The 226,305-nt window shown below is 63.1% G+C and carries 210 protein-coding genes, 1 tRNA gene and 4 pseudogenes (1 of these 215 only partly in view); 79 read left to right on the top strand and 136 right to left on the bottom strand.

Annotated elements, in window-relative coordinates:
- Positions 1–73 precede the first annotated feature (73 nt).
- Positions 74–1,531, top strand: coding sequence for an NCS1 family nucleobase:cation symporter-1 (locus FJ972_RS17810; RefSeq protein WP_140498646.1), 1,458 nt, complete (start codon positions 74–76; stop codon positions 1,529–1,531).
- 53 nt (positions 1,532–1,584) lie between these two features.
- Here the strand turns inward: FJ972_RS17810 and FJ972_RS17805 are convergent, their stop codons facing one another.
- The 5 genes from FJ972_RS17805 to tpiA all read right to left on the bottom strand — a co-directional run bounded on the left by FJ972_RS17805 (position 1,585) and on the right by tpiA (position 6,883).
- A complete protein-coding gene (locus FJ972_RS17805) occupies positions 1,585–2,136 on the bottom strand; it encodes a DUF1697 domain-containing protein (RefSeq protein ID WP_140525221.1) in 552 nt (183 codons plus the stop codon).
- Positions 2,137–2,162: 26 nt separating this feature from the next.
- Positions 2,163–3,800, bottom strand: coding sequence for a CTP synthase (locus FJ972_RS17800; protein WP_140525222.1), 1,638 nt, complete (start codon positions 3,798–3,800; stop codon positions 2,163–2,165).
- 212 nt (positions 3,801–4,012) lie between these two features.
- Positions 4,013–5,137: a L,D-transpeptidase gene (locus FJ972_RS17795; protein ID WP_140525223.1), complete on the bottom strand. Its 1,125-nt coding sequence runs from the start codon at positions 5,135–5,137 to the stop codon at positions 4,013–4,015.
- Positions 5,138–5,467: 330 nt separating this feature from the next.
- Positions 5,468–5,944, bottom strand: coding sequence for a preprotein translocase subunit SecG (gene secG / locus FJ972_RS17790; protein WP_140525224.1), 477 nt, complete (start codon positions 5,942–5,944; stop codon positions 5,468–5,470).
- Between the two features lie 171 nt (positions 5,945–6,115).
- A complete protein-coding gene (gene tpiA, locus FJ972_RS17785) occupies positions 6,116–6,883 on the bottom strand; it encodes a triose-phosphate isomerase (RefSeq protein ID WP_140498652.1) in 768 nt (255 codons plus the stop codon).
- Between the two features lie 143 nt (positions 6,884–7,026).
- Between tpiA and FJ972_RS17780 the strand changes: the two genes are divergently transcribed.
- The 5 genes from FJ972_RS17780 to glp are packed head-to-tail and all read left to right on the top strand — an operon-like array spanning position 7,027 to position 12,451.
- A complete protein-coding gene (locus FJ972_RS17780) occupies positions 7,027–8,919 on the top strand; it encodes a SurA N-terminal domain-containing protein (RefSeq protein WP_140498654.1) in 1,893 nt (630 codons plus the stop codon).
- Positions 8,916–9,926 carry an anthranilate phosphoribosyltransferase gene (trpD, locus tag FJ972_RS17775; protein ID WP_140515367.1) on the top strand — a complete coding sequence of 337 codons (1,011 nt, stop codon included), beginning with the start codon at positions 8,916–8,918 and terminating at the stop codon, positions 9,924–9,926. The genes FJ972_RS17780 and trpD overlap by 4 nt, the downstream gene beginning before the upstream one ends.
- A gap of 4 nt (positions 9,927–9,930) precedes the next feature.
- The gene (trpC, locus tag FJ972_RS17770; RefSeq protein ID WP_140515366.1) at positions 9,931–10,743 is read left to right on the top strand and encodes an indole-3-glycerol phosphate synthase TrpC; all 813 of its coding nucleotides are present in this window, start codon (positions 9,931–9,933) and stop codon (positions 10,741–10,743) included.
- Positions 10,744–10,745: 2 nt separating this feature from the next.
- A complete protein-coding gene (gene moaC / locus FJ972_RS17765) occupies positions 10,746–11,246 on the top strand; it encodes a cyclic pyranopterin monophosphate synthase MoaC (protein ID WP_140525225.1) in 501 nt (166 codons plus the stop codon).
- Positions 11,246–12,451 (top strand): gephyrin-like molybdotransferase Glp, encoded by a 1,206-nt coding sequence (gene glp, locus FJ972_RS17760; protein WP_140525226.1) that lies wholly within the window; start codon positions 11,246–11,248, stop codon positions 12,449–12,451. The genes moaC and glp overlap by 1 nt, the downstream gene beginning before the upstream one ends.
- 36 nt (positions 12,452–12,487) lie before the next feature.
- Here the strand turns inward: glp and FJ972_RS17755 are convergent, their stop codons facing one another.
- A complete protein-coding gene (locus tag FJ972_RS17755) occupies positions 12,488–13,327 on the bottom strand; it encodes an alpha/beta hydrolase (protein ID WP_140525227.1) in 840 nt (279 codons plus the stop codon).
- Positions 13,328–13,494: 167 nt separating this feature from the next.
- On the opposite strand from FJ972_RS17755, the gene FJ972_RS17750 reads away from it, so the two are divergent.
- Complete coding sequence (locus FJ972_RS17750) at positions 13,495–15,120, top strand: AMP-binding protein (RefSeq protein ID WP_140525228.1); 1,626 nt, start codon at positions 13,495–13,497, stop codon at positions 15,118–15,120.
- Positions 15,117–15,953: a tryptophan 2,3-dioxygenase gene (kynA, locus tag FJ972_RS17745; RefSeq protein WP_140525229.1), complete on the top strand. Its 837-nt coding sequence runs from the start codon at positions 15,117–15,119 to the stop codon at positions 15,951–15,953. Before FJ972_RS17750 ends, kynA begins: the two co-directional genes overlap by 4 nt.
- Before the next feature lie 63 nt (positions 15,954–16,016).
- Here kynA and kynU read toward each other — a convergent pair whose 3' ends face one another.
- Both kynU and FJ972_RS17735 read right to left on the bottom strand, forming a co-directional pair.
- Positions 16,017–17,264: a kynureninase gene (gene kynU, locus FJ972_RS17740; protein ID WP_140525230.1), complete on the bottom strand. Its 1,248-nt coding sequence runs from the start codon at positions 17,262–17,264 to the stop codon at positions 16,017–16,019.
- Positions 17,261–17,938, bottom strand: coding sequence for a TetR/AcrR family transcriptional regulator (locus tag FJ972_RS17735; RefSeq protein ID WP_181173473.1), 678 nt, complete (start codon positions 17,936–17,938; stop codon positions 17,261–17,263). The genes kynU and FJ972_RS17735 overlap by 4 nt, the downstream gene beginning before the upstream one ends.
- A gap of 452 nt (positions 17,939–18,390) precedes the next feature.
- Between FJ972_RS17735 and lexA the strand changes: the two genes are divergently transcribed.
- Positions 18,391–19,134 carry a transcriptional repressor LexA gene (gene lexA, locus FJ972_RS17730; RefSeq protein WP_140498674.1) on the top strand — a complete coding sequence of 248 codons (744 nt, stop codon included), beginning with the start codon at positions 18,391–18,393 and terminating at the stop codon, positions 19,132–19,134.
- Here lexA and FJ972_RS17725 read toward each other — a convergent pair.
- Positions 19,128–21,578, bottom strand: a complete 2,451-nt coding sequence (locus tag FJ972_RS17725) for a ComEC/Rec2 family competence protein (RefSeq protein ID WP_140525232.1) — start codon at positions 21,576–21,578, stop codon at positions 19,128–19,130. The genes lexA and FJ972_RS17725 overlap by 7 nt on opposite strands.
- Positions 21,579–21,681: 103 nt before the next feature.
- Between FJ972_RS17725 and gltX (FJ972_RS17720) the strand changes: the two genes are divergently transcribed.
- Complete coding sequence (gene gltX, locus FJ972_RS17720) at positions 21,682–23,106, top strand: glutamate--tRNA ligase (protein WP_140525233.1); 1,425 nt, start codon at positions 21,682–21,684, stop codon at positions 23,104–23,106.
- Between the two features lie 182 nt (positions 23,107–23,288).
- Positions 23,289–24,617, top strand: a complete 1,329-nt coding sequence (gltA, locus tag FJ972_RS17715) for a citrate synthase (RefSeq protein WP_140498678.1) — start codon at positions 23,289–23,291, stop codon at positions 24,615–24,617.
- Between the two features lie 100 nt (positions 24,618–24,717).
- Here gltA and lpxB read toward each other — a convergent pair whose 3' ends face one another.
- The 13 genes from lpxB to FJ972_RS17650 all read right to left on the bottom strand — a co-directional run bounded on the left by lpxB (position 24,718) and on the right by FJ972_RS17650 (position 37,825).
- Positions 24,718–25,896, bottom strand: a complete 1,179-nt coding sequence (gene lpxB / locus FJ972_RS17710; RefSeq protein WP_140498680.1) for a lipid-A-disaccharide synthase — start codon at positions 25,894–25,896, stop codon at positions 24,718–24,720.
- On the bottom strand, positions 25,889–26,788 hold the full coding sequence (locus FJ972_RS17705) for an LpxI family protein (RefSeq protein ID WP_411970855.1): 900 nt from the start codon (positions 26,786–26,788) through the stop codon (positions 25,889–25,891). The genes lpxB and FJ972_RS17705 overlap by 8 nt, the downstream gene beginning before the upstream one ends.
- Positions 26,775–27,608 (bottom strand): acyl-ACP--UDP-N-acetylglucosamine O-acyltransferase, encoded by an 834-nt coding sequence (gene lpxA / locus FJ972_RS17700; protein ID WP_140498684.1) that lies wholly within the window; start codon positions 27,606–27,608, stop codon positions 26,775–26,777. Before lpxA ends, FJ972_RS17705 begins: the two co-directional genes overlap by 14 nt.
- A gap of 13 nt (positions 27,609–27,621) precedes the next feature.
- Complete coding sequence (fabZ, locus tag FJ972_RS17695; protein ID WP_140498686.1) at positions 27,622–28,086, bottom strand: 3-hydroxyacyl-ACP dehydratase FabZ; 465 nt, start codon at positions 28,084–28,086, stop codon at positions 27,622–27,624.
- The gene (lpxD, locus tag FJ972_RS17690) at positions 28,079–29,137 is read right to left on the bottom strand and encodes a UDP-3-O-(3-hydroxymyristoyl)glucosamine N-acyltransferase (protein WP_140525234.1); all 1,059 of its coding nucleotides are present in this window, start codon (positions 29,135–29,137) and stop codon (positions 28,079–28,081) included. The genes fabZ and lpxD overlap by 8 nt, the downstream gene beginning before the upstream one ends.
- Positions 29,138–29,213: 76 nt before the next feature.
- Positions 29,214–31,583, bottom strand: coding sequence for an outer membrane protein assembly factor BamA (gene bamA, locus FJ972_RS17685; protein WP_140525235.1), 2,370 nt, complete (start codon positions 31,581–31,583; stop codon positions 29,214–29,216).
- Between the two features lie 217 nt (positions 31,584–31,800).
- Positions 31,801–32,943, bottom strand: a complete 1,143-nt coding sequence (gene rseP, locus FJ972_RS17680; RefSeq protein ID WP_140525236.1) for an RIP metalloprotease RseP — start codon at positions 32,941–32,943, stop codon at positions 31,801–31,803.
- A 100-nt stretch (positions 32,944–33,043) separates the two neighbouring features.
- A complete protein-coding gene (locus FJ972_RS17675) occupies positions 33,044–33,859 on the bottom strand; it encodes a phosphatidate cytidylyltransferase (protein ID WP_140525237.1) in 816 nt (271 codons plus the stop codon).
- Positions 33,856–34,590 (bottom strand): isoprenyl transferase, encoded by a 735-nt coding sequence (locus FJ972_RS17670; protein WP_140498696.1) that lies wholly within the window; start codon positions 34,588–34,590, stop codon positions 33,856–33,858. The genes FJ972_RS17675 and FJ972_RS17670 overlap by 4 nt, the downstream gene beginning before the upstream one ends.
- A 33-nt stretch (positions 34,591–34,623) precedes the next feature.
- The gene (gene frr / locus FJ972_RS17665; RefSeq protein ID WP_140498698.1) at positions 34,624–35,178 is read right to left on the bottom strand and encodes a ribosome recycling factor; all 555 of its coding nucleotides are present in this window, start codon (positions 35,176–35,178) and stop codon (positions 34,624–34,626) included.
- A 110-nt stretch (positions 35,179–35,288) separates the two neighbouring features.
- Positions 35,289–36,011 (bottom strand): UMP kinase, encoded by a 723-nt coding sequence (gene pyrH, locus FJ972_RS17660; protein ID WP_140498986.1) that lies wholly within the window; start codon positions 36,009–36,011, stop codon positions 35,289–35,291.
- Between the two features lie 147 nt (positions 36,012–36,158).
- A complete protein-coding gene (locus FJ972_RS17655; RefSeq protein ID WP_140525238.1) occupies positions 36,159–37,268 on the bottom strand; it encodes an aldo/keto reductase in 1,110 nt (369 codons plus the stop codon).
- 29 nt (positions 37,269–37,297) lie between these two features.
- Positions 37,298–37,825, bottom strand: coding sequence for a nuclear transport factor 2 family protein (locus FJ972_RS17650; protein ID WP_140525239.1), 528 nt, complete (start codon positions 37,823–37,825; stop codon positions 37,298–37,300).
- Positions 37,826–37,939: 114 nt separating this feature from the next.
- Here FJ972_RS17650 and FJ972_RS17645 point away from each other — a divergent pair, with 114 nt between their 5' ends.
- On the top strand, positions 37,940–38,866 hold the full coding sequence (locus FJ972_RS17645) for a LysR family transcriptional regulator (protein WP_140525240.1): 927 nt from the start codon (positions 37,940–37,942) through the stop codon (positions 38,864–38,866).
- 27 nt (positions 38,867–38,893) lie between these two features.
- Here the strand turns inward: FJ972_RS17645 and tsf are convergent, their stop codons facing one another.
- From tsf to FJ972_RS17625, 4 genes are all read right to left on the bottom strand, one after another.
- A complete protein-coding gene (gene tsf / locus FJ972_RS17640) occupies positions 38,894–39,814 on the bottom strand; it encodes a translation elongation factor Ts (RefSeq protein WP_140498706.1) in 921 nt (306 codons plus the stop codon).
- 107 nt (positions 39,815–39,921) lie between these two features.
- A complete protein-coding gene (gene rpsB, locus FJ972_RS17635) occupies positions 39,922–40,704 on the bottom strand; it encodes a 30S ribosomal protein S2 (protein ID WP_140498708.1) in 783 nt (260 codons plus the stop codon).
- A gap of 202 nt (positions 40,705–40,906) precedes the next feature.
- A complete protein-coding gene (locus FJ972_RS17630; RefSeq protein WP_140525241.1) occupies positions 40,907–41,185 on the bottom strand; it encodes a DUF4031 domain-containing protein in 279 nt (92 codons plus the stop codon).
- Positions 41,186–41,351: 166 nt separating this feature from the next.
- Positions 41,352–42,179, bottom strand: coding sequence for a cell envelope integrity EipB family protein (locus FJ972_RS17625; RefSeq protein ID WP_140525242.1), 828 nt, complete (start codon positions 42,177–42,179; stop codon positions 41,352–41,354).
- Between the two features lie 138 nt (positions 42,180–42,317).
- On the opposite strand from FJ972_RS17625, the gene FJ972_RS17620 reads away from it, so the two are divergent.
- From FJ972_RS17620 to FJ972_RS17605, 4 genes and pseudogenes are all read left to right on the top strand, one after another.
- Positions 42,318–42,782, top strand: coding sequence for a RidA family protein (locus tag FJ972_RS17620; RefSeq protein ID WP_140525243.1), 465 nt, complete (start codon positions 42,318–42,320; stop codon positions 42,780–42,782).
- 11 nt (positions 42,783–42,793) lie between these two features.
- On the top strand, positions 42,794–43,522 hold the full coding sequence (locus FJ972_RS17615; RefSeq protein WP_140525244.1) for a glycerophosphodiester phosphodiesterase: 729 nt from the start codon (positions 42,794–42,796) through the stop codon (positions 43,520–43,522).
- 56 nt (positions 43,523–43,578) lie between these two features.
- Positions 43,579–44,793, top strand: a complete 1,215-nt coding sequence (locus FJ972_RS17610; protein WP_140525245.1) for a GNAT family N-acetyltransferase — start codon at positions 43,579–43,581, stop codon at positions 44,791–44,793.
- A 158-nt stretch (positions 44,794–44,951) separates the two neighbouring features.
- Positions 44,952–45,374, top strand: a pseudogene (locus tag FJ972_RS17605) (HIT family protein); the annotation flags it as partial.
- A gap of 210 nt (positions 45,375–45,584) precedes the next feature.
- On the opposite strand, the gene FJ972_RS17600 reads toward FJ972_RS17605, so the two are convergent.
- Both FJ972_RS17600 and FJ972_RS17595 read right to left on the bottom strand, forming a co-directional pair.
- Positions 45,585–46,226, bottom strand: a complete 642-nt coding sequence (locus FJ972_RS17600; RefSeq protein WP_140525246.1) for a chloramphenicol phosphotransferase CPT family protein — start codon at positions 46,224–46,226, stop codon at positions 45,585–45,587.
- A 13-nt stretch (positions 46,227–46,239) separates the two neighbouring features.
- On the bottom strand, positions 46,240–46,470 hold the full coding sequence (locus tag FJ972_RS17595) for a hypothetical protein (protein WP_226880645.1): 231 nt from the start codon (positions 46,468–46,470) through the stop codon (positions 46,240–46,242).
- Between FJ972_RS17595 and FJ972_RS17590 the strand changes: the two are divergent.
- Both FJ972_RS17590 and FJ972_RS17585 read left to right on the top strand, forming a co-directional pair.
- Positions 46,375–46,838, top strand: a pseudogene (locus FJ972_RS17590) (response regulator transcription factor); the annotation flags it as partial. The gene FJ972_RS17595 and the pseudogene FJ972_RS17590 overlap by 96 nt on opposite strands.
- Positions 46,834–47,106, top strand: a pseudogene (locus FJ972_RS17585) (DUF3313 domain-containing protein); the annotation flags it as partial. The pseudogenes FJ972_RS17590 and FJ972_RS17585, both read left to right, overlap by 5 nt.
- A gap of 83 nt (positions 47,107–47,189) precedes the next feature.
- Here the strand turns inward: FJ972_RS17585 and clpA are convergent.
- From clpA to FJ972_RS17570, 3 genes are all read right to left on the bottom strand, one after another.
- Positions 47,190–49,658 (bottom strand): ATP-dependent Clp protease ATP-binding subunit ClpA, encoded by a 2,469-nt coding sequence (gene clpA, locus FJ972_RS17580; protein ID WP_140525247.1) that lies wholly within the window; start codon positions 49,656–49,658, stop codon positions 47,190–47,192.
- Positions 49,659–49,664: 6 nt separating this feature from the next.
- Positions 49,665–49,994, bottom strand: coding sequence for an ATP-dependent Clp protease adapter ClpS (clpS, locus tag FJ972_RS17575; RefSeq protein WP_027051901.1), 330 nt, complete (start codon positions 49,992–49,994; stop codon positions 49,665–49,667).
- A 270-nt stretch (positions 49,995–50,264) separates the two neighbouring features.
- Positions 50,265–50,594 carry a phasin family protein gene (locus FJ972_RS17570; protein WP_140498728.1) on the bottom strand — a complete coding sequence of 110 codons (330 nt, stop codon included), beginning with the start codon at positions 50,592–50,594 and terminating at the stop codon, positions 50,265–50,267.
- Between the two features lie 283 nt (positions 50,595–50,877).
- Between FJ972_RS17570 and FJ972_RS17565 the strand changes: the two genes are divergently transcribed.
- Positions 50,878–52,311 carry a D-alanyl-D-alanine carboxypeptidase gene (locus FJ972_RS17565; RefSeq protein ID WP_140525248.1) on the top strand — a complete coding sequence of 478 codons (1,434 nt, stop codon included), beginning with the start codon at positions 50,878–50,880 and terminating at the stop codon, positions 52,309–52,311.
- Positions 52,312–52,358: 47 nt separating this feature from the next.
- On the opposite strand, the gene FJ972_RS17560 is transcribed toward FJ972_RS17565, so the two are convergent.
- The 3 genes from FJ972_RS17560 to FJ972_RS17550 form a co-directional block, all read right to left on the bottom strand.
- Complete coding sequence (locus tag FJ972_RS17560; protein WP_181173472.1) at positions 52,359–53,057, bottom strand: DnaJ domain-containing protein; 699 nt, start codon at positions 53,055–53,057, stop codon at positions 52,359–52,361.
- 398 nt (positions 53,058–53,455) lie between these two features.
- On the bottom strand, positions 53,456–53,893 hold the full coding sequence (locus tag FJ972_RS17555; RefSeq protein ID WP_140498734.1) for a DUF1489 family protein: 438 nt from the start codon (positions 53,891–53,893) through the stop codon (positions 53,456–53,458).
- Between the two features lie 67 nt (positions 53,894–53,960).
- Positions 53,961–55,364: an L-serine ammonia-lyase gene (locus FJ972_RS17550; protein ID WP_140525249.1), complete on the bottom strand. Its 1,404-nt coding sequence runs from the start codon at positions 55,362–55,364 to the stop codon at positions 53,961–53,963.
- A gap of 174 nt (positions 55,365–55,538) precedes the next feature.
- Here FJ972_RS17550 and FJ972_RS17545 point away from each other — a divergent pair, with 174 nt between their 5' ends.
- Positions 55,539–56,282: a DUF599 domain-containing protein gene (locus tag FJ972_RS17545; protein ID WP_140525250.1), complete on the top strand. Its 744-nt coding sequence runs from the start codon at positions 55,539–55,541 to the stop codon at positions 56,280–56,282.
- Here FJ972_RS17545 and FJ972_RS17540 read toward each other — a convergent pair.
- The 4 genes from FJ972_RS17540 to gatC are packed head-to-tail and all read right to left on the bottom strand — an operon-like array spanning position 56,231 to position 59,374.
- Entirely contained in the window at positions 56,231–57,028 is a 798-nt protein-coding gene (locus FJ972_RS17540; protein WP_140525251.1) for a YdcF family protein, read from the bottom strand. The two genes, FJ972_RS17545 and FJ972_RS17540, sit on opposite strands and share 52 nt — an antisense overlap.
- A gap of 27 nt (positions 57,029–57,055) precedes the next feature.
- Positions 57,056–58,621, bottom strand: coding sequence for an amidase (locus tag FJ972_RS17535; protein WP_140525252.1), 1,566 nt, complete (start codon positions 58,619–58,621; stop codon positions 57,056–57,058).
- A complete protein-coding gene (locus tag FJ972_RS17530) occupies positions 58,621–59,079 on the bottom strand; it encodes a GNAT family N-acetyltransferase (protein WP_140525253.1) in 459 nt (152 codons plus the stop codon). Before FJ972_RS17530 ends, FJ972_RS17535 begins: the two co-directional genes overlap by 1 nt.
- A 7-nt stretch (positions 59,080–59,086) precedes the next feature.
- Positions 59,087–59,374: an Asp-tRNA(Asn)/Glu-tRNA(Gln) amidotransferase subunit GatC gene (gene gatC, locus FJ972_RS17525; protein ID WP_140498745.1), complete on the bottom strand. Its 288-nt coding sequence runs from the start codon at positions 59,372–59,374 to the stop codon at positions 59,087–59,089.
- 185 nt (positions 59,375–59,559) lie between these two features.
- Here gatC and FJ972_RS17520 point away from each other — a divergent pair, with 185 nt between their 5' ends.
- Entirely contained in the window at positions 59,560–60,558 is a 999-nt protein-coding gene (locus tag FJ972_RS17520; protein WP_210241335.1) for an ISNCY family transposase, read from the top strand.
- A gap of 260 nt (positions 60,559–60,818) precedes the next feature.
- Here the strand turns inward: FJ972_RS17520 and FJ972_RS17515 are convergent, their stop codons facing one another.
- Both FJ972_RS17515 and FJ972_RS17510 read right to left on the bottom strand, forming a co-directional pair.
- Positions 60,819–61,235, bottom strand: coding sequence for a hypothetical protein (locus FJ972_RS17515; RefSeq protein WP_140515339.1), 417 nt, complete (start codon positions 61,233–61,235; stop codon positions 60,819–60,821).
- A gap of 20 nt (positions 61,236–61,255) precedes the next feature.
- Entirely contained in the window at positions 61,256–61,951 is a 696-nt protein-coding gene (locus FJ972_RS17510) for a metal-dependent hydrolase (protein WP_140498750.1), read from the bottom strand.
- Positions 61,952–62,071: 120 nt separating this feature from the next.
- Between FJ972_RS17510 and ruvX the strand changes: the two genes are divergently transcribed.
- Positions 62,072–62,578: a Holliday junction resolvase RuvX gene (gene ruvX, locus FJ972_RS17505; RefSeq protein WP_140525331.1), complete on the top strand. Its 507-nt coding sequence runs from the start codon at positions 62,072–62,074 to the stop codon at positions 62,576–62,578.
- Here the strand turns inward: ruvX and FJ972_RS17500 are convergent.
- The 3 genes from FJ972_RS17500 to FJ972_RS17490 form a co-directional block, all read right to left on the bottom strand.
- A complete protein-coding gene (locus tag FJ972_RS17500) occupies positions 62,496–62,837 on the bottom strand; it encodes a DUF6105 family protein (protein ID WP_140525332.1) in 342 nt (113 codons plus the stop codon). The genes ruvX and FJ972_RS17500 overlap by 83 nt on opposite strands.
- Positions 62,837–63,385, bottom strand: coding sequence for a hypothetical protein (locus tag FJ972_RS17495; RefSeq protein WP_140525333.1), 549 nt, complete (start codon positions 63,383–63,385; stop codon positions 62,837–62,839). Before FJ972_RS17495 ends, FJ972_RS17500 begins: the two co-directional genes overlap by 1 nt.
- Before the next feature lie 118 nt (positions 63,386–63,503).
- Entirely contained in the window at positions 63,504–65,132 is a 1,629-nt protein-coding gene (locus FJ972_RS17490; RefSeq protein ID WP_140525334.1) for a DNA alkylation response protein, read from the bottom strand.
- A gap of 149 nt (positions 65,133–65,281) precedes the next feature.
- Between FJ972_RS17490 and FJ972_RS17485 the strand changes: the two genes are divergently transcribed.
- Genes FJ972_RS17485 through dprA form a run of 4 tightly spaced genes read left to right on the top strand, consistent with a single transcriptional unit; the run spans position 65,282 to position 69,309 of the window.
- Positions 65,282–66,247, top strand: coding sequence for an aspartate carbamoyltransferase catalytic subunit (locus FJ972_RS17485; RefSeq protein WP_140525335.1), 966 nt, complete (start codon positions 65,282–65,284; stop codon positions 66,245–66,247).
- On the top strand, positions 66,244–67,530 hold the full coding sequence (locus FJ972_RS17480) for a dihydroorotase (RefSeq protein ID WP_140525336.1): 1,287 nt from the start codon (positions 66,244–66,246) through the stop codon (positions 67,528–67,530). The genes FJ972_RS17485 and FJ972_RS17480 overlap by 4 nt, the downstream gene beginning before the upstream one ends.
- Before the next feature lie 58 nt (positions 67,531–67,588).
- Positions 67,589–68,176 carry a glycerol-3-phosphate 1-O-acyltransferase PlsY gene (gene plsY / locus FJ972_RS17475; RefSeq protein ID WP_140515331.1) on the top strand — a complete coding sequence of 196 codons (588 nt, stop codon included), beginning with the start codon at positions 67,589–67,591 and terminating at the stop codon, positions 68,174–68,176.
- Entirely contained in the window at positions 68,173–69,309 is a 1,137-nt protein-coding gene (gene dprA, locus FJ972_RS17470) for a DNA-processing protein DprA (protein WP_140525337.1), read from the top strand. The genes plsY and dprA overlap by 4 nt, the downstream gene beginning before the upstream one ends.
- A gap of 9 nt (positions 69,310–69,318) precedes the next feature.
- Here the strand turns inward: dprA and FJ972_RS17465 are convergent, their stop codons facing one another.
- The 5 genes from FJ972_RS17465 to FJ972_RS17445 form a co-directional block, all read right to left on the bottom strand.
- Positions 69,319–69,531: a hypothetical protein gene (locus FJ972_RS17465; RefSeq protein WP_140525338.1), complete on the bottom strand. Its 213-nt coding sequence runs from the start codon at positions 69,529–69,531 to the stop codon at positions 69,319–69,321.
- A gap of 49 nt (positions 69,532–69,580) precedes the next feature.
- Positions 69,581–70,384: a trehalose-phosphatase gene (gene otsB, locus FJ972_RS17460; RefSeq protein WP_140525339.1), complete on the bottom strand. Its 804-nt coding sequence runs from the start codon at positions 70,382–70,384 to the stop codon at positions 69,581–69,583.
- The gene (locus tag FJ972_RS17455) at positions 70,384–72,153 is read right to left on the bottom strand and encodes an alpha,alpha-trehalose-phosphate synthase (UDP-forming) (RefSeq protein WP_140525340.1); all 1,770 of its coding nucleotides are present in this window, start codon (positions 72,151–72,153) and stop codon (positions 70,384–70,386) included. Before FJ972_RS17455 ends, otsB begins: the two co-directional genes overlap by 1 nt.
- A gap of 82 nt (positions 72,154–72,235) precedes the next feature.
- On the bottom strand, positions 72,236–74,398 hold the full coding sequence (locus tag FJ972_RS17450; RefSeq protein WP_140525405.1) for an amylo-alpha-1,6-glucosidase: 2,163 nt from the start codon (positions 74,396–74,398) through the stop codon (positions 72,236–72,238).
- A gap of 45 nt (positions 74,399–74,443) precedes the next feature.
- Positions 74,444–75,502 (bottom strand): glycosyltransferase family 4 protein, encoded by a 1,059-nt coding sequence (locus tag FJ972_RS17445; RefSeq protein ID WP_140525341.1) that lies wholly within the window; start codon positions 75,500–75,502, stop codon positions 74,444–74,446.
- Between the two features lie 167 nt (positions 75,503–75,669).
- Between FJ972_RS17445 and FJ972_RS17440 the strand changes: the two genes are divergently transcribed.
- Positions 75,670–76,155 (top strand): hypothetical protein, encoded by a 486-nt coding sequence (locus tag FJ972_RS17440; protein ID WP_140525342.1) that lies wholly within the window; start codon positions 75,670–75,672, stop codon positions 76,153–76,155.
- A gap of 1 nt (position 76,156) precedes the next feature.
- Here the strand turns inward: FJ972_RS17440 and FJ972_RS17435 are convergent.
- Positions 76,157–76,232 (bottom strand) — tRNA-Lys (locus tag FJ972_RS17435).
- A 300-nt stretch (positions 76,233–76,532) separates the two neighbouring features.
- On the opposite strand from FJ972_RS17435, the gene FJ972_RS17430 reads away from it, so the two are divergent.
- Entirely contained in the window at positions 76,533–77,003 is a 471-nt protein-coding gene (locus FJ972_RS17430; RefSeq protein WP_140669967.1) for a BA14K family protein, read from the top strand.
- A 99-nt stretch (positions 77,004–77,102) separates the two neighbouring features.
- Here the strand turns inward: FJ972_RS17430 and FJ972_RS17425 are convergent, their stop codons facing one another.
- From FJ972_RS17425 to FJ972_RS17350, 16 genes are all read right to left on the bottom strand, one after another.
- Positions 77,103–77,570 (bottom strand): DUF6882 domain-containing protein, encoded by a 468-nt coding sequence (locus tag FJ972_RS17425; RefSeq protein WP_140525344.1) that lies wholly within the window; start codon positions 77,568–77,570, stop codon positions 77,103–77,105.
- Between the two features lie 27 nt (positions 77,571–77,597).
- The gene (glpK, locus tag FJ972_RS17420) at positions 77,598–79,091 is read right to left on the bottom strand and encodes a glycerol kinase GlpK (protein WP_140525345.1); all 1,494 of its coding nucleotides are present in this window, start codon (positions 79,089–79,091) and stop codon (positions 77,598–77,600) included.
- 93 nt (positions 79,092–79,184) lie between these two features.
- A complete protein-coding gene (locus tag FJ972_RS17415; RefSeq protein ID WP_140498786.1) occupies positions 79,185–80,909 on the bottom strand; it encodes an ABC transporter substrate-binding protein in 1,725 nt (574 codons plus the stop codon).
- Positions 80,910–80,991: 82 nt separating this feature from the next.
- The gene (locus FJ972_RS17410; RefSeq protein WP_140498788.1) at positions 80,992–81,279 is read right to left on the bottom strand and encodes a DUF2160 domain-containing protein; all 288 of its coding nucleotides are present in this window, start codon (positions 81,277–81,279) and stop codon (positions 80,992–80,994) included.
- A gap of 2 nt (positions 81,280–81,281) precedes the next feature.
- The gene (locus tag FJ972_RS17405; protein WP_140498790.1) at positions 81,282–82,202 is read right to left on the bottom strand and encodes a carbohydrate ABC transporter permease; all 921 of its coding nucleotides are present in this window, start codon (positions 82,200–82,202) and stop codon (positions 81,282–81,284) included.
- Position 82,203: 1 nt separating this feature from the next.
- Positions 82,204–83,070, bottom strand: a complete 867-nt coding sequence (locus tag FJ972_RS17400) for a carbohydrate ABC transporter permease (protein ID WP_140498792.1) — start codon at positions 83,068–83,070, stop codon at positions 82,204–82,206.
- Positions 83,071–84,138 carry an ABC transporter ATP-binding protein gene (locus FJ972_RS17395; protein WP_140498794.1) on the bottom strand — a complete coding sequence of 356 codons (1,068 nt, stop codon included), beginning with the start codon at positions 84,136–84,138 and terminating at the stop codon, positions 83,071–83,073.
- 10 nt (positions 84,139–84,148) lie between these two features.
- A complete protein-coding gene (locus FJ972_RS17390; protein ID WP_140525346.1) occupies positions 84,149–85,228 on the bottom strand; it encodes an ABC transporter ATP-binding protein in 1,080 nt (359 codons plus the stop codon).
- A 36-nt stretch (positions 85,229–85,264) separates the two neighbouring features.
- The gene (gene glpD, locus FJ972_RS17385) at positions 85,265–86,791 is read right to left on the bottom strand and encodes a glycerol-3-phosphate dehydrogenase (RefSeq protein ID WP_140498798.1); all 1,527 of its coding nucleotides are present in this window, start codon (positions 86,789–86,791) and stop codon (positions 85,265–85,267) included.
- A gap of 124 nt (positions 86,792–86,915) precedes the next feature.
- A complete protein-coding gene (locus FJ972_RS17380; protein ID WP_140515319.1) occupies positions 86,916–87,683 on the bottom strand; it encodes a DeoR/GlpR family DNA-binding transcription regulator in 768 nt (255 codons plus the stop codon).
- Positions 87,684–87,811: 128 nt separating this feature from the next.
- On the bottom strand, positions 87,812–89,221 hold the full coding sequence (locus FJ972_RS17375) for a pyridoxal phosphate-dependent decarboxylase family protein (RefSeq protein WP_140515318.1): 1,410 nt from the start codon (positions 89,219–89,221) through the stop codon (positions 87,812–87,814).
- A gap of 98 nt (positions 89,222–89,319) precedes the next feature.
- The gene (locus FJ972_RS17370; RefSeq protein ID WP_140498804.1) at positions 89,320–90,051 is read right to left on the bottom strand and encodes a peptidase; all 732 of its coding nucleotides are present in this window, start codon (positions 90,049–90,051) and stop codon (positions 89,320–89,322) included.
- A gap of 133 nt (positions 90,052–90,184) precedes the next feature.
- The gene (locus FJ972_RS17365; protein WP_140498806.1) at positions 90,185–90,979 is read right to left on the bottom strand and encodes a transglutaminase family protein; all 795 of its coding nucleotides are present in this window, start codon (positions 90,977–90,979) and stop codon (positions 90,185–90,187) included.
- A gap of 7 nt (positions 90,980–90,986) precedes the next feature.
- Positions 90,987–91,928, bottom strand: coding sequence for an alpha-E domain-containing protein (locus tag FJ972_RS17360; RefSeq protein WP_140525347.1), 942 nt, complete (start codon positions 91,926–91,928; stop codon positions 90,987–90,989).
- A gap of 132 nt (positions 91,929–92,060) precedes the next feature.
- A complete protein-coding gene (locus FJ972_RS17355; protein WP_181165357.1) occupies positions 92,061–93,473 on the bottom strand; it encodes a circularly permuted type 2 ATP-grasp protein in 1,413 nt (470 codons plus the stop codon).
- Between the two features lie 170 nt (positions 93,474–93,643).
- Positions 93,644–93,880 (bottom strand): Lrp/AsnC family transcriptional regulator, encoded by a 237-nt coding sequence (locus FJ972_RS17350; protein WP_010909609.1) that lies wholly within the window; start codon positions 93,878–93,880, stop codon positions 93,644–93,646.
- A gap of 264 nt (positions 93,881–94,144) precedes the next feature.
- Here FJ972_RS17350 and FJ972_RS17345 point away from each other — a divergent pair, with 264 nt between their 5' ends.
- Positions 94,145–94,564, top strand: coding sequence for a DUF4864 domain-containing protein (locus tag FJ972_RS17345; protein WP_140498811.1), 420 nt, complete (start codon positions 94,145–94,147; stop codon positions 94,562–94,564).
- 4 nt (positions 94,565–94,568) lie between these two features.
- Here FJ972_RS17345 and tgt read toward each other — a convergent pair whose 3' ends face one another.
- The 7 genes from tgt to coaD all read right to left on the bottom strand — a co-directional run bounded on the left by tgt (position 94,569) and on the right by coaD (position 99,146).
- Positions 94,569–95,699, bottom strand: coding sequence for a tRNA guanosine(34) transglycosylase Tgt (gene tgt, locus FJ972_RS17340; RefSeq protein ID WP_140525348.1), 1,131 nt, complete (start codon positions 95,697–95,699; stop codon positions 94,569–94,571).
- Positions 95,692–95,961, bottom strand: coding sequence for a hypothetical protein (locus tag FJ972_RS17335; RefSeq protein WP_140525349.1), 270 nt, complete (start codon positions 95,959–95,961; stop codon positions 95,692–95,694). Before FJ972_RS17335 ends, tgt begins: the two co-directional genes overlap by 8 nt.
- Positions 95,951–97,039, bottom strand: a complete 1,089-nt coding sequence (queA, locus tag FJ972_RS17330; RefSeq protein ID WP_140525350.1) for a tRNA preQ1(34) S-adenosylmethionine ribosyltransferase-isomerase QueA — start codon at positions 97,037–97,039, stop codon at positions 95,951–95,953. Before queA ends, FJ972_RS17335 begins: the two co-directional genes overlap by 11 nt.
- On the bottom strand, positions 97,039–97,488 hold the full coding sequence (locus tag FJ972_RS17325; protein WP_140515312.1) for a DMT family transporter: 450 nt from the start codon (positions 97,486–97,488) through the stop codon (positions 97,039–97,041). Before FJ972_RS17325 ends, queA begins: the two co-directional genes overlap by 1 nt.
- Before the next feature lie 12 nt (positions 97,489–97,500).
- Positions 97,501–98,013: a peptidylprolyl isomerase gene (locus FJ972_RS17320; protein WP_140525351.1), complete on the bottom strand. Its 513-nt coding sequence runs from the start codon at positions 98,011–98,013 to the stop codon at positions 97,501–97,503.
- A gap of 27 nt (positions 98,014–98,040) precedes the next feature.
- On the bottom strand, positions 98,041–98,535 hold the full coding sequence (locus FJ972_RS17315; RefSeq protein ID WP_224518951.1) for a peptidylprolyl isomerase: 495 nt from the start codon (positions 98,533–98,535) through the stop codon (positions 98,041–98,043).
- Between the two features lie 110 nt (positions 98,536–98,645).
- Positions 98,646–99,146 carry a pantetheine-phosphate adenylyltransferase gene (gene coaD, locus FJ972_RS17310; protein ID WP_140525353.1) on the bottom strand — a complete coding sequence of 167 codons (501 nt, stop codon included), beginning with the start codon at positions 99,144–99,146 and terminating at the stop codon, positions 98,646–98,648.
- A gap of 194 nt (positions 99,147–99,340) precedes the next feature.
- Here coaD and FJ972_RS17305 point away from each other — a divergent pair, with 194 nt between their 5' ends.
- Positions 99,341–99,493 carry a hypothetical protein gene (locus FJ972_RS17305; RefSeq protein ID WP_140498827.1) on the top strand — a complete coding sequence of 51 codons (153 nt, stop codon included), beginning with the start codon at positions 99,341–99,343 and terminating at the stop codon, positions 99,491–99,493.
- Between the two features lie 57 nt (positions 99,494–99,550).
- Here FJ972_RS17305 and gyrA read toward each other — a convergent pair whose 3' ends face one another.
- The gene (gyrA, locus tag FJ972_RS17300) at positions 99,551–102,349 is read right to left on the bottom strand and encodes a DNA gyrase subunit A (protein WP_140498829.1); all 2,799 of its coding nucleotides are present in this window, start codon (positions 102,347–102,349) and stop codon (positions 99,551–99,553) included.
- 183 nt (positions 102,350–102,532) lie between these two features.
- On the bottom strand, positions 102,533–103,363 hold the full coding sequence (locus FJ972_RS17295; protein WP_140525406.1) for a helix-turn-helix transcriptional regulator: 831 nt from the start codon (positions 103,361–103,363) through the stop codon (positions 102,533–102,535).
- Positions 103,364–103,450: 87 nt separating this feature from the next.
- On the opposite strand from FJ972_RS17295, the gene FJ972_RS17290 reads away from it, so the two are divergent.
- Positions 103,451–103,987, top strand: a complete 537-nt coding sequence (locus FJ972_RS17290; RefSeq protein WP_140525354.1) for a hypothetical protein — start codon at positions 103,451–103,453, stop codon at positions 103,985–103,987.
- A gap of 173 nt (positions 103,988–104,160) precedes the next feature.
- Positions 104,161–104,790, top strand: coding sequence for a MarC family protein (locus tag FJ972_RS17285; RefSeq protein WP_140498833.1), 630 nt, complete (start codon positions 104,161–104,163; stop codon positions 104,788–104,790).
- A gap of 5 nt (positions 104,791–104,795) precedes the next feature.
- Here FJ972_RS17285 and FJ972_RS17280 read toward each other — a convergent pair whose 3' ends face one another.
- From FJ972_RS17280 to FJ972_RS17270, 3 genes are read right to left on the bottom strand one after another with little or no spacing between them, the layout of a single operon-like run.
- Complete coding sequence (locus FJ972_RS17280; protein ID WP_140498836.1) at positions 104,796–105,221, bottom strand: OsmC family protein; 426 nt, start codon at positions 105,219–105,221, stop codon at positions 104,796–104,798.
- A gap of 22 nt (positions 105,222–105,243) precedes the next feature.
- On the bottom strand, positions 105,244–105,657 hold the full coding sequence (locus FJ972_RS17275) for a DUF2306 domain-containing protein (RefSeq protein ID WP_140525355.1): 414 nt from the start codon (positions 105,655–105,657) through the stop codon (positions 105,244–105,246).
- A gap of 40 nt (positions 105,658–105,697) precedes the next feature.
- A complete protein-coding gene (locus tag FJ972_RS17270; protein WP_140525356.1) occupies positions 105,698–106,210 on the bottom strand; it encodes a single-stranded DNA-binding protein in 513 nt (170 codons plus the stop codon).
- 236 nt (positions 106,211–106,446) lie between these two features.
- Here FJ972_RS17270 and FJ972_RS17265 point away from each other — a divergent pair, with 236 nt between their 5' ends.
- The 8 genes from FJ972_RS17265 to FJ972_RS17225 all read left to right on the top strand — a co-directional run bounded on the left by FJ972_RS17265 (position 106,447) and on the right by FJ972_RS17225 (position 114,918).
- The gene (locus FJ972_RS17265) at positions 106,447–106,761 is read left to right on the top strand and encodes an ArsR/SmtB family transcription factor (RefSeq protein ID WP_140515307.1); all 315 of its coding nucleotides are present in this window, start codon (positions 106,447–106,449) and stop codon (positions 106,759–106,761) included.
- Positions 106,758–107,261: an SRPBCC family protein gene (locus tag FJ972_RS17260; protein WP_140515306.1), complete on the top strand. Its 504-nt coding sequence runs from the start codon at positions 106,758–106,760 to the stop codon at positions 107,259–107,261. The genes FJ972_RS17265 and FJ972_RS17260 overlap by 4 nt, the downstream gene beginning before the upstream one ends.
- Positions 107,262–107,292: 31 nt before the next feature.
- The gene (locus tag FJ972_RS17255) at positions 107,293–107,898 is read left to right on the top strand and encodes an ATP-dependent Clp protease proteolytic subunit (RefSeq protein ID WP_140498846.1); all 606 of its coding nucleotides are present in this window, start codon (positions 107,293–107,295) and stop codon (positions 107,896–107,898) included.
- Positions 107,899–107,994: 96 nt separating this feature from the next.
- On the top strand, positions 107,995–108,276 hold the full coding sequence (locus tag FJ972_RS17250) for a hypothetical protein (RefSeq protein ID WP_140525407.1): 282 nt from the start codon (positions 107,995–107,997) through the stop codon (positions 108,274–108,276).
- Between the two features lie 707 nt (positions 108,277–108,983).
- Positions 108,984–111,905 (top strand): excinuclease ABC subunit UvrA, encoded by a 2,922-nt coding sequence (gene uvrA, locus FJ972_RS17245; RefSeq protein ID WP_140515305.1) that lies wholly within the window; start codon positions 108,984–108,986, stop codon positions 111,903–111,905.
- 28 nt (positions 111,906–111,933) lie between these two features.
- On the top strand, positions 111,934–112,404 hold the full coding sequence (locus tag FJ972_RS17240; protein ID WP_140525357.1) for a GNAT family N-acetyltransferase: 471 nt from the start codon (positions 111,934–111,936) through the stop codon (positions 112,402–112,404).
- Positions 112,405–112,446: 42 nt separating this feature from the next.
- Complete coding sequence (locus FJ972_RS17235; protein WP_140525358.1) at positions 112,447–113,259, top strand: DUF72 domain-containing protein; 813 nt, start codon at positions 112,447–112,449, stop codon at positions 113,257–113,259.
- Between the two features lie 507 nt (positions 113,260–113,766).
- Positions 113,767–114,918 (top strand): GGDEF domain-containing protein, encoded by a 1,152-nt coding sequence (locus FJ972_RS17225; protein WP_140525359.1) that lies wholly within the window; start codon positions 113,767–113,769, stop codon positions 114,916–114,918.
- 51 nt (positions 114,919–114,969) lie between these two features.
- On the opposite strand, the gene FJ972_RS17220 is transcribed toward FJ972_RS17225, so the two are convergent.
- The 6 genes from FJ972_RS17220 to urtA form a co-directional block, all read right to left on the bottom strand.
- Complete coding sequence (locus FJ972_RS17220) at positions 114,970–115,146, bottom strand: hypothetical protein (protein WP_140498860.1); 177 nt, start codon at positions 115,144–115,146, stop codon at positions 114,970–114,972.
- Between the two features lie 230 nt (positions 115,147–115,376).
- Positions 115,377–116,072 (bottom strand): urea ABC transporter ATP-binding subunit UrtE, encoded by a 696-nt coding sequence (urtE, locus tag FJ972_RS17215; protein ID WP_140525360.1) that lies wholly within the window; start codon positions 116,070–116,072, stop codon positions 115,377–115,379.
- 69 nt (positions 116,073–116,141) lie between these two features.
- Positions 116,142–116,888, bottom strand: a complete 747-nt coding sequence (urtD, locus tag FJ972_RS17210) for an urea ABC transporter ATP-binding protein UrtD (protein ID WP_140525361.1) — start codon at positions 116,886–116,888, stop codon at positions 116,142–116,144.
- Between the two features lie 6 nt (positions 116,889–116,894).
- Entirely contained in the window at positions 116,895–118,124 is a 1,230-nt protein-coding gene (gene urtC, locus FJ972_RS17205) for an urea ABC transporter permease subunit UrtC (RefSeq protein WP_140525362.1), read from the bottom strand.
- Complete coding sequence (gene urtB / locus FJ972_RS17200; RefSeq protein ID WP_140525363.1) at positions 118,121–119,737, bottom strand: urea ABC transporter permease subunit UrtB; 1,617 nt, start codon at positions 119,735–119,737, stop codon at positions 118,121–118,123. The genes urtC and urtB overlap by 4 nt, the downstream gene beginning before the upstream one ends.
- Positions 119,738–119,843: 106 nt before the next feature.
- Positions 119,844–121,154, bottom strand: a complete 1,311-nt coding sequence (urtA, locus tag FJ972_RS17195; protein WP_140498870.1) for an urea ABC transporter substrate-binding protein — start codon at positions 121,152–121,154, stop codon at positions 119,844–119,846.
- Positions 121,155–121,468: 314 nt separating this feature from the next.
- Between urtA and FJ972_RS17190 the strand changes: the two genes are divergently transcribed.
- Positions 121,469–121,867, top strand: coding sequence for a hypothetical protein (locus FJ972_RS17190; RefSeq protein ID WP_140498872.1), 399 nt, complete (start codon positions 121,469–121,471; stop codon positions 121,865–121,867).
- A gap of 66 nt (positions 121,868–121,933) precedes the next feature.
- Here the strand turns inward: FJ972_RS17190 and FJ972_RS17185 are convergent, their stop codons facing one another.
- The 3 genes from FJ972_RS17185 to FJ972_RS17175 all read right to left on the bottom strand — a co-directional run bounded on the left by FJ972_RS17185 (position 121,934) and on the right by FJ972_RS17175 (position 124,552).
- Positions 121,934–123,505 carry a GMC family oxidoreductase gene (locus FJ972_RS17185; RefSeq protein ID WP_140498874.1) on the bottom strand — a complete coding sequence of 524 codons (1,572 nt, stop codon included), beginning with the start codon at positions 123,503–123,505 and terminating at the stop codon, positions 121,934–121,936.
- A 48-nt stretch (positions 123,506–123,553) separates the two neighbouring features.
- Positions 123,554–124,084, bottom strand: coding sequence for a gluconate 2-dehydrogenase subunit 3 family protein (locus FJ972_RS17180; RefSeq protein ID WP_140525364.1), 531 nt, complete (start codon positions 124,082–124,084; stop codon positions 123,554–123,556).
- 72 nt (positions 124,085–124,156) lie between these two features.
- Positions 124,157–124,552, bottom strand: coding sequence for a VOC family protein (locus FJ972_RS17175; protein WP_140525365.1), 396 nt, complete (start codon positions 124,550–124,552; stop codon positions 124,157–124,159).
- A 246-nt stretch (positions 124,553–124,798) separates the two neighbouring features.
- Here FJ972_RS17175 and FJ972_RS17170 point away from each other — a divergent pair, with 246 nt between their 5' ends.
- Positions 124,799–125,104, top strand: coding sequence for a ribbon-helix-helix domain-containing protein (locus FJ972_RS17170; RefSeq protein WP_140498878.1), 306 nt, complete (start codon positions 124,799–124,801; stop codon positions 125,102–125,104).
- A 70-nt stretch (positions 125,105–125,174) separates the two neighbouring features.
- Here FJ972_RS17170 and FJ972_RS17165 read toward each other — a convergent pair whose 3' ends face one another.
- The 3 genes and pseudogenes from FJ972_RS17165 to FJ972_RS17155 all read right to left on the bottom strand — a co-directional run bounded on the left by FJ972_RS17165 (position 125,175) and on the right by FJ972_RS17155 (position 127,186).
- Positions 125,175–125,897: a DeoD-type purine-nucleoside phosphorylase gene (locus FJ972_RS17165; RefSeq protein ID WP_140525366.1), complete on the bottom strand. Its 723-nt coding sequence runs from the start codon at positions 125,895–125,897 to the stop codon at positions 125,175–125,177.
- Positions 125,898–126,040: 143 nt separating this feature from the next.
- Positions 126,041–126,259: pseudogene (locus FJ972_RS17160) on the bottom strand (IS5/IS1182 family transposase); the annotation flags it as partial.
- A gap of 84 nt (positions 126,260–126,343) precedes the next feature.
- On the bottom strand, positions 126,344–127,186 hold the full coding sequence (locus FJ972_RS17155; protein ID WP_140525367.1) for an oxidoreductase: 843 nt from the start codon (positions 127,184–127,186) through the stop codon (positions 126,344–126,346).
- 49 nt (positions 127,187–127,235) lie between these two features.
- Here FJ972_RS17155 and FJ972_RS17150 point away from each other — a divergent pair, with 49 nt between their 5' ends.
- On the top strand, positions 127,236–127,862 hold the full coding sequence (locus FJ972_RS17150) for a TetR/AcrR family transcriptional regulator (RefSeq protein ID WP_140525368.1): 627 nt from the start codon (positions 127,236–127,238) through the stop codon (positions 127,860–127,862).
- A gap of 55 nt (positions 127,863–127,917) precedes the next feature.
- On the opposite strand, the gene cckA is transcribed toward FJ972_RS17150, so the two are convergent.
- On the bottom strand, positions 127,918–130,494 hold the full coding sequence (gene cckA / locus FJ972_RS17145) for a cell cycle histidine kinase CckA (protein ID WP_140515292.1): 2,577 nt from the start codon (positions 130,492–130,494) through the stop codon (positions 127,918–127,920).
- Between the two features lie 244 nt (positions 130,495–130,738).
- On the opposite strand from cckA, the gene FJ972_RS17140 reads away from it, so the two are divergent.
- Entirely contained in the window at positions 130,739–131,476 is a 738-nt protein-coding gene (locus tag FJ972_RS17140; RefSeq protein WP_181173491.1) for a flagellar biosynthetic protein FliO, read from the top strand.
- 135 nt (positions 131,477–131,611) lie between these two features.
- Here the strand turns inward: FJ972_RS17140 and dksA are convergent, their stop codons facing one another.
- Positions 131,612–132,028 carry an RNA polymerase-binding protein DksA gene (dksA, locus tag FJ972_RS17135; protein ID WP_140498888.1) on the bottom strand — a complete coding sequence of 139 codons (417 nt, stop codon included), beginning with the start codon at positions 132,026–132,028 and terminating at the stop codon, positions 131,612–131,614.
- A 271-nt stretch (positions 132,029–132,299) separates the two neighbouring features.
- Here dksA and FJ972_RS17130 point away from each other — a divergent pair, with 271 nt between their 5' ends.
- From FJ972_RS17130 to FJ972_RS17115, 4 genes are all read left to right on the top strand, one after another.
- The gene (locus FJ972_RS17130) at positions 132,300–132,803 is read left to right on the top strand and encodes a SixA phosphatase family protein (RefSeq protein WP_140498890.1); all 504 of its coding nucleotides are present in this window, start codon (positions 132,300–132,302) and stop codon (positions 132,801–132,803) included.
- A gap of 62 nt (positions 132,804–132,865) precedes the next feature.
- On the top strand, positions 132,866–134,344 hold the full coding sequence (locus FJ972_RS17125) for a YcjX family protein (protein WP_140525369.1): 1,479 nt from the start codon (positions 132,866–132,868) through the stop codon (positions 134,342–134,344).
- Positions 134,341–135,465, top strand: coding sequence for a YcjF family protein (locus FJ972_RS17120; RefSeq protein WP_140525370.1), 1,125 nt, complete (start codon positions 134,341–134,343; stop codon positions 135,463–135,465). Before FJ972_RS17125 ends, FJ972_RS17120 begins: the two co-directional genes overlap by 4 nt.
- 90 nt (positions 135,466–135,555) lie before the next feature.
- Entirely contained in the window at positions 135,556–136,107 is a 552-nt protein-coding gene (locus tag FJ972_RS17115; RefSeq protein ID WP_140498896.1) for a hypothetical protein, read from the top strand.
- 86 nt (positions 136,108–136,193) lie between these two features.
- Here the strand turns inward: FJ972_RS17115 and FJ972_RS17110 are convergent, their stop codons facing one another.
- Positions 136,194–136,358 carry a hypothetical protein gene (locus FJ972_RS17110; protein WP_181173493.1) on the bottom strand — a complete coding sequence of 55 codons (165 nt, stop codon included), beginning with the start codon at positions 136,356–136,358 and terminating at the stop codon, positions 136,194–136,196.
- A 282-nt stretch (positions 136,359–136,640) separates the two neighbouring features.
- On the opposite strand from FJ972_RS17110, the gene FJ972_RS17105 reads away from it, so the two are divergent.
- Positions 136,641–138,476 carry a monovalent cation:proton antiporter-2 (CPA2) family protein gene (locus tag FJ972_RS17105; protein WP_140525371.1) on the top strand — a complete coding sequence of 612 codons (1,836 nt, stop codon included), beginning with the start codon at positions 136,641–136,643 and terminating at the stop codon, positions 138,474–138,476.
- A gap of 12 nt (positions 138,477–138,488) precedes the next feature.
- Complete coding sequence (locus FJ972_RS17100) at positions 138,489–139,034, top strand: DUF924 family protein (RefSeq protein WP_140525372.1); 546 nt, start codon at positions 138,489–138,491, stop codon at positions 139,032–139,034.
- On the opposite strand, the gene folK is transcribed toward FJ972_RS17100, so the two are convergent.
- The 3 genes from folK to folP are packed head-to-tail and all read right to left on the bottom strand — an operon-like array spanning position 139,026 to position 140,751.
- Complete coding sequence (folK, locus tag FJ972_RS17095) at positions 139,026–139,553, bottom strand: 2-amino-4-hydroxy-6-hydroxymethyldihydropteridine diphosphokinase (protein WP_140525373.1); 528 nt, start codon at positions 139,551–139,553, stop codon at positions 139,026–139,028. The genes FJ972_RS17100 and folK overlap by 9 nt on opposite strands.
- Entirely contained in the window at positions 139,537–139,896 is a 360-nt protein-coding gene (folB, locus tag FJ972_RS17090) for a dihydroneopterin aldolase (protein ID WP_140498905.1), read from the bottom strand. Before folB ends, folK begins: the two co-directional genes overlap by 17 nt.
- A gap of 3 nt (positions 139,897–139,899) precedes the next feature.
- Positions 139,900–140,751 (bottom strand): dihydropteroate synthase, encoded by an 852-nt coding sequence (gene folP / locus FJ972_RS17085; protein ID WP_140525374.1) that lies wholly within the window; start codon positions 140,749–140,751, stop codon positions 139,900–139,902.
- A 103-nt stretch (positions 140,752–140,854) separates the two neighbouring features.
- Here folP and FJ972_RS17080 point away from each other — a divergent pair, with 103 nt between their 5' ends.
- Together FJ972_RS17080 and FJ972_RS17075 are read left to right on the top strand one after the other, a co-directional pair.
- On the top strand, positions 140,855–141,472 hold the full coding sequence (locus FJ972_RS17080; protein ID WP_181168435.1) for a DUF922 domain-containing Zn-dependent protease: 618 nt from the start codon (positions 140,855–140,857) through the stop codon (positions 141,470–141,472).
- Between the two features lie 237 nt (positions 141,473–141,709).
- Complete coding sequence (locus FJ972_RS17075; protein WP_140525375.1) at positions 141,710–143,185, top strand: MDR family MFS transporter; 1,476 nt, start codon at positions 141,710–141,712, stop codon at positions 143,183–143,185.
- A gap of 11 nt (positions 143,186–143,196) precedes the next feature.
- On the opposite strand, the gene FJ972_RS17070 is transcribed toward FJ972_RS17075, so the two are convergent.
- The 3 genes from FJ972_RS17070 to FJ972_RS17060 form a co-directional block, all read right to left on the bottom strand.
- A complete protein-coding gene (locus FJ972_RS17070; protein WP_140525376.1) occupies positions 143,197–144,231 on the bottom strand; it encodes an NAD(P)/FAD-dependent oxidoreductase in 1,035 nt (344 codons plus the stop codon).
- A 333-nt stretch (positions 144,232–144,564) separates the two neighbouring features.
- A complete protein-coding gene (locus FJ972_RS17065) occupies positions 144,565–144,885 on the bottom strand; it encodes a 2Fe-2S iron-sulfur cluster-binding protein (RefSeq protein ID WP_137931040.1) in 321 nt (106 codons plus the stop codon).
- Between the two features lie 98 nt (positions 144,886–144,983).
- Positions 144,984–145,352 carry an Hpt domain-containing protein gene (locus FJ972_RS17060; RefSeq protein ID WP_140525377.1) on the bottom strand — a complete coding sequence of 123 codons (369 nt, stop codon included), beginning with the start codon at positions 145,350–145,352 and terminating at the stop codon, positions 144,984–144,986.
- Between the two features lie 272 nt (positions 145,353–145,624).
- Between FJ972_RS17060 and FJ972_RS17055 the strand changes: the two genes are divergently transcribed.
- The gene (locus tag FJ972_RS17055; protein ID WP_140525378.1) at positions 145,625–151,762 is read left to right on the top strand and encodes a kinesin; all 6,138 of its coding nucleotides are present in this window, start codon (positions 145,625–145,627) and stop codon (positions 151,760–151,762) included.
- Positions 151,763–151,858: 96 nt separating this feature from the next.
- Complete coding sequence (locus tag FJ972_RS17050; RefSeq protein WP_140525379.1) at positions 151,859–152,473, top strand: 3'-5' exonuclease; 615 nt, start codon at positions 151,859–151,861, stop codon at positions 152,471–152,473.
- Between the two features lie 32 nt (positions 152,474–152,505).
- Here FJ972_RS17050 and FJ972_RS17045 read toward each other — a convergent pair whose 3' ends face one another.
- The 4 genes from FJ972_RS17045 to FJ972_RS17030 all read right to left on the bottom strand — a co-directional run bounded on the left by FJ972_RS17045 (position 152,506) and on the right by FJ972_RS17030 (position 156,595).
- Positions 152,506–153,105 (bottom strand): ABC-type transport auxiliary lipoprotein family protein, encoded by a 600-nt coding sequence (locus FJ972_RS17045; RefSeq protein ID WP_224518948.1) that lies wholly within the window; start codon positions 153,103–153,105, stop codon positions 152,506–152,508.
- 94 nt (positions 153,106–153,199) lie between these two features.
- Positions 153,200–154,573, bottom strand: a complete 1,374-nt coding sequence (locus FJ972_RS17040; protein ID WP_140525380.1) for an MCE family protein — start codon at positions 154,571–154,573, stop codon at positions 153,200–153,202.
- Positions 154,574–154,587: 14 nt separating this feature from the next.
- The gene (locus tag FJ972_RS17035; protein WP_140498922.1) at positions 154,588–155,406 is read right to left on the bottom strand and encodes an ABC transporter ATP-binding protein; all 819 of its coding nucleotides are present in this window, start codon (positions 155,404–155,406) and stop codon (positions 154,588–154,590) included.
- 1 nt (position 155,407) lies between these two features.
- The gene (locus FJ972_RS17030) at positions 155,408–156,595 is read right to left on the bottom strand and encodes an ABC transporter permease (protein WP_140525381.1); all 1,188 of its coding nucleotides are present in this window, start codon (positions 156,593–156,595) and stop codon (positions 155,408–155,410) included.
- A 77-nt stretch (positions 156,596–156,672) separates the two neighbouring features.
- On the opposite strand from FJ972_RS17030, the gene dgcA reads away from it, so the two are divergent.
- Positions 156,673–157,656: an N-acetyl-D-Glu racemase DgcA gene (gene dgcA, locus FJ972_RS17025; RefSeq protein ID WP_140525382.1), complete on the top strand. Its 984-nt coding sequence runs from the start codon at positions 156,673–156,675 to the stop codon at positions 157,654–157,656.
- Here dgcA and FJ972_RS17020 read toward each other — a convergent pair.
- Complete coding sequence (locus FJ972_RS17020; protein ID WP_140525383.1) at positions 157,627–158,841, bottom strand: MFS transporter; 1,215 nt, start codon at positions 158,839–158,841, stop codon at positions 157,627–157,629. The genes dgcA and FJ972_RS17020 overlap by 30 nt on opposite strands.
- 129 nt (positions 158,842–158,970) lie before the next feature.
- The gene (locus FJ972_RS17015; RefSeq protein ID WP_181167586.1) at positions 158,971–159,753 is read right to left on the bottom strand and encodes a UDP-2,3-diacylglucosamine diphosphatase; all 783 of its coding nucleotides are present in this window, start codon (positions 159,751–159,753) and stop codon (positions 158,971–158,973) included.
- 150 nt (positions 159,754–159,903) lie between these two features.
- Here FJ972_RS17015 and FJ972_RS17010 point away from each other — a divergent pair, with 150 nt between their 5' ends.
- The 3 genes from FJ972_RS17010 (at position 159,904) to FJ972_RS17000 (ending at position 164,443) form a co-directional block, all read left to right on the top strand.
- Complete coding sequence (locus FJ972_RS17010; RefSeq protein WP_140525385.1) at positions 159,904–160,683, top strand: SDR family oxidoreductase; 780 nt, start codon at positions 159,904–159,906, stop codon at positions 160,681–160,683.
- Positions 160,684–160,844: 161 nt separating this feature from the next.
- On the top strand, positions 160,845–163,169 hold the full coding sequence (locus FJ972_RS17005; RefSeq protein WP_140498933.1) for an NADP-dependent malic enzyme: 2,325 nt from the start codon (positions 160,845–160,847) through the stop codon (positions 163,167–163,169).
- 77 nt (positions 163,170–163,246) lie between these two features.
- Positions 163,247–164,443: a DUF2865 domain-containing protein gene (locus tag FJ972_RS17000; protein ID WP_140525386.1), complete on the top strand. Its 1,197-nt coding sequence runs from the start codon at positions 163,247–163,249 to the stop codon at positions 164,441–164,443.
- Here FJ972_RS17000 and gltX (FJ972_RS16995) read toward each other — a convergent pair.
- Together gltX (FJ972_RS16995) and FJ972_RS16990 are read right to left on the bottom strand one after the other, a co-directional pair.
- Positions 164,361–165,734, bottom strand: coding sequence for a glutamate--tRNA ligase (gltX, locus tag FJ972_RS16995; RefSeq protein WP_140525387.1), 1,374 nt, complete (start codon positions 165,732–165,734; stop codon positions 164,361–164,363). The genes FJ972_RS17000 and gltX (FJ972_RS16995) overlap by 83 nt on opposite strands.
- 199 nt (positions 165,735–165,933) lie before the next feature.
- A complete protein-coding gene (locus FJ972_RS16990; protein ID WP_224518947.1) occupies positions 165,934–167,637 on the bottom strand; it encodes an ABC transporter ATP-binding protein in 1,704 nt (567 codons plus the stop codon).
- Here FJ972_RS16990 and FJ972_RS16985 point away from each other — a divergent pair.
- Positions 167,636–167,788, top strand: coding sequence for a hypothetical protein (locus FJ972_RS16985; protein WP_224518946.1), 153 nt, complete (start codon positions 167,636–167,638; stop codon positions 167,786–167,788). The genes FJ972_RS16990 and FJ972_RS16985 overlap by 2 nt on opposite strands.
- A 328-nt stretch (positions 167,789–168,116) precedes the next feature.
- Here FJ972_RS16985 and FJ972_RS16980 read toward each other — a convergent pair whose 3' ends face one another.
- From FJ972_RS16980 to FJ972_RS16970, 3 genes are all read right to left on the bottom strand, one after another.
- Positions 168,117–168,530: a GNAT family N-acetyltransferase gene (locus tag FJ972_RS16980; protein ID WP_140525389.1), complete on the bottom strand. Its 414-nt coding sequence runs from the start codon at positions 168,528–168,530 to the stop codon at positions 168,117–168,119.
- A 49-nt stretch (positions 168,531–168,579) separates the two neighbouring features.
- On the bottom strand, positions 168,580–170,256 hold the full coding sequence (locus FJ972_RS16975; protein WP_140525390.1) for an NAD+ synthase: 1,677 nt from the start codon (positions 170,254–170,256) through the stop codon (positions 168,580–168,582).
- 62 nt (positions 170,257–170,318) lie between these two features.
- Positions 170,319–171,035 (bottom strand): DNA-3-methyladenine glycosylase I, encoded by a 717-nt coding sequence (locus FJ972_RS16970; RefSeq protein ID WP_140525391.1) that lies wholly within the window; start codon positions 171,033–171,035, stop codon positions 170,319–170,321.
- 89 nt (positions 171,036–171,124) lie between these two features.
- Here FJ972_RS16970 and FJ972_RS16965 point away from each other — a divergent pair, with 89 nt between their 5' ends.
- The gene (locus tag FJ972_RS16965) at positions 171,125–171,685 is read left to right on the top strand and encodes a DUF1003 domain-containing protein (RefSeq protein ID WP_140525392.1); all 561 of its coding nucleotides are present in this window, start codon (positions 171,125–171,127) and stop codon (positions 171,683–171,685) included.
- Entirely contained in the window at positions 171,682–172,269 is a 588-nt protein-coding gene (locus FJ972_RS16960) for a DedA family protein (protein ID WP_140498949.1), read from the top strand. Before FJ972_RS16965 ends, FJ972_RS16960 begins: the two co-directional genes overlap by 4 nt.
- Before the next feature lie 22 nt (positions 172,270–172,291).
- Here FJ972_RS16960 and FJ972_RS16955 read toward each other — a convergent pair whose 3' ends face one another.
- Both FJ972_RS16955 and FJ972_RS16950 read right to left on the bottom strand, forming a co-directional pair.
- Complete coding sequence (locus tag FJ972_RS16955; RefSeq protein WP_140525393.1) at positions 172,292–172,651, bottom strand: diacylglycerol kinase; 360 nt, start codon at positions 172,649–172,651, stop codon at positions 172,292–172,294.
- A 77-nt stretch (positions 172,652–172,728) separates the two neighbouring features.
- The gene (locus tag FJ972_RS16950) at positions 172,729–173,148 is read right to left on the bottom strand and encodes a GFA family protein (RefSeq protein WP_140515267.1); all 420 of its coding nucleotides are present in this window, start codon (positions 173,146–173,148) and stop codon (positions 172,729–172,731) included.
- Positions 173,149–173,475: 327 nt separating this feature from the next.
- Between FJ972_RS16950 and FJ972_RS16945 the strand changes: the two genes are divergently transcribed.
- Entirely contained in the window at positions 173,476–174,546 is a 1,071-nt protein-coding gene (locus FJ972_RS16945) for a GGDEF domain-containing protein (RefSeq protein WP_140525394.1), read from the top strand.
- A 46-nt stretch (positions 174,547–174,592) separates the two neighbouring features.
- Here FJ972_RS16945 and FJ972_RS16940 read toward each other — a convergent pair whose 3' ends face one another.
- The 3 genes from FJ972_RS16940 to FJ972_RS16930 all read right to left on the bottom strand — a co-directional run bounded on the left by FJ972_RS16940 (position 174,593) and on the right by FJ972_RS16930 (position 179,899).
- Positions 174,593–175,966 carry a class II 3-deoxy-7-phosphoheptulonate synthase gene (locus FJ972_RS16940; protein WP_140515265.1) on the bottom strand — a complete coding sequence of 458 codons (1,374 nt, stop codon included), beginning with the start codon at positions 175,964–175,966 and terminating at the stop codon, positions 174,593–174,595.
- 136 nt (positions 175,967–176,102) lie between these two features.
- Entirely contained in the window at positions 176,103–179,600 is a 3,498-nt protein-coding gene (gene mfd, locus FJ972_RS16935; RefSeq protein WP_140525395.1) for a transcription-repair coupling factor, read from the bottom strand.
- An 11-nt stretch (positions 179,601–179,611) separates the two neighbouring features.
- A complete protein-coding gene (locus FJ972_RS16930) occupies positions 179,612–179,899 on the bottom strand; it encodes a succinate dehydrogenase assembly factor 2 (RefSeq protein WP_140498959.1) in 288 nt (95 codons plus the stop codon).
- Between the two features lie 92 nt (positions 179,900–179,991).
- Here FJ972_RS16930 and recG point away from each other — a divergent pair, with 92 nt between their 5' ends.
- Positions 179,992–182,100, top strand: coding sequence for an ATP-dependent DNA helicase RecG (gene recG / locus FJ972_RS16925; RefSeq protein ID WP_140525396.1), 2,109 nt, complete (start codon positions 179,992–179,994; stop codon positions 182,098–182,100).
- Here recG and FJ972_RS16920 read toward each other — a convergent pair.
- The 4 genes from FJ972_RS16920 to FJ972_RS16905 form a co-directional block, all read right to left on the bottom strand.
- Positions 182,052–182,804: a DUF502 domain-containing protein gene (locus tag FJ972_RS16920; RefSeq protein WP_140525397.1), complete on the bottom strand. Its 753-nt coding sequence runs from the start codon at positions 182,802–182,804 to the stop codon at positions 182,052–182,054. The two genes, recG and FJ972_RS16920, sit on opposite strands and share 49 nt — an antisense overlap.
- Before the next feature lie 94 nt (positions 182,805–182,898).
- Positions 182,899–184,722, bottom strand: a complete 1,824-nt coding sequence (gene glmS, locus FJ972_RS16915) for a glutamine--fructose-6-phosphate transaminase (isomerizing) (protein WP_140525398.1) — start codon at positions 184,720–184,722, stop codon at positions 182,899–182,901.
- 174 nt (positions 184,723–184,896) lie between these two features.
- Positions 184,897–186,255 carry a bifunctional UDP-N-acetylglucosamine diphosphorylase/glucosamine-1-phosphate N-acetyltransferase GlmU gene (gene glmU / locus FJ972_RS16910; protein WP_140525399.1) on the bottom strand — a complete coding sequence of 453 codons (1,359 nt, stop codon included), beginning with the start codon at positions 186,253–186,255 and terminating at the stop codon, positions 184,897–184,899.
- A gap of 157 nt (positions 186,256–186,412) precedes the next feature.
- Entirely contained in the window at positions 186,413–187,159 is a 747-nt protein-coding gene (locus FJ972_RS16905; RefSeq protein WP_140498969.1) for a cytochrome c biogenesis CcdA family protein, read from the bottom strand.
- Positions 187,160–187,315: 156 nt separating this feature from the next.
- Between FJ972_RS16905 and FJ972_RS16900 the strand changes: the two genes are divergently transcribed.
- The 7 genes from FJ972_RS16900 to FJ972_RS16870 all read left to right on the top strand — a co-directional run bounded on the left by FJ972_RS16900 (position 187,316) and on the right by FJ972_RS16870 (position 196,053).
- Positions 187,316–187,693 (top strand): hypothetical protein, encoded by a 378-nt coding sequence (locus FJ972_RS16900; protein WP_140525400.1) that lies wholly within the window; start codon positions 187,316–187,318, stop codon positions 187,691–187,693.
- 346 nt (positions 187,694–188,039) lie between these two features.
- A complete protein-coding gene (topA, locus tag FJ972_RS16895) occupies positions 188,040–190,661 on the top strand; it encodes a type I DNA topoisomerase (RefSeq protein WP_140525401.1) in 2,622 nt (873 codons plus the stop codon).
- A gap of 6 nt (positions 190,662–190,667) precedes the next feature.
- Complete coding sequence (rnr, locus tag FJ972_RS16890; RefSeq protein WP_140525402.1) at positions 190,668–192,986, top strand: ribonuclease R; 2,319 nt, start codon at positions 190,668–190,670, stop codon at positions 192,984–192,986.
- Complete coding sequence (locus FJ972_RS16885) at positions 192,986–193,432, top strand: DUF983 domain-containing protein (RefSeq protein WP_140525403.1); 447 nt, start codon at positions 192,986–192,988, stop codon at positions 193,430–193,432. The genes rnr and FJ972_RS16885 overlap by 1 nt, the downstream gene beginning before the upstream one ends.
- A gap of 73 nt (positions 193,433–193,505) precedes the next feature.
- Positions 193,506–194,246, top strand: coding sequence for an NUDIX hydrolase (locus tag FJ972_RS16880; protein WP_140525404.1), 741 nt, complete (start codon positions 193,506–193,508; stop codon positions 194,244–194,246).
- 23 nt (positions 194,247–194,269) lie between these two features.
- The gene (locus tag FJ972_RS16875; RefSeq protein ID WP_140501562.1) at positions 194,270–195,445 is read left to right on the top strand and encodes an MFS transporter; all 1,176 of its coding nucleotides are present in this window, start codon (positions 194,270–194,272) and stop codon (positions 195,443–195,445) included.
- Positions 195,446–195,594: 149 nt separating this feature from the next.
- Positions 195,595–196,053 (top strand): hypothetical protein, encoded by a 459-nt coding sequence (locus FJ972_RS16870; RefSeq protein WP_140501560.1) that lies wholly within the window; start codon positions 195,595–195,597, stop codon positions 196,051–196,053.
- 276 nt (positions 196,054–196,329) lie between these two features.
- On the opposite strand, the gene FJ972_RS16865 is transcribed toward FJ972_RS16870, so the two are convergent.
- Positions 196,330–196,935 (bottom strand): hypothetical protein, encoded by a 606-nt coding sequence (locus FJ972_RS16865; RefSeq protein WP_226880325.1) that lies wholly within the window; start codon positions 196,933–196,935, stop codon positions 196,330–196,332.
- A complete protein-coding gene (locus FJ972_RS16860; RefSeq protein ID WP_226880322.1) occupies positions 196,932–197,330 on the bottom strand; it encodes a helix-turn-helix domain-containing protein in 399 nt (132 codons plus the stop codon). Before FJ972_RS16860 ends, FJ972_RS16865 begins: the two co-directional genes overlap by 4 nt.
- Positions 197,331–197,562: 232 nt before the next feature.
- On the opposite strand from FJ972_RS16860, the gene rpmG reads away from it, so the two are divergent.
- Positions 197,563–197,730, top strand: coding sequence for a 50S ribosomal protein L33 (rpmG, locus tag FJ972_RS16855; RefSeq protein ID WP_006201775.1), 168 nt, complete (start codon positions 197,563–197,565; stop codon positions 197,728–197,730).
- Between the two features lie 288 nt (positions 197,731–198,018).
- Here rpmG and FJ972_RS16850 read toward each other — a convergent pair whose 3' ends face one another.
- The 10 genes from FJ972_RS16850 to FJ972_RS16805 form a co-directional block, all read right to left on the bottom strand.
- Complete coding sequence (locus tag FJ972_RS16850) at positions 198,019–199,158, bottom strand: hypothetical protein (RefSeq protein ID WP_140520975.1); 1,140 nt, start codon at positions 199,156–199,158, stop codon at positions 198,019–198,021.
- Positions 199,159–199,732: 574 nt separating this feature from the next.
- Positions 199,733–200,800: an ABC transporter ATP-binding protein gene (locus tag FJ972_RS16845; RefSeq protein ID WP_140520976.1), complete on the bottom strand. Its 1,068-nt coding sequence runs from the start codon at positions 200,798–200,800 to the stop codon at positions 199,733–199,735.
- Between the two features lie 3 nt (positions 200,801–200,803).
- Complete coding sequence (locus tag FJ972_RS16840; protein ID WP_140501552.1) at positions 200,804–201,652, bottom strand: carbohydrate ABC transporter permease; 849 nt, start codon at positions 201,650–201,652, stop codon at positions 200,804–200,806.
- Positions 201,652–202,575 carry a carbohydrate ABC transporter permease gene (locus FJ972_RS16835; protein ID WP_140518289.1) on the bottom strand — a complete coding sequence of 308 codons (924 nt, stop codon included), beginning with the start codon at positions 202,573–202,575 and terminating at the stop codon, positions 201,652–201,654. The genes FJ972_RS16840 and FJ972_RS16835 overlap by 1 nt, the downstream gene beginning before the upstream one ends.
- 180 nt (positions 202,576–202,755) lie before the next feature.
- The gene (locus FJ972_RS16830) at positions 202,756–204,033 is read right to left on the bottom strand and encodes an ABC transporter substrate-binding protein (protein ID WP_140520977.1); all 1,278 of its coding nucleotides are present in this window, start codon (positions 204,031–204,033) and stop codon (positions 202,756–202,758) included.
- A gap of 29 nt (positions 204,034–204,062) precedes the next feature.
- Complete coding sequence (locus FJ972_RS16825) at positions 204,063–205,250, bottom strand: PLP-dependent transferase (protein WP_140520978.1); 1,188 nt, start codon at positions 205,248–205,250, stop codon at positions 204,063–204,065.
- Positions 205,247–205,981 carry a FadR/GntR family transcriptional regulator gene (locus FJ972_RS16820; protein WP_140520979.1) on the bottom strand — a complete coding sequence of 245 codons (735 nt, stop codon included), beginning with the start codon at positions 205,979–205,981 and terminating at the stop codon, positions 205,247–205,249. Before FJ972_RS16820 ends, FJ972_RS16825 begins: the two co-directional genes overlap by 4 nt.
- A 150-nt stretch (positions 205,982–206,131) precedes the next feature.
- Positions 206,132–207,625: an FAD-dependent monooxygenase gene (locus tag FJ972_RS16815; protein WP_140520980.1), complete on the bottom strand. Its 1,494-nt coding sequence runs from the start codon at positions 207,623–207,625 to the stop codon at positions 206,132–206,134.
- 528 nt (positions 207,626–208,153) lie between these two features.
- Positions 208,154–209,527 carry a PleD family two-component system response regulator gene (locus FJ972_RS16810; RefSeq protein ID WP_140520981.1) on the bottom strand — a complete coding sequence of 458 codons (1,374 nt, stop codon included), beginning with the start codon at positions 209,525–209,527 and terminating at the stop codon, positions 208,154–208,156.
- Between the two features lie 33 nt (positions 209,528–209,560).
- On the bottom strand, positions 209,561–209,932 hold the full coding sequence (locus FJ972_RS16805; RefSeq protein ID WP_140501538.1) for a response regulator: 372 nt from the start codon (positions 209,930–209,932) through the stop codon (positions 209,561–209,563).
- A 236-nt stretch (positions 209,933–210,168) separates the two neighbouring features.
- Here FJ972_RS16805 and FJ972_RS16800 point away from each other — a divergent pair, with 236 nt between their 5' ends.
- Positions 210,169–210,468, top strand: a complete 300-nt coding sequence (locus tag FJ972_RS16800; protein WP_140501536.1) for a DUF3572 domain-containing protein — start codon at positions 210,169–210,171, stop codon at positions 210,466–210,468.
- A 150-nt stretch (positions 210,469–210,618) separates the two neighbouring features.
- Here the strand turns inward: FJ972_RS16800 and FJ972_RS16795 are convergent, their stop codons facing one another.
- The gene (locus FJ972_RS16795; protein ID WP_140521251.1) at positions 210,619–212,121 is read right to left on the bottom strand and encodes a hypothetical protein; all 1,503 of its coding nucleotides are present in this window, start codon (positions 212,119–212,121) and stop codon (positions 210,619–210,621) included.
- A gap of 94 nt (positions 212,122–212,215) precedes the next feature.
- A complete protein-coding gene (locus FJ972_RS16790) occupies positions 212,216–212,803 on the bottom strand; it encodes a GNAT family N-acetyltransferase (protein WP_140520982.1) in 588 nt (195 codons plus the stop codon).
- A 65-nt stretch (positions 212,804–212,868) separates the two neighbouring features.
- Between FJ972_RS16790 and FJ972_RS16785 the strand changes: the two genes are divergently transcribed.
- Positions 212,869–214,197, top strand: coding sequence for a DNA polymerase IV (locus FJ972_RS16785; RefSeq protein WP_140520983.1), 1,329 nt, complete (start codon positions 212,869–212,871; stop codon positions 214,195–214,197).
- A 23-nt stretch (positions 214,198–214,220) separates the two neighbouring features.
- On the opposite strand, the gene FJ972_RS16780 is transcribed toward FJ972_RS16785, so the two are convergent.
- Positions 214,221–214,727 (bottom strand): hypothetical protein, encoded by a 507-nt coding sequence (locus FJ972_RS16780; protein WP_140501529.1) that lies wholly within the window; start codon positions 214,725–214,727, stop codon positions 214,221–214,223.
- A 179-nt stretch (positions 214,728–214,906) separates the two neighbouring features.
- On the opposite strand from FJ972_RS16780, the gene FJ972_RS16775 reads away from it, so the two are divergent.
- Positions 214,907–215,788, top strand: a complete 882-nt coding sequence (locus FJ972_RS16775; RefSeq protein ID WP_140501527.1) for a DMT family transporter — start codon at positions 214,907–214,909, stop codon at positions 215,786–215,788.
- Between the two features lie 17 nt (positions 215,789–215,805).
- Here the strand turns inward: FJ972_RS16775 and FJ972_RS16770 are convergent, their stop codons facing one another.
- From FJ972_RS16770 to FJ972_RS16760, 3 genes are all read right to left on the bottom strand, one after another.
- Entirely contained in the window at positions 215,806–216,609 is an 804-nt protein-coding gene (locus FJ972_RS16770) for a potassium channel family protein (RefSeq protein ID WP_140501525.1), read from the bottom strand.
- 67 nt (positions 216,610–216,676) lie between these two features.
- Positions 216,677–220,204, bottom strand: a complete 3,528-nt coding sequence (dnaE, locus tag FJ972_RS16765; protein ID WP_140520984.1) for a DNA polymerase III subunit alpha — start codon at positions 220,202–220,204, stop codon at positions 216,677–216,679.
- A 113-nt stretch (positions 220,205–220,317) separates the two neighbouring features.
- Entirely contained in the window at positions 220,318–222,330 is a 2,013-nt protein-coding gene (locus tag FJ972_RS16760) for an acetyl/propionyl/methylcrotonyl-CoA carboxylase subunit alpha (RefSeq protein ID WP_140520985.1), read from the bottom strand.
- 203 nt (positions 222,331–222,533) lie between these two features.
- Between FJ972_RS16760 and FJ972_RS16755 the strand changes: the two genes are divergently transcribed.
- The 5 genes from FJ972_RS16755 to FJ972_RS16735 form a co-directional block, all read left to right on the top strand.
- Positions 222,534–223,661 (top strand): S-(hydroxymethyl)glutathione dehydrogenase/class III alcohol dehydrogenase, encoded by a 1,128-nt coding sequence (locus tag FJ972_RS16755; RefSeq protein WP_140497529.1) that lies wholly within the window; start codon positions 222,534–222,536, stop codon positions 223,659–223,661.
- A gap of 65 nt (positions 223,662–223,726) precedes the next feature.
- Complete coding sequence (gfa, locus tag FJ972_RS16750) at positions 223,727–224,296, top strand: S-(hydroxymethyl)glutathione synthase (RefSeq protein ID WP_140520986.1); 570 nt, start codon at positions 223,727–223,729, stop codon at positions 224,294–224,296.
- A gap of 64 nt (positions 224,297–224,360) precedes the next feature.
- Positions 224,361–224,828 carry a YaiI/YqxD family protein gene (locus tag FJ972_RS16745; protein WP_140495857.1) on the top strand — a complete coding sequence of 156 codons (468 nt, stop codon included), beginning with the start codon at positions 224,361–224,363 and terminating at the stop codon, positions 224,826–224,828.
- A 25-nt stretch (positions 224,829–224,853) separates the two neighbouring features.
- Positions 224,854–225,531 carry a DUF1345 domain-containing protein gene (locus FJ972_RS16740; protein WP_140520987.1) on the top strand — a complete coding sequence of 226 codons (678 nt, stop codon included), beginning with the start codon at positions 224,854–224,856 and terminating at the stop codon, positions 225,529–225,531.
- Between the two features lie 116 nt (positions 225,532–225,647).
- A protein-coding gene (locus FJ972_RS16735) for a cytochrome b/b6 domain-containing protein (protein ID WP_140521252.1) crosses the window boundary here: on the top strand, positions 225,648–226,305 show its 5' portion. 227 nt of this gene lie beyond the right edge of the window; only the first 658 of its 885 coding nucleotides appear in the window; the start codon lies at positions 225,648–225,650; the stop codon falls past the right edge of the window.

The raw sequence follows: 226,305 nt of genomic DNA, 5'->3' as shown, positions 1-226,305 counted from the left end.
CCTTCCCTCGCGTCAGGCGTAACCTTGACGGTCAACGCGTGAGGGCGCGTGCTGCAAGAAGGGGACAATTGCAATGACGATACAAGGCGCATCGCCGGATCTATATAACGAAGATCTCGCACCGGCCAAGATACGAAACTGGGGACCATTCTCGATCTTCAACGTCTGGACGTCGGACGTGCACAGCCTCTGGGGTTACTATCTCGCCGCCAGCCTTTTCCTGTTCTGCGGCGGTTTCGTCAACTTCATCATCGCCATCGGCATCGGCTCGCTCGTCATCTACGCGCTGATGAACATGGTGGGCTATGCCGGCGTGAAGACCGGCGTGCCTTACCCAGTGCTCGCCCGCGCCTCGTTCGGCATATGGGGCGCCAACATACCGGCGCTGGTGCGCGCCATCGTCGCCTGCTTCTGGTACGGCGCACAGACGGCGGCCGCTTCCGGCGCCATTGTCGCGCTGCTGATCCGCTCGCAATGGTTCGCCGATTTCAACGCCAACACCCATTTCCTCGGCCACTCCGGGCTGGAAGTGATCTGCTTCGTGGTCATCTGGGCGCTGCAGCTGCTGATTATCCAGAACGGCATGGAGACGGTGCGCCGCTTCCAGGATTGGGCCGGGCCAGCCGTGTGGGTGATGATGCTGATCCTGGCCGTCTATCTCTGTGTCAAAGCCGGGACCTTCGCCTTCACCAGTGACATTCCGATGGAGGTGCTGCTCGAAAAGACCAAGGATGCGGGCGTGCCAGGTACGCCGGGATCGTGGACGTCGCTGTTCGCCGTCGCCGCGATCTGGGTGACCTATTTTTCGGCCCTCTATCTCAACTTCTGCGATTTCGCCCGCTATGCACCGGACAAGGCATCGCTGCGCAAGGGCAATATCTGGGGCCTGCCGATCAATCTCATCCTGTTCTCGCTGGTCGCTGGCGTCACCACCATTGCCGCTTACGACGTCTATCACGAGGTGCTGCTGCACCCCGACCAGATATCGGCGAAATTCGGCAGCTGGTTCCTGGCCGCGCTCGCCGCCTTGACCTTCGCGGTGGCGACGCTCGGCATCAATGTCGTGGCCAACTTCGTCTCGCCGGCCTTCGACTTCTCTAACGTCTTCCCGCGCCAGATCGACTTCAAGAAGGGCGGCTACATCGCGGCACTGATCGCGCTCGTGCTCTATCCCTTCGCGCCTTGGGAAGGCAGCGCTGCGTCCTTCGTCAACATCATCGGTGCGACGATGGGGCCGATCTTCGGCGTCATGATGGTCGACTACTACCTGATCCGGAAGGGCGAGGTCGACGTCGAAGCGCTTTATCGCGAGGACGGCGAGTTCCGCTTCCAGGGCGGCTGGCATGTCAATGCCTTCATCGCTGCCGGCATTGGCGCCGTCTTCTCCTCGATCCTGCCGAACTTCACCAACTGGCTGCCATCCTGGTGGGGCGTCTATGGCTGGTTCTTCGGCGTCGGGATTGCCGGCATCATCTACTACGTGCTGCGCACCGCCGCCGTGGGTGCCGGCGCCAAGACGGCGAAGGCCTGAAATGGGGCAGTAGGCAGGAAAGGTAGGGAAAGCAGACGGCTTCCCCCTACTGCCTACTGCCTACTGCCTACTCCTACCATCTCGGCCAACCGGCGCACCGTGTTCCAGTTGCGCGACGTGCCGACGCCCAGGCGTTTGTGATTGGCGGCCGCGAGCAGCCGTGAACTCGGTCGTTCCCGCGAAAAGACGACCCAGATGTCGCCGCCGCGTGACATCACCTTCTCATCGGCGGCGGCATAGGTCTCGAGCGCTGCCGCCGCATCGTCGGGCACGGGCTTGCGCATTATCCGGACCGCCACCTGGTCACCGGTCTCGGCGGACTCGGCCGGAAACGGATTGCCGGCCGCGAGCCTCAGCCAATCTTCGGCAGCGCGCACGATGATATCGACATGGCGGCCGAAAGCTTTTTTGAAGGCGGCCTCCAGACGCTGCTCGAGACCGGCGACGTCCGTCGCCGGCGCCTCGAAGACAAGATTGCCCGTCGCCACGAGCGTACGGACATTCTTCAGCCCGAGGCCTTCCGCCATCGCCCTCAGGTCGGACATCACGACCCGGCGCCCTTCTCCCAGGACGATGCTGTAGAGAAGGGCGACATAGGTCTGCATCGGTTGCCGAACCCCGCCTGGCGCGCCTATACCAGGCGCGATTGTTCGACCGCCGCCTCGATGAAGCTGGCGAACAGCGGATGCGGGTCGAGCGGCCGGCTCTTCAGCTCGGGGTGGTATTGCACGCCGATGAACCAGGGATGGTCGGGGTATTCGACCGTTTCGGGCAGCACGCCGTCGGGCGACATGCCGGCAAACACCAGGCCGCAATCCTCCAGCCGCTGCTTATAGTCGATATTGACCTCGTAGCGGTGGCGGTGACGCTCGGAAATCTGCGTGTCGCCATAAATGTCGGCGATCTTGGAACCCTTGGCGAGCTCGGCCTGATAGGCGCCGAGCCGCATCGTGCCGCCGAGATCGCCGGTTGCCCGGCGCTTCTCCAGCATGTTGCCCTTCAGCCACTCCGTCATCAGGCCGACGACCGGCTCCTGGGTCGGGCCGAACTCGGTCGAGGAGGCCTCATCGACCCCGGCCAGGGACCGCGCCGCCTCGATACAGGCCATCTGCATGCCGAAGCAGATGCCGAAATACGGCACCTTGCGCTCACGCGCGAACTTCGCCGCCAGGATCTTGCCTTCCGAGCCGCGCTCGCCGAAACCGCCGGGCACAAGGATGCCATGCACCTTTTCCAGCCAGGGCGTCGGATCCTCCTTCTCGAAAATTTCCGATTCGATCCAGTCGAGCTTGACCTTGACGTGGTTGGCCAGACCGCCATGCGACAGCGCCTCGATCAGCGATTTGTAGGCGTCCTTGAGGCCGGTATATTTGCCGACGATGGCGATGGTCACCTCGCCTTCCGGATTGTGGATGCGGTTGGACACGGCCTGCCACGGCTCCATGCGCGGCTTCGGCGCGGGGTCGATGCCGAACGCGGCCAGCACTTCCGAATCGAGCCCTTCCTTGTGGTAAGCCATCGGCACGTCGTAGATGTGCGGCACGTCGAGCGCCTGGATGACCGCGCTTTCCCTGACATTGCAGAACAGCGACAGTTTTCTACGCTCTTCCTTGGGAATGGCCCGGTCGGCGCGGACGAGCAGGATGTCGGGCGCGATGCCGATGCCGCGCAGCTCCTTGACCGAATGCTGGGTCGGCTTGGTCTTCAATTCGCCCGCGGTCGGGATATAGGGCATCAGCGTCAGATGCACATAGACGGCGTTGTTGCGCGGCAGGTCGTTGCCGAGCTGGCGGATCGCCTCCAGGAAAGGCATCGCCTCGATGTCGCCCACGGTGCCGCCGATTTCGCACAGCACGAAATCATAGTCGTCATTGCCGTCGAGGACGAAATTCTTGATCTCGTCGGTGACGTGCGGGATGACCTGCACGGTGGCGCCGAGGTAGTCGCCGCGCCGCTCGCGCTCGATGATGTTCTTGTAGATGCGGCCGGTGGTGATGTTGTCCTGCTGGTTGGCGGAACGGCCAGTGAACCGCTCGTAATGGCCAAGATCGAGATCGGTCTCGGCGCCGTCATCGGTGACGAACACCTCGCCATGCTGATACGGCGACATCGTGCCCGGATCGACATTGAGGTAGGGATCGAGTTTTTTGATGCGTGCGCGATAGCCCCGCGCCTGCAAGAGAGCCCCGAGGGCCGCTGCGGCAATGCCTTTTCCAAGTGAGGAAACCACGCCGCCTGTGATGAATACATATCGCGCCATGGGAGTCATCGCTTAACGCGGCCGGATTGATTCCGCCAGAGAAAAAACCGCCGCTAAGGCTTTTTCCCAACAAGGCGCTCGAACCGTGATCCGAAAATGGGATCCGGTTTTCGGATAGGCCCATGTCGAACGGGCTGGCCCGTTCCACTGGAACGCGACCGAGAGCGAGGCAAAACAAAAGGGCCGGCTGAACCGGCCCTTTTGGCAAGCTGCTGCAAACGTCAGATGATGACGACCTTGGTGCCGACCTTGACGCGGCTGTAGAGGTCCATGACGTGCTCGTTCATCATGCGGAAACAGCCATTGGAAGCGCTGGTTCCGATCGACTGCGGCGCGATGGTGCCGTGGATGCGCAGATGCGTGTCCTTCTTGCCGTCATAGAGGTAGATGGCGCGGGCGCCGAGCGGATTCTGGCCGCCGCCGGGCATGCCGTCCTTGTACTGGGCATAATGCTTGGGCTCGCGCTTCTGCATGTCCAGCGTCGGGATCCAGCGTGGCCACTCCTGCTTGTCGCCGACCGCCACGGTGCCCTTGAACTGCAATCCTTCGCGGCCGACCGCGATGGCGTAGCGGCGGGCGGTGGACGATGATTCCACCAGATAGAGCCGGCGGGCACTGGTATCGATGACGATCGTGCCGGCCTCGTAACCGGTGAATTCCACGTCCTGTGGCACGAACTCCGGCTTTACCTTGAACGGCTTCTTGGCGTTTTTCCTGGCGAGCGCCGAATCCAGCGCACGGGTCTCAGGCAGATAGTTGATCGAGGACGATGCCATCTGGCCGCCAAACAGTCCGGCGAACAGGCCGCCGCCGGTGCGCTGCTTCTGGCCAGGCAGCTCGCTGCGCAATTCGCCATTATTGCCGGTCAGCGCAACGTTCATCACCTCGGCCGATTCCGGTTCGGCCGAAGGAATCGGCTCGATCGGCGTCAACGGCTCGATGATCTTCGTGACATTCTTGGCCGGCTTGGCCGCGGCCACTTCGGTCGCCGGGGCAGTCTTGCCTCTCTTGGCCAGGAACGCCTGCCGTTCCGCCTCGGCCTTCGCTTTCGCCGCTTCGCGCATCGCCATCTTCCTGGCTTCCAGCGCCTTGGCCTTGGCGGCTTCCTTGTCGGCAACGATCTTGGCCTCGATCTTTTTGATCTGGGCGAGATCGTCCGGTGTCGGATTTTTCTTCTTCTTGAGAAGCCTCAACTGCGCCGCATCGCTCTTGGCTGCGACGTTGAGGGCGTCGGTCTTGCCGACCGACTGATTGGCGGCCAAATTGGCTGGCACGCCGGCGAAAGCCGGGGAGCTCATGCCGAGTGCGGCGCAAAGTCCCAGGAAGATGAAGCTGCGAAGCTGCATGGCGAAGATCCGATCGTTCAATATTTGTTGCCCACGGCGTCGCCCGGCGTCCCCCAAGGACACCGAAAATGCCGCGCGCAATCTATAGTCGAATAAGCGCGGGCGCCTCAAGCGCGAGGCCGCTGCACTTCCCGTCGAATCTTCGTGATGCCGCCGCATTTGCCGCGACTGTGGTCAAACGACAACAGATCGGCTGAGTGTAAGAGATCAGAGCGGGCCGAGGGCCCGGCAGCGAGAGCCGGAACCGAGCGCAGTTCGGTTGTAACGACGCAGAATGCCGGCGTTCGCATGCCGGCGCTCCCTGTCAGATAGCCCTTGAACGAACCCGGATTACTGGTTCGGCACCTGCGGGGCCGCGGGCGCGGTGCTGGCGCCGTTGGTCGCCGGCGACGTCGAGCCGGCGGCGGGCGGCGCGGCCGGAGCATTGGCTGGCGGCGTTGTCGCGGCTCCGTTGCCGGAAGGCGGCGTCGGCGCCGCGTTGCCTGAAGGCGGCGTCGGGGTGGTCGTGCCAGGCAATTGGTTGAGTACGCCCTTGCCGGCGCCGTCCGATGTTGCGGGAACGCGGTCGAGAATGTCGATCGGCTTCTCGCCGTAGCGGGCAATGATCGACAAGGTCAGCGACGTCACGAAGAAAGCGGCCGCCAGAATCGCCGTCGCCCGGGTCAGCGCATTGGCGGCGCCGCGCGCCGTCATGAAGCCAGATCCGCCACCAATGCCAAGGCCGCCGCCTTCGGAGCGCTGCAGCAGCACAACGCCGACAAGGGCCAGAACGACCATGAGATGGATGACGATCAGTACGGTTTGCATAGTTTATCCTGGCAATGCCCTGCCCGGCCGCGGACACGACCGGGGAATTGGAGGCGGCTCAATACAATGCTTTCACGGCATTTCCAAGCCCGTGGCCGGAATATGGGAAGCAAGGCGTCCTTTACAACGATTTCCCGTGCGCCGCGCCCGCTTCGGCGCCGCGCGAAGTCATCAGGAGATGCTGCGATAGGCTTCCGCGATGCCCAGGAAGTCGGCCGCTTTCAGGCTGGCCCCGCCAACCAGCGCGCCGTCGACATTCCTGACCCCAAGCAGTTCCACTGCATTGGACGGCTTGACCGAACCGCCATAGAGAATGCGCATCTTGCCCGCGGCGGCGCCGAGCTTCTCCGACAGTTTTTCGCGAATATGCGCATGCGCTTCGGCTACATCGGCGACGGTCGGGGTCAGGCCGGTGCCGATCGCCCACACCGGCTCATAGGCAACGATCGTGTTGGACGCGGTAGCGCTTGCCGGCACCGAACCGGCAACTTGGCGTGACAGCACGTCCAGCGTCGCGCCCGCTTCGCGCTCCTGCCGCGTCTCGCCGATGCAGACAATGGCCACAAGCCCGGCGCGCCAGGCTGCGGAGGCCTTGGCCTGAACTGTCGCATCATCCTCGCCGCGCTGTTCGCGGCATTCGGAATGGCCGACGATGACGTGGGTCGCGCCCGCATCCTTCAGCATCTCCGCGGAGATGCACCCGGTATAGGCGCCGCTCTCCTTGGCGTGGCAATCCTCACCGCCGGCATGAACCGGCGTACGCGACAGAATCTCGGCGGCATGGGCGAGTAAGGTCGCGGGAACGCAGACCAGCGCCTCGGTGTCTGCGTCGAGCCCGCTCATGAAACCGTTGCCGATCATCCTGAGTTCGTTGAGCGAGGCGCTGGTACCGTTCATTTTCCAGTTGCCTGCGACGAGCGGGCGAATTCCTGGCGTCATCGTTTGCTTCTCCGGGTGACATTCGGCTGGCGTTCTCACTACCAAAATCAAGCCACAAAGCAATCGACAGTGGACCGGAAGGGCGCTATTGCGCTTGTTTCAGACTCGGCGCATCCGAAAATGCGCATAAATCGGAAGTAACGATGCTTGGTATATTGAGAAGCGCGGCGGGCACCTGGGTCGCGAAGTTACTGCTTTCGCTGCTGGTGGTCAGTTTTGCGGTCTGGGGCGTATCGGGACGGCTGATGGGTGGCCTTGCCGGCCACGACTCCGTCATCACGGCCGGCGGCACCAAGGTGTCGATCAACGAATACCGCCTCGCCTATGACCGCCAGCTCGCCGTCATGTCGCAGCAGTTCGGTCAGCGCCTCACCCACGAACAGGCAAAGGCGCTCGGCGTCGACAACCAGGTGTTGGCGCAGCTTGTTTCGGGCGCGGTCCTCGACGAACAGGCTCGCAAGCTCGGCCTTGGCCTGTCCAAGGACCGGCTGGCGGAACTCACCCGCGAGGATCCGGCGTTCAAGGGCCCCGGCGGACAGTTCGACCGGAGAGCCTTCGAATACAGGCTGCGTGAGGTCGGCATGCGCCCGGAGGATTATTTGAAGAATCGTGCCCAGGTCGCGGTGCGCCAGCAGATCGTCGAGGCGGTTTCGGACGGCCTCAAGGCGCCTGACACCTTCTTCAAGGCGGTGGCCCTGTACCGTGGCGAGGATCGTACGGTCGACTATCTGACCTTGCCGAAGGCGCTGGTCGAACCCATCGAGGCGCCGAGCGACAGCGCGCTGCAGGCCTATTTCGAGGCCAACAAGAAGACCTATGCCGCGCCCGAATACCGCAAGTTTTCCTATGTCAGGCTCGAGCCGCAGGACATCATGGATACGAGCTCGGTGACCGACGCCCAGGTCAGCGACGACTACAACAAGAACAAGGCGCGCTACACCACTCCCGAGATGCGCACCATAGAGCAGCTTGTGTTCAAGACGCCGGACGAGGCCAAGGCCGCGCTCGATTCGTTGAAGTCCGGCGCAACCTTCGACAAGCTCGTCACTGCGGAAGGCAAGACCCCGGCCGACACGCTGCTCGGAACGCTCGCCAAGGACAAGATCGCCGACAAGGCGGTCGCCGACGCTGCTTTTGCGCTCAACGTCAATGAGGTCAGCCCTGTCGTGCAGGGTGCCTTTGGTCCCGTGCTGCTGCGCGTCACCGAGATCAAGCCCGAAGTCGTGAAGCCGCTGGCCGAAGTGTCGGACCAGATCCGCAAGGACCTGGCGCTGGGCGAGGCAAACCGCATCCTTCTGGACGTGCATGATAATTACGAGGACAGTCGCGCCGCCGGCAGTTCGCTGGCCGACGCCGCCGCCAAGCTGAAGCTGAAGGTCGTCACTGTCGACGCGATCGATCGCAGTGGCCTGCGGCCCGATGGCTCCATCGTCAAGGATCTGCCGGAATCGCCGGCCCTGATCAAGGCTGCCTTCGATGCCGAACCGAATACTGAAAACGAGGCGCTGACCACGGCCGATAACGGCTTCATTTTCTATGAAGTGGCTTCGATCACGCCGGCCCGCGACCGCACGCTGGACGAAGTTCGCCAGAAGGTCGTTGCCGACTGGACCGCGGCCGAGACGGCCAAGCGGCTGACCGCCAAGGCGCAGGAGCTGGAAAAGCGGCTCAAGGCCGGCGCAACGCTCGACGTCATTGCCGGCGAGCTCAAGCTGGAAAAGCAGACCAAGCGTGGCCTGAAGCGCGAAGCCGACGACGCCGATTTCGGCAAGGAAGGTGCAGCGGTGATGTTCGGCGTCGGCGAAGGCGGCACCGGCCTGATCCCCTCTCCCACCAGCGACGCGCAAATCCTGTTCAAGGTCGCCGAGGTGTTCGAACCCGCCGGGGCCGATGCCAGTTCGGTGCCCGAGGACGCGCGCAAGTCCTTCACCTCCGGCATGTCGGACGATCTGCTCGACCAGTTGGTGGCGCAGTTGCAGACGCAGTACGGCGTCCGCGTCGACCAGGCTGCCGTTGCCCAAGCCTCGACAAGATGAGCGCGCTGAAAACCCATATCGCCAAGGTCGCGACCGGCACCGCCCTGTCCTTCGACGAGGCGCGCGAGGCCTTCGACATCATCATGTCGGGCGATGCTACGCCCGGCCAGATCGGCGGCTTCCTGATGGCGTTGCGTGTGCGCGGCGAGACGGTGGACGAGATTTCGGGCGCCGTCGCCACCATGCGCGCCAAGATGCTTCGCGTCGACGCACCTGTCGGCGCCATCGACATCGTTGGCACCGGCGGCGACAATTCGCACTCCGTCAACATCTCGACGGCATCCGCTTTCGTCATCGCCGCCAGCGGGGTTCCGGTCGCCAAGCATGGCAATCGCGGGTTGTCTTCGCTGACCGGTGCGGCCGACGTCCTGACCGCGCTCGGCGTCAAGATCGACCTCACGCCGCAGGCCATCGGCCGCTGCATCCACGAGGCTGGTGTCGGCTTCATGTTCGCGCCGGCACATCACCCGGCGATGAAGCATGTCGGCCCGACCCGCGTGGAGCTCGGCACCAGGACCATCTTCAACTTGCTCGGTCCGCTCTCCAACCCGGCCGACGTGCGCCGGCAGATGGTCGGCGTATTCATGCCGGAATGGATCATACCGGTGGCCCAGACGCTGAAGGCGCTGGGCACCGAGCATGCCTGGGTCGTTCATGGCGACGGCTACGACGAGATCACCACCACGGGCGAAACGCATGTCGCCGAACTGATCGGCGGCGAGATCCGCACCTTCACCTTGACGCCCGAAGCGGTTGGCCTGACCCGTCACACCAAGGAAGAACTGCGCGGCGGCGACGCTGCCTACAACGCCGAGGCGTTGCGCGCTATGCTGGGTGGCGCCGTGGGCGCTTTTCGCGACACCGTGCTGATGAACGCCGGCGGCGGCTTGGTGGTGGCGGGCAAGGCGACGACGCTCGCCGACGGCATGGCGACGGCAGTGCAAGCCATCGACAGCGGCCGGGCGCTGCAGGTGCTCGACCGGCTGGTCGAGATTTCGAACGGTTAGACAGATGTCGGACATCCTGCGCAAGATCGAGGCCTACAAGCGCGACGAGATCGCGACGGCCAAGGCGCGCGTGCCGCTGGCCGAGATCAAGGCGCGGGCGAAAGACACTGACGCGCCGCGCGGCTTTCTCACGGCGCTTGAGGCGAAGCGCAGATCCGGCGGCTTCGCTCTGATTGCCGAGATCAAGAAGGCAAGCCCGTCCAAGGGCTTGATCCGCGCCGACTTCGATCCGCCAGCGCTCGCGCGGGCCTATGCAAAGGGCGGCGCCGCCTGTCTTTCGGTGCTGACCGACGCACCGTCTTTCCAGGGCGCGCCGGAATTTCTCACCAAGGCAAGAGCCGCCGTCACCCTGCCCGCGCTGCGCAAGGATTTTCTGTTCGATCCTTATCAGGTCCATGAAGCTCGCGCCTGGGGGGCGGACGCCATCCTGATCATCATGGCCAGCGTAGATGATGATTTGGCGAGCGAGCTTGAAGCGACGGCATTCGAACTCGGCATGGATGCGCTGATCGAGGTCCACGACGAGGCCGAGACGGAGCGCGCACTGAAGCTGTCGTCGCAATTAATCGGCATCAACAACCGTAATCTGCGGACATTCGAGACCCGTCTCGAAACCTCGGAACGACTGCGGGCGATGATTCCGGGCGGTTACTTGCTGGTCAGCGAAAGCGGCATCTTCTCTCATGACGACTGCCTCAGATTGCAGAAGAGCGACATCGGCACCTTCCTGGTCGGCGAAAGTTTGATGCGCCAGCAGGATGTGACCGCGGCAACGCGCGCGCTGCTCACCGGCAAGGCAGCGGCCGAGGCCGTCTGACGATGACGGCCGCCCTCACCCATCTCGGCCCGCAGGGCCAGGCCAACATGGTCGATGTTGGCGGCAAGGACGAAACGACGCGCACCGCTGTCGCCGAGGGTTTCGTCTCGATGCGGCCCGAGACGCTGAAGATGATCCTGGCCGGCAATGCCAAGAAAGGCGATGTGCTGGGCACCGCGCGCATAGCCGGCATCATGGCAGCGAAGAAGACGCATGAGTTGATCCCGCTCTGCCATCCGCTGCTCTTGACCAAGGTCTCCGTCGACATTGAGCCCGATCCTGCCCTGCCCGGACTGAAGATCATTGCGCTGGCGCGCGTCACCGGCAAGACCGGCGTCGAGATGGAAGCGCTCACCGCGGCTTCGGTTGCCTGCCTGACCATTTACGACATGGCCAAGGCGGTCGACCGTGCCATGATCATCACCGGCATCCGGTTGGTCGAAAAGACCGGCGGCAAGTCGGGCGACTACAAAGCCGCTGGCGAAGATGGGGCGGTCGCCTGATGGCGCTGCTTCCGGTCGCAGCAGCGCTCGAACGCCTGCTGGAGGGTGCTGCGCCGCTTGCGAGCGAAAGCGTTTCGCTCCTCGAGGCCGTGGATCGCGTTCTCGCGGAACCGGTGGTGGCGTTGCGCACCCAACCGCCCTTCAACGCCTCTGCCATGGACGGATACGCGGTCCGCGCTGTCGATGTCGCGTCCGTGCCGTCCCGGCTTTCGGTGATGGGCGTGGCGGCGGCCGGGCGCGGCTTTGACGGCGCCGTCGGCAAGGCGCAGGCCGTGCGCATCTTCACCGGTGCTCCGCTGCCGCAAGGCGCAGACACCATCGTCATCCAGGAAAACGTTCGTGACCTCGGCGGCGGCAGCATCGAGGTGGTCGAACCGACGGCCGAGGGGCGCAACATCCGCCGCTTCGGGCTCGATTTCTCCGAGGGCGACATTCTGCTGGAAAAAGGCCGCGTGCTCGATCCGGCAGCACTGTCGCTTGTCGCCTCGGCCAACCATCCCCGGGTGGGCGTCGTAAAGCGGCCGCTGGTTGCCATCATCGCCACCGGCGACGAGCTGCTGCCGCCCGGCAGCGAACTCGGCCCCGACCAGATCATTTCGTCAAACGCCTATGGCGTCGCCGCCGCCGCGCAATCGGTCGGCGCGCATGCGCTTGATCTCGGCATTGCCGCTGATCGCGAGGAAGCCATCGCGGCGCTGGTCAGGAAAGCGGTCGCGGCCGGCGCTGATGTCATCGTCACGCTTGGCGGCGCCTCGGTCGGCGACCACGATCTGATCCATGACGTGCTGACCGGCGAAGGCATGACGCTCGGTTTCTGGAAGATCGCCATGCGTCCCGGCAAGCCGCTGATGTTCGGCCGCCTCGGCGACATCAGGTGCATCGGCCTGCCCGGCAATCCGGTGGCGAGCCTCGTCTGCTCGCAACTGTTCCTGAAACCGCTCCTGGCACGCCTCGGCGGCCGCGATTTCCGGCAAGATATTCGTCAGGCAAGGCTGGGCGCCGCCATGCAGGCCAATGATCTGCGCCAGGACTATGTGCGGGCGGTGGTCAGGCAAGAGGCCGGCATGCTGGTTGCAACCCCTTTCAGCATCCAGGATTCCTCGATGCTGAGGATGCTGGCCGACGCCAACGGACTGATCGTGCGCGAGCCGTTTGCGTCCGCCGCGGCTGTGGGAGACGCTTGCAGCGTTCTCATGTTGAGGTGAATATTCACCGTATAACCAGCTGATTCTAGCGACAAATCAGATTGTTGACTCCGCTAGCAAAACTCGTGTCAGCGGATGCGCCGGATCGGCCAAGCCTTCGACAATGTCGTAATGATGTCGGTCCGGCTCGACCACCGCGCTCGTGATGGCACCAAGCCCTGTCCAGATATTGGCCAGCAAGGCGTTCTGGCGCAAGAACTCGGACCGCTCGCCGCCTCCGGCCCAGCACGTGACGCGAGCGCCATCCATGGGCCGCAGCAGCGCCGGGCTTTCCGTCAGCGCCTCGGCTTCATCGATTTTCAGCGCCGCGTTCATGCCGGTGCGCATAAGCGGACGCAGGTCATGCAGGCCCGAAATCGAAACGACGTGGCGTACGCGCCTTGCCACGCCGGCCGCCAGGGGCGTTGATGTCGTCGCCATGCGGCTGGCGAGATGGCCGCCGGCCGAATGCCCGGTCAGCATAAGCGGTCCCCCGACCATCGCCGCCGCCTTGCCGATTGCCGCGCCGATCTCGTGGGAGATGCCGGCGATGCGTATGGCGGGGCAGAGCGTATAGGACGGCATCGCCACGGCAAAGCCGCTGTCAACCGAGCCCCTGGCGAGATGCGACCAGCTATCCTTGTCGGACTCCAGCCAGTAGCCGCCATGGATGAACACGACGAGCCCCTTGGGTGCCCCGGCGGGAAGGAAGAGATCGAGCCGGTTGCGCGGCCTGTCGCCATAGGCGATGTCGAGCTGAGCCCTGCCCTTTGCCGCAAGCGCATCGCGAAATGCCTGCGCCGGTTCGACCCATGCAGCTGGCCAGCGATCGCTGCCGGCGATGTTGGCGCCGTTGGCGTAGGCATTGTCCCAATCGGCAATGCGATGTTCGAGCATCGGCACCCTCCCCCGGACGGCATCGTTTCAGCCGATAGCAATGGCGATCGACAGCGGCAACGTCAATGCTCCGGGGGCAAAACATTTTAGGCTTGAAACAAATTTCGACTGGTGCGATCCTGTGCCTTGTTCAGCGATGGGCGTGAGGCAGACAGGGGCAGCCGAAAATGCTTGGGCCATCAGCGCATATCGACACGTTCACGCGCGATAACCTGCCGCCGGCGGATCAATGGCCGGACTTCCTGCTCGACGGCTTCGACTATCCCGAACGGCTCAATGCCGGCGTCGAACTGACCGACAGGCTGGTCGAGAAAGGGTTGGGCGACCACACCGCGCTGATCGGCAACGGCCGCCGCCGCACCTACAAGGAATTATCCGACTGGACGAACAGGCTGGCGCATGCGCTGGTCGAGAATTACGGCGTCAAGCCAGGCAACCGGGTGCTGATCCGCTCGGCCAACAACCCCGCAATGGTGGCCTGCTGGCTGGCCGCCACCAAGGTCGGCGCCGTCGTGGTCAACACGATGCCGATGCTGCGCGCCGGCGAACTTGCCAAGATCGTCGACAAGGCCGAAATCACCACAGCGCTGTGCGACACCAGGCTGATGGACGAGATGACCGCCTGCGCCAAGGACAGCGCGTTCCTCAAGCAGGTCATCGGCTTCGACGGCACCGCCAACCACGACGCCGAACTCGATCGCGCCGCCCTCGACAAGCCCGTGACGTTTACCGCGGTGCAGACCGGGCGTGACGACGTCGCCCTGCTCGGCTTCACCTCAGGCACGACAGGCGTGCCGAAGGCGACGATGCATTTTCACCGCGACCTCCTGATCATCGCCGACGCCTACGCCCGCGAGATCCTGCAGGTGACGCCTGACGACATCTTCGTCGGCTCGCCGCCCCTGGCCTTCACCTTTGGCCTTGGCGGGCTCGCCATCTTCCCGCTGCGTTTCGGCGCCGCGGCGACGCTGCTGGAACAGGCAACGCCGCCCAACATGGTCCACATCATCGAAACCTACAAAGCGACGATCTCCTTCACCGCGCCCACCGCCTATCGCGCAATGCTCAAGGCCATGGACGAAGGGGCCGATTTATCGTCGCTGCGCGTCGCCGTTTCGGCCGGCGAAACCTTGCCGGCGCCGGTGTTCGAGGAATGGACTGAGAAAACCGGAAAGCCGATCCTTGACGGCATCGGCGCCACGGAAATGCTGCATATTTTCATCTCCAACCGCTTCGATGACATGAAGCCTGCCTCCACCGGCAAGGCCGTTGGCGGCTATCAGGCGCGCGTCGTCGACGACGAAATGTGCGAAGTGCCGCGCGGCACCGCGGGCAGGCTCGCGGTGCGGGGACCGACCGGCTGCCGCTACATGGCCGATGCCAGGCAGAGCGACTATGTCCGCGACGGGTGGAACCTCACCGGCGACACGTTCTGGCAGGACGAGGACGGTTTTTTCCACTTCGCCGCGCGCTCCGACGACATGATCGTCAGTGCCGGCTACAACATCGCCGGCCCTGAGGTCGAAGCGGCGCTGCTGGCGCATGCCGATGTCGCCGAATGCGCGGTGGTTGGCGCCGAGGATGCCGAGCGCGGCCAGATCGTCGAGGCTCATGTGGTGCTCGTGCAAGGCGTGGCGCCAGACGCAATGACCGTCAAGCGTCTGCAGGATCACGTCAAGGCCATGATCGCGCCCTACAAATATCCGCGTTCGGTAAAATTCATCGCCGCTTTGCCCAAGACGCAGACCGGCAAGATCCAGCGCTTCCGGCTGCGCGCGGAGAAGGTCAATTGAGCAAGCCCTACGACCCCTCCGCCGAGGGCGCGGAAATGTCGTTCAAGGAGCGCATGTCCTACAGCGACTATCTGCATCTGGAAAAGGTGCTCGAGGCGCAGGAGCCGCTTTCGTCAGCCCATGACGAGATGCTGTTCATCATCCAGCACCAGACCTCGGAGCTCTGGATGAAGCTCGCGCTGCACGAAACCGGCGCAGCAATCCGCTCCATCCGCGCAGACCGTCTCGAACCGAGCTTCAAGATGCTTTCGCGTGTCGCCCGCATCTTCGAGCAGCTCAACAATGCCTGGGACGTGCTGCGCACCATGACGCCCAGTGAATACACCGAATTTCGCGATGCGCTCGGCCAGTCCTCGGGCTTCCAGTCCTGGCAGTACCGTGCCATCGAGTTCGTGGCCGGCAACCGCAATCTCGCAATGCTCGGACCGCACAAGCACCGGCCGGACCTCAGCGAGAAACTGGAGGCGATTCTGGCGCAACCGTCGCTCTACGACGAGACGCTGCTGCTGCTCGCCCGCAACGGCTTCGACATCGGCGCCGACGCAAGGCGTACGGACTGGCGCGAAACGCGGACCGAGAACGAAGAGGTCCTTGTCGCCTGGCAGACCATCTACCGCGACCCGCAGCGCTACTGGATGTTCTACGAACTCGCCGAGAAGCTGGTCGACTTCGAGGATTATTTCCGCCGTTGGCGCTTCAACCACGTCACCACGGTCGAGCGCATCATCGGCATGAAGCGCGGCACCGGCGGCACATCGGGCGCGTCCTACCTGAAGAAGATGCTGGAGGTGGAGTTGTTCCCGGAGCTGTGGAAGGTCCGCACCCGGCTCTGACGTAGCTTTGCCGACTGCATATCGTTATCCCGAACCCACTGCGCTTTTCTGAGCGACAGGCTCTTAAGTCACCGCCGCCTTGACGGCGAAACGCGCCTCCTGCCACGCGTCCGTGCGCAAAATGTCTTCCAGCACCTCGACAGCCTGCCAGACATCGACATAGCCGACATAAAGCGGCGTAAAGCCGAAGCGAATCGTGGATGGCGCGCGGAAATCGCCGATCACGCCGCGCTCGATCAAGGCCCGCATCACCTGATAGCCATGCGGGTGGAGGAACGACACCTGGCTACCGCGCTCATTGCCGTCGCGCGGGCCTTCGAGTTCGAGGCCGTAGGCGCCGCATTTTGCCTCGACGAGCTGGATGAACAGATCGGTCAATGCGATGCTCTTCCTGCGCACCTCTGCCATGTCGACGTCGTTCCAGACATCGAGGGCCCCTTTGAGCGCGCGCATCGACAGCACAGGCTGCGTGCCGCAGAGAAACCGGCGGATGCCTGTGCCGGCAGCAAAACCCTGTTCGAAGGCGAAAGGCCGCGCATGGCCCCACCAGCCGCTGAGCGGCTGGCGGACATCGCCATGGTGGCGCTCGGCCGCGTAGATGAAGGCCGGGGCACCTGGGCCTCCATTGAGATATTTGTAGGTGCAGCCGACGGCGAAATCGGCGTTCGAACGGTCGAGCTCGACCGGCAAGGCGCCGGCGGTATGGCAGAGATCCCAGACGATCAGCGCGCCGGCATCATGTGCCGTCCGCGTCAGCGCGGCCATGTCGCGCAACTGCCCGGATTTGTAGTTGACGTGGTTGACCAGGATGACCGCGACCCGCTCGTCGATCAGTTCTTCTATGGTCGGCGCATCGACACCCTCGAGCCGCAGCACCGTGCCCGGCCGCGTCGAGGCAACGCCTTCGGCCATATAGAGATCGGTCGGAAAGCTGTCCCCCTCGGCGACGATGACTGACCTGTCCGGCCGCATCCCGAGTGCCGCATGCAGCACCTTGTAGATGTTGATCGAGGTGGTATCGCAGACCACCGTCTGGCCGGCGGCGGCCCCGATCAGGCGCCCGAGTTGGTCGCCGAGTTCGACCGGCATGTCGAACCAGCCGGCGGTGTTCCAGGCGCGGATGAGATCCTGCGCCCACTCCTGCGTGGCGGCCTTCTGCAGCTCGCCGAACACGGCGGGCGAAGCGGCGCCCAGCGAATTGCCGTCGAGATAGATCACCCCCTGGGGCAAGGTGAAGCGGTCACGCATGGCACGCAGCGGATCCGCGGTGTCCATTGCCTCGATCGCTGCGAGATCGGGAATTTTGCTCATGGTCGCGATGTTCCTCGGTGAGAAGAGCGCCCTGGAAACGGGCCGGCTGTTTTGCCGCCCGGGCAAGGGCTGGCCGCATAGAGGCGCAAGAACAGGGTGAACGCCCGGTTCGATCTTTGCTCGATTTCCGCCCGAGGCAATTCCTCGAGCACCCCAACGATCCGGCGAACCTGGAGATCGCCGATCAAAAGACTGATGTAGATGTCGGCGGCTTCGGCAGGATCGTCACAGGCGATCAGGCCGGCCCGACTTGCGGTTCGAAGCAGGTCACCAACAAGCGGCATTATGGTATTGCGGCCGAATTGCGCGATCGATTGGCCAAGCGTGCCTGTATCGTTGACGTCGCCGGCCGCGGCGCGATTGAGCGCCACCGCCTTGTCGCCCGTCACGAGGGTCAGCAGGACTGGCCCGAGCAAGTTCAGGGTTTCGAGCGGATCGCGCGCCTGGTGAAGGGCGTCCTCCAGCAGCTTCCTTGCCTCTCCCGCATTGGCTTCGATCAAGGATCGAAACAGGGTCTGCTTGTTGCCGTACCAGTTGTAGAGGGTTTCGTTCGAGGCCAATGCCCGCTTGGCGATAGCAAGCAGGGAGGCGCTCTTGTAGCCGGCTTCCCGGAGCACCGCATAGGCGGCCTCCTCTATCCGTTCGCGTCGCGCGGCCTGCTTCGGCGTGGTCATTGGTGTTCCTCTTCGAAAACCGTACATTATTATACGGTTTCGTCAAGCGAACGAACGAACGCAGCCCGTCGCGACCAGTGGTGGTGTCTGGCCGTTTTCCGGCGGAAGTTGGCATTTTGGTTTCGTTTCGTTCACGAGCCGCAGGGGTTTCTAATCCGCCCAAACGCACCCCGCACCTGCCGGTCACCCAGCTTGCAGGCTTGTGCCAAGAGTGGGGACCGGTCGGGCCACAGGCCATTAACCAAAATAGTTTCAAAGGGCCCGGGAGCGCATTGACGACGGACCGCGCTGGCAGGATGCTGGCTGCGGGAGGGCATTTCGTTTCCGTCGCCTTAACAAATTCATTAAACTTTAAATGGTTGCGGAACACAACTGGAACAGATAGTGTTTGTTCTGGGTTTGTTTTCTGATTCTGGTTCCAGACCCTTCGTGCAATGCCTTTGGGGGCCGCCATGCTCACGCGCAAGCAACATGAACTCTTGATGTTCATCCATGAACGGCTGAAGGAAAGCGGCATTCCGCCGTCCTTCGACGAGATGAAGGAAGCGCTGGACCTCGCCTCCAAGTCGGGAATTCATCGGCTGATCACGGCGTTGGAGGAGCGCGGCTTCATTCGCCGCCTGCCCAACCGGGCGCGCGCGCTGGAGGTGCTGCGCCTGCCGGACTCGATCGCGCCGGGTCTTAACGCGGCAAAGAAGTTCTCCCCGAGCGTCATCCAGGGCAGCCTCGGACAGGGCAGCAGCCCTAGCCGGCAGATCAAGCCGGCGACGTCTTCGCGTCTGCCCGCTGCCGGCAATGACGACGATGCGGTTTCAGCGGTGTCGATCCCGGTCATGGGTCGCATCGCAGCGGGTGTGCCGATCGACGCCATCCAGCATCAGACGCATTCCATTTCAGTGCCGCCTGACATGATCATGGGCGGCGAACACTATGCGCTGGAGGTCAAGGGCGATTCGATGATCGAGGCCGGCATTTTCGACGGCGACACGGTCATCATCCGCAATGCCGACACCGCAAGTCCCGGCGAGATCATCGTGGCCCTGGTGGACGAGGAGGAAGCAACGCTGAAGCGCTTCCGCCGAAAGGGTGCTTCGATTGCGCTCGAGGCTGCCAATCCGGCCTATGAAACACGTATTTTCGGACCGGACAGGGTCAAGGTGCAAGGCAAGCTAGTCGGCCTGATCAGGCGCTACTGAGCGGGGTCGGCGGTGGGCTTTTCGGGTTTACGGTAAGGCGGCAGTCCCCTTGCCTCGCGTGAGAATTTCCGCTGTTCGTGCCAAGGCCGATATGGCCTGTCGACGGCAAAGCTGACCCGTGCCGGTGCCGTCGCCGATTGCTGGTCGAAGAAGACGGCGGCACTTCCCTTACGAGCGAGCTGCCGCTTGGTGATGACGAGAACCAGCGGATTGTGGCAGGGATCGTAGCCCGCGGGGTCGTTGATGACGATCAGATCCGCATAGGAGCAGGCCCTCCAGGCGTCCTTGCGATCCTCCACCTGCGCGATGATCGCCCCCGAGGGATGCCGGGCCATGCACAGGCCTGTGAAGCAATAGAAAGGCGCTCCCGCCGGAAGTTGCGCGGGATCGAAGATGTCGAACTGTCGGTCTCCGCTGTCGAACAGTTCCGGCGCAACGATGGTTTCGGACTTCAGCGCGCGTTTCCAATTATCGACGGTGAATTCGTTCGGGCGCGCCCGGTTGATCGCGAGCTCACCGCCGCCGATCGGCAGTGCCACCAGGCGGGCATCCTCCGAAATCAGCACGTCCGGCGTGCGCGTGTCCGAGACGGTCAACAGGCCGGCGAGCGCGAAGGGAAGTGCCGCCAGCCGCAGCCATGTCGTGGCCATCGTCGCGATGACCAGGGCGATCGCCACCAGAAGGACGGATTGCTGCGAAATCAACCCGACCGCGTCGACCGGCGAGCGTTGCGAGATCCATCCTGATATGGCGATCATCGCGGTCAGTCCCTTGCCCATCAGATAAAGGGATGGTCCATCGAACCCGAACGGCATCAGCAGCGCACTGGCAACCGCAAGGAACATCACGACCGAAACGATCGGCATGACGGCAAGATTGGCGAACAGGCTGAGCGGCGACACGCGCTGGAAATGCCAGATGGCGAAAAGCGCCGTGGCGCTTCCCGCGATAATCGAGGTCATCGCCAGCCCACCTGTCGCCAGCAGCAATTTTCGCGTCAGGAGGCCAGGCAAGGTCCGTTGCGGCGGCGGGGTCCGCGCTTTGTCGGCTTTGCGATCCGACCAGCCGGCATAGGCGCCGACCAGGGCCGCGGTGGCGGCGAACGACATCTGGAAGCTCGGCCCTACCACCTCGTGCGGCGACACCACGATGACGGCGATCGCCGAAATAGCCAGATTGCGCATGGTGAGTGCCGCCCGATCGCACAGAACGGCGATCAGCATCACCGCCAGCATGATGAAGCTGCGTTCGGCGGCGACAACGACGCCCGAAATGACGAGGTAGGCGGCGATCGAGAAAAGTGCCGCCGCGGCCGCGTATTTCTTGACCGGCCGGCGGGAGGAAAAATTCGGGAACAGCGCGAAGCCGCCACGCAGCAGACCCATGACCGTGCCGGCGACCAGCGCCATGTGCAGCCCGGAAATTGAGATGATGTGGTAGATGCCGGTGCGTCGCATCGCTTCATTGATCTCGTCGGGAATCCCGGCGCGCACACCCACGATCAGCGCCGCGGCGATCTCGCCCTCGGCACCGCCGATGCTGCCCCTGATATGGTCGGCAATGCTTTCGCGAGCACTCTCGATGGCGGCTGAAAGGGCGGCCCACAGCGGCCTGTCATCGGCTGAGACGATTTTGGGGTTGCCGAGAAAGAAGCCGCTGGCGCCTATGCCGGCGAAGTAGCTGTCGAAGGAAAAGTCGTAGCTGTCCGGCCGCACCGGTCCGGTCGGCGGCAACAGCCTGGCATAGCCGGTCACGAGCGAACCGGCCGTCACTTCAGCCGGCACCTTGCGTGCCGAAAGGCGAACGCGCTCCGGCGCGTAGAGTAGTTTCGGCCGCGCGGTCGATGTCACATCGATGGTCAGCCGGATGCGCCCGGTCTCCATCTGGTCGACCGAAACGACGCGGCCGGTGATTTGCGTGGAGATTTCCGAGCCCAGCATCCGCGTTCCCGCTCGCCACGTCTCGACTTTGCCGGCGAGCATGCCGAGCGCGCACAACAGCGCCGCCATGAAGCACAGATGCGTTTTCGGCCATGAGCGTGAAACGAGCGCGCACAGCGACATCAGGATCGCGACCGCGACAGGCTTGGCAAAGCCCGGCTCCGCCGCCAGCGAAAAATAGGCGATCGATCCGCATGCCAGGAACACCGGCACGAGCAGGAAGGCTATGCCCCGATCGAGTTCGAGCTCGGACGCTCTGGCCACGCCGTTGCGCAGACGAGGCCATGAAGCACGGCCGAACTCACGGCGCAGACGCACGGCCGCGCCGGCTGCGGGAATGCCGGGCGGCGTGGAAACATCCGCCGGCGGCGACTTGCCCGGCTGCTGTAGGGGCGGCAACGCCAGCGGCAATGAGGCGGGCGCGGGCATGGCAAGAAGAGCGCGTTCGCTGACGCCGGCAACGACGTCCTCGCCTTCCTCCGCGCCCCGGCCCGCTCCAGCCATCGGGTCTGCCCCTTGCGCCCTCGACACCCTATGCTACATGAACGCGCGACGCGCGAAAGTGCGTGTGATCCGCACCCCGCTCCAGACGTTTCCCGAGAGTTGTATGTCCGACAAGGTTGTCACCCGTTTTGCCCCCTCGCCCACCGGCTACCTGCACATCGGCGGCGCGCGTACGGCGCTCTTCAACTGGCTCTACGCCAAGCACACCGGCGGTACGATGCTGCTGCGCATCGAGGACACCGACCGCGAGCGCTCCACCGATGCGGCGACAGCAGCCATTCTCGAAGGACTGACTTGGCTCGGCCTCACCTGGGACGGCGACGCCGTCTCGCAGTTCGAGCGCGCGCCGCGCCATCGCGAGGTGGCCGAGGAGCTGGTGCGCATGGGCAAGGCTTACTACAGCTACGAGACCCCTGCCGAGCTTGAGGCAATGCGCGACGCGGCGCGGGCCAAGGGCCTGCCGCCGCGCTATGACGGAAGCTGGCGTGACCGCGACCCTTCGCAGGCGCCTCCTGGCGTCAAGGGCGCGATCCGCATCAAGGCGCCGACCAAAGGCGAGACGGTGGTGCATGACCGTGTCCAGGGCGACGTGCGCTTTCCCAACAAGGATCTGGACGACTTCATCATCCTGCGCTCGGACGGCAATCCGACCTACATGCATGCCGTCGTCGTTGACGACCACGACATGGGCGTCACCCACATCATCCGTGGCGACGACCACCTGACCAATGCCGCCCGCCAGACCGTGATCTACAACGCCACGGGCTGGGATGTGCCTTCAATGTCGCACATACCGCTGATCCACGGCGCCGACGGCGCCAAGCTGTCGAAGCGGCACGGCGCGCTGGGCGTGGAGGCCTACCGCGCCATGGGCTACCTGCCCGAAGCGCTGTTGAACTATCTGGCTCGGCTCGGCTGGAGCCACGGCGACGACGAGATCATGTCGATCCAGGACATGATCGCCTGGTTCGATATCGGCGATGTGAACAAGGGCGCCGCCCGCTTCGATTTCGCCAAGCTGGAGGCGCTAAACGGCGTCCACATGCGCCGCATGGGCGATGCCGAGCTGTTCGACATCTTCATCGCCACCTTGCCCTATCTCGAGGGCGGCCCGGCAATGGCCGCACGCCTCGACGACCGGAACAGGGCACAGTTGCTGGCAGCGTTGCCGGGGCTGAAGGAGCGCGCCAAGACGCTGGTCGAGCTTGTCGATGGCGCCGCCTTCCTGCTTGCCGCGCGGCCACTGCCGATCGACGAGAAGGCAGCCCTGCTGCTCAATGACGATGCGCGCAAGGTCCTGCGTGGCGCTCACGACGCCCTCGAGGCGGTTTCAGGCGACTGGACGGCGGCCTCGACTGAAGCCGCGATCCGCGACTATGCGACGGCCGGCGGCTACAAGCTCGGCGCCGTCGCCCAGCCCTTGCGCGCCGCCTTGACCGGCAAGAGCACCTCGCCCGGCGTCTTCGACGTTCTAGCCGTGCTTGGTCGCGAGGAGAGCCTGGCGCGCATCGCGGATCAAATCGATTAGGAGCAATCTGGCCCAAGAAGATTGGCATTGAAAGGCGCGTTTCGCAGTGCAACATTGAGCCTTGGCCCAATCTGGCACGCACTTCCTAAAATGCGGTCGCGAATACGCGCATTCGGTGACTTCGACGTGTCGCTTTGCAGAATTTGCCTTTGCCGGCATGAGGAAACAAGAAGGAGTTTGCAATGACCGAAGCTGCGACAAGACGGGAACTGGGCGGCAAGACCCAGGAAGCCACGGCAAAGCTGGAATTCGCCGGCAAGACGCACGAATTCAAGGTGCGAAGTGGTTCGGTCGGGCCTGACGTCATCGACATCGCCACGCTGTACAGCACCACCGGCGCCTTTACCTACGATCCCGGCTTCACTTCGACGGCAAGCTGCGAGTCCGAGATCACGTTCATCGATGGCGACGCCGGCATTCTCCTGCATCGCGGATATCCGATCGATCAGTTGGCCGAACATGGCGACTTCCTCGAAGTCTGCTATCTCCTGCTCTACGGCGAACTGCCGACCAAGGCGCAGAAGGACGATTTCGACTACCGCGTGACGCGCCACACCATGGTGCATGAGCAGATGTCGCGCTTCTTCACCGGCTTCCGCCGCGACGCGCATCCGATGGCGGTGATGTGCGGCGTGGTCGGCGCGCTGTCGGCCTTCTATCACGACTCCACCGACATCTCGGATCCTTACCAGCGCATGGTGGCGTCGATGCGGCTGATCGCCAAGATGCCGACGATCGCGGCCATGGCCTACAAATACCATATCGGCCAGCCCTTCATTTACCCGAAGAACGAACTGAATTTCGCCGCCAACTTCCTGCACATGTGCTTTGCCGTGCCGTGCGAGGAATACAAGATCAACCCGGTCCTGGCGCGCGCCATGGAGCGCATCTTCATCCTGCACGCCGACCACGAGCAGAACGCCTCGACCTCTACCGTTCGGCTCGCCGGCTCGTCTGGCGCCAATCCGTTCGCCTGCATCGCCGCCGGCATCGCCTGCCTGTGGGGCCCGGCGCATGGCGGCGCCAACGAAGCGGCGCTGAACATGCTCGGCGAGATCGGCCATGTCGATCATATTCCGGAATTCATCGCCCGCGCCAAGGACAAGGACGATCCGTTTCGGCTGATGGGCTTTGGCCACCGCGTCTACAAGAACTACGATCCGCGCGCCAAGATCATGCAGAAGACCGCGCATGAGGTGCTGGGCGAACTCGGCATCAAGGACGATCCGCTGCTCGACATCGCCATGGAACTGGAGAAGATCGCACTCACCGATCCCTATTTCATCGAGAAGAAGCTCTACCCCAATGTCGACTTCTATTCCGGCATCACGCTGAAGGCGCTGGGCTTCCCCACCACCATGTTCACCGTGCTGTTCGCCGTCGCCCGCACCGTCGGCTGGATCGCGCAGTGGAAGGAGATGATTGAGGATCCGCGCCAGAAGATCGGCCGCCCCCGCCAGCTCTACACCGGCGCGCCGGAGCGAGACTACGTGCCGATCGCGAAGCGGTAAAAAGGAAGAAGTGAATAAAAGTGAGTAGTCAGTAGTCAGTAGGGAAAGAGCGGTAATCCTACTCACTACTCACTACTCACTACTCACTACTCACTACTCACTACTCACTACTCACTCTCTTGATATACCCCATCACCACCTGCGCGGCGATGTCGCCTGACGGCTTGGCGGTTGTCATGCGCCGCGCGATCTCGGCGAACCCGTCCTTCTGCCATCTGCGCATGCCTGTGTCGGCGAACAGCGCTTCGAGCTGGCGGGCCAGATTGTTCGGCTTGACATACTCGTTGTAGAATTCCGGGATCAGCGCCCGATCCGATATCAAATTGGGCAGCAGCGCCGACCAGACCGAAACGAGATATGGCGCCACTATGCGCGCAACCGGGTCAAGCCGGTAGCAGGAGATCATCGGCACATCGGACAGCGCCAGTTCAAGCGAAACCGTGCCGGACGCGATCAGCGCCGCGTCAGCCTTGCCGAAGGCCTGCCACTTTCGCTCAGCGTCGAGGATGATCTCGGGCTTCTCGTCCCAGCGAGCGACCGCCGAGCGCACGACATCGGCGACATGCGGCACGGTCGGCAACATCAGCCGCAGGCGATGCCCGCGTGCCCGCAGCATCGAAACGGTCTCCCCAAACGGCTCGAGCAGCCGCCGCACTTCGCTGCGCCGCGAGCCGGGCAGGACGAGCAGCGTCTTCAGGCGATCCGGCGAAAGATCCCGCGGTTGGGCCTGCGTCCTGGCTGCCGAGAGCACGCCCGCGTCATGGGTGAGGCGATGTCCGACATAGGTCCCTGGCGGTCCGCCGAGCCTGCCTAGCTCCTTCACCTCGAACGGCAGGATGCAGAGGATGTGGTCGACATAGGGCTTCATCGCCACCGCCCTGCCCGGCCGCCATGCCCAGACGCTGGGACAGACATAGTGGATGATCGGGATGGTGGGGTTGGCCGCGCGCACTTTCCTGGCCACGCGCAGGGAAAAATCGGGACTGTCGATGGTTATGAGGCAGTCGGGCTTCGCATCCGCGACCGTCCTGGCCAGCTGACTGATCCGCCGCATCAGCCGCGGCAGGTCACTCAGGATGGCGCTGAAGCCCATGAGCGCGATCTCGCCGGCGTCGAACGGCGAGACCAGCCCGAGCGCCTGCAGATGGCGGCCGCCGAGACCGACGAGCTGCACCTCGCGCCCCGTCGACTGCTTAATCGAACGCACGATGTCGGCGCCAAGCAGGTCGCCGGATTCCTCGCCGGCCACGATTGCGATCTTCAGCGCCTTGTCAGCCATGCGCCGGCTCCGCCGCTGGCAGGCCGACGATGAACAGACCGAGCGCATTCGCCCGCGACAGCGTCGCCGGCCCCTCCAGGATGAGAGAGCGCCCCGCTTCGACGGCAATGCCGGCAAGCCCCGCCGCATGGGCTGCTTCCACCGTCTGCGGCCCGATCGACGGCAGGTCGGCCCGCAGCTCCTGGCCGGGTTTGGCGCATTTGACCAGCACTCCGCGGGTCTTTCCGGCAAGCCTGCCATGGCCGCGCAGCGCGCGCGCTCTTTCGAGCAGGCCGCTCGTGCCTTCGATGCCTTCCAGCGCGATGGCCCGGCCTCCGATCGCAATCGCCGCCTGCCCGATATCAAGCGCGCCGATGGCCTTGGCGGCCAGCCTGGCCGCCTCGATGTCGCGCCAGTCCGATTGCTTTGGTTTCGCCGTGGTCAGTGTGCCTTCGCCGGCGGCCAGTTCGGGAACGACCTCATGCGCGCCGACCACTTTGATGCCCCGCTTCTCCAGGCCGCGTGTCACCACCTTCAAAAGTCCATCATCGCCGCGCGCCAGCGCCATGATCACCGATGGTACGATCGCCAGCAAGCCAAGGCTCGGACGGATGTCGGCCAGCCGGGGCCTGCGTCTGATTTCGCCGGCAAGGACCACATGAGTGATGCCGTGGCGCTTCAGCGTCGCCACCAGTGAACCGATCTGCTCAAGGGCGAGGCTGTCGTGTTCGTATCGGAGCAACTCCTGCCGGCGGTCGGCCTCACCTTCCATCAAGAGGATGAAGGGCGGGTAGCCATGCGCGGCCAGGCCTTGCGCGACTTCCACCGGCAGGCTGCCACCGCCGGCGACGATGCCGACCCTGGCCCCCGGCGAGAGAACGAAATCCGCTGCCGCCGCCTCAGTCTTCGTCATCGCCGTCATCGCCATCGCTCCCCTTGAGCGATGGCACAGCATAGTGCCGCTTGCCGCGACTGGAGATGAAATCGATGATCTTCATGGCGGTCGGTGACGTGGCGAATTCCGCCTTGGCGAATTCGATGTTCTCGCCAACGGTGCGCGAGCGGTCGAATATTGTCTTATAGACCCTGCGCAGCAGATAGATCTCGGATCTTGGCAGACCGGAGCGCTTGAGCCCGATGATGTTGAGGCCGCGCAGGCTGGCCCGATTTCCCGCCGCCATGGCATAGGGAATGACATCACCCACAAAAGCCGAGCACCCGCCAAGAAAAGCGTTGTCGCCTACCCGCACGAATTGATGAACGGCGCTGAGACCGCCGATATAGACGTTGTCGCCGATTTCGCAGTGTCCGCCCAGCGTCGCGCCGTTGGCGAAGGTGGCGTTCTTGCCGACGACGCAGTCATGGGCGATGTGGGCGTAGGCGAGAAAATTCCCATTGTCGCCGACCGTCGTTTCGCCGCGGCTGGTATCGGTGCCGACATGCATGGTGACGCCTTCGCGGATCGTGCAGTTCTCGCCGATGACGAGCGTGGTGCGGCCGCCCTTGTGCTTGGTGTTCTGCGGCGGCCCGCCCAGTATCGCCATCGGATAGACCTTGGTCGACGCGCCGATCGTCGTCGCGCCTATCACCGAGACATGGCTGACCAGTTCAACGCCGTCGCCAATCACGGCATCTGCGCCGACATAACAGAGCGGTCCTATGCGGACGCCTTGGCCGATTTGAGCGCCTTCCTCCACGACGGAGGAAGGATGGATGGATGTCTTGATTTTCATAAGCATTCGATTGTCAGTCGCCGGTGACCATCATGGCTGAGATCTCAGCCTCGGCGGCCTTGTTGCCGTCGACCAGGGCTTCACAGGCGAATTTGAGCAGGTTGCCGCGTTTCTTGATTTTCTTGACATGGATCTTCAACTGATCGCCGGGAACGACCGGTTTGCGGAACTTGGCGTTGTCGATGGTCAGGAAATAGACCAGCGACGGCTTTTCAGTGCGAAGACTGCGGATGCAGATGGCCCCGGCAGTCTGTGCCATCGCCTCGACGATGAGCACGCCCGGCATGACCGGCTGCTCGGGGAAGTGACCCTGAAAATGCGGCTCGTTTATGGTCACGTTCTTGATGCCGGTGGCGGATTCGTCGCCATCAATGTCGACGATGCGGTCGATCATCAGGAACGGATAGCGATGCGGCAGGAGCTTCATCAGCCCCAATATGTCGACTGCTTCCAGCGTCGTCCCGGTGATGTCAGCCATTGCTCCCCTCGCCCTGTTTGCGGGTCCTGGCGAGCTTGCGCAGCATGGCTATCTCGCGCATGGCTTCCGCCATCGGCTGTGCCGGATAGCCGCCCCAGATCTCGCCCGCGGGCACATTGCTCATGAATCCGCTTCTCGCGGCAAGCTTCGCGCCCGACCCTATGGTCAGGTGATCCGCAAGCCCGACGCCGCCGCCCATGGTGACATTGTCGCCCACGACGACGGAACCGGAGATACCCGAAAGTCCGGCCACGATGCAGTTGCGGCCGATGCGGACGTTATGCGCGATCTGCACGAGATTGTCGATCTTGGTGCCCTGGCCGATGATCGTATCGGACATGGCGCCGCGGTCGACCGTGGAATTGGAACCGATCTCGACGTCGTCCTGGATGATGACGCGGCCGATCTGCGGAACACGTTCCGGCCCCTTGGCGCCGGCAACGAAGCCAAAGCCGTCCTGGCCGATCCGGGCGCCGCCATGGATGATGACGCGGTTGCCGATCAAGGCATACTGGACGCTGGCGCCCGGGCCGATATAGCCGTCACGCCCGATCTGGCAGGAACGGCCGACGACGGCGTGAGGCGCGATGACGGTGCCGGCGCCTATGGACACCGCAGGACCGATCACCGCGCCGGCTTCGACGACAGCACCTTCCTCGACATGTGCGCTCGGATCGATATGGGCATGCGGCGAGATACCGGTTTCACCGGTCATCGGCCCCGGGGTCGCCGCTGTCGGAAACAGCAGTCGTCCGACCAGCGCGAATGCCTGTTGCGGACGGGGATGCACAAGGACGGCGATGGCGGCAGGCGCCTTGCCGGCGAACTCCGCAGGACACAGCACCGCAGCCGCCCGCAGCGACGGCATCAGCGAGGAATTGCGTTTGCCATCGACGAAAACGAGTGCATTCTCGCCGCCTTCGTTGGCCGGCGCCAGCGCGTCGATGAAAACGCCGGACTGGCCGGAATCGACAAGCACCGAGCCGGTCAGATTCGCGACTTCGCCCGCCGTATACCGGCGTGATGGCGCGAAGAACACCGGATCGGTCATTCCAGAAGCTATATCCAGCTAGATCGGAACATTTTCTCCCGGACCTCAACGACCTGGGAGCATCGTTATCCGCCGGTCAGAAGCGGGTCGATATGCCGAAGTTGAATTCCTGCACGTCGTCCCTCGCTTCTTTCTTGACCGGGATCGCATAGTCGATACGGATCGGGCCGAACGGCGAAGCCCACATCAGGCCGACACCGACCGAGGCGCGCCAATTCATATCGACCGAGGCCTGGTTGACCGTGGTGTCGATCTTGCTGCCGTAGAGTGTGGCGGCATCCGCAAAGACAGCGCCGCGCAAGCCGAAGCTCTCCGGAACGACCGGCAGCGGAAACTGCGCTTCCGCCGAGGCATTGAAATAAGTCGTACCACCCAAATGGTCGCCTGTATTAGGATCCACAGGTCCAATGCCACCGTACGCAAAACCGCGGATCATGCGGTCTGTGCTCTGAAATTGATCGAAAATGCGCAGACCGCCATCATTTCCGTAGCCTTCGACATGGCCGGCGCCGCCCGAAAGGAGGCCTACCAAGTCGAACTGCTCGGACAGCGTCTGATAGATGCTGCCGCGTCCCGTGACCTTCACGAACTTTGCGTCGCCACCGAGGCCGGCCACTTCCACCGTCGTGGTGGCATAGATACCCTCGTGCGGGTTCTTCATGTCATCGATGGTGTTGTAGACCAGCCCCAGGCTGACCGACGACTTGATCCACGGACTCTGTGCGATACCATCTAGGATAGCCGGTGAAATGTCGCAGGTGCCATCGGGGTCCGCACTACTCGTGGGACCGCAACCGTCGTCTACCTCATACTTCTCCCGGGAGATATTATACGCCAGCTGGGTCGAGATGCTGTCGGTGATCGGCAGGCCGAAGCGCACCGTCGCACCCAACGTATCGCTGTCGTAGTCGTCGTACTCCCTGGTCCGCTTGTAGATATCGAAGCCGGCGGCGATACGGCGCCCGAGGAAATAGGGCTCGGTGAACGAAAGGCTGTAATCGCGCGAGTTCTTGCCGCCACCCGCCGACACCTTGATGAACTGGCCGCGGCCGAGGAAGTTGCGCTCGGTGATCGATCCTTCGACGGACGGACCGGCGGTATCGCCACCGGTCGAATAGCCGGCGCCGACCGAGAACTCACCGGTCGACTTTTCGACCACGTCGACCACCAGCACGACCTGGTCCGGCGCCGACCCGGGGACCGTCGAAACCTCGACTTTGTCAAAGTAATTGAGATCTTCCAGCCGCTTCTTCGCGCGTTGGATCAGCACCTGGTTGAACGCGTCGCCTTCGCTGACGTCGAACTCGCGGCGGATGACATAGTCGCGCGTGCGGTCATTGCCGCGGATCTCGATGCGCTCGACATAGGCCTTGGTGCCCTGGTCGATGGTGTAGACCACCGAAATCGTATGATTCTCGAAATTGCGGTCGCCACGCGGCGTGACCTGCGCGAAGGCGTAGCCGGAGCCGGCCACCTTCTCGGTCAGGGCAATGATGGTGTCCTCGACGTTCTTGGCGTTGTAGACGTCGCCCTTGTGGGTCTCGACCACCGATTCCAGCGCCTTCGAGTCGACTTCCGGAATCGTGCTTTCGACGCTGATGTCGCCGAACGTATAACGCTCGCCTTCCTGGACGGTTATGGTGACCGTGTACTTGTTGGTCGCGTTGTCGAGTTCGCCGACAGCGGACACGACCTGGAAGTCGGCATAGCCGTGATTGTAGTAGAAGCGCCGCAGCAGCTCCTGGTCGGCGCGCAGCTTGTCGTCGTCATAGACGTCGTCGCGCAGGATGAACGAAACCCAGGACGAGCGCTTGGTCGTGATCACATCTGACAGGCGGCGGCTCGAATAAGCGCTGTTGCCGACGAAATTGATCGCCGCGATCTGCGTGCGATCACCTTCATTGACATGGAAGACCACGTTCACGCGGTTGTCGCCGAGCTGCATGACCTCGGTGGTCACGGCGGCATCGTCACGGCCGATACGTCTGTAGGCGGCCTTGACCGACTCTACATCGGCGTCGAGCGCCGCCTGCGAGAACGTGCCGCGCGGCTTCAACTGCACGGCAGCCGCAAGCGCGTTGTCCTTGAGCTTCTTGTTGCCCTGGAACAGCACCTGGTTGACGACCTGGTACTCGGAAACCTTGACCACCAACGTCGAACCGACCTGATTGATCTGCACATCCGAGAACAACCCGGTTCCGAACAGCGCCTTGACCGCGCTGTCGATGTCGGAGCTTGAGAAGGATTTGCCCGGCTTGATGGTGATGTAGTTGCGGATGGTATCGGCGTCGACACGTTGGTTGCCGCTCACCTCCACCCTGCTGACGACAGCGGCTTCGGCCGCCGATGTGGCAACGAACTGCACTGCGAGCGCACCTGGCACGACTAAAGCCGCGGACAGGGCTGCCGCGGAAGCGGCGCTCAAAAACTTGGATGCTGCCTTCATCGGGCTTAATAACCTTTTCTCGTAGTCCCCACGGCGAGAAAACCGGACGTGCGGTAATTTCTCGTACCGTATTAACCGGATTTTCCCTACACGCAAGGCTTCTGGTTAATTTGTATTTACTTAACCCTGGTGCGTGGCTTTCGCGTCACTCATATCCCCGTGCATGGTAAACGGCGTCTCAACATCGACCATGCCGAAGCCAAATTTCTTCATGATTTCAGCATCCAAACAGATCGTTCCAGAATACGAAACCCATGAAGCCCAAAACCAGAAGCAGACCGGCCCGATAGGCCATTTCCATCATCCGTTCCGACACCGGCCGGCGGATGACGGCCTCCACGCCGTAGAATAGGAGATGGCCGCCGTCGAGGGGGGGAATCGGCAAAAGATTGAGGATGCCGATGCCCACGGACAGCAGCGCAACGAGCTGCACGAGCCATTCGAAGCCGAGCTTCGCCGCCTTGCCGGCCATGTCCGCGATCTTCACCGGGCCGCCGAGCTGGCACTTGTCCTCGCGCCCGACGACGAAACGCTGCAGGAACTGGCCGGTGCGCTGGATGACGTGCCCGGTTTCCTCCACCGCCGCGGTCAACGCGCCGGCGGGGCTGTAGGTGATCAGCCTGGGCTGGCCGAGTTCCTGGTTGTTGACGACGCCGATCACGGCCACCTTGACCTTGTTGCCAAGCGCGTCCTGCTGCTCCATCAGCTGCGGCGTGGCGGTCACGGTCACTTCCTTGCCGTCGCGCAGCATGACGAAGGTGATGCTGTCGCCGGCCCGGCCCGAAACCAGGCGTTGGACGTCACCGAAGGTTTCGATCTTGCTGCCGTCGACGCTGACGAATCGGTCGCCGGGCAGGATGCCGGCTTTCGCCGCCGGGCTGCCGGCGGTCACCTCGGCCACCATGGGTTCCGCGACATAGCGGCCATAGGCTGAAAACAGCACCGAAAAGACGACGATCGTCAGCAGGAAATTGAACAGCGGCCCGGCCACGACCGTCGCCGCCCGCTTCCAGATCGGCTGGGTGTGAAAGGCGACCTTGCGTTCCTCGTCGGTCAGCGTTTCGATCTCTTCCGTCGACGGCTGGCTGGAGGTGGCGTTCATGTCGCCGACGAATTTGACATAACCGCCAAGCGGTATGGCGCAGAGCTTCCAGCGCGTGCCGTGCCTGTCGTTGAAGCCGAAGAGTTCCGGGCCGAAACCGATCGAAAAGGCCCTGACGCCGATGCCGCACCAGCGGCCAACGAGATAGTGGCCCATCTCGTGGACGAACACGACCACGGTCAGCACGAACAGGAAGGGCACGAGCGTGCCGAGAAGGAAGCCTTCCATGCCGAAGATCGCGTGAAGAATCTCGTTCAACTCAAATCCTCAGTTCTTCCGCGACACCGTTGCGCCGCGACTGTGACATCAATCCAGGCGAATCCAAGGCGCGCCCGCATCGATCGTGGAACGATGCCGTTCAAATGGGAAACAGCCCCTGCGCCGGCTGATCGGCGCCCGCCGAAATCCAGCCGATGACGTATAGGGCGAAAGCCGCCGCGACAAGCCCGTCGACACGGTCCATGACGCCGCCATGGCCTGGAATGAGAGCGCCCGAATCCTTGCGGCCGTGGCGGCGCTTGATCCAGGATTCCAGGAGGTCGCCAGCCTGGGAGACGATTGAAAGCGCGAGCGCGACGAGACCGAGCATTGGCAGGTTGCCCGCACCGGCGGCGACGGCCAGGATGAGCCCCGCAACGACCCCGCCCACGGCGCCGCCGAGCGCGCCACTTCGCGTCTTGCCGGGAGAGATGGACGGCGCCAGCCTCGGGCCACCGACGGCCCGGCCGACGAAATAGGCAAAGATGTCGGTCGCCCAGACCACCGCGAACAGGAACAGGATGGCGACGAGGCCGGAATGGTCGCCGTCACGCAGAAGCGCAAGGGAAAGACCCGAGACGGCTGCATAGGCAAGGCCGGAGGCATCCCACTGCCCGGCCCCGCGCAGTTGGGCGGCGATGGCCGTGACGGCGACCAGTGCAGCCACCAGAAGCAGCAGCCACAAGGCAGGCAGGCCGGTGATCAGGGCGCCGAGAAACACCAGCAGCAGCGCTTCCGGCAAAAAACCGAGCCCGGTCGTCCCGGAAGGGCGGGACATGCGCGTCCATTCGTAGAAGATCACCGCCGAAATCGCGGCTGAAAGCAGCCGGAACGGCAGGCCGCCGAACCAGGTCAGGCCAAGCGTCGCGATGGCAAGAACGACCGCCGAAAGAACGCGAAGCTGGAGATTGCTCATCCCGCGGCCGGCCGCGAAGCGACATCTTGCGGATCCAGCCCGCCAAAACGGCGTTCGCGCCCGGCGAACTCGCGCAAGGCCTCGGCTAGATGCTCTCGGCTGAAATCGGGCCAATAGCAGGGCAGGAACACAAGCTCGCTATAGGCAGCCTGCCACAGAAGAAAATTGGAAAGGCGAAGCTCACCGCTGGTGCGTATGACCAGTTCGGGATCGGGAACGCCTTGCGTGTCGAGGCAGCCGGCAAAGGATTCGGCGGTGATCGCCTCGCTGTCGAGCTCGCCGCGCGCGACGGCCGAGGCAAGCTTGCGCGCCGTGCGCACGATCTCGTCGCGTCCGCCGTAGTTGAAGGCGATGATCAGCGTCAGCGCCTCGTTGGCCGACGTCAGCGCTTCGGCTTCTTCGAGCAGGAGCCTGATATCGGGCTGCAGCCCTGCCCTGTCGCCGATGATCCTGACGCGCACGCCGCTGCGGTGCAGTTCGGCGAGATCGCGGCGAATGAACAGCTTCAACAGGCCCATCAGGTCGCTGACTTCGGATTTCGGCCGCGACCAGTTTTCCGAAGAGAAGGCATAGACAGTCAGGTAGGAAATGCCGAGATCGGGCGCGGCGCGCACCGTCTTGCGCAGTGCTTCTACGCCCGCGCGATGGCCGGCGAGCCGCGGCATGCCGCGCGCCTTGGCCCAGCGTCCGTTTCCATCCATGATGATCGCGACATGCGCGGGCGTTGCCATGATCTCGCTTTCGGGCCAGCCGCCGGCCAGACCCTAAACCTGCATGATTTCAGCTTCCTTGTCGGAAAGCAGGTGGTCGATGGTGCTGATCGTTTCGTCGGTAAGCTTCTGGACCTGGTCGGAGCGCTTGCGCTGATCGTCCTCGCTGATGACGCCGTCCTTCTCCGCCTTCTTCAGGAAGTCCATGCCGTCGCGGCGCACATGGCGCGCTGCGACACGGGCGTTCTCGGCGTAGCCATGCGAGATCTTGACGAGTTCCTTACGGCGCTGCTCGTTGAGTTCCGGAAGCGGAATCCTGAGATTGGTGCCGTCCACGATAGGGTTGAAGCCCAGATTGGATTCGCGGATGGCGCGATCGACCGCGCCCACCATCGACTTGTCCCAGACCGACACCGAAATCATGCGCGGCTCAGGCACCGTGACATTGGCCACCTGGTTGATCGGCATGCTGGTGCCATAGGCCTGCACCTGGATAGCGTCGAGCAGGTTGCTGGAAGCGCGACCGGTCCGCAGCGAAGCCAGGTCATGCTTGAACGCGGCGATTGCCCCATCCATGCGCCGCTTGAGATCGTCGTACTCACCACTCATCTTAGTCTCCTCGACCCGTCTGACGCGGGTTCACTGCTTTCGGGGCAAGGCCCCGTGTTCGAGCCTGATTTCGAAACCGGTTTTCGCCTTTTCCGCGATCAGGCCCCGGATCAATCGTCCGCGACGACCGTGCAGCGGCCGCCGCCCCTTAGAATATCGCCGAAACCACCTTTTTCGTGGATCGAATAGACGATTATCGGAATGTTGTTTTCGCGCGCAAGTGCAATCGCTGCCGTATCCATGATGGAAAGGCCGCGATTTATCACTTCGGCATGGCTGATGCGCTCGAAACGCGTCGCGTTCGGGTCCTTCTTCGGGTCGGCAGAATAGACGCCGTCGACCTGTGTGCCCTTGAACAGCGCGTCGGCGCCGATTTCAGCGGCGCGAAGTGCCGCGGCCGAATCAGTGGTGAAGAACGGATTGCCGGTGCCGCCGGCAAAGATCACCACCTTGCCCTGGTTCATGTAGGCGGTTGCCTGGCGCTGCGAAAAGCTCTCGCAAAGCTCAGGCATGGCGATCGCGGAAAGAACCACCGCATCGACGCCGATCTTGTTCAGCGAGGTGCGCAGCGCCAGCGAATTGATGACGGTGGCGAGCATACCCATATGGTCGCCGGTGACGCGGTCGCCACCCTTGGAGGCAACCGCCACACCGCGAAAGATATTGCCGCCGCCGATGACGACGCCAACCTCGATGCCGAGCGCGCGGGCTTCGGCGATGTCGCCGGCGATGCGGTCGACGACCGAAACATCGATGCCGAAATGCTGTTCGCCCATCAACGCTTCACCAGACGCTTTCAGCAAGACACGTCGGTAGAGGGGCTTCACCGTCATCTGGTCCTCGAAAATCTCGGCGCGGCAAATCAGGAGGCGAAACTGCCCCGCTTCGCCTGGCGGCGCTGGCATGATGGTTCGATCCGATACACGAAGGGCGCGGCGATGTCACGCCGCGCCCTTGCGCAAAATCCCAGGCTTTTTCGATCAGTTGCTGCTGATGCTGACCGCCTCGCCTTCCACCAGAACCTGCGGCGAATAGCCGGAGGGCTTGTCGCCGGTCACGACACCGCCGGCCACCCTGACCTGGATCTCGGGCCCGAAATAGGAATGCGGGAACGGCGCCGGCATGCTGCTCACCGAATCCAGCCGCTTGCGGAGTTCGGGGGCAATCGAAAAATCCAGCGCCGCGAGGTTGTCCTGCAGTTGCGCGAGCTTGGTCGCGCCCAGGATGACGGTTGCGACGCCGGGCTGCGTCGCCACCCAGTTGAGCGCCACCTGGGCCATGCTGCGGCCGAGCTCGGCGGCCACCTTTTCGAGCTCGGCCACGATCGCCCAATTGCGGTCGCTGAATTTCCGGAAGCTCGGATGCGTGGTGTTGCGGAAACCGTCGAGCCGGCCGGCATTGCCGGCTTGCGTCGGGCGATATTTGCCGCTGAGCAAGCCGCTGGCCAGCGGGCTCCAAACCATGACGCCGGCGCCATGATGCGTGGCGAAAGGCACGAACTCATGCTCGATCGAGCGTTCGGCCAGCGAATATTCGAGCTGCAGGGCCGAGATCGGCTCATAGCCGCGCAATTCTGCGATCGCCTGCGCCCGCCCCGCATACCAGGCCGGCACATCGGAAAGGCCGACGTGGCGCACCTTGCCCGCGCGCACCAGGTCGTCCAGCGTGCGCAGCACCTCCTCGGCCGGCGTCAGCCTGTCCCACACATGCATGAGATAGAGGTCGATATAGTCGGTTCCGAGCCGCTTCAGAGAGGCGTCCACGGCGCGCATTATGTTCTTGCGGCCATTGCCGCCGGCGTTCGGATTGCCGGGTTCTGAATTGAAGGTGAATTTAGTGGCGATCACCGCCTTGTCGCGCAATCCGCGCTCGGCGACGAATTCGCCGAGCCAGGTCTCGGCGGTGCCGCCGGTATAGAGATCGGCCGTGTCGAAGAAATTGCCGCCCGCCTCGACATATTCGTCGAAGATTGCGCGGGCTGTATCCCTGTCAGTGCCCCAGCCCAATTCGGTGCCGAAGGTCATGGTGCCCAGCGCCAACCGGCTGACGCGCAAGCCGCTGTTCCCAAGCGTGTAGTAGTTCATGGTCATGATATTCTCCGATCGAGTTTGATGTTGGGTTATTGGCCGGGTGTCGTCTTGACCCAGGGATTGCCGCGCTCATGGGTCACGCGGAAGGTGAAGCCGTCGACCTTCCAACCCGCGCCGGAGCGGGTCAGGTGGTGCTCATATGTGCCCCAGACTTCCCAAAGCGGCTCGCCATTGCCTTCCATCCGGTTCCAGGCATAGCCGTTCGACAGGACGGTCGCCGTGTCCGCTTCGAGAACGACTTGGTGATTGGTGCGCAGATGCAGGCTGGTCTTGCCGCCCTTGAGGTTGCCGGCCCAGGCGCCGATCAGCTCATCGGAGGCAATGTTGGCCGCCGGCTGTCCGGACAGGCTGCTGAAATCCGCGGTAACCCGATCCGCGAAATAGCTGCGGGCAAGTTTCCAGTCCTGTGCATCGACGGCGCGGTCGATGGCATCGGCGATGCGGATGACCGCGCGCTCGTCGGCAAGCGCCTGCCACTCCGCCGGTTCGGCTCCGCCGGCATCGATCGGCGCCAGCGCCAGTCCCGCGGCGAAGGTCACGTGTTTCAAAGCATTCATGTCTCGTCTCCTGGAAAATCAGCCCGCCGACGATGTATCGAGGACAATGTGGATCAACGCGCCGCCATCGATAAGATTGCATTGTTCGCAAAGACTATGCGATATCATTCATGAATGGACCGGGACCTGCTTACCCACCTGCCCGTCATCGTTGCCGTGGCGCGACGCGGCGGCTTCGCGCTTGCCGCGGCCGAGCTCGGCATGAGCCCGTCGGCGGTCAGCCATGCGGTGCGGCTGGTGGAAGAACGCATCGGCCAGCCGCTGTTTGCGCGCACGACACGTAGCGTCTCGCTGACAGAAGCCGGCAAGGCATTGGTGGAGACAGCGGGCCCTGCCCTTCAGGACATCGCGGAGCGGATGGACCGCATCCGCGGCGTCAAGGGACGGCCTTCCGGTCTGCTCAGGATCAATGCCTCCAACATCGCGATCCCTTTGGCGGTGACGCCTGTGATCGCAGCCATGGCCGATCGCTATCCGGATGTGACGGTCGAGGTTTTCGCCGATCAAGCCCTGGTCGATATCGTCGGGGAAGGTTTTGACGCCGGCATCAGGCTGGGCGAGATGATCGCGCAGGACATGACCGCCATACGGCTGACGCAGCCTTTCAAGGCCGTGCTGGTCGCCTCGCCGGACTATATCGGAAAGCGCGGCCGTCCACGCGACGTGGCCGACCTCGCGAACCATAATTGCATAGGCTACAGGCTTGTCCGCTCCGGCGCGCTCTATCGTTGGGATTTGAACGACAACGGCAAGGAGGTCGTGGTCGAGACGCGTGGCACGGCCGTCGTGACCGATTCGCTGGCGGCGATCGATCTTGCGCTTGCAGGGGTCGGGCTCGCCTATGTGTTCGAGCCGCTGGTGCGCGTCGATCTTGCCGCAGGACGCCTCGTCCAGATCCTGCCAAAGACGACAATCGAGGAACCCGGCCTTTTCCTTTACTTTCCGCGCCGGGCGTCGATGGCGCCGAAGCTGAGGGCCTTCATCGACACCGCACAAGAAATCGGCCGGGCATCCATGCGGACACCCGGCCGAGTTGCCTGAGCCGTTTAGCCTTACTTGTTCTTCGGGCTATTTCTTGACCGCCGCCGCGACTTCCGCCGCGAAATCGGTCGCTTCCTTCTCGATGCCTTCGCCGAGCGCGAAACGCAGATAGGCCGAGATCTTGGCCGGAGCGCCGATCTCCTTCTCGGCATCCTTCAGCGCCTTCTCGACGGTGATGTCGGGATTGAGCACGAAGGCCTGCTTCAGAAGCACGACTTCCTCGTAGAACTTGCGCAGGCGGCCCTCGACCATCTTCTCGATGATCGCCTCCGGCTTGCCGGACTGGCGCGCCTGGTCGGCGAAGATCGCCTTCTCGCGCTCGACTGCCGCGGGATCGAGTTCCTCGGTGGTCAGCGCCATCGGGTTGGTGGCGGCGACATGCATGGCGACCTGGCGGGCGAATGCATTGGCCGCGTGCTCGTTGCCCGTGGTCTCGATAGCGACCAGGACGCCGAGCTTGCCAAGGCCGTCGGCAACCGCGTTGTGAACATAGGTCGCGACGGCGCCGTGCGGAACGGTGAGCTTGGCCGAACGGCGGAAGCCCATGTTCTCGCCGATGGTACCGACGGCGTCCTTGATGGTGTCGGTGACCGACTTGTCCGAACCCGGGTACTTCGCGGCAGCCACGGCCTCGCTCGTGCCATAGGCCAGCGCCACCTTGGCGACGTTGGCGACGATCTCCTGGAAGGCGGCGTTGCGGGCTACGAAGTCGGTCTCGGAATTGACCTCGACGACCGCGGCCTCGCGCACGCCGGAATCGACGCCGATCAGGCCCTCGGCCGCGGTGCGGCCTGCCTTCTTGTCGGCCTTGGAGATACCCTTCTTGCGCAGCCAGTCGACGGCTTCTTCCATGTTGCCGTTGGTCTCGTTCAACGCCGCCTTGCAGTCCATCATGCCCGCGCCGGTCAAGTCGCGGAGTTCTTTGACCTGTGCAGCCGAAATGCTCATTGTCGCCTCTTTGTTCAAATGCGCCGACGCACCATCGAATCTCGACGGTGCGTCCGTTTAACGCGTCAAAATATTAGAAAGATGAAGGCCGTGACCGGCCCTCGCTATCACGCTTCCGGAGTTTCCGCCGCCGGAGTTTCGCCGAGCACCGGCTCGACCGGAGCTTCCACCGAAGCGCCGATGTCGACACCCAGCGCGCCCTGCTGGCGGGCGATGCCGTCGATGGCAGCCTTCGCGATGAGGTCGCAATAGAGCTGGATGGCGCGCGCGGCGTCGTCATTGCCGGGGATCGGGAAGTCGATCTTGTCCGGATCGCAGTTCGAGTCGATGATGGCGACGACCGGAATGCCAAGGCGCTTGGCCTCGAGGATGGCGATCGCTTCCTTGTTGGTGTCGATCACGAACATCAGGTCGGGCGTCGAGCCCATGTCCTTGATGCCGCCGAGAGCCTTGTCGAGCTTCTCGCGCTCGCGGTCGAGATTGAGACGCTCCTTCTTGGTCAACCCTTGCGCCTCGCCGGCCAGCATCTCGTCGAGCTTGCGCAGGCGCTGGATCGAGTTCGAGATCGTCTTCCAGTTGGTCAGCATGCCGCCCAGCCAACGCGAGTTGACATAGTACTGGGCCGAACGCTGCGCGGCATCGGCGACGATGTCGGACGCCTGGCGCTTGGTGCCGACGAACAGCACGCGGCCGCCCTTGGCGACGGTGTCGGAAACCTGCTTCAGCGCCTGGTGCAGCAACGGCACCGTTTGGCTGAGGTCGATGATGTGGATGTTGTTGCGGGCGCCGTAGATATAGGGCGCCATCTTCGGGTTCCAGCGGTGGGTCTGGTGGCCGAAGTGAATGCCAGCTTCCAAAAGCTGGCGCATGCTGAAATCAGGCAGAGCCATTCTCATTTTCCTTTCCGGTTAGCCTCCACGGACACAGGCATTTTCGGACGAAGTCCTCGATGCCACCGGAGGTTTCAGCCGGATTTCTCCCGGGCAGACACCAAAGTCCGTGTGTGGAATGAGCGCGCATATAGAGGGGAAGTGCTCCAAACGCAAGCGCAACGACGCATTGCGGCGCGCCTGCGGCGATCCGCGCGTGCCCTCAACACTTTATCTTACCCTTTGGCACCCTCACCCGCCGGAAGATCGCGACGATCTCTTCACGATTGCACTCGATGGCACCGAGCCGCACCGCGCGGTCGCGCTCGAAACCGGTTATGTCATAATGCGGCGCCGATGTCTTCGGCGGCCCCTGGTAGGATGAGCGCTTGATGCCGAGTTGCGCGGCGAAACGATGCAGTTCATCGGTGTCGTCGGCCATCAGATGGCACCAGCGATGGCCAACCCATTTCCAGATCGCCGCGTCGACATAGACCGCCATGAGGCTCGCCGCATTCCTTCTTCCGCCGACCGGTACCGGCGACGAGCGATGATAGAAGGGATTCGCACAGAAGATGAAGCGGCCGGCGGCCTCGAGAAGATGAGAAGCCGCCGCGACGCTTTCAAGCCGTGGACCGCGACGGCGCTGCGTCGAGGCAAATCGAAGTTTATTTCGTCGGGCAGGCCTTCGTCTGGTCGAAAAGCGACAGATTGACCAGCTTGCCGGTCATGGAGAAATCGCCATAGTCCATGGTTAGATCGCGGGTGATGCCGTTCTCGTGCAGCTTGAAGCTGATCCGGTATTCCGGCGTCTCTTCTCCGTTCTTGGCACTGTCGTCGAAATAGGCGATGTCGACCGGCCAGTATTTGTCGGTGGCAAGCTTGGCCAGCGCCGGCGCTTCCGGATCGGCCTTGTCGGCATCGGTCCTCTTGCCGACGACGACGGTGGTGGACATCACCTTGTTGGCGTCCTCGGAACCGTCGAACAGATTGGTTTGATAGAAGTTTTCACCCTTCTCGGCCTTGTCGATCAATTCGACCAGGTGCTGGGTCGGAAACTGGGTGGCGGCAAGTTCCAGGCTGTTCTTCTCGGGCTTGTCGATATCGACCTTCAGCCCTTTCGTTTCCTTCGTGGCGACGCCCTTGACCTCCTTGTCGAGGTTCTGATCGACGAAGGATTTGGTCACGAACGAGAAGGTCTTGCCTTCGGCATCCTCGAACGTCGTCGTTTGCTGGTCGGTCAGCTTGGTATTGTCGCTGGTGGCGATCTGGGTGACGAAGCGAAATTTCACCGTATACCCCTCGCAGGCCGAGCCGTTGAATTCGTAGACCATGCGACCGGTAATGCCGGTGATCCCGGAGCGGTCGTCCGCCTTCTTGAGGGTAAGGTCGTAGACGGCGCGATGCGCCTGCAGCGCCGGCACGGCGAAAGCGGGACCTATCGAAAAGACCGCCGGCAACAGGACGGCATGGAATGCAAGGCGCGTTGCGCGCATGAGAGGCTCCGATCGTCGCGGCTGATGGCAGGCCGCAGGGAAAGATGGTCCAGCTTAAAAAAAGTCGTGGCGGAAGCGAGGCAAAAATAGCAATTTCGGCCCGGCTGACGCGGCGCCTTCCAGCAATAGGGAAAAGCAATGAGTGAAACAATCGAAAAGCGGCTAAACGACCTCGGGGTCACCATTCCCGCGGCCGCGGCGCCTGCCGCCAACTACGTGCCGCATTGCAGGACCGGAAACCTGCTTTTCACCGCCGGACAATTGCCGCTCAAGGACGGCAAGCTGCAGGCGAGCGGACTGCTTGGCCGCGACGTCGACACAGCAACCGGCAAGGAAGCGGCAAAATACTGCGCGATCAACATCCTGGCGCAAGCCAAGGCGGCACTTGGCGATCTCGAGAAGATACGCCGGCTCGTCAAAATCACCGTCTTCGTCGCCTCGGCGCCGGATTTCGTCGAGCAGCATCTGGTCGCCAACGGCGCCTCCGATTTCCTGGTGGCGGCGCTCGGCGACCGCGGCAAGCACGCCCGTTCCGCTGTCGGCACGGCTTCGCTGCCGCTTAATGCCGCGGTGGAAATCGAAGCGATCTTCGAAGTCGAATGAGCGAGCCTGACATGACCGACCTTTCCTGGCTGATTGCCCGGCCTGTCGCCCATCGCGGCTTTCACGACATGAACAAGACGCGCTGGGAAAACACCCTCTCCGCCTTTGCCGCCGCGGCCGAACGCGGCTATGCCATCGAATGCGACGTGCACCTGTCGTCGGACGGAGTTCCCGTCATTATCCATGATGGCGACTTGCAGCGGCTGACTGGGCACGACGGTTTCGTCTGGCAGCGCACGGCGGCCGAACTGGCAGCGCTCAAGGTCGGCGGCACGTCTGATCATGTGCCGACGCTGCGCGAGGCGCTCGATCTGATCGACGGGCGGGTGCCGCTGGTGGTCGAACTAAAAGGCGTGGCTGGATACGACAATGGCCTTGTGGCGAGCGTCGGTAGGCTGCTCAAGCGCTACAAGGGCAAGGTGGCGATCATGTCGTTCGACCACTGGCTGATCCGCGATTTCGCCAGGGATGCGCCGGGCATCCCGGCTGGATTGACCGCCTATGGCAAGGACGACAGGCTGATCGAAGCGCATTTCGCCATGCTGGCGCATCAGATCGCCTTCACCTCCTACGCAGCGGGCGACCTGCCGAATCCATTCGTCAGCTTTGTGCGTGAACGGCTCAAAATGCCGGTCATCACCTGGACGGTGCATGACCAGCCGGCGGTCGACCTTACATTCAAATATGCGGACCAGATGACGTTCGAAGGGTTCGAGCCCGATCTGGTCAAGGTCACTTGAGGCAGGGTGCCTAGAACGTGACTTGTAGCGGTCCGGATGGAGCTTAAATAAGCCTCATGGATCAGGGCGACGACGGCGACGGGCAAACGGTTGATGCGGAGTATGCGATCCGCATTGCGGCGGGCATCGGCGCCTTCACCTGCGAAGAGTGGGACGGTTTAGCCGGGACCACGCGCAGTGATGCCGAAAACGGTTATAACCCCCTCGTTTCATATGCTTTCCTGAGCGCACTCGAGGATTCCGGCTGCGCCGTGCGGCGCACTGGCTGGCAAGGTCATCATCTCAGGCTGGAGAATGGTCAAGGCACGCTGCTCGGCGCGGTCCCCTGCTATCTCAAATCACACAGCCAGGGCGAATATGTGTTCGATCACGGCTGGTCGGATGCCTTCGAGCGCGCCGGCGGCCGTTACTATCCCAAACTGCAATGCTCGGTACCGTTCACGCCGGTCACCGGCCCTCGCCTGCTGGTGAGCAGGGGCCAGCATTCCGGCACCGTCAAGGCCGGGCTCGCCGAGGGATTGAAGGCGGTGACGGAAAGGCTCGGCGTCTCTTCCGCGCATGTCACCTTCGCGCAGGGGAGCGACGTGGACGTGCTGGAGGCGGCGGGCTTCCTGCATCGCACCGACCAGCAGTTCCACTTCGTCAACGAGGGCTTCTCGACCTATGACGATTTCCTCGCCACGCTCGCCTCCCGCAAGCGCAAGGCCATGAAGAAGGAGCGCCGCGAGGCGCTTGCCGACGGCATCTCCATCGACTGGCTTACCGGCAAGGACCTTACAGAACGGGCCTGGGACGATTTCTTCGCCTTCTACATGGACACCGGCAGCCGCAAATGGGGCAGGCCCTATCTGAACCGCGAATTCTTCTCGCTGATCGGCGAGCGCATGGCCGAGGACATCCTGCTGGTGATGGCCAGGCGCAACGGCCGCTACATTGCCGGCGCTATCAACTTCATCGGCTCGGATGCGCTCTACGGCCGCAACTGGGGCTGCATCGAGGATCATCCGTTCCTGCATTTCGAGGTCTGCTATCACCAGGCCATCGACTTCGCCATCGAACGCAAGCTGAAGGTGGTCGAGGCGGGCGCACAGGGCGAACACAAGCTGGCGCGAGGCTACCGGCCGGTGATCATGCATTCCGCGCATTACATCGCCCATCCCGGCCTGCGCAACGCCGTCGCCGATTATCTCAGGCGCGAACGGCGCGAGGTTGAACGCATGGGCGAATACCTGGAAGAGCACACACCGTTCCGCAAAGATCTCGAGGAGTAGGCCCATCCTGCAGGGCAGGAGCATATGTCAGGTTCGGCATCCCTGGGTTGGCAGTGCACGCCTGTCGAGATCGGCTTCATCGATCTCGCCCGATCGTCTTGCCGCTCACGAGAGGCTTCGCTACACCAATTAGCGAGGCACAATCCGGAGCGTTCGCCATGGCCGAAACCGCCTATGACACCGACAACATCTTTGCCAAGATCCTGCGCGGTGAAATTCCCTCGCACCGCGTCTACGAGGACGAAGCGGTCGTTGCCTTCATGGATGTGATGCCGCAGGGAACGGGCCATACGCTGGTGGTGCCGAAGGCGCCGTCGCGCAATCTGCTCGACGCCGATCCGGCAACGTTCGGCCCGCTTTTCACGGTCGTGCAGAAGGTGGCGCTCGCCGTCCGCGAGGCATTCAAGGCCGATGGTGTCACCGTGATGCAGTTCAACGAGCCGGCCTCCGGGCAGACCGTCTATCACCTTCACGTCCACGTCATTCCGCGCTTCGAAGGCATCGCGCTGAAGCCGCATACGGGCCAGATGGAGAAACCCGAGGTGCTGGCCGAGAATGCCGGCCGGATAAAGGCGGCCATGCCACTATCTGACGCCTGGCTTTCAGTGGTTCCCAGCAGCTGCGGCCGTCTGGGAAGGTTACGCGGTTGCGCATCGAAAATCATGGATCCGAGCCGCCAGGACATCAGCGTGATCGCCATTCCGCCGAGCACATCAATCAGATTATGCCCGCCGTAGATGAGGAGCGGGCCGCGCGGCTGAGATTCATTCTCATCGCCGCTGAGCGCGCGATCAGGACAGCTTGTTTGCGGAGAACGCCAAAAGCCTCTCAAACGCCGTCGGAGGCTCTACATTTTGCCTGAGCCGCCCGCGGATCGCATCCGCACATTGTGCCGGCGTCAGAAGCGATGTGTCCACTTCCAGATCATATACGCCAGGCCGGTGTACCTCCTCCTGCCACAGGCGCACCGCCAACGGTACAGGATCATCAGGCGACCCGATCACATATCCCCTCCCCGCCGGACTGTCGGCGCGCCTCTGCATGATGATTTCGATCGGGCAGCGGACACCGACAAACAGAACCGGCAGGCCTGCGAGGCGCCGGGCGCAATCGACAAGGCAATCAAGGGGTCGCGAATAGCTGTCGTGATGACCGAGATCGGCCACGACATTCAACCCCACTCGGCTGTGGGCGGCGATCGATTCGTAGAGCGCGGCGTAGAACCTCGGCACGAGACCCTCGATATCCGGGCGCTCGCCGCCGGGCCGCAAACCTATCCCCGGGCGACAGCGCAGCGGCGTGACCTGCTCATAGGTGTCGACCCCCAGGTTCATCCATGGGCCCTCGAAGCTCTCCTGAACTGCCTGGACGATGCTCGATTTCCCCGATCGCGGTGCGCCGTTGAGGATGATGATCTGGCCTGGTCCGGACATAAAATTCCCCATCTCATGGAAATGAACGCACGCAGCCATCTGGCGAACGGCTGTTGTTCGCAATGCTGCTGTAATCCTGACGGATGACAAGGCACCGGCGAGACGTGGACGTGCAATGCGGGTTCTGTTGATCGAGGACGAAAGAGAAATGGCTGACGCGCTCACCAGGGCGCTTGGCAAACAAGGCGTCGTTGTCGATCACACCATGCTGCTTGGCGATGCTATCGAACTGTCGTGCCAGCACGTCTATGAGGGCAATCCTGCTCGACCGAACATTGCCGGATGGAGAGGGACTGAGCTTGATTCCCAGGCTGCGGGCGGCAGGTGTCGATGCGCCGGTGATCGTCCTGACGGCCCGCAACGAGCCGAAAGAGCGCATTGAGGGGCTCGATGCCGGCGCCGACGACTATCTGGGCAAACCCTTCCTGATCGATGAACTGATGGCGCGGCTGCGGGCGGTGTTGCGCAGGAGCCGCGGATTACCGTTGGCATGGTCACCATCGACCCGCTGAATTTCAGCGTGACGGTCGGGTCCAGCTCCGTCGACATACCGAGACGCGAACTGTCCGTCCTGCTCGCCCTGGCAAGCGGCGCGGAAAGACCGTCATCCGAGATCGGCGATGCGTACAGTCTGGGCGCTACTTTCGGAAACGACTTTTCGCGCATGCTCGTCACCGGCAAGGCGCCGTCGGGATTGCATATCTCGATACCGTCAGGCCAACGCATAAAATCGTTCCTCGGCGGCAAGCCGAAATACACGGCCTGCGAGGTCTTTGGCCGCGCGCCCGGCCTGTTCGGCATGGTCGGCGCCAACGTGGGAGCACCACCGTCCTGGACGGACAAATCAGCCAAAACCCGCCCAACGCCGCTTGCTGTCTAGGGGCCGACAGCAGCGCTTCAGTGATCGTCGCTTTGTGCCAATGAAAAAGCCCCGTCTCCGGGGCTTTTTCGAGGGAGTGACTATCAGCTCTTGCGCGGCAGTTGCGGCACCAGGCTGCGCTTGCCACCGTCCTTGCCCTTGGGCTCGGGCTTCTGCGCGACGGCCTTCTTGGCCGCCGGCTTCTTGGCCACTGCCTTGCGCGGCTTGGGGGCGTCTTCCGGTTCTTCCTTCTTGGGCTTCACCGGTGCCTCGTCGGCGAGCGATTCGAGCTTCAGGCCGGTCTCGCCGGTTTCCTTCTTCTCGACGCTGACGCGCACCGTGCCACCCTTCTTGAGCTTTCCGAACAGCACTTCGTCTGCCAGCGGCTTCTTGATGTGCTCCTGGATGACGCGGCCGAGCGGACGCGCACCCATGCGCTCGTCATAGCCCTTGTCGGCGAGCCAGGCGATCGCATCCGGCGACAGGTCGAAGGTGACGCCACGCTCGGAGAGCTGGGCCTCCAGTTGCATGACGAACTTCTGCACCACCTGATGGATAACCGGCACCGGCAGCGAGCCGAACGGGATGATCGCATCGAGACGATTGCGGAACTCCGGCGTGAACAGCCGGTTGATCGCCTCGACATCGTCGCCTTCGCGCTTGGTCGACCCGAAACCGATCGCCGCGCGCTGCGCATCCGACGCGCCCGCATTGGTGGTCATGATCAGGATCACATTGCGGAAGTCGATCTGCTTGCCGTTGTGGTCGGTCAGCTTGCCATGGTCCATCACCTGCAACAGGATGTTGAACAGGTCCGGATGCGCCTTCTCGACTTCGTCCAGCAGCAGCACGCAATGCGGATGCTGGTCGACGCCGTCGGTCAAAAGGCCGCCCTGATCGAAACCGACATAGCCGGGAGGCGCGCCGATCAACCGAGAGACCGTGTGGCGTTCCATATATTCCGACATGTCGAAACGGATCAGCTCGACGCCGAGCGAAGCGGCCAATTGCTTGGCGACTTCGGTCTTGCCGACGCCGGTCGGACCCGAGAACAGATAGGAGCCGATCGGCTTCTCCGGTTCGCGCAGGCCGGCACGCGCCAGCTTGATCGCCGAGGTCAGCGCGGTGATCGCAGTGTCCTGGCCGTAGACGACGCGCTTCAGCTCGATGTCGAGACCCTGCAGCACCTTCTCGTCATCGGCCGAAACAGTCTTCGGCGGGATGCGCGCCATGGTGGCGATCGTCGCTTCGATCTCCTTGATGCCGATGGTCTTCTTGCGCTTGGCCTCCGGCACCAGCATCTGCGAGGCGCCGGTCTCGTCGATCACGTCGATCGCCTTATCCGGCAGCTTGCGGTCGTTGATGTAGCGCGCCGACAGCTCAACCGAAGCCTTGATGGCTTCCGTCGTGTAGCGGACCTTGTGGAACTCCTCGAAATAGGGCTTCAGGCCCTTCATGATCTCGATGGCGTCCTCGATGGTCGGCTCGTTGACGTCGATCTTCTGGAAGCGACGTACGAGCGCGCGGTCCTTCTCAAAGAACTGGCGGAACTCCTTGTAGGTTGTCGAACCGATGCAGCGGATCGCACCCGAAGACAGTGCCGGCTTCAACAGGTTCGACGCATCCATGGCGCCGCCCGACGTCGCGCCGGCGCCAATGACGGTGTGGATCTCGTCGATGAACAGCACAGCGCCCGGATAATCCTCGAGCTCCTTGACGACCTGCTTCAGTCGCTCCTCGAAATCGCCGCGATAGCGCGTGCCGGCCAAAAGCGTGCCCATGTCGAGCGCGAAGATGGTGGCGTTGTGCAAGACTTCCGGAACATCACCCTCGACGATGCGCTTGGCGAGGCCCTCGGCGATCGCCGTCTTGCCGACGCCGGGATCGCCGACATAAAGCGGATTGTTCTTGGAACGGCGGCACAGCACCTGGATGGTGCGGTTGATCTCGGACTCGCGCCCGATCAGCGGATCGATCTTGCCGGCCTTGGCCTTGTTGTTGAGATTGACGCAATAAGCGGTCAGCGCGTCCTGCTGCTGCTTCTTCTTGCCGCCTTCCTCTTGCGGCTCGGCGCCGTTCGCGCCACCCTGCTCGTCATCGGCGCCGCGCGGCGAACGCGTCTCCGACGCGCCCGGACGTTTGGCGATGCCGTGCGAGATGTAGTTGACCGCGTCGTAACGGGTCATCTGCTGTTCCTGCAGGAAATAGGCGGCATGGCTCTCGCGCTCGGCGAAGATGGCGACGAGCACGTTGGCGCCGGAGACCTCTTCGCGGCCGGACGACTGCACATGGATCACCGCACGCTGAATGACGCGCTGGAAGCCGGCGGTCGGCTTGGAATCCTCGTCATAGCCGGTAACCAGATTGTCGAGCTCGGTGTCGATATAGGTGAGAACAGTGTGCTTCAACTCGTCGAGATCGACATTGCAGGCGCGCATGACGGCGGCCGCCTCGGTGTCGTCGATCAGGGCGAGCAGCAGATGTTCAAGGGTTGCATATTCATGGTGCCGCTCGTTGGCGAGCGTCAGCGCTTGGTGAAGCGCCTTTTCCAGGCCTTGGGAGAAAGCCGGCATGTTACCTCACTTCTTCTCCATCACGCATTGCAGCGGATGCTGATTTTGTCGGGCGAAATCCATGACCTGGGACACTTTGGTCTCGGCCACCTCGAATGTATAGACCCCGCACTCGCCCACTCCATGATTGTGAACATGAAGCATGATGCGTGTGGCGGCTTCGCGGTCCTTCTGGAAAAAACGTTCCAGCACGTGAACCACGAACTCCATCGGTGTGTAGTCGTCGTTCAGGATGAGGACCCGATAGAGGCTGGGTTTCTTGGTCTTGGTCTTTGTGCGCGTGATGACCGCCGTGCCGCGGCCGGCCTCATTGCCGTCGCCGCTGCCGTTCTGCATCCGTGCCCTGGTGGCAGTCAAACCGATCGTCACGTAATCCTGCCTCTTTCGAATCCTCATGCGAGTTCGACATGTAGGTGTTCGATGGACGATTTTAAGCCCTTCTGGTTAGCTGACAATATGGCTAGGTGCCCAACTTGGCGGATTTTCGCAATCGTGAAGGCGAGCCAGGCCCCTGATCGGAAATTGACATGAAAAAACCCGGCCACGCTGGCGCGGCCGGGCTCTGTCTTGGCCCAATGGGCCCAGATCTCGTACTGCCGAACGAAATTACTTCGCCTTGGCAACGATCGATTCGAACGGCTTGTAGGCTTCCTTGGCGAGTTCGGCATAGAGGTCGCCGATCTTGGTGGCCTCGGCGACGAACGCCTCATAGGACTGCTTGGCATAGTCGGACTGGACCTCGATCGCCTTGTCGAGCGACTTGGCCGAAACAATCTTCTCGAAAGCGGCGCTGCCGGCTTCGAAGCTCTTCTTGGTGTATTCGCCGGCCTCGGCCGCAATTGCCTGCGCGCCCTTGGACAAAGAGGCGAAGCTCTTCAAGCCGGTGTCGGCGAACTCTTTGCCGTATTTGCTGAAGTCCTCATAGGTCTGCGTCATTTCAATTCTCCCTGGACGGTTGATGCGCCCTGCCCCGAGCGCTTTGTGCAATGCACTCGAATATATTGTGCGACGCACAAAAGTCAAGAAATCGCCAGCTTCCGTCCTAGCCGGTGTGGGCAATGGCTAAAATTCGAATAAACAGAGGCTCAAACCACCAGAAAATGGTGAACGCGGCGGTTACCATAAACGGATTGGTAACGCTGCCCCGATAGCTTGCCCGGAAGTGAGGCAGGATCCCTTTGCCGCCTCCAGCGCAACAAGAAATTCAAAGGAACTATCAGTGCGTCAGGCGTTGTCGGGCATCGTTTCCAAATCCGCGTCCCCTTTCAAAACGGTCATGATCATCGCCGTGGCGATGACCATCGTCGTTGCAAGTGCGGCCCCGTCGCTCGCCGCGAAGTCCGCGGCCATCGTGGTCGACGCCAAGACCGGCAAGGTGCTCTACTCCTCGGATGCCAACGCCCGGCGTTATCCCGCCTCGCTCACCAAGATGATGACGCTTTATTTGACTTTCGAGGCTCTGGCCAAGGGCAAGATCAGCCGGAACTCGCCGGTCGTCTTCTCGGCTCATGCCGCGGCAGAGCCGCCGACGAAGCTCGGCGTGAAGCCGGGCGGATCGGTGGCGGTCGAGACCGCCATCCTGTCGATGGTGACCAAATCGGCCAATGATTCGGCCACCGCGCTCGGCGAAATGCTCGGCGGCAACGAGACCAACTTCGCCCGCATGATGACTGCCAAGGCGCGGCAGCTCGGTATGAACGGCACCGTGTTCCGCAACGCCAACGGCTTGCCCGATCCCGGCCAGTTCACCACTGCGCGCGACATGGCAACGCTCGGCATCGCGCTGCGCGAACATTTCCCGCAATATTACGGCTATTTCTCGCAGCGCTCCTTCCTCTATGGCCGCCAGCGCATCAACGGCCACAACCGCCTGCTTGGACGCATCAAGGGCGTCGACGGCATCAAGACCGGCTACACCCGCGCTTCGGGCTTCAACCTGGTTTCGTCGGTTTCCGACGGCAACCGTCGCATTGTCGGCGTGGTCATGGGCGGCACCTCGGGCAGCAGCCGCGACAATCAGATGGCGGCCCTGATCAACACCTATCTGCCGCGGGCATCGACCCGGGGCGGCGGCGATCTGGTCGCCAAGGCCGATAGCGGCAACCCGGTGACGGCATTGGCCAAGGTGCTGTTGCCCAAGCACGACGCACCGACTCCGGATGAGAAGCCGATGGCGGTGGCCAGCGCCGATGACGCGGACGAGGCCGTTGCCGACGACGCGACGGTAGCCCAGGGCGACAGCGAGGACGCCGACGATAACGCAGCCGAAGAAACCAAAGTGGTTGTTCCGGCAAAGAAGGTGAAGACGGTTATCGTCTCCGCCCCCAAGGTCGCCACGGCACAGGTGGTGTCCGCTTATGCCGAGCCCGCGCCGGCCGTCGACCCGGTCAATACCGCGTCGGTGCCGTCGGGTTGGGCCATTCAGGTCGCCTCGTCGCCGAAACAGTCCGAAGCCCAGGCCTTCCTCGACAAGACCACCAAGCAGGCGCCCAAGGCGCTGGCAGATGCCTCCGGCTTCACCGTCGCCTTCGACAAGGACGGCGTCACGTACTACCGCGCCCGCTTCGGCGGCTTCGGTTCCAAGACCGCGGCCTGGAAGGCCTGCACCGCCCTCAAGAAGAAGAAAATCGAGTGCTACGCCGTCCAGCAGTAGGGACGGCGTAGAAGATATCTCCCGGAAAATTTCTGCGTCGAAGGAGACTAGTTGTGATTGGAGAGCAAGACGTCCTTGGCTTCGTTGATCCGCGCCGCCAGGAAAGACGTGCCGCCGATATCGGGGTGCAGGCGTTGCATCAGGCGGCGGTGCGCCTTGCGGACATCCGCCGCGGCGGCCCCCGCTTCAAGACCAAGGACCTTGTAGGCCTCCTCCTTAGTCATGGCGCCCGGACTTGGCGCAATACCCAGCCCTTCGCCACTGTGCGCCTCAGCGTTTTTGCGCCAGACGGGAAATCTGCCGTCAAGATACGTCTCTAGCAGTTGCCGGCTCTCCGGGTCACCGGAGAGTTCGCGAAACAGCTGCAGCAATTCGGCTTTGCCCATCGCACCAAGCATCTTGCCTTCATGGCGGCCTGCCAGGATAAGGCCTTCAAGGCCGCCTGTATCGTGATCGAGGTCCATTTCCAGCGCCGCTGTGCGTACGGTCGAGCGTCTCCGCGCCGGCATCACGGCTCGCTGGTTCAGCCGCATCGAGCCGTACCAGGCAATCGCTGCGAGCAGGATGATGCCGCCGAGACCGCCGCGCCCGACCAGCAGCACGGCGCCGCCGATCAATGCCAGCAAAACCGGCCCAACCTTCCTCATGTCGCCTGCAAGCCTGCTCGGGTCGGCCCGCACGAAAGCCGTTGCCAGGCCCATCAGCACCAGCAGCAATGCGACGACAGCGATGATCGCGCCTATCATATTCCACTGCCCCGTGAATGCCCGGCGATCGGCCGGTTTTCCAGACTATTCCTGAACACGAGCATGCCGCCACCGGGTGTTATTTCTGAGCCGCAAATCATGACCTTGCGCGACACATGGTCCGCATCCCACCACGCCGCGGCGCGATGTGGTCGGCGCGAATGCGTCAGATATCGAAACCGGATGGTTCCTATCGCTCATGATTTTCAAGATGTGGCGTTGTCGCGACGCTTGCAAGTCCAACGGACAGCAACATTGAGGGCCAGCAACCGCAGTCCGCCTATACGGGCCGACCATGCCGCCAGATTGCCCCGGAGCAAGCCAACTGGCTGCTCGGAGCAAGCCAATGGGCGGCTCGGAGAAAGCCAATGGGCGGCTCGGAACAAGCCGATTGTGACTTAGAGCAGGCCGAGATCGGCGAGCTCGCGCCGGAGTTTCGGCGGCATTTCGACCTGCCCCGGCTTGCCCTTGCCGAGATCGGCAGGTGCATCCGATGGCTTTAGATAGCGCCAGCCCTGAAAGGCGCGGCGCGGCTGCCAGTCGGTGCGCACCACTTGCGGATCCAGCATCAGATGGCAGCGGCCGATGCCCTCGTCATCGGTGAATGGCCGGATCTCGGTGATCAACTGCCGGCATTGCACACTTCCCTTGATCACCCAGTAGAGCGAGCCGCCGTCGGTAACCTCATCGGCGCGCGTCGGCACCATGCGGGTGGTGTGCCAATGCTCGGCCGGTTCGCCGGCACGGCGCCGCTCGTCGAGGCGGAACGCGATCCATTCTTCGAGATCCTCGACGCTGTCGCAGCCGACGCAGAGCTTTAGGAGGTTGAGAGCCATTGCCCAAGATTTAATCCGTCGCACGGATGCGTCAACGGCCTGAGCAAGTTCTCCACAGTGCCAGCCCTCAACACTCCACCACATTGACCGCCAGCCCGCCGAGGCTGGTCTCCTTGTACTTCTCGTTCATGTCAAGGCCGGTCTGGCGCATGGTTTCGATCGCGGCATCCAGCGGCACGAAATGGGTGCCGTCGCCCTTGATGGCAAGCGAGGCGGCCGTCACCGCCTTGACCGCGCCTAGCGCGTTGCGCTCGATGCAGGGCACCTGCACCAGCCCGCCGACCGGATCGCAGGTCATGCCCAGATGGTGCTCCAGCGCGATCTCGGCGGCGTTCTCGACCTGTTCGGGCGTGCCGCCCATGACCGCGCACAGGCCGGCCGCCGCCATGGCCGAAGCCGAGCCGACTTCGCCCTGGCAGCCGACCTCGGCGCCGGAGATGGACGCATTGGACTTGATGATGCCGCCGACGGCGGCTGCCGTGAGCAGGAAATCGCGAATGCTGGGCTGGTCGGCCTCGGGATGGAAATGCAGCCAGTAGCGCAGCACTGCCGGCAGCGTGCCGGCCGCGCCGTTGGTCGGCGCGGTGACCACGCGCCCGCCGGCCGCATTCTCCTCGTTGACGGCCATGGCATAGATCGACAGCCAGTCATTGGCGAGCAGCGGATTGGGCCGGTTCTGCTGCCACTGCTCCTGCAGCTTGTCGTGCAATTGCCTGGCCCGGCGGCGCACCTTCAGCCCGCCCGGCATGATGCCGTCCTGCGACAGGCCGCGCTCGATGCAACTCTTCATGGCACCCCAGATGGCGTCGAGGCCGGCGTCGAGCTCATCGCGCGACATTTGTGTTTCCTCGTTGACCCGCTTCATCTCGGCAATGGAAAGGCCGCTCTTGCCAGCCATCTTCAGCATCTCGAGGGCGTTCTTGAAGGGATAAGGGACTTTTTTGCCTTCGGTCGTCACCGAACCCTTGGCTTTCATGCGCTGCAGCTCTTCTTCCGAAACCACGAAGCCGCCGCCGATCGAATAATAGATGCGCTTGAGCAGCAGGCGGTCGCCGGCATCATAGGCATAAAACGCCATGCCGTTGGCGTGGCCGGTGAGCGGCGTCTTGCGGTCGAGCACCAGGTCGCCGGCCGTATCGAAACGGTAGGAGGGGTGGCCGGGCGGTGAAACCAGCTTGTCGGCGGTGATGCGAGCGACAATGCCGTCCGCCTGGTCAGGGTCGACCGTCTGCGGCGTCTGCCCGGCAAGGCCGAGAATGACGGCACGGTCACTGCCATGGCCGATGCCGGTATAGGCGAGCGAGCCGTGCAGGCTGGCGCCGATGCGAGCAACCTTGGCGCCGGCCGGACGCGGCCAGTCGTCTCCGGCGATCTCGTCGAGGAAACGGCGGGCGGCCGTCATCGGTCCCATCGTGTGCGAACTCGATGGTCCGATGCCGATCTTGAACAGGTCGAAAACCGAAAGGAACACGCGCCACAATCTCCCGAAGCCGCTCTGGGACTACATATAGGAACTCCTGCGATGTTTCCGCTGTTTTGAACGGCGCGGCGCAGCGCCTGCCGACCTTGTTTGCTCCGGCAGCGACATATCCGTCGCTGCCGCGGACGATCGAAGCAATCGCACTGGATGTGATAGGATTCGCCAATGGGCGATTCCCTCGATCTTTCGACAGCCGATCTCGCGGCGTTGGCGTTCTTCCTCATTGCGTGGGTTTTGCATACGCTCGCCTCGGACGGTGTGCTGGTCAGCCGCATGTCCCTGACAACGGCGATGAATGCGCAGCGGCAAGCCTGGATGCACCGGATGGCCGAGCGTGAGATCCGCATCGTCGACACAGCCATCATGGGTGGCCTGCAGCAAGGCACCGCCTTCTTCGCCTCCAGCTCCCTGATCGCGCTTGGCGGCTGCTTTGCCTTGCTCGGTGCCTCCGACCGCGTCCTCGAGGTGTTGAGCACCCTGCCTCTGGGCGGCGCCCCGTCGCGCCCGGCTTTTCAGATCAAGGTGCTGGGACTGGTGCTGATCCTGGCGTTTTCGTTCTTCAAGTTCGGCTGGGCCTACCGTCTGTTCAACTATTGCTCGATCCTGATCGGTGCTGTGCCGATCCCACATGGCGAAGCCTCGCGCAACCCGGTCACCGAAACGGCGGTGTGGAGGGCGGCGCAGATGAACATGCTGGCAGGCAAGCATTTCAACTCCGGCCTGCGCGGCGTGTTCTTTTCGATCGGCTATCTCGGCTGGTTCGTCGATCCGGTGGTGTTCGTGCTGTCGACGCTTCTGCTCCTGGCCGTTCTGGTGCGGCGCCAGTTCTTCTCGGCGGCGCGCCGCGCCGTGATCGGTCAGCCGCCAGGTGCGGAAAAAGGCCGATCGATGCGGCCGGACAGCCAATAGGCGAACAGCCCTATCCATTCGCGGATCGCCATGGTGGCCGCCTGCAGCGCATCGGCCGGATTGTCGCGGAACAGGCCGATGCCTTCGTCTCCCGACGTTCGATAGTCGACCGGCCAGGGGACGGTCGCGAAGCCGGCCTTGTCGAACAGCGCCTTGGCGCGCGGCATATGGTAGGCAGAGGTGACCAGCAGCCAGGTTTCGCCCGGCTTCGGCGCTATCAAGGCCTTGGTGAAGACGGCATTCTCATAGGTGTTGCGCGATTTGCCCTCGAGGATCAGGCGCTCCGGCGTCACGCCAAGCGCGCCAAGCAGGCGCGGCGCGGTGGCGGCATCGCCCTCGCCGTCGAGGAACAATTCGCCATTGCCGCCGGAGACGACCACCTTGGCGTCGGGAAAGCGCCGCGCCAGCACGGCCGTCTCGACCATCCGGTCGCCGCCGCTGTTCAGCTCATAACCGCCGCGCACCAGATTGATGCCGCCCTCGAAGCCGCCGCCGAGCACGACGATGCCATCGACTTTTTGCGGCAGCGGCGGGCGCGGAAAGCGTTCCTCCAGCGGGTTGAGCAGCAATGCGCCGAGCGAGGTCCAGGCCGAAAGCGCCAGAACCAAAAACGCCAGCACGCCGCCGGTGGCTGCCAGCCGCGGGCGGCCGAAAAATGCCGAGACCAGCCCCGCCAGCAGCAGGAAGATCGTCAGGTTGAGCGGCTGGATAAAGAACCAGAAGATTTTCGAAAGATAAAAGAACATCCCTCACCCCTTAGATGAGAAACGATCCTACCACCACTTCTCCGGCTGGAACGTTCCGGCCGCCTGCTCGATGACGGCAGCGGTCTGGAACAGCGTCTCTTCTTCGAACGGCCTGCCGATCAGTTGCAGGCCGAGCGGCAAGCCCTTGGGGTCTAGGCCGGCGGGCACCGCAATGCCCGGCAGGCCCGCCATGTTCACGGTGACGGTGAAGATGTCGTTCAGGTACATCTTCACCGGATCGGAAGCCATGTCCTCGTCTGCAATGCCGAAGGCGGCAGATGGCGTCGCCGGTGTCAGGATGACATCAACGCCGGCGGCAAAGACGTTCTCGAAGTCCCGCTTGATCAGATTGCGCACCTTCTGCGCCTGCAGATAGTAGGCGTCGTAATAGCCCGCCGACAGCACATAGGTGCCGATCATGATCCGGCGCTTGACCTCGCGGCCAAAGCCGGCGGCGCGGGTCTTCTCATACATCTCGACGATGTCCTTGCCCGGCACGCGAAGGCCGTAGCGGACGCCGTCATAGCGCGCAAGGTTGGACGAGGCTTCGGCGGGCGCCACGATGTAATAGGCCGGTAGCGCGTATTTGGTGTGCGGCAAGGAGATGTCGACGATCTCGGCGCCAGCATCCCTGAGCCAGGCAATGCCCTTCTGCCAAAGGGCCTCGATCTCCTCCGGCATGCCGTCGACGCGGTATTCCCGGGGAATCCCAACCTTCATGCCCTTGATCGGCTTGCCGATCGCCGCCTCGTAGTCCGGCACCGGCCGGTCCACCGAGGTCGTATCCTTCGGATCGACGGAGGCCATCGATCTGAGCAGGATCGCGGCATCGCGCACGTCGCGCGCGATCGGCCCGGCCTGGTCGAGCGACGAGGCGAAGGCGACGATACCCCAGCGCGAGCAGCGGCCATAGGTCGGCTTGATGCCGACCGTGCCGGTGAACGCGGCCGGCTGGCGGATCGAGCCGCCAGTGTCGGTGGCCGTGGCGCCCGCGCACAGGAAAGCCGAGACGGCGGAGGCCGAGCCGCCCGACGAGCCACCCGGCACCAGCTGCGCATTGTCCAGGGTGCGCGCGGTCCTGGTGCCGCCGGCCGAAACGAAGCCGCCATCGCCCTGATGCGTGGTCGGCATCACCATCGTATCGACGCGCGAACGCCGCCACGGGTTGACCACCGGCCCGTAATAGGACGTCTCGTTGGACGAGCCCATGGCGAACTCGTCCATGTTGAGCTTGCCCAGCATGACCGCCCCGTCAGCCCACAGATTGGAGGTGACGGTCGATTCGTAATGCGGCTTGAAACCGTCGAGCACATGGCTGCAGGCCTGGGTGTGCACGCCCTCGGTGCCGAACAGGTCCTTAATGCCGAGCGGAATGCCTTCCAGCGCACCGCCCTCGCCTTTGACCAGCCTGGCGTCGGAGGCCTTGGCCATGTCGCGCGCCTTGTCGCCGGTCACCACGACGTAGGCGTTGAGCGCCGGATTGGCGCGCTCGATCGCAGCAAGATAGGCGTCGGCGATCTCGGTCGCGGTGATTTCCTTGGCGCGCAGCTTGGCGCGGGCCTGCGAAATCGTCAGTCGGGTCAGGTCGCTCATCAGGCAAGGCTCTTTTCGTAAAACACCGACCACTCGGAATCGGGATAATCCAGCACCGGACCGCAACGCGAGAAGCCGGAACGTTCATAGACAGCCCAGGCGGCAGGATGGCGATCGCCCGTCTCCAGCACCAGACGCTTCAATCCTTCCTCGCGCGCCAGCGCTTCGACACGCTCCACGATCCTGGCGCCGATTTTCTGGCCGCGATGCGTGGGCCGCGTGTACATGCGCTTGACCTCGCCGACGGCGCCGTCATGGCGCTTCAGCGCCCCGCAACCGATTGCAAAACCGTCGTCGCGGACGACGAAGACCGTGGTGTCCGGGCCGGCCATCTGCTCGACGGTCAGGTGATAGCAGTGTTCCGGCGGCGTCAGTTCGAGCAGCGTCTCGTTGAGCTCCGCGACCAAGCCGCGCACATCGTCCTGCAGCGGCGTCTCGATGGCGATTTCGATGGCCATCGGCCTGTTACTCCACGACCTTCGGCACGAGGAAGAAGTTCTCTTCCGTGGCAGGCGCGTTGGCGACGATGTCGGCAGCCTTGTTGCCGTCGGTGACGACGTCCTGGCGCTTCTTCATCCCCATCGGAGTTACCGAAGTCATCGGCTCGACCCCGGAAACATCGACCTCGTTCAGCTGTTCGACGAAGCCCAGTATGGCATTCAGCTCGCCGGTCATGCGTTCGGCATCTTCCTCGCTCACCGCAATGCGGGCGAGACGCGCGACGCGCTTCACTGTCTTGACGTCAACGGACATGTTTGTGCCTCGGGAAAACCAGCCCCGGCCTATAGCGGCGCCGCGCGCGGCGCGCAACATGTGCATGCCCACAATGTCGTAAGCACATGAGTTGTCCGGATTAGGTAGCACGTGAGTTGTCCGGTTTTATCGCCAGCGGATGGAGGCTGGGGATGAAGCGGACGGCATGGCTACAGGACCGGAGAATGCAAAAGTTTCGGGACGTATTGAGCCGCTGGAATGGTGGCGATCTTTCGATGATGGAGGCAGGGGAGTTGCTTGGCATGTCGGAGCGGCAATTCCGACGCTACCGCGACCGGTACGAAGAAGCTGGGGAAGCAGGGTTGCTGGATCGGCGCTTGGGCAAGCTTTCGACGCGTCGGGTGCCGGCGGAAGCGATTGAGGAGATGCTGGAGCTTTACCGTCATCGCTACCTCGGCTGGAATGTGAAGCATTTCCACGAGCACCTGCTGCGCGATCACCATTTCAGCTGGGGCTACACCTTCATCAAGACGCAGCTCCACGCGGCGGGCCTTGTGGAACGGGCCAAGCGGCGCGGTGCTCACCGGCGCAAGCGGGAGAGGAAGCCTTGCGAGGGGATGATGCTGCATCAGGATGGCAGCCGTCATCGATGGCTGGCGGGTGAGCCGATGCTGGACCTGATCGTGACGATGGACGATGCGACGAGCACGATCTATTCGGCCTTCCTGATCGAGGAGGAAGGCACGGCGTCGAGCTTTCAGGGCCTTCTGGAGACATTCGTCGCCAAGGGATTGCCATCGAGCCTCTACAGCGATCGCGGCAGCCACTATTTCGTGACGCTGAAGGCCGGCGAGGCGGTCGACAAAAGCCGGCTGACCCAGGTCGGCCGGGCGCTCGAGCGGCTGGGTATCGAACATATTCCAGCCTATTCCCCTGAAGCGCGAGGCCGCTCGGAGCGGATGTTCTCCACCTTGCAGGATCGGCTGCCGAGAGAGCTGGCGCTGGCCGGAATTGCCGACATCGAGGCCGCCAACCGGTTCATCGCACAGACCTACCTACCAGCTCACAATGCCCGCTTCGCCAGGCCGGCCGCGGTCGAGGACAGCGCCTTTGTCGCCGCAGACCCGCAACAACTGGCCCAGATCCTGTGCATCGAGGAGGAGCGCGTCGTTGCCCGCGATAACACGGTCGCCTTCGCGCGGCTGCGATTGCAGCTGCCATAGAGCCCGATCCGGCATCACTTCGTCAAAGCCACCGTCAAGGTCAGGCACTACCCGGATGGAACCCTGGCGATCTTTCACGGGCCGCGCCGCATCGCTCGCTACAGCTCTGACGGCGCCGCAATCGAAGACACTTGCCCCATCAGGCAAGCCGCGTGAACCGCTTCGACGCCAAAACAGAAGCGGACAGATCATGTGCTACCAAACCGGACAACTTGATTAGCTACCGACACATGTGCATGCCCACAATCGGGCAAATGACCTCACGGCGGGGCCATGCCCTCGCACAGATAGTAGCTGCCGCTGTTGCCGCTCGCCTCGCTCTCGTCTTCGATGGGCCGGACGGAGACGAGATCGATCTGAGTCGGGCTCATCTGCGTCACCGAGAGCACGTCGGGAAAAACGTAGCCCGGCTCCTGGCAAATGGCCGTCACCGCCCAGCTCGGCGAGCGTGTCGCCTTGCTGATCTGCAAGAACTCGCAATTGTATTCGACCCCTTGCAGGCCATGGGCCGACAGCACGATGTTGCCGGCATCGATCAGCGTCTGCAGGGTATCTTTCCTGGCCTGTGCGCAGAGCTCCTCGGACTTGAGGTATACTCCTTCAATGAAATCGTCCGCGGCAAGCGCCGGCGACGCCGCAAACAGCATCGAAACGCAAAGAGAGTTCCTCAAGCCCATGGTTTAATTCCGTTTTCAATTTATAGTGTGACCGCCTCGCCGATCCCAGGCACGACGACATTCACGCCCGAACCCTCCATTCCGGCGACGAATTTGTCGGGCGTCTGGTCGAGCAGGCCGAAAGTCGCATAGTGGCATGGCACGGCGACATCGAACTTGAAATAGCGGCGGCAGGCGAGAGCCGCGACAGCGCCTCCCATGGTAAAGCGGTCGCCGACCGGCACCAGGCCGATCTTCGGCTCATGCAGCTCGTTGACCAGCGCCATATCCGAGAAGATGTCGGTATCGCCCATGTGATAGAGCGTCTTGTCGTCCTGGAAATGCAGGACCAGCCCGCAGGGATTGCCCATATAGATGCCGTCCCCATAGGACGAGGAATGCAATGCCTGGACAAAAGTCGTCGTGAACGGGCCGCAGTCCACCGTGCCACCGGTGTTGCCCTGGTTGATATTGTTCTGGTCGACGCCCTGGCCGCCGAGATAGCCGCAGACCTCGGGGTTGGCGACCAGCATCGCTCCGGTCTTCTTGAGGATCTCGAGCGCATCGCCGACATGGTCTCCGTGACCATGCGTCAAAAGCACGTGAGTGACACCTTCGGCCGGGCCTTCCCAACTTTTCTTCCAAAGCGGATTGCCGCTCAGGAACGGGTCCATCAGGATGCTTGCGCCCGCCACCTCGATCTTGAAGGCGGATTGTCCGTACCAAGTGAGTTTCATCAGCGAGTTCCTCGATTTTTGTTCCGTCGGAGGATAGAACGGCGTCAGCTCAAGAGCAAAGTGTTACGGCCTCGCGTGTTCAAAACGCCGCGACGGCGCTGTCGGGTCAAAGGAAAACCGTTGGCTATCATTACCATCGAGGAATTGCCGGCACGGCTGGCTGGCGGCAGGACGCTTGCCGGGCTCGATCTCGGCGACAAGACCATCGGCGTCGCCGTTTCGGACCGTGGCTTTTCCTTCGCGCATCCGCGCCCGGTCATCATCCGACGGAAATTCTCGCTCGACGCGGCCGTGCTGCTGGATCTGCTGCAAAAGGAGAATGCCGGCGCGGTGGTGATTGGACTGCCGGTCAACATGGACGGCTCGGAAGGTCCGCGCGCGCAGAAATCGCGCGCCTTCGTACGCAACATGGCCGCCTTGAGCGACCTTCCCTTCCTGCTATGGGACGAGAGGCTGTCGACGGTAGCCGCTGAACGGACGCTGATCGAGATGGATTTTTCGCGCGCCAAACGCGCCGGCAAGATCGATTCGGCCGCCGCCGCCTTTATTCTGCAGGGAGTTTTGGACCGGCTTCGCTCGCTCGGTGCAGCCGCTCGAACTGCACCGGAACCGCCGGCCGCCTCCTGATCCAGCCGATGATTTCACGACGGCGGCGAAACGCCCAGATCGCCAGCAGCAGCAGGCCGTCGAATATACAGGCTCTTCCCACCATACCGGGAATGATTGCCGGGTCGATGCCGAGCATCTGGCCGTAGAGTTGGAAGACGAAATCATGCAACTGCCGGCTCAGCATGACGTAGCCGAAATTCATGTCGTTGAGCGACAGGTAGAACCAGCCCCAGAAAAGCGCCATCGGAGCCGCCCACAATGCGAAGATGTAACGCATCAGCGGCCTCCCTTCCGGGTCGGCTGGGGTCGGCCCGATATCAGCGAAAGCAGCGAATTGTGGGCTGCGGCCCTGGCCATGCTGTGCGCCGTGGCGTGGATTTCAACCTCATCCGATGTGGCCAGGGTGCGGCGCTCGGCAAGCATGGCGACATAGGAGGCCAGAAGTGCGGCCAATTGCACGGCGACGCCCAGGAACAGCCCGTTGATGCCTTGCGCCGCGCCTCCGACCAAGATCAGCGACAGCACGCCGGAAGCGCTGATGAAGGCGATGCGGGCAACGCTGTCGGCGCCCGGATTGCTGGCATTGTTGATCAGCGCCTCGACAAAAGCCCAGAAGAACAGCACCGCCACGACAAGCAGGGCCGTTGCCAGAGGCGCAACCACGACGACATTTTCGAGATCGACGAAGCGGGCGCTCTCGATCGTCACGCCCAGCACCCCAAGCGCCCCGGCCACGCCGCGGTTTCCATCGATGCAGATGATCGCCAGCAGGGCGAAAACGATCGTCCAGTGCAAGGCGAGAAAAGAGGTCAATACCTGTCGCATCGTGATTCCTGCTTCGACAGGAATCACAGTGGGCTTTGCCGCCAGCCCTCGCAACGGAAACCATTTGTTAAGGTTAACGGCGCGGGGGAATGACCAAGGCGTGGTCCATGGCTGCTGCTCAGGTGGTTGGCGGATAGAGCGTGTCGATGATCATGCGCGCATCATGGCGCGAATCGAGCATGCCGTAGGTGTTGCGCCACTGGCCCGCCAGCCGCGTCTCGACGAAGGCATCGGCGATCCGCCCTGCCCCCAACCGGCGCAATTCCGCCGCCGCCGCCGACAGCGCCAGTTGCTCCGTCAGCAGGCGGGCCGAGCCTTCGTCGGTCGCGGCGACTTGCATCGCCGCCTTCAGCACACCGATGGTGCCGCGTCCGCCCGCGCCCAGGTCGCGATCGATGCCGGCAAGCACCTCCTCGAATAGGCCCGGCGCGCGGCCAAGCACGCGCAGCACATCCAGCGCCATGACATTGCCCGATCCTTCCCAGATAGCGTTGACCGGAGCTTCGCGATAGTAGCGAGCGAGCGGCGCCTCCTCGACATAGCCGTTGCCGCCGAGGCATTCCATCGCCTCGTAGAGCAGCGGCGGCGCAATTTTGCAGACCCAATATTTGACGACCGGCGTCATGGCACGGGCAAAGGCCGCCTCGCCGCGATCGCTCGCCGCCTCGTCGAAGGAACGCGCCAGACGGAACGACAGCGCCGTGGCAGCGGCGACGTCGAGCGCCATGTCCGCCAGCACGCGCTGCATCAGCGGCTGCTCGATCAGGTTGGTGCCGAACACCTGGCGATGGCGGGCGTGATGAACGGCTTCGGCCAGACCCGCCCGCATGATCGCCGAAGACGCCACGGCGCAGTCGAGCCGGGTCAAGGTCACCATGTCCATGATCGTCTTCACGCCGGCGCCCGGCTCGCCGACCATCTCACCGATCGCGTTGACGAACTCCACCTCGGAAGACGCATTCGACCGGTTGCCGAGCTTGTCCTTCAGGCGCTGGAAACGGAAGCCGTTGCCCGAGCCGTCGCCAAGGACGCGCGGCACGAGGAAGCACGACAATCCCTCCGGCGCCTGCGCCAGCACCAGGAATGCATCCGACATCGGCGCCGACATGAACCATTTATGGCCGGTCAGGCGATAGAAGCCGCTGCCGACGCGCTCGGCCCTCGTTACATTGGCGCGCACGTCCGTGCCGCCCTGTTTCTCTGTCATGCCCATGCCAAGCGTAAGCCCGGTCTTCTCGACCGGCGGCTTTTGGCTCTGATCGTATTTGCGCGTCGTCACGCGCGGCGCCCACTCGCGGAACAGTTTCGGGCTCGCCATCAGCGCTGCCAGCGAAGCGCTGGTCATGGTGATGGGACACAGATGTCCGGTCTCGAGTTCGGCCGTCAGGTAGAACCGGGCCGCGCGCACCTGATGGCGGCGGCCGATCTCGGCATCGCCGTTCTCCCAGACCGAGGAGTGCAGCCCGTTGGCTACGGAACGGCGCATCAAAGCGTGATAGGCGGGGTGAAACTCGACCAGATCGATGCGCCGGCCCTGGCGATCATGCGTCCTGAGCCTCGGCGTTTCGACATTGGCGAGGCGGGCCAGTTCCTGGGCCTCCTGCGTCAGCACGAAGCGGCCGAGCCCGTCGAGATCCTTGCGCACCGGATCGGAAAAGCGCTCGGCAAGCTGGATCAGCAACGGATCGCCCCGCCAGGCGTTGCCGCCTGTCAGCGGCGGCGGCTGGTTCGTCACGTCGTCGGTCACGCTTCATCCTTACTGCCAGGCGGCTACGAATCCGGAGCCATCGGCTAGATATAGCCCAAGGCTCGCGACGAAAATACCGGGGAGAACAGCCGCAATCCAAAGCTGGCGCTTGCAGCCATGGAACGTCCACCCTATAGCAGCCCCTTGAGATGACCGACGCTTCGTCCCTGCCACTCTATCCCCACCGCCATCTTCTGGGCATCCGCGATCTTTCCCCCGCCGACATCGAGCTTCTGCTCGACAGGGCGGACCGGGCTGTCGCGATCTCGCGGCAATCCGAGAAGAAAACCTCGACACTGCGCGGCCGCACCCAGATCAACCTTTTCTACGAAGCCTCAACGCGGACGCAGTCGTCGTTCGAACTGGCCGGAAAGCGTCTCGGCGCCGACGTCATGAACATGTCGGTGGCGAGTTCCTCGGTGAAGAAGGGCGAGACGCTCATCGACACGGCCATGACGCTGAACGCCATGCGGCCCGACATATTGATCATCCGCCACCAGTCGGCCGGTGCGGCCGCCCTCCTGGCGCAGAAGGTCGGCTGCTCCGTGGTCAATGCGGGGGACGGCGCGCACGAGCACCCCACACAGGCGCTGCTTGACGCGCTGACCATCCGTCGCGCCAAGGGTCCGCTGTCGAAACTGATCGTGGCGATCTGCGGCGACATCCTGCATTCGCGCGTCGCCCGCTCCAACATCATGCTGCTCAATGCGCTCGGCGCGCAGGTGCGCGTCGTCGCACCCTCGACGCTGCTGCCTGCGGGCATCGACAGGATGGGTGTGATCGTCACCGGCTCAATGGCCGAGGGCCTGAAAGATGCCGACGTGGTGATGATGCTGCGCCTGCAGCGCGAGCGAATGGAAGGCGCCTTCGTGCCTTCGGTGCGCGAATATTTCCGCTATTTCGGCCTCGACGCCGAGAAGCTGAAGGCCGCGAAAGACGATGCGCTGGTGATGCATCCGGGCCCGATGAACCGTGGCGTCGAGATCGCTTCGGAAATCGCCGACGGCCCGCAGAGCGTCATCCAGGAACAGGTCGAGATGGGCGTCGCCGTGCGCATGGCGGTGATGGAAGCGCTGCTCGATCCGCGCCGCAACCATGAGGGCCGCGGCGCATGACCATTACGGTGTTCGAGCGCGCCCGCATCATCGACCCCTCGCGCGGCGTAGACGAGACCGGGACGGTCATCGTCGACGGGAAGAAGATAGCCGCCGCCGGCAAGGCTGCGCTGAACCAGGGGGCGCCCGAGGGCGCCACCATCATCGACTGCGCCGGCAAGGCGGTCATTCCAGGCCTGATCGACGGCCGCGTCTTCATCGGCGAACCGGGCGGAGAACATCGCGAAACGATCGCGTCGGCAAGTGTCGCCGCGGCTGCCGGCGGCGTCACCTCGATCGTCATGATGCCCGATACCGATCCGGTCATCGACAATGTGGCCCTGGTCGAATTCGTGCTGCGCACCGCCAAGGACACGGCAATCGTGAATATTTTCCCGGCCGCAGCCATCACCAAGGGCCTCGACGGCCGCGAGATGACCGAATTCGGGCTGCTGCGCGAGGCCGGCGCCGCCGCCTTCACCGACGGCCGCCACACCATATCAAGCGCGCTGGTGATGCGCCGGGCGCTGACTTATGCCCGCGATTTCGGCGCAACCATCGTGCACGAAACCCAGGATGCCGACCTCGCGTCGTCGGGCGTGATGAACGAGGGACTCTACGCCAGCTGGCTGGGGCTTTCCGGCATTCCGCGTGAAGCCGAAACCATCCCGCTGGAGCGCGACCTTGCCCTGGCGCGCCTGACGCGCGGCTCCTACCACGCGGCAAAGATATCGACGGCGATGGCGGCGGCATCGGTGGCGCGCGCGAAGACCGACGGCGCGACCGTCACATCGGGCGTGTCGATCCACAATCTGTCACTCAACGAAAACGATGTCGGCGAATATCGCACCTTCTTCCGGTTGACCCCGCCGCTGCGCGCCGAGGAAGACCGCCTGGCGATGATCGAAGCGATCAGGGACGGCACGGTCGACATCATCGTCTCCTCGCACGATCCGCAGGACGTCGACACCAAGCGCCTGCCCTTCGCCGACGCCGCAGCCGGCGCCATTGGGCTCGAAACGTTGCTGGGCGCCGCCTTGCGGCTCTACCACAATGGCGACGTGCCGCTGCCGCGGCTGATCGAGACCTTGTCCACGGCGCCGGCAAGGCTGTTCGGCCTGCCTGGCGGCACGCTCAAGCCCGGCGCTGTCGCGGACCTTGCGCTTGTCGATCTGGATGAACCCTGGATCGTCAGCGAAAGCGGCATTCGCTCGCGCTCGAAGAACACCTGTTTCGAAGGCGCGCGCCTGCAGGGCAAGGTCTTGCAAACGCTGGTGGCGGGCCGCACAGTGTTCTCGGTCTGAGCTGGCGGCGGCGCATCGCGCCGAATTCAGCCCGTCAGGGGGAAATGCGGGGGGAACAATGACTTACAACCTGATCCCGGCGCTGGTGCTCGGCTATTTCTTGGGCTCGATTCCGTTCGGGCTTCTGCTGACCCGTGCGGCAGGGCTTGGCGACGTGCGCCAGATCGGCTCCGGCAACATCGGCGCGACAAATGTGCTACGCACCGGCAACAAGGGCCTTGCCGCGGCCACGCTGCTGCTCGACGCGCTGAAGGGCACGGCCGCGGTGCTGATCGCGGGCCATTTCGCGCCCGAACTCGGCGCTTGGGCCGGCCTTGGCGCCTTCCTCGGCCATCTCTTCCCGATCTGGCTCGGATTCAAGGGAGGCAAGGGCGTCGCCACCTATCTCGGCGTGCTGATCGGCCTTGCCTGGCAGGTGGCGCTGATCTTCGCCATCGTCTGGCTGGCCATGGCATTCCTGTTCCGCTACTCCTCGCTTGCAGCGCTGACGGCCGCGGTCGCCGTGCCGATCGCCCTCTATTTCCTGAGCACACCGCAGATTGCCGCATTGTTCGTCGTGATGAGCCTGATCGTCTTCATCAAGCACCGGGCCAACATTTCACGCCTGCTTGCCGGCACCGAGGGCAAAATCGGGGCGAAGGAGTGAGCAAGCCGCTCGCCGGACCGCGCCTCAGCGACCGGCAGCGGTTGAGCTGGCTGCGGCTGATCCGCACCCAGAATGTAGGTCCTGCCTCCTTTCGCGACCTGATCAACCGCTTCGGTTCGGCCGAAGTCGCGCTGGAAATGCTGCCGGAACTGATGATTTCGGGCGGCGCCAGCAGGATCGCCCGCATTCCCTCGATCGCCGAGGCCGAAGCGGAACTGGAGGCCGCAAGGCTGGCAGGCGCCCGCTTTGTCGGTATCGGCGAGCCGGACTATCCCGCCCTGTTGAAAAACATGGACCATCCGCCGCCGCTGCTGGCGGTGAAAGGCGAAGGCGCGGTGTTTCGGCTGCCCGCGGTGGCTATCGTCGGCGCCCGCAACGCCTCGCTCGCCGGCATCAAGATGGCGCGCATGCTGGCGACCGACCTTGGCCGCGACGGTTACGCCATCATCTCCGGCCTCGCGCGCGGCATCGACACTTCAGCACATCAGGGCAGCCTCTCGACCGGCACGATCGGCGTGCTGGCCGGAGGCCTCGATCTGCCCTACCCGCCTGAGAATGCCGGCCTGTGCGACGAGATCGTCGAGCGCGGCGGCGCCATCATTTCGGAGATGCCGTTCGGCTGGCAGCCGCGTGCCCAGGATTTTCCGCGCCGCAACCGCCTCGTCGCGGGCGCGGCAGTCGGTCTGGTGGTGGTCGAGGCGGCGCAGCGTTCCGGGTCCCTGATCAGCGCCAGGCTCGCAGGCGAAATGGGCCGGCTGGTCTTCGCCGTACCCGGCTCGCCGCTTGATCCACGCGCCGCCGGCACCAATGGCCTGCTCAAGGACGGTGCCACCTTGGTCACCGAAGCCGCCGACATTCACAGGGCAATCGCGCCGCTGACCGGTTTGCGGGCCCCCGAACTGCCGCCCTTTGAAGATCCCCCCGATTTCTCGGCCACGCCGCCACCCGGCGAGAACGACCGCGCCAGGGTGACCGAAGCGCTCGGCCCGACGCCGGTGGCGATCGACGAGATCATCCGCCACACCGGCCTGCATCCGGCCCAGGTGTTCATGGTGCTCCTGGAGCTCGACCTCGCCGGCCGGCTCGAACGGCATGCCGGCGGCAATGTCTCGCTGGTCTTCGCGGAAGGCTGACAGCCTCCGTCAGTGGTGATCGCGCTTCTTCTGTTCGGTCTCGGTATAGTCGGGCGTGTTTGCGCCGAACAGGTCCCTCTCGACGGCCTTTCGCCAGACGGCGTCGGCATCTTCGGGACGTGATGGATCGAAAGTTGTCTCGGTGTCCTGCATACGCCGGCGCGAACGCCGCCAGAGCCATGCGGGCATGATCTCGTGAATGAGGCTGGTGAACTGGCCCATTGATCAACTCCTGAAACCCGTTCTTCAAAGGCGCAATGCGTTTTGCCCCTCAACTCTGCCGGACAGTGGGCTGGACCGCCTCCTCAAACCGGCTCGTGCCGGATCGGTCGTGGCATAGGGATTCAAGCCAGGCCAGGGTCTCGCCGACATCGGCCAGCGCGTGGCGCGCCACGGTTTTCCCTTGCGGTTTGATGCGGACCGAAATGCCATCCATTTCATTGACGGCTTCGAAGCCGTTCTCATCCGACGTGTCGTCTCCGAGGAATACGGGAACCCGCCCCCGGAAAGCCGGCAACTCGCAGAAACGCCTGATTGCCGCTCCCTTGGCCGCTTCGAGCGGCATCAGTTCCACCCCGGCATTGCCGGCAAGAACCCGATATCCCTGCGGAAGCCGCTCCAGTGCCTGTTCGACCAGTTGCGTCGCCCGTTGCAGCAACTGCGGCGCCGCACGCGTATGAATGGCCAGGATCGGGCCCTTGCGCTCGATATAGACATCCACATTGTCCAGTTCCGCCTCGATTTCCTCGGCAAGCGCGGCAATGTCGGCGGGCTCGTCGGCCGCCTCGACAGGCCCGTCACGGACAAGCCGGTGCTCCAGGCCGTATAGACCCGCAGCCGGCAGGCGCAGCGGCTGGAAGAGCCGGTCGACGGCGGAAACGGATCTTCCTGTAATGAAAGCAAGAGCGCCAGCCAGACGCCCGTCTAGTCTTGTCAGCATGCTTCGCAACGCATCGCCGACGACCACCGCGTCGGGATGCGCGGCATGTTCCAGAAGCGTACCGTCAATGTCCAGGAAGAGTGCCCATCGGCCTTGCGGGACGGTCGGCACGGACAGATTTGCCGATCCCGACATCACAGCGCCGCGACCCGTTTGCGATCAAGCAGCGATATCACATTGGCCGCGGCAACGGAGCCCGGCCCGGCGGGGTCGATCGCGATTCGCTTGCGCAAGCGGGCGGCGTCGAGAAGCATGCTGCCCGCCCAGCGATAGACATTGTTGTCGCGGACGATCTCGCGCATGCGCTGCATGCGCTGGCGCTGCTCGGCGGGCACCATGGTCAATGCCTGCAGCAACGCCTCGGCCATCATCGTCGCGTCGTAAGGATTGACGATCAGCGCCTCGAGAAGCTCCTTGGAAGCGCCGGCAAACATGCTGAGCATCAGCACGCCCTGCTCGTCGTCGCGTGCGGCGACAAATTCCTTGGCGACCAGGTTCATTCCGTCGTGCAGGCTGGTCACCATGCAGACATCGGCGGCCCGGTAGATTTCGTAGACCTGCTCCTGGGAATGGTGTTCAGCCACCATCAAGACAGGCGTGTAGCCGTCCCGGCCATAACGCTCGTTGAGCTCCGCCGCGCAACGCAGGCATTCCTCGTGCAGTTGCTGGTAGGCCGGCAAGGTTCCACGGCTTGGCGCCGCGATCTGCAGGAAGGCCACCTTGCCGATCCACTCCGGGTGTTGCTTGAACAGTTCGTCCAATGCGTGAAACCGGTCGAGAATGCCTTTCGTATAATCGAGGCGCTCGACGCCGACACAGAGGCTGACATTGTCCGCCAGCCCGAATTTTTCGCGAATGCGCGCGCGGCACTGCGCGATGGCGGGCAATTTCCCGAGTTGAGCCGGCGGCCACTCTATCGAGATCGGATAGGCGTGGACCAGGCTGGTCTGGCCGCCGTAGGAAATGGCCGAATCCTCGCGCTCGATCCTGCTTTCCAGGAAGCGGTCGACGCTCTCGATGAAGTTGTTGCAGTGGAACTGCGTATGAAAGCCGATGATCGAGCTCCCCAGCAGGCCGTCCAGGATCTTTTCCCGCCAGGGGCAGATGCTGAAGACTTCCGAATTCGGCCACGGAATGTGCCAGAAGGTGATGATGATCGCATCGGGCAGGCGTTCCCGGATCATTCGCGGCAGCAGCGCGAAATGATAATCCTGGACGAGGACGATCGGGCGTTCGTTCCGGGCTTCGGCAACGACGGTATCGGCGAATTTGCGATTGACGGCTTCGTATGTTTCCCAGTCGGACGTGCGGAAGACGGGCCTCGTAAAGGCTATGTGGCACAGGGGCCAGAGACCCTCATTGGCAAAGCCCAGGTAATAGCCTTGCTGTTCCTCGTCGGTCAGCCAGACACGGCGCAACGTGTAGGACGGGTTCTCAGGTGGGACCTCGATGCGGTCGTGCTGGTCGACGACGAGATGATCCGCCGAACCGCCGCCATAGGCTATCCAGGTCCCCGCGCAGGCACGGGTGATCGGCTCCAGCGCCGAGACAAGTCCACTGGCCGGCACAACCAGGTCGACATTGTCGTCCCTGAGATTGTGAATGTAGGGCTCGCGGTTGGAGACGACGATCACTTGCGCGTCCGGCAGTTCCTTTGCCAGTATTTCGCGCAGTGTCGAGGGTGACCAGTTGACGAGCGCCGCGTCGGCGGAATGGCCATTCTTTTCGAACTCCCGCAATACGACGCGAGCCGGTGGAGGCTCGACATTCGCCGGCTCCGACGGGGTCCGGCGGGATCGCAGCGCGGAAATCACCAAGGCAACAAGGGAAACGCAGAGGCTGGCAAGAATGACGAACCATAGAGCGGAGGCAGAGTGGAGGAAGTCAAAATTGTTGTCTGGCATCGATGTGAATTGCTCCGGCCTAGGTCGCGCCTCTCCGCGGGGGAGATGGTGCAACGCACGTCGCCGGTGATGGTTCCGGTTTTTAGCTGCGCACGATCAAAGGCGCCAACCCTTCATGGCGGTCGGCCAGGAACGCGCCCACACGATCTCCTACACGCTGGAACGTCAGGTCGACTGCCGTGCCCGCCACCGCGAGATGGCGGATCACCAGGCTGTCGATGCCGATTGGCAGGCGCGGCCTTGTGACATGGATTTCGCCGGCCCAGCCGTCGATATGGAGGCCCAGACAGGCCTGCATCAGCATGAAGGCGGAACCTGCCGACCAGGCCTGCGGCAGGCAAGCGACCGGATACGCGATCGGCGCCTCGCCCGGTGCGCGGGTGAAGCCGCAGAAAAGTTCGGGCAGGCGCATGTTGAAATGGACGGCGGATTCGAACGTCCCGCTCATCAGCCGCACCACATTGTCGCGAATGCCGTACCGCGCAAGGCCTGCCGCGCATATCGCCGTGTCGTGCGGCCAGATGGAGCCATTGTGATACGACATGGGATTGAAGAATATTGCGTCGTCGGCGAGCGTCCTCAATCCCCAGCCGGAGTGAAAAGAAGCCGACAGCAACTGATCGGCGACGATCCGCGCCCGATCCGGATCCGGAAGCCCCACATAGAGCAGATGTCCAGCATTGGACGTGCGCACCTCGCATGGTCGGCCGTCGCCATCGAGCGCCAGCGCGTAGTAACCCAGCTCTTCGATCCAGAAATGACTTTCAACCCGCCGGCGGATCTCTTCGGCCCGCCTTTCCCAGCCTTCCGCCTTTTCTGTCTCGCCTCGCCGGCGAGCCAGTCTCGCCAGCCCCTGGAACGCCGCGAAGACGTAGCCCTGCACCTCGACCAGCGCGATCGGCCCCTTCGGGATACGACCGTCTGCATGAAAGACCGAATCAAAGCTGTCCTTCCATCCCTGGTTGGCGAGGCCTGACTCCGCCGCACGCCGGTAGGTGACGAATCCGGTCGAAGCGCTTGCCGCCTCGATCCATTCGGCGGCTGCACATAGCGACTGCCACAGGCCGTCGATAAAGACCATGTCGCCGGTGCGGTCCGCGTAAGCGCAGGCGAGATGAACGTAGAGCGGGGTGGTGTCGACGCCGCCATAGTAGCGGCCGAACGGCAACTCGCTCAGCGCCGTCATTTCACCTTTGCGCGTTTCATGCATGATCTTGCCGGGCTGAGAGTCGCTGAAGGGCGAGGTTTCGGTCGCCTGATGTTGCGCGAGAAAGGCAAGCACGCCGCGCGCCAGGCCGGGATTGAGCCAGAGCATCTGCAACGCCGAGATCACGCCGTCTCTGCCGAAGGCCGTCGAGAACCACGGAATGCCGGCATAGGGATAAGGGCCGGTCGCGAGTTCGGTGGTGAGCAGCGCCACATCGGCACGGGCGCGCTCCATCCAGTCGTTGAACACCCTGCCCGAACTGTGCAGCGTCGCGCCATGGCGGCGCTTGGCGCGCATGCCGAAACGCGCGCGCGCCGCTGCGGCGCGAAACCGGTCGCGGTCGGGCACATCGGCCATCTCGCTGCCGACCTCGACATACAGTGTCTTGCGGCTGCGTTTGGTGACTGCAATGAAGAAATCCGCCCGGTCGGAGGTCAATTCGTCGGGTTTCTGCGAAAACGATATCGTCGACGTACGCACCACCTTGTCCAGGCCTTCATAGCGAAGCAGAACCGAGTTCTGGTCCATCTCGGCGGTATGGGCGGTGCCTCGTTTGGCGCGTGTCGAGCCACGAACTTCGAACATGTCGCGGAAATCGGCGGCGAAGCGCAGCGAAAGCAGGACGGTCGAATGTTCCTGGCTGTAGTTGGAAAGGGTCAGGCGCTCATACAGCCGGTCCTCCCACAGCAGCCTGACACGCTCGATGTGGATCGCTCCTTGCGGGATGGGACGGCCGCCGGCACTCTCTATAGGCAGATTGGTCAGGTTGGAGGTGAACAGGACATTGTCCTGGCTCAGCGATGCGCCCAGCAGCGACGTCGAACGACCGCCCACCGCGAGGCGGAATTCGGAAAGCACGCGCGTGTCGTCGCGGAAGAAGCCGTCGCCCACACCGCGTATGTCGCCATAGGAATCGGCGACGGCGAAGCAGTCGCCATGCTTGAGTGCGAAGAGCCGGTGCGGTTCCCTCGGCGCGGTTTCGTCCAGGGAGGCCAGGGCTATTGCGGGATCAAGCTTGCGCTCGTCAAGTTGGGTGATGGTCAAGAAGACTGTCCCGTGCTTGTTTCTGAACGGGGCACTGTACTAGGAAGCCCTGATTTGTTGAGTGTCGATCGCCTGTGAATAGGTGGCGACATAGTCGCGCGCCATGCGGTCGGCCGAGAACCGTCCTTCGAAAACGGCCCTTATCCGGCGCCTGTCGAGCTGAAGCAGGGCCGGCATGGTGGCGACGGCATCCTCGAGGGTTTCGACGACGAAGCCGGTCACACCGTGATCGATGATCTCGGGCATGGCGCCGCAGCTCCAAGCCATGACAGGGGTTCCGCAGGCCATCGCCTCGATTACCGCCAGACCAAAAGGCTCGGGCCAGTCGATGGGGAACAGCAAGGCAGCGGCATTGCCGAGAAACCTGCTCTTCTGGTCCTCGCTGATCTCGCCGACATATTCGACGCGATCGCCATCGATCAGCGGCTGGACGACCTCCTCGAAATAGGCCCGGTCGCCGTCGCCCACCTTGGCCGCGAGCTTGAGCCTCAGGCCCGTGCGCCTGGCAATCTCGATCGCCCGGTCCGGCCGCTTGTCGCGCGACATCCTGCCGAGGAACGCCAGATATGTGCCGTCGGAGCCGGCTTCAAAATCCGGCCTATAGAGATCGAGCGGCAGCCCATGATGGATGGTCGCCAACCAGTTGGCGGACGCGAGCCTCGTCCTCTGGCTGCGTGAAATGGAAATCATCGGAAAACGCGGGAACCGCTCATAGGCCTGTGCCAGATCCACATAGTCCAGCCTGCCATGCGGCGTCGTCACCGTGCGCTCCGGCATATGGCGGAAAAACGGGAAATGCAGGAAGTGGCTGAGATGGAAGTGAAGAATGTCGAAATCGTCGGCCTGTTTCCTGACTTCCTCGAGCATCGAAAGATGCGCCGCGATCTCCGACTTCAACGGCCGGGGATCGAGGCGCAGCGCCCGTTCCCGGCACGCGACCAGCCGGGCGGAGGTCCTGGTATCGCCGCTGGCAAACAACGTTACATCGTGGCCGAGCCCGACCAGAGCTTCGGTGAGATAGGAGATGATGCGTTCGGTGCCTCCATAGAGCCTTGGCGGCACGGATTCATACAGCGGCGCGATATGGGCGATCTTCATTGGCCTGCGTTCCCTCAATAAGCTGGTCAAAGGCAAAAATGCATCAGCGGCGCGATCGTTCCTCCGCCATCGGCAGATGCGTCATTTCTCATGTTTGATGTTCTTCCGGGCGGCCCTATCTCTTTAGGTGCTGCTCCTGCGCGCCATGACGACCCGAGGAGGTTCCGATGCAGCAATCAAAGGACATTGCAGCCCGCCGGCTTGACATGATCATCGAACAATATGTCGAAGCTAGAAAACAGCGCTTCGGCTATGTTTCGACGGACCAGGCCGCCAGGGTGATTCACAGAATCCTGAAACCCACGCCTTCCGACCGCAGCTTTTCGGACCACGAACTCGACGACATGGTCGCGGCCCTCGCCGTCAAGAACGGGTTGGCCGTCGTCTTTGACCGCGGCATCAGAGGATCGGTCGGCGGCACCGAGGCGGAGCTGGACAGAAAGGATCCGACCATGAGAGCACCAGCGGAAGGCCCCGACGTTGCCGGCGCGGTGGACGCGATCCTGATTCAGCAAAAAACCGCCCCGCTTTCGATGAGCGCGATGATCTCCCTGCTGCGCCAACGCACCGGCACCACCCGATCGGACGCGGATCTGGAAGGACTGATCGCCAAAAAAGCCGCTGTCCTGAACGTGCATTTGTCACGGGACTGAGTGGTGAGCGCGTCGGGGTTCGAACCCGAGACCTACTGATTAAAAGTCAGTTGCTCTACCGGCTGAGCTACGCGCTCCCGTGGGCTGGAAACGGCGCCCTCGAAATTGCGCGGAACATAGGGAGAGTGCCTCGACCGGTCAACCGGAAAAAACGGGGCCACCAAGCCATGCGTTCCCGCCGTGCCGGCTCTCCCGGCCGACCGTTTCGGCAAGGACATGCCGAACCTTTGCCAGCCAGGCGAAGACCCTGTGGCCTCCATCGATCCCAAACCGGAGAAACATTACAAATCAGCAACTTGCCTTTTTTTCCAGGAACAATTCGCGAGCGTGTCCGTTTCCTCCGCCACAAGGGACGTCAACCTCTCAAGGAGAAGATCATGAACAAAGTCCTGTCGGGTTTGCTGGCGACCACACTGTCAGCTTCGTTCGCAGTGGCGGCGGCCATGCCGGTCGAAGCCGCACCGGCCTATGTGCCGCAGCCTGCATCGGTCTCGTCCGATGTCCAGACCGTGCAGTACAGGCCCTGGGAGCGGCGCCGTAACTTCCGCGGCGAGTTTCGCGGCAACCGCAACTTCTACCGCGACAACCGCGGAGCCTACTGGAACGGCCATCGCGGCTACCGTGAATATCGCCCGGGCTATCGCCGTCACGGCGATTTCTGGTTCCCGCTGGCTGCTTTCGCCACTGGCGCGCTGATAACCGGCGCGATCGCCAACAACCGGAACCGCGTCTATGAAGGCAATTCGCATGTGCAGTGGTGCTATGACCGTTACCGTTCCTACCGCGCATCCGACAACACGTTCCAGCCGTATAACGGCCCGCGCCAGCAGTGCATTTCACCCTACTGATGGGCGACAGTGTTCGTCAGAGGGATAGAAAGTCAAAGCCCGTGCCGGAAATGGCGCGGGCTTTCTGTCGTGCGAGGACGGTCCCCGGGCAGGCTGTGATCAGCTGGCCCAATTAATGGTCTTGAAGATATAATAAAGTGCGCCACCTTCACCACGGGGTGATCGGTACGCTCCGACGGCATCGCAAATTCGAACCGTGACGGCCGCCAATTCCCAACCCAGCACTTCCAGCTGATCCCCATCTATCACGTAAGCCTGAGCCAGTTCGTCAATGCCGTTCTTCTCGCCGAAGAACCGAACCAGCTTTGCATCTCTAAGAAGACTATCGGGCAGATTTGAATTTGCCCACGCCCAGAGCCAGTTCTGTGCCTTGACATTCGTGGAACCGGCGATCTGGATTTCGGTGATCACCTTGATCGCTCCGTCCTTGGAGAACAAGAGCTTTCCGTTGCTCAAGTCATAGCGCGACCAGTGGCCGATGCGGAATTCTTCCTCCAAGCGCTTATTCTTGGCCTCAAGTTGTTTGATAGCCTCGGCGCGCCAAGCAGAGTACCAGTTTGGCTTCATTTCCCCCTCGCCCGATCTGACTGTTGGTTATGGCACGCTCAGCGTCCTGCGAACAGCATCGCGCCACCCCGCCAGCTTGGCCGAGCGTACCGCTGGTTCCATGTCCGGTCTGAAGCGCCGGTCGAGCGCCCATGTCTTGGCGAATTCCCGCGCCTTCGGCCACACGCCCGCCTTCGAGCCGGCGAGCCAGGCGGCACCGAGCGCGGTCGTCTCCAGAATGGTCGGACGGTCGACCGGCGCGTCAAGAATGTCGGCCAGCCGTTGCATGGTCCAGTCGGATGCCACCATGCCGCCGTCGACCCGAAGCACCGTCTTGGCCGCCGTACCCTTCCAATCCTTGCGCATGGCATCGAGCAGGTCGCGCGTCTGGTAGGCGACGGATTCGAGCGCGGCGCGGGCAAACTCCGCCGGCCCCGAATTGCGGGTCAGGCCAAAGATCGCGCCCCGCGCCTCGGCATCCCAGTGGGGCGCGCCGAGCCCGACAAAGGCCGGCACCAGATACACGTCCTGGGTCGGATCGGCCTCGGCCGCCAGCTTGCCGCTCTGTTCGGCCTTGCCGATCACCTTGATGCCGTCGCGCAACCACTGCACGGCGGCGCCGGCGATGAAGATCGATCCTTCCAGCGCATAGGTGGTCTTGCCGTTCAGCCGATAGGCAATCGTGGTCAACAGCCGGTTCTTCGAGCGCACCAGGTCGGTGCCGGTGTTGAGCAGCGCGAAACAGCCGGTGCCGTAGGTCGATTTCATCATGCCGGGCTCGAAACAGGCCTGGCCGATGGTCGCGGCATGCTGATCGCCGGCAACGCCGAGGATCCTTATCTCGGCGCCAAAGAGATTTTTCTGCGTGATTCCAAAATCATCGGCGCAGTCCTTCACCTCGGGGAGCATCCTTGCCGGAATGTTCAGGATGGCCAGCAGCTCGTCGTCCCAGGCATTCTTCTCGATGTTGTAGACTAGCGTGCGGGAGGCGTTTGTGGCGTCGGTGGCATGCACCCTGCCGCCGGTCAGGCGCCAGATCAGGAAACTGTCGATGGTGCCGGCCAGCAATTCGCCTTTCTCGGCGCGTCTCCTGGCGCCTTTCACCTTGTCCAGCATCCAGGCTATCTTCGTGCCGGAGAAATACGGATCGAGCAGCAGGCCGGTCTTCCTGGTGAAGGTCTTTTCCAATCCCTGCTTCTTCAGCTTCCGGCATAGCGGCGCGGTGCGCCGGTCCTGCCAGACGATGGCGTTGTGGATCGGCTTGCCGGTCGCCCTGTCCCAAATGACGACGGTCTCGCGCTGGTTGGTTATGCCGACCGCGGCGACGTCCGATGCCTCCCGCCCGGCATTCTTCAATGCGCCCTTCACGGTCGCCACGACGCTGGCCCAGATATCTTCCGGGTCATGCTCGACCCAGCCGGAAGCAGGATAGTGCTGGGTGAATTCTTGCTGGCTGCTGCCGACGACTTTCATGTCGCCGTCGAACAGAATCGACCGGCTCGACGTGGTGCCTTGGTCGATTGCCAGGACAAAGCCATTCATTCGCACTTCCTCCGTCACGACACAAAGAAGGGAGACGGCAACGTGCCGCCTCCCTGAATTTTACACGGGCGCGAACGCCCGCATAGGTCAGTCCTACTTCTGCCAGCTCTTGACCAGCTCGTCATAGTTGATGGTCTGGGGCTTCTCCTTCTCGTTCTCGATCTTGAGCTGGGGAGCGAGATTGCCGGCCTTGACCGCGTCGGCATTCCAGTAGGCGAGATCATGTTCCTCGGCGAGCTTCGGCCCGATATCGCCCTGGACGCCGGACCTCTCGATGCGGCCCATGACCTTCTCCTGCTCGGCGCAAAGCGAATCCATCGCTTCCTGCGCACTCTTTGCGCCCGACGAGGCATCGCCGATCGCCTGCCACCACAGCTGTGCCAGCTTCGGATAGTCCGGCACGTTTGTGCCGGTCGGCGACCATTGCACGCGGGCCGGCGAGCGATAGAACTCGATCAGGCCGCCGAGCTTCGGCGCGCGCTCCGTGAAGCTCTTGTCGTGAATGGTGGAGTCGCGGATGAAGGTGAGGCCGACATGGCTCTTCTTCACGTCCACCGTCTTCGAGGTGACGAACTGGGCGTAGAGCCAGGCGGCCTTGGCACGGTCGGTCGGGGTCGACTTCATCAGCGTCCACGAACCGACATCCTGGTAGCCGAGCTTCATGCCGTCCTTCCAGTAGACACCGTGCGGCGACGGAGCCATGCGCCATTTCGGCGTGCCGTCGTCGTTCATGACGGGCAGGCCGGGCTTGACCATGTCGGCGGTGAAGGCCGTGTACCAGAAGATCTGCTGGGCAACATTGCCCTGCGCGGGAACCGGACCGGATTCCGAGAAGGTCATGCCCTGCGCTTCCTGTGGTGCGTAGGCCTTCAGCCAATCGAGATATTTCTGGATCGAGTAGACGGCGGCCGGGCCGTTGGTGTCGCCGCCCCGCGCCGTGCAGGAGCCGACCGGCTGCGATTTCTCGTTGACCTTGATGCCCCATTCGTCGACCGGCAGGCCGTTCGGGATACCCTTGTCGCCATTGCCGGCCATCGATAGCCAGGCATCGGTAAAGCGCCAGCCGAGCGACGGGTCCTTCTTGCCGTAGTCCATATGGCCGTAGACCTTCTTGCCGTCGACGTCGCGGCCGGTGAAGAACTCGGCAATGTCCTCATAGGCCGACCAATTGACGGGAACGCCGAGATCGTAGCCGTACTTGGCCTTGAAGTCGGCCTTGTTCTTCTCGTCGTTGAACCAGTCGTAGCGGAACCAGTAGAGGTTGGCGAACTGCTGGTCGGGAAGCTGATAGAGCTTCTTGTCCGGAGCGGTGGTGAAGGAGGTGCCGATGAAATCCTTCACATCGAGGTTCGGATTGGTGACATCCTTGCCTTCGCCCGCCATCCAGTCGGTCAGGTTGCGCACCTGCTGGTAACGCCAGTGGGTGCCGATCAGGTCGGAATCGTTGACCCAGCCGTCATAGAGGTTCTGGCCAGTCTGCATCTGGGTCTGGATCTTTTCAACGACGTCGCCTTCCTGGATGACGTCGTGCGTGACCTTGATGCCGGTGATGGCGGTGAAGGCCGGAGCCAGAACCTGCGACTCGTATTGATGCGTCGTCAGCGTTTCCGACACGACCTTGATATCCATGCCGGCGAACGGCTTGGCGGCGTCGACGAACCACTGCATTTCCTTTTCCTGATCGGCGCGCGAAAGCGTCGACAGATCGCCTATCTCCTTGTCAAGAAAGGCTTTTGCCTCGTCCATGCCGGCATAGGCGTTGCCCACGCCGAGCAAGAGGACAAGGGCGGTCGTAGATGTCAATAATTGCCGTCGCATTGTGTTTCCTCCACGTTTGAAAAGACTTCAAGTGCGATCTGGAGAGGCCGCCAACAAGCGGCCGCTCCAACAGTTTCCCCCTCTATACGTAGCGGAAGACGCCGATGGCGTAGACCACGGAGAGAGCGAGAGCCCACCACAGGCTGGGTCCGACAAGACCCAGCCAAGCGAGATGGATGAAGGCGCTGCCAAGCAGCGAAACGAAGAGACGATCGCCGCGCGTCGTCTTGAAACGCAGCACGCCGATGCGCGGATCGCCGCCGGGCGAGGCATATTCCCAGACACCCATGCCGACCAGCAGCAGCGCTATGACGGCGAAGAAGGCGGCCGTCGGCCAGGTCCACGCCATCCAGGAGAAGTCGAGGTTCATGGTCACACCCTCCCCAGGGCGAAGCCCTTGGCGATGTAGTTGCGAACGAACCAGATGACGAGCGCCCCGGGGATCAGCGTCAGCACCCCGGCGGCTGCCAGCAGCCCCCAGTCCATTCCCGACGCCGACACGGTGCGGGTCATGGTAGCGGCGATCGGCTTGGCATCGGTGGTGGTCAGCGTGCGGGCGATGAGCAGTTCCACCCATGAGAACATGAAGCAGAAGAAGCAGGCGACGCCGATGCCGCTGGCGATCAGCGGCATGAATATCTTCACGAAGAAACGCGGAAACGAATAGCCGTCTATGTAGGCCGTTTCGTCGATCTCCTTCGGCACTCCGGACATGAAGCCCTCAAGGATCCACACCGCCAGCGGCACGTTGAACAGGCAGTGCGCCAGCGCCACCGCGATATGCGTATCGATGAGGCCGAATGCCGAATAAAGCTGGAAGAACGGCAGCGCGAACACCGCCGGCGGTGCCATGCGGTTGGTCAACAACCAGAAGAACAGATGCTTGTCCCCGAGGAAGCGGTAGCGTGAGAAGGCGTAAGCCGCCGGCAGCGCCACGGCGACCGAGATCACCATGTTCATCACCACATATGTGATCGAATTGATGTAGCCCGAATACCACGACGCATCGGTGAAGATGATGGTGTAGTTGCGCAGCGTCGGCGCATGCGGATAGAGCGTCAGCGAATTGACGATCTCCGCATTGGTCTTGAAGCTCATATTGATGAGCCAGTAGATCGGCAGCAGCAGGACGATGATGTAGAGCGTCGGCACGATCCACCACCAGCGCGATTCCTCGCCACGGCGGCGCATGCGCCTGTCCAGCTCGCTCTGCGACAGCGAACTGGCGAGTCTTTCCGAAGCGGCGGTCCCGTTCACCAGGTTGCGCTCGGTACGTTCGTTGGCGCCGGCCATATCAGCGTTCCGCGTCGTAGTTGGTCATCACGGTGTAGAACACCCACGACAACAACAGGATGATCAGGAAGTAGACCAGCGACATCGCCGCCGCCGGACCGAGGTCGAACTGTCCGAGCGCGGTCTTGACGAGGTCGATCGACAGGAAGGTCGTCGAATTGCCCGGACCGCCGCCGGTGACGACGAAGGGCTCGGTGTAGATCATGAAACTGTCCATGAAACGCAGCAGCACCGCGATCAGAAGCACGCGCTTCATCTTCGGCAACTGGATGTAGCGGAACACCGCCCAGCGCGAGGCGCCATCGATCTTGGCCGCCTGGTAGAAGGCGTCGGGGATCGAGACCAGGCCGGCATAGCAGAGCAGCACGACGAGGCTGGTCCAGTGCCAGACGTCCATGATGATGACGGTGACCCAGGCGTCGAACGGATCCTGCACGTAATTGTAGTCGATGCCGAGCGCGTTGACGTAGTAGCCGAGCAGGCCGATATCGTTGCGGCCGAACACCTGCCAGATCGTGCCGACGACATTCCACGGGATCAAGAGCGGCAGCGCCATCAGCACCAGGCAGACCGGCACGCCCCAGCCCTTTTTGGGCATGTTGAGGGCAATGAAGATGCCGAGCGGCACTTCGATCGCCAGGATGATGAAGGAGAAGATCAGGTTGCGCACCATGGCTTCCCAGAAGCGATCGGAATGCAGCAACTCTTCGAACCATTCGGTCCCCGCCCAGAAGAAGACGTTATTGCCGAACGTGTCCTGTACCGAGTAGTTGACGACGGTCATCAGCGGGATAACGGCCGAGAACGCCACCAGCACGAGCATCGGCAGCACGAGGAACCAGGCCTTGTTGTTCCAGGGCTTTTCCATTTACGCCCCCATCTCGACACGCCAGGAATCGGCATAGATGTTGATGCCGGCTGGGTCGAACCGCACTTTTGGATCGGCGGGAACGGTTTCGTCCTCGCCGATGACGGCCGCGATCTCGCGGCCTTCCAGACTGGCGCGCACGACCTTGTGGCGGCCCACATCCTCGACCTTGCTGACGTGGACGGCCATGCCATCGCGGCCGAGCCTGACATATTCAGGACGGATGCCGAGTTCGACGACGCCGCTTCCGGCCTTCGGCGCGCCTGGCAATTGGATGCGCTGGGAACCAAGCGTCGCTGTCTTGCCATCGATCGCTACCGGCATGACGTTCATGCCGGGCGAGCCGATGAAGTAGCCGACGAAGGTGTGGCGCGGCCGCTCGAACAGCTCGGCCGGCGTGCCGATCTGCACGATGCCGCCATCATACATGACCACCACCTGGTCGGCGAAGGTCAGCGCCTCTGTCTGGTCATGCGTAACATAGACCATGGTGTAGCCGAAGCGGCGGTGAAGCTGCTTCAACTGCGAGCGCAGCACCCACTTCATGTGCGGGTCGATGACGGTCAGCGGCTCGTCGAACAGGATCGCATTGACATCCGAGCGCACCAGTCCGCGGCCGAGCGAGATCTTCTGCTTCTGGTCGGCGGTCAGGCCCCTCGCCTTCTTCCTGGCCCAGTCTGCCAGGTCGATCATGTCGAGCGTCTCGCGCACCTTGCGGTCGACGTCGGCCTCCGGAACGCCGCGGTTGCGCAGCGGGAAAGCCAGGTTGTCGTAGACGGTCATCGTGTCGTAGATGACAGGGAACTGGAACACCTGCGCGATGTTGCGCTCCTGCGTCGACAGTCTCGTGACATCCCTGCCGTTGAACAGCAATTGGCCGTGCGAGGGGTGGAGCAGGCCGGAAATGATGTTGAGCAGCGTGGTCTTGCCGCAGCCGGATGGGCCTAGCAGCGCATAGGCGCCACCGTCCTCGAAAGTGTGGTGCACCTCCCGCAGTGCGAAATCCGCATCGGTACGCGGGTTCGGCAGATATGAGTGCCTGACATGGTTGACGTCGATGCGCGCCATCGTTTTCTCCTCAGGCCGCCAGCTTTGCCGCGGCCACGGCGACGCCGTGTTGGTCGAAAACCATGATGTGACGCGGGTCGATGAACACTTCGACCACTTCGTCGGTCTCGAAATCGCGGATGCCATGGGTCAGCATCACCCAGCGCGCGTCGGCGAAATCAAGATGGATGAAACTTTCCGAGCCGGTGATCTCGGTGATGGTGACCTTTGCCCGCACCGGCACGGCACTCGCATCCGGCCGCTCGAGCGACAGATGGTGCGGCTGGAAGCCGATCGTGTAATTGCCGTCGGCGATGCCGACAAGTTCAGCCGGCACCGGCAGCTTGACGCCGCCCTCCAGGAGGAAATCGGGCCCGTTCTTGGCCAGCACGATCGTGTTGAGCGGCGGATCGGCGAAGGTCCTGGCCGTCACCAGGTCGACCGGTTTGCGGAACACCTCGATGGTCGGGCCGAACTGGGTGATGCGGCCTTGCGACAGCGTCGCCGTATTGCCACCGAGCAGCAGCGCCTCGTGCGGTTCGGTCGTGGCATAGACGAAGATGGTACCGGCGGCGGCGAAGATCCTCGGCAGTTCTGCGCGCAATTCCTCGCGCAGCTTGTAGTCGAGATTGGCGAGCGGCTCATCGAGCAGCACCAGGCTTGCATTCTTGACGATGGCGCGCGCCAGTGCGGTGCGCTGTTGCTGGCCACCGGACAGGCTGAGCGGCGTGCGGTCCAAATAGGGCGTCAGCTTGAGCAGGGCAGCGGCTTCCCGCACCTGACTGTCGATCCTGGCCTTCTCGACGCCCGCTACCCGCAATGGCGAAGCGATGTTTTCGTAGACGCTCATCGCGGGGTAGTTGATGAACTGCTGGTAGACCATGGCGATCTTGCGCTTTTGAACTGGCTGTCCGGTGACGTCCTTGCCGTCGAACCAGACCGAGCCGGAAGTCGGCGCGTCGAGGCCGGCCATCAGCCGCATCAGGCTGGTCTTGCCGGACAGCGTCGGCCCGAGCAGCACGTTCAGCGAGCCATGCTGGAGCGTCAGCGACACGTCGCGGATATGCTCCACCGCGCCGACCGTCTTGGTGACGTTCCTCAGTTCCAGCATGATGCCTCCTCCCAGGCCGTGTGCATCAGCAGCCCTTCATTCCGCGGCCGCGACGTGGCGGCGGCTTATGCCGCGCATGAATTCATCCAACGCCGCCGTCTGCTCGCGGCTGAAATGCAGGCCGCGCTTGGTCCGGCGCCACAGCACATCTTGCGATGTGACGGCCCATTCGTTCTCGACGAGGTAGCGCACCTCGGCCTCGTAAAGGTCGGCGCCGAAATTGCGGCCGAGATCGGCATTCGATTTGGCAAGGCCAAGCAACATCTGCGCGCGCGTGCCGTAGAGCCGCGTGAGCCGACGTGCCAAACGCTGGTCGAGAAAGGGATAGGCGCTCTTCAGCCTCGCCACTTGCGCATCAAAACCGGTCGCCGCGAAATCGCCGCCCGGCAGCGGCGCATTTGCCGTCCACGGCTTGCCGCGCCTGCCGAGAAAGCCTTCGATCTTCTCCAGCATAGATTCCGACAGCCGGCGATAAGTGGTGATCTTGCCGCCGAACGTGTTGACGATCGGGGCTGTGCCCTCGCCGCCATCGGCCTTCAGCACATAGTCGCGTGTCGCCTCCTGCGCCTTGGAAGCGCCATCGTCATAGAGCGGACGCACGGCCGAATAGGTCCAGACGATATCCGACCGCTTGACGGGTTGGGCGAAATACTCGCTTGCCGCCGCGCAGAGATAGTCGATCTCGGTGTCGCTGATCTTCACGTCGTGCGGATCGCCGGGGTAGTCCTGGTCGGTGGTGCCGATCAGCGTGAACTCGTCCTCGTAAGGAATGGCGAAGATGATGCGGCCATCCTTGTTTTGGAAGAAATAGGCGCGTGGGTCGTCGAATTTCTTCGCGATGACGATGTGACTGCCCTGCACGAGGCGAACATTGTGCACATCGTTGAGGCCGACGACGCCGGAAAGCACATGATCGACCCAGGGGCCGGCGGCATTGACCAGCAGCCGCGCCTTGACCTCTTCGGTCTCGCCGGTCCGCAGATTTTCGATCCTGATCGTCCACAGCCCGCCTTCGCGGCGCGCCCCGACCACCTTGGTGCGGGTGCGGATGGTCGCGCCCCGGTCGGCGGCGTCACGCGCGTTCAGCGTCACCAGCCGCGCATCGTTGACCCAGCCGTCGGAATATTCGAAGGCCTTCTTGAACAATGGTTTCAATGGCTTGCCGGCAGGGTCGGTGGCCATGTCCAGGGTTCTGGTCGCCGGCAGCAATTTGCGCCCGCCAATATGATCGTAAAGGAAAAGGCCGAGCCTGATCAGCCAGGCCGGACGCAGGCCCTTGGCATAGGGCAGCACGAAGCGCATCGGCCAGATGATGTGCGGCGCGTTCTTCCACAGTACCTCCCGTTCCATCAGCGCTTCGCGCACCAGGCGGAATTCGTAGAATTCGAGATAACGCAGGCCACCATGGATCAGCTTGGTCGAGCCTGAGGAGGTTCCGCTGGCGAGATCGTCCATCTCGGCCAGAAATACCGAAAACCCGCGGCCGGCGGCATCACGGGCAATGCCGCAGCCATTGATGCCACCGCCTATGACGAAAATGTCACGGATCGAAGATGCGTCCACCAATTCCTCCAGCGATTTCGCATTGCACCATTTGGCTCTTTTGCGAAACCGTGGCGGAATTATTTCGAACTCATAACGAATGTCAAACGAAATATCACAAGCTCGTGAAAGCGCTGCAACGTCCTCAATCGAGCGAGGTTTCGATCAGTTGAACCTCGGCCTCCTGGCAGATCTTGCGCACCGAGGGGATATCGCAGCGGTCGGTGATGAAGGTGTTGACCTGCGACAGATGGCCGATGCGAACCGGCGCCGTGCGCTCGAATTTGGTCCGGTCGGACACCAGGATGACGTGCCTGGCATTGGCGATAATGGCTTGCGCGACCTTGACCTCGCGGAAATCGAAATCGAGCAAGGCGCCGTCATGGTCGATTGCCGAGGCGCCGATGACGGCGTAGTCGACTTTGAACTGCCTGATGAAATCCACCGCCGCCTCGCCGACGACGCCGCCATCCGAGCCGCGAACCACCCCGCCCGCGATCACCACCTCGATCGAAGGATAGATGCGCATCCTATTAGCAACGTTGATGTTATTGGTGATGACCATGAGCCCGCTGTGATCCAGCAGCGCCTTGCTGACCGACTCCGTCGTGGTGCCGATGTTGATGAACAACGAGGCGTTGTCCGGGATCAGCCTGGCGGCCGCGCTGCCGATCGCCTCCTTCTCCTCGGCGGCGATCTTGCGCCTGGCTTCGTATTCCATGTTCTCGATGCCGGAAGGAAACAAGGCGCCGCCATGGATGCGCGACAGCAACCGCTGGTCGCAAAGATCGTTGAGGTCCTTGCGGATGGTCTGCGGCGTGACGTTGAAGTGGGTGGCCAGATCGTCGACCAGGACGCGGCCATGATCCTTGGCCATTTGGACGATTTCGGCATGGCGCGGCGACAGATACATCTGAAGACCTTCTGCTTTCGTTTTTCTTGATCATAGACGAAAACGAAAGCAATGAAAAGGCGTAAGCCGGCTAATGGAAACCACATGATAGCAAAGGCAAACTTGGTCGCAGTCCCGACTCAGCCGGTTCAGGTTAGTCCGCGCGCGATTTCGGTGATGGCGGCAAAAGCCGAATCGACATCCGCCGCGGTCGCCTCGAACTGGCCGACCTGGAAGCGGATGGCGACGCGCCCGTTCACCCTGGTCTGTGTCAGGTAGATGCGTCCGTCATCATTGATCGCATTGACAAGCCGGAGATTGTGCTCGTCGGCATCGGCTCCCTCCGCCTTGTGCCGGAACGAAAACAGCGACAGCATCGGCTCAGTGACGATCTCGAAATCCGGCTCGTCGGCCAGGCGCGCTGCCAGGCCTTCGCTCCAGGCGACGTGGTTGCGGATCATCGTGCGCAGGCCTTCCAGTCCATAGGCACGCAGCAGGAACCACAGTTTCAGCGCGCGGAAGCGGCGGCCGAGCGGCACCGACCATTCGGAATAGTTGATGATGCCGTCATGACCGTGCGTCTTCAGATAATCCGGCTTGATGGCGAGCGTCCTGACATGGCTTTCGGGGTCGCGCAGGAACTGGATCGAGCAGTCGAACTGCGCGCCCAGCCATTTATGCGGGTTGAAGACGATAGAATCCGCCTGCTCCACACCGGCCCAGAAATGCCGGTATTCCGGGCAGATCATCGCCGATCCCGCCCAGGCGGCATCCACGTGAAGATAGACCCCGTGGCGTTTGGCGATCGCGGCGACGCTGGCGATATCGTCAGTGCCACCGGTGCTGGTGCCACCGACGCAGGCGATGATACCCGCGGGCAGCAAGCCTGCCTTCTTGTCGGCGACGATCGCCGCCTCGAGGGCCGCTATGTCCATGGCGCGAAAGCGGCCGGCGACCGGAATGCGCACGAGATTGTCCTCACCGATGCCGGCCACCCAGATCGCCCGGTCGATCGAAGTATGCACCTGATCCGACGAATAGATGCGCAACCGCGCCTGCCCCGTCAGGCCCCTTTTGTTGCCTTGCCAGTCGAGCGCGCGTTCGCGCATCGTCAGCACCGCCGCCAGCGTCGCCGAGGAGGCAGAATCCTGGATGACGCCGGAAAAACCTTCCGGCAGGCCGAGCGCCTGGCGCATCCAATCGACAATCCTCGTTTCGAGCTCCGTCGCCGCCGGCGACGTCTGCCACAGCATGCACTGCGCGGCCATCGCAGAGACCAGATACTCAGCCACCACAGAAACTGGTGCCGCGTTCGCCGGAAAATAGGCGAAGAAGCGGGGATGCTGCCAATGCGTCATGCCCGGCAGGATCTTCTCCTCGAAATCGGCGAAGATCCTGTCCATCGGCTCCGCGTCTTCGGGCGGCGACGCTTCTATGCTCCTGAATATGTCGCCGGGCTCGACCCGCGGCCGCACCGGGCGCTGGCGCAGCGTTTCACGATAGTCGGCGCCCCAGTCGGCGGCCCGCCGCGACCATTGCCGGAAATCGTCACTGTTCATCCTGTCCTCCCGACATGATCGCTTCACCGGCGCCCTTCGCCCGGTTTTCAAAAACGACTGTTAAACATTTGCAACCACCGGAGAAATCCGGCGCGTCCTTATCCCGGAAAATCCGGCAGACTGGCAAACGCCGTCTTCAAGGCGCTCGACCATCCCTCGGAGATCGTGCGGTAGTACGGGTCGTCATGACCGATCCGTTTCTTCAACCCGACCTGGAAGGCATCCTTTTCCAGGAAAAGCAGATCCAGCGGCAGCCCGACCGACAGGTTCGACTTCAGCGTGGAATCGAACGATACCAGAAGCAGCTTCACGGTCTCCGCGAGACTCATCGACCGGTCATAAGCGCGAATGATGATCGGCTTGCCGTATTTGGTCTCGCCGATCTGGAAAAAGGGCGTGTCATCGGTCGATTCGATGAAATTGCCCTCGGGATAGATCATGAACAGGCGCGGTGCGCTGCCCTTTATCTGGCCGCCCAGGATGAAGGAGGCGTTGAAGTAGGAATCGGCCTTGTCGCCGGCGGGCGAGGAATGGGCGATGACGTCCTTGACGGTTTCGCCGACCAGCCGCACCGTCTGGTACATGGACGGCGTTTCGAGCACTGCCGCGTGCCGGTCGCCAACCGCCTTGGTGCGCTCGTCGAGCACGCTGATCACGGCTTGCGTCGTCGCCAGATTGCCGGCCGACATCAGCACGATGACGCGCTCACCGGGATCTTCCCAGACATGCATCTTCTTGAAGGTGGAGATCGAGTCCATGCCGGCATTGGTGCGCGTGTCCGACATGAACACGAGCCCGCGATCGATCTTGAGGCCGACGCAATAGGTCATGGTTTACTCTTCCGGCAGCGAACCGTAAAAACCGCGTCGCGTCGGAACGGATCCATGCGGCGCGCTCAGGTCCTTGTTTTCATGCATGTCGTCACCCAAACCAAGGTGGCGTTGGACGACCTGCATCGGGTGACTACTGCTCCACCGTGACGGTGACGGCAAGCCGCTCTTGCGCCTCTCCCAGCAGAATCCCCGAAACCGGCGACGCATCGCGATAGTCGCGCCCCGTCGCCACTCTCACATAGCGCTCATCAGGAGAGATACCGTTGGAGGGGTCGAAGGCAACCCAGCCGAGGCCCTGAACATGCGCTTCGGCCCAGGCATGGCTTGCCGCCTGCTCGATGGCCGCGTCCATCATCAGATAGCCGCTGACATAGCGTGCCGGGAAACCCATGGCGCGGGCGGTGGCGGCAAAGATATGGCTATGATCCTGGCAGACCCCGGTTTTCAGCGCGAGAGCCTCTTCAGCCGGGGTCGTCGCATTGGTGGTGCCCGGCGCATAGGCGACCCGCTCGGAGATGATAGCCATCAGACGGTGCAGTCTTTCGATATCGGTGCCCTTGCCGGCTGCCTCGGCGAGTGCGCGAATGCCATCGCCGATCATGGTCAAAGGCGTCTCCTGTGCGAACAGCCAGAGCGGCGCGAATCCCTGATGCGGCCCACAAACCCCCGATGTATCGCGCGTCACCACCTCGCCTGACGCCTCGACCGTAATGAAATCATGGTCACCCTCGACGCTCAACAATCGGGTGTCATTGCCGTAGTGGTCGGCAAATCGCACTTCCTCGCGCGCGCCTTCTACCTTCAGGGCCCAGGACAGCACGGTCTGCGTGCGCCCGCTCACCGGAAGCAGCCGCAGCCGCTGCAGCAGGTACTGCACCGGTGCGTCGTAACGGTATTCGGTCCGATGGGTGATCTTGAGCCGCATGGCCTCCTCAATAGAACCTGTAATCCTGCGCGATCTCGTCGCCGAGCCTGGTGTTGTCGCGAATGAAGCCGGCAAGGAATTCATGCAGGCCGGCGTCGAAAATATCCTTGATCGAGCCTGCCTGCAGCATGGCCTGGGTCTTTTCCGCCGTCGCATGGCAGGGATGGCGCCCGCCATAGTCGTCGCCGAGGAACTTCAGGTGCTCGGCCAGGAAGCGATAGCAGAAGGTCAGCGATCGCGGCATGCGCACATTGAGGATCAGATAGTCGGCGATGTTGGTCGGCTTGTAGTCGGCGTCGTAGACCCAGCGGTAGGAGCGGTGCGCCGATACCGAGCGCAGGATCGATTCCCACTGGTAATTGTCGAGCGTCGAGCCGACCCAGGAGATCGACGGCAAGAGCACGTAGTACTTCACGTCGAGGATGCGCGCCGTATTGTCGGCGCGCTCGACATAGGTGCCGAGCTGCGAGAAATCGAAGATCTCATTGCGCAGCATGGTGCCGTAGAACGAGCCGCGGATCAGCGCCGTTTCGCGCTTAATCGCATCGAGCACGTTTGGCAGGTCACGCTCGTCGATCGGCCTTGCCAGCATGCGCTTCAGCGCCATCCAGGCCTCGTTAATGCTTTCCCAGGTCTCCCGCGTCAGCGCGGTGCGCACCATGCGGGCATTGTGGCGTGCCGTCTCGATCGACGACATCGTGCTCGACGGGTTCGACGTGTCGCGCAACAGGAAGTCGGCTACATCGGCCGCCGTATAGTCCTGATACTTCTGCGTGTAGGCGACGTCGGAGCCGGCGCTGAGCAGCACCGAATTCCACTCTTCCGACGCGCTCTGCGTGCGCGTCAGCGCCATGCGCAGGCCCGCATCGACCAGGCGCGCCATGTTTTCCGCACGCTCGATATAGCGGTTCATCCAGTAGAGCCCGTTGGCGGTACGGCCGAGAAGCATGGAGTGGCCCTTCGGGCTAGTGAGTAGGGAATAGTGAGTAGCGAGTAGGGAATGTTCGAGTTTCGATTGGATACGGCATTGTTCTGTCCCCTCTGATACCAACTACTGCCTACTGCCTACTGACTACTCATCTCAATCATCCAGCACCCAGGTATCCTTCGTGCCGCCGCCTTGCGAGGAATTGACCACCAGAGAGCCCTCCTTGAGCGCGACGCGCGTGAGCCCGCCCGGCACGATCTGGATGCGGTCGGAGACCAGCACATAGGGTCTCAGATCGACATGGCGCGGCGACAGGCCCTTTTCGGTCAGGATCGGACAGGTCGAGAGCGCCAACGTCGGCTGGGCGATGTAATTGGACGGCTTGGCCTGCAGCTTCTTGGCGAAATCCTGGCATTCGTTCTTGGTCGCCGCCGGTCCGACCAGCATGCCATAGCCGCCTGAACCGTGCACTTCCTTGATCACCAGCTCATCGATGTGTTCGAGTACATATTTCAGGCTGTCCGGCTCCGAACAGCGCCAGGTCGGAATATTGCCGAGGATCGCCTTGCGGCCGGTGTAGAATTCGACGATCTCGGGCATGTAGGAATAGATCGCCTTGTCGTCGGCGATACCGGTTCCCGGCGCATTGGCGATCGTAATGTTGCCGGCCCGGTAGACATCCATGATGCCAGGCACGCCGAGCGCGGAGTCCGGCCGGAAAGTCAGCGGATCGAGGAAGGCATCGTCCACCCGGCGATAGAGCACGTCGATCTGCTTGTAGCCTTCGGTCGTGCGCATCGCGACATGACCGTCCACCACGCGCAAATCCTGCCCCTCGACCAGTTGCACCCCCATCTGATCGGCCAGGAAGGCATGTTCGAAATAGGCGGAGTTGTAGCTGCCGGGCGTCAGCACGGCGATGGTCGGCGTGCCCTTGGCGTTCTGCGGCCGCACCGCCGCCAGCGACTGGCGCAAAAGCTGCGGATAGTTCTCCACCGGCCGCACCTTGATTTGTTGGAACAACTCGGGGAAGAGCTGCATCATCGTCTCGCGGTTTTCCAGCATGTAGGAAACGCCCGATGGGGTGCGCGCATTGTCCTCCAGCACGTAGAACTCGTTTTCGCTGATGCGCACGATGTCGACGCCGATGATGTGGGTGTAGACGCCGGCTGGTGGCCTGACCCCGATCATCTCGGGCAGGAAGGCTTCGTTCCTGGCGATCAGGTCGCGGGGAACGCGTCCGGCCCGCAGGATTTCCTGGCGGTGATAGATGTCGTCGAGAAAGGCGTTCAGTGCCTGCACGCGCTGCTCGATGCCTTGCGTGAGGCGGCGCCACTCATTGCCAGAAATGATGCGCGGAACGATGTCGAAGGGGATAAGCCGCTCGGAGGCTTCCTGCTCGCCATAGACGGCGAAGGTGATGCCGGTTTTGCGGAAGACGCGTTCGGCGTCCTGCATTTTCTCGGTAAGCCTGGCCGGGTCCTGCTCTTTCAGCCAGCGATCGTAAGCCGAATACGGTCTTCTAAGTCCGGAGACCTCCGGAAGCATTTCATCGAACGCTGCCAATCGCATACTCCCCTGTGACGCCATTTCACTGGCGCCGCTGGAGAAAATCAAGCGCAATCGGTGATTTGAGGGATGCGGACGATCAGTATGTCGCCCCTGCCTAAAATTGAGGCAGCTGAAATATGAGCTTGGTCAGGCTTTGCCTCATGCCCGGGCAATGGGTTCCGACGCTAGAAGGCGCGAAAAGTGACGACGGTGAACGTGTCCTTGATGCCGGGAAGAATCTGCACCTTCTCGTTGACGAAGTGGCCGACATCCTCCTCGTCGTCGACATAGAACTTGGCGAGCAGATCGTAATTGCCGGCAGTGGAGTAGATTTCCGAGGCGATCTCGGCGTCGGCGAGCGCGCTGGCAACCTCATACGACTTGCCCAGTTCGCATTTGATCTGCACGAAAAACGCCTTCATGGCTCCGCCCTGCTAAACGTCCAATCCAAGCGGCCCTTCTGGCAGACTGGAGGCGGGCTTTCAAGCGCTGGAACGGTACTTAGCCGGTTCGAGCGTTGGCCACGCCTCCCGCAATTCCGCCAAGGCTGCCTGGACTTCGTCGCGCGACAACACTGAATATTCGCCGCCGGTGAAACCCTGAAGCGCCACCAAACGTATGTTAGGATGCCTGCACGGGCAGGATTTTTCGAAAGGCAAGTTCTCGAAAGACAAGGGAAACAGGCTATGCGCCGCACGCTTTTCGCATTCGCATTCCTTCCTCTCCTCCTGCCCTTGTCGGCGTTTGCCGGCGAGGCCGAGATCAAGGCGGCGCAAGCGGCCATTGACGGCCAGCTGAGAGCGTTCCTGGCCGATGACGGCGTCACGGCCTACAGCTTCGCCGCACCGAACGTGAAGCGGATCTTCCCGACCGTCGACACCTTCATGAACATGGTGACCAACGGCTACGCGCCGGTGCGCAACCCACGGAGCTACTCGTTCGGCAAGGTCGAGGAGACGGGTCCGACCTCGATCATCCAGCAGGTGCTGATCGTCGGCCCTGACGGCAAGGACTATGAAGCTGTCTACACGTTGGAGCGACAGCCCGACGGCACGTTCCAAATCACCGGCTGCAGCCTGCGCGCGTCGAATTCGCTGAGCACCTGAACCGTCACAGCGCCGGGATATCGCCCCTCGCCCAGCCCTCGGTAATTTCGGCAGCGCGTGCCTCGAAAGTGCCGGTCTCTATCGCGGCGCGTATGTCCTGCATCAGCTTCTGATAATAGGACAGATTGTTCCAGGTCAGAAGCATCGCACCGAGTGCCTCTTGCGAGCGCACGAGATGGTGCAGATAGGCGCGGGAATAATCGCGTGCCGCCGGGCAGTCGCTTTCCTCATCGAGGGGGCGCGGATCGTCGGCATGGCGGGCGTTGCGCAGATTGACCTTGCCGCGCCTTGTATAGGCAAGCCCATGCCGGCCGGCCCGCGTCGGCATCACGCAGTCGAACATGTCGATGCCGCGCGCCACCGATTTCAAGATGTCGTCCGGCGTTCCGACGCCCATGAGATAGCGTGGTTTGTCATCGGGCAGTTCCGGGCAGGTGATGTCGAGCATGTCGAGCATGACCGCCTGCGGTTCACCGACGGCAAGGCCGCCAACCGCATAGCCTTTCAGATCCATCGCGCTCAGCGCTTGCGCAGAACGCACGCGCAAATCCGCATTGTCGCCGCCTTGCACGATGCCGAACATCGCCTTCCCGGGCTGGTCGCCGAACGCCGTCTTGCAGCGCTCGGCCCAGCGCAGCGACAATTCCATGGCGCGCTCGATTTCCTTGAGCGCGGCCGGCAGCGCCGTGCATTCGTCGAGTTGCATCTGGATGTCTGAATCGAGCAGGCCCTGGATCTCGATCGAACGCTCCGGCGACATTTCATAGGATGCGCCATCGATATGGGAGCGGAAGGTGACGCCCTTCTCGGTCAATTTCCGAAGCTTTGACAGCGACATGACCTGGAAGCCACCGCTGTCGGTCAGGATCGGATGCGGCCAGCGGGCGAATTCGTGCAGGCCGCCAAGCTTCGCCACGCGTTCGGCGCCGGGCCGCAGCATCAGATGGTAGGTATTGCCCAGGATGATATCGGCGCCGACGCCGCGCACCTGATCCATGTACATCGTCTTGACCGTGCCGCCGGTGCCGACCGGCATGAAGGCAGGCGTGCGGATTTCGCCGCGCGGCATGCTGATCAAGCCGCGCCGCGCCCTGCCTTCGGTCGCCAGCACCTTGAAGGTGAACGTCTCAGCCATTGAATTCCTTGTCGTGTGCCGGTGCGCCCGGAGCCTGTTCGTCCAGCGACTGGCGATAGTGGATGCAGCCGCGCATGAATTTTGGCCAGGGCGGCACGGCGATTGCCGGATCGATCTTCTCGGGCAGCAGGTCCCACAAATCGGGATGATGCCAGCAAAGATCGTGCCCCGATGCATCGCGATGCTGGCGAATGCCGGCGCGCAATTTTTTGACTTCGGCGATCAAACTGTCGCGGTCCAGCCTGTCGAGGTCATCGTCCATCGCTCATCTCCGCTCGATACAGCAGGCTTGCATCTCCGTAGGAGTAGAATCTGTAATCGTGCTCAATGGCATGCGCATAGGCGGCGCGCATCGTATCGAGGCCGCTGAAAGCCGAAACCAGCATGAACAGCGTCGAACGCGGCAGATGGAAATTGGTCGTCAGCATGTCGGCGGTGCGAAAACGATAGCCGGGCGTGATAAAGATGTCGGTCGGGCCGGACCATGCAGCCAGCACGCCATCCTCTCGCGCGGCGCTTTCCAGCAGGCGCAGCGAGGTCGTACCGACGGCAATGACGCGCCCGCCCCTCGCCTTTGCCGCATTCAATGCGTCGGCAGTTGCCTCGCTGACCGAGCCGATCTCCGCATGCATCTTGTGGTCGGCGGTGTCGTCCGCCTTCACCGGCAGGAACGTGCCGGCGCCGACATGCAAGGTGACGAAGCGGCGCTCGATGCCCTTGGCGTCGAGCGCCGCAAACAGCTCCGGCGTGAAATGCAGGCCCGCCGTGGGTGCTGCGACGGCGCCTTCCTCCCGGGCATAGATGGTCTGGTAGTCGGCCCGGTCGCGCTCGTCGTCGTCGCGCTTCGAGGCGATATAGGGCGGCAGTGGGATGTGGCCGACCGCATGCAGCGCCTCGTCGAGGAAAGGGCCCGACAGGTCGAAGCCGAGCAGCGCCTCGCCCGCCTCGCCCTTTTCGATCACCGTGGCGTCAAGCTGGCCGAGGAAGCACGAATTGCCGTCATGGCCGAAATGGATGCGGTCGCCGACGGCAACGCGCTTGCCCGGCCGCATGAAGGCCAGCCAACGGTCCGGCGCCATCCGCATGTGCAATGTGGCTTCGACCTGCGCCGCCGCCTCGCCGCGCCGCCTGATACCTTTGAGTTGCGCCGGGATGACCTTGGTGTCGTTGAAGACCAGCACGTCACCAGCCTGGAGCAGGGAAGGCAGGTCGCGGACCGCCCGGTCCGAAAACCCCTCGCCCGGCCTGACCACCAGCATCTTTGCGCTGTCTCGCGGCTCTGCCGGGCGAAGCGCGATACGCTCTTCCGGAAGGTCGAAATCGAACAGATCGACACGCATCAGAAGAGCCTGATAAGCAACGCCCCGGCCAGAAGCAGCACCGCGCCGGCCACGCGGCCGAGCGAGATTTCGCGAACCGCGACGCCGAGGAATCCGACGCGGTCGATCAGCATGCCCGCCAGCAACTGGCCCGCCACCAGGAACGCCATCAGCGCGGCGGCGCCGATGCGTGGCGTCAGGATGGTGGACAGTGTGACGTAGAAGCCGCCCAGCATGCCGCCGGCGATGAACAGCCACGGCGCGGGCGCCTTCCAGTCGAGCGAGATGCCTTGCAGCCTCACCACCGCGACGGCAATGATGCCGAGCACGATGGCGCCCGACAGGAACGAAAACGCGGCAGCCGCGACCGGGAGCCCCAGGCCGCGCGCCAACTGCGAATTGATCGGCGCCTGAATGGCAATGAAGGCGCCGGACAGGATGCCGAGAAGCGACCAGACGACGCCCATCATTGTCCTGTCGCCTTACTTGACGTCGGCCGCGACCTTCAGCGACACGATCTTGTCGGGATCCTGCACCGGCTCGCCGCGCTTGATCTTGTCGACATTGTCCATGCCTTCGATGACCTGGCCCCAGACCGTGTACTGGCGATTGAGGAAGGCTGCATCGTCGAAGCAGATGAAGAACTGCGAATTGGCCGAGTTCGGATTCTGCGAGCGCGCCATCGAGCAGGTGCCGCGGCCGTGGTTGGCATTGGAGAATTCGGCCTTGAGATCCGGCTTGTCGGAACCGCCCATGCCAGCGCGAGAAGGCGCGAAAGAGGGCTTGCTCGAATTGCCGAACTTGACGTCGCCGGTTTGCGCCATGAAGCCCTCGATGACGCGGTGGAAGACCACGCCGTCATAGGCACCTTCGCGGGCCAGTTCCTTGATGCGGGCGACATGGCCGGGCGCCAGGTCGGGAAGCATTTCGATGACGACCTTGCCCTTGGTCGTTTCCATGATGAGCGCGTTTTCGCGATCCTTGATGTCGGCCATGTCTGATATCCTTTTCAAAAAACAAAACTATTTGTCGGCGGCGATGCGCACCTTGATCATCCGGTCGGGATCGGTGACCGTGCCGTTGTCGGCCTCGTCGCCCTTCTTGATGTGGTCCACCAGTTCCATGCCGCTGACGACATTGCCCACGATCGTGTACTGGCCGTCGAGCGGCGGCGCCGGCGCGAACATGATAAAGAACTGCGAGTTTGCCGAATTCGGATCCTGCGAGCGTGCCATGCCGACCACGCCGCGCTTGTAGTGCTCGGTCTGCGAGAATTCCGCCGGCAGGTCCGGCAGGTCGGAGCCGCCGGTACCGACAGCCTGGGCGTTGAAGCCTTTGTTCATGTTGCCGAATTTGACGTCGCCGGTCTGCGCCATGAAGCCGTCGATGACGCGGTGGAAGGCGACGTTGTCATAGGCATGCTCACGCACCAGCTTCTTGATCTGCGCGACATGCTTGGGCGCGAGATCGGGACGCAGCGCGATGGTTACATCGCCGTCCTTCAGGGTGATGATCATGGTGTTTTCCGGGTCGGCGGCATAGGCCGAGGCCGATGCTGTCACGAGACCGGCAAGCACGACGAGGAACGAGGCGAGCTTTTTCAGCTGCATGGTCTTCTCCGAGAACCCTATTTTGTGAATTTGGCGGCGAGTGCACCGGCGACCGCGGCCGGCACGAAGGGGCGGATGTCGCCGCCCATCGAGGCAATCTGGCGCACAAGTGTGGCGGTAATGGTGCGCACCGAGGGGCTGGCGGGCAGAAAAACCGTCTGCAGCTCAGGCGCCATGGTTTCGTTCATGCCGGCCATCTGCATCTCGTAGTCGAGATCGGTGCCGTCGCGCAGGCCGCGGATCATGATCGAGGCCCCCTGTTTCCTGGCCGCATCGATGACCAGCCCGTCGAAGGCGACCACCTTGATGCGCGTGCCGTCGCGGCCAAATTCGGCCTTGGTCGCGGCCTCGATCAGTTCGACCCGTTCCTCGAAGGAAAATAGCGGCTTCTTGCCGGGATGGATACCGATCGCCGCATAGACAATGTCGGCCACGGCCAGCGACGCCTTCAGCACGTCGAGATGGCCGTTCGTCAACGGGTCGAAGGAGCCGGCATAAAGGGCAATTCGTTCGTTCATGCCGGTGCTTCTAACGGGCGCGCGGACGGAAGGCAAATCTCATTGATGCGATCCCCTTGAACCTTTTTGCAGGGATGAACGACAGATGAATGCGCCGATCACGAACGCTTCACGCAGCGTTCACTACCTTGCCCCTTTAAGAAGATGAAACCAAAGTCCCATGTAAGCGTTGTAGAGCGCAGGAGAACACGCACATGCTGATCTACATGCTCGCCACTGCAATGACCGTCGCCATGCTGATCGCCACTGTATTCGGGCTGCATCAGGAGGCCCAGCGCGTCCGCATCAAGACCAACGCCAAACGCTTCGAAGGGTTCGGCCCCCGCAAGCCTCACCGTCACTATTGAACTAGCCTGAATTTGCCGGCCGATTGGCCGGCGTTGCCATGTCTGTCCAAGCCAGACTTATTGCGCATCATCCGGGCCGGCATCGGCCGCCGGATCGATCTCGGCACCAACCTCGACGATTTCTTCCTCGTCCGATTGCGGCTCGGAAATCCGCTCGACCGAAACCACCTTCTCGCCTTCCGCCGTGTTGAAAATGGTCACGCCCTTGGTGGCGCGGCTGGCGAAGCGGATGCCATTGACCGGCACCCGGATAACGGTACCGCCGTCGGACACCAGCATGATCTGGTCGTCATTGCCGACCGGGAAGGTTGCCACCAGCCTGCCGATCTCGGCCGTCTTCGACACGTCGGTGGCCCGAATGCCCTTGCCGCCGCGTCCGGTCAGACGGAAATCATAGGACGATGAGCGCTTGCCGTAGCCGTATTCCGTCACCGTCAGCACGAACTGCTCATGCGCCTTGAGGAACTCATAGCGCTCGTCCGACAGCTCCGCCTCCTCGCCGACCTCTTCGTTGGTCAACGCGATCTCTTCCTCCTCGCCTGCCGGGATGCCGGCGGCCAGGCGCCGTTCGGCCACCACGCGCTTCAGATAGGCGGCGCGTTCGGCCGGCGGCGCATCGACATGCTCGATGACGGCCATCGAAATGACGCGGTCCGTTTCGGCCATGGCGATGCCGCGCACACCGACCGAGTTGCGGCTCTGGAAGACGCGCACGTCGCCGACGGAAAAGCGGATGCATTGGCCGGAGCTGGCGGTCAGAAGCACGTCGTCATTGTCGGTGCAGGTCTCGACGCCGAGGATCTCGTCGCCCTCCTCCTCCAGCTTCATGGCGATCTTGCCGTTACGGTTGACCTGGACGAAGTCGGAGAGCTTGTTGCGGCGCACCGTGCCGCGCGTGGTGGCGAACATCACGTCGAGCTCGCCCCAGCTCGTCTCATCTTCCGGCAACGGCATGATTGTGGTGATGCGCTCGCCCTGCTCCAGCGGCAGCATGTTGATCAGCGCCTTGCCGCGCGACTGCGGATTGCCGATCGGCAGGCGCCAGACCTTCTCCTTGTAGACGATGCCGCGCGAAGAGAAGAACAGCACCGGCGTGTGCGTGTTGGCCACGAACAGGCGGGTGACGAAATCCTCTTCCTTGGTCGACATGCCCGAGCGGCCCTTGCCGCCGCGGCGTTGCGCCCGGTAGAGCGACAATGGCACGCGCTTGATGTAGCCGGAATGGCTCACCGTCACGACCATGTCCTCGCGCTGGATCAGGTCCTCGTCTTCCATGTCCGCGCCGCCTTCGCTCAGTTCGGTGCGGCGCGGCGTGCCGAATTCGTCGCGCACGGCCGCGAGCTCGTCCTTGACGATCTGCTGGACGCGGGCGCGGGACGACAGGATATCGAGATAATCGACGATCTCGGCGCCAATCGTGTTCAACTCGTCGGCGATTTCGTCGCGGCCGAGTGCCGTCAGGCGCTGCAGGCGCAACTCCAGGATCGCGCGCGCCTGTTCCTCGGACAGATTGTAGGTGCCGTCCTCGTTGATGCGGTGGCGCGGGTCGTCGATCAGGAGGATCAGCGATTCGACGTCGCCGGACGGCCAGCGCCGCTCCATCAACTGCTCGCGCGCCGTCTGCGGGTCGGGCGCTGTGCGGATCAGTTTTATCACTTCATCGATGTTGGCGACGGCGATTGCGAGGCCGACCAGCACGTGGGCCCGGTCGCGCGCCTTGCGCAGCAGGAACTTCGTGCGCCGGGTGACCACCTCCTCGCGGAAGGACACGAATGCTCTCAGCATGTCGGTCAGCGTCAGCAGTTCGGGCTTGCCGCCATTCAGCGCCACCATGTTGGCGCCGAAAGAGGTTTGCAGCGGCGTGAAGCGATAGAGCTGGTTGAGGATGACGTCGGCCACGGCGTCGCGCTTCAGCTCGACGACGACCCGATAGCCCTGGCGGTCGCTCTCGTCGCGAATGTCGGAAATGCCCTCGATGCGCTTGTCGCGCACCAGTTCGGCCATCTTCTCGATCATCGACGATTTGTTCACCTGGTAGGGAACCTCGGTGATGATGATCGATTCGCGGTCATTGCCGCGGGCCTCGATGTTGACCTTCCCGCGCATGACGATGGAGCCGCGGCCGGTCGAATAGGCGCTGTAGATGCCGGAGCGGCCGAGCACGATGCCGCCGGTCGGGAAATCCGGCCCCGGAATGATTTCCATCAGCGCCGGCAGGTCGATGGCCGGGTTGTCGATGATGGCGATCGCGGCGTTGCAGACTTCGCCCAGATTGTGCGGCGGGATGTTGGTGGCCATGCCGACGGCGATGCCGCCCGAGCCATTGACCAGCAGATTGGGAAAGCGCGCCGGCAGAACCTTCGGCTCGCTGCCGGAAGCATCGTAAGTGTCCTGGAAATCGACCGTATCCTTGTCGATATCCTCCAGCAGCTCATGCGCGACCTTGGTCAGCCGCGACTCGGTGTAGCGCATAGCCGCCGGCGGATCGCCATCGATCGAGCCGAAATTGCCTTGCCCGTCGATGAGCGGCACGCGCAGCGACCAGTCCTGCGCCATGCGCACCAGGGCGTCATAGATAGAGGCGTCGCCATGCGGATGGTATTTACCCATCACGTCGGCGACCGGGCGCGCCGACTTCACATATTTGCGGTTCCAGTGATAGCCGCTCTCATGCGCGGCGAAGAGAATGCGGCGATGCACCGGCTTCAGGCCGTCGCGCACGTCGGGCAGCGCGCGGCTGACGATCACGCTCATGGCGTAATCGAGATAGGATCGCTGCATCTCCTCGATGATCGAAATCGGCTCGATGCCGGTGGGGCCGCCGTCGGCGCCGCGCGGTGTTTTTTGGTCGGTCAAATCGGATCACAATCTAAACAGGAATCACTTGCCGTATATATAGGAAGCCGGGCCGAAACTCCAATGTCGACGGCACTTTTCCCGTGTCGATTTTGGCGGTGATTTCAAAAGGATACCGGTGATTGCGACGATATGGCCGATGTGCTTTTCGGAGCCGTCGACGCAAAGGCCCGCCATCTCGTGTTAGCGGCGGCCCGCGCGGCGGGCGCGATAGCTGCCGGGCGTCTCGCCCATTTCGCGCCGGAAGCGGCGATTGAAAGTTGACAGGTCGTTGAAGCCCGCCTCGAAGGCGATCGTCGAGATCGCCTTGTCCGAAGCGTGGAGCCGCACTGCTGCCCGGTGCAGCCTGGTCCTCAGCAGAAACCGGTAGGGGGTCATTCCGGCAATCTGCCGGAATGTGCGCAGGAAATGATACGGACTGGTCGCCGTCTCCCGCGCCAGCACGGCCAGCGAAAGCGGCTGATCGGCATCGATCTCGATACGCCGAACCGCCTCCGCGACCCGTTTCTGGTCGCGGCCGCTGGGTGTCCGCGCCATCTTGGTGCGCCCTGAGCTTGCGGCGACTGCTGCGCTGGCAATGCGCAAGCCGAGTTCCTCGAAAGCAGCGGTTTCGCCCACATCGCGCGCGGCCTCCGCTTCGGCCAGCAGCGGCATCAGCGCCGGCAGGGGCGGCAAGCGCGGCGTCTTGAAGGCCAGCATTCTGGCGCCCGGTACGTCCTCCACGATCCGTTCCATATAGGCCGGAGCAAAATGGAAGGAGAGGCAGCGGTCACCGGCGCCGTGCTCGTGGCCGCATTCGTAGCATGTGCCGGGATTACCGAGCAGCACCGCGCCTGGCGCGAGCATCGCGGTGCCCTGGCTGGCGCGATAGCGGAAGGTGCCGCTGGTCACCGCGGCGACGCAGAACGTCCGGTGCTCCTCCTCGAACGGCCGGTCGCCGGCGCCGGCCGTGCACACCACGTCCGACACCTGCCAGCCTGGCCCCGAGGCAATGATCCTGTCGCTCGTCGTCATAGCCTGAAAGATAGCAATTTTTCCCAAGCGCAGAACCCTGCCCCGGCCTATCGCTTGCGGCCTCCTGACAGCATGAAGGCACCAGCCATGACCAACCAGCCCACTTTTACCGAAGCCCTGCACAGCGACGGGCCAGCCCCCGGCTTTGCCGAGAATTTGGATCTCTACGGTCGCTTCGTCGGCGCCTGGACTTTCGATGCCAGCCGTCATCTCGAGGACGGCACCGTGCTGACCGGACGCGGCGAGGTGCATTTCGGCTGGGTGCTGGAAGGCCGCGCGATCCAGGACGTCTGGATCCTGCCCGCGCGCGATGCCGGCCCCTCGCCTTCTCTCGGCAAATGGACCTTTTATGGCACGACCTTGCGCGTCTACGATCCCGGCGCAAACGCCTGGCATATCTTTTGGAGCGATCCCCGAAACCAATACTACAGCCGCCAACTCGGCCGCGCCGAGGGCGAAACGATTGTCCAAGTGGGCGCCGACGGCACCGGTTCCTCCGTACGTTGGAGCTTTTCACGGATCACGGAAAATTCCTTCCGCTGGCTCGGCGAGCGCTCGCACGACAATGGCGCGACATGGCGGCTCGAAGTGGAGTTCCTGGCGCGGCGCTCTGGCCGTACCTGATCAAGCAAGCCCGCGACGCAAACTCAGGCATTCCCTGCGTTCTTTCGCGTCTCCCTCGGCCCAGCCGGCTTTCGCAGAGTTCGCGAGCCGCCTCTCCCCAGCCGGTTTCCTCCGTCCCTGCTTTGCTCTACCAATGTCGGGATGCGGGCTCGGCCCGGCGGGAGGGGTGAGAGATGCCGAGTTTCGACAGCCTGTTCAACGCCTTCGTCACCATTCTGGTGACCATCGACCCGCCCGGGCTGGCGCCGCTGTTTCTGGCGATAACGCGCGGCATGAACCGCGAGGAGCGCCAGCAGGTCTCGGTCCGCGCCTCGGTCATTGGCTTCCTTGTGATGGCGCTGTTCGCGGTTGCCGGCGCGTCGATCCTGTCGGTGTTCGGCATCACGCTGCCGGCATTCCGCGTCGCCGGCGGGTTCCTTCTGTTCTTCATCGCTTTCGAAATGGTGTTCGAGCGCCGGCAAGACCGCAAGGAGAAGATCGGCGACGTCGCCATCACCAAGGACATGATCCACAACATCGCCGCTTTCCCGCTGGCGATCCCGCTGATCGCCGGCCCTGGCGCGATTTCGGCGACTGTGCTGCTCTCCGGCTCGTTTCAGGGTTTTGGCGCCCAGGCGGCACTGGTCGGCATCATCTTCGTCTGCCTCGCCATCACCTATCTCGTGTTCGTGCTCTCGGAGCGCATCGACCGCATCCTCGGCCAGACCGGCCGTTCGATCCTGACCCGCCTGCTCGGCGTTATCCTGGCGGCACTTGCCGTCCAGTTCGTGGCTGACGGCATCAAGGCGCTGATGGCCTCATAGGCCGCTTATTTTGCCGTCGTGTCGATAATTTCGAAATCGTGGGTAATGGCGGCGGTTTTGGACATCATGGCCGAAGCCGAACAGTATTTTTCGATCGAGAGATCGATCGCCCGCTTCACCTTGTCGGGCGACAGCGCCCTGCCCTTGACGATGAAATGCATATGAATGCGGGTGAACACCTTGGGATCGGTCTCGGCTCGGTCGGAATCGAGCTCGACCACACAGTCCTCGATCGCCTCGCGCCCCTTTTCGAGGATATGGACGACATCATAGGCCGAGCAGCCGCCGGTGCCGATCAGCACCAGTTCCATCGGGCTCGGCCCCGGCGTTCTCCCTTCAGGGCCGAACGCGGTCCCCAGTACGACCTTATGGCCTGTGCCGGACTCGCCGACGAAGGTGCGTTCCTCGACCCATTTGATGCGTGCTTTCAACTGATATTCCTTCCACTCGGGATCACGGTCTGGCTTGCGCGACGCCGAAGACCACGTCGTGCAAGATTCTGCCGGGCACCAGCGTAAAGACACCGGCACCCACCAGTGCAAAGATATACAACGCAATCATCGCCTTGCGGTGCTTGGCGACGCGGTGATTGCGTGCATGCCAGACCGCCAGCGGCACCGTGACCAGCACCAGGATCGACAAGAGATGGATCGGGCTGAAAGGGCCAATGAGCCGTATCTGCTGGATCCAGAAACTCGAGATGGCGACGGCCAGCATCAGCGCCGCCCAGAGATAGCCCATCGCGCGGTGGCGCAGCGTGCCTTTCGGCAGCGCCAGCTGCACGCCGCCTATCGCCAGCGCGGCAAAGGCCGCGAGCGCATGCCATGGGATCGGAGGACGTGCCGATAGGAGCGGTCCGAGCGACATCGCGCCCTCTCCTCAAATGCCCGTCACGCCGTGTCGATGCTCAGAACGGAATTTCGTCGTCCAGCTCGCGCGACGAACCGCCGCCGCCCTTGGGAGCGCCGCCGCCACGATTGAAGCCTTCGTTCGGGCCGGACTGGCCGAAATCGGAACCACGGCTGCCGCCGCCGGAATAACCCCCGACCTGGCCGCCCTCACCCTGGCCGCGCGCGTCGAGCATCTGCAGCTCGCCGCGGAATCTCTGCAGCACGACTTCCGTCGTGTATTTGTCGGCACCGGTCTGGTCTTGCCATTTGCGTGTCTGCAACTGGCCCTCGACATAAACCTTCATGCCCTTCTTCAGATACTGCTCGGCGACCTTGGCGATGCCGTCATTGAAGATGACGACATTATGCCACTCGGTCTTTTCCTTGCGCTCGCCGGAATTCTTGTCGCGCCAGCTTTCCGATGTTGCGATGCGGATGTTGACGACCGGCTCGCCAGAATTCAGGCGGCGGATCTCCGGGTCCGCTCCGAGATTGCCGACCAGAATGACCTTGTTGACGCTACCCGCCATGATACTTCTCCGCGCTCGTCCGAAACAAATTTTTGTCGCAGCACCTTACAGGTTGCGCACACCCATTGCCTGCTGTGGCTGCCTTTTCCCACAAGGTTTTTGTTCTCTTTTCGTTCCTATATGCATCGCCGCTCATTGTCAAGGAATGGCAGCAATGCCGGAGCCGCCAGCTTCCCTTCATATGGGCCGTAAAACATCGCTTGCCAAATCGATAAGTATCGACTTATGCTTTCGCCATGATCGAAGCGGAAATTTTCCGGGCGCTGGCCGACCCCACCCGACGCGCCGTCTATGAACGCCTCGCCACCAGCGAGATGACGGTGTCGCAGCTGCGCACCGGCATGACGGTATCGCAGCCGGCTGTGTCGCAGCACCTGGCGGTGCTGCGCGGCGCAGGCCTGGTGGTCGAGCGGCGGGCGGGCCGCAACGCCTATTACCGCGCCGATCCGCAAGGGCTCGACCCGCTGCTTGGCTGGATCGAACGCTACCGGACGTTCTGGCCCGAGCGCATCGAAAAACTGAGGACGGTTCTCAAGGACATGGACCAATGACGCACGCACCAGTGACCGACGAAAGCCCTGCGCGGACCGCCCCCGACGCGATCGAGTTCGAGTGCGATCTCCCCGAGCCGCCGGAAAAGGTATGGCGGGCGCTGACCGTGCCCGAATTGCTTGCGGCCTGGATGATGCCCAACGACATCAATCCTGAGATCGGCAGCAATTTCGCCTTTGCCGGGCCGGATGCGCCGATCGAATGCGAGATCCTCGATGCCGAGCCCGGAAAAAGGCTTCGCTATTCCTGGCGGGAACAGCCGCGGCCCGACGAGGAACGGAACCCGCTCGACAGCATCGTCACCTTCACGCTCGCCCGCACCGTTTCGGGCGGCACGCATCTGCATATTATCCATGAAGGCTTTGCCCGTGCGGCGACATCCGCCGCCAGGCCCATGGTGACCATGGCAGGCGCCGGCTGCCGGCTTTCATTCGCTGCGCGTGCCTCCGGCCGCCGCCCCGCAGCCAATTCATTTTGCCTTCTGCAGCGCGCCGCTTGAGTGGCCGACACATGAAAAACGGAGAGAGACGATGACCGGTTTTGCCAATCTGGTGCCGATGGTGATCGAGCAGTCGAGCCGCGGCGAGCGCGCCTTCGACATTTTCTCGCGGCTGCTGCGCGAGCGCATCGTCTTTATCAACGGCGAGATCAACGACGGCATGTCGGCGCTGGTCTGCGCCCAGCTTCTGTCGCTGGAATCGGATAATCCCGACAAGGAGATCTCGCTTTACATCAACTCGCCTGGCGGCGTGGTGACCAGCGGCTTCGCCATCTACGACACGATGCAATATGTCAGCTGTCCGGTGTCGACGGTGTGCATGGGCTTTGCCGCCTCGATGGCTTCGTTCCTGCTGATGGCTGGCACGCCGGGACGGCGCATCGCGCTGCCCAACGCCAGCCTCGTCCTGCACCAGCCGCTGGGCGGCTTCCAGGGTCAGGCATCGGACATCCAGCGTCACGCCGAAGGCATTCTGCGCACCAAGCGGCAGATGACCGAGCTCTATGCGCGCCATTGCGGCCGCACCTATGAAGAGGTCGAGCGCACGCTCGACCGGGACTATTTCATGACCGCCGAGGAAGCGAAGGCATGGGGTCTCGTCGATCATGTCTACGACACCCGCAAAAAGGCGGCGTGACCGGCACAAGCACGATGAATTGCGACGGCCCCGCCGTCCGACGATTTGATGACCGCCGGTCTGGCCACCTCGGCGGGGCGGCGCTATAACCGGCCGATGATCGACAGCCGCTTATTCCGACCTTGGCGTCTTGCCGTCACTATTTTCGCCGGTGCGCTCATGCTGGCCGGCGACGCCTTTGCCAACGACAGCCAGAAAGGCAGCCTGCCCGGTGTGGCCGGCGATTATCGCATCGCCAAGCCGGCCCCGCAGCCCGAACCCGATGACGCCTTCCCCGCCAACGGCAACGGCCGGTTCAAGATCGGCGATACCGATGTCAGGATTTCCGGCAGCATCACGGTCGATGTCGGCGCCGGCGGGATCAAACCGCCGCGGTAGCTGACATGTCGGGGCCGTCATTACCTCCGCGTTCCCCCAAAAGAGCAGCCCCGCCGTGCTTTTAGCAAACGGACGGGGCTTTTCTGGATCTATAATCCAATCTTTCGCCGGGAATGTTTTACCGGCTTTCGATTTCGGATGCTTCGCGGGTTCAGCCGACGATCCGACCAGTAGTCTCTGATTTTGGTGCATCCGGCAGGGTCACGTCGGAAGGCGCTCGCGTCTCCCTGGCATTCATGCCTGCCGCGGCTCCAGTCACTGCTGGAGCCTCAAGGGACTGTCCGGTGGCGTCATGCTCCACTCCTGTGTCCATTGCGACAATCGTCGTCAGAAGCACTGATCGCAATAGCCCGCGGCGTCTCGCAGGCCGCCTTTGGGCGACGAGGCCATCGAAAGACAGCCGGCTTCATTGACGTGTGGAGTCTGCTCCCCTCAGCCGGGGACGTCAACCGCTCGATGTCCGATCGGAAAAAATGTGATCGAGCGACATATCCCCTGATGGGAACCACACCGCCTGCTCCACCGCTTTTGTCAGGAGCGTGTTCGGTCTTTGTTCTTTCCGCTTGCCCGTCCGCCCGAAAGACGGTTAAACGACTTGGCCGAGAATTGTGGCGTCTCTCGACGCGGCGGCAAAAATACCTACATAGAGGACGGCCGGTGAAAACCCGCCGATCCCACAAATTCCAGATCTGAGGCGGCGACCGGCAATGGCCGACCATAAATATCTTTCCATTCGCGGGGCGCGCGAACACAATCTGAAGAATGTCGATCTCGACCTGCCGCGTGACAGCCTGATCGTCATGACCGGCCTGTCGGGCTCCGGCAAATCGTCGCTTGCCTTCGACACCATCTACGCCGAAGGCCAGCGCCGCTATGTCGAGAGCCTGTCGGCCTATGCGCGGCAATTCCTCGAAATGATGCAGAAGCCGGACGTCGACCAGATCGACGGCCTGTCGCCGGCCATCTCCATCGAGCAGAAGACCACCTCGAAGAACCCGCGCTCGACGGTCGGCACCGTCACCGAGATATACGATTATATGCGGCTTCTGTTCGCGCGTGTCGGCGTACCCTATTCGCCGGCCACCGGGCTGCCGATCGAGAGCCAGACGGTGTCGCAGATGGTCGATCGCGTGCTGGCGGTCGAGGAAGGCACGCGCCTGTTCATCCTGGCGCCGATCGTGCGCGGCCGCAAAGGCGAGTACCGCAAGGAATTGCTCGAGCTGCAGAAAAAGGGATTTCAGCGCGTCAAGGTCGACGGCGTCTTCTACGAGATCGCTGATGTGCCGCCACTCGACAAGAAATACAAGCACGACATCGACGTGGTCGTGGACCGCATCGTCGTGCGTGGCGACCTCGCAACGCGCCTTGCCGATTCCATGGAGACCGCGCTGAAGCTCGCGGAGGGGCTGGCGGTAGCGGAGTTCGCCGACAAGCCGCTCGATGCCAGTCAGACGGGCGAGGATTCGGTCAACAAATCGAAGAACGAGACGCATGAGCGCATCCTGTTCTCGGAAAAATTCGCCTGTCCGGTCTCCGGTTTCACCATTCCCGAGATCGAGCCCAGGCTGTTCTCGTTCAACAACCCGTTCGGCGCCTGCCCGACCTGCGACGGGCTGGGCAGCCAGCGCGCCATCGATCCCAATCTGGTCGTCCCCGACGAGAACGTCTCGCTGCGCGACGGCGCCGTCAGCCCATGGGCGAAATCGACTTCACCCTACTACGTGCAGACGCTGGAGGCTCTCGGCAAGGCTTACGGCTTCAAGCTCGGCGACAAGTTCAAGGATTTGACCGGGGAAGCCCAGGAAGCCATCCTGCGCGGCACAGGCGAGCGCGAGATCACCTTCCAGTATGATGACGGCCTGCGCTCCTACAAAACGACCAAGACCTTCGAGGGCGTCATCCCCAACCTCGAGCGGCGCTGGAAAGAGACCGAATCCGCCTGGATGCGCGAGGAAATCGAGCGCTTCATGTCGGCCACCCCCTGCCCGGCCTGTCGTGGCTACAGGCTGAAGCCGGAAGCGCTGGCGGTGAAGATCGCGGGCAAGCACATCGGCGAAGTGACCGAACAGTCGATCCGCAAGGCCGACCAGTGGTTCACCGACCTGCCGGCGCAGCTCAACGACAAGCAGAACGAGATCGCCGTGCGCGTGCTCAAGGAAATCCGCGAGCGGCTGCGCTTCCTCAACGACGTCGGCCTCGACTATCTCACCCTGTCGCGCAATTCCGGCACGCTGTCGGGCGGCGAGAGCCAGCGCATCCGGCTGGCATCGCAGATCGGCTCCGGCCTCACCGGCGTGCTCTACGTGCTGGACGAACCGTCGATCGGCCTGCACCAGCGCGACAATGCGCGCCTGCTCGACACGCTGAAGCACCTGCGCGACATCGGCAACACGGTGATCGTGGTCGAGCATGACGAGGACGCCATCCTGCATGCCGACTACGTCGTCGACATCGGTCCGGCCGCCGGCATCCATGGCGGTGAAATCATTGCCCAGGGCACGCCGCAGCAGGTGATGGCCAACCCGAATTCGATCACCGGCAAATACCTCTCGGGCGAGCTCGAGGTGGCGACACCAGCGGTTCGCCGCGAGGCGAAGAAGAACCGCCGCCTGAAAGTCGTCGGCGCGCGCGGCAACAATCTGAAGAACGTCACCGCCGAAATTCCGCTCGGCACCTTCACCGCCGTCACCGGCGTATCGGGCGGCGGCAAATCGACCTTCCTGATCGAAACGCTTTTCAAGGCGGCCTCGCGCCGCATCATGGGCTCGCGCGAGCATCCGGCCGAGCACGACCGCATCGAGGGCCTGGAGTTCCTCGACAAGGTCATCGACATCGACCAGTCGCCGATCGGACGGACCCCGCGCTCCAACCCCGCCACCTATACCGGCGCCTTCACGCCGATCCGCGACTGGTTCGCGGGCCTGCCGGAAGCCAAGGCGCGCGGCTACCAACCGGGCCGCTTCTCCTTCAACGTCAAGGGCGGCCGCTGCGAGGCCTGCCAGGGCGACGGCGTTATCAAGATCGAGATGCACTTCCTGCCCGACGTCTACGTCACCTGCGACGTCTGCCACGGCAAGCGCTATAACAGAGAGACGCTCGACGTGCTGTTCAAGGGCAAGTCGATCGCCGACGTGCTCGACATGACGGTCGAGGAAGGCGTCGATTTTTTCGCCGCCGTGCCCGGCGTGCGCGACAAGCTCGACACGCTGAAGCAGGTCGGCCTCGGCTACATCCATATCGGCCAGCAGGCGACGACGCTGTCGGGCGGCGAGGCGCAGCGGATAAAACTCGCCAAGGAGCTGTCGCGCAAGGCGACCGGCAAGACGCTCTATATCCTGGACGAGCCGACCACTGGCCTGCACTTTCACGATGTCGCCAAGCTGCTGGAAGTGCTGCACGAACTGGTCGACCAGGGCAACACGGTGGTGGTGATCGAGCACAATCTCGAAGTGATCAAGACCGCCGACTGGGTGCTCGACCTCGGCCCCGAGGGTGGCGATGGCGGCGGCGAGCTGGTCGCCTCCGGCACGCCGGAAGCGATCGTGCGCGAAAAACGCAGCTACACCGGCCAATTTCTCAAGGAATTGCTGGAGCGACGCCCCGGAGGCAAGCGCGAAGCAGCGGAGTGATGGCGGGCTGGCGTTGGGAATCTCCGGAATGAAGATCAGGAAAGCCCTCGCCCCGGATGTCACCGCCGTCATGACTCTGACCACGGATGCCTACGCGCCCTACACCGCGCTGTTGGGCGCGCCGCCGATCCCGGTCACCGAAGACTATGCGCCGCGCATCGAACGCGGCGAGGCCTGGCTGCTGGAGAGCGGCGGCGACCTGGCCGGGCTGATCGTCCTGGAGCGGCACGAAGACCACGCGATGATCTTCTCCGTCGCGGTGGCGCCAGGATTTCAGGGCAAGGGCTTCGGCATCGCATTGTTGAAACATGCGGATCAGCAGGCGCGCCTGTGGGGCGTGCCGGAGGTGCGGCTCTACACCAATGCGAAAATGGAGCGCAACATCGCGCTCTATTTGGCCTACGGCTATCGCGAAACGAGTCGCCGGCCCAATCCCTACCGGCCAGGATGGGTGCTCGTCGACATGGCAAAGCCGGTCGACGAGGTCACGATGGCCTGATTTTTCTGAACGCGGCCAGACTTCTGAAACGGGAGGACGACAATGAGCAAATCGGGAACAATCCGCGCCGGCATGGGCGGCTGGACCTTCGAGCCGTGGGACACGTCCTTCTACCCGGAAAAACTCCCCAAGGCCAAGCAGTTGCAATACGCCAGCCGGCAGGTACCGAGCATCGAGGTCAACGGCACCTACTATTCCAGCTTCAAGGAACCGACCTTCGTCAAATGGGCCAATGAGGCACCCGACGGTTTCGTCTATTCGCTGAAGGGCAACCGCTTCGTCACCAACCGCCGCGTGCTGGGCGAAGCAGGTGAATCGATGATGCGTTTCCTTGGCTCCGGCGTCGCCGCGCTGGGCGACAAGCTTGGACCGATCCTTTGGCAGTTCGCGCCGACCAAGAAATTCGATCCCGACGATTTCGAGGCGTTTCTGAAGTTGTTGCCGGAAAGCCAAGACGGTATCGCGTTGCGCCACGCGCTCGAAGTTCGCAACGACAGTTTCATCGTGCCGGAATTCCCGGCGCTCGCGCGCAAATACAAGGCGGCCATCGTCTATGCCGATCACGCAAAATATCCTGATATCGCCGATATCACCGGCGATTTCATCTATGCGCGCCTGCAGACCGGCTCGGATGACAATCCCGACTGCTACACGCCAAAAGGCCTCGATGAATGGGCGGCGCGGGCCAAGGTCTGGGCGGAAGGCAAGCAGCCGGCCGATTTGCGGCGCGCCGACCCTGCTACCGACGCGCCGGTGCAACCGCGCGACGTGTTCGTCTACTTCATCACCGAGGGCAAGGTGCGCGCGCCCTTCGGCGCCATGGCGCTGATGAAGCGAGTGACAGAAACCAGCTAAGCGGCAAGCCTCTGCGGCTATTTCCATTTGCATGAATTGCCGGCGTCAACAGCCTCTGTCGGAACCTCAAGGCGTCATCGTCGTTTTGCCTTGGTGGCGGGTTCCCGCGCGGGAAAACCAGCAGAAAAGCGAGGAAGGATGGCTGTCATCCTTATCGGTGCGTTTCTCATCGTCGCCGGCGTTGTGTATATGGCGGGCGCAGCTCTCAGGCGTGGACGGCTCAGCGATCCGGCACCTGCAGCTTCGGATCGACGGATGCCAAATCTCGCAACGCAGACCCCGACGCTTGAGCCACGCCGGCGCGGCCTCGGTTTCCTAGGCGTGTCACAGAATTGGCCGGGTCTGCTGATGATGGCGGTCGGTGCCGTTCTGCTCCTGTCGGCGGTAGTCCTCTAACGCCGTGCAAGCTTGGCTTTTTCGCCGCGATCGTAACCTTATCGACACTTCCTTGCGTCATGACTCCAGCAACGTCAGGCTGCAGGGTCGTCGCGGGCAAGGAACGAGGGCATGTCGCTCGACTACAACTCACTTCTGCTGGCGGTCGGTTTCTCCGCTGCCTGCCTGAGCCTGACGTTGTTCGGCACATGGCTCACCGCCCGCACCGACAAGTTCCTGCTCACCTGGGCGCTCAGCGCCATGCTGGTGGTGGGCGAGGTCTTCACCTATGACGCCTATATCGACGCGCCCAGGCGCGGCCTCGGCATCGCCACCTTCACCTTGCTGCTGGTCGGCTTCTCCATGATGCTGGGCGCCGCATACCAATTCAGAAGCGGCGGCTCGCCGATCCCCAGAGTTTTGATCGGCAGCGGCATTTCGCTGGCAGTGGCGCTGCCGCCCATGGCTCTCGGCTATGACGGGCTCGGCTTCATGTTCGAGAATCTGTTCGCGGCCCTGCTCCTGTTCGCAACCGCCGCCGAATACTGGAAGGGCCGCGCCGAGGCCCCAGCGCTTACCATCGGCGCCGCCGCACTCTATTCGGCGACCGCCATGTCCTTCCTGCTCTGCGCGACGGTTTTGGCATGGGACGGCAAGCTGATCCTGAGCCATGCGCCAAGGAACTGGGCCGAGGATCTCAGCCTCATCGTCGTCATCGCCAGCATGACCGGCATCGGCGCCTTGTCGCTGGCCCTCAACCAGGGGCGTCTGGCGGGGCATCACCGCCGCAACGCGCTGACGGATCAGCTGACCGGCCTGCTCAACCGCCGCGCGCTGTTCGACCTCTTTGGCGATTCTCCCGTCGGCGCCTTTACCGCCGTGGTCGTGTTCGACCTCGATAGCTTCAAGGCCATCAACGACCAGTTCGGCCACGCGACGGGCGATGAGGTGCTGAAAGTGTTCGCCAAGGAGCTTGCCGGCAACCTTCGCCCGACCGATGTCGCCGCGCGCATGGGGGGCGAGGAGTTCGCGGTGGTGCTGAAGCGGACTTTGCCCGAAACAGTGGAAAACACGGCCGAGGCGATACGAACCTCGTTCGCCGCGCGCCGCATCGACACCGAGAACGGTCCCCTGACGTGCACCGTCAGCGCCGGCTTTGCTTTCGGCACCAAAGAGGGCCTGAGCTTCGACAAGGTGCTTAGCGCCGCCGACAAGGCGCTCTATGCCGCCAAGCGCGGCGGCCGCAACCGCGTCACCGCCTCTCCATTCCGGCGCGCTAGCTGACCAAGCGCATCAATGCCGTGCCCATCATTGTTGAATGGCCGAATGCGGCTTTTACGCCGCCATGACAATTTCATTGAAGGCATCGAGGTCGACATAGAAGACCTTGGTGATCTCCTCGATCAGCTCGTCGTGGTCATAGCCCTGGGACTTCAGAATGTTGATGGCTGTGATGATGTCGACGCGCTCTGTGAGCCGCCGCTTCTGGTAGTCCTCGACGTAACGTTCCATGGCTGCCCCTTGGCCTGTATGCCCAAACGCGTTGAACGACAGAGATCGCAGGGACGATGCTAGGAACGCATGCTTGCGCGGAACTTGCCCGTCGCCCACCTCGATCTGCGACAAACCAGACTGATACGGAAGCGGCCGACTCACAAAGCCATCAGAAGACTAGCATGTAGTATTGAGCGTGCCAGCGGGTGTTGAAGAAAGGTTGAGCAATCTTTCATCAGGAGATGGATTTACACCGTCAGGAACTTCCTGACATCCGCCCGGTCGAGATCTTCCGCAGGACCAGTATGGACGATCTGGCCGCGGTCCATGATGTTGACCTCGTCGGCGAGTTCGCGGCAGAAGTCGAGATATTGCTCCACGAGAAGAACCGCAATTCCGACCTGGTCGCGCAAATAGCGGATGGCGCGGCCGATGTCCTTGATAACGGACGGCTGGATACCTTCCGTCGGCTCATCGAGCACCAGAAGCTTGGGCCGCATCACCAGCGCCCTGCCGATGGCGAGCTGCTGCTGCTGGCCGCCGGAGAGATCGCCGCCGCGGCGGCCAAGCATCTGCTTGAGCACCGGAAACAATTCGAAGACATGCGCCGGCACGTTGCGGTCGGCCCGTTTCAGGGGCGAGAATCCCGATTCAAGGTTTTCCCGCACGCTGAGCAGCGGAAAGATCTCCCTGCCCTGCGGCACGAATGCGATGCCCGACCGGGCGCGGTCATACGCCGCGCTCCGGTCGAGCGCCTTCCCCTCGAAGGCAACGCTTCCGCTCGTCAGCCTGTGGTGGCCGACGATCGATCTCATCAAACTGGTCTTGCCGACGCCATTGCGGCCGAGCACGCAAGTGATCTTGCCGGCGCCCGCCTTCAGCGACACGCCGCGCAGCGCCTGGGCGGCGCCGTAGTGGAGCGTGGCATCGGAAACTTCGAGCATGTCAGCGCCTTCTCCAGAACCGAAGGAAGGCAAGATCGAAGCGATGGAATTGCACCCGCCAAACCATGCTCATCTCCCCAGATAGACTTCGACGACGCGTTCATCGGCAGATACGAAATCGAGCGTGCCTTCTGAAAGCACCGAGCCCTCATGCAGGCAGGTGACCTTGACGCCGAGCTCGCGCACGAAATGCATGTCATGCTCGACGACGATCACTGAATGGTCGCGGGCGATCTCCTTGAGCAGGCGCGCGGTTTCCTCGGTTTCGGCGTCGGTCATGCCGGCGACCGGCTCGTCGACCAGCAGCAGCTTCGGGTCCTGCGCCAGGAGCATGCCGATCTCCAGCCACTGCTTCTGCCCATGGCTGAGATTGGCGGCGAACTCGTCGCGTTTGTCGCCGAGCCGGATGGTCCCGAGGATGTCATCGATCCGCCGCGTCTCGGCGGGCGAGCGTCGATGGAACAGCGCCGGGAAGATCGAGCGCGGCCCCTTCAGCGCCAGCATCAAATTTTCCTCGATCGTATGGCTTTCGAAAACCGTCGGCTTCTGGAATTTGCGGCCGATGCCCATCATGGCGATCTCGGCCTCGTCATGGCAGGTGAGATCGACCTGGCCGTCGAAGAACACCTCGCCCTCGTCGGGCCGTGTCTTGCCGGTGACGATGTCCATCATCGTGGTCTTGCCGGCGCCGTTGGGGCCGATGATGGCGCGCATCTCGCCTTTGTCGAGCACCAGCGACAGATTGTTGATGGCGCGAAAGCCGTCGAAGGAAACCGAGACGCCGTCGAGATAGAGAATGGTGTTCGACTTCGACATCGCTCGTTACTCCGCCGGCTGTGGTTCGAGGCTGGACGAGGACCATTCGCCGGGTGTTTTGGCCGCCGCCTGCACGACTTTGGACGGCGCGATTTCACCATCGGCGCCGGCCTCCTCGGCCAACGATGCCGCGCGCAGCGCCTTGGCGTTGCCGCGCCAGCTATCCCACATGCCGATGATGCCTTTCGGCAAGAGCAGCGTCACGGCGACGAACACGCCGCCGAGTGCGAACAGCCACAGTTCAGGCAGCACGCCGGTGAACCAGGATTTTCCGGCGTTGACCAGCAGCGCACCGATGATCGGCCCGATGATGGTGCCGCGCCCGCCGACCGCGGCCCAGATCACCACCTCGATCGAATTGGAGGGTTCGAATTCGCCCGGATTGATGATGCCGACCTGCGGCACGTAAAGCGCGCCCGCGACGCCGGCCATGACAGCTGAAACCGTGAAGGCGAACAACTTCACATTCTCAGCCCGCCAGCCGAGGAAGCGGGTGCGGCTTTCGGCATCGCGCACCGCCATCAGCAGCTTGCCGTATTTGGAGCCGACGATCGCCCAGGTGACGAAGACGCCGAGCGCAAGCATCACCGCGCTGGCCGCGAACAGCGCCGAGCGGGTCACGTCGGCCTGGACGTTGAAGCCCAGAATGTCCTTGAAATCGGTCAGGCCGTTGTTGCCGCCGAAGCCCATGTCGTTGCGGAAGAAGGCGAGCAGCAGCGCATAGGTCATCGCCTGTGTGATGATCGAGAGATAGACGCCTGTGACGCGGCTGCGGAAGGCGAACCAGCCGAAGACGAAGGCGAGCAGGCCGGGCACCGCGAGCACCATGAGGCCGGCGAACCAGAAATGGTCGAAGCCGGTCCAGAACCAGGGCAGCTCCTTGTAGTTCAGGAATACCATGAAATCAGGCAGGATCGGGTTGCCATAGACGCCGCGCGAGCCGATCTGGCGCATCAGATACATGCCCATCGCGTAGCCGCCGAGCGCGAAGAAGGCGCCGTGGCCGAGCGAAAGGATGCCGCAATAGCCCCAGACAAGATCGAGCGCCAAGGCAAGCAGCGCGTAGCAGAGATATTTGCCGGTCAGCGCCACGATATAGGGCGGGACGTAGAAGGCGCTCGTCGGTGACACAGCAAGATTGAGCAGAGGGCCGACGATCGCGGCCGCGAGCAGGATGAAAATGGTGATGGCGATGCGGCGGTCCGCGCCCGCGGCGAAGAAGCGTCCCGACATCATGCTTCCACCGCCCTGCCCTTGAGCGCGAACAGGCCGCGCGGGCGCTTCTGGATGAACAGGATGATCAGCACCAGCACGACGATCTTGCCGAGCACGGCGCCGGCATAGGGTTCCAGGAACTTGTTGACGATGCCCAGCGAAAAGGCGCCGACCAGCGTGCCCCACAGATTGCCGACGCCGCCGAAGACGACGACCATGAAACTGTCGATGATGTAGCCACGGCCGAGATTGGGCGAGACATTGTCGATCTGGCTGAGCGCCACGCCGGCAATGCCGGCAATGCCGGAGCCGAGCGCGAAGGTCAGCGCGTCGACCCATGGCGTCCTGATGCCCATGGAGGCGGCCATGCGGCGGTTGGCAGTGACGGCGCGCATCTGTAGGCCCCAGGGGGTGCGCTTCATCACATAGAGCAGCACGGCAAAGACGCTAAGCGCGAAGACCAGGATCCAGAGCCGGTTCCAGGTGATGGCAAGCTGGCCGACATCGAACGAACCCGACATCCAGGAGGGATTGCCGACCTCCTGGTTGGTCGGCCCGAAGATCGAGCGCACTGCCTGCTGCAGGATTAGCGAAACGCCCCATGTCGCCAGCAGCGTCTCCAGCGGCCGGCCGTAGAGGAAGCGGATAATGCCGCGCTCGATGGCGAGGCCGACAAGCCCCGCGACCAGGAAGGCGAGCGGCAGCGCGATCACCAGCGACCAGTCGAACAGGCCGGGAAAGGATGTACGGATCACCTGCTGGACAACGAAGGTCGTGTAGGCGCCGAGCATCACCATCTCGCCATGCGCCATGTTGATGACGCCCATGACGCCGAAGGTGATGGCAAGCCCGATCGCCGCCAGCAGCAGCACCGAGCCCAGCGAAATGCCGTACCAGATGTTCTGTCCGGCGTCCCACAGGGCCAGCGTCGAATTGATGTTGGCGATTGCCGCGGTCGCCGCTTCCTTCACTGCGCCCGAGGCTTTGGCCTCTGCCGAGGTGAGCAGCGATACCGCATCGCGGTCGCCGCGCGCGCCGATCAGGGCGATTGCCGCGAGCTTGTCGGCATCAGGCAGATCCGAGCTCAGAATCGACGCGGCACGAGCCTGTTCCAGCAAGGTCTTGACACTGGCGACCGTCTCATTGGCGATCGCAGCGTCGAGCGGCTCGATGTTTGCGGAATCGGGCGTCTTGAACATGGTGTCGGCGGCGGCGAGCCGCACGGCCGGATTCTTGGCGCCAAGCGTCAGCGTGCCCAGCGCATCGCGGATGGTGCGGCGCAGCGTGTTGTTGACCTTGATCTTGGTGATGTCGTCCTTGGCTGCTTCACCGGATGGCTCACCGCTCAGCGGGTCGAAAAGCTGGACCCGTTCGCCGCCTTCCTTGCCTACGAAGACCAGGGAATCGATCTTGCGGATGTAAAGATTGCCATCGGCGAGTGCCGCAAGAGGCCGCTCCACTGCCGGATCGCCGGTCGCCGCCAGGTCGTGAACGACAGCTCCCGTCTCCGAAAAACCCTTGGCGGCGGCGAACTTGGCGATGATGCCACGCAGATCGGCTTCGCCGGCGCCCGATGACGACAGCGTCGCCAGCAAGAACAGCAGTGTCAGGCCAAGTGCGCGGAAAAGGTTCATCGGCGTCAGGCGACTCTTCAGGGTTGAGTTGGACGTCCGGACGGCGAAGGAACCGTCCGGACGCTCGCGGTCATGGGCATGGACCTGAAGGTCCAGCCCGGGAGGATCAGTTTGTACCCTTGCCGCCGCATTTGCCGGTGGCGACATTGAAGTTGCCGCAGGACAGAGGCGCCCGCCAATCGGAGATCAAGTCCTTGGAGTCGGGCAGGTAATCCGACCACTCGTCGCCCATCACCAGCCCCGGCGTGCGCGAGACCGTCTCGAACTGGCCGTCGGCCTGGATTTCACCGATCAGCACCGGCTTGGTGATGTGATGGTTCGGCATCATCGTCGAGTAGCCGCCGGTCAGGTTCGGCACCGAGACGCCGACCATGGCGTCAATCACCTTGTCCGGATCGGTGGTGCCGGCCTTCTCGACCGCCTTCACCCACATGTTGAAGCCGATATAGTGGGCCTCCATCGGGTCGTTGGTGGTGCGCTTGTCGTTCTTGATGAACTTGTGCCAGTCGGCGATGAACTTCTTGTTCTCGGGCGTGTCGACGCTCTCGAAGTAGTTCCAGGCGGCGAGATGGCCGACCAGCGGCGCCGTGTCGAGACCGGCAAGCTCCTCCTCGCCGACCGAGAAGGCCATGACCGGGATGTCCTCGGCCTTGATGCCCTGGTTGCCCAGTTCCTTGTAGAACGGCACGTTGGCGTCGCCGTTGACGGTGGAGACGACGGCGGTCTTCTTGCCGGCCGAACCGAACTTCTTGATTGCCGAGACTTCGGTCTGCCAGTCCGAGAAACCGAACGGCGTGTAGTTGACCATGATGTCTTCCGCCGCGACGCCCTTGGCCTTCAAATAGGCCTCGAGGATCTTGTTGGTGGTGCGGGGATAGACATAGTCGGTGCCTTCCAGCACCCATCGCTTCACCGAGCCGCCATCCTCGCTCATCAGATAGTCGACGGCCGGAATGGCCTGCTGGTTCGGCGCCGCGCCCGTATAGAACACGTTGCGCTCGCTCTCCTCGCCCTCATACTGGACTGGATAGAACAGGATGTTGTCGAGTTCCGAGAACACCGGCAGCACCGATTTGCGCGACACCGAGGTCCAGCAGCCGAACACCGCCGCGACCTTGTCCTTGGAGATCAGCTCGCGCGCTTTCTCGGCGAAGAGCGGCCAGTTGGACGCCGGATCGACGACGACCGCTTCGAGCTTCTTGCCGAGCAGGCCGCCCTTGGCATTCTGCTCGTCGATGAGCATCAGCATGGCATCCTTCAGCGTCGTCTCCGAAATCGCCATCGTGCCGGACAGCGAATGGAGGATGCCGACCTTGATCGTGTCGTCGGCCGCCTTCGCGGGCGCCGACATCGACAGGCCGGCAGCGACCACGCCCGCCGAAAACATTTTTGTTATTGTCGAGAAATTACCCCTCATGCCTGACACTCCCAAGCTGATTGATTGCAACGCAACACTACGAAGCAACCCCCATGCCAATCGCCGAGGCGGTTTCGTGGAAGGAGTTAATGCTCAATGTTATCAGCGGCTTGATGTATCGTACTTAGAGAAATCGTGAGCGCCCGGTTAAAAATTGGTTGAGAGAAATTTGCGCAGCGCACACGGTTTTTGCCTAATTTTCGTCCAATTTCTCCAAATGCCTAGATTTTGATCTCCGGACGCGGGCCGCACGCGACAAATATTGCGGTACGGCACACAAATGGGGCAAGTTCGCCCCTCAACCGAGCGACGTCATGGCATCCGGAATTTCACGCATCTCTACCGGCCTATTGTTTCTGGCGGCGGCGACCGGGGCGGCGCGAGCCGACTTCAGCGACGGCAAGATGCCCGACGGCATTTATCATTGCGAGGTCTACCTGCTCGGCATGTTCCTCAACCTCGGCGACATCACCATCAAGGGAAACGTCTATACCGGCCCAGTCACCTTCGGGACCGCCCAGCAGGGCTACAATTACCAGATGGACGCAAATGGGGTGATCTCCTGGCTGGGACCGCTCGGCGGCTACACCGCCGGCGGCAACTCGTTGTCCCTCACTCAGGCAACTCTGGATGGTCAGGGCCCGCCCTCGTTCGACATCATCATGAGACAGCCCGACGGCGCCTTCACCGCCTCGACCTGCACCAAGGGCTGAAAGTCGAGAAAAATGGCGCGGAACCCCGGTCGGGGCTCCGCGCCAGCAGGCAGTCGGGAGGTGGAACTAGATGCTTCTCGCTGACATTTGGCTGGCGATGTAATCGGCCTGCCGGATCGCCAGCGAGACGATCGTCAGCGTCGGGTTCTCGGCCGCGCCTGTCGTGAACTGGCTGCCGTCGGAAACGAACAGGTTATTGATGTCGTGCGTCTGGCCGTGCTTGTTGACGACGCCTTCGGCCGCCTTCTCGCTCATCCGGTTTGTGCCGAGATTATGGGTGGAAGGATAAGGCGGCGTCGGGAAAGTACGCGTCGCTCCAACCGCATCGTAGAGCGCCGTGGCCTGTTTGTAGGCATGATCGCGCATCGCCGTATCGTTGGGATGATCGTCGAAATGCACATCGGCGATCGGCATGCCGTGCTCGTCCTTTTCGTCGGCATGCAGCGTGATGCGGTTTTCTTCGCGCGGCATGTCCTCGCCGACGATCCACAGCCCTGCCATGTGGTCGTAGTGGTCGAGCGCGGTGGTGAAGGAGCGGCCCCAAGCGCCGGGATCGAGGAAGGCCGCCATAAACGGCAGGCCGAGCGAAAGCGTCTCGAATTCGTAGCCGCCGACGAAACCGCGCGATGGATCATGCCGCGCCTCGTCGCGGATGATGCCGGCCATCGTGGTGCCGCGATACATGTGCACCGGTTTGTCGAAGATGGCATAGACCGAGCCGGTGGTGTGGCGCATGTAGTTCTTGCCCACCTGCCCCGATGAATTGGCGAGCCCGTCAGGGAACTTGCTCGAAGCCGAATTGAGCAGCAGGCGCGGGCTTTCAATCGAATTGCCGGCGACGGCGACGATGCGGGCCTTCTGCTCCTGCAGCTTGCCGTCCTTGTCGGCATAGACGACGCCGGTCACCTTTCCCGAGGCGTCATGGTTGATCTTGACGGCCATGGCGTTCGGCCTCACCTCGAGATGGCCTGTCGCTTCGCCTTTCGGGATCTCGGTGTAGAGCGTCGACCATTTGGCGCCCCATTTGCAGCCCTGGAAGCAGAAGCCGGTCTGCTGGCAGGACATCCGGTCGTCACGCTCGACCGAATTGATCGCCATGTTGCCGGTGTGACATTCCTTGTAGCCGAGCTTGTCGGCACCAGCCTTCAACAGCTTGAAATTATTGTTGCCCGGCAGCCTCGGCCAGTCATTGGTGCCGGTGACGCCCATCTTGGCTTCGGCCTTGGCGTAGTAGGGCTCCATCTCGGCCAGTGTCACCGGCCAATCGAGCAGGTTCGCGCCCTCCACCTTGCCGTAGGTCGAGGCGGTCTTGAACTCATGCTCCTGGAAGCGCAGCGAAGCGCCGGCCCAGTGCGTGGTCGAGCCGCCGACCGATTTCACGATCCAGGCCGGCAGGTTCGGAAAATCCCTGGCTACGCGCCAGTCGCCCGAAGTCGTGCGCTTGTCTTTCCAGGCGAGTTGGGCAAAGGAGTCCCACTCGTCATTGATGAAGTCGTCGAATTCGTGGCGTGCGCCGGCCTCCAGGATGACGACGTCGATGCCCTTCTGGGCGAGTTCATTGCCGAGCGTGCCGCCGCCGGCCCCCGAGCCGATGATGACGACCAAATTGTCGTTTTTCAGATCAAATGCTGCTGCCATGGTTTCCTCCCATGATTTCGATTTTGCTGGGTGACGAGAGGAGCCGGCTCAGAGCCACTCGATGTCGTCGAAGCCGCGCGCGATATAGCCGCCCTTGGAATAGGATTCGCCCTCATAGCCAAAGACCGGCCAGACCTCCTTCTGGTTGTAGAGGCTGACGACGAGGCCGCCGCGCACCGCCTGGAAGAAAGGCGTGGCTTCGACCTGCTTCAGCACTGCGACACGCTGATCCTCCCAACCAAGGTTCCGGTAGCCGCCCTTGCCGGACCTCTTGTCGAGATCGGCGATGCCGTTCTCGATGAGATCCCTATGTGCGGCATCCTTGCGGGCCTCTTCGTCATGGCTCTTGACCGCGATGGCGTAATATTTGTCGGGAAGCTGATCGTGCGGGTAGACGTCCCGCCCCATTTGGATCAGCGTCGCCATCGTCTCCGGCTTCAGCGCCAACGTTTCGAGGCCCCAGGCATGTTCCGGGCTGATGACCGCGCTGCCGGAAATGACGAGCAAGGCTCCGACGCCGCCGCGCTTCAGAAGCTCGCGCCGCGAAAGCCCGGGCCTGCTTTCATAGATCGTGACCATATTTTCCTCCCTGCTTGCTGGTTGCATCCATGGGATGCCTTGGCTGGCGCCGCGCACACGCGGCCGCGATCTCTACTGGAACCTGCCTCCTCGTTGCAGAACCTCGATCCTGTAGCCGTCCGGATCCTCGATGAAGAAGAAGCGTGCGATCAGCGAACCGTCACGGTTGAATTCGACGATCTTCTTCGGGTTGAGGCCGAGCGCGCCGAGCCGGTCGTGCTCGCCGTCGAGATCGACGACCGAAACCGCGAGATGGCCGTAGCCATCGCCAAGCGCATAAGGCTCCTGCCGAGCCTTGTTCACGGTCAGTTCGACTTCGAATTGCGTCTCGGCATTGCTGAGGTAGATGAGCGTGAACGTGTCGAAATCCAGCCTTTCGGCGACATCGAGGCCGAAGGCATTTCTGTAGAAATCGACGGAGCGGGTCTCGTCGAGAACCCGGATCATGGTGTGGATTGCCTTCGCCAAATCAGTCCTCGCCACTCGATGCTTCGAAGATGATTATGCGCGGCGACGGCAAAAGATGGTGGCAGCCGGTTACCACGCTCCGAAGATCGACTCGCCTGACAATCGCAAGGACGAAAGTCCGATTGCTGTTCAGCCGATTTTGCCGGAGAATGCTGTCGGGGACAAAGGCCGCGTCGCCTCTGGCGGCAAAAGCATCTGTCCACCCAAAATCAACGCCAAAAATCAACGAACGTGGGAGGTTGTCGGATGTGCAGGGTATTTGCGGCCCAGGACCCCGAAGGTTATCGTCAGATCAACCGGTCGATCCGCATCGACGGATATTCGACCAGCATCCAGCTTGAGGCGACGTTTTGGGCACTGCTCGACGAAATCGCCGAAAGCCAGGACCTGACGACGCCGAAATTCATCTCGAAACTCTATGACGAGGCCATCGAGATCAATGGCGAGATTCCCAACTTCGCCTCCATGCTGCGCACCACCTGCGCGCTCTATCTGCGCAGCCACCGGCCGGGCATGGAAGACCAGATGCCGCCGAAATGGGAAGCCGCCTGAAGATCCAGAAAAGTGCCCCCCGGCTTTGTGTTCGGAATGCATCAGGAACTGGGGCGGCTCGGCGGGCCTATCACGCACCGGGCCGATCGGCGGCGGCGATTTCCAGCGCCAGCCGCGTCATGTCGGTAAAAAGATCCTGGCGTTCCGCATATTGGGTCTGTTCGCCGCTGTCGATATCGTCGACCACCGTGCAGATCGATAGCGCACGGGCCCCGAAATGCCTGGAAATGCGATAGAGCGCACTGGTCTCCATGTCCACGGCCAGCGCGCCGGCTGCCTGCGCATCGGCAAAACGGGCGCGTCCCTGCGGATGGTGGAAGACGTCGCTGCATGCCGTCAGCCCGGCACGATGGTCGATGCCGAGTTCGGCCGCCTTCGCCAATGCGCGAGCAAACAGCGCCGGGTCCGGCCCGGCTGCAGCGTCATAGAGGCCGAAAACCTGACCGCTTCGGGCGCTTTCGGGCCGCACCGATTGCGAGATGACGAGGCTGCGTAGTTTTACCTCAGCGGTCAGCCCGCCGCAGGTGCCGGTACGGATCAAAGTCCGCACACCGTAGCCGTCCAGCAGCTCATGCGCATAGATCAGAAAGGAGGATACGCCGATGCCGGTCGCCTGGATGCTGACCGGCTGACCACGAAACAGGCCAGTGAAGCCAAGGGCGCCGCGCCGGCGGTTGATGCAGCGTGGGGCCTCCAGGAATGTCATGGCCATCCATTCGGCGCGCTGGGGGTCGCCCGGCAACAGCACAATGTCGGCGTAGTCACCCTCGCTGGCTTCGATGTGTGGCGTCAACAGCTCGTCCCTGCCGTTTCATCCACAATCATGGCCTTGTCGCGGTATTGCGCAAGAGGCATTCGGGAACGCTAATACACGGAAACTTCGTTTCAGGACGACAATATCACGAAAACAAAGAGTTAAACCGGTCGGCGACTCTATCAAAGCTGAACTGTTCTAGACTCGTAAGCGCGGAGCCACAGCCGCATCGAGGCGAGCTGGACCATGGCGAGGAAGTTGGTGGCGAGCTTGTCGTAGCGGGTGGCGACAGGCCGGAAGTGCTTCAGCTCAGAGAAGAACCGCTCGATCAGGTTGCGCTCGCGATAGAGCCGCTCGCTGAAGCAAGGCTTCACTTGGTTGCTCTTCGGCGGGATGTTCGGCCGGCGGTCACAGGCCGAGCCGCCCCAATTGCAGGCTGATGAAGACGCGCGGCGCGTCTTCATCAGCCGACGCGCTCCAAGCGCTCATGATGCGAAGCTGGTTGAGCGCGAAAGTTCCTCCCACGCGCTGATTTCGCCCCGCATCGCGTCGAGCTTCTGGTCGACCAGCCCCAGCGCGTCGTCGCCCAGGAACAGCCGTACCGGCGGGTTCGCGGCATCGACCAGCACGAGCAACGCCTGCGCGGCCTTGGCCGGATCGCCCGGTTGGTTGCCGCTCTTGGCCTGTCGCGCGGCGCGGATCGGGTCCATGACCGCGTCATAGTCGGCAATGCTGCGCGGCGTGCGATCCATCGAGCGTCCGGCCCAATCCGTGCGGAATTGGCCGGGAGCGAGCGCCGTCACCCGAATTCCAAAGCCTGCTACTTCCTTGCCGAGCGCTTCGGAAATGCCTTCGAGCGCGAATTTGCTTCCGCAATAGAAGGTGATCCCGGGCATGGTGATGAAGCCGCCCATGGACGTGACGTTGATGATATGGCCGCGACGCCGCTCGCGCATGCCCGGCAGCACCGCCTTGATCATCGCGACGGGCCCGAAGACGTTGGCGGCGAACTGGCGCTGGAGATCGTCCATGGAGGACTCCTCCAGCACGCCCTCATGGCCGTAACCGGCGTTGTTCACCAGCACGTCGATTGGACCCACCTGCCGTTCGGCCGCGGTGACAGCCGCCGGGACCGTCTCGAAATCGGTCACGTCCAGCAAGAGCGGGTGGGCGCGATCGGGCGCGAGCGCGGCGAAGATCTCGGCGTCGGCTTCCCGCCGCACGGTGCCGATCACCCGATGGCCCGCTTCAAGCGCGCCTCTTGCAAATGCGCGCCCCAGCCCGGAGCTGACACCGGTGATGAGGAATGTCTTAGGGGTGGAAGTCATGGTTCACTCCGGGCTATGATTGAAACTATATCATGATATAGATAACAGCATGACGCCAAACAAGACCAAGGTTGCTCCGACCGCTACGCGGGGTGAGCCGCTTCGCCAGCGTGTGATCGATGCGGCGGAGCGGTTGCTCCGACAGGGTAAGGCCGATTTCTCGATGCGCGACCTCGCCACCGAAGCTGGGGTCAGTTTCGCGACGCCGTTCAATCAGTTCGGGAGCAAGGCCGCGATCATGCATGCCCTTTCGGGGCGGCGGATCGATACGATGGTCCAGCGCTTTGCCGGGATGTCACCGCCTGCCGATGCCGCCGGCCGCGTGCTGTTGGCCATCGATACGGCGGTCGAGGTGATGCTGGAGGAGCCGGGGATTAACCGGGCCGTGATGGGATGGATCGGCACGGCCGGCCCGTCCCCCGGAAAGGTCCTGGCGCACTCCACAACCTTGTGGTCGCTGGCCCTTGGAGCGGGCGAAGGCTTGATCGCGGCCAGCAGGCAGGAGGCGCTGCGCAGTCTGCCGGAACAGCTCGCATTTGCCTTTCGTGGGGTCCTGTCATTCTGGACCGCCGGCGAACTGCCGGATGAGGCGCTTGCCTCGAAGGCGCGAGAAATCGCAAAAACCTTGCTGCTCGGATTTGCTGAACGGCCGCTATTCGGCGATTCCGCCTCCTAAGCTGCCCTCCGGGAACCACCAATCTCGGCCATTTCCCGATTTATGGGTTCACGGCCTAAGACTCCAGCATGTCCTTGACGATCGTTGCCAACTGCTTGAGCGAAAACGGTTTCGGCAGGAATCCGAAATGCGCGTCCGCCGGCAGGTTCCTGGCGAATGCATCCTCGGCATAGCCGGACACGAAGACGAACTTGATGTCCGGCTGGCGCTTGCGCAACTCGCCGAGCAGCGTCGGCCCGTCCATCTCCGGCATCACCACATCCGAAACCACAATGTCGACCTTGCCGCCGAGCGCTTCGAACACTTCCAGCGCCTCGACCCCGGAGGACGCCTCGTGCACGGTATAGCCGCGCGAGGTCAGAGCCCGCATGCCGCCCATGCGCACCGCATCCTCGTCCTCGACCAGCAGCACCGTGGCCGACCCGGACAAATCCTTGCCTGTCTCTGCCGACTTGGCAGGCACCGCTGCCGGTGCTTCCCCGGGTTCGCCTGCCTTCTTTGCCTCGGCGATGTGGCGCGGCAGGAAGATGCGGAAGACCGAACCCTTGCCGACCTCGGAATCGCAGAAGATAAAGCCGCCGGTCTGTTTGATGATGCCGTAGACCATGGACAGGCCAAGGCCGGTGCCCTTGCCGACCTCCTTGGTGGTGAAGAACGGTTCGAATATCTTCTTCAGCACGTCGGGCGCGATGCCGCTGCCGGTGTCCTCGACCTCGGCCACCACATAGTCCGCCGGAGTGAGTTCCCGGTAGGGAAAGGTCTTGCACTCCTCGGCGGTCACATTGCGGGTGCGCACCGTGAGGTCGCCGCCCGCCGGCATTGCATCGCGCGCGTTGACCGCCAGGTTGACCACCACCTGCTCGAACTGGCCGATATCGACCTTGACCGGCCAGAGATCGCGACCGTGGTCGATCTTCAGCTTGATGTCGTTGCCGACCAGACGGGCGAGCAACATCCTGAGATCGGCGAGCACGTCGGTAAGGTTCAGCACTTCCGGCCGCAGCGTCTGCTTGCGCGAAAAGGCCAGCAACTGCCGCACCAGCGAGGCTGCCCGGTTGGCATTCTGCTTGATGTTCATGATGTCGGGGAAGGATGGGTCCGACGGCCGATGATTGGTCAGAAGCAGGTCCGACGCCATGATGATGGCGGTCAGCACATTGTTGAAGTCGTGTGCGATGCCGCCGGCAAGCTGGCCGACGGCCTGCATCTTCTGGCTTTGCGCCATCTGCCCTTCGAGCGCCTTCTGCTCCGTCGTCTCGACGGCGTAGACGATGGCCGACTCCTCGGCCCCCTCGCCGCCTGTGCCGTCGGCGACCGCATTGACGTAAAAACGGATGTGGCGCTCCTCATTGCCGGGCAGGAGCGTGTCGATCGGCTCGATATCGGCCTGCCGCTGCCGTGCCTTTTCGAAGGCCGCGGCAAAGGCCGGGCGGTCACGTTCGTGGATGACCGTGTCGAGCCGCATGCGGCGGTCGACGGCGTCCCGGTCGACGACCGATGAAAACAGCGAAAGGAATGGCGCATTGGTGCGCAGGATGCGCCCGCTGGCGTCGACGCCGGCGATCGCCATCGGCGTCGAGTTGAAGAAGCGGGTGAACCGCACTTCCGAAGCGCGCAGGTCCGCCGAGGCGTCCTCGCCTTGCGTGCGGTTGAGCACGATCGTGCGCGTCGGACCGTTGAGGCCTTCGCGGCTGGCTGAAACGCGATGCATGAAGCGCACCGGCAGCGCCTCGCCCGTCATTGTCGTGAGGTCGAGATCGATGACCGCGTTGCGCGTCGTACCGGGGTCGGCCTTGACCGAGCGCACCAGCGCCATGCCGTCGCCGGCGACGATCTCCGGCAGGGAGACGGCGCCGGGCGTGAAGCTGGCAAGGTCGATGCCCAGCCATTCGGCGAGCGTGGCGTTGATATAGGTGACGCGGCCTTCCTGGTCGGCGGAAAAGAAGCCGGCGGGCGCGTGGTCGAGATGATCGATCGCCTTCTGCAGGTCCAGGAAGAAACGCTCCTGCTCGGCGCGTTCCTGCGAAATGTCGGCAAGTTGCCAGGCGAGCATCGGCGGCCGCTGGCCCGGCACGCTGAAAGCGCGGGCGCGGGCGCGATACCAGCGCGCGCCTGGCTCAGCGCCAGGCTTGATCGACTGCGCGAGCCGGAACTCGCCGTCGCCCGGCTGGCCGTCACGCAGGCCGGAGGCCAGTCGGTAGATGGTGACCGAAGCTTCCGGAACATCCGAAAGCAGCCCTTCGACCGTCTTCAGGTCGGCCGCGGAAGAGGCTCCGGTCATGTCGGCATAGGCGCGGTTGGCATAGACCACGCGGCCCTTGGTGTCCGTGACCAGAAGACCCTGCGACATCGAATCGACGAATGCCTTCGACAGTTCGTCGCCCGTCGAGCGTGGAGTGATCTGCACGAAGCCGATCGCCGTGGCGAACAGGAAGCCGACGCCGATCATCGCCAGCACGCCGAGCATGCCCAGCAGGAAAGGGTCGCCGAGCCGCTCGCGAAACAGGCCGAAAACGATCGCGGCCCCCGTCAGGACGGCAATGAAGATGACGAGCCGGGTAACGGCGCCCGGCCGCGTGTTCTGATCGACGATCGGTACCGGATAGAAATCGCCGCGCGTTTCCTTGGCCATGTGCCCCCTGCTCTTGAAGTCCGGTGTTCCGATACTCGCCGCAATGTGTGCCGACGCCCGCCCCTGTCGGGTTGAATCATATTCTCCTGGTCCCGAAAAGGCCCGGGCGGCAAATGTCAGATAAAAATGATGTCGGCCGGCCCTCCAGTGTTTCAAGCTGTTCATGAAGCGTGAAAGGCAACTTGCGGTAGCCCGCCGCAACGGTCTAGTGTCGCGTCACTTCCAAACCGATCAGGGGGAACCAATGCTGCAATGGCTGGATAGCGTAGCGGGCCCCGGCTATGTAGCGGCACTGCTGTGGACCTTCGCGGCGCTGGTCCTGCTGGTTATCGTCCTCATCATCGTCAAACTCGTTCGCAACCTGACCTTCGGCACCTTTGTCGCGGGCGGCCGGAACCGCAAGACGCGGCTTGCGGTCATGGACGCCACCGCCGTCGACAGCCATCGCCGCCTGGTGCTGGTGCGCCGCGACGACATCGAGCATCTGCTTTTGATCGGCGGCCCGACCGATGTCGTCGTCGAGCGTGACATCCGCCTTTCTGCGCCACGCCGTCCCGCGCTGACCGGAGATGGCGGTTCGCAGCAGCCTGTCGCGGTGGCAAAGCCGCGTCCGCCTCAGCCCACCCCGGCGCCGGCGAGACAGGCACCTGCTCCGCAGCCGGTGAGTGCAGCGCCACCCGCCCGCCAGCGCGCTCCGGAGCCGGTGCCGAAGCCGGCGGCGCAGGGTTATCAGCCGACCAATGTCACGCCGCTGCCTTCCTACGGCTCCGCAAACGTCAATGCCGTCCGGCATGCCCCGCCGCCGGCTTCACCACCGCCGGGGCAGGAAAGCATCGATGAAACGCTGATGAAGGAACTCGAGGTTTCGCTCGACCAGCCCCGCTCGAGCAGTCCGGCGACCAAGCCGGTGGCAAAAACACCGCCGTCGCTCGACGATGAGATGACCAGGCTTCTGGGCGAACTCTCCAGCCAGAAAAGATGAGCAGCGCTTGCGCCCGGTCCGAAAAACCGATCGGGGTTTTGCGCGCATCGCCCGGGTTCTGAAAAAAGAAATGGCCGGAAAACCGGCCATTTCGAGAGCGATATCGCTGAAATCTTCTTGAATGCAGACCGCAGGCTAATCGTCGCGATAGACCTTCTCGCGGCGCTCGTGCCGCTCCTGCGCTTCGATCGACAAGGTTGCGATCGGGCGGGCATCCAGCCGCTTCAGCGCGATCGGTTCGCCGGTCTCCTCGCAATAGCCGTAAGTGCCTTCCTCGATGCGCTGCAAGGCCGAATCGATCTTTGCGATGAGTTTCCGCTGGCGGTCGCGCGCCCTGAGTTCGATGGCGCGGTCGGTTTCCGAAGAGGCGCGGTCGGCTAGATCGGGATGATTGGCGTTTTCCTGCTGTAGGATTTCGAGGGTTTCGCGCGCTTCGCGCAATATGTCATTCTTCCAGGTGACGAGCTTTGAGCGGAAGTAGGATTTCTGCCGCTCGTTCATGAACGGCTCGTCTTCGGAGGGTACGTAATCGGCGGTAACGGCATCGTTCATTCGACTCACCCAAACAGCCCCAAATTTGGCGCCTATATATTCGCGGTCAAACGCCTGCACAAGCGCAATCGATTACCGATTCACGCAATTGTTAATCTGCCTCGATGAGCGCGATTGAGGTGATTCGGGCTGGTCTTAGGTACCGGATCCTTCGAACTGGCGGCCGCCGGCTGATGATTCGTCATGTCCGAAAAACGACTGCCATTGTGCGCCACGCTGTTCTTATGGCTAATCACAGCACGGTTCGGGCTGTTGGCACGGTGGAGGTTGGGTGAGCAGGCTTTATCTGTTGAGGCACGCCAAAGCCGGATGGGCGCTGCCCGGCATGCGTGATTTCGATCGCCCTCTCGATGCGTCCGGCCGCGCTGATGCGGAGGCGATGGGCATCGCCATGCGGTCGCGCTCCTATGTGCCCGATCTGACGCTTTGCTCCACAGCCCGGCGCGCGAAGGAGACGCTGGAAGGCGTGGCCGGTCGGGCCGACACCGGCCGGGTTCTGTTCGTCGACGCGCTCTACAGCGAGGACGCGGCCGCGTACCTCAGCCTCATCCGGGACAATGGTGGGGTGGGTTCGATGCTGCTCGTCGGCCACAATCCGATGACGGAGGATCTCGCCATGGCGGTGTCCGGCGATGGCGAGGAAAGCGCCCGCGCCATGCTCAATCATGGTTTCCCGACCTCGGGCCTGGCGGTCGTGCGCTTCAGCGGCGATCTTGCCGGGGCCGCCCAGGGTGCCGGCTATCTCGAGGCATTCCTGACGCCGGCTGACCTCTGACGCCATTTCAAACCAGCACGGCAACGCCTATATCGGACCTGTCGCAGCATCGAGAGACAATTTTGGCGTCATCGCTGACCACTTTCACCGACGAGGCGAGAATTGCGCTCGACACGCTTTCGGGCCGCGCCAGCGGGCTATTTTCGCCGTCGCTGCGGCTGGGCGTCACGGGTCTTTCCAGGGCGGGCAAGACGGTTTTCATCTCGGCGCTGGTCCACAACCTTATTCACGGCGGGCGCCTGCCGCTGTTCGAGGCGCAGAAATCCGGGCGCATCGCGCGCGCTTTCCTCGAAGAGCAGCCCGACGACGCGGTGCCCCGATTCCAGTACGAGGACCATATCGCCGCCTTGGTGAACGACCGCGTCTGGCCCGATTCGACACGCGCCATCTCCGAATTGCGGCTGACCATCGAATATGAATCGGCCTCCGGCTGGAACAGGATGTTTTCCTCCGGAAAACTGTCGGTCGACATCGTCGACTATCCCGGCGAATGGCTGCTCGACCTGCCGCTGCTCGGAAAATCCTTCGCCGATTTTTCGCGCGAAGCCCTTGAAATGGCTGCGTTGCCGGTGCGCGAGGACCTGTCGCGGGCCTGGCGGGCGCTATCGGCCGAGATCGACCCGAACGCCGATGCCGAGGAGATGACGGCGCGCCGCCTGGCCGAGGATTTCGCCGCCTATCTCAAAGCCTGCAAGCTCGACGAGCGGGCGCTTTCGACTTTGCCGCCGGGCCGTTTCCTGATGCCTGGCGATCTCGAAGGCTCGCCCGCATTGACCTTCGCTCCTCTGGCCAGCCTGGGCGACAAGCGCCCGCGCAGCGGCTCGCTGCACGCGATGATGGAAAGGCGCTACGAGGCCTACAAGACCCATGTCGTCAAACCCTTCTTCCGCGAACACATCACCCGGCTCGACCGCCAGATCGTGCTGATCGACGCCATGCAGGCGCTGAACGCCGGCCCCGGAGCCATGGCCGACCTGGAGCGCGCGGTGACCGAGATCCTCGCCTGTTTCCGTCCTGGACGCGGCAGCTTCCTCACCGATCTTTTCTCGCGGCGCATCGATCGTATCCTGATCGCCGCCACCAAGGCCGACCACCTGCATCACGACAGCCATGACCGCTTGCAGGCGATCGTGCGGCGGCTGGCAGACCGCGCCGTGGCGCGGGCGAATTTCACCGGCGCCGGCGTCGACGTCGTCGCCATGGCGGCGGTGCGCGCAACACGGGAAGGCACCGTCAAACAGGGCCGCGAGACATTGCCGGTCATCATCGGCACACCGCTCGCGGGCGAGACAATCAATGGCGACACCTTTGACGGGAAAGCTGAAACGGCCATATTTCCCGGTGATTTACCGGAGAAAATTGATGCTGTCTTCGAAGCTCCCGGGGGAGCGCACAGGCAGGACAATACCGACCCGGCGATCCGCTTCGTGCGTTTTCGCCCGCCAAAACTCGAGCGCACGGCCGAGGGCGTCATGCTGTCACTGCCGCATATCCGGCTCGACCGTGCCTTGCAGTTCCTGATCGGAGACCATCTGGCATGACCGCGCCCCGCAAGCCGGCGGCATTCCGCATCGAACCGGAGGCCACATCGCCGCAGCAGGACGCGGCGCAGGCGCGCCGTGCCCAGGCCGGGGCGCCGGAGGCGCGCCGTGTCCAGACCGACACACAGCGCAAGCCCCGCGCGGTGAAGAGCGATGTCGCGCTGGTCATCCCGTCGGAGATCGACGTGTTCGACGAGCCGGACATCGTCGCTGCCGAACCGCCGCCGGCAGTCGCTCGCAGGAAACGTTCATTGCTTGGCTCCATCTTCTTCGGCGCGTTCGGGGTGCTGGTTTCGCTGGCCATCGGCCTGTGGACCGATCAGCTCATTCGCGATCTGTTCGCGCGCGCCGAGTGGCTGGGTTGGCTGGCCGCCGGCATGGCTGCCGTCGCCGTGCTGGCGCTGGTGGTGATCCTGATTCGCGAGTTCCTGGCGATCGCCCGGCTTGCCGAGGTCGAAAAGCTGCAGAAACGTGCGCTCGATGCGATTGCACGCGACGATCCCAAGGCGGCGCGATTGGTGGTCGACGAGCTGTCGGCCTTCGTCGCGGCCAAACCCGAAACGGCTGCGGGCAGGCGCGCGCTGGCCGATCTGCGCGACGAGATCATCGATGGCGCCAATCTGGTGCGTCTCGCTGAGGCGGAGATCCTTGGCCCTCTCGACGCCAGGGCCAAGATCATGATCCTGGAAGCCGCCAAACGCGTGTCGCTGGTGACGGCCGTCAGTCCGCGTGCGCTCGTCGACGTAGCCTATGTCGTGTTCGAGGCCGGGCGCCTCATCCGGCGCCTTTCGGAACTCTATGGCGGGCGGCCGGGAACACTGGGTTTCTTTCGCCTGGCGCGCAGCGTGCTGGCGCATCTGGCGGTCACCGGTTCGATCGCCGTCGGCGACAGTTTCGTCCAGCAGATCGTCGGCCACGGCCTGGCTGCGCGCCTCTCCGCCAAGCTCGGCGAAGGCGTCGTCAACGGCATGATGACGGCGCGCATCGGCATCGCCGCGATGGAGACGGCGCGCCCCCTGCCCTTCAGTGCGGCAAAACGGCCGGGACTGGGTGATTTCCTCTCCGCGCTGACATCGTTCGCAAGCAGGAAGGAAAGCGAGAACACCCCGCCTGGCAAGTGAACGACGACCTTGGCAGTGACGAAGCATTAACCAATCTTGTTCATGGTCGCACTGGTTCCAAAACAGCCTCTTTGTTGCCGGGTGTCGTCGATGAAAAGCGTAATTCTGTCCAGCCTGTTGCCCCTGGCGGTTGCGATCACCACTGTCGCCGGCATTGCCGCACAGGCGTCCGCGGCGGAGCCGGACAAGCAGTTCTTCCGGTCCGCCGAAGGCAAGTGGGTGGGCCCGGGCGAGATCGTCGCCGGCAAATACAAGGGCACGAAGTTCAATTGCAGCTTCACCGGCTCGACGCCCGACGGCAAGATGGGCATGACGCTCGACGGCGGCTGCCGTGTGGGCATGTTCACCCAGCCGATGTCGGCCAAGATCGAGCGCAAGGGGCGCGATTACAAGGGCTCCTTCATGGGCGGCGCGGCCGGTGCCGGCCTCGATATCATCGGCGGCAATGTGGTCGATGCCCGCAAGGTGGTGTTCACCATCAACCGCAACCAGCTGCGCGGCGTCATGCAGGCACGCATCCCCGACGACAATTCGATGACGGTGACGGTTGCAGTGCGCGTCGCGGACCAGCTGGTGCCGGTGATCGGCATGAGCCTGAAGCGGGTCGACGCGATCGAAGTCGGCTCCATCGCGCCGAACTGAGCGCGTATCAACCGCCTGTAACCAAACACAAAAAGAGACGGCGGCCCATCGCCACCGCCTCCTTTTGAAGACGTCGATAGGAACGATCAGCCCTTGATCGCCGCCGTCACCTCATCATAGGCCTTGCAGGCGTCGGCCAGGGTCGTGGTGCCCTGATATTTGGTCGTCACCTCTTGCACCTTGGCCGTCAGATCGGCCGCCTTGGACGGATCCTTGGTAACCGCCTCCTGCAGCGCGGCGGCCGACGGCAACGAGCAAAAACTTCTTCATGTCAGTCATCTCCTCAAAAAGGGCGCGGCTTGATCGCCACACCCTCCACTGGCCGAAGCCGAGCGTGCTTAACCTCCGATTGCAGCCAGACGCAACGCGGCCTCGCGCTCAACTTGTGTAACGTGCCTGCAACATTGCCCGCCGCAGGATTCGGGCTGTTACATGCCCGCCGAAGCCCCTATCCTTGGGGCGCTGGCGCCTGATCCGAGGCGTCTTGACCCGACCGCACAGGCTGCGGTCCTCAAACGAGCGGAATGGCGGGAATGGCGGCAGAGGCAGCGGGCAGCGAGCTTGTTCAGGTGGTGGCGCTGCTCGCCGCGGGTGTTGTCGCCGTTCCGATCTTCAAACGTATGGGCCTGGGTTCGATTCTCGGCTATCTGGCCGCGGGCGTGGTGATCGGCCCGTTCGGCATCGGTGTGTTTTCCGAATCGGGAGCCATCCTCCACGTCGCCGAGCTCGGCGTCGTGATGTTCCTGTTCATTATCGGGCTGGAGATGCAGCCGTCGCGGCTCTGGGGCTTGCGCCGCGAGATCTTCGGCCTGGGCGCGCTTCAGGTCGGGGTCTGCGCGGTCTTGCTGACCGGCGTGGGAATAGCCGGAGGCTTTTCCATCGCGCAATCCTTCGTCGCCGGAGCCGGCTTCGTGCTGACCTCGACGGCGATCGTCATGCAGCTTCTGGAAGAGCGCGGCGAAATCGCCTCGCCCAAGGGCCAGCGCATCGTCTCCATCCTGCTGCTGGAGGATCTGGCGATCGTGCCGCTGCTGGCCCTGATCGCGTTCCTGGCGCCAGGCGGCACCGACACCAGCCTGTCGGAGCGGCTGGCCGAGGTCGGTATCGGCCTTGCCGCGATCATCGGCCTGGTGCTGGCCGGACGTTTTCTGCTCAACCCTTTCTTCCGTATCCTGGCGGATGCCCGCGCTCGCGAGGTGATGACGGCGGCCGCCCTTCTGGTCGTTCTCGGATCCGCCCTTGCCATGCAGCTCAGCGGCCTGTCGATGGCGATGGGCGCGTTCCTGGCCGGCGTGCTGCTGTCCGAATCGACCTTCCGCCACCAGCTCGAAGCCGATATCGAACCGTTTCGCGGCATCCTGCTCGGCCTGTTCTTTCTCGCCGTGGGCATGTCGCTCGACCTGCATGTGGTGGTTCAGAACTGGCGGCTGATCGCCGTCTATGTCGTTGCCTACATGGTCATGAAGGCGCTCGGCATCTACATCGTCGCCCGCATCCTGAAATCGGGCCATCGCGAGGCGCTGGAACGCGCCGTCTTCATGGCGCAAGGCGGCGAATTCGCCTTCGTCCTCTATTCGGCCGCCGCTTCCGTCGGCATCATCGACGGCCAGGCCAACGCGACGCTGACGGCCATCGTCATCATCTCCATGGTGCTGACGCCGCTGGCGATCGTCGCGTTGCGGTATCTGACGCCGCGCGACGAGCTGTCGCTGGATGGCGTCGACGTCGCCGAAGGGCTGACCGGCAGCGTGCTGATCATCGGATTCGGCCGCTTCGGCCAGATCGCCAGCCAGCCATTGCTGCTGCGCGGCATCGACGTGTCGATCATCGACAACGATGTCGAGATGATCCAGGCGGCGGCCGATTTCGGCTTCAAGGTCTACTACGGCGACGGCACGCGGCTGGACATCCTGCACGCTGCCGGTGCCGGGCGCGCACGCGCCGTGCTCATCTGCGTCGACAAACCCGATGCCGCCGTACGCATCGCCGAGCTCGTCAAAGCCGAGTTTCCCTTGCTCACCGTGCTGGCGCGCGCCTTCGACCGAGGCACCGCGCTACAGCTCATCCGCACAGGCGTCGACTATCAGCTGCGTGAAACATTCGAATCGGCGCTGGTTTTTGGCGGTTCGACGCTGGAGGCCCTGGGCGTCGACCCGGAAGACGTCGCCGAGGTGGTCGAAGATGTCCGCCGCCGCGACACCGCCCGCTTCGAGACGCAGCTCGCCGAAGGCATCCGCTCCGGACAGCGTTTCCTGAAGGGCAATATCGGCACGCCGATCCCGACGCCGCTCTCCACGCCGCGCCGCCCCGGCCAGGCGCTCAACGAGGAAACGGCCGGCGTTCTGCACAAGTCCGAGCCGGCGGGCTGATAGGAGAAAAGCATGGATTTGGACAGCAGAGCCCTGTCGGTCACCAGATTCTGGCGTGATGCCGGAGCGGACGCATGGTTCGAAAAAAGCGATGTTTTCGACGGCGATTTCCGCAACCGCTTTCTTGAGCTGCACTACGCGGCCGCACGGCGCGAATGCGACGGCTGGTCGGAGCATGCCGAAGGCTCGCTGGCGTTGATGATCCTGCTCGATCAGTTTCCGCGCAACTGCTTTCGCGGCACCGGCCACATGTACGCCACGGACCCGCTGGCGAAGCATTTTGCCCAAAAAGCCGTAACGTCAGGCCAGGATCTGGCGCTCGAACCGGAATTGCGGGTGTTCCTGTATCTGCCGTTCGAACATTCGGAATTGCTCGCCGACCAGGAACGGTCGGTCGAGCTCACCGCGGCCAACGCGCCGGACTACCTCAAATACGCCGAAGAACACCTCGACATCATCCGGCGCTTCGGCCGTTTTCCGCATCGCAACAAGATGCTCGGTCGTGAGACCACGCCGGAGGAAAAAACCTTTCTGGACGATGGCGGGTTCTCAGGCTGACGCTGGTCTATCCAGCCACCAGTCGCGGCCCGACGGCAGGCGTTCGATACCGGCCGCATCGACGGCGGCCAGCCGCTCCGAGACGCTTCGCCCGCTTACCGCAAGATCGGGCGCGATCTCGGCCAGCGGCGCCAGCACGAAGGCACGTTCAAGCATGCGCGGATGCGGCACTTCCAAGCCGGTTTTGTGGATGACGCGGTCGCCGAAAACCAGGATGTCGATATCGATCAGGCGCGGCCCCCAGCGCTCCTCGCGCACGCGCTTCAGCTTGCGCTCTGCATCGAGGCACAGGTCGAGCAATGCCCGCGGCGAGAGCCGTGTCGAGAGTTCCGCGGCGGCGTTCAGGAAGTCGGGCTGGTCGAGCTTGCCCCAGGGCGGCGTGCGGTAGAGCGAGGACACCGCGGCCACGCGAGTGGCGGCATCGGCGTCGAGCAGGCGCAGCGCCGCCGCCATCGAACTCGCCGGATCGCCGAGATTGCCGCCAAGGCTGAGATAGACGGTGTTACTGCGGCCAGACAACGGTCACCTCGACGTAATCGAGCACGCCGGGCACCGGCGCATTCGGCTTGCGGACCGTGATTTCGGCTTTCCTGATCTGCGGGAAGCGTTCCGTCAGGGCTTTTGCGACTTCCAGGGCCAGCGCCTCAATCAGGAAGCGCCTGTGTCCGGTGATGATCTCCTCGATCACCGTGAAGGCAACGCCGTAGTTGACGGTTTCCCCGATGGCATCGTCGACCAGCGCGCGCCCGGGCTCCACGGTGAGCGAGGCGTCGACATAGAAGCGCTGGCCGAGCGCCTCCTCCTCGTCCAGCACCCCGTGCCGGGCAAAGAAGGCGCAATTCTTCAGGCGGATGACATACATGGTTCAGCGTTCCGAAACTGCGGTTTCGCGCGCCAGCATAGCATCCGCCACGGCCAGCGCGTCCACGTTGATTGCGACATCGTGGACGCGAAACAGGTCGGCGCCCTTCAATCTCAGTATGACGCTCGTCGCCGCAGTCCCAGCCCCTCTTTCGGCGGCATCGCGGCCCGTGACGGTGCCGATGAAGCGTTTTCGCGAGGTTCCGGCCATCAGCGGAAATCCGAGGGCGTTGAGCTCGGAAAACCGCGCCATCAGGTCGAGGTTATCCTCGGTCGTCTCCTTGGCGAAGCCGAAGCCGGCATCGAGAACGATATGATCGTCGGCGATGCCGTGTCGGCGGGCGATTTCCAGTGATTTTTCGAGGAACGCGAACTGGTCGGCGATGACGTCGGGCAGTTTTCGGCGATCCCGCCCGGTATGCATGATGATGAGCCCCGCGCCGGTTTCGGCTGCGACACGCGCAATGTCCGGCTCCCGCTGCAAGCCCCAGACGTCGTTGACGATATGTGCCCCGGCCGCGACGGCCAGCCGCGCGGTCTCGGCGCGATAGGTGTCGACCGAAATCAGCACCTCGCCGGAACCCGCCAGCGCCTCGATCACCGGCAGGATGCGCGCCTGCTCCTCGCCCGCCGTGATCGCGGACGCGCCCGGCCTTGTCGATTCACCGCCGACATCGACGACCCGGGCGCCTTCGCCCAGCATGCGGCGCGCCTGGACCAGCGCGGTCTCGGCGGCATCGAACAGACCGCCGTCGGAAAAACTGTCGGGCGTGACATTGAGAATGCCGACCACCACGGCCTTGTCGCCAAGGTCGAGATGGCGTCCGTGCGCCAACTGCCATCGCCTCGCCGTCATTGCTCATCAACCATGGGGCTCATCAACCATGTGTGATCCGCACCAGATCAATTCCGTTGCGCCGGCAGTGGCCGTAAAGCAAGGTAGGGCGAGAGGCAACCTGATGAAACGAACCCTGCTTTGCGCATTGCTGCTTGCCGCCACCGCCGTTCCGGCGGGCGCGGCCAATCTCGTCAAGACATATAGCTACTTCGCCGTCGGCGGCAGGACGCTAGAAGACATCGAGGCACAGCTTTCCAAACGTGGTCCGCAGGTGAAGAGCACGGGCTCGCGGCATCCCGGCGCCACACAGATGGCCTTCACCACGCGCATCAGCTATGCCGGGCAGTCCGGCTCCTGCCGGATCGCCGATGCCGCGGTGACCGTCAAGGTCAAGGTTATCCTTCCCGAATGGCGCCGTCCACGCAAGGCCGACGCGGATGTGCGGCTGTTCTGGGACACGCTGTCGGCCGACATCAAGCGCCATGAGGAACGCCATGTCGAGATCGCCAAGAATCACGCCCGCGAACTGGAAGACGCGCTGAAAGCCGCTTACCCGCAGAAGGACTGCGATGCGGCGAAGGCCAAGGCCGCCCAGATCACCGCCGCCATTCTCGCCAGACACGACCGTGCCCAGGTGCAGTTCGATCGTGTCGAAAGCGTCAATTTCGAAAGCCGCATCCTGCGGCTCCTGCGCTATCGCGTCGAGCGCATCGGCAACGGCCGGTTGCCGCCGACCTGAATGTCCTGATGCATGTCGCCTAAAGGGGCGGCGGTGCGAGCCAACCGGGCCGAAGCGTAGTGCCAGCTTCGAAAAATTTTCGGGCAACGGTCGAAATCGGCCTATACGGGACGACATATCAGGGGTTGGCAAGGGCACGAACTTTCAAACACGAGCATCACGACCGATCGCGCCGCGGATGCAACGGCTAGCCCGGCCGACGCACCGTACGGCGCGCAAGCATATGGACGAAAGACTATGGACCAGGCTGTCGACAAGCAGGCCGTGGCGGCCGCGAGCGCGCCGCTGACGGAAAGCGAAAAGAACGCCATTATCGGCGGCGTTCTCCTGTCGATGCTGCTGGCAGCACTTGACCAGACCATTGTGGCACCGGCCATGCCGACCATCGCGCGAGCGCTCGGCCACGCCGAGTACCTGCCCTGGATAGTGACCGGATATCTCCTGACCGCAACCGCCATGGCGCCGCTCTACGGCAAGATCTCCGACGTCTACGGCCGCCGGCCGACCGTCTATGGCGCGATCCTCATCTTCCTCGCCGGCTCGCTGGTCAGTGCGATGGCGCCCAACATGTTCGTGCTGGTGATCGGCCGCGCGATCCAGGGCGCCGGCGGCGGCGGGCTTTTTGCCCTGGCGCAGACCGTCATCGGCGACCTTGTGCCGCCACGCGAGCGGGCACGCTATGCGGCCTGGATCTCGGGCACATGGGCAGTCGCCAGCATCGCCGGGCCGTTGCTCGGCGGCACGTTCGCTGAACATCTCCATTGGTCGCTGATCTTCTGGATCAACATTCCGCTCGGCATCCTGGCCATGGCCATCATCAACAAGCCGCTGCGCAAGCTGCCGGTCGCGGCAAGACGGCACCGCATAGACGGGCTCGGCGCGCTGCTTCTCGTCGCCGCCACGGCCCTGCTGCTTCTGGCGTTGAACTGGGGCGGCAGCGAATACCCCTGGCTGTCGACGGAGATCCTCGGGCTGATCGCCAGTTCCCTGGTCCTGTGGGGCGCCTTTGCGCTGCGGCTGCTGCGCGCAACCGAGCCGCTGATTTCGCTCGAGGTGCTGAGCAACCCGATCGTCCTTGCCGGCACGCTCTCCATGTTCCTTCTGCAGGCGGCCAATATCGGCCTGTCTGTCTACCTGCCGGTCTATCTCCAGTCGGTCATCGGCCTGTCGGCGAGCGAATCCGGCACCGCCCTCCTGGGGCTGATGCTTGGCACGGTGGCCGGCGCGACATTCAGCGGGCGCACCATTCCGCGTTTCGTCCATTACAAGCGGATCGCCATGGTCGGATTGGGCTTCGCCGTTCTATGCCTCGGCGTCCTCAGCCTGGTGGCGGGGCACGCCTCGCTGCTGGTTGTCGAGATCCTGACGACGTGCGTCGGGCTCGGCAGCGGAACCACCTTTCCGGTGGCCACGGTGTCTGTCCAGAACGCCGTCGACCCCAGGCACCTTGGCGTCGCCACCGGCGTGCTGACGTTCCTGCGCTCGCTGGGCAGCGCGCTCGGCGTTGCTATCCTCGGTGCGGTCGCCTTGGGCAACGGGCTGCCGCTGGCGGGCGAAGGCGCGCAGGCGACCGGCGCCGGTGCCGAAGCTGCCGCCTTCGGGCTGATCTTCGTCGCCGCCGTGGTGATGTTGGTCATGGCGCTGCTGACGCTCAGCCTGATGCCCGAAAAACCGCTGCGCGGCCATCCCGAGGCCCCCGTGCTGGCGGACTGAAGCGATACGCGTCAGGAGGCATCCACCACACCGAGCTTCTTCTGCAGGCTGGTCGACGAGGTCGTGTATTGGAAGACGATGCGTTCGCCCGGGCTGACGATGCGCTTGGCGGCCTGGGCCATCAGCGCGACCTCGTGAAAGCCCGACAGGATGAGCTTCAGCTTGCCGGGATACCAATTGATGTCGCCGACCGCGAAGATGCCCGGGACCGACGTCTGGAACTTCTCGGTGTCGACCGGAATCAGGTTCTCGTGAAGGTTGATCCCCCATTCCGCGATCGGTCCGAGCTTCATGGTCAGACCGAAGAAGGGCAGCATCCGCGTGCAAGGAATTTCGATGTCGCCCTCCGGCCCCTTGATCAGGGCGGACGACAGTTGGCCGGCGGCGCCGGTCAAGCCGGTCACTTGCCCGACCTGGAAATCCAGCTGCTTCATCTCCTGCATGGCGTACATCTTGTTGACGCTGTCGGGCGCGGCGCGGAACTCCGGGCGCCGGTGGACCAGGGTCACGCTTTTTGCCACCGGCTGCAAATTGAGCGTCCAGTCCAGCGCCGAATCGCCGCCGCCAACGATAACGAGGTCGTGGCCGCGAAAGTCTTCCATCCGGCGCACCGAATAGAAGACGCTCTTGCCCTCATAGGGTTCGATGCCCGGGATGGGCGGGCGTTTCGGCTGGAACGAGCCGCCGCCGGCGGCGATCACCACCACCTTGGCCTCGAACACCTCGTTCTCGTCGGTGGTGACGCGAAAGCCGCCGTCCTCCAACCTCTCCAGGCTGGAGACCATGCGATTGTAGGTGAAATCAGGCTTGAACGGCGCGATCTGCTCGAGCAGCTTGTCGACCAGCCCTTGCGCCGAGATCGACGGCCAGCCGGGAATGTCATAGATCGGCTTTTCCGGATAGAGTTCCGCGCATTGGCCGCCGGGCCGGTCGAGGATGTCGATCAGGTGGCACTTCATGTCGAACAGGCCGAGCTCGAACACGGCGAACAGGCCGACCGGCCCTGCCCCGACAATGAGTACGTCTGTCCTGGTGATGCCGGTCATGGTGCGCGCCTCGCTGCTGGATTGGCGTGAGACTGCATGACCTCCGGCTTGCTGCCAAGCGGCAGCCGCAAAAATCAGAGCTGCGAACTCGGGTTGCAAGGGATGGACGACTGCCAGTCCGGCTGCCCCGCCACCTTTTCATGGCAGGGCAGCTTCTCACGATAGGAATTTTTTCTTGACGGAGTGCCCGCAACTATGGTAGATATTTGGTTATGGTGCTGAGTTGCGCCGGAGGCCCGCCGCACAGGCGGGTTTTCCATTCAAGGCGACGTCAACAGCCGGCCCCCAAGGAACCCCCTGCCCGGATTCATTGCCTCGGGCAAAAATCGGCTTTTAGCCTTGGCGCTCGGGCACCCGCACCACCAGTCCGTCGAGCGCGTCGCGCACCTTGATCTGGCACGATAGCCGCGAATTCGGCTGGACGTCGTAGGCAAAGTCCAGCATGTCCTCTTCCATTGCTTCCGGCTCGCCGACTTCCGCCGTCCAGGCCTCGTCGACATAGACGTGGCAGGTTGCACAGGCGCAGGCGCCGCCGCACTCCGCTTCGATACCCGGCACGGCATTGCGGATGGCGTTTTCCATGACCGTCGAGCCGTTCTCGGCATCCACGTCGAAATGTGTGCCGTCATGGGCAATGAAGGTCAGTTTGGTCATTTGTCACCTGAGGGAGTTTCCGCCGAGATAATCACTCGGGCACACAAGTCAACTGCGGCGAGAAAGCGCCGCTCGGTGACGTTTTTCCACAAACCGGCCTAGCGGTTGATTGCGGCGATGAAATCGCGCACTTCGTCGATCAGCTTGCCGAGCCGCGTGAGCGTCTGGCTGTCTTCCGGCTGCCGTTCTATCTCGGTGGCGCAATCGGCAATGGCAAAAGCCCCGACACCGCGCGCCGAACCCTTCAGACCGTGCGCCAGGAGCAGCCGGTCCTTGATGTCCGCATCGACTATCCTGTCGCGCACCGACAGCGCCTGTTGTACAAAGAGCGCCAACACCTCCTGTTCGAGGCCGCGGTCGCCCATCGTCTGCCGCGCAAGGTGTGCCAAATCGACCGGTCGGGACCGCCTCGTTCCCGATACATCGCCCCCGGGCATTGAGAAGGCAATGCCGCTTTCGCCACGCATGAACTCGAACTCCGCTTCTTCGGCCGCCTGAAAAACTAGGCGAATCCAATGGACAACGGGTTAATGGATGGCCGGAAAAAATGTTGCGAAAGCGGCGCCGGAATCACGCTTCCGTTAACCTTATATTTAAAGTTTTACGTATCCCGCGGAATGCATGTTTTCTTTACCCCCCTGTGTCATTACGATACGAGGGGTCCATTTTCAGCCTCCTGCGCGTGGGTGCGACAACCAAAATCATAAGCCCGCGGCAGCTAGTACAGGGTAGCGAAGGCATGGCGAAGAAAACAACGACGACCAGATCTCTGGACAATGATGTGGCCAGGGAACTCGAGAAGGCACTCGATCTCGACCTCAGCGGCGACACCGGCAGCGGCGACCTCGATATAGCGGCCTCGATGGAAGATCTGGAAGCGCAGATATCCCAGGCCGCCGACGAATTGGCGCGCGAGGGACGCAATCAGACGCAGGCACCCGTCGTCAACCAAGCCCAGGCCGCGAATCCCGCGCCAAAGACCAGACCCGCCGAACTGCGCCCCGTCGAAACACGCAATGGCGGTCAGCCCGCCGGCTTCTCGCCGGCCAATGACGATCGTCAGAAGGATTACAAGACGCTTCTGCACAGCCTCAACCGGCGCGCCTCGAACACGATCTACTGGGTTATCGCCTTCGTTTCGCTGGCCTGGATCGCCGGCGCGGGCGGATTGGCCAACCTCCTCTTCGGGCCGAGCATCTGGAGGATCCGCACGCTCGACCAGTTCTTCGCCCGTCCCGAACTGATCGGCCTTGCTGTCGCGGCCATCGTGCCGGTCATCCTGTTTTGGGCCTTCGCCGCCATGATTCGCCGCGCGCAGGACATGCGCATCGCCGCCCAGTCGATGACGGAAGTGGCCTTCCGCCTCACCGAGCCGGAAAACATGGCCCAGGATCGCGTCATGATGATCGGCCAGGCCGTCCGCCGCGAGGTGGCCGCCATGGGCGAAGGCATCGAACGCACGCTGGCCCGCGCCGTCGAACTGGAAACGCTGGTCCACAGCGAGGTCAACCAGATCGAGCGCTCCTATTCGGAAAACGAAACCCGCATCCGCTCGCTCGTCGACGGGCTCGGCAGCGAGCGCGAGGCGGTCGTCGGCCATGCGGAGCGGGTTCGCGCTTCGATCGCCGGCGCGCACGACACCCTCAAGGACGAAATCGGCGCTGCCAGCGACCTCATCCGCGACAGCATTCTCAATGCATCGACCAAACTGTCGATGACCATCACCAATTCCGGCGACACGCTTATCGACCGCATCAACGAAAGCTCGCTGTCGATCTTCGATTCGGTGGAAGGACGGCTCGACACCATAACCGACAAGCTTTCGACTTCCGGCGAGGCTTTCGCCAGCCTGCTCGACACGCGCATCGCCAAGCTGACGGACACGACAGACGGCCTGACCCGGTCGTTGACCGACCTGCTCGACGATCGCACCAACGGCATGGTGTCGCTGCTTGGTGGCGCCGCGCGCACACTCAATTCGGAATTCGAGGCCAGCCTCAACGGCATCGAGCGCACGCTCGCCGAGCGCGGCCAGGCGCTGATCAGCGAGTTCCAGACCCGCGCCGAGGCTCTCGACACCGGCACGCAGAAGCTCAACGCAGCACTCGAAGCCCGTGCCCGGCAGATCAACGAAACGCTGGTCGAACGCGCGCGCGAAATCGCCCACACCTTCGCCGAGAGCAAGGACACGCTGACGGCGATGATCGACCAGGGCAAGACCCAGATCGGCGCCGACATGGCCGATATCGTCACGTCGACCTCGTCCATGCTCGAAGCGCGCGCCAGCGATTTCGCCGGACGCATGGAAGCGGCGCGCCACGTCGTCTCGCGCTCGTTCGATGCCGATATCCAGCGGCTTGCCGATGCCCGCGTGGGCATAGAAGAAGCGGTCGAAAATCACAGCCGCAGCCTTTCCGAGAGCCGCGAGCGCATGGCGGCCGCGATGCAGGCCGATCTGGCCAAGTTCGCCGAGAGCCGTGCCGGCATCGATGCTGCGGTAACCGACCAGGTGCAGAAGCTGGCCGAAGGCCGCAGCCTGATCGCGCGCGCTCTCGAAGAAGATCTGCGCAAGGTCAACGAATCGCGCGCTGCCATCGACGCTTCGCTCGGCAGCCACCTCGAAAGGCTGGAAGAAGGCCGCAACCGGCTCTCCCAGGCTCTCAACGAAGACTCCGGAAAGCTGGTGCAAGCCCGTACAATCATTGACGAAATGGTTGCTGGACATGTTGGCAAGCTGGCCGAGGGCCGCAACATTCTCTCGCGCGCGCTCGAAACCGACCTCGGCAAGCTCGTGGACACGCGCGCCGACATTGATGGCCTTGTCGCCGGTCAGGTCGAGAAGATCGCCGAGGGCCGCGCGGTACTCGCCAAGGCGCTGGAGAACGACATCGCCGGCATCAAGGACCTCATCGAGGCGCATTCGGCCAAACTGGCGGAAGACCGCTCGCAGCTCGGCCGTTCGCTGGAGGACGATCTGTCCAGCATACGCGGGCTGATCGAAGACCATTCGGGCCGCCTGGCCGAAGATCGCAGCCTGCTGTCGCAGACCCTTGAAGCCGACCTTGCCAAGCTCGCCGAGAGCCGCTCGAGCATCGACGGCCTGGTCGCCGGTCAGGTCGAGAAACTGGCCGAAGGCCGCGATATTCTCAGGCGGGCGCTGGAATCCGACCTCAACGCGATCAAGGGCGTCATATCGAGCCAGTCCGAGAGGCTGGCCGAGGACCGCGGGCAGCTGTCGCGGGTTCTCGAGGCGGACTTGCAGAACGTGAACAGCGTCATTGCCGACCACATGAACAAGCTGGTCCAGGACCGTTCGACCTTGTCGAAAGCGCTTGAGGAGGATCTCGCCAAGCTGGCCGAGAGCCGCTCGAGCATCGACGGGCTGGTGGCCGGCCAGGTCGAGAAGCTGGCGGAAGGCCGCGACATCCTGCGCCGTGCGCTGGAAGCCGATCTCAATACGATCAAGAGCACCGTCGCCGACCAGTCCCAGAAACTGGTCGAAGATCGGGGACAATTCGCCCGGGCGCTCGAAGCCGACCTCGAAAACGTCAACAGTCTCGTCAACAGCCACTCCGAAAGGCTTGTCCAGGATCGTTCGGCGCTGTCGAAGGCACTCGAAGACGATCTGGAAAACGTCAACGGACTGGTCAATAGCCACTCCGAGCGGCTTGTCCAGGAGCGTTCGGTGCTGTCGAAGGCACTCGAGGACGATCTCGCCAAGCTGGCCGAAAGCCGCTCGAGCATCGACGGCCTTGTCGCCGGCCAGGTCGAGAAGCTGGCCGAAGGCCGCGACATCCTCAAGCGCGCGCTGGAGGCCGATTTGCAGAGGCTGTCGGAGAGCCGTGGCGATCTCGACGGCATCATCGCCGGACATGTCGGCAAGCTGGCCGAAGGCCGCGACGTGCTGAGCCGCGCGCTGGAAGACGATCTCGGCAGGCTCGCCGAGACCCGCAAGGATATCGATCGTTCACTGTCGGGTCACATCGACCAGATCGCGGCCAGGAGCACCGACATCTCCGCTGCGATCGCCGCCGACGTGGACAAGATCGAGCAGGCGTTCAGTCGCCAGACCGGCATCATCGAGGAGCGTGCGGGCACCATGGAGCGTGCGCTGTCGACAGGCGTAGACAATGTGCGCAACGTGCTCGAGAAGAGCGCCGTCTTCGTGGCCGGCGCCTTGCGCGAGAAGGTCCTGGAAGTCACCAGCGTCCTGCATGAGCAGGCGGGCCAGGCCTTCTCCGATGCGGATCGCAAGATCGCCGAGCGCGCCGAGCAGACCTCGGCCGCCCTGCTGGCTCGAGCCGAAGACATCGCCCGCACCTTCGAGGAGGCGGATCGCCGTCTCCACGCCCGTGCGGAAGACACGTCGAGCGCCTTGCTTGCCCGCGCGGACGATGCGTCCAGTTCCTTGCTGGCGCGAGCCCATGAAACCGCCGATCAGCTTGCCGCCCGTGCAAGCGAAATCGCCGGCACGTTCGACGCGGCCGACCAGAAGCTGGCCGCCCGCGCCCAGGAGACCGCCGACCAGTTGGCGGCTCGGGTGAGCGAGATTGCCGGCACCTTCGACGCGGCCGACCAGAAGCTGGTTGCCCGGGCCGTCGAAACGGCACAGTCGCTGGCCGCCCGCGCCGGCGATATCCTGCGCAATTTCGAAGGCGCCGATCAGCGGCTCGGCATGCGCATCGGCGAATCGGCCGAAGCTCTTGCCGCGCGTGCAGCGGATCTCGGCCGCATCTTCGACGCCGCCGACCAGCACCTGGTCTCGCGCATCGCCGAAGGTTCGGAAGCGCTGTCAGGCCGCGCCTCCGAAATCGCCCGCATCTTCGATGATGCGGACAACCGACTGGTTTCCCGCATCGCCGCCAGCACCTCGACCATCGGCGAACATGCGCAGAGCATCGTCGGCGCCTTCACCAGCACAGAGCAGAGGGTCGCCGACCGTGCGCGCCAGACCGGCCAGGAGCTGGCCGCGCATGCCCGTGAAATCGAGCAGGCGCTCGCCGGCGCCGACGAGCGGCTCGCATCGACCGCGGCAACGGCTGCTGCCCGCGTCGAAGAGCAGATCGCCAGCGTCGAGAACCGGCTCGCCCATACCGCCGAGACGATGGGCCAGAAGCTCAACGAGCAGGTGTCGAGCGCCGAGGCGCAACTCGTGTCGCGCGCCAATGTCATCGCGGAGACCTTTACCGCGGTCGGCCAGCATATCGGCCAGAGCACCAACGACGCCGCCAAGACGATCGGCGCCAACACCCGCGAGCTCAACACCATGCTTGCGGCACGGTCGGCGGAGATGTCGAAGATCCTCGACGAGACCGCGCGGCCGCTGGTCGAGCGTTTCGCCCAGGGCGGCTCGGAACTGCAAAAGAGCATGGAAGAGGTCACCGAACGTGCCGCCGAGAAGCTGCGCAGCGAAAACGCAGCCCTCGTCAACGCGCTCGCCAGCCGCACCGCCGAGACCCTTTCGGCGGTCGAAGGTGCCCGCTCGTCGCTATCCGACAGTGTCGCCGACCTGATCGGCCGAATGACCACGTCGAGCGCGCAGCTCGGTCAGCTGATCGAACAGGCCGCGGCCAATCTCGGCCAGGTGGACGAACGCCTGACCGGCAGCACGCAAAGCTTCGCGGCAACCACCGAGAAAGCGGCGCAGACCTTCGCCAGCTCGGCAAGGCTGGTCGATTCGAACACGACAAGGCTGACGGAACTGTCGTCGTCGACCTTGCGCGAGGTCGCGTCGATCGCCACCAAGTTCGATGAACACAGCCGCCTGCTCGCCGGTGCTTCGGACCTCCTGAGCTCGGCCCAGAGCAACCTCGAACACACGCTAGAAAGGCAGTCTTCACTCGAGGATCTCGCTGTCGGCCTGGTCAAGAAGTCGGAGGATCTCGAAAGGGTCATGCGCTCGTTCGAGAATCTGGTCGGCCAGACGCTGCAAAATGCGGAAGGCAGGACGCTGGAATCGGCCGACAAGATCCGCAACGCCATCACCGACGTCGTCGATTCGGCAACCAAGCGCTTCTCCGACGCGACCGAGGAGATGCGCCGCACCGCCGGCGCCATCAAGAGCGAGCTCGACCTCACCCGCGCCGAGCTCAAGAAAGGCGTCATCGAGATGCCGGAAGAGGCCAAGGAATCGACATCGGCCATCCGCCGCGCGGTTTCCGAGCAGATCAACGCCCTGAAGGAGCTTTCGGACATCGTTGCGAAGTCCGGCCGCAGTGGTGGAGAGCCCTCGGAATCTCGCAATTTGCGCCCGGCGCCGCAAGCCCCGGCAGAGCCGCCGCGCCGCGCTCCCGCGCCACAGCCGGAACTTCGCGCGCCGCAGGCGCCGTCGGGCGGCACGGCGCTACGCGGCACGCTTGACCTGGAGCGCCCCGCCGACACGGCGCCGCGCCAGCGTTCCGACGCCGGCGCCCGCACGCAACAGGGCGGCTGGGTGCGCGATCTCCTGAGCGGGGCGTCACGCGAGGACGAAGCCAAGCCTGCAACACCCGCCGAAGCACCGCGCGCCGCCCCTGCCCAGCGTTCGCCGCTTCACGTCGTGGAATCACTGAACTCGCTGTCCGTCGACATCGCACGGGCCATCGATCACGATGCGTCGATCGAACTGTGGAACCGGTACCGGCGCGGCGAGCGTGACGTGTTCACGCGGCGGCTCTATACGCTGAAGGGGCAGCAGACGTTCGACGAGATCCGTCGCAAGTACCAGACGGAGGCAGAGTTCCGCGCCGCCGTCGACCGCTATTGCGATGATTTCGAGAAGCTGCTGAAGGACGTGTCGCGCAACGACCGCGACAACATCATGGCGCAGACCTACCTGACATCGGATACAGGCAAGGTCTACACCATGCTGGCCCACGCCAGCGGCCGCCTGCACTAGGCAGCGGGCAGACAGCCAATGAAAAAGGCGGGGGACTTGTCTCCCGCCTTTTGGCTTGGAGGGGTGGACGTCGCATCCGGAACTGGATCCTGACCTGTGAAGACGGCGATCATATTCGACTGCGAGTTTCTTTGCCTTGAGGGCTCGCAACGTCGATTCTGGTGCGCGGCCCACGATCCGGATCCGGTCATCGCGCAGATCGGCGCGGTCAGGCTTGGGCTCGAAGACGACTTTCCCGTCCTGGGCACGCACAAGGCCTATGTCAGACCGATCGACCGGTTTGGCAGGAGATACGCGCTCGACCCCTTCTTCACCGAACTGACTGGCATCACAGAAGAAAAGCTGGAGATCGAGGGGGTCGCGCTAGGACAAGCCCTTGTTGACGTCGATCGTTTCTCGGGTGGGGCGCGATTCTGGTCCTGGGGCAAGGACGAACTGAACATGATAGCCATCAGCTGCTATATCGCAGGCATCCCCGCTTCCATCCCGGCGGCCCGCTTTGACAATGCCGTAAAGCTGCTGATCTCGGCCGGGATGCCGATCGAGGACCTGGCAAGGACGCCGAGCAACAAGCTTGCCGACTATTATGGCGTTCAACACCCGCCATTGCAGGGACATGACGCGCTCGATGACGCGCTGTCCGTAACCTACACCCTGCAGCACCTGATGAAGACTGGAAAGCTGCGGCCGGACGCCTTCGACCTCTTGTAGCCTGGTGGCTGGCGCCCGCCCGGGATCGCCGCTCAGATCGCCGAATCGGTCCAGCGCACGATCTGCTTGGCCGCGTCGCCGAAGGCAGCATCGAGCGCGCCGACATAGCCTTGATTGCCGCTGCCCGAAACGGGCGCGGTCGCCGTAAAGCTCTTGGACGCACGCACCTCGCCGTTGCGGTCGTTGAGGATGCGCACGAACAGGTCGACCTCGGCATGATCGCCGCCGTCGACACGGACTTCGAACGAACGGATCTCGACGATGACCTGGTAATCGATCGCCAGTCCCTCGCCCGGCTTGCCCACGCCGGCGAAGCTGCCCGAGCGCTGGAACGTCTCGGCCAGCCGAGCCTGCACGATCAGCGGCAGCCGGTCCGCCCATTGCGCGCCCTTGAGGTACTGGATCGAGCGTGGGGACGGTTTTATGACGATGTTCTGGCTGTCCAGCGCCTTGAGCGCGGACGGCTGGGCGATCAGGATCTGGCGGCGGCTGTGGCCATGCGCCTCGACCGACGGCGCCGACAGTTCAAACGTGTCAAGCGGCGCAGGCCCGCCGCCCGGCAGCGCGGCACAACCGGCAAGGGTCAAGGCAAGCAAGGCCACGCCCGATCTGAACACAATCGTCGACTTCACGCGCGATCCCTGCTGTCCCCGGCCTCACTATCCGTGGATTGTAAAAACAACCCGCGGATGCAGACACTGTTTCTGGGGCGAGCCGAGACCGAAGTCAACGCCGCGCCCTGCCATCATACTGCCGAACCTCGCCCTCGCCGCCCGACAGGATACGCTGCGGATTGCGGCTGAGGTCGGTAACCGCCTCCTCGATGCGGCTGATCGAACGGCGGCTGTCCTGAACCAGCGCTTCGACATTCGAAAGGCCCTGGCCGGAGAACCGGGCTATATTGTCGGTGATGACGCCAAGCCGCGAATTCAGCGTATCGGCAACCTGCTTGAACGACCTCAGCGTGTCCCTGGCGTCCGCCATCACGCCGTCCGCCTGCCCCGAACCGAGCAGCTTGTCGACTTTGGCCAGGATGCCGTCGACGCGCACCGAGGCGTCGTTGAGCCGCTGCGCGAGCTGCCTCGCATCCTTGATCGTCTCGTCTATGTCGTCCGCCCTGTTCGCGAATTTGCCGGTCACCTTGGCGATGTCCGAGGCCGCCTTGTCGGCGCTTTCGCTTGCCTTCTGGATGTTAGCCAGAGCCGTGCGCACTTGCGCCGGATCGATGCCGTCGAGCACGCCGTCGACCTTGGCCAGCGTACCTTGTGTCTGCTTGGCGAAATCATTGACCGATCCCACGGCCGTATCGACATTCCTGATCACGCCATCGAGCTGTTTGGACGTTTCCTTGAGGTTGCCGGTCACCGTATCGACATTGGCGACGATGCTCTTGATCTTGTCCTTGTCGACGGCATTGAGCAGCCCTTCGGCCGCCTTCAGCGTGCCGTCGAGCTTGCCCGAGACGCCCTTCAGCTCATCGGACAGCGCGCTGACCGCGGACAGGAACTTGTCGACGCCATCGGAATTCCTGGCCAGCGCGTCGGAGAACGTCTGCACATTCTGCACGGTCTGCGTCAGCGGCCCGCGCACATCCTTGGTGAACCCCTCCAGCTGCGTCAGCACGGTGTCGGCGCGCGTGAAGATGTTCTGCGCCGTCTGCAAAAGATTGGTCACCGCCGACGGGTTGGCCACGATCTCGGCGACCTTGCCTTCCTTTTCGGCCTGGTCGAGAAGTTTTACTTCCTTGGGGTCGGCCCCTTTGAGTTCGATATTGGCTTGTCCGGTCAGTCCGGCCAGGCCGATATCGGCCTGCGTCGATTTGGTGATCGGCGTCATGCGGTCGATCTCGGTGTCCGCGATGGCGACCGTCGGATTGTCGACATCGATATAGACGCGCCTGACGTCGCCGACCTTGACGCCGTTGAACAGCACGAAGCTGCCGCGGCCAAGTCCGGAAGCCGAGCCAGGGATGCGCACGCGCAACAATGTGGTCTCGCCTTTGTCGCCGATCGCCGCCGTCCAATAGACGAAGCCGAACGCCGCGAGGATCGCCACCAGCGTGAAGATGCCGACAACAACGTAGTTGGCTCTGGTTTCCATTGCTTCACTTATGGCTATGCGCGCGCGGCAAGATCAAGTTGCCGGGCTCGTTTTCCGCGGAAATACGATTTTACCCACGGTTCTTCACTCTTCAGCATGTCGTCGATGGTGCCTTCGACCAGCACTTTCTTCTTGCCGAGCACAGCGACGCGGTCGCAGGCGGTGAAAAGCGTGTCGAGATCGTGGGTCACCATGTAGACGGTCAGGTCCATCGTATCGCGCAGCTTGACCACCAGCTCGTCGAATTCCGCCGCGCTGATCGGATCGAGGCCCGAGGTCGGCTCGTCGAGGAAGACGATGTCGGGATCGAGCGCCAGCGCGCGAGCCAGTGCCGCGCGCTTGATCATGCCGCCCGACAGCTCGGACGGGAATTTCTGCGCCGCGTCCGGCGGCAGCCCGACCAGTTCGACCTTGAGCATCGCCAGTTCGTCCATCAGCTTGCGCGGCAGGTCGAGATATTCGCGCATCGGCACCTGGACGTTTTCCAGCACCGTCAGCGCCGAGAACAGCGCGCCGTGCTGGAACAGCACCCCAAGGCGCATGTCGATGCGCAGCCGTTCGGCATCGTCGGCCTTTTCGATATCCACGCCGAACAGCTTGATCGTGCCGGACTGCTTGCGCGTCAAACCAAGGATGGTGCGCAGCAGAACTGATTTGCCGGCGCCCGAAGCGCCAACGAAACCGAGGATCTCGCCGCGCCAGATATCGAGCGACAGTTTGTCGAGGATCAGGTTGTCGCCGAAGGAAACGGTGATGTCATGCGCCGAAAGCACGACCTCGCTGTCATCCGCGCCCTCCTTGGCCCTGGTCTCGATGCCGTTTCCCATCGCCATTTCAGAACTCGATCGCTGCATAGAACATGGCGAAAAGCCCGTCGAGGATGATGACGACGAAGATCGATTTCACCACCGAGGCGGTCACGTGCTGACCAAGCGATTCGGCGCTGCCGCCGACCTTCATGCCCTCGACCGAGGCGATGGTGCCGATGATCATGGCCATGAACGGCGCCTTAATCAGGCCGGCGAAAATGGTGCTGAGGTCGATGGCGACGCGCAGCCGGTCGATGAAGGCGGCGGGTGCGATGTCGGAATAGAGCCAAGCCGCGAGAATACCGCCACCGAGTGCGGCAAAATTGGCGATGATGGTCAGGCAAGGCAGGGCGATCACCAGCGCAACCAGGCGCGGAAAGACCAGCACGCCGATGGGGTTGAGCCCGATGACCTTCAGCGCATCCACTTCCTCGCGCATCTTCATCGAGCCAATTTCGGCGGTGATGGCGCTGCCCGAGCGGCCGGCGATCATGATTGCCGTCATCAGCACGCCGAGTTCGCGCAGGATCAGCACGCCGACGAGGTCGACGACGAAGATGTCGGCGCCGAAATAGCTGAGCTGGTAGGCGCCCTGCTGGGCAACGATGGCGCCGACGATCGCCGACATCAGCACCACCACCGGAATGGCTCCGACGCCCATGCGGTCGATCTGGTTGAAGATCGCCGCCGGATTGACGGCATGGCCGCGGCCGAGCTTCATCTGCGCGCCACGGATCGTGGCGCCCAGTATGTTCATCGAGGCGAGAAAATCGTCGCGCATTTCGTAGACGCGGCGGCCGACCGCCTCCAGCGTGCGAATGACGATGTTGGGCGGCCCGACCGGCCCCGATTCGGGCTCGCGCCGCACCGCATCGCCGACCGCGCCGAGCAGGATCGAGGCGACGTCGCTCTGGCCCTGCAGCCTGACCTCGACACCTTTCTTCTCGAAAGCGCTGACCAGGCGGTCGATCAGCCACGCGCCGGCGGTGTCGATCTTCTCGATGTGCGAAAGATCGAGCGCCAAGGTCTTGAAACCGCTCCGTTTCTCAATTTTGCGCATCTCTGCGTCGATCGCGGCCACGGTGCGCGTCGTCCAGATTCCCGAGAAGGCGCAGCCGAGAACGCCTGCTTCCTCACCGACCGACACGCGCGGTTCGTGGTCAGCCTCCGAGGCGGTCTTGCCGCTTGCGTCGCGCTTGCCGATGGTCAACATGGCGTCCTGTTTAGCCTGACGGGTCCGGCCTTGTCGATTTGCCGACGACCCTTCTCGCACAGCCGGAGCAGAAAATTATGGCGCGTGTCATTTCGGTCGAGGCCGAGCGTTTTCCGATCGCCGGCACCTTCACCATTTCGCGTGGTTCGAAGACCGAAGCCGAAGTGATCACCTGCACGATCAGCGAAGGCGATTACACGGGTCGTGGCGAATGCGTGCCGTACAAACGCTATGGCGAGACCATGGACGGGGTTCGCGCCGCGATAGAGGCCATGCGCGGGCAAATCTCCGCTGGCATCGACCGGACAGCCCTGCTCGGCGCCATGCCGGCAGGCGCGGCGCGAAACGCCATCGACTGCGCCTTGTGGGACCTGGAAGCCAAGATCAGCGGCAAGGCGGTGGCGGACGTAGTCTGGCCGGCTCCTTTGCATCAGCTCGAGACGGCCTACACGCTGTCGCTGGGCGAACCCGAGGCGATGGCGGCGCAGGCCCGTGCCAATGCGGCGCGGCCGCTGCTCAAGGTCAAGATCGGCGGCGACAACGACATCGCGCGCATCCGCGCCGTCCGGCAGGCCGCGCCCGACAGCCGCATCATCCTCGACGCCAACGAGGGCTGGAACGATGATACCATCGCCGCGAACCTCGCCTTTGCCGCCGAGCAAGGCATCGCGCTTATCGAACAGCCGCTGCCGGCGGGCCATGACGGCATCCTGCGCCACATCGCCCATCAGGTGCCGATCTGCGCGGACGAGAGCGTGCATGAGGCGGGGGATCTGGCCGCGCTCGCCGGTCTCTACGATGCCGTCAACATCAAGCTCGACAAGTCGGGCGGGCTGACGGCGGCGCTCGTGCTGCGCGACCGCGCCCGCGAACTGGGTTTCGGCGTCATGGTCGGCTGCATGGTCGGCACGTCGCTGGCGATGGCGCCGGCGGTGCTGCTCGCCCAGGATGCCGACTTCGTCGACCTCGACGGACCGCTGCTGCTTGCGCGGGATCGTGTGCCCGGCCTCGCCTACGAGGGATCACTGGTTTCACCGCCCGATCCGGCGCTTTGGGGCTGAGCGCGCCGCGAGCCCGACCAGCACCAGGCCGATGATCGCGATCGGGATCATGGCCAGGAAGCCGTCGACCCCAAAACCGTCGTAGAGCGGGCCGGAGGCGAGCGTCACCGCCGCCATGAAGAAGCCGTTGAAAAAATAGGCGATGCCTTGTGCGGCACCCGTGCGCTCTTCCGAGACCGTTTCGCCGATCATTTTCTGCAGGCCGATCAGCACCATGGCCACCGACACCGAATGCAGGGTCTGGACGCCGAAAAACCCGGCGACGCCGAGGCCAAGCGGCCAGATCAGCGGAAAGGCGATCCAGCGCACGACCGCGCCGATGCCGGCAATCACCATCACCCTGACGACCGACACGGAGGCGAATATGCGGTTGAAAAACACGAACATGCAGACTTCGGCCACCACGCCCCACGCCCACAGAAGCCCGACGACGGTGTCGCCGATGCCGATCGACTTCCAGTAGATCGACACGAAGCCGTACAGGAAGGCGTGGCTGGCGGTGAGGATGCCGACACCGAGGGTGAAATAGACGAAATAGGCATTGAAGAGGCTCGGCGCCGAATGCTGGATCTCCGCGGCCGAAAGCGGTGAGGCAAGGCGCGGCCGCCCAAGGCGCGGCGCAAGCAGCGCGGCAAAGAGCGCGGCACCCAGTGCCGCGAAAATGATCGCCGGAACCGCTTGCGCACCTGCCGCGGTCAGGATGAAACCACCGGCCACGTTGGCGCAGAGATAGGAAATCGAACCCCACTTGCGCATGCTGGTGTAGTTGGAACCGAAGCGGCGCACGCCCGAAAGCGCGAGCGAATCGGCCATCGGCGAATGCGGCGTCCATACGATCGTCAGCGCCAGCGACACCGCAAGCACGACGGCGTAGGAGGCCGGCAGAAAATAGCCGGCGGAAATGATCATCGATGCCGCGACGAGCGCGATATAGACGTCGGCGCGGTCCCTCGCCCGGTCCGCGAGCGCGGTGAGCAGCGGCGTCGTCACGACGCGCAGGAACATCGGAGCCGCCAGGATGACGGCGATCTGCTCGGCGTGAAAACCTTTCGCCTGCAGCCACAGCGGGAAGTAAGGCAGATGCGTGCCCTGCGACACGAACAATGTCGCGAAGATCAGGCTCATGCGCAGTTCGAAATGGCGTGGTTTGACGAGCTGTTCGGGTGAAAGCGGCGGCAGCGGCATGAATCGATCCAATAACGCTGCCGTCCACGAACGGCGAGCAGTGTGGATTGACCCTTAACATGAGGAAAAACCGGACGAAACCGATTGGCCTAATCGATTAACACCGGAATCTGTGCCTGGCACCGGCAGTCAGGCGGCCTGCACCACCCGGTCCTCGATCAGCATCGGGATGAAGGGTTCGTCCGGCGCCTCGGGCAAGACATGCGCCCAGGTCAGGATTTCCATCCGGCCGTCGAAATGTTCGACCACCGCCGTGCAGCTTTCCACCCAGTCGCCGGTGTTGATGTACTGGACGTCGCCATAGCTTTCGATCGCGGCATGATGGATATGGCCGCATATGACGCCGTCGACATGCGAGCGCCGCGCCTCGTCGCTGAGTACCATCTGGAACGAGCCGATGAAGTTCACCGCCTTCTTGACCTTGACCTTGGCCCAGGACGAAAACGACCAGTAAGGCAGGCCGAGCAGCTGGCGCAGCCGGGTGATCACACGGTTGACCTGCATGGCGGCGTCGTAGGCGTGGTCGCCGAGATAGGCGAGCCAGCGCTGATTGTGCACGACCGTGTCGAACTGGTCGCCATGAATAACGAGCAGCCGCCTGCCGTCGGCGGTTTCGTGAATGGCGCGGTCGGCTACGACGATGCCGCCGAAATGCACGCCCTGGAACTGGCGGGCGAATTCGTCGTGGTTGCCGGCGATGTAGGTGATGGTGGCGCCCTTGCGCGCCTTGCGCAGCAATTTCTGCACGACGTCATTGTGGCTCTGCGGCCAGTGCCAGCTGCGTCTCAGGCGCCACCCATCGACGATATCGCCGACGAGATAAATGATGTCGGCATCATGATGTCTAAGGAAATCGATCAGGAAATCGGCCTTTGCCGCCTTCGACCCGAGATGGACGTCGGAGATGAACATGCTGCGGAACGTGCGGGGCTCTTGGCCGGACATCGCGAATTCACCGTTGCTTTCGCGAGCCTATGCCCCGATTCATGCAACAACCGTATGACGGTTGCGATTGGTCCAGCCCAAGAGCTAGCCTGCCGGCGAATCACAGGAGAAATCGTCATGGATCTCGGTATCCGCGGAAAGAAGGCCATCGTCTGCGCTTCGAGCAAAGGGCTCGGAAAAGGCTGCGCCATGGCTCTGGCCGAGGCCGGCTGTGACATTGTCGTCAACGGGCGCAACGCCGAGCTGGTGGCCAAAACCGCTGCGGAGCTGCGCGAGCGTTACGGCGTGACAGTCACGGAAGTCGTCGGCGACGTATCGAAGCCCGAGGTGCAGAAGGCGCTTCTCGCCGCCTGTCCCCAACCCGACATCCTCGTCAACAACAATGGCGGCCCGCCGCTCCGCGATTTCCGCGAACTCGATCGCGCAAAAATCCTCGAAGGCGTGACCCAGAACATGGTGACGCCGATCGAGCTGGTGCAGGCGGTGATCGACGGCATGGCCGTGCGCGGTTTTGGCCGCATCGTCAACATCACTTCGCTATCGGTCTATGTCCCCATCCCCGGCCTTGATCTGTCGTCCGGCGCGCGCGCCGGCCTGACCTCCTTTCTTGCCGGCGTGGCGCGCACGGTGATCGACCGCAACGTGACCATCAACAGCCTGCTGCCCGGCAAGCTGGATACCGACCGGCTGCGCGGTCCGCACGAGGCCGGCAGCGTTGAAGACCCGACCGCGGCAGCCGCCCGCAAGGCGCGCATCAGTGCCGACGTGCCGGCCAAGCGGCTCGGCACGCCGGAGGAGTTCGGCCAGATCTGTGCCTTCCTGTGCTCGGTCCATGCCGGCTACCTGACCGGCCAGAACATACCGGTGGACGGCGGCCTCTATGTCAGCGCCTTCTGAGACCCGGTAGCGCCGGCGCCGAAGAAATTCCGCTCAAACCGTTGAAATAGATCGCTTATCCCGGCTTCGTCGATGTGAATGGCGATTGCGTCATTTGGCGTCGCGAAAAATCTCGGCCGCATGCTAAGAAGGCGGCACGCAGGATCGCAGGGAGGCCCGGAATGAACGGCGAGAGCAAGAAAACGGCACGTTCGGACCTCGACGAAGCCGCGCTCTACTTCCACAAGCACCCGACGCCGGGCAAGCTCGAAATCCAGGCCACCAAGCCGCTTGGCAACCAGCGCGACCTGGCGCTCGCCTATTCGCCCGGCGTGGCGGCCCCTTGCCTCGAAATCCGCGACGATCCGGCGACCGCGGCCGACTACACGGCGCGCGCCAATCTGGTCGGCGTCGTTTCCAACGGCTCGGCCGTGCTCGGCCTGGGCAATATCGGCCCGCTCGCTTCCAAGCCGGTCATGGAAGGCAAGGCGGTCCTGTTCAAGAAATTCGCCGGCATCGACGTCTTCGACATCGAGATCGACGCGCCCGAGATCGAGCGCATGGTCGAAACGGTGGCGGCGCTGGAACCGACCTTCGGCGGCATCAACCTCGAGGACATTAAGGCGCCGGAATGCTTCGAGGTCGAAGAGCGACTGAAGGCCCGGATGGGCATACCGGTTTTCCATGACGACCAGCACGGCACCGCCATCATCGTCGCCGCCGCAGTGCTCAACGGCCTGGAATTCGCCGGCAAAACCATTGCCGACATCAAGATCGTCACTTCGGGCGCCGGCGCGGCGGCATTGGCCTGCCTCAACCTGCTGGTCTCGCTCGGCGCCAAGGTCGAGAACATCTGGGTCACCGACCGGTTCGGCGTTGCCTACAAGGGCCGCACCGACGAGATGGACCGCTGGAAAGATCCTTATGTGAAGGACACGGAGGCACGCACGCTGGCCGACGTCATATCGGGCGCCGACGTGTTCCTCGGGCTTTCGGCCGCCGGCGTGCTGAAACCGGAATTGCTCCAGCACATGGCGCCGAAGCCTTTGATCCTGGCGCTGGCCAATCCCAATCCGGAAATCATGCCGGAAGTGGCGCGGGCGGCGCGCCCCGACGCGATGATCTGCACGGGCCGGTCCGATTTTCCAAATCAGGTCAACAACGTACTGTGTTTTCCTTACATCTTCCGCGGCGCGCTGGACTGTGGCGCCAGCGCCATCAATGAGGAGATGAAGATGGCCGCGGTGCGGGCCATCGCCGCCCTTGCCCGCGAAGAACCTTCGGATGTCGCCGCGCGCGCCTATTCCGGCGAGACGCCGGTGTTCGGACCCGAATTCCTGATCCCCTCGCCCTTCGATCCGCGGCTCATCCTGCGCATCGCCCCGGCCGTCGCCAAGGCGGCCTGCGACACCGGTGTCGCGACAAGGCCGATCAGCGACTTCTCCGCCTATATCGACAAGCTCAACCGCTTCGTCTTCCGCTCCGGCCTGGTGATGAAGCCGGTGTTCTCGTCGGCCAAGGCGTCGAGCGCCAAGCGCGTCATCTATGCCGACGGCGAGGACGAGCGCGTGCTGCGCGCCGCGCAGGTGGTTTTGGAGGAAGGCATCGCCGAGCCGATCCTGATCGGCCGTCCGCACGTCATCGAGGTGCGATTGAAGCGCTACGGACTGCGCATCAAGCCCGGCGTCGACTTCGGCCTGATCAACCCGGAGGACGATCCGCGCTACCGCCATTACGTCGACCTCCTGATCGAGCTGGCCGGCCGGCGCGGCGTGACGACGGAGGCCGCGCGCACCATGGTGCGCACCGACAACACGGTGATCGCGGCCCTCGCATTGAAGCGCGGCGACGCCGACGCCATGGTCTGCGGCCTCGAAGGGCGTTTCGAGCGGCACCTGCGCAACGTCACGCTGATCATCGGGCCACGAACCGGCATCAAGGACCGGGATCTGTCGACGCTGTCCATGCTGATCTCGCAACGCGGCATCATCTTCCTGACCGACACCCATGTTTCTGTCGACCCCACCGCCGACGAGATCGCCGAAATGACCGTGCTGGCGGCCGAGGAGATCCAGCGCTTCGGCATCGAGCCCAAGGCGGCGCTGCTGTCGCATTCGGATTTCGGCTCGCGCGATTCGCCGAGTGCGCTCAAGATGCGGCAGGCGGCGGCGATCCTGGCGCGCATCGCGCCCGAGCTGCAATGCGACGGCGAGATGCATGCCGATTCCGCGCTGTCGGAACATCTGCGCCAGCGCGTCTATCCGCATTCGCGTCTGAAGGGCGAAGCCAATCTCCTGGTGTTCCCCAACCTCGATTCCGCCAACATCACGCTGACAGCGCTCAGGACCATGATGGATGCCCTGCATGTCGGCCCGATCCTGCTCGGCACCGACAAGCCGGCGCATATCCTGACGCCCTCGGTGACTTCGCGCGGCGTCGTCAACATGACAGCGCTGGCGGTGGTCGAGGCCGCCCACAAGGCGCAAGCTGTCGTCGATCTGGGCTGAACACCAATTCGGGGGTAAACTGCGGTTTAACCACGAGCACGTAGCGTGCGGCGAACAACCAAGCAGGGTTTCGGCGGATGATGGGCAAAGGGTGGAAGCAGGCGCATCTCGCCGTGCTGCTTGGCCTGCTGCTTTCGGGCGCCGCCGTCTCCGAGCCGCAGGCCGCCTCGCGTGTCTGCCGCCAGCTCGAGACCGATCTTGCCGCGACCTCGCGCGGCAGTGGCGGTCCGGCCCTGATCCGGAAATATGACGCCGCGATCGACCGGCAACGCGAGCAGATTTCAAAGGCGCGCGGCCAGTCCAGCAGCGCCGGCTGCGGCTTCTCTCTATTCAGCCGCAATGTCAGCCAATGCGCTGGGTTCAACGCCACCATCGAGCGCATGAACGCCAATCTCGATAGCTTGCAGGCCAAGCGCGCCCGCCTCGCCGGCGGCGGTTCGCGGCGCGATCGCGCACGCATCCTGGCCGCGCTCGACACCAATGGCTGCCGCGAGGACGCGGTGGCGCCCCGCCGCGAACTCTTGCGCGAAGCGAAACGGGAACAAGGCAACGGCAATCTGTTCGACCAGCTGTTCGGCGGCGACACACGCCGGCTCGATACGCTCGACCAGTCTGACGATCCCGACGAGGAGCGCAATATCCGCCGCGTGCCGGGCCGGTCCGGCATACCGGATTTTCCGGGCGTCGGCGGCGAGTTCCGTACCACCTGCGTGCGCACCTGCGACGGCTACTTCTTTCCGATGTCGAATGCCGCCTCGGTCGGCGATTTCGAGCGCGACCAGAAGAACTGCGAATCGAGCTGTCCCGGCACCGAGATCCAGGTCTTCTATTCGCGCGGCATGGGCGACGATTCAGCCGACATGACATCGTCGGTCACCGGCCGACCCTACAGCGAACTGCCGACGGCCTATCTTTACAAGCAGCCCAACCTGTCGCGGCCGCCGGCCTGCGGCTGCAACGCCGCGCAGAACTTCCAGATCATCGGCGGCAATCCGCCAAGCCAGCAACAGTCGCGGCCGCAAACGGAGGGCGCCCCGTTCATTCCGGTGCCTGCCTCCAAACCCGATCCAGGTGCCGATCCCGAGACGCTGGCAAACGCCGCAGGCGGGCTGGACCGCGACGCCATCAAGCGGCTTGCGGTCAAACCGGTCGCATCGCCGGTCTCGACGCTGCCGCCGGAACAGCGGAAGGTCAGGGTCGTCGGGCCAACGTTCCTTCCCGACCCATCAGCGGCAATAGATCTGCAAGCTCCGGTCCCGAAGTCAGTCCGGTAAGGGCGAGCCTCAGCGGCATGAACAGCGCCTTGCCCTTGCGGCCGGTCGCTTCCCTGATCTTGGCCGTCCAGTCCTTCCAGACGGTCCCGTTCCAAGGCTCCTCGGGCAGCAGATCGATGGCCTGGTGAAGAAAATCTCGATCGGCGTCGGAAAATTCCGGCTTCTCCTGCGGCCCTTCGCGCAGGATGCGCCACCAGCCGACAGCATCGGCCAGCCTGTCGAGATTACCGCGCACAGCCAGCCAGAACGGTTCCGCCTGCTCGCCCGATATGCCGAGCACCACCAGCCGATTCTGCGCTTCGGAGAACGGCATTTGGTGCAGCAGCGTCCGGTTGAGCACGAAAAGCTCGTCCGGGTCGAACTTTGCCGCCGACTTCGAAGTCGCAGCCGGGTCGAAACGGCTGGCGAGTTCGGCCAGGTCGTGCGCGGCGGCGACATTCTCCGACGTGCCGACGAGCACGGCCAGCGATGCGACCGCCATCGGCTCGATGCCGTCCTCGCGCAGGCTTTCGATGGAGAGTGCGCCGGTGCGCTTCGACAGCCCCTCGCCCGAAACGGTGGTCAGCAGATTGTGGTGGCCGAATTCCGGCGGCTCGGCACCCAGCGCCCGGAACAGCGCGATCTGCACGCCGGTGTTGGTGACGTGGTCGTCGCCGCGGATGACATGGCTGACGCCCATCTCGATATCGTCGACGACGGATGGCAGCGTATAGAGATAGGTGCCGTCCTCGCGCACCAGCACCGGGTCCGACAGCGAGGCGAGATCGACGGTTTCCTGCCCGCGCACCAGGTCGTTCCAATGGATTTCGGTGCGCTCCGGCTGCTGCGGATCGCCGGTGAAATTGGGCAGCAGGAAGCGCCAGTGCGGCCGGCGGCCATCGGCCTGATATTCGGCGATCTGTTCCGACGTCAGCGTCAGCGCTTCGCGGCCATAGACCGGCGGCAGGCCGCGCGTACGGCGCACCTTGCGCCTGAGGTCGAGCTCCTCCGGTGTTTCATAGCAGGCATAGAGAACGCCCGCCGCCTTCAGCCGCTCGACCGCCGCGTCATAGATCTCGAAGCGACGCGACTGGTATTCGGTGGTGTCGGGAAAGATGCCAAGCCAATGCAGGTCGTAAAGGATGGCGTCGGAAAATTCCTGCTTCGAGCGCGCGACATCGGTGTCGTCGAAGCGCTGGATGAAGCGCCCCTTATGGTTCATGGCGAACAGCCAGTTGAACAGGGCGGTGCGCGCATTGCCGATATGGATGCGGCCTGTCGGTGAAGGGGCGAAACGAACGGTAACTGTCATGAGCGGGGCGTACCGGATGCTTTTGTGATTGACAAGACGCGCCCCCGTGCCGTGCCGCAGACATAGAACATGGCGCAAGCAATGAAAAGACTTGGCGGACGCGGCTCCGCCCGCGATCACATGTCCCGCGCCGCCCGCCCGTCAAGCCGCCGGCGCCTGATGGGATGGCCTCCGGGCCAGAGCCGGAGGCCATCCCCGATCAGGTGACAAGTCCCTTGGTCAATTCGAGCGCCTGGCGCTCGAACAGGCGGCGGTAGATGCCGCCCGGCAGCCGGATCAGCGCGTCATGCGAGCCTTCCTCGGCGATCTTGCCGCGATCGAAGACCAACAGCCTGTCGAGCGCCCGCACCGTCGAAAGCCGGTGCGCGATGACCAGCGTGGTGCGGCCGACCATCAGCCGCTCCATCGCCTGCTGGATCAGCACCTCCGATTCTGAATCGAGGCTCGACGTCGCCTCGTCCAGGATCAGGATGCGCGCATCGGCGAGGAACGCGCGCGCGATCGCCACGCGCTGGCGCTCGCCGCCCGACAGCTTCACGCCGCGCTCGCCGACGAGCGTGCCGTAGCCCTTCGGCAGGTTGGCGATGAAGTCGTGCGCGCTCGCCAGCTTCGCGGCGTGCTCGATCTCGGCCTGCGTGGCGCCAGGCCGGGCATAGGCGATGTTTTCGGCCAGCGAGCGGTGGAACAGGATCGGCTCCTGCTGCACGATGGCGATCTGCGCGCGCAGCGACGCCTGCGTCACCTCCGAAATGTCCTGGCCGTCGATCAGGATCCGGCCGGCGTTCACGTCATAGAGCCTCTGGATCAGCTTGACGAAAGTCGTCTTGCCCGACCCGGAATGGCCGACCAGCCCGACCCGCTCGCCCGGCGCGATATCGACCGAGAAATCGCGATAGAGCGGCGAACGGTGACTGCCATAATGGAAGGTGACGTCGTCGAAGGCGATGCCCCCTTGCGTGATGCGGATCGGTCCGGCGCCGGGCCGATCCTCGATGCCGAGCGGTTCGGACTGGAAATCGACCAGTTCCTCCATGTCGTTGATCGAGCGCTGCAGGTTGCGGATATGCGTTCCGATATCCCTGAGATAGCCTTGCAGGACGAAGAAAGAAGTCAGCACGAAGGCGACGTCGCCGGCCGTTGCCTGCCCCCACGACCACAGCATCAGCGCCAGGCCGATGACCGCCGCTCTCATCACCAGCAGCAGCACCCCTTGCGTGGTACCGTTGATGGTGCCGCGCACCCAGGTGCGCCGCGTGCGGGCACGCCATTTGGCGACGACCTTCGCAAGCCGGTTCTCCTCGCGCTCCTCGGCGCCAAACCCCTTGACCACGGCGTTGCAGCTCACCGCGTCGGCCAGCGAGCCGCCAAGGCGCGTGTCCCAGGTGTTGGCGAGCCTGGCCGCCGGCGCGACATAACCAAGCGACAGCATCGCCGTGACAGCGATGAACAGCACCGAGCCGGCGGCGACAACCGCTCCCATCAGCGGCCAGAACCAGCCCAGCAGCAGCGTCGAGCCGACGAGCATGACGATCGACGGCAGCAGCGCGATCAGGATCGTGTCGTTGAGCAGGTCCAACGCCCACATGCCGCGCGTCACCTTGCGCACGGTCGATCCGGCGAAGCTGTTGGCGTGCCAGTCGGTGGAAAAGCGCTGGACACGGTGGAAGGCGGCGGCGGCGATGTCGGCCATCATCTTCAGCGTCAGTTCGACGATCCCCATGAAGGCCAAATTGCGCAGGACGACACCCGCCAGCGCCAACGCCATCAGCATGGAAAACGCGGTCATCGCGGCATTCCAGGCGATCTCGTCGGCGCCGGCGCTGCTGGCGACGGCATCGACCAGCCGGCCGGAATAGAGCGGCGTCAGCACATCGGCCAGCGTCGACAGCAGGAAACCAGCCATGATCAGCGAAAGCCGCCAGGGCTGGCGCCGCCAGTGGGTGAAAGTAAAGCCAAGAACGCTGCGAAAGGCGCTTGCGCGCAAATCGATTCGAAAACGAGCCATGATGTCATTCGGGCGCAAAAAGCCCGATCCCGGTAAGGTCGAAAATTGAAAAAACCGCGCAAGGGGCTCAATGCCCGGGAATGCGGAGGTTCGGTTATGAATGGCCACTTGCCCGAAGGCGGCGACCGGCATCGGCAAAGGCCTGTTCTCGATCCGGCTCCGTTCCGAGGGTGAAAACCCTGCGGCGCGCCGGTCGGGACCTAGGCTTCGCGGCCTCGCATAACGATGTCAAATCCTGGCATTCGGTCCTCCCTAAAGGGAATCGCGGAGAGGCCCTTATAGAGATGCCTCATCGCATCGCCAAGGCTGGCGGTCACCAAAAACGGCATCTGGTCCAAGCACTGGGATAAATTTGCAACAACGGCAAAGGCGCTTGGTCAGCGGATCGGCTTACGATCGAGGCGCATGTACCGGCCATCGGTCGATGCCTTGAATCCCAGTCTTTCATAAACCCCATGCGCGTCGCTGGTCGATAGGCTCCAGTGCGAAACGGTGCGGAGCTCGGGGTGATCGATCAGTGCCTGCACCAGCCGCGAGCCGATGCCCTGCCCGCGATGCTGCGGCCAGACGATGATATCGGCCAGATAGGCGAACACCGTGCGGTCGGTGATCGCCCGGCCGAAGCCGACCTGTTTGCCTTCGACATAAGCGCCGACGCAGAGCGAATTCGCGAAGGCGCGGCGGTGGGTCTCGTCACTGCGCCCGCCGCCCCAATAGCTTGCCATCAACAGGTCGGATGTCGCCCTGAAGTCGATCCGTGACAGGTCGAAGCTGATTTCACACTCGGGCATCGCTACCCCTCGCCTGCGGCATGACGCGAATTTTCGGTCGGTACGGTGTCTAGCCGCGATCCCTGAACCGGTTGGTGATGGGATAGCGACGGTCGCGGCCGAAATTCTTCCTGGTGATCTTCACCCCGGGCGCCGCCTGCCGGCGCTTGTATTCGGCGACGTAGAGCAGGTGCTCGATGCGCGTCACCGTCGCCCGGTCATGGCCGCGCGCGACGATGTCGTCGACGCCCATCTCGTTCTCGACCAGGCATTCGAGGATGTCGTCCAGCACCGGATAGGGCGGCAGCGAATCCTGATCGGTCTGGTTCTCGCGCAGTTCCGCCGACGGCGCCTTGTCGATGATGTTCTTCGGGATCACCTCGCCCGACGGTCCGAGCGCGCCCGGCGGCACGTGGCTGTTGCGCCAGCGCGACAGTGCATAGACCTGCATCTTGTACAGGTCCTTGATCGGATTGAAGCCCCCATTCATGTCGCCATAGAGCGTGGCATAGCCGACCGACATCTCGCTCTTATTGCCTGTCGTAACCACCATCGAGCCGAATTTGTTGGAAATCGCCATCAGGATGGTGCCGCGCGCGCGGCTCTGCAAGTTCTCCTCGGTGATGCCTTCCTTGGTGCCTTCGAAAAGCTGCGTCAGCGCATGAAGGAAACCTTCGACCGGCTCGAAGATCGGCACGATGTCATAGCGGCAGCCGAGTGCGCGGGCACAGTCTTCAGCATCCTTAAGCGAATCCTTCGACGTATAGCGGTAAGGCATCATCACCGCGCGCAGCCGCTCCTCGCCCAGCGCATCGACGGCAAGGGCCGCGCAGATGGCCGAATCGATGCCGCCCGACAGGCCGAGCACGACGTTCTTGAAACCGTTCTTGTTGACGTAGTCGCGCAAGCCCAGCATGCAGGCGCGGTAGTCGGCCTCCTCCCGTTCGGGGATCTTCGACATCGGTCCTTCCGAACAGACCCAGTTTTCGCCTTGTCTCCTCCAGGTGGTGATGTCGACCGCCTCCTCGAACTGGCTCATCTGGAAAGCAAGCCGCTTGTCGGCACCTATGGCAAACGACGCGCCGTCGAAGATCAGCTCGTCCTGGCCGCCGAGCTGGTTTGCATAGATCATCGGCAGCCCGCATTCGATAACCTGGCGGATGACGACCTGGTGGCGCACATCGATCTTGGCGCGGTAATAGGGCGAGCCGTTCGGCACCAGCAGGATTTCCGCGCCGCTCTCGGCCAGCGTCTCGCAGACGCCGATGTCGCCCCAGATGTCCTCGCAGATCGGGATTCCCAGACGCACGCCGCGGAAATTGACGGGCCCCTGGATCTCCGGTCCGGCCTGGAAGACGCGCTTCTCGTCGAACTCGCCATAATTCGGCAGATCGACCTTATAGCGCTCGGTGATGATCTTGCCGCCATCGGCGAAGACGATCGAGTTGTGGGTGCCGGTCTTGCGCTTCAGCGGCGTGCCGATGATGACGCCGGGACCGCCATCGGCGGTGTCGGCGGCAATCTCCTGCGCGGCCCGCTCGCAGGCCTTCAGGAAGGCCGGCTTCAGCACCAGATCCTCAGGCGGATAGCCGGCGAGGAAAAGCTCGGTGTAGAGCACGAGATCGGCGCCTTGACGCGCGGCATCCGCCCTCGCCTCGCGGGCCTTGGCGAGATTGCCGGCAACGTCGCCGACTGTCGGATTGAGCTGGGCAACGGCGATGCGCAGTATGTCGGGCTTCTTGGTCATGCTGCTGACTTAGCGCGGCAAAATTCGCCCCGCAATGGCGTTTGCTTGGGCCAATTTCGACATCAGTCGTTGCCCATATAGTCGCGCAGCGCCTGCGGCGAATGGTTCTCCCCGATCGACATCGCCAGGATGCGCGAAATGTGCCGGCGCGGCAGGCCGGTATCCGCAACCCAACGGTTGACCTGGGCCTGGATCTTGTCGAGATCCTTCTTCGACGTCGGGCTTTCGGCGATATCGAGCCCGGCATCGCGAAGGGCGGCCGCCATGTCGGCCGAAATGACGAAGGCGTCCCAACCCAGCCAGCGCAGGAAATACTGGCCGGTATTGCCGCCGAGCCGGCTGCCATGCTTGCCGAGATAGGCCATCAGCCCGACCTGGTCGTCGGCGGGCCACTCGGCGAGGAATGTGCCGAAGCCGCCATGCTCTTTTGACACGCGCTCGACGAAGGCAGCGTTGTCGCGAACGGATTTGATCTTCTGCGGATTGCGCACGATGCGCTGGTCGGATGCCAGTTCATGCCAGAAATCGTCAGGCTGGAACAGCAACCGCTTCGGCTCGAAGCGCAGGAACGCCTCTTCGAATCCGGGCCATTTCTGCTCGATGACGCGCCAGACGAAACCAGCGGCGAAGACGCGCTCGGCCATCGTCGACAGGATACGGTCATCGCCGATGTCGGCCACGGCGGCGTTGTCGGGAATCGGCCCGAGCAGCGAGACCAGTTCCTCCTCGCCGCCCTTGCGCTTTGCGGCGCGAGCGCGAATTTTCTTGAAGTCGACCATAAGTCCCTCCGGTTCCCATCAAATCTAGCACTTCCCGCGCGGCCCGGCAGCCTCTACCTCTATCGCCAGCCAAGCCCTTGGAGACGGCCATGAACAAGACAATCGACGATCTGGCGAACCGCTGGCTGAGACGAAAGCCGGACGGTCTCAGTGCCCTGGAGAACCGGGTGCTGCAGTCGACGCTCGAGCGCACAACGATCTCCAGGGACACCAACAAGGCCGTCGCCTTCCACCAGACCTTTGGCGACCGCCTTGCCGATAGCATCGCCCGCATCGGCGGTTCCTGGTCGTTCATCCTTGGCTTCATTGCCTTCCTGATCGTCTGGACATCAGCCAATGCCTGGCTTCTGGCGCGCGACGCCTTCGACCCCTACCCGTTCATCTTCCTCAATCTCGTCCTGTCCATGGTCGCGGCGCTGCAGGCGCCGGTGATCATGATGGCGCAGAACCGCCAGACCGAGCGCGACCGCATCGATGCCGCCCACGACTACGAGGTCAATCTGAAGGCCGAGATCGAGATCATGGCGCTGCATGAAAAGCTGGACGAAATGCGCCACGGCCAGATCATCGGCATGCGCGACGAGATCATGCGGTTGGCCGCACTGGTCAAGCGGATCGACGACAGGCTGTCGCAGCAATCGACGTCATGAGCGACGCGATCCATCATTTCATCGAACAATACGGGCTGATCGCCGTTTTTCTGGGCTGTGTCGCCGAGGGCGAGAGTGCCGCCATACTCGGCGGCTTCTTCGCCCACCAGCATATCTTCGTCCTCTGGCAGACTGTCGTCGTGGCAGCGCTTGGGGCCTTCGCCGGCGACACCTGCTTCTTCATCCTGGGGAGAAGTTTCGCGGACCATCGCTATGTCGTCGGGTTGCGCAAGCGGCCCGGCTTCCGCCGCGCCTATCGTCTGCTCAACACCCATCCCAACATCTTCGTGCTGTCGAACCGCTACGTCTATGGCATGCGCCTGGTCGGTGGCATCGCGGCCGGCCTGTCGAACATCGCCGCACCCCGCTTCATCGTCTTGAACGCCATTTCCTCGGCAGTCTGGGCGGTGCTGTTCAGCACCATCGGCTATGTCTTCGGGTTGGGCGCCGAGCATTTCATCGGCCAGGCGCTGCTTCGCCATGAGCGGATATTGGTGGGCCTGGCTATCGGCTTGGCCGTGGCCGTACTCGCCTGGCTCATCGCCCGCCATTTCGCCCGAAAGGAACGCGCCAGGGAAAACTGATGGTCGGCCGGCGGTCGAAAGCTCAGATCGGCAGCCCGACGATACGCTCGATGATCGCGATGCCCCAGACGCCGGCAACGAGCGCCACGGAGATCAGTACCGCCAGCGAACCGCAGTCTTTGGCCAGCTGGATGTCGACATTGAATTCGCGGCTAAAGGCATCGCAGGCCGCTTCGATGCCCGTGTTCAGCACCTCGACCATGATCAGGAGCAGCACCGCGCCGATCAGCAGCGCGTAGCCGCGCCACGACACCGAAACGAACCAGCCGATCGGAAGGGCAAGGGCGAGCAGCGCCAGCTCCTGCTGGAAAGCTTTTTCAGTTACGGCCAGCTTGCGGAACGCCCGCAGCGAGTTGAAATAAGCGTCGATCAGCCGCTGCATGCCAAACCCCTTTGCGAATCACCGGCACGGGATAAAGCAATGGCCCGATCAATGGAATAAGCTGGCTCGCCCAAAATTCATTCGTCGGCGACCTTCACCGATGGGGTCGACTTCTCGAATTGAGGCAGCGCGTCGTCGATCGAATAATAATCGCCCTTGTCACCCACGAAAATGTGGCATTGGCCCTCGAGGCCTGTCGGTTCATCGAACGATCCCGCCAGAACCGAAACATAGGCGTTGTCCCGCGGTTTCCAGAAAAGCAGCGATCCGCATGTCTTGCAAAAACCGCGCCCGGCGAAGGCGGACGCCTCATACCAGGTGATGTTGTCGGCGCCGTCGATATCGATATTGGCGTCCGGGACATTGGTTGCGGCGTAGAAATGTCCACTCTGCTTGCGACATTGCGAGCAATGGCAATAGATGACGCCGCGCAACGGCCCTCGTGTCCTGAAGCGAACCGCTCCGCATAGACACGATCCCGTATGATTTTCACTCATCGCACCATCCCAAAAGAAATCGCTGCTGAGAGGATCCCAGCTTTTCGATGGCTGCGCGCAAGAAAATGCGACATGCATTTGGCACGCTCGGGAATTGTTTGTTCACAGATGAAAGGCCTGTCCAGCCGGAATCAGCGAAAAACAGGCCGGATTCAGCGGATTAAGGAAACTTTAGCGCTGCTGCATCTATGATCCTCGCAAGCGAAAGTCGTGAGTGGGGACGCGCCTTCTTCGCAAGATGGACTGGAATGGCCAGCGTTCCCCAGGTCGGCGACATTGGATGCCTGCGAATGTCGCAGCGTGTTCCCGGGGAAGAGTGAACAGAACATGCAGCCGGCAGCCGCCCAGAGCGAACGAAGCACCGATATTGCGAGCACTGTCCTCGCCACAATGCGCCAGCTCGGCGTGCTCGGCCTGCCACGCAACTACGAGATCTTCTACGAGGCCTTGAGCGGATCCAATCGCGAGCTCAGCCTTGCCGTCGTGTCGCTGAGCGGCCGACCGACACAGGACGACATCGACCAGATCGGACGCGCCTTCTTTGCCCAGAACCATGGCTCCGGCATCGTCGAGCACGCCAGGGAAGTCATCGCCAATGAACTTGAGGACATCGCTTCGCTGCTGAGGAGCGAGCGCAGCCACATCGAGAAATACGGCAGGATCCTCAACGAAACGTCGAGCGGACTCGGCAGAAACAGCCTGCTGTCGCCGGATGTTCTGCAGAAGATCGTCAACGCCATGGCGGTCGCCACCAATTCGACGATCGATCATGGCCGGCAAGTTGCCTCGACGCTCAGCGACAAGACCGAGGAACTGGAAAGCGTCAAGTCGAAGCTCGAGGAATACAAGCGCCTGGCCGACACCGACCCCCTGACGCAAATCTGGAACCGTCGCGCCTTCGACAAGGAAATCACCAGGATCTACAACAGCAACAAAGGCATCCTGTTCAATGCATTGATCCTCGCCGACATCGATCGGTTCAAGGACATCAACGACAGGTACGGCCATCCCGTCGGCGACAAGATCCTCCAGATCATCGCCGATATATTCCAGACCAGCATTCGCGCCGACATGTTCGTCGCCCGCACCGGCGGCGAGGAATTCGCGCTGATCGTCGAGGGCGCAAGCGAGGACGCCACCTACGAAATCGCCGAACGCATTCGCGCGCTGATCGAGCAGTCGCCTTTCACCAGCAGCCAGACCGGCATGAATTACGGCACCGTCACCGTCTCGATGGGCATCTGCATGGCATCCGAAGCCGAGGGCCCTGAAGACCTCTACAGCAAGGCAGACCGGGCGCTTTACCGCTCAAAGGTCAGCGGACGTAACCGCGTGACCAGGCATTCGACGATGGCGGGCCGCGCCGGCAAGAGCTGGCTGCTCTACAAGCAAGACTGATTTTTCGGCAGGAAGCGCTTTTCCTGTGAACTGCTTTGGACGGGGGTCAGCCGTTGGCGACCTGCTTGTGTTGCACCGGGTGGCTTTTCTTGAGCAGGTCCGACACCAGGAACGCCAGTTCGATGGCCTGGTCGGCATTGAGGCGCGGGTCGCAATGGGTGTGATAGCGGTCCTGCAATTCCTCGGCGGTGATGGCGCGGGCACCGCCAGTGCATTCAGTCACGTTCTTGCCGGTCATCTCGACATGGATGCCGCCCGGATGCGTGCCTTCGGCGCGGTGCACCTCGAAGAACGTCTGCACCTCCTTCAGGATGCGGTCGAACGGCCGCGTCTTGTAGCCGGCCGCCTCGATCGTGTTGCCATGCATCGGGTCTGACGACCAGACGACGCTACGGCCTTCCTTCTGCACCGCCCGCACCAGCTTCGGCAGATGCTCGGCGACCTTGTCGGAACCGAAGCGCGCGATCAGCGTCAGCCTGCCTGGCTCGTTCTCGGGGTTGAGCAGGTCGATCAGTTCCAGCAAGCCGTCCGGCGTCAGCGACGGGCCGCATTTCAGGCCGAGCGGGTTCTTGATGCCGCGGCAATATTCGACATGCGCATGGTCGGGCTGGCGGGTGCGGTCACCGATCCAGATCATGTGGCCAGACGTCGCGTACCAGTCGCCGGAGGTCGAATCGACACGCGTCAGCGCTTCCTCATAGCCGAGCAGCAGCGCCTCGTGGCTGGTATAGAAATCAGTCTCGCGCAGCGCGAAATTGGTTTCGGAGGTGATGCCGACCGCGCGCATGAAATCCATCGTCTCGGTGATGCGGTTGGCAAGCGACTCGTATTTTTCGGCCTGCGGGCTGTCGGAGACGAAGCCGAGCATCCAGCGATGCACATTCTCCAGGCTGGCGTAGCCGCCCTGCGCGAAGGCGCGCAAAAGATTGAGCGTTGCCGCCGACTGACGGTACGCCATTTCCTGGCGGGCAGGATCGGGAATGCGCGACTTGAGGTCGAATTCGATGCCATTGATGATGTCGCCGCGATAGCTCGGCAGCGTCACCTCGCCCTTGGTCTCGTTGTCGGACGAGCGTGGCTTGGCGAACTGGCCCGCAACGCGGCCGATCTTCACCACCGGCTGCGCACCGGCGAAGGTCAGCACCACCGACATTTGCAGGAAGACGCGGAAGAAGTCGCGGATGTTGTCCGCGCCATGTTCGGCAAAGCTCTCGGCGCAGTCGCCGCCCTGGAGCAGGAACGCCTCGCCGGCGGCAACGCTGGCCAGTTGCTTCTTCAGCTTGCGCGCCTCGCCGGCAAAAACCAGCGGCGGAAAGGTGGCGAGCTGGGCCTCCGTGTTCTTCAGCGCGGCAAGGTCCGGATAAGCAGGGACCTGCTTGATCGGCTTTGCCCTCCACGAATTCGGCGACCATTTCGTCATCGCTGCACCCAACGCTCTTTCCGGCAAGCACCCTCGCCCGCCATTTCCAGCCCCCATGTGGGGTGGCGGCTCCATACACGAAGCCGATTTCCTATTCTAGACCGGAATTTCAGCGCTGGCGAATGGGCCGGGCTGGCTACGCCGCCTTCTCTACCAGCCGCGCCAGTTGCGTCATGACGACAGCCGAGCCCGCCAAACGCTTTTCCGCCGTTGGCCAGTCGCGGGTGAAGACGACGCTTTGGTCCGGCCGGATCTTTGCCAACGAGCCTTGCTCGCCGATAAATTTGACCAGTCCGACCGGGTTGGAAAACTCGCGCTTGCGGAAATGGATGACCACGCCCTTCGGCCCGGCATCGAGCTTCTCGACATTGGCCTTGCGGCAGAGGGCTTTGATGAAGACGATCTTGAGCAGATGCTTCACCTCCTCCGGCAGCGGGCCGAAACGGTCGATCAGCTCGGCGCCGAAAGCATCGATTTCCTCGGTGCTCTCGAGGTCGCCGAGGCGCCGATAGAGCGCCAGCCTGAGCTGCAGGTCCGGCACATAGCTCTCCGGGATCATCACCGCCGTGCCGACGGCGATCTGCGGCGACCAGCCGCCATCCAGCACCTCGCCGGAATCCTTCACCTCCGCGACCGCCTCCTCCAGCATCTGCTGGTAGAGCTCGAAGCCGACTTCCTTGATGTGGCCGGACTGCTCTTCGCCGAGCAGATTGCCTGCGCCTCTGATGTCGAGGTCGTGGCTGGCGAGCTGGAAGCCGGCGCCCAGCGTGTCGAGCGACTGCAGCACTTTCAGCCGACGTTCGGCGGTGTCGGTCAGCTTGCGGTTGGCCGGCAGTGTGAACAGTGCGTAGGCGCGCACCTTCGAGCGCCCGACACGGCCGCGCAACTGATAGAGCTGCGACAGGCCGAACATGTCGGCGCGATGGACGATCAGCGTGTTGGCGGTCGGGATGTCGAGGCCGGATTCGACGATGGTGGTCGACAAGAGAACGTCGTACTGGCCGTCGTAGAAGGCGTTCATGATGTCGTCGAGTTCGCCCGGCGGCATCTGGCCATGGGCCACCGCCACCTTCAGTTCCGGCACGGATTGGTTCAGGAAATCATGGATTTCCGCCAGATCGCTGATGCGCGGCACGACATAGAAGGAATGGCCGCCGCGATAACGCTCGCGCAACAACGTCTCGCGAATGACCAGCGGATCGAAGGGCGAGATGAAGGTGCGCACCGCCATGCGGTCGACCGGCGGCGTGGCGATCAGCGACAGTTCGCGCACGCCGGTCAATGCCAGTTGCAGCGTGCGCGGGATAGGCGTCGCCGACAGCGTCAGCACGTGGACGTCGGTCTTCAGGTCCTTCAGCCGTTCCTTGTGCTTGACGCCAAAATGCTGCTCTTCATCGATAATCAGTAGGCCGAGATTCTTGAACGAGATCGCGCTGCCGAGCAGCGCGTGGGTGCCGACCACGATATCCACCGTCCCTTCGGCAATGCCCTTCTTGGTCTCTGCCAGATCCTTTGCGCCGACCAGCCGCGATGCCTGGGCGACGCGGATCGGCAGGCCGGAAAAGCGCTGCGAGAAGGTCTTGAAATGCTGGCGGGACAACAGGGTTGTCGGCACCACCACCGCCACCTGGAAGCCTTCCATCGCCGCAATGAAGGCGGCGCGCAGCGCCACCTCGGTCTTGCCGAAACCGACATCGCCGCAGATCAGCCGGTCCATCGGCTTGCCGGCCGCCAGATCGTCCCTGACGGAATCGATCGCCGTCTGCTGGTCATCGGTCTCCTCATAGGGGAAGCGCGCGGCGAACTCGCCATAGAGGCCTTCCGCCGGCACCAGCGGGGGTGCAGCGCGCATCTGCCGTTCGGCGGCGATGCGGATCAACTGCCCGGCCATGTCGAGCAGACGTTTCTTCAGCCGCGCCTTGCGCGATTGCCAGGCGCCGCCGCCGAGTTTGTCGAGTGTCGCCTCGGCTGTATCGGAGCCGTAGCGCGACAGGAGCTCGATGTTTTCCACCGGCAGGAACAGCCGGTCGTCGCCGGCATAGTGGATTTCCAGGCAATCATGCGGCGCCCCGACGGCTTCGATTGTGCGCAGGCCGATGAAGCGGCCAATGCCGTGGTCGGCATGGACGACGATGTCGCCAGCCGACAGGGCCGAGGCTTCGGCAATGAAGTCGGACGCGCGCTTCTTGCGCTTGGAGCGCCGGATCAGCCGGTCGCCCAAAATGTCCTGTTCGGCGACGACGACCAGTCTTTCGGTCTCGAAACCGGATTCCAGCGGCAGCACGGCCAATGCCGCCTGCCCCGGCTCGAGTTTCTCCGCCTCCGCCAAGGTCGCCACCGGCGCAAGATTGCCCAGACGATGTTCGGCGAGAATTTGGCCGAGCCGGTCGAGCGAGCCCTCGGTCCAGCCGGCGACAATGACGCGGCGGCGTGCCGCGCGTTCGTCGGCGATGTGCTTTACCGCCACGTCGAAGACATTGACGTTGGGGTCGGCGCGCTCTTCCGCGAAGCTGCGGCCATGGCGCGAGCCGGCGTGGAAGACCTTTCTCGCTCCCGCATCCGGTGCGTCGAAGGCGGTGAAGTCGATCGCTTCGCGCGGTCCGAGAGAAGCGACGAGATTTTCCGGCGAGAGGTAAAGCAGGTCCGGCGCCACCGGCTTGTAGGGCACCGCGTCCTTCAGCGCACCTTCGGCCTGCTTTTTGCGCGCCTCGTAGTGATCGAGGATCAGCGTGTGGCGTTCGGCAAGCGCTTCATGCGCCAGATGGTCGAAAACGACAGGCGTGTCCGGCAGATAGTCGAACACGGTCTCCAACCGCTCGTAGAAGAACGGCAGCCAATGTTCCATGCCCGCGAAGCGCCGGCCTTCGCTGACCGCGGCGTAAAGCCCATCGTCCCGCGACGGCGCGCCGAACGCTTCGATATAGGCGCGGCGGAAGCGGCTGATCGTCTCCGGCGTCAGCGCCACCTCGCTCATCGCCTGGAGCGCCATGGACTTGCGCTGCCCGGTGGTGCGCTGCGTGGCCACGTCGAAGACGCGGATCGATTCCAGCGTATCGCCGAAGAAATCCAGCCTCAGCGCCTCGGCCCAGCCGGGTGCGAAAAGGTCGAGGATGCCGCCGCGCACGGCGAACTCGCCGATGCCGCGCACCGTCGGCACCCGGTCGAAGCCCGATGTCTCCAGCCGCGACACCAGCGCGTTCATATCGACCTGGTTGCCAGGTTTGGCGTGGAAGGTCTGCGCCTCGATGAGATCCGCGGGCGGAATGCGCTGGAGCAGCGCATTGGCGGTGGTGAGAATGACGGCGCGATGCGGCTTCCTCGCCAGCGCGATCATGGCGGCGAGCGCGTCGAGCCGCCGGGCGGCCGCATCCGAGCCGGGCGAGACGCGGTCATAGGGCAGGCAGTCCCAGGCGGGCAGTTCCAGCACGGGCAGGCCGGGAGCGGCAAAGGCCAGCGCCTCTGTGATTGCCGGCAGGCGCTGCCCGTCGCGCGCCACGAACAGCACCGGCTTGTCGGGCGCGATCTCGCGCGCCGCCTGCACCAGCGCGAAGGCTTCATAGCCGTCGGCGACGCCGTCGACGATGAACTGGCCGGCACGGCCTTTCGGCAAGCCGATGGTGGGAATGAGGCTCATGGAAGCGTTCTTCAAAAGGTCATTGTCCGGCGTGAAGCCATGATTTTTTGCAGGACCGCACAATCAATTTCGGCGGGAACAGGACGTTCGCCGGTGATCAAGGGCAGGAACTCGGTGTCGGGAATATCGAGGAGTTTTTCATATTGGTCGATTTCGTCGCCGGTCAAGGCGCCGATCTCGGCATCGGCGAAGGTGCCGAGGATAAGGTCCATCTCGCGCATGCCGCGGTGCCAGGAGCGGAACAAGAGCTTGCGGCGGCGGGCGTCGAGCCCCTCGCTTGATCGTTTCGTTCCCGTCATTGTGCCGCATCCTCACTTGCTGCGGCGCATATAGCGTGGATAGAAGGGGCTGTCAGCCTTGCGCTGCAGCCGCCGCGACATAAGCTGACATCATGCGTCCTTCCATCCTTGACCCGCTTTTCGTCCCGATCACGTCGCTCGCCGGTGTCGGGCCGAAGGTCGGTGCGCTGATCGAAAAAGTCGTCGCGGCCGATCTCGGCGACCGAGCGGCGCGCGCCGGCGATCTTCTGTTCGTGCTGCCGCATACCGTCATCGACCGCCGCAACCGGCCGGGCATTGCCGGCTCGGCCGAAGGCGCCATCGTCACGCTCGACCTGCGCATCGACCGCCACCAGCCGCCGCCGCGCGGCAACAGGTCGGTGCCTTACCGGGTCTACGCCCACGATGATACCGGCGAAGTGGCGCTGACTTTCTTCCACGCCCATGCTGCCTATCTGGAAAAATCGATGCCGGTGGGTGAGCATGTCGTGGTCTCCGGCCGCATGGAATGGTTCAACGGTCGCCCGACCATGGTCCATCCAGATCATATCGCCTTAGCCGGCGACGCCGAAAACCTGCCGCTGGTCGAGCCGGTCTATCCGCTCACGGCAGGACTGTCCGGCAAGGTGCTGCGCCGCGCCATCGGCCAGGCGCTCGGCCGTTTGCCGGAGCTGCCCGAGTGGCAGGGTGGCGCTTTCATGCGCCGCCAGAGTTTCCCGTCTTTCGGTGACGCGCTGGCCCGCATCCACCATCCCGCGGACCCGATCGATGTCGCCATCGAAGGCGCCGCATGGCGGCGCCTCGCCTATGACGAGTTCCTGGCGGGCCAGGTGTCGCTCGCCCTGGTCCGGTCGAGGGTTCGCAGGCTGTCCGGCCGGCCGCTCACCGGCGACGGCCAGGTCGTCGAGAAGCTGCGCGCGGCCCTGCCCTACACATTGACCGCGTCCCAGGAATTCGCGCTCGCCGAAATCAATGCCGACCTCGCCGACCCCGAGCGCATGCTGCGCCTCCTGCAAGGCGACGTCGGCTCCGGCAAGACGGTCGTTGCGCTCCTGGCCATGGCGCGTGCCGTCGAGGCTGGCGGCCAGGCTGCCCTGATGGCGCCGACAGAGATCCTGGCGCGCCAGCACCTGGCGACGATCGCCCCTTTGGCGGAACGGGCAGGCATGCGCACGGCCATCCTCACCGGTCGCGAAAAGGGCCGCGAACGCGCCGAAACGCTGGCGGGGCTGGCCGGCGGCGAGATCGACATTGTCATCGGCACGCACGCGCTGTTCCAGGAAACGGTGGCGTTCCACGACCTCGTCCTTGCCGTCGTGGACGAGCAGCATCGCTTCGGCGTTCACCAGCGGCTTGCCATCACCGCCAAGGGCGACGCGCCAGACATGCTGGTGATGACGGCAACCCCCATTCCGCGCACGCTGGTGCTGACCGCCTTCGGCGACATGGACGTCTCCAAGCTGACGGAAAAGCCGGCCGGCCGGCAGCCGATCCGCACCGTTACGCTGCCGCTTGAGCGGCTGGACGAACTCGTCGATCGCATGGTGGAAGCGGTGGCCGGCGGCCAGAAAATCTACTGGATATGCCCGCTTGTGGAAGAATCCGAAGAGATAAAGCTGATGTCGGCCGAGGACCGCTTTGCTTCCCTGAAGCCGCTGTTCGGCGACCGGATCGGCCTCGTCCACGGCCGCATGAAGGGCGCCGAGAAGGACGAAGCGATGCGCGCCTTCAAGCAGGGCGAGACACGTATCCTGATTGCCACAACCGTCATCGAGGTCGGCGTCGACGTGCCGGACGCGACCATCATGGTCATCGAACACGCCGAACGTTTCGGCCTCGCCCAGCTGCACCAGTTGCGCGGCCGCGTCGGGCGCGGCGACAAGCCTTCGTCCTGCGTGTTGCTCTACAAGGATCCGCTAGGCGAAACGGCCAAGCGGCGCCTGTCGGTGATGCGCGAGACCGAGGATGGTTTCGTGATCGCCGAGGAGGACCTGAAGCTGCGCGGCGAAGGCGAATTGCTTGGCACCCGTCAGTCCGGCACGCCGGGCTTCCAGGTCGCGCGCATCGAGGCGCATGCGGACCTGCTTGAAGCGGCCCGCGATGACGCAAGGCTGATCCTGTCAAAGGATCCGGACCTGCAGACCGAGCGCGGCGAAGCGCTGCGCCTGCTGCTCTACTTGTTCGGCCGCGACGAGGCGGTGCGGCTCCTGCGGGCGGGATAAGGCCCGAGCGGCGGATTGGCCAGGGTGCCGGTGATCGGCTCGCCATTCAGTGTCACCAGCTTCGTTTTCACCTCCGGCGCCACCAGCCCGGCCGAGACGATCAGCTTGGCGCCATCCTCGATCGTCATGTCGAGCAGCACGATGTCCGACTTCGGCACATACATCAGGAAGCCCGTCGTCGGATTGGGCGTACAAGGCATGAAGACAGCGGTCAGCGGATCGCCTTCCTGGTCAAGCTTCTGGTTGATCTCGGTTTCCTTCTCGCTGGCCACGAACACCAGCGACCACACCCCCTTGCGCGGATATTCGACCAAGCCGACCTGGCGGAACATGTCACCTTTGTTCGACAGCACGGTTTCGAAAATCTGCTTCAGCGAGCGATAGATGCCCCGCACCAGCGGCATTCGGCCAAGCAGGCGCTCGCCGAAATTGACGATGGCGCGGCCGACGATATTGGCGGTCATGAACCCGATCAGCGTGATGAGGACGAGCGCCACGATCAGCCCGAACCCCGGAACCGGGAACGGCAGATAGGTATCGGGACTGTAGCGTGCCGGAATATAGGGTTTGACCCAGGAATCCACCCAACCGATGAAGGACCACGCGATATAGGCGGTGATCGCCAGCGGCGCGCAGACGACGAAGCCTGTGAGGAAATAGTTCCTCAGCCGGGTCATGCCGGAGGTCTTGAGAGCATCTGACATGGGTTCACCGGGGCGCGAGTTGCAGCGCAAACATTAGTGAACCGGAAGGCGCTTTGGAACTGCGAAGTTTTTAAAGCACCTGTTTAAAAAACGCCTACTCCACCGTCACCGATTTCGCCAGATTGCGCGGCTGGTCGACATCGGTGCCCATGAAAACGGCGGCGAAATAGGCCAGCATCTGGATCGGCAGCGCGTAGATGATCGGCGAGATGATTTCCGGCACGTCCGGAAGGATGATCGTCTCCATCGTCTTCACGCTCGCCTGCGCGGCGCCCTTGGCGTCGGTGATCAGGATGATCTTGCCGCCGCGCGCCGCCACCTCCTGCATGTTGGACACAGTCTTCTCGAAGATGCGGTCATGCGGCGCGATGACGATGACCGGCATGTTCTCGTCGATAAGCGCGATCGGCCCGTGCTTCAACTCGCCCGCGGCATAGCCTTCGGCGTGGATGTAGGAGATCTCCTTGAGCTTCAGCGCGCCTTCCATGGCGAGCGGGAAATTGGTGTCGCGTCCGAGATAGAGCACGTCCTTGTAGCGCGACAGGTCCCGCGCGATCCGTTCGATCTGCTCTTCGAGTTTGAGCACCTGGTTGGCATAGCGCGGCGCCTCGGAAAGCGCCCGCACCAGCGACTTTTCCTCGTCCCGCGAAATCGTACCGCGCGCCACGCCCGCCCGGACGGCGAGCGAGGCCAGCACCGACAACTGGCAGGTGAAGGCCTTGGTCGAGGCGACACCGATCTCCGGCCCGGCGAGCGTCGGCAAGATGACGTCGGATTCGCGCGCCATGGTCGATTCCCGCACGTTGACGACGACGCCGATCTTCATGCCGGCCTTGCGGCAATAGCGCAGCGAGGCCAGCGTGTCGGCGGTCTCGCCCGATTGCGAGATGAAGAAGGCGGCGTCGTTCTTCGACAGCGGCATTTCGCGGTAGCGAAATTCGGAGGCGACATCGATGTCGACCGGGAGCCGAGCGTAGCGCTCGAACCAGTATTTGCTGATCAGTCCGGCGAGATAGGCGGTACCGCAGGCCGACATCGCCAGCCGGTTAATCGTAGCAAAGTCGAACGGCAGGTCGAGCGGCTTGGAGACGCCGGAAACAAAATCGACATAATGCGCCAGCGTGTGCGAGATCACCTCCGGCTGCTCATGGATTTCCTTCTCCATGAAGTGGCGGCGATTGCCCTTGTCGACCATGAAGCTGGTCGAGAGCGACTGCTGGCGCTTGCGGTCGACCTTTTCGCCGTCAATGTCGAAGATGGCGACACCGCTGCGGCGCACCACCGCCCAGTCGCCGTCTTCCAGATAGGTGATCGAATTGGTGAACGGGGCAAGCGCGATGGCGTCGGAGCCCAGGAACATCTCGCCGTCGCCATGGCCGACCGCCAGCGGTGGGCCGTTGCGAGCGCCAACGATGAGGTCCTCGTCGCCCGTGAACATGATCGCCAGCGCAAAGGCGCCTTCCAGCCGCTTGAGCGCCTTGTGCGCGGCATCGACCGGCTTCAAGCCTTTCGCGACTTCCCGCGCCACCAGATGCGCGACGACCTCGGTGTCGGTCTGCGACGAGAAGGAATAGCCGTCGCGGATCAGTTCGTCGCGCAGCTCGGCGAAATTCTCGATGATGCCGTTGTGGACGATGGCGACGCCATTGGAGAAATGCGGGTGCGCGTTGGTCTCGTTCGGCACGCCATGCGTGGCCCAGCGGGTGTGACCGATGCCGATCGTGCCGTCGAGCGGCTCGTCCTTCAGCCTGCGCTCGAGATTGACCAGCTTGCCTTCGGCGCGGCGGCGGCCAAGCGCCCCCTTCTCTATGGTGGCGACGCCGGCCGAATCGTAGCCTCGATATTCAAGCCGCTTCAGCGCATCGACGATGAGCGGCGCAACCTGCGAATGGCCGACAATTCCAACGATACCGCACATGCAGACAGTCCCCAATCCCCGGCAGAACCCGGCGCTATCTACGGATTGCCGGGCTCTCGCGAAAGTTACTTTGCGTTTCGTTCCGTGTAATGGGAACAGTCTCGTACGCATGCATCATGACACAGCGCACTTGCAATCCAGTTACTGCAATCGTTCAGTTTTTGACGACCGGTTTTACCTCTTTTTGGCAACCGCGGCCGACGCGAAGCGCTCGCGCAATTCCTTGCCTTTGCCGGGGATCGTCTTCTGGCGGGCACGCCCGAAGGCCAGCGCATCGTCGGGCACGCTTTCGGTGATGACGCTGCCCGAGGCGATATAGCCGCCCTTGCCAATGGTGACCGGCGCGACAAGCGAGGAATTCGATCCGACAAAGGCGCCCTCGCCGATATCGGTGAAGTGCTTCAGATAGCCGTCATAATTGCAGGTGATCGTGCCGGCGCCGATGTTGGCCCCGGCGCCCACCCGCGCGTCGCCGATATAGGTCAAATGGTTGACCTTGGCGCCCTCCTCGATGACGGCCTGCTTGACCTCGCAGAAATTGCCGACCTTGGCTTTCTGTTTGAGATCGGCGCCCGGCCGCAGCCGCGCGAAGGGGCCGACATCGCAATGAGCGGCGACGATGGCGCCTTCGATATGGCTGAAGGCGTGAATCCTGGCGCCGCCTGCAATCTTCACACCCGGCCCGAACCAGACGTTCGGCTCGACAATAGTATCGGCGCCGATCTCGGTATCGTGCGAGAAATACACCGTTTCTGGTGCGATCAGCGTCACGCCCGAAAGCATCGCTTCCTGCCGGCGGCGTGCCTGCCAGATGCCTTCGGCCTGCGCCAACTCGGCGCGGTTGTTGATGCCGAGCGCATTCTCGAAGCTGGCTTCCGTGGCGACGACATCGAGGCCCTGGTTGCTGGCAAGCTCGACGATATCGGTGAGATAGTATTCGCCCTTGGCGTTCTTGTTGCCGACGGCATCGAGCAGTTTCAGCGCCTGGCTGCCGGCAATCGCCATCAGCCCGCCATTGCAGAAGGTGATCTTCTTCTCCTCGTCGGAGCAGTCCTTTTCCTCGCGGATGGCGACGAACTTGCCACCTTTTTCGATCAGGCGGCCATAGCCGGTGGGGTTCGCCGTGCGGAAGCCGATGACCACGACGGCAGCACCTTGCGCCAGCTTCAGGCGCGCGGCCGTGAGGGCGTCCGGATCGATCAGCGGCGTATCGCCGAACATGACGAGGATATCGTCGTAACCTTTTGATATAGCAGCGCGCGCGGCAAGCACCGCATGCGCGGTGCCGAGGCGCTTTTCCTGCACGAAAGCCTCTGCCTTCGGCGCGAATTTCTGCGCCGCCTTGCGCATCTCCTCGGCGCCGTGGCCGATCACCAGCGCAAGATCGCCGGCGCCCGCTGCCTCGGCCGCCTTGACCACATGCGCGACCATCGGCAGCCCGGCGATCTGGTGCAGCACCTTGGGCAGCGCGCTCTTCATGCGCGTGCCTTCGCCGGCGGCGAGGATGACGGATAGGCATGTTCTCTGGTTCATGGAAGGACAACCATAGGAAAAGCGTTGGGAATCAAATCATGCTAGCAGTGGGCGCCATGCTGCACCAATGCGGTTAAATTCCGGTGAGATGGTGAGCAGCCGACTCTTAATCAGCGGGTCACAGGTTCAATCTTGTGCGCACCCGATACCGACAGCCTTATCCCAGCCGGCCCAGCAGCGGAAAATTCTCCAGCAGCCAATACGACACGGCCTGCACCCCGCCGGTGAGGAAAAACACGCCGGCGACGACCAGCAATGCGCCGATCGCCTTCTCGACGCGGCCGAGATGGACGCGGAATTTGCCGAGGAAACGCATGAAGGCGCCGGAAAACAGTGCCGCGATCAGGAATGGGATGCCGAGGCCGAGCGAATAGGCGGCGAGCAGCAATGCGCCTTCGCCCACTGTCTCGCGGCCGCCGGCCAGCGTCAGGATCGGCCCCAGCACCGGGCCGATGCACGGCGTCCAGCCGAAGGCGAAGGCCAGTCCCATGACATAGGCCGCAACCGCGCTTGCCGGTTTGCCCTGCGACTGGAAGCGCGCCTCGCGCGACAAAAGCGGAATGCGCAGGATGCCGAGGAAATTCAGCCCCATCAGGATGATCAGCACGCCGGCGCCCATTGCCAGCGGCTCCTGCCAGACGCGCAGGAGGCGGCCGATGCTCGAGGCGCCGGCGCCCAGCGCGACGAACACGGTCGAGAAGCCGAGCACGAAGGCAATCGAGGAATAAAGCAGCGCGGTGCGGGCGCCGGCTTTCGCGGCTGCCCCGGCATTGCCGCGAAAATCGTCGACCGACACGCCGGCCATGTAGCAGAGATAGGGCGGCACCAGCGGCAGCACGCAAGGCGACAGGAACGAGATCGCCCCTGCCCCGACCGCGCTGACATAGCCTATATCGAGTGCCATTCCAGAACTCCGACTTTACGGGCCGATATAGCGACGCCCGGGCCCCTCTGCCAATCACCATTGTGTTGGCATGCCCGGGAATAAACGTCGGTACCTGCGCGTTGATCGAGCGAGGCCGCGATTGCCGCGCATCCTCGGATCAGCAGGGAGATTTCGATGAAAACCGTGACACTAGGGTTGGCCGCGCTTTTGCTCAGCACCGCCGCGTCTTTCGCAGCAGAGGCCTGGAAGGAGGCCGAGGTCGGCGGCACCAAGATCTACACCGATGCCAACGGCATGACGCTCTATACCTATGACAAGGACGAGAAGGGCAAGACCAACTGCTATGACAAATGCGCCACAAACTGGCCGCCGCTGAAGGCCGAGGCCGGCGCCAAAGCGGACGATGAATGGACCGTCGTCGACCGTACCGACGGCACCAAGATGTGGGCCTATGACGGCAAGCCCGTCTACACATTCATCAAGGACAAGAAGGCCGGCGATGTGTCGGGTGATGGCGTCGGCGGCGTCTGGCATATCGTCAAGGCCGACTAAGGCTGCCACCTTAACTTCGACGTTGCTGCCGGGCGTGCCTTCAACGCCTGGCAGTCCGCATCAGACGCGCTGGCGCGGCATTTGACTCGGTCCACAGGGTCGCCGGCGACCTCATCGGCGCCAATTTGAGCCGCTCCTCACCGCTCCAGCCATTTGTTTTAGTTAGCCCTCAACAATGTGATCTTCTCCATACACTCTTAGAGTGTATTGCTGCCGGCACTCTTGCAATTTGGCCGCTTCCCCTTGACCGGATGCAAAAGCGCGGCCATGTGAGCGACGAACAGAACCGAGATTTCGTCGCGCGCAGCGGAATTCTTCTGCCGCATCACAGCTGATATGAGCCCTCATGGACGTCGTCGTCGTCGAATCGCCGGCCAAGGCGAAGACAATCAACAAATACCTCGGCAAGAACTACAAGGTTCTGGCCTCGTTCGGCCATGTCCGTGATTTGCCGGCCAAGGACGGCTCGGTGCGACCGGACGAGGATTTCGCCATGTCTTGGGCGGTCGACACGGCATCCGGCAAGCGCCTCGCCGACATCGCCAAGGCGGTCAAGGACGCCGACGGCCTGATCCTCGCCACCGACCCGGACCGCGAGGGCGAGGCCATTTCCTGGCACGTTCTGGAAGTCTTGCGGCAGAAGCGCGCGCTGAAGGACAAGCCGGTCAGCCGCGTCGTCTTCAACGCCATCACCAAGAGCTCGGTGCTCGAGGCGATGGCCAATCCGCGCCAGATCGATGCGCCGCTGGTCGACGCCTATCTCGCCCGCCGGGCGCTCGACTATCTCGTCGGCTTCACTCTTTCGCCGGTACTGTGGCGCAAGCTCCCCGGAGCCCGTTCCGCCGGCCGCGTGCAGTCGGTCGCCTTGCGGCTGGTCTGCGACCGCGAATCCGAGATCGAACGCTTCATCCGCGAGGAATACTGGCAGATCGCTGCCATCCTCGGCACGCCGCGCAACGAGAACTTCGAGGCGCGCCTGACCGCTTTCGAGCGCAAGAAGTTGCAGAAGCTCGACATCGCCAACAAGGCGCAGGCCGACGACATCAAGGCCATGCTCGAGGGCGCGGCCTTCAAGGCGCTGTCCGTCGAGGCAAAACCCACCAAGCGCAATCCAGGCCCGCCCTTCACCACCTCGACATTGCAGCAGGCCGCCTCGTCGGGCCTCGGCTTTTCGGCCAACCGCACGATGCAGGTGGCGCAGCGCCTCTATGAGGGAATGGAGATCGGCGGCGAGACCACCGGCCTGATCACCTATATGCGAACCGACGGCGTGCAGATGGCGCCCGAGGCGATCGACGCGGCACGCGATGCCATCGCCAAGGAATTCGGCCCCAAATACCTGCCGGAAAAGCCGCGCCTGTACACGACCAAGGCCAAGAACGCCCAGGAAGCGCACGAAGCGATCCGCCCGACCGACTTCATGCGCACGCCGGCATCGGTTAGGCAATATCTCGATGCCGACCAGATGCGGCTCTATGAATTGATCTGGAAGCGCGCCATCGCCAGCCAGATGCAGCCGGCGGAGATCGAACGCACCACGGTCGAGATCGAGGCGGTCAACGGCGCGCGCACGGCCGAGTTGCGCGCCGTCGGTTCAGTCGTGCGCTTCGACGGTTTCATCGCCGCCTATACCGACCAGAAGGACGATGATTCCGAGGACGAGGAAAACCGCCGCCTGCCCGAAATCCGCGCCGGCGAGCAGCTTGCCCGCCAGGCGATCAACGCCACCCAGCACACGACCGAACCGCCGCCGCGTTATTCCGAAGCTTCGCTGATCAAGAAGCTGGAGGAGCTCGGCATCGGCCGGCCGTCGACCTACACGGCGATCCTGAAGACGCTCGAGGACCGCGACTACGTCACCATCGACAAGCGCCGGCTTGTGCCGCAGGCAAAGGGCCGGCTGCTGTCGGCCTTCCTGGAAAGCTTCTTCGAGCGTTATGTCGAATATGACTTTACCGCATCGCTTGAGGAAAAGCTCGACGAGATCTCCGACGGCAAGCTCGCCTGGAAGGACGTCCTGCGCGATTTCTGGAAGGATTTTTCCGGCGCCGTGGCCGACATCAAGGAACTACGCGTCACCGATGTGCTCGATGCGCTGAACGAGGAACTGGCGCCGCTGGTTTTCCCTGCCCGGGAGGACGGCTCCAATCCGCGCATCTGCCCCAAATGCGGCACCGGCAATTTGTCGCTCAAGCTCGGCAAGTTCGGCGCCTTCGTCGGCTGCTCGAACTATCCCGAATGCTCCTTCACCCGCCAGCTCGGCGACGCGGCCAATCCCAATGGCGAGAATGGCGGCGGCGAGGACGGCACCAAGGTGCTCGGCAAGGATCCCTACACGGCTGAGGAGATCACGCTGCGCAGCGGCCGCTTTGGCCCCTACATCCAGCGTGGCGACGGCAAGGAAGCCAAGCGTTCCAGCTTGCCCAAGGGCTGGACGCCCGATTCGATCGACCATGAGAAGGCGCTTGCCCTGCTTTCCCTGCCGCGCGATGTCGGCAAGCATCCGGAAACCGGCAAGATGATCTCGGCCGGGCTTGGCCGCTACGGGCCTTTCGTGCTGCATGACGGCACCTACGCCAATCTCGACAGCATCGAGGATGTGTTCTCGATCGGCCTCAACCGCGCCGTTTCGGTGATCGCCGAGAAGCAGTTGAAGGGCAAGGGCGGCCGTAATGGCGGCACTGCGGCAGCCCTCAAGGAGCTTGGCGATCATCCCGACGGCGGCGGCAAGATCGTCGTGCGCGACGGCAAATACGGGCCTTATGTCAATTTCGGCAAGGTCAATGCCACGCTGCCCAAGGGCAAGGATCCGCAATCGGTGACGATGGAGGATGCGCTGGCGCTGATCGCCGAGAAGGAAGCCAAGGGCGGCGGCGGCAAGAAGCCTTTCCGCAAAGCGGCGGCGGCCAAGGCGCCCGCTACCAAGAAGACGGCGGCCAAGAAGTCCACCGCCAGGAAAAAGGGATAGAACGGCGTGGCGCGCAGGATCTCCGCAACAACCCACGGCGACCCGCGCACCGCCGACACAACGGCCAAGGTCAAGGGCGATTACAGGCCCTCGCGTGACGAAATCCTGCGCTACATCGCCGAAAATCCGGATCGCGCTGGAAAACGCGACATCGCCAAGGCGTTCGCGCTGCGCGGCCCGGACCGCATTTGGCTGAAGGATCTCCTGCGCGACCTGCAGGACGAAGGCGTCCTGACCAAGGAGCGTAAGCGCCTGGCCCGCGTTGGCGCCCTGCCCCATGTCACGGTGCTCGATATTTTCGACCGCGACGCCGACGGCGTGCTGCTGGCGCGTCCCACCGAACACACCGCCAATGGACCGCCCCCCATCGTTTCCATCCGCCTGTCGCGCAGTGGCGGCGGACCGGCGCCTGGCATTGGCGATCGCGTGCTGGCCAAGACCTTTCCCGCCGACGACACGAATGTCGCCTTGGGCGGCCCGGCCTACACAGGGCGGGTGATGAAGATATTCGAGAAGCGCACGGATGCCGTTCTCGGCGTCTTTCGGGTGCTTCAGGACGGCAGCTTCCGCATCGAGCCGGTGGAGCGCCGGCAATCCGAACTGATCGTCGACAAGGAATTCCAGAACGGAGCCAAGAACGGCGATCTCGTCGAGGTCGAGCCCGCCCGGGCCTCGCGCTATGGCTTGCCGAGAGCAAAAGTGCTCAACGTGCTGGGCTCGCTGACCAGCGAAAAGGCGGTCTCGATGATCGCCATCCACGCACATGACATTCCGCATGTCTTCCCGGCCGACGTCATCGCCGAAGCCGAAGCCGTCAAGCCTGCGACGATGGCCAACCGCGAGGACTGGCGCGAACTGCCGCTGGTCACCATCGACCCGGCCGACGCCAAGGACCACGACGACGCGGTGTTCGCTACGCCCGATCTCGATGAGAAGAACCCCGGCGGCGTGGTCATCACGGTCGCCATCGCCGACGTGGCTGCTTACGTCCGCTACGGCACGGCACTCGACCGCGAAGCGCTGAAGCGCGGCAACTCGGTCTATTTCCCCGACCGCGTCGTGCCGATGCTGCCCCAGCGCATCTCCAACGATCTCTGCTCGCTGCGCGAAGGCCAGGATCGCCCGGCACTGGCAGTGCGCATGACCTTCTCGGCGGACGGGCGCAAGGTCAGGCATTCCTTCCACCGCATCATGATGAAATCGGCGGCCAAGCTCGCCTACCCGCAGGCGCAGGCGGCGATCGACGGCGTGCCGGACGACAAGACCGGGCCGATCCTCGACGCAGTGCTGAAGCCGCTATGGGATGCCTATGCGGTCCTCAAGCGCGGACGCGATGGCCGCCAGCCGCTCGAACTCGATCTGCCCGAGCGCAAGATCCTGCTGAAGCCCGACGGCACTGTCGATCGCGTCGTCGTGCCGGAACGGCTCGATGCCCATAAACTCATCGAAGAATTCATGATCCAGGCCAATGTCGCCGCCGCCGAGACACTCGAGGCGAAGAAGCAGGCGCTGGTGTACCGCACCCACGACGCGCCCTCGCTGGCCAAGCAGGAATCGCTGCGCGAATTTCTGCAAACCCTGGGCCTGTCGCTGGCGCGCGGTGCGCAGATGCGGCCCGCCCAGTTCAACGGCATTCTCGAGCGCGTGCGCGGCGCCGACAATGAAGGCCTGGTCAACGAGGTGGTGCTGCGCTCGCAGAGCCAGGCCGAATATTCGCCCAAGAACATCGGCCATTTCGGCCTCAACCTGAACCGTTATGCGCATTTCACCTCGCCGATCCGCCGTTACGCCGACCTCATCGTGCACCGCGGGCTTATCGCCGCACTCGGCCTAGGCCCAGGGGGCCTGACGCAGGAGGAGGAAGCGCGGCTCGAGGATGTTTCGGTGCTGATTTCAGGTACAGAACGCCGTGCAATGGCGGCCGAACGCGACACGGTCGACCGGCTGATCGCCGCTTATCTCGCCGAGCGCATCGACGACCGTTTCGACGCCCGCATTTCCGGCGTCACCAAATCGGGACTATTTGTCCAATTGCCGCAGTATGGCGCGGATGGTTTCATCCCCGTGTCAACTCTGGGCGGCGATTACTATATATATGACGAAACGGCCCGCTCGCTCTACGGAGAACGCTCGGGCAAGGGTTATCAGCTGGCGGACCGTGTCGAGGTCCGTCTCGTCGAAGTGGCGCCGATGGCCGGCGCGATGCGCTTTGAGATGTTGACCGACCCGAAGCCCCTGCCTGGCTCCGTCAGGTCGTTTCACAAGGCAAAGGGCCGCGCCCGTGCGTCACAATCGCGCCCAGGCTCGCGTGGCAGGAGACGATGATGGCAAGAGGCACGGAAGAACAGGTTTTCGGCGGTGAACATCACTCGGGCCGGGTCGCGCGTCCGCTGTGGACGGCGATGAAGCGCGGCATGCTCGGCCGCTGCCCGCATTGCGGCGAAGGCAAGCTGTTTCGCGGCTTCACCAAGACCGTCGAGACATGCAGCGTCTGCGGCGAGGAGATACACCATCACCGCGCGGACGATCTGCCCGCTTATCTGGTCATCGTCATCGTCGGCCACATCGTGCTCGGCGCCTTCATGGGCGTGGAGGCGACGTCGACCCTTTCCACCTGGCAGCACATCGCCATCTGGGTACCCTTGACGATCCTGCTGTCGGTTGCACTGCTGCAGCCGGTAAAAGGTGCCGTCATCGGATTGCAATGGGCATTCTATATGCACGGTTTTGCTGGCGAACACGACGTGGCCGAACCCCATCCCGGTGCCTGAGGTGCTGGCTGGCGCAACATGCCAACCGTCAAGGCTACTTTCGCATGCAAGACGTTTCCGCTAGGTCCTGCGCATGGAAGGAATGACCAAGGCGGACGTCGACAGGATCGACAAGGGTCTGGCCACGCATGGCGGCCGGGCGATTCGTCCACGTGATGCCGCGACCCTGATCCTGCTCGACGGCAAGGCCAACGACTTGCGGGTCCTGATGGGTCGCCGTCATGCCGGTCACGCCTTCATGCCAGGCAAGTTCGTTTTTCCCGGCGGCCGTACCGACCCGGCGGACAGCCGCATCCCCACCGCCACCGCGCTGCATCCCGAGCAGGAAGCAAAGCTCATCGCCGGTCCCGGCCGCACGAGCGAGGCGCGTGCCCGCGCCATCGCCTTGTCGGCCATCCGCGAGACCTATGAGGAAGCCGGGCTGCTGATTGGTCGCAAAGGCGCCTTCGCCACGACAAGGTCTGATTGGCAAGGCTTTGCCGAACATGGGGTGCAACCTGCCCTGGACATGCTGCGCTTCATTGCGCGCGCCATCACGCCGCCCAACCGGGTGCGCCGCTTCGACACCCGCTTCTTCTGCGCGTGGCGAGGCGACGTCGCCGTCGAACTGCCGGGCGGCGGTCCGACCAACGAACTCGAGGAACTGGTCTGGCTGCCGCTTGCCAAGGCCAGGGAAGCCGACATTCCTGACATCACCCGGATGATCCTGGACGAGCTGGAAAGCCGCCTCGCCCATGATCCGCTGTTGCATCCGGGCGGTCCCGTGCCCTTCTACCGGCTTGTCCGCAACCGCTTCACCCGCGAAATTCTGTAGAACATCGAGTATTCAGACATAACATGACGGTCGATACCCAACCAAAGGGCGACGAGCGCGTACACTGGCTGCCGATGGTGGCGGCGATCTCGTCGATCAGCGTCGTCGGCATTGCCATCGGCCTGGGCATGCCCCTGCTCAGCGTCATCCTGGAAACGCGTGGGCATTCGGCCTCGATGATCGGCCTCAACACAGCCGTCGCCGGCCTGGCCTCGATCGCCGGCGCCCCTCTGGCCACGCCGCTCGCCATGCGCTTCGGCGTTGCCTGGACGATGATCGCCATGATTGCCGCCGGTGCGCTGGCCTTCGTCGGCTTCCACTTCGCACCCGATTTCTGGATGTGGTTTCCGCTGCGCGTCGTGCTGCACATCGCGCTGACGGTGCTGTTCATCCTGTCGGAATTCTGGATCAGCACCTCGGCGCCGCCGCATCGGCGAGGTCTTGTGCTCGGCATCTACGCCACCGTGCTGTCGCTCGGCTTTGCCGCGGGGCCGTGGCTGTTCGCCCATCTCGGCAGTTCCGGCTTCAGGCCTTTCGGAGTCATCATCGCATTGGTGGCGCTGGCCGCGATCCCGGTGCTGGCGGCGCGTAACGAGAGCCCGACGATCGTATCTGACGGCGAGACCAGCAATTTCCTGCGTTATATCTGGCTGGTGCCGACCGCCACCGCCGCCGTACTGGTGTTTGGAGCCGTCGAAACGGGCGGTTTCGCCCTGTTTCCGGTCTATGGCAACCGCATCGGCTATTCCGAAGCCGACGCCGCCTTGCTGCTCACCATGATCGGCCTCGGCAACGTGCTCTTGCAGATCCCGATCGGCATGATCAGCGATCGCGTCTCGGACCGCCGCTATCTGCTTCTGGCCTGCGCCACTGTCGGACTCGCCGGTACGATCTTCATGCCGCATCTGGCCGGCAACTGGCACCTGATGGCGGGCCTTCTGTTCGTCTGGGGCGGCGTGGTCGCGGCCATGTACACGATCGGCCTCGCCCATCTCGGCTCGCAGCTTTCCGGCCATGAACTGGCTTCCGCCAATGCCGCCTTCGTGCTGTGCTACGGCGTCGGCATGGTGCTCGGCCCGCAGGCGATAGGCATCGGCATGGATGCGTTCGGTCCCTCTGGCTTCGGCTGGTCGCTCGGCCTGTTCTTCGCCGCCTACATGGTTCTTGCCAGCGTCAGGTTGGTCCGCAAGATCTTGTAAGCCGCCACCGGCGCAAACCGGATTCACGATCGCCCACTACCGGCTGGCCCATAACTGGCTACCCCCGGATGACTGGCTGCTGACAGAACCGTGTCAGCAGCCACGGTTTATACGGAGACCTCAAAACACCTGAAGTTGAGGAGACTCCGATGATCGACAGCGGCTTTGAAACCACATCATTGCGGATGACGCTGCTCCTGCTTGTCACTTTCCAGGCGCCGGCCGCGGATGTCGACCGCATCATGGACGCCGTGGTGGCGCTGGCGCCGCTGGCCATGGGTAAATATGACCGCAACGCCTACCAGTCGGCGCATGGCATCGAGCGCTACCGGCCACTTGACGGCGCAGCCGCCGGCGCCGAGACCGAATTGCGGCGGCGCCCCGGCACGGTCGAGGTTTCGTTCGAATTGCCCGATGACCAGGAATTGGCGGCGCGCGTCGTAGAAGCGATCTTTCAGGCGCACAGCTACCAGGAACCGGTGATCCGCATTCAGCCGGTCCTTGCCAGCCGTTCCAAGGGACTGGACGACCGCGCCAATCCGAATCGCTGGTGGAACACCACGGGAGATTGGAAGAAAACCATCGTTCTGGAGGCGGAACACGTGTGAATGCCGACAGGCATTGGCTTCCATGACGGCCGCAAGGCGCGTCGGGCTGTCGGTAGCTAATCAAGTTGTCCGGTTTGGTAGCACATGATCTGTCCGCTTCTGTTTTGGCGTCGAAGCGGTTCACGCGGCTTGCCTGATGGGGCAAGTGTCTTCGATTGCGGCGCCGTCAGAGCTGTAGCGAGTGATGCGGCGCGGCCCGTGAAAGATCGCGAGGGTTCCATCCGGGTAGTGCCTGACCTTGACGGTGGCTTTGACGAAGTGATGCCGGATCGGGCTCTATGGCAGCTGCAATCGCAACCGCGCGAAGGCGACCGTGTTGTCGCGGGCAACGACGCGCTCCTCCTCGATGCACAGGATCTGGGCCAGTTGTTGCGGGTCTGCGGCGACAAAGGCGCTGTCCTCGACCGCGGCCGGCCTGGCGAAGCGGGCATTGTGAGCTGGTAGGTAGGTCTGTGCGATGAACCGGTTGGCGGCCTCGATGTCGGCAATTCCGGCCAGCGCCAGCTCCCTCGGCAGCCGATCCTGCAAGGTGGAGAACATCCGCTCCGAGCGGCCTCGCGCTTCAGGGGAATAGGCTGGAATATGTTCGATACCCAGCCGCTCGAGCGCCCGGCCGACCTGGGTCAGCCGGCTTTTGTCGACCGCCTCGCCGGCCTTCAGCGTCACGAAATAGTGGCTGCCGCGATCGCTGTAGAGGCTCGATGGCAATCCCTTGGCGACGAATGTCTCCAGAAGGCCCTGAAAGCTCGACGCCGTGCCTTCCTCCTCGATCAGGAAGGCCGAATAGATCGTGCTCGTCGCATCGTCCATCGTCACGATCAGGTCCAGCATCGGCTCACCCACCAGCCATCGATGACGGCTGCCATCCTGATGCAGCATCATCCCCTCGCAAGGCTTCCTCTCCCGCTTGCGCCGGTGAGCACCGCGCCGCTTGGCCCGTTCCACAAGGCCCCCGCCGCGTGGAGCTGCGTCTTGATGACTGTGTAGCCCCAGCTGAAATGGTGATCGCGCAGCAGGTGCTCGTGGAAATGCTTCACATTCCAGCCGAGGTAGCGATGACGGTAAAGCTCCAGCATCTCCTCAATCGCTTCCGCCGGCACCCGACGCGTCGAAAGCTTGCCCAAGCGCCGATCCAGCAACCCTGCTTCCCCAGCCTCTTCGTACCGGTCGCGGTAGCGTCGGAATTGCCGCTCCGACATGCCAAGCAACTCGCCTGCCTCCATCATCGAAAGATCGCCACCATTCCAGCGGCTCAATACGTCTCGAAACTTCTGCATTCTCCGGTCCTGTAGCCATGCCGTCCGCTTCATCCCCAGCCTCCATCCGCTGGCGAAAAAACCGGACAACTCACGTGCTACCTAATCCGGACAACTCATCTGCTTACGACAGCAAGGCGCGTCGGGCTTGACTTTCCGGGCGCGTTCTTTATGTGTCGCGGCAAGTTTCCCGCGTCCGGGTGTTTGCCCGTGCTCCAGCGGCCAAAACCCCACGAACAAACGGACTGATACCATGGCCAAAGCCGCAAACATCAAGATTAAGCTTCTGTCGACCGCCGACACCGGTTTCTTCTACGTGACCAGCAAGAACAGCCGCACCAAGACGGACAAGCTGTCGTTCCGCAAATACGACCCGGTTGCCAAGAAGCACGTCGAGTTCAAGGAAACCAAGATCAAGTAATCTGGTTTTTCCGAGAAAATGCCGAAACGCCGCCCATCGGGCGGCGTTTTTTGTTCCTAAAACATTGATTTCATTGGTTGGTAGTCAAATCCAGCATAACGGCCAACATAGTGGATCGCGCTGCCGATAGGGCTGCTATAGCCACAAAGCCCGCGCGAGGCAGGGGCCTTGTCGAGCGGCTCCCATAAACCGCGAAAGGCGTGCGCGTCGTCACCGCATAAATCTCCACGACAAAAGCCACGGCGCCTCAGCAAGGATCCAGAGAATTTGTCTCTACGCAGCTTTGCCCTAGCCACAAGAAAGTGATTCCAAGTACCTTTTCATGACATGCAATGGCACATAGTCACCCTCGACTAGATTTCCACCTTCCTCGTTCACAAGCACCATTAGAGCCTGTGTAGACTTTCTCATAAACACAGATAACTCAGATCTTATTGGTATATTACAAGAGAACCCTTTAATCATGATTAGAGAGAGTCGATTTTCGTCCATATTGAATTCGAGTTTAGACAAATCATCGTTAAATGGTCGATTGTGGAAAATGATAAGCTCTCCACGATCATTTATCGCTATTTCAATTTTAATGGGGAATTCAAAATTAATTCCTCCAATTACATAAGACTCACGTCTCTGAACTATCGCTAGGATTTTAGATATATCATCTTTAATATCAGATGTGTCGTTCTTTATCGAATTCGCTATCTGCAAAAATTGGTCAAATTTGGCTTCGAGTTTCGGTAGCGAATTGCGCAAATACCCAAGGCGAGACGCGACGAAGGCGACCTCCGCTTTGTGATTTTGCTTCAATGCCTCCCGCATGAAGGCAAGGAAAATAAGAGCCCAGCCCGGCTCATCATCTGTCGCCTTTCCACGAAAAAATGACGCGAAATCGGCAGGAACGGCCAGTTGGTCCTTTCCCTGCTCCGTTCCAGCGATGAGATCGCGCAGAACGCGCTTGCACGCTGCATCCAGACTCGCCTGGACCGCTGCAAAGTCGCGAGCCGATAGCGCGCCGTCCAAGTTTGTCTCTATTTCATCGACAACGTCCTTGTTGGATTCTAGCTTGAATGGCCCGCCCAATCCGATCTGCTTATGCAGATAGCGGCGCGCGGCACTAGCGAACTGAATCCTCGCGCGACGCTCCGGCGGCCGTCCGCCAAGCCGCAACTGGTCGGCCTCTTGCGTATCGACATACATGCGCACCATCACGAGTGAAGAGGTGAGTTCACTGAGTCGAATGGCGTGCTCCAAATCGTGGTTTGCTGGAACCGCGCCTGTATGAGCGCGCAGCTTGGATGCGACGTCCTCGTAGATCGCTTTATAACGTCCGCCAAACAGCGTCTCGCCGATCTTATCTAGGATGTCGCCGGCATTTTCGAGCGCCTTCCAACCGATCACCGCCCCGATGTATCCGCAAACCGAGATCATTCGTCTAGGTCCCTGATGATGGCCCAAAGTAGGGCGGCAGTTGACCAGAAATCAAGAATACCAAACGGCTGAGCCTAGCTCATATCCCGCCGCGGACGGTGGAGTTCAAAGAGATTTAGGCTGCTTTGCCGGCCGCCCTGGGATAGAGCGTGGCTTGATACTGCTGCCCTCGCTGTCCGCTACGCGTCAATTCGCGACTGAATCTGTTCCGTGATTTCGCTGCGTATGAAAGCAATTCTCCGGTCTCCGAGCGTGATGGCAGACGGAAGCCGTCTTCTGACATACCGGTTCACCGGCCTAGGCTGGTCATTCTCCGGCATGGTTCAGTGATACGAGCGTCGGCGGAGTTGTTATTCGCAGGCATTATAAATCTCCCCCCCCCGCTGCGTTGCGGCGATTCAAGAACCAAACTGATTGATGAAAGGACGCCACATGATGGCGGCAGGAGGAGGTTTCTATTAATGTGGCTCCGCAAAGCGGTTGGCCCGGGTGAAGCAAGTTTCGACTCGCCAAAAGGCCGTATGGCTAGAATATGCCCAGCGGGCAACAGAGTGGCCGCTCGGCGGCCGCGCCCCTACCCTACCCGGTCGGCGCTTTTCGGGTCGAAAACATGCAGCGCCGCCGGATCGGCCGATAGCCGCACCGTCTCGCCAGGCTTCACGCCGGCGCGGCCCATGGCGAACACGCAAAGCTGCTGGCCGGCCAGCTTGACGTAGAACTGCGTCGAGAGGCCGAGCGGCTCGACCACCACCACTTCGCCTTGCAGCGGGCCGTCATCCGCCAGCCTTATATGCTCCGGCCGCAAACCGACGGTAACCGCATCGCCTTCCCTGAGTGGCAGGCCATCAGGCAATCGCAGTTTCTGGCCATCGGACAGCACTGCATCCGCCTTGCCGCCCTTCTCAACACTCGCGGGCAGGAAATTCATGCCGGGCGAGCCAATGAATCCGGCGACGAACATGTTGGCCGGCCGGTCATAGAGGTCGAGCGGCGCGCCGACCTGCTGGACGACGCCGTCATGCATCACGACGATGCGGTCGGCCATGGTCATGGCTTCGATCTGGTCATGCGTGACATAGACGGACGTGGTCTTCAGTTGCTGGTGAAGCGCCTTGATCTCGGCGCGCATGTGCACGCGCAGCTTGGCGTCGAGGTTCGAAAGCGGCTCGTCGAAAAGAAAGACCTTGGGATCGCGCACGATGGCCCGGCCCATGGCGACGCGCTGGCGCTGGCCGCCGGAAAGCTGGCGCGGCAGGCGTTGCAGGAAATTGTCCAGCCCAAGCCGCCTGGCGGCTCCGTCGACACGCGCGTCGATCGCCTGCTTCTCTGCCTTCCTCAGCATCAGGCTGAAGCCCATGTTCTTAGACACGTCCATATGCGGATAGAGGGCGTAGGACTGGAACACCATGGCGATGTCGCGGTCCTTCGGCGCGACGTCGTTGACTAACCGCTCGCCGATACGGATCTCGCCATCGGAAACCTCCTCCAGACCGGCGATCATGCGCAGAAGCGTCGATTTCCCGCAGCCGGACGGACCGACGAGGACGACGAACTCGCCGTCGGCGATGTCGAGGTCGACCGCGTGCAACACACGCACGCCACCATAGTCTTTGCGGACTTTTTCCAGCGTAACGGAAGCCATCGATTATCCCTTCACGGCGCCGGCGGTGAGACCGGTGACGAGATAGCGTTGCAGGAAGCCGAAGAAGATGCAGACCGGGATCAGCGCCAGGATCGACGCCGCCATCATCTGCCCCCAGTCGACGGCGAACTTGCCGATGAAGGTGAGCAGGCCGACGGCGAAGGTCTTCTTGTCATCGCTGGAGATCAGCATCAGCGCGAACAGGAGTTCGCTCCAGGCAGCGGTGAAGACAAAGCCGAGCGTGGCGCCCATGCCGGGTAGCGTCAGCGGCACGATCACCCGGCGCATCGCCTGCGCGCGTGTGCAGCCGTCGATCATCGCCGCCTCCTCCAGGTCCTTCGGTATGCCGTCGAAGAAGGACTGCATCAGGAAGGTTGCAAACGCGGTATTGAAGGCGGTGTAGATGATGATCAGCCCGGTCAGGCTGTTGATCAGGCCGATCTGGCCCATCACGCGATAGATCGGTGGAATGACCATGACTAGCGGGAAAGTCTGGGTCAAAAGCAGCATCAGCGCCAGTGCCGCCTTGCCGCGAAAGGTGAAGCGCGACATGGCATAGCCGGCAAGCGTCGCGATGACAGTCACCAGTGCAGCCGTCGAAACCGAGACGATGACGCTGTTGAGGAAATAGCGCGGAAAGTCGGTCGCCTCGAGCACGGTGACGAAGTTCTGCAACGTCATCTGCGACGGCCAGAAGGTGATGCCTTCGGAATAGAGAAGCCGTTCCGGTGTAACCGATATCTTCAGCGTCCAGAAGATCGGGAACAGGGCGAAGATCACATAGGCCGCGATGGCCGCATAGAGCCCGACGCCGCCGAAGAAGCGCTGCGAAGATGAGCGTCCCGCAATCATCAGACGTGCCTCACCAGAGAGCGGCGGATGGCGATCAGCGCAATCGCATAGGCAATGAGCAGGACGAGCAGCAGCACGGCAACCGCCGATGCGTAGCCCTTGTCCAGCGACTTGAAGGCACTGACATAGATGTAGACCGGCACCGTGTTGGTCGACCCGGCCGGCCCGCCCTCGGTCATGACGAAGATCAGGTCGGCGAAAGTGGCGATCCAGATGGTACGCAGCATCACCGTGATGGCGATGGTCGGCGCCAGGAACGGCAGCGTCACCTTGGTGAAGCGTTGCCAAGGCGAGGCGCCGTCGATCGCTGCCGCCTCATGCAGTTCCGAGGGAATGGATTTCAGTGCCGCCAGCAACGTGATGGCAAAGAACGGGATGCCGAACCAGACATTGGCGACGATCGGCCCCCACATGGCGGTCGAGGGATCGGAGAGAACGTTGGTCGGCTCGGCCTTCAGCCCCAGCGCGAACAGCCAGTGCGGCAGCGGCCCGATGATCGGATTGAACAGCCATGCCCATGTCAGGCCCGACAGGAAGGACGGCACCGCCCAGGGCAGGAACACCAGCGCCTGCACCACCTTGCGGCCCCGAAACGGCTTGTCGAGCAGCAGCGCCAGGCCAAGGCCGAGGAAGAACTGGAAGAACAGGCTGGAGAGCGTCCACCACAACGTATTGACCAGCGCCTGGCCGAGCACGGCATCCGACAGCATCGCCTGGTACTGGCCGAGCCCGACATATTCCGACTTGAAGGCCGAAAACTTACGGAACGAATAGCTGATGCCGATGACCAGCGGCACCAAAAGCACCACGACCAGCAGGATGATCGCCGGGCTGAGATAAAGCCAGGGTTCGGTGGCAGCGTGCGTCAGCCGCTTGCGGCGCGGCCTCCCGGCGGGTCGTATTTCGGAAACGGCATAGGTCATTTGGGCTCAACAGTGGTGAGTGGGTGCCGGCGAAGCCGACAGCACCCTTCTCCCCGTATACGGGGAGAAGATGCCGGCAGGCAGATGAGGGGCAGCGCCAGGCTGACAGAACGTAGCGCCGCCTCTCATCCGGCCCTATCGGGCCACCTTCTCCCCGTGAACGGGGAGAAGGAAGAAAAACTACTTCTTGTTCTTCGCCATCCAGTCCTGCTGTTCCTTGGTCAGGAAGGCGGCCCATTGGTCGGCAACCTCCTTGGCCGTCTTTTGGCCCAGCAGCACTTCCTGGAAATTCTTGATCGCCACCTGGTCGACGAAATTGCCGAGGTTCTCCAGATGCGTCGGCGGCGTCACCATTTCATACTTGGCGCTGTCGCTGAGCTCCGTGAACCAGCCCTTGAACTGCTCGGTCTTGAAATGCGGATCCTGGTCGGCGCCGTTGTGGATCGGGACGACGCCGACTTCCTTGGCCCATTCCAGATTGTCCTTGGGCGAGAGCAGCGTCGCCATCAGCTTCCAGGCGTCGTCCTTGTGCTGCGAATTGGCGAACATTGCCCAGCCGGCATAGCCGAGCGTCGGATAGGACTTGCCGCTCGGCCCGACCGGCAGCGGCGCCACGGCGAAGTCGTCGGCGCTCATCTTGTCGGCGATGCCGAGCAGCGCGTCCGGATCCTGGTTGAGCATGGCGCAGGTGCCGGAATAGAAGCCGGTGACGGTTTCGTTGAAGCCCCAGCTCACCGCGTCCTTGGGCGCCAGGCCCTGCTTGTACATGTCGGCCAGCATCTGCAGGCCCTTGACCGAGCCCTCCTCGTTGATGGTCGAGGTGCCGTCTTCGTTGAAGTAGCCGCCCTTGCCGGCGGCGATGTTCATGAACATGTGCATGCCATTGAAGGCGCCGGGCCCGCCGCGCAGGCAGTAGCCGTATTTGCCGGGCAACGCCGAGATCTTCTTGGAATCGGCGACGAACTCGTCGAGCGTGGCCGGCGGGCCGTCGAGACCGGCTTCCCTGAACAGCTTCTTGTTCCAGAACAGCGCGTTCACATAGTAGCCGTAAGGGATCATGAACTGGGTGTTATTGACGGTCGAGCCGAACTGCTTGGCGCGCTCCCCGAGCGTCTTGGCGTCGTCCCACTTGGCCATGTACGGGCCGAGATCCTCGAGCTGGGCGTTGTTGGCGTAGAGGCCCATCCAACGTTCCGGCATCTCGACCACGTCGGGCGTATCGCCTGCCTGCACCATGGTCAGGAACTTTTCGAAAGCCTGCCCCCAGGGCAGCGAGATCAGCTCGACCTTGATGCCGAGATTGGCCTTTTCGAATTCGGCGATCTGCTTCTTCAGGAACTCCGTGCGCGGCGGGCTGGTGATGACTTCGACCATTTTCAGGGTCGAATCGGCCAGCGCGTTTCCGGCGGAAATCGCCAATCCCGCGGCTGTGGCAAGCATGACGGTCAGTTTTTTCATCTTCAAGACTCCCATTTTGAAGCGGCTTGTTATTTTCTGGCTTTTTCGAAGGCCTGCGCCACGTCGGCCCACAGGTCCTCGACACTTTCCAATCCGACATTGAAGCGGATTGTTCGGGGGCTGACGCCGAAGCGCGCCATCGAATTCAGTCCCGGCGTCTGCTCCAGCGACGCCTTGGCCGGCACGACCAGGCTCTCATGGCCGCCCCAGCTCACGCCGATGCGGAAATATTTTAACGCATCGACGAAGACGGGGATGTCGATATCCTCGGTGACCTCGAAGGAGAACAACCCCGCGTAACCAGCAAGCGTCGCCTTGCCCGGATGGTTCGAATAGGCGGGGTGGTTCACGCGCTCGACATTGCCATGCGCCTTCAGCCGCTCGGCGATGGTAAGCCCGCTCTTCATGTGATGCGGCAGGCGCAGCGGCAGCGTGCGCAGCCCGCGCAGCAAGAGCCAGGCCTCGAAGGGCGAAAGCTTGCCGCCGAGATAGGAATAGGTCTGCTCGTTGATGTGCTTGATGTGGGCGGCCGAGCCTGCCACCACGCCGGCGACCGTATCGCTATGGCCGCCGAGATATTTCGAAGCCGAATGCAGCACCAGATCGACGCCATGCGTGATCGGCTTCTGGAACACCGGTGTCGCCCAGGAATTGTCGATCGTGGTGACGATGCCCTGCTCCTTCGCCAGCCGGGTCAGGTGAGCCAGGTCCTGCAACTCGAACATCATCGAGGTCGGGCTCTCCAGATAGAGCAGCCTGGCGCCCGGAAGGGCCGCCGCCACCGCATCCGGATCGGAGCCGTCGACATAGTCGACCCTGATGTTGAGCCGCGGCAAAAGCCGCTCGAACAGCCGATAGGCATCACCATAGCAATTGCGCACCGCAACGATGCGCTCGCCGGCGCCGACGAAGGCGAGCACCGTGGCGCTGATCGCCGCCATGCCGCTGGAAAAGCCGCGCGCGGCCTCGGCGCCCTCGAGCGCGGCGACGCGTGCCTCGAACTCCATCACCGTCGGATTGTCGCCGCGCGAATAGATCGGCTGCTTCCGTTTGCCGGCAAAAGTATCCGCCATCTCGGCATAGCTGGCGAAGGTGAACAGCGATGTCTGGTAGATCGGCGGCACCACCGCCCCACCCGGGAAAGGTTCGTCATGCGCCAGAAGCGTCGCCGCCTCGGCAAGATAGTCGTGATCGAAACCTGAGGGATGTTCGTTCATGTCTGGCTCGAAAGTTTGAGTTTGGCGGCGCCGCGCTTCAGATCGTCCTCGACGGTGGCGATCAGCTTGAGCGCCTCGCCGCGGGCGCCGTGCGGGTCGCGCGCGGCGATGCGCTCGTAAATGGTCCGATGATAGGGAAAACTGGCGTGGCCGAAATCGCGCACGCCCAGCGGATGCTCCCAGAAGCGGTGGAACAATTCGTGCATGGCGGCGATGATCTGTTCGAACAGCGGGTTGCCGGAAACCCTGTAGATCGCCTGGTGGAACTCCCAGTCCTCTTCCGAAGACATGCCCTCGCGCGTGCGGAACGCCTGCTCCATGATGTCGAGCTTGCGCTCGATTTCGGCGATATCGGTCTGGCTCGCGCGTTCGGCGCAAAGGGCGGCGGCTTCCGCCTCCAGCGCGCGACGGATTTCAAGCGTCTGCATCAGGCTGGTGAAGTCGTTGCCGCCCGCAAGCGTCAGCGGCAGATGCAACATGTCCGGCGAAACGGCTGCCTTGAGATAGGTGCCGCTGCCTTGCCGGCGCTCGACCAGGCCGAGCCCTTCCCAGCGCGTCAGCGCCTCGCGCACCGTGTTGCGGCTGACCTTCAGCCGCTCGGCCAGGATGCGTTCCGTTGGCAGCCGCTCGCCCGGCTGGAGGGCCTCGGCACGAACAAAGCCTACCAACGCCTTCAGAACGGCGTCGTCACGCGCCGTCGTCTGAATAGGTGGCAGGCTGTTTTGATCCACGCGCGTTCCAAGTGGTCCAATGGTCCAACCAATTTCTGCACAGATGGTACCTCCTGTCAACGGGATGTCAGGAGACCTAGCACCGTAAAAGCTCGCAACGCATGACAAGCACGCGTTTGCGGGCGATGCGCCAGGCCGGCCTCGACCCTGCTACGCCACATCAACGCGCGGCCCGAACCAGGTGGTCAGCGCTTCGGCCAGTCCCTGTTGGCTTCCGGAACCAACCCATGCCACGTACCCGTCCGGGCGGATCAGCACCGCGACGGGCCTGGCGACGGCCCCGAGAACTGGCAGCTCCCAGTCGCCGTCGTACACGGCGTCGACCTGCTGGACCCGATCCGCCCATGGCTTGATGTCCAGCATGCCGGGCGTGCCGAGGTTGATCAGCACCGGCCGGGCATGATGCAGCAAGGTAAACAGCCGCACCGGCCCGCTGGCGGTGAGCAGATCGAGATCGGGCATTCGCCGCCCAAGCAACGGATGGCGCTCGCCCAAGCCGTAACGAACGTCCAGGCCGGACATTTCGGCCGCGATGCGTTTGCGAGGCTCGTCCATGCCGAGCAGTTCGGCAATGGTGTCGCCCAGAGCCTTGGTGCGGTCATCCATGCGCCGAAGCGCGACCTGTGCCATCGTGTTGCGCAACACACGGGCGGCGACCGGATGGCGCTCGGCATGGTAGCTGTCGAGCAGGCTGTCCGGTGATGCCCGTTTGACGACCTGGGCCAGCTTCCATCCCAGGTTGACCGCGTCCTGCACGCCGATGTTGAGGCCCTGTCCGCCCATTGGGGGATGGATATGCGCAGCGTCGCCGGCCAGCAGGACACGTCTGTCGCGGTAAGCGGCAGCCTGGCGCGTCATATCGGTGAAACGAGAGAGCCAGGTCGGACTGTGGACGCCGAAATCGGTGCCATAGATAACGGTGAGCGCCTCGCGGAGATCGTCCAATGTCGGTTCACCACCGATGATCAGTCGTTTCTCGGTCAGCACGATGCCCAACCGGTCGCCGTCCTCGATCTTGCCTATCGCATGGGTTCCGTGGGCGTCGCTGCGAAAGCCCAATGGCGGTTCTTCCGACATCTCGACCTCGGCGATCATCCAGCTCATCGTCGGATCCCATCCAGCGAATTCGATGCCCGCCGCCTTGCGGATCGTGCTGCGTCCACCGTCGCATCCGACGAGGTACTGCGCCTTCATCCGTCGGCCATCGGAAAGCCCCACATCCACGCCACTGTCGTCCTGCATGAAATCCGTGACTTCCTGTCCGCGATGGATCGGCACCCCCAATTCGCTGATCCAGTCGGCCAATATCCGCTCGATGTGGTTTTGCCGCAGCGCCAGCAGATAGTTGTGCCGGCTGGGAAAGTCGCTGATGTCCAAACGGATCATGTGGAAGCCGACGGTCGGGAAGCATCGCCCCTGGGAGAGGAACCGGTCGGCGATCCCGCGCTGGTCGAGCACCTCGATTGTGCGTGCGTGCAGGCCACCCGCGCGCAAGCCAATCAGCTGCTGGGTCGGGCGCCGCTCGACAATGGCGACGTCGATGCCCGCCAATGCGAGTTCGCCTGCCAGCATCAATCCTGTCGGGCCGCCCCCGGCGACAATCACCGCATGATTTCGACGCGATCCATCTGTCGGTGCACGCATTCCCGTCACTCCGCTCCTATTGGCTAGGGCCGCGGTTTTACGGGAGGAACCCGGGCTTGAAGCAAGCCCCTTGGGCGCCATATGTATGAAGTGAGGAGCAACGCCCTCCGCCGGATGGCAAGAGAGCGTGCGCCGCAGCTCTCCACATCGTGGCTCGCCTTTTACAGTCCAAATGCTGTCGATATCCTGTGCGCAAAAAGCTCCTGATATCCGGAGGTTGGCGCAGAATCCTGATGCTATTTTGAAAGGGGGCCGGTCGGCGTTTGGCAGCGGTACGAGGAGGCCACTATGTGCCAGCGCCGGCCGGCCGACCCCACGGACCCAGGAGATGCGGCGGACCTGAGCATCATGGGGTATTTTTTGATCGACCCGGCTGTCTGTCCTCGTGCCGGCGTCGCTCTGTCTGTGGCCGCACATTTGCGCAAGAGCTTATGAAAATCAACAGTTTCTTAACCAAGCCTCGTGAATCGCTTGGATTAAGGTAAATGGGTAACCTTGCCGGATTGACGGATACTCTTACCCGGTCCGTCAGGCAGCCTTGGCGACGACGCGGTTGCGGCCACCGCTCTTGGCTTCATAGAGCGCCAGATCGGCGCGTTTCATCAGCGCCGCCACCGTATCCACCCCATTCAGCACCGACGACACGCCGACGCTGACGGTGACCTCGATGGCCTTGCCGTCAGGCCCGATGACGAACGGCATCTGGGCGATTTCGGCGCGGATGCGTTCGGCCACCTTTTCGGCGATCGCTCCATCGGTGTCAGGCATGACCACTACGAACTCCTCACCGCCGAACCGGCAGGCCAGATCGATGCCGCGCACGTTCTTGCGCAGCCGCCGCGCGAATTCCCGCAGCACCTCGTCGCCACCGTCATGGCCGTGCGTGTCGTTAATCGACTTGAAGCGATCGAGGTCGGTGATCATCACCGACAGCGGCCGACGCCGCGCCACGGCGCGGTCGAACAGCGTCTGGAGATGGCTGTCGAGATAGCGGCGGTTGTGCAGCCCGGTCAGCCCGTCGGTCACCGCCATTTCGATCGTCTGCGTCACGCTGGCGCGCAATTGGTCGTTGTAGCGCTTGCGGCGCACCTGGGTGCGCAACCGCGCCGTCAGTTCCTGCTGGTCGATAGGCCGCATCAGATAGTCGTTGATGCCGAGTTCGAGACCACGGATGATGCGCTCCTCCTCGCCCTCCTCCGCCAGCAGGATGATCGGCAGGAAGCGTGTGCGATCGAGCGAGCGCAGTTGCGAGCAGAGCCGAAGCGGATCGAAATCGGCGAAGCTCGTCGAGATCATCACGCATTCATAGGGCGTCTCCGCCGCCTGGAAGAAGCCGGCATGCGGATCGCTGGCGACATCCAGGTCAGCACAGTCGCGCAGCATCTTCTGGACGCGCTCGATCGACGATTTGCGCTCATCGATCAGAAGCACTTTCGGCGTCGTGTCCTCGGAGGCGAAATTGCGGCTGAGCAACTCTTCGATGCCGATGTTGCGCGTGGTCGAAGCGCGCAGCCGCAACTCGTCGGTCAGCGACTTCAGCCTGACGAGGCTCTTGACGCGCGTCATCAGTTGCAGGTCGTTGACGGGTTTGGTCAGGAAATCGTCGGCGCCGACCTCAAGCCCGCGCACCCTGTCGGAAACCTGGTCGAGTGCGGTGATCATTACCACTGGAATATGCGACGTCGCCGGATCGCTCTTCAGGCGGCGGCAGACCTCGAAGCCGTCCATGTCCGGCATCATGACGTCGAGCAGCACGACGTCGACCTTGCCGTTCTCGCAGGTCTCGATCGCATCCGGCCCGTTGGTGGCGGTCAACACCTCGAAATATTCGGCCAGCAGCCGAACCTCCAGCAGCCTGACATTGGCAGGGATGTCGTCGACGACGAGAATCCGAGCGGTCATTTCACAAGGCTCCGGCTTTGGCGGCAAGGTGCATCAGGAATCACCCAGGTAGGACTTGATGGTTTCGATGAAGCGCGGCACCGAGATCGGCTTGGAGATATAAGCCTCGCAGCCGCCCTGGCGGATGCGCTCCTCGTCGCCCTTCATCGCGAAGGCGGTGACGGCAATGACCGGGATGACGTGCAGGTCGTCGTCTTCCTTCAGCCATTTCGTCACCTCCAGCCCAGACACTTCAGGCAACTGGATGTCCATCAAAATGAGATCCGGCCGGTGCTGACGCGCCAGATCGAGCGCTTCCAGACCGTTGCGGGTGCGAACTGTCTCGTAACCGCTTGCTTCGATGAGGTCCCGAAAGAGCTTCATGTTGAGCTCATTGTCCTCGACGATCATGACCTTCTTAGGCATCGATATCCCGTCCCGGCCGCTGTTTCGCTCGAACGCGGCCGTTATGCGCCCTTCCGGGACGCACCAAACCCTGGTCGACTCTACGGCAATATGATTGACGAAACGGAAACCTGCGGCGAGAAAAGCTGCTCCGTTTCCACCTCGGGTCCCGCACTGAAGAGGTAACGACTTGCCGCAAGCGACGCTTGCCATTACTGCGGAAGAGACTCACATTCCGCATACCCTGAAAGGTAGTGATGGCAAACGCAGCGTCAATGCGCGAAGAGGCCGAAACCATTGCCGTGAAGGCTCTGGCCTTCGTCGCCTCTGATCCCGAACTGCTGCCTCGCTTCCTGGCGATCACCGGCATCGAGGCGCATTCGATCCGCAAAGCTGCCGGCGAGCCGGGATTTCTGGCCGGTGTGCTGCAGTTCGTTCTCGCCCACGAACCCACATTGCTGCGTTTTGCTGAGGAAACCGGCACGCCACCGGCCTCCGTCGGCAAGGCGTTGCGCGCGCTGCCGCTGGGCGACGATAACCACGAGCATTCCATATGAGTGACGATCCCAAGGCGGCGCCCCGATCGCCAGGTCGAGCGAAGTCTGACTCTTGTCGCCCGCCCGTTTTGAGCGACAAGTATAAAACGAAGGCTTGAGGCGCGTCGCGCCAATCCGTTCGAAGGCGACGCGCTTTGGTGAGCCGAGTGGCTACGGTGTCGGATCCGCCTGGTCCGTCTCGTCGCCGCCATCGTCAATGCTGTCGTCCTCGGCAGGATCGGCCGGCTTCAGCATGACGCCATTGACAATGACCGAACCGTCCGGCTTGGCGTTGACGACCCATTCCATGCGGCCGTCCGTCAAGGTCTTGCCGAACCCTTTCACCATCAGGGCCACAGGCACGTACTGCGCCACCTCCGGTTCCGATTTCGCCGCTTCCTGCAAGCCCTCGACGATCTTGTCGAAGCCGGCCACGTCCACCGTCACATTGGCTTCCGGCTTCTCGCCAGGAAAAGTCATTTCGCCTTCCAAGGCAATTTCGGTATCCTTGTTCTTGATGGTGCTATGGCCAATGACGACCTTCGGCGTCTTGGCCATGAAGTCGGTTTTGAGCTGCTCTCCGAATTCGGCCGACAGCGGCGGGTTCTTGTTAAGATCAAAGGCTTCGATTGCCTTCTTCGCCATGCTGTCGAGATCGATATTGGCGCCGCCGAAGTTCAGGTCGATATCGGTCGGCAGCAGCGCCATGCTCCAGTTCGGCAGAAGCTGCTGCGGCACGGTCAACCCAGATGCCTTGATCCCGTAGCCGATCGTACCGCTCTGGGCGACGCCATCCATTCCGAAGGCGGTGCTGAGCTGCGCCGCACCGAACGTGCCGACCGGGCTCTCGACCGCGAAATTCTTGAACCCGTATGTCCCGTCGATGCGTTCCCACACAGGAAGCGCGGCGAGCAGAAGCGATTTGAGCTGCGCCTGGTTGGCTTTCAGCGTGGCTTCATTCTCATTGGCGACGGCAAATGCCAGGAGATCGAGCAGCGGCTTGGTCTGCACGCCCTTGCCTTTGGCATCCACCGACAGTTCCGGTGATTTGACGGTGACCGGGAATTTCAGTCCGCTTTCGGGATCGTCGAATTTGATCGACTCGACAAAGTTCGACACTTTTTGCGACAACGCGAAATCGACCCCGCCATTGGCAGCCTTGGTGGCGGCCATGGTCGCGGTGCCGCCGTCGGCGCTGACTTCCATGTGCTGCTTGGCATCTTGCGACACCATCGTCATGCCCGCCATCGAACTGGTGCCGCTGGTAAAGGCCGCCAGATTGGGGTCGTAGACACCGGAACCCTTGCCGTCCTTGATAGAAAATTGCGTGCTCTGCAGCCCCTGCGGCCCGTTGAACTCGAAGGAGGCGCTGTGCGAAAGATCCATCGAGACATCCCAGGTCCCGTCGCTGCGCGGCTTGACCAGCAGGGCGTAGGGCGCAAAGTCGAATTTCAACAGCTTCTGGTCGGGCAAGGTGCCGGCGAGCGCCTTGAAATCGAACATGATCTTGTAGGCGCCGCCTTCGACCGAGACCTTCAGGATGCCCTTGTCGAGGGTCTGTTTGCCGACATAGCGGGACAGGTTCTCGGATAGCTGCTTCGCACCCTGGCTGTCGACGCTCTGGCCGAAAGCGGGCGCGCTGAGCAGAAGCGCGGTAAAGGCGATTGGCAACATCCGGTTCACGTAGAATTCTCCGTTTGGTCGAAAAGGCAAAATCGTCTCCTACTTCTGGTAGGGAAAGACCGTCACAACTGCAAGACGGCGAAGTTCAGGCGCTCGGCTCCAGCACCAGCCGCATCAACGGCCGGCCCGCCTTGCGTTCCAGGAGCCGCTCGAACCCGGCCTTCTCGAACACGCGCGACGAGCCCACGAACAGCCCGATGGAGCGTGAATCCTTCGACAGGTCTATCGGGCAGGCTTCCACCATTCGCGCGCCGTTCCTGCGGGCGAAATCGATGCCGCCTTCGACCAGGCGATGGCTGATGCCCCGGCCCCGTGCCTTGGCGCGGATGAAGAAACAGGAAATTGCCCAGACGCTCGGATCCGATGCGTCCGCGGGATCGACCGGAGCCGAGCCCCGGCCCCGGTTGTTCCACTCGGGCACGTCGGCGCGCGGCCCGATCTGCATCCAGCCGACTGCCTTGCCGTCCTCGAACGCCAGCATGCCCGGTGGCGGGCCTGCTTCGATGCGCGCCCTGATGTGGTCTTTGTTGCGTTCGCGGCTGCTTTCGCGCCGAGCCGCCGGCGCCAGCCGGAAATGCGTGCACCAGCAGCCGTAGCAGGCGCCCTGCTTGCCGAAGAGATCTTCGAATTCACGCCAGAGCTCAGGCGCCAGCGGCACTATGGTCGTGCTCATGCGTTCTCCCCAGGCCAAGCTTGTCGCTAGCCTTGCACTGTCGTACCATTGTGTTTGTTCTCTTTATGTTCGCAGCGATGGCGGCTCCTGTCAATAATCCTGATCACGGTTTCTGCCGCGACTGCCTGGCCTTTCAGCGCAGCGACGCCAGGCGCTGCGAGCGATGCGGCAGCCCCAGGCTTGCCCGTCATCCCGAGCTGTACCGGCTGCATCTGGCCCATATCGACTGCGACGCTTTCTATGCGGCAATCGAAAAACGCGACAACCCGGCGCTGAAGGACAAGCCGCTGATCATCGGCGGCGGCAAGCGCGGCGTCGTCTCCACCGCCTGCTACATCGCCCGGATAAGGGGCGTGCGTTCCGCCATGCCCATGTTCAAGGCGCTCGAGGCTTGCCCCGAAGCGGTGGTTATCCCGCCCAATATGGAAAAATACGTGGTCGTCGGGCGCGAGGTGCGCGCCATGATGCAGGCGCTGACGCCGCTGGTCGAGCCGCTCTCGATCGACGAGGCGTTTCTCGACCTTGCCGGAACCGAACGGCTGCACGGCCTGCCGCCGGCGGTGGTGCTGGCCCGTTTCGCGCTGGCCGTCGAGAAGGAGATCGGCATCACCGTTTCGTCAGGTCTGTCCTACTGCAAGTTCCTGGCTAAGGTGGCGTCGGATTTCCGCAAACCGCGCGGCTTCTCGGTCATCGGCGAAGCGGAAGCCGTGGGTTTCCTCGCCGTACAGCCGGTGAGCATGATCTGGGGGGTCGGCAAGGCATTCAACGCCACGCTCGAACAGGACGGCATCCGCACCATCGGCCAGCTCCAGAAGATGGACCGTGGCGACCTCATGCGCCGCTATGGCGTGATGGGCGACCGGCTTTACCGGCTCTCGCGCGGCGAGGACGTCCGCCGCGTCGATCCCGACCAGGACGCCAAGAGCGTATCGGCCGAAACCACTTTCGACACCGATATCGCTTCGCTGGACGAGCTGGTCTCGGTGCTGCGGGGCCTTTCGGAAAAGGTCTCGGCGCGGCTGAAGAAATCCGGCATCGCCGGGCGCACGGTGGTGCTCAAGCTGAAGACGCAGGATTTCAAGATCCGCACCCGCAACCGCCAGCTCGGCGACCCGACCCGGCTCGCCGACCGTATCTTTTCGACCGGGGTCGAGCTGCTGCGCAAGGAAACCGACGGCACCAAATACCGGCTGCTCGGCATAGGCGTCAGCGATCTTTCCGCCGATGACAAGGCCGATCCGCCCGATCTGGTCGATGTCCAGTCGCGAAAGCGGGCCATGGCCGAAGGCGCCATCGATTCACTGCGCGACAAGTTCGGCCGCAAGGCGGTGGAAACCGGCTATACGTTCGGCAAAGGCCGCGACACCCACCCGCCAGAGCCGCTGGAAGACTGATGCTGGATATCAGCTGTCGAGATTTAGGTGCGCTGCAGATCGATCCTGCTTGTCACCATGCTCTTGCCGGTTTTCGGATCAGTGTCGATCACCGTCAGCCGCATGCCGTTCTCGCCTCGTTTCTCGACCTTCATCTGCGCCTTTCGGTCACCATTGACCTCCTTGGCCCAGCGGATGCCGAGATTGATCGCGTTGCCCGAACGGGTGCCGTTCAATTGCGCAGGCCCGGTACGAGACCCGACATAAGTGCCGCTATATTTCGCTCCGGCAGTCCTCAGGTCCGCGCTGATGGCGCGCGTCACCACGATAAGCCCTCGGCAATTGCCATCGAGCGACAATGAGGTCGACGTCGCGTTTGACCTGAACGTGCAGGACACATTCACCGTCGGCGCGTCGGTAGTCACCTTGACAATGCCCTTGCCGGTGAAATTGCCCTTGAACGACTGGAGAAATCTGGACTCGTCGGCATGTGCCGCGCCTGCCGTGACCAACAGGCAGCCAGCAAGCGCAAATTGCGCAAATGATCTCATCGAAATTCTCCTATCGACATTGAAAGGCACCTGCGAAGCACTTCCGATATTCGGAACTCAACGCCCCCTGCCGTGCCAGGTTCCGCCTTCAACATGACTGTTTTGCAACATCCGGCTGGCCCAGAAGAATGCGGCTGCTAGCGGTTGCGGCAAAAGCCACGGCCTGCGACATAGCGGAAATGGCACCCACCCCTTCCATCCCCAAGGCCGCGTTCTGGATGGCGCTGTCGATCGCCTCGTTCCTGGCGATGTCGGTCGCGGGCCGCGCCACCACGGCCGAGCTCAACGTTTTCCAGGTGCTGGAGCTGCGCTCGGTGATCGGCTTTTTCATCCTGCTGCCGCTGGTCATGCAAAATGGCGGCTTTGCCGCCATGCGCACTGGGCGCCCCCTCGCCCATGTCACGCGCAACGTGGTTCACTATACCGGCCAGGCGGCGTGGCTCTACGCCCTGACGCTGATCCCTTTGGCGGTGCTGATCTCGATCGAATTCACGACGCCGATCTGGACGGCGATCCTTGCGGTCACCTTTCTCGGCGAAAGGCTCACCCGGCCGAAGCTCGGCGCCGTGGCGCTCGGGCTGATCGGTGTCGTGATCATCGTGCGCCCAGGCGTCGGCTCGGTCGATCCGGGACATCTGGTCGTGCTGGGCGCGGCAATGTGCTTCGGCATCTCGCTGGTCCTGGTCAAGTCGCTGACGCGGACCGACAGCGTTGTGCGAATCATCTTCTGGATGTTGATCATCCAGTCGGTGCTCGGCCTGGTCCCCGCGCTCTACGAATGGCGCAACCCGTCGCTCGAGCTGTGGCCGTGGATCCTGCTGATCGCCTTCACCGGCATGTCGTCGCATTTCTGCATGGCCTGGGCGCTGAGCTACGCCGATGCCACCGTCATTTCGCCGATGGATTTCCTGCGCGTGCCGCTGTCGGCATTGATCGGCTGGCTGCTCTACCAGGAGCAGATCGACGCCTTCACCGCAGGCGGGGCATTGCTGATCCTGATGGGCAATATGCTCAACCTGCAGCGCCGGCAGCCAAAGCCGGCGCAAGCGGCGGCATCGTAGCGCGCCTCAATCGCCCCTCAATCACCGCTGTCGGGTATGTTGAGGAGGTGGCCGCAGGCCTTGCAGTGAACGGCGTCCGGCTCGTGCCGTTGCAGGCCGCATTGCGGACAGGGAAAGAACACCTTGGCCGGTCGGAAGATCGCCTGCGCCAGCCTGACGAACAGCGATATGCCGATGATCATGGTCACGATCGCCGTCAGTTTCCCCGCCATTCCCGGCAGCACGATGTCGCCGAACCCGGTCGTGGTCACCGTCGCGACGGTGAAGTAAAGCGCGTCGATGTAGCTTTCCAGCCCCGCTCCGCTGCGGAAGAAGAAAGTGTAGACGAAACCGGTGATCACGAAGAGGAACGTCAAGAGATTGATCACCGCGTGGCTCGCTTCGCGCCAGGGCCGCAGGCCCTGCATCTCGAAATGCCGCCAGAGCGAACCGCTGCGCGACAGCGACCACAGCCGCAGAATGCGCAGAAAGCCGAGATTGGCGAGCGCCGTCGGCATCAGCAGCGTCAAAAGGATGAAAATGTCCACCCAGGAGGTCGGCTGCTTCATCAGCCGCAGCATGTCGTTCGAGGCAAGCAGCCTGGCAACCAGGTCGGCGGCGACCAGAGCCGCCACCGCATAGTCGAGCCACAGGAATGAGGCCGACTGCTGGATGACGGGCGTGGCGATGAAGAAGGCAATGATGGCCAGGTCGATGATGACCGCAACCAGCTGAAACCGAAAAGCCGCCGGCGTGCGGCCGTGGTAGAGCTTGCGCAGCGTGTCGCGCAGCCACGCCATTGTGGAACGGTCCTGCAATCCGTCGCTGTCTTTCGTCTTCATGGCAATTGCGGTGACTTGAGCGGCGGATGCCGCCCGGCGGATTGCCACCAGTCCCCGTAAGTGGCGATCACACCAGCTCCACTTCGACCACGCCTGGCACGGCGCGCATCGCCGAGGCGATTTGCGGCGAGACGCGGTAGCCCCCCTGCAGGGCAATCTCCACCTCGCCCTGCGCTTCTTCCTTGATAACGATGATGCTCACCTGACTTTCACCGCGCTGGGTAAGCTGCGACTGAATGATCGAGGCAGGCGCATCGTTTCTGACGAAGATGCGCAGCGCCTTCTGGATGCGGCTGGCCTCGTCCTCAAGCGACTGCACGGTCTGGATGCGCAGGTTGACGCCCTCCGGCCTGTCCTCCGCCGCCACGGTGATAACGACGGAGCGGCCCGGCTCCAGCATGTCGCGATACTGCGCCAGTCCTTCGGAAAACAGCACCGCCTCATACTGGCCGGACGTGTCCGAGAACTGCACCACGCCCATCTTGTTGCCGGTCCGCGTCTTGCGCTCCTGCTTGGTGGTCACGGTGCCGGCGAGGCGCCCTGCGGTGGCACCGCGCTTGACCGCGGCCGAAAACTCCGCCCAGTTCTGCACCCGCATCTTCTGCAGCGCCGCCTTGTACTCGTCCAGCGGATGGGCGGAGAGATAGAAACCGACCACCTGGAATTCGCGGTGCAGGCGGTCGGCGGCGAGCCACGGTTCCGTCACCGGCAGGTTGAGCGCCTGCGACTGCGCCCCGAGGGATGCGCCGAAGATATCGGCTTGACCGGAGACGGCGTTCTGCTGCGCCAGCGATGCCAGCCCCATCATCCGCTCGACGCCAGCCATCATCGCGGCGCGGTCATGGCCGAAACAGTCTAGCGCTCCGGCCATGATCAGGCTTTCGAAGACGCGCTTGCCGACGATTTTCGGATCGACCCTTTCGCAGAAATCGGCCAGGCTCTTGAACGGCTTCTCGCCGCGCATGGCGACGATATGCTCCACCGCCGCGTCGCCGACTCCCTTGAGCGCGGCCATCGAATAGTAGATGCGGTTCTCCCCGACCTCGAAGGGACGAAAGCTTGTCATCACGGACGGTGCCACCACCTCGATGCCGAGGCGCAGCGCATCCTGGCGGAAATCCGCGAGCTTGTCGGTGTTTCCCATGTCGAGCGTCATCGACGCCGCCAGGAACTCGACCGGATAATGCGCCTTGAGATAGGCGGTCTGGTACGAGACGACGGCGTATGCGGCCGCGTGCGACTTGTTGAAGCCGTAGTCGGCGAACTTGGCAAGCAGGTCGAAGATGAAGTCGGCCTGCGGCTTGGCCACGCCGCGCTCGACCGCGCCCGAGACGAAGCGCTCCCGCTGCTTGTCCATCTCGGCGCGGATCTTCTTGCCCATGGCGCGGCGCAAAAGGTCGGCTTCGCCCAGCGAATAGCCGGACAATTCCTGCGCGATCTGCATCACCTGTTCCTGGTAGACGATGACGCCTTGCGTCTCCTTCACCAGATGGTCGATCTTGGGATGGATCGACGCCATCTCCTCCTCGCCGTGCTTCCTGGCGTTGTAGGTCGGGATGTTCTCCATCGGCCCCGGCCGGTACAGCGCCACCAGCGCGATGATGTCCTCGATGCAGTCGGGCCGCATGCCGATCAGCGCCTTGCGCATGCCGGCACTTTCCACCTGGAACACGCCGACCACTTCGCCGCGCGACAGCATGGCATAGGTTTCGGGATCGTCGAGCGGGATCGTCGCAAGGTCGATGTCGACGCCGCGGCGGCGTATCAGCTTCACCGCCGTCTCCAGCACCGTCAGCGTCTTCAGGCCGAGAAAGTCGAACTTCACCAGCCCGGCCTGCTCGACATATTTCATGTTGAACTGGGTGACCGGCATGTCCGAACGAGGATCGCGGTACATCGGCACCAGCTCCGACAGCGGCCGGTCGCCGATGACGATGCCGGCGGCGTGCGTCGACGCATGGCGATAAAGCCCTTCCAGCTTCTGTGCCATGTCGAGCAGCGTCTGGACGATCGGCTCCTTTTCGGCCTCCTCGGCAAAACGCGGCTCGTTGGCGATGGCGTCCGCCAGTTTTACCGGATTGGCCGGGTTCTGCGGCACCATCTTGGACAGCTTGTCGACCTGGCCGTAAGGCATTTGCAGCACGCGACCGACGTCGCGCAGCACGGCGCGGGCTTGCAGCGTTCCAAAGGTGATGATCTGGCCGACCTGGTCGCGTCCATATTTCTGCTGGACATAGCGGATCACCTCTTCGCGGCGGTCCTGGCAGAAGTCGATGTCGAAATCGGGCATCGACACGCGGTCCGGATTGAGGAAGCGCTCGAACAGCAGCGAGAAACGCAGCGGATCGATGTCGGTTATGGTGGTGGAATAGGCGACCAGCGAGCCCGCACCCGAGCCGCGCCCCGGCCCGACTGGAATGCCTTGCGACTTGGCCCATTTGATGAAGTCGGCAACGATCAGGAAGTAGCCTGGGAATTTCATCTTCTCGATGATGCCGAGCTCGAACTCGAGCCTCTCGCGGTATTGCTCGACCGTATAGCCCGGCGTCGGTCCGTGCGCGGCAAGCCGGGCCTCCAGCCCTTCACGCGCCTGGCGGGCAAGTTCGGCGGCCTCGGCCTTCTCGGCTGCGTCCTTGTCCGACGCGTCGCCGCCGGTAAAGCGCGGCAGGATCGGGCTGCGGGTTTTCGGATAGTAGGAGCAGCGCAACGCGATCTCGACTGTGTTGTCGATCGCTTCCGGCAGATCGGCGAACAACGCTGCCATCTCAGCCTGGCTACGCAGGAAGTTATCCGGTGAAAGCCGGCGGCGATTGTCCACGGCGACGACCGAGCCCTCAGCTATGGCGATCAGCGCATCATGCGCGTCATAATCGTCGCGCGAGGAGAAGAACGCCTCGTTGGTGGCGACGAGCGGTAATTCGTGGGCATAGGCGAGATCGATCGTGGAATGTTCTATCAGCCGGTCGTAACCGGAAACTCGTTCCAGTTCGACATAGAGCCGATCGCCGAACAGGGCTTTCAGGGTCGACAGCCGGGTCTCCGCGAGATCGCGTCGATCCTCCTTCAGAGCCGCGCCGATAGGGCCGCGGGGACCGCCGCTGAGGCAGATCAGCCCGTCGGCCTGGCCCTCCAGCATCTCGCTGGTCAGATGCACCGCCTCGCCGGGCGGCGTCTCCAGATAGACGCGGCTTACCAGCCTGACCAGATTGGAATAGCCGGCCTCGGTCGCCGCGATAAGCACGACTGGCCGCATCTCGGGCCCCTGCCGCCGGCGGTCGCGCTGGCCGTCGACGTTCTCGCCGGAAAAGGCGAGCGCGATCTGGCAGCCGATGATCGGCTGGATGCCGTCCTTCACCGCCTTCTGCGCGAATTCGAGCGCGCCGAACAGATTGTTGGTGTCGGTGACCGCGATTGCCGGACACTCGTCCTTGACCGCATGGCCGACGATCTTGCCGAGTTGGAGCGCGCCTTCCAGCAGCGAATAGGCCGAGTGGACGCGAAGATGCACGAAAGGACGCGCCGGCGCTTCTGGCGCCGCCGCCTTCACTGCCGCTTCGCGCAGCAAGGGGTCGCGTGGAAGTCTGTCATCCGCCATGGTTTTTCGCGTTTCCCGAAGGACTTGAGTCGATCAAGATGTATTGTCCGGCACCGGGCGATGCCAGTCCAGCACAAACGAACATCGGCCACAGGCTTCCGCCCGCCCTCGCTTCAGGCGAATTCCATGATCACCGCGTCGACGGCCAGGCTGTCGCCCGGCTTGACGTTGAGTTTCGCCACCACGAGATCGCGCTCGGCGCGCAGCACGTTCTCCATCTTCATCGCCTCGACGACGGCCAGAGTCTCGCCGGCCTTGACCTCCTGGCCTTCGGCGACAGCGATCGAGACGACGAGGCCGGGCATGGGACATAGCAGCAGGTTGGACGTGTCGGGCTCCAGCTTTTCCGGCATCAGCCTTTCCAGCACGGCAATGCGCGGCAGCATGGCGCGCGCCGTCACCGAAAGCCCTTTCCAGGCGATGCGAAGGCCGTTTGGCGCCGGGCGCAGTTGCGCCACCATTTCGTGCCCGCCGACGCTGCCGCGCCAGACCAGTTCGCCCGGCCGCCAGGCCGACGAAACCGTCAGCGGCTTGCCGCCCTCGATGGACAAGTCGACTTCCATCGGAATGGAGATCATGCCCTCCAGGATGGACGCGGACAGATAGTCCTTGCCAATCTTCACCACCCAGTGACGCTTGAGTGCCCCCGAATGCGGCGCCAAGCGCCCGCCCAGCCGGTCGAGCCGGTCGCGGCGCAGCAATTCGACCACGGTGGCGACCGCCGCCAACACGGCCCTGTCGTCATGGTCGGGCAGGATCGGCGCAAAGCCGTCGGGATATTCCTCTGCGATGAATCCGGTCGAAATCCGCCCTTCCCGCCAGCGCGGATGCTGCATGAGCGCCGCCAGAAAAGGGATGTTGTGCTCGATGCCGTCGACGACAAAACTGTCCAACGCTTCGGACATCGCGTCGATTGCCTCCAGCCGGGTCGGCGCCCAGGTGCACAGCTTGGCAATCATCGGGTCGTAGAACATCGAAATCTCCGATCCCTCGGTGACGCCGGTGTCGTTGCGGATGACGACGTCGCCGACTTGCCCTTCCTGCGGCGGTCGATAGCGCGTCAGGCGGCCGATCGACGGCAGGAAGTTGCGATACGGATCCTCGGCATAGAGCCGGCTCTCCACCGCCCAGCCATTCAGTTTCACGTCGCTTTGCTTCAAGGCGAGCTTCTCGCCGGCGGCCACACGGATCATCTGCTCGACCAGATCGATACCGGTGACAAGCTCGGTCACCGGATGCTCGACCTGCAATCGTGTATTCATTTCAAGGAAATAGAAGTTTTTCTCAGCGTCGACGATGAATTCCACCGTGCCGGCGCTCTGGTAGTCGACGGCCCTGGCCAGCGCCACCGACTGCTCGCCCATGGCCTTGCGCGTCCTGGCATCGAGGAAAGGCGATGGCGCCTCCTCGGCCACCTTCTGGTTGCGGCGCTGGATCGAGCATTCGCGCTCGCCGAGATAGAGCGCGTTGCCATGCGCGTCGGCCAGCACCTGGATCTCGATGTGGCGTGGATCGACGATGAACTTCTCGATGAAGACGCGGTCGTCGCCGAACGAGCTCTTGGCCTCCGAGCGCGCGCGGTCGAAGCCGTCGCGCACCTCGGCCTGGTTCCAGGCGATGCGCATGCCCTTGCCGCCGCCACCGGCCGAGGCCTTGATCATCACGGGATAGCCGATCTCTCCGGCGATCTTCTCCGCGTGGTCGGCGTTCTCGATGACGCCGAGCCAGCCGGGAACCGTCGAAACATTGGCGGCGTTGGCGAATTTCTTCGATTCGATTTTGTCGCCCATCGCCTTGATGGCCTTCGGCTTCGGCCCGATGAAGACGATGCCGTCCTTCTCCAGCGCCTCGCAGAATGATGCACGCTCGGACAGGAAGCCATAGCCGGGATGCACGGCCTGAGCGCCGGTCGCCTTGCACGCCGCGATGATTTTCTCGGGCACGAGATAGCTCTGCGCGGCTGGCGACGGTCCGATATGCACCGCCTCGTCGGCCATCTCGACATGCACGGCATCGCGATCGGCGTCGGAATAGACAGCGACCGTGGCGATGCCCATCTTGCGCGCGGTCTTGATGACGCGACAGGCGATCTCGCCACGGTTGGCGATCAGGATTTTGGTGAACATGCGGGCAAATTCCCCTCCGGCGGACGGTCCAGTTCTATGGATTATGTCGCCATGTCTCAAGTACCGTGTGCGTGGGCGCGAACGCCTGCGGTCAAGGGTATGCTACCTGCGTCAAGAAAGCCGATATTTCGTCTCATCTGGCGGTTGATGAGCAGGCCAAAACCTGAAAGCCTGAGCGCAAAATTGCGTTGGAGGATTGCCAGATGAAAACCCGCGCCGCTGTTGCCGTTGCTGCCGGAAAGCCGCTTGAGATCATGGAGGTCGACCTCGACGGCCCGCGCGAGGGCGAGGTGCTGGTCGAGATCAAGGCGACCGGCATCTGCCACACCGACGAGTTCACGCTGTCGGGCGCCGATCCCGAGGGCCTGTTTCCCGCCATTCTCGGCCATGAGGGCGCCGGCGTGGTGGTCGATGTCGGCAAGGGCGTCACTTCGGTCAAAAAGGGCGACCATGTGATCCCGCTCTATACGCCCGAATGCCGGCAGTGCCCGTCGTGTTTGTCGCGGAAGACCAATCTGTGCACCGCCATCCGCGCCACGCAGGGCCAGGGCCTGATGCCGGACGGCACCTCGCGCTTCTCGATCGGGGGCGAAAAATTGTTTCACTATATGGGCTGCTCGACCTTCTCCAACTTTACGGTGCTGCCGGAGATCGCCGTGGCCAAGGTCAATCCCGACGCGCCCTTCGACAAGATCTGCTACATCGGCTGCGGGGTGACCACCGGCGTAGGCGCGGTCATCAACACCGCCAAGGTCGAGCAAGGCGCGACCGCGGTGGTCTTCGGCCTCGGCGGCATCGGGCTGAACGTCATCCAGGGCCTGAAACTTGCCGGCGCCGACATGATCATCGGCGTCGATCTCAACAACGACAGACGAGCCTGGGGCGAGCGCTTCGGCATGACGCATTTCGTCAATCCGAAGGAGATCGACGGCGACATCGTTCCCCATCTCGTCAACATGACCAAGCGCGGCGCCGACCAGATCGGCGGCGCCGACTACACGTTCGACTGCACCGGCAACACCAAGGTGATGCGCCAGGCGCTGGAGGCTTCGCATCGCGGCTGGGGCAAGTCGGTGGTCATCGGCGTGGCGGGCGCCGGCCAGGAGATCTCGACGCGGCCCTTCCAGCTGGTCACCGGGCGGACCTGGATGGGCACCGCCTTCGGCGGCGCGCGCGGCCGCACCGACGTGCCCAGGATCGTCGACTGGTACATGGACGGCAAGATCGAGATCGACCCGATGATCACCCACACGCTCAAGCTCGAGGACATCAACAAGGGGTTCGACCTCATGCATGAGGGCAAGTCGATCAGGAGTGTCGTGGTTTACTGAGGGCGGCCACACGCCGCGGGCAACGGGCCCGCGACCTCTGTGGTCAAAAATGGGAGGAGAAAAGCATGGCGGAAAAACTGCATCCGAAAATCGACAATGGTCTGCCCAGGGAGAGTGCGAGCTTTATCGGCGGCACGCTGGTCTGCGCCTGTACCAGCAATCCGGTCAAGGTGAAGGTCAAGGGCCAGATCGCCCACGACCACGCCTGCGGCTGCACCAAATGCTGGAAGCCCGAAGGGGCGGTGTTCTCGGTGGTGGCCGTAGCCGGCACCGGCGACGTCACCGTCACCGACAACGGCGACAAGCTGAAGGTGGTGGACCCGAGCGCGTTGATCCAGCGCCATGCCTGCACCGGCTGCGGCGTCCACATGCATGGACCCGTCGAGCGCGACCATCCGTTCAAGGGCCTGTCCTTCATCCATCCCGAGCGCTTCGAGGAGGATGGCTGGTCGCCGCCGGGCTTTACCGCCTTTGTCTCCTCGATCATCGAATCCGGTGTCGACCCGAGCCGCATGGACAGCATTCGCGGCCAACTGAAATCGATCGGCCTCGAACCTTATGACTGCCTCAACCCCGGCCTGATGGACTATATCGCCACCTGGACCGCCAAGAGGTCGGGAGCGCTTCCGGCCTGACGACCATGAGATTTGAGGCATGGGGCCGGACGGGTTGCCGGCCCCATGCTCATTTGGAGAGACAATGCCCGCACCCGCCATCCTCGTCGACGCAGACGCTTGCCCGGTCAAAGCCGAAGTCGAAAAAGTTGCCGAGCGCCACGGCGTCGTCGTCACCTATGTTTCCAATGGCGGCCTGCGCCCCTCCCGCGACCCAATGATCCGCAATGTCGTCGTGTCCAAGGGTGCCGACGCCGCCGACGACTGGATCGTGGAAAACGCAAAACCCAACGACATCGTGGTGACTGCGGACATTCCACTGGCCGCACGCACGGTGGCGCTCGGGGCCCATGTATTGGGGCCGACCGGACGTCCCTTCACGCCGGAAACGATCGGCATGGCGGTGGCAATGCGCGACTTGAAGCAGCATCTGCGCGAGACCGGCGAAAGCAAGGGCTACAATGCGAGCTTCGCACCGCAAGACCGCTCACGGTTTCTCGGCGAACTCGACCGCATCTTGCGGCGCGCTCTAAAATCCGCCACACCGCAGTAGAAGCCCAGCGCCATTCGGAACCATCATGGCCGCCGAAATCCCCTCCAGGACGCCCATGCACCGGCACATGCTGTTCGCGGTGTCGGCTTGCGTCGGCGTCTTTGCGCTTCTGCTGGCGTTGCTGCTTCACGCGCCGCTCGCTTATTCGATCGGCGCCAACGCCTTTTTTGCCGCCTATGTCACGCTGGTTGTCGCGCAGATGCCCAAATTCACCGGCACATATCTCAGCAAGAATGCGCGCGATACCGACCAGCCTGTGCTGGTCATCTTCGCCGTCACGTTGGTCGTGGTCGGCGTTGCCATCACAGCACTGTTCCAGTTGATCAACCAGAAAGGCAGTTCGAACGCGATGGAGCTCGGCTTCGCGCTGCTATCGATTCCCCTCGGCTGGTTCACCATCCACGCCATGGCGGCATTGCACTATGCGCATGTGTACTGGATGGACGGCGACCTGGTCGATGCCGGAACCAAGAAGAAAATCCCGGTCGGCGGCTTGCTGTTCCCCGGCGACAAACGGCCGGAAGGCTGGGATTTTCTGTACTTCTCGACGGTCATCGGCATGACGGCGCAGACCGCCGACACCAACATCTCGACAACCCACATGCGCCGCGTCGTGCTTGTTCATTCGATCCTGTCGTTCTTCTTCAACACGGTCATCGTCGCCGCCGCCGTCAATCTCGCCGTCAGCCTGGGCGGCCCTTGAGCTTCGATCTGATATTTTCGTGATCGATGAAACATCGGCTTGGCTGGCGACGTATCAGGAGGAGAATGATGCAGACAGCGGCCGCGCCGGATGGAACGGCCAGGAAGCGAGACCAGATGGAATCGGTTGCCATGAACCCACCCGCCGCCAGCGCGGACAGTGACGCTACGAAGGCCACGACATTGATCTACCGGCAATCGGCCTGGACGCGGCTGACGCACTGGCTGTGGGCCATCTCGCTGTTCTTCATGCTGCTTTCCGGCCTCCAGATCTTCAACGCCCGTCCGCAGCTCTATCTCGGCAAGCAGTCCGGCTTCGACTACAACAACACCGTCTTCGCTATCGGCGCCGAGAACACGAATGCCGGGCCGCGCGGCTATACCGAAATCCTCGGACACCGCTTCGACACCACTGGCGTGCTCGGCTGGTCTGGGCCGGCAGGACAAGAGACGCCCCGCGCCTTCCCGTCCTGGGCGACGATCCCATCATACTACGACCTCGGCACGGCACGCGTCGTGCATTTCTTCTTCGCCTGGGTGCTGACGACGACGCTGCTTGTGTGGCTGGTCGCCAGCCTGGTCAACGGCCACATCAGACGTGACCTCGCCCCTCGCCTGGACGATCTCAGGCGCCTGCCGCAGGATATCGCCAATCACGCCAGGCTGAAGTTCCACCACACGTGCGAATACAACACGCTGCAGAAAATGGCCTATGGCGGCGTGCTGTTCGTGCTGTTGCCGCTGATGATCCTCACCGGGCTCGCAATGTCGCCAA

This window comes from Mesorhizobium sp. B2-1-1 (assembly GCF_006442975.2).
Lineage (GTDB): Bacteria > Pseudomonadota > Alphaproteobacteria > Rhizobiales > Rhizobiaceae > Mesorhizobium.
The sequence above is the reverse complement of the archived record's forward strand: the minus strand, read 5'-3'. Positions and strand labels throughout refer to the sequence as shown.

Excerpts from the sequence above, each read along its gene's own strand:
- FJ972_RS17810 (WP_140498646.1), top strand. The coding sequence starts at position 74 with ATGACGATACAAGGCGCATCGCCGGATCTATATAACGAAGATCTCGCA.
- FJ972_RS17805 (WP_140525221.1), bottom strand. The coding sequence starts at position 2,136 with ATGCAGACCTATGTCGCCCTTCTCTACAGCATCGTCCTGGGAGAAGGG.
- FJ972_RS17800 (WP_140525222.1), bottom strand. The coding sequence starts at position 3,800 with ATGACTCCCATGGCGCGATATGTATTCATCACAGGCGGCGTGGTTTCC.
- FJ972_RS17795 (WP_140525223.1), bottom strand. The coding sequence starts at position 5,137 with ATGCAGCTTCGCAGCTTCATCTTCCTGGGACTTTGCGCCGCACTCGGC.
- secG (WP_140525224.1), bottom strand. The coding sequence starts at position 5,944 with ATGCAAACCGTACTGATCGTCATCCATCTCATGGTCGTTCTGGCCCTT.
- tpiA (WP_140498652.1), bottom strand. The coding sequence starts at position 6,883 with ATGACGCCAGGAATTCGCCCGCTCGTCGCAGGCAACTGGAAAATGAAC.
- FJ972_RS17780 (WP_140498654.1), top strand. The coding sequence starts at position 7,027 with ATGCTTGGTATATTGAGAAGCGCGGCGGGCACCTGGGTCGCGAAGTTA.
- trpD (WP_140515367.1), top strand. The coding sequence starts at position 8,916 with ATGAGCGCGCTGAAAACCCATATCGCCAAGGTCGCGACCGGCACCGCC.
- trpC (WP_140515366.1), top strand. The coding sequence starts at position 9,931 with ATGTCGGACATCCTGCGCAAGATCGAGGCCTACAAGCGCGACGAGATC.
- moaC (WP_140525225.1), top strand. The coding sequence starts at position 10,746 with ATGACGGCCGCCCTCACCCATCTCGGCCCGCAGGGCCAGGCCAACATG.
- glp (WP_140525226.1), top strand. The coding sequence starts at position 11,246 with ATGGCGCTGCTTCCGGTCGCAGCAGCGCTCGAACGCCTGCTGGAGGGT.
- FJ972_RS17755 (WP_140525227.1), bottom strand. The coding sequence starts at position 13,327 with ATGCTCGAACATCGCATTGCCGATTGGGACAATGCCTACGCCAACGGC.
- FJ972_RS17750 (WP_140525228.1), top strand. The coding sequence starts at position 13,495 with ATGCTTGGGCCATCAGCGCATATCGACACGTTCACGCGCGATAACCTG.
- kynU (WP_140525230.1), bottom strand. The coding sequence starts at position 17,264 with ATGAGCAAAATTCCCGATCTCGCAGCGATCGAGGCAATGGACACCGCG.
- FJ972_RS17735 (WP_181173473.1), bottom strand. The coding sequence starts at position 17,938 with ATGACCACGCCGAAGCAGGCCGCGCGACGCGAACGGATAGAGGAGGCC.
- lexA (WP_140498674.1), top strand. The coding sequence starts at position 18,391 with ATGCTCACGCGCAAGCAACATGAACTCTTGATGTTCATCCATGAACGG.
- FJ972_RS17725 (WP_140525232.1), bottom strand. The coding sequence starts at position 21,578 with ATGGCTGGAGCGGGCCGGGGCGCGGAGGAAGGCGAGGACGTCGTTGCC.
- gltX (WP_140525233.1), top strand. The coding sequence starts at position 21,682 with ATGTCCGACAAGGTTGTCACCCGTTTTGCCCCCTCGCCCACCGGCTAC.
- gltA (WP_140498678.1), top strand. The coding sequence starts at position 23,289 with ATGACCGAAGCTGCGACAAGACGGGAACTGGGCGGCAAGACCCAGGAA.
- lpxB (WP_140498680.1), bottom strand. The coding sequence starts at position 25,896 with ATGGCTGACAAGGCGCTGAAGATCGCAATCGTGGCCGGCGAGGAATCC.
- FJ972_RS17705 (WP_411970855.1), bottom strand. The coding sequence starts at position 26,788 with ATGACGAAGACTGAGGCGGCGGCAGCGGATTTCGTTCTCTCGCCGGGG.
- lpxA (WP_140498684.1), bottom strand. The coding sequence starts at position 27,608 with ATGAAAATCAAGACATCCATCCATCCTTCCTCCGTCGTGGAGGAAGGC.
- fabZ (WP_140498686.1), bottom strand. The coding sequence starts at position 28,086 with ATGGCTGACATCACCGGGACGACGCTGGAAGCAGTCGACATATTGGGG.
- lpxD (WP_140525234.1), bottom strand. The coding sequence starts at position 29,137 with ATGACCGATCCGGTGTTCTTCGCGCCATCACGCCGGTATACGGCGGGC.
- bamA (WP_140525235.1), bottom strand. The coding sequence starts at position 31,583 with ATGAAGGCAGCATCCAAGTTTTTGAGCGCCGCTTCCGCGGCAGCCCTG.
- FJ972_RS17675 (WP_140525237.1), bottom strand. The coding sequence starts at position 33,859 with ATGAGCAATCTCCAGCTTCGCGTTCTTTCGGCGGTCGTTCTTGCCATC.
- FJ972_RS17670 (WP_140498696.1), bottom strand. The coding sequence starts at position 34,590 with ATGGCAACGCCCGCGCATGTCGCGATCATCATGGATGGAAACGGACGC.
- frr (WP_140498698.1), bottom strand. The coding sequence starts at position 35,178 with ATGAGTGGTGAGTACGACGATCTCAAGCGGCGCATGGATGGGGCAATC.
- pyrH (WP_140498986.1), bottom strand. The coding sequence starts at position 36,011 with ATGACGGTGAAGCCCCTCTACCGACGTGTCTTGCTGAAAGCGTCTGGT.
- FJ972_RS17655 (WP_140525238.1), bottom strand. The coding sequence starts at position 37,268 with ATGACCATGAACTACTACACGCTTGGGAACAGCGGCTTGCGCGTCAGC.
- FJ972_RS17650 (WP_140525239.1), bottom strand. The coding sequence starts at position 37,825 with ATGAATGCTTTGAAACACGTGACCTTCGCCGCGGGACTGGCGCTGGCG.
- FJ972_RS17645 (WP_140525240.1), top strand. The coding sequence starts at position 37,940 with ATGGACCGGGACCTGCTTACCCACCTGCCCGTCATCGTTGCCGTGGCG.
- tsf (WP_140498706.1), bottom strand. The coding sequence starts at position 39,814 with ATGAGCATTTCGGCTGCACAGGTCAAAGAACTCCGCGACTTGACCGGC.
- rpsB (WP_140498708.1), bottom strand. The coding sequence starts at position 40,704 with ATGGCTCTGCCTGATTTCAGCATGCGCCAGCTTTTGGAAGCTGGCATT.
- FJ972_RS17630 (WP_140525241.1), bottom strand. The coding sequence starts at position 41,185 with ATGGCGGTCTATGTCGACGCGGCGATCTGGAAATGGGTTGGCCATCGC.
- FJ972_RS17625 (WP_140525242.1), bottom strand. The coding sequence starts at position 42,179 with ATGCGCGCAACGCGCCTTGCATTCCATGCCGTCCTGTTGCCGGCGGTC.
- FJ972_RS17620 (WP_140525243.1), top strand. The coding sequence starts at position 42,318 with ATGAGTGAAACAATCGAAAAGCGGCTAAACGACCTCGGGGTCACCATT.
- FJ972_RS17615 (WP_140525244.1), top strand. The coding sequence starts at position 42,794 with ATGACCGACCTTTCCTGGCTGATTGCCCGGCCTGTCGCCCATCGCGGC.
- FJ972_RS17610 (WP_140525245.1), top strand. The coding sequence starts at position 43,579 with ATGGATCAGGGCGACGACGGCGACGGGCAAACGGTTGATGCGGAGTAT.
- FJ972_RS17600 (WP_140525246.1), bottom strand. The coding sequence starts at position 46,226 with ATGTCCGGACCAGGCCAGATCATCATCCTCAACGGCGCACCGCGATCG.
- clpA (WP_140525247.1), bottom strand. The coding sequence starts at position 49,658 with ATGCCGGCTTTCTCCCAAGGCCTGGAAAAGGCGCTTCACCAAGCGCTG.
- clpS (WP_027051901.1), bottom strand. The coding sequence starts at position 49,994 with ATGCAGAACGGCAGCGGCGACGGCAATGAGGCCGGCCGCGGCACGGCG.
- FJ972_RS17570 (WP_140498728.1), bottom strand. The coding sequence starts at position 50,594 with ATGACGCAGACCTATGAGGACTTCAGCAAATACGGCAAAGAGTTCGCC.
- FJ972_RS17560 (WP_181173472.1), bottom strand. The coding sequence starts at position 53,057 with ATGATAGGCGCGATCATCGCTGTCGTCGCATTGCTGCTGGTGCTGATG.
- FJ972_RS17555 (WP_140498734.1), bottom strand. The coding sequence starts at position 53,893 with ATGGCTCTCAACCTCCTAAAGCTCTGCGTCGGCTGCGACAGCGTCGAG.
- FJ972_RS17545 (WP_140525250.1), top strand. The coding sequence starts at position 55,539 with ATGGGCGATTCCCTCGATCTTTCGACAGCCGATCTCGCGGCGTTGGCG.
- FJ972_RS17540 (WP_140525251.1), bottom strand. The coding sequence starts at position 57,028 with ATGTTCTTTTATCTTTCGAAAATCTTCTGGTTCTTTATCCAGCCGCTC.
- FJ972_RS17535 (WP_140525252.1), bottom strand. The coding sequence starts at position 58,621 with ATGAGCGACCTGACCCGACTGACGATTTCGCAGGCCCGCGCCAAGCTG.
- FJ972_RS17530 (WP_140525253.1), bottom strand. The coding sequence starts at position 59,079 with ATGGCCATCGAAATCGCCATCGAGACGCCGCTGCAGGACGATGTGCGC.
- gatC (WP_140498745.1), bottom strand. The coding sequence starts at position 59,374 with ATGTCCGTTGACGTCAAGACAGTGAAGCGCGTCGCGCGTCTCGCCCGC.
- FJ972_RS17520 (WP_210241335.1), top strand. The coding sequence starts at position 59,560 with ATGCAAAAGTTTCGGGACGTATTGAGCCGCTGGAATGGTGGCGATCTT.
- FJ972_RS17515 (WP_140515339.1), bottom strand. The coding sequence starts at position 61,235 with ATGGGCTTGAGGAACTCTCTTTGCGTTTCGATGCTGTTTGCGGCGTCG.
- FJ972_RS17510 (WP_140498750.1), bottom strand. The coding sequence starts at position 61,951 with ATGAAACTCACTTGGTACGGACAATCCGCCTTCAAGATCGAGGTGGCG.
- FJ972_RS17500 (WP_140525332.1), bottom strand. The coding sequence starts at position 62,837 with ATGCGTTACATCTTCGCATTGTGGGCGGCTCCGATGGCGCTTTTCTGG.
- FJ972_RS17495 (WP_140525333.1), bottom strand. The coding sequence starts at position 63,385 with ATGCGACAGGTATTGACCTCTTTTCTCGCCTTGCACTGGACGATCGTT.
- FJ972_RS17485 (WP_140525335.1), top strand. The coding sequence starts at position 65,282 with ATGACCGACGCTTCGTCCCTGCCACTCTATCCCCACCGCCATCTTCTG.
- FJ972_RS17480 (WP_140525336.1), top strand. The coding sequence starts at position 66,244 with ATGACCATTACGGTGTTCGAGCGCGCCCGCATCATCGACCCCTCGCGC.
- plsY (WP_140515331.1), top strand. The coding sequence starts at position 67,589 with ATGACTTACAACCTGATCCCGGCGCTGGTGCTCGGCTATTTCTTGGGC.
- FJ972_RS17465 (WP_140525338.1), bottom strand. The coding sequence starts at position 69,531 with ATGGGCCAGTTCACCAGCCTCATTCACGAGATCATGCCCGCATGGCTC.
- otsB (WP_140525339.1), bottom strand. The coding sequence starts at position 70,384 with ATGTCGGGATCGGCAAATCTGTCCGTGCCGACCGTCCCGCAAGGCCGA.
- FJ972_RS17455 (WP_140525340.1), bottom strand. The coding sequence starts at position 72,153 with ATGCCAGACAACAATTTTGACTTCCTCCACTCTGCCTCCGCTCTATGG.
- FJ972_RS17445 (WP_140525341.1), bottom strand. The coding sequence starts at position 75,502 with ATGAAGATCGCCCATATCGCGCCGCTGTATGAATCCGTGCCGCCAAGG.
- FJ972_RS17440 (WP_140525342.1), top strand. The coding sequence starts at position 75,670 with ATGCAGCAATCAAAGGACATTGCAGCCCGCCGGCTTGACATGATCATC.
- FJ972_RS17430 (WP_140669967.1), top strand. The coding sequence starts at position 76,533 with ATGAACAAAGTCCTGTCGGGTTTGCTGGCGACCACACTGTCAGCTTCG.
- FJ972_RS17425 (WP_140525344.1), bottom strand. The coding sequence starts at position 77,570 with ATGAAGCCAAACTGGTACTCTGCTTGGCGCGCCGAGGCTATCAAACAA.
- glpK (WP_140525345.1), bottom strand. The coding sequence starts at position 79,091 with ATGAATGGCTTTGTCCTGGCAATCGACCAAGGCACCACGTCGAGCCGG.
- FJ972_RS17415 (WP_140498786.1), bottom strand. The coding sequence starts at position 80,909 with ATGCGACGGCAATTATTGACATCTACGACCGCCCTTGTCCTCTTGCTC.
- FJ972_RS17410 (WP_140498788.1), bottom strand. The coding sequence starts at position 81,279 with ATGAACCTCGACTTCTCCTGGATGGCGTGGACCTGGCCGACGGCCGCC.
- FJ972_RS17405 (WP_140498790.1), bottom strand. The coding sequence starts at position 82,202 with ATGGCCGGCGCCAACGAACGTACCGAGCGCAACCTGGTGAACGGGACC.
- FJ972_RS17400 (WP_140498792.1), bottom strand. The coding sequence starts at position 83,070 with ATGGAAAAGCCCTGGAACAACAAGGCCTGGTTCCTCGTGCTGCCGATG.
- FJ972_RS17395 (WP_140498794.1), bottom strand. The coding sequence starts at position 84,138 with ATGGCGCGCATCGACGTCAACCATGTCAGGCACTCATATCTGCCGAAC.
- FJ972_RS17390 (WP_140525346.1), bottom strand. The coding sequence starts at position 85,228 with ATGCTGGAACTGAGGAACGTCACCAAGACGGTCGGCGCGGTGGAGCAT.
- FJ972_RS17380 (WP_140515319.1), bottom strand. The coding sequence starts at position 87,683 with ATGTATCTGTCGCCGCGCCATGCCGAAATCGTCCAAATGGCCAAGGAT.
- FJ972_RS17375 (WP_140515318.1), bottom strand. The coding sequence starts at position 89,221 with ATGAACAGTGACGATTTCCGGCAATGGTCGCGGCGGGCCGCCGACTGG.
- FJ972_RS17370 (WP_140498804.1), bottom strand. The coding sequence starts at position 90,051 with ATGACCTATTGCGTCGGCCTCAAGATCGATCGCGGGCTCGTGTTCATG.
- FJ972_RS17365 (WP_140498806.1), bottom strand. The coding sequence starts at position 90,979 with ATGCGGCTCAAGATCACCCATCGGACCGAATACCGTTACGACGCACCG.
- FJ972_RS17360 (WP_140525347.1), bottom strand. The coding sequence starts at position 91,928 with ATGCTTCTCGGCCGTACCGCCAACGGGCTCTACTGGATGAACCGCTAT.
- FJ972_RS17350 (WP_010909609.1), bottom strand. The coding sequence starts at position 93,880 with ATGAAGGCGTTTTTCGTGCAGATCAAATGCGAACTGGGCAAGTCGTAT.
- FJ972_RS17345 (WP_140498811.1), top strand. The coding sequence starts at position 94,145 with ATGCGCCGCACGCTTTTCGCATTCGCATTCCTTCCTCTCCTCCTGCCC.
- tgt (WP_140525348.1), bottom strand. The coding sequence starts at position 95,699 with ATGGCTGAGACGTTCACCTTCAAGGTGCTGGCGACCGAAGGCAGGGCG.
- FJ972_RS17335 (WP_140525349.1), bottom strand. The coding sequence starts at position 95,961 with ATGGACGATGACCTCGACAGGCTGGACCGCGACAGTTTGATCGCCGAA.
- queA (WP_140525350.1), bottom strand. The coding sequence starts at position 97,039 with ATGCGTGTCGATCTGTTCGATTTCGACCTTCCGGAAGAGCGTATCGCG.
- FJ972_RS17325 (WP_140515312.1), bottom strand. The coding sequence starts at position 97,488 with ATGATGGGCGTCGTCTGGTCGCTTCTCGGCATCCTGTCCGGCGCCTTC.
- FJ972_RS17320 (WP_140525351.1), bottom strand. The coding sequence starts at position 98,013 with ATGGCCGACATCAAGGATCGCGAAAACGCGCTCATCATGGAAACGACC.
- FJ972_RS17315 (WP_224518951.1), bottom strand. The coding sequence starts at position 98,535 with ATGATCATCACCCTGAAGGACGGCGATGTAACCATCGCGCTGCGTCCC.
- coaD (WP_140525353.1), bottom strand. The coding sequence starts at position 99,146 with ATGAACGAACGAATTGCCCTTTATGCCGGCTCCTTCGACCCGTTGACG.
- FJ972_RS17305 (WP_140498827.1), top strand. The coding sequence starts at position 99,341 with ATGCTGATCTACATGCTCGCCACTGCAATGACCGTCGCCATGCTGATC.
- FJ972_RS17295 (WP_140525406.1), bottom strand. The coding sequence starts at position 103,363 with ATGACGACGAGCGACAGGATCATTGCCTCGGGGCCAGGCTGGCAGGTG.
- FJ972_RS17290 (WP_140525354.1), top strand. The coding sequence starts at position 103,451 with ATGACCAACCAGCCCACTTTTACCGAAGCCCTGCACAGCGACGGGCCA.
- FJ972_RS17285 (WP_140498833.1), top strand. The coding sequence starts at position 104,161 with ATGCCGAGTTTCGACAGCCTGTTCAACGCCTTCGTCACCATTCTGGTG.
- FJ972_RS17275 (WP_140525355.1), bottom strand. The coding sequence starts at position 105,657 with ATGTCGCTCGGACCGCTCCTATCGGCACGTCCTCCGATCCCATGGCAT.
- FJ972_RS17270 (WP_140525356.1), bottom strand. The coding sequence starts at position 106,210 with ATGGCGGGTAGCGTCAACAAGGTCATTCTGGTCGGCAATCTCGGAGCG.
- FJ972_RS17265 (WP_140515307.1), top strand. The coding sequence starts at position 106,447 with ATGATCGAAGCGGAAATTTTCCGGGCGCTGGCCGACCCCACCCGACGC.
- FJ972_RS17260 (WP_140515306.1), top strand. The coding sequence starts at position 106,758 with ATGACGCACGCACCAGTGACCGACGAAAGCCCTGCGCGGACCGCCCCC.
- FJ972_RS17255 (WP_140498846.1), top strand. The coding sequence starts at position 107,293 with ATGACCGGTTTTGCCAATCTGGTGCCGATGGTGATCGAGCAGTCGAGC.
- FJ972_RS17250 (WP_140525407.1), top strand. The coding sequence starts at position 107,995 with ATGATCGACAGCCGCTTATTCCGACCTTGGCGTCTTGCCGTCACTATT.
- uvrA (WP_140515305.1), top strand. The coding sequence starts at position 108,984 with ATGGCCGACCATAAATATCTTTCCATTCGCGGGGCGCGCGAACACAAT.
- FJ972_RS17240 (WP_140525357.1), top strand. The coding sequence starts at position 111,934 with ATGAAGATCAGGAAAGCCCTCGCCCCGGATGTCACCGCCGTCATGACT.
- FJ972_RS17235 (WP_140525358.1), top strand. The coding sequence starts at position 112,447 with ATGAGCAAATCGGGAACAATCCGCGCCGGCATGGGCGGCTGGACCTTC.
- FJ972_RS17225 (WP_140525359.1), top strand. The coding sequence starts at position 113,767 with ATGTCGCTCGACTACAACTCACTTCTGCTGGCGGTCGGTTTCTCCGCT.
- FJ972_RS17220 (WP_140498860.1), bottom strand. The coding sequence starts at position 115,146 with ATGGAACGTTACGTCGAGGACTACCAGAAGCGGCGGCTCACAGAGCGC.
- urtE (WP_140525360.1), bottom strand. The coding sequence starts at position 116,072 with ATGCTCGAAGTTTCCGATGCCACGCTCCACTACGGCGCCGCCCAGGCG.
- urtD (WP_140525361.1), bottom strand. The coding sequence starts at position 116,888 with ATGTCGAAGTCGAACACCATTCTCTATCTCGACGGCGTCTCGGTTTCC.
- urtC (WP_140525362.1), bottom strand. The coding sequence starts at position 118,124 with ATGATGTCGGGACGCTTCTTCGCCGCGGGCGCGGACCGCCGCATCGCC.
- urtB (WP_140525363.1), bottom strand. The coding sequence starts at position 119,737 with ATGAACCTTTTCCGCGCACTTGGCCTGACACTGCTGTTCTTGCTGGCG.
- urtA (WP_140498870.1), bottom strand. The coding sequence starts at position 121,154 with ATGAGGGGTAATTTCTCGACAATAACAAAAATGTTTTCGGCGGGCGTG.
- FJ972_RS17190 (WP_140498872.1), top strand. The coding sequence starts at position 121,469 with ATGGCATCCGGAATTTCACGCATCTCTACCGGCCTATTGTTTCTGGCG.
- FJ972_RS17185 (WP_140498874.1), bottom strand. The coding sequence starts at position 123,505 with ATGGCAGCAGCATTTGATCTGAAAAACGACAATTTGGTCGTCATCATC.
- FJ972_RS17180 (WP_140525364.1), bottom strand. The coding sequence starts at position 124,084 with ATGGTCACGATCTATGAAAGCAGGCCCGGGCTTTCGCGGCGCGAGCTT.
- FJ972_RS17170 (WP_140498878.1), top strand. The coding sequence starts at position 124,799 with ATGTGCAGGGTATTTGCGGCCCAGGACCCCGAAGGTTATCGTCAGATC.
- FJ972_RS17155 (WP_140525367.1), bottom strand. The coding sequence starts at position 127,186 with ATGACTTCCACCCCTAAGACATTCCTCATCACCGGTGTCAGCTCCGGG.
- FJ972_RS17150 (WP_140525368.1), top strand. The coding sequence starts at position 127,236 with ATGACGCCAAACAAGACCAAGGTTGCTCCGACCGCTACGCGGGGTGAG.
- cckA (WP_140515292.1), bottom strand. The coding sequence starts at position 130,494 with ATGGCCAAGGAAACGCGCGGCGATTTCTATCCGGTACCGATCGTCGAT.
- FJ972_RS17140 (WP_181173491.1), top strand. The coding sequence starts at position 130,739 with ATGCTGCAATGGCTGGATAGCGTAGCGGGCCCCGGCTATGTAGCGGCA.
- dksA (WP_140498888.1), bottom strand. The coding sequence starts at position 132,028 with ATGAACGATGCCGTTACCGCCGATTACGTACCCTCCGAAGACGAGCCG.
- FJ972_RS17120 (WP_140525370.1), top strand. The coding sequence starts at position 134,341 with ATGACCGCGCCCCGCAAGCCGGCGGCATTCCGCATCGAACCGGAGGCC.
- FJ972_RS17115 (WP_140498896.1), top strand. The coding sequence starts at position 135,556 with ATGAAAAGCGTAATTCTGTCCAGCCTGTTGCCCCTGGCGGTTGCGATC.
- FJ972_RS17105 (WP_140525371.1), top strand. The coding sequence starts at position 136,641 with ATGGCGGCAGAGGCAGCGGGCAGCGAGCTTGTTCAGGTGGTGGCGCTG.
- FJ972_RS17100 (WP_140525372.1), top strand. The coding sequence starts at position 138,489 with ATGGATTTGGACAGCAGAGCCCTGTCGGTCACCAGATTCTGGCGTGAT.
- folB (WP_140498905.1), bottom strand. The coding sequence starts at position 139,896 with ATGTATGTCATCCGCCTGAAGAATTGCGCCTTCTTTGCCCGGCACGGG.
- folP (WP_140525374.1), bottom strand. The coding sequence starts at position 140,751 with ATGACGGCGAGGCGATGGCAGTTGGCGCACGGACGCCATCTCGACCTT.
- FJ972_RS17080 (WP_181168435.1), top strand. The coding sequence starts at position 140,855 with ATGAAACGAACCCTGCTTTGCGCATTGCTGCTTGCCGCCACCGCCGTT.
- FJ972_RS17075 (WP_140525375.1), top strand. The coding sequence starts at position 141,710 with ATGGACCAGGCTGTCGACAAGCAGGCCGTGGCGGCCGCGAGCGCGCCG.
- FJ972_RS17070 (WP_140525376.1), bottom strand. The coding sequence starts at position 144,231 with ATGACCGGCATCACCAGGACAGACGTACTCATTGTCGGGGCAGGGCCG.
- FJ972_RS17065 (WP_137931040.1), bottom strand. The coding sequence starts at position 144,885 with ATGACCAAACTGACCTTCATTGCCCATGACGGCACACATTTCGACGTG.
- FJ972_RS17060 (WP_140525377.1), bottom strand. The coding sequence starts at position 145,352 with ATGCGTGGCGAAAGCGGCATTGCCTTCTCAATGCCCGGGGGCGATGTA.
- FJ972_RS17055 (WP_140525378.1), top strand. The coding sequence starts at position 145,625 with ATGGCGAAGAAAACAACGACGACCAGATCTCTGGACAATGATGTGGCC.
- FJ972_RS17040 (WP_140525380.1), bottom strand. The coding sequence starts at position 154,573 with ATGGAAACCAGAGCCAACTACGTTGTTGTCGGCATCTTCACGCTGGTG.
- FJ972_RS17035 (WP_140498922.1), bottom strand. The coding sequence starts at position 155,406 with ATGGCGATGGGAAACGGCATCGAGACCAGGGCCAAGGAGGGCGCGGAT.
- FJ972_RS17030 (WP_140525381.1), bottom strand. The coding sequence starts at position 156,595 with ATGTTGACCATCGGCAAGCGCGACGCAAGCGGCAAGACCGCCTCGGAG.
- dgcA (WP_140525382.1), top strand. The coding sequence starts at position 156,673 with ATGGCGCGTGTCATTTCGGTCGAGGCCGAGCGTTTTCCGATCGCCGGC.
- FJ972_RS17020 (WP_140525383.1), bottom strand. The coding sequence starts at position 158,841 with ATGCCGCTGCCGCCGCTTTCACCCGAACAGCTCGTCAAACCACGCCAT.
- FJ972_RS17015 (WP_181167586.1), bottom strand. The coding sequence starts at position 159,753 with ATGTTCATCTCCGACGTCCATCTCGGGTCGAAGGCGGCAAAGGCCGAT.
- FJ972_RS17010 (WP_140525385.1), top strand. The coding sequence starts at position 159,904 with ATGGATCTCGGTATCCGCGGAAAGAAGGCCATCGTCTGCGCTTCGAGC.
- FJ972_RS17005 (WP_140498933.1), top strand. The coding sequence starts at position 160,845 with ATGAACGGCGAGAGCAAGAAAACGGCACGTTCGGACCTCGACGAAGCC.
- FJ972_RS17000 (WP_140525386.1), top strand. The coding sequence starts at position 163,247 with ATGATGGGCAAAGGGTGGAAGCAGGCGCATCTCGCCGTGCTGCTTGGC.
- gltX (WP_140525387.1), bottom strand. The coding sequence starts at position 165,734 with ATGACAGTTACCGTTCGTTTCGCCCCTTCACCGACAGGCCGCATCCAT.
- FJ972_RS16985 (WP_224518946.1), top strand. The coding sequence starts at position 167,636 with ATGATCAGCGAAAGCCGCCAGGGCTGGCGCCGCCAGTGGGTGAAAGTA.
- FJ972_RS16990 (WP_224518947.1), bottom strand. The coding sequence starts at position 167,637 with ATGGCTGGTTTCCTGCTGTCGACGCTGGCCGATGTGCTGACGCCGCTC.
- FJ972_RS16980 (WP_140525389.1), bottom strand. The coding sequence starts at position 168,530 with ATGCCCGAGTGTGAAATCAGCTTCGACCTGTCACGGATCGACTTCAGG.
- FJ972_RS16975 (WP_140525390.1), bottom strand. The coding sequence starts at position 170,256 with ATGACCAAGAAGCCCGACATACTGCGCATCGCCGTTGCCCAGCTCAAT.
- FJ972_RS16970 (WP_140525391.1), bottom strand. The coding sequence starts at position 171,035 with ATGGTCGACTTCAAGAAAATTCGCGCTCGCGCCGCAAAGCGCAAGGGC.
- FJ972_RS16965 (WP_140525392.1), top strand. The coding sequence starts at position 171,125 with ATGAACAAGACAATCGACGATCTGGCGAACCGCTGGCTGAGACGAAAG.
- FJ972_RS16960 (WP_140498949.1), top strand. The coding sequence starts at position 171,682 with ATGAGCGACGCGATCCATCATTTCATCGAACAATACGGGCTGATCGCC.
- FJ972_RS16955 (WP_140525393.1), bottom strand. The coding sequence starts at position 172,651 with ATGCAGCGGCTGATCGACGCTTATTTCAACTCGCTGCGGGCGTTCCGC.
- FJ972_RS16950 (WP_140515267.1), bottom strand. The coding sequence starts at position 173,148 with ATGAGTGAAAATCATACGGGATCGTGTCTATGCGGAGCGGTTCGCTTC.
- FJ972_RS16945 (WP_140525394.1), top strand. The coding sequence starts at position 173,476 with ATGCAGCCGGCAGCCGCCCAGAGCGAACGAAGCACCGATATTGCGAGC.
- FJ972_RS16940 (WP_140515265.1), bottom strand. The coding sequence starts at position 175,966 with ATGACGAAATGGTCGCCGAATTCGTGGAGGGCAAAGCCGATCAAGCAG.
- mfd (WP_140525395.1), bottom strand. The coding sequence starts at position 179,600 with ATGAGCCTCATTCCCACCATCGGCTTGCCGAAAGGCCGTGCCGGCCAG.
- FJ972_RS16930 (WP_140498959.1), bottom strand. The coding sequence starts at position 179,899 with ATGACGGGAACGAAACGATCAAGCGAGGGGCTCGACGCCCGCCGCCGC.
- recG (WP_140525396.1), top strand. The coding sequence starts at position 179,992 with ATGCGTCCTTCCATCCTTGACCCGCTTTTCGTCCCGATCACGTCGCTC.
- FJ972_RS16920 (WP_140525397.1), bottom strand. The coding sequence starts at position 182,804 with ATGTCAGATGCTCTCAAGACCTCCGGCATGACCCGGCTGAGGAACTAT.
- glmS (WP_140525398.1), bottom strand. The coding sequence starts at position 184,722 with ATGTGCGGTATCGTTGGAATTGTCGGCCATTCGCAGGTTGCGCCGCTC.
- glmU (WP_140525399.1), bottom strand. The coding sequence starts at position 186,255 with ATGAACCAGAGAACATGCCTATCCGTCATCCTCGCCGCCGGCGAAGGC.
- FJ972_RS16905 (WP_140498969.1), bottom strand. The coding sequence starts at position 187,159 with ATGGCACTCGATATAGGCTATGTCAGCGCGGTCGGGGCAGGGGCGATC.
- FJ972_RS16900 (WP_140525400.1), top strand. The coding sequence starts at position 187,316 with ATGAAAACCGTGACACTAGGGTTGGCCGCGCTTTTGCTCAGCACCGCC.
- topA (WP_140525401.1), top strand. The coding sequence starts at position 188,040 with ATGGACGTCGTCGTCGTCGAATCGCCGGCCAAGGCGAAGACAATCAAC.
- FJ972_RS16885 (WP_140525403.1), top strand. The coding sequence starts at position 192,986 with ATGGCAAGAGGCACGGAAGAACAGGTTTTCGGCGGTGAACATCACTCG.
- FJ972_RS16880 (WP_140525404.1), top strand. The coding sequence starts at position 193,506 with ATGGAAGGAATGACCAAGGCGGACGTCGACAGGATCGACAAGGGTCTG.
- FJ972_RS16875 (WP_140501562.1), top strand. The coding sequence starts at position 194,270 with ATGACGGTCGATACCCAACCAAAGGGCGACGAGCGCGTACACTGGCTG.
- FJ972_RS16870 (WP_140501560.1), top strand. The coding sequence starts at position 195,595 with ATGATCGACAGCGGCTTTGAAACCACATCATTGCGGATGACGCTGCTC.
- FJ972_RS16865 (WP_226880325.1), bottom strand. The coding sequence starts at position 196,935 with ATGATGCTGCATCAGGATGGCAGCCGTCATCGATGGCTGGTGGGTGAG.
- FJ972_RS16860 (WP_226880322.1), bottom strand. The coding sequence starts at position 197,330 with ATGCAGAAGTTTCGAGACGTATTGAGCCGCTGGAATGGTGGCGATCTT.
- rpmG (WP_006201775.1), top strand. The coding sequence starts at position 197,563 with ATGGCCAAAGCCGCAAACATCAAGATTAAGCTTCTGTCGACCGCCGAC.
- FJ972_RS16850 (WP_140520975.1), bottom strand. The coding sequence starts at position 199,158 with ATGATCTCGGTTTGCGGATACATCGGGGCGGTGATCGGTTGGAAGGCG.
- FJ972_RS16845 (WP_140520976.1), bottom strand. The coding sequence starts at position 200,800 with ATGGCTTCCGTTACGCTGGAAAAAGTCCGCAAAGACTATGGTGGCGTG.
- FJ972_RS16840 (WP_140501552.1), bottom strand. The coding sequence starts at position 201,652 with ATGATTGCGGGACGCTCATCTTCGCAGCGCTTCTTCGGCGGCGTCGGG.
- FJ972_RS16835 (WP_140518289.1), bottom strand. The coding sequence starts at position 202,575 with ATGACCTATGCCGTTTCCGAAATACGACCCGCCGGGAGGCCGCGCCGC.
- FJ972_RS16830 (WP_140520977.1), bottom strand. The coding sequence starts at position 204,033 with ATGAAAAAACTGACCGTCATGCTTGCCACAGCCGCGGGATTGGCGATT.
- FJ972_RS16825 (WP_140520978.1), bottom strand. The coding sequence starts at position 205,250 with ATGAACGAACATCCCTCAGGTTTCGATCACGACTATCTTGCCGAGGCG.
- FJ972_RS16815 (WP_140520980.1), bottom strand. The coding sequence starts at position 207,625 with ATGCGTGCACCGACAGATGGATCGCGTCGAAATCATGCGGTGATTGTC.
- FJ972_RS16810 (WP_140520981.1), bottom strand. The coding sequence starts at position 209,527 with ATGACCGCTCGGATTCTCGTCGTCGACGACATCCCTGCCAATGTCAGG.
- FJ972_RS16805 (WP_140501538.1), bottom strand. The coding sequence starts at position 209,932 with ATGCCTAAGAAGGTCATGATCGTCGAGGACAATGAGCTCAACATGAAG.
- FJ972_RS16800 (WP_140501536.1), top strand. The coding sequence starts at position 210,169 with ATGGCAAACGCAGCGTCAATGCGCGAAGAGGCCGAAACCATTGCCGTG.
- FJ972_RS16795 (WP_140521251.1), bottom strand. The coding sequence starts at position 212,121 with ATGTTGCCAATCGCCTTTACCGCGCTTCTGCTCAGCGCGCCCGCTTTC.
- FJ972_RS16790 (WP_140520982.1), bottom strand. The coding sequence starts at position 212,803 with ATGAGCACGACCATAGTGCCGCTGGCGCCTGAGCTCTGGCGTGAATTC.
- FJ972_RS16785 (WP_140520983.1), top strand. The coding sequence starts at position 212,869 with ATGTTCGCAGCGATGGCGGCTCCTGTCAATAATCCTGATCACGGTTTC.
- FJ972_RS16780 (WP_140501529.1), bottom strand. The coding sequence starts at position 214,727 with ATGAGATCATTTGCGCAATTTGCGCTTGCTGGCTGCCTGTTGGTCACG.
- FJ972_RS16775 (WP_140501527.1), top strand. The coding sequence starts at position 214,907 with ATGGCACCCACCCCTTCCATCCCCAAGGCCGCGTTCTGGATGGCGCTG.
- FJ972_RS16770 (WP_140501525.1), bottom strand. The coding sequence starts at position 216,609 with ATGAAGACGAAAGACAGCGACGGATTGCAGGACCGTTCCACAATGGCG.
- dnaE (WP_140520984.1), bottom strand. The coding sequence starts at position 220,204 with ATGGCGGATGACAGACTTCCACGCGACCCCTTGCTGCGCGAAGCGGCA.
- FJ972_RS16760 (WP_140520985.1), bottom strand. The coding sequence starts at position 222,330 with ATGTTCACCAAAATCCTGATCGCCAACCGTGGCGAGATCGCCTGTCGC.
- FJ972_RS16755 (WP_140497529.1), top strand. The coding sequence starts at position 222,534 with ATGAAAACCCGCGCCGCTGTTGCCGTTGCTGCCGGAAAGCCGCTTGAG.
- gfa (WP_140520986.1), top strand. The coding sequence starts at position 223,727 with ATGGCGGAAAAACTGCATCCGAAAATCGACAATGGTCTGCCCAGGGAG.
- FJ972_RS16745 (WP_140495857.1), top strand. The coding sequence starts at position 224,361 with ATGCCCGCACCCGCCATCCTCGTCGACGCAGACGCTTGCCCGGTCAAA.
- FJ972_RS16740 (WP_140520987.1), top strand. The coding sequence starts at position 224,854 with ATGGCCGCCGAAATCCCCTCCAGGACGCCCATGCACCGGCACATGCTG.